The sequence below is a fragment of the Bifidobacterium sp. ESL0769 genome, assembly GCF_029395495.1.
Taxonomy (GTDB): domain Bacteria; phylum Actinomycetota; class Actinomycetes; order Actinomycetales; family Bifidobacteriaceae; genus Bifidobacterium.
The window spans coordinates 2,076,172-2,306,857 of record NZ_CP113918.1 but is presented as its reverse complement, the minus strand read 5'-3'; the positions used below and the strand labels follow the sequence as shown (position 1 = coordinate 2,306,857).

The 230,686-nt window shown below is 54.9% G+C and carries 150 protein-coding genes and 5 tRNA genes (2 of these 155 running past the window's edge); 87 read left to right on the top strand and 68 right to left on the bottom strand.

Translation table 11 applies throughout. The features are described from left to right. Positions 1-227 carry the beginning of a hypothetical protein gene (locus OZX72_RS08955; protein WP_277158344.1) on the bottom strand. 580 nt of this gene lie to the left of the window's left edge, so only the first 227 of its 807 coding nucleotides appear in the window; the start codon lies at positions 225-227; its stop codon lies off the left edge, out of view. A gap of 1,124 nt (positions 228-1,351) precedes the next feature. Here OZX72_RS08955 and OZX72_RS08950 point away from each other — a divergent pair. The 6 genes from OZX72_RS08950 to OZX72_RS08925 all read left to right on the top strand — a co-directional run bounded on the left by OZX72_RS08950 (position 1,352) and on the right by OZX72_RS08925 (position 9,125). Beyond that, positions 1,352-2,650 carry an MFS transporter gene (locus OZX72_RS08950; protein ID WP_277159426.1) on the top strand — a complete coding sequence of 433 codons (1,299 nt, stop codon included), beginning with the start codon at positions 1,352-1,354 and terminating at the stop codon, positions 2,648-2,650. 359 nt (positions 2,651-3,009) lie between these two features. Continuing rightward, complete coding sequence (gene ilvC / locus OZX72_RS08945) at positions 3,010-4,065, top strand: ketol-acid reductoisomerase (protein ID WP_277158343.1); 1,056 nt, start codon at positions 3,010-3,012, stop codon at positions 4,063-4,065. Between the two features lie 260 nt (positions 4,066-4,325). Continuing rightward, the gene (locus OZX72_RS08940) at positions 4,326-5,672 is read left to right on the top strand and encodes a gluconate:H+ symporter (protein WP_277158342.1); all 1,347 of its coding nucleotides are present in this window, start codon (positions 4,326-4,328) and stop codon (positions 5,670-5,672) included. A 114-nt stretch (positions 5,673-5,786) separates the two neighbouring features. After that, a complete protein-coding gene (locus tag OZX72_RS08935) occupies positions 5,787-7,136 on the top strand; it encodes a D-serine ammonia-lyase (protein WP_277158341.1) in 1,350 nt (449 codons plus the stop codon). A gap of 182 nt (positions 7,137-7,318) precedes the next feature. Then, positions 7,319-8,029, top strand: coding sequence for a PAS domain-containing protein (locus OZX72_RS08930; RefSeq protein ID WP_277158340.1), 711 nt, complete (start codon positions 7,319-7,321; stop codon positions 8,027-8,029). Positions 8,030-8,594: 565 nt separating this feature from the next. After that, positions 8,595-9,125, top strand: coding sequence for a hypothetical protein (locus tag OZX72_RS08925; RefSeq protein ID WP_277158339.1), 531 nt, complete (start codon positions 8,595-8,597; stop codon positions 9,123-9,125). A 66-nt stretch (positions 9,126-9,191) separates the two neighbouring features. On the opposite strand, the gene OZX72_RS08920 is transcribed toward OZX72_RS08925, so the two are convergent. Then, positions 9,192-10,385, bottom strand: a complete 1,194-nt coding sequence (locus tag OZX72_RS08920) for an ATP-binding protein (protein WP_277158338.1) — start codon at positions 10,383-10,385, stop codon at positions 9,192-9,194. A gap of 366 nt (positions 10,386-10,751) precedes the next feature. Here OZX72_RS08920 and OZX72_RS08915 point away from each other — a divergent pair, with 366 nt between their 5' ends. Next, positions 10,752-12,185 carry a DUF5067 domain-containing protein gene (locus OZX72_RS08915; protein ID WP_277158337.1) on the top strand — a complete coding sequence of 478 codons (1,434 nt, stop codon included), beginning with the start codon at positions 10,752-10,754 and terminating at the stop codon, positions 12,183-12,185. 88 nt (positions 12,186-12,273) lie between these two features. Here OZX72_RS08915 and OZX72_RS08910 read toward each other — a convergent pair whose 3' ends face one another. Beyond that, entirely contained in the window at positions 12,274-13,848 is a 1,575-nt protein-coding gene (locus tag OZX72_RS08910; protein WP_277158336.1) for an amino acid permease, read from the bottom strand. A gap of 715 nt (positions 13,849-14,563) precedes the next feature. Between OZX72_RS08910 and OZX72_RS08905 the strand changes: the two genes are divergently transcribed. From OZX72_RS08905 to OZX72_RS08875, 7 genes are all read left to right on the top strand, one after another. Then, entirely contained in the window at positions 14,564-16,102 is a 1,539-nt protein-coding gene (locus OZX72_RS08905) for an amino acid permease (protein ID WP_277158335.1), read from the top strand. A gap of 396 nt (positions 16,103-16,498) precedes the next feature. Continuing rightward, entirely contained in the window at positions 16,499-16,702 is a 204-nt protein-coding gene (locus OZX72_RS08900; protein ID WP_277142805.1) for a hypothetical protein, read from the top strand. Between the two features lie 315 nt (positions 16,703-17,017). After that, positions 17,018-17,545 (top strand): transcriptional regulator, encoded by a 528-nt coding sequence (locus tag OZX72_RS08895; RefSeq protein ID WP_277158334.1) that lies wholly within the window; start codon positions 17,018-17,020, stop codon positions 17,543-17,545. Between the two features lie 165 nt (positions 17,546-17,710). Beyond that, positions 17,711-19,570 carry an ABC transporter ATP-binding protein gene (locus tag OZX72_RS08890; protein ID WP_277158333.1) on the top strand — a complete coding sequence of 620 codons (1,860 nt, stop codon included), beginning with the start codon at positions 17,711-17,713 and terminating at the stop codon, positions 19,568-19,570. Positions 19,571-19,713: 143 nt separating this feature from the next. Continuing rightward, positions 19,714-21,549, top strand: a complete 1,836-nt coding sequence (locus OZX72_RS08885; protein ID WP_277158332.1) for an ABC transporter ATP-binding protein — start codon at positions 19,714-19,716, stop codon at positions 21,547-21,549. A gap of 471 nt (positions 21,550-22,020) precedes the next feature. Next, on the top strand, positions 22,021-25,536 hold the full coding sequence (locus tag OZX72_RS08880) for a BspA family leucine-rich repeat surface protein (protein WP_277158331.1): 3,516 nt from the start codon (positions 22,021-22,023) through the stop codon (positions 25,534-25,536). Beyond that, entirely contained in the window at positions 25,537-25,692 is a 156-nt protein-coding gene (locus tag OZX72_RS08875) for a hypothetical protein (protein WP_277158330.1), read from the top strand. A 101-nt stretch (positions 25,693-25,793) separates the two neighbouring features. Here the strand turns inward: OZX72_RS08875 and OZX72_RS08870 are convergent, their stop codons facing one another. Together OZX72_RS08870 and OZX72_RS08865 are read right to left on the bottom strand one after the other, a co-directional pair. Then, entirely contained in the window at positions 25,794-27,614 is a 1,821-nt protein-coding gene (locus OZX72_RS08870) for an MFS transporter (RefSeq protein ID WP_277158329.1), read from the bottom strand. A 223-nt stretch (positions 27,615-27,837) separates the two neighbouring features. Then, entirely contained in the window at positions 27,838-28,731 is an 894-nt protein-coding gene (locus tag OZX72_RS08865) for a hypothetical protein (RefSeq protein WP_277158328.1), read from the bottom strand. Positions 28,732-28,934: 203 nt separating this feature from the next. Between OZX72_RS08865 and metG the strand changes: the two genes are divergently transcribed. The 3 genes from metG (at position 28,935) to OZX72_RS08850 (ending at position 32,809) form a co-directional block, all read left to right on the top strand. Next, positions 28,935-30,812 (top strand): methionine--tRNA ligase, encoded by a 1,878-nt coding sequence (gene metG, locus OZX72_RS08860; RefSeq protein ID WP_277158327.1) that lies wholly within the window; start codon positions 28,935-28,937, stop codon positions 30,810-30,812. Between the two features lie 659 nt (positions 30,813-31,471). Beyond that, complete coding sequence (locus OZX72_RS08855) at positions 31,472-32,410, top strand: aldo/keto reductase (protein WP_277158326.1); 939 nt, start codon at positions 31,472-31,474, stop codon at positions 32,408-32,410. A 132-nt stretch (positions 32,411-32,542) separates the two neighbouring features. Beyond that, positions 32,543-32,809 (top strand): hypothetical protein, encoded by a 267-nt coding sequence (locus OZX72_RS08850; RefSeq protein ID WP_277158325.1) that lies wholly within the window; start codon positions 32,543-32,545, stop codon positions 32,807-32,809. A 305-nt stretch (positions 32,810-33,114) separates the two neighbouring features. Here the strand turns inward: OZX72_RS08850 and OZX72_RS08845 are convergent, their stop codons facing one another. The 7 genes from OZX72_RS08845 to OZX72_RS08815 form a co-directional block, all read right to left on the bottom strand. Then, a complete protein-coding gene (locus OZX72_RS08845) occupies positions 33,115-33,906 on the bottom strand; it encodes a nitroreductase family protein (RefSeq protein ID WP_277158324.1) in 792 nt (263 codons plus the stop codon). A gap of 327 nt (positions 33,907-34,233) precedes the next feature. After that, the gene (locus tag OZX72_RS08840; protein WP_277158323.1) at positions 34,234-35,250 is read right to left on the bottom strand and encodes a siderophore-interacting protein; all 1,017 of its coding nucleotides are present in this window, start codon (positions 35,248-35,250) and stop codon (positions 34,234-34,236) included. 52 nt (positions 35,251-35,302) lie between these two features. Next, positions 35,303-36,187: an ABC transporter ATP-binding protein gene (locus tag OZX72_RS08835; RefSeq protein WP_277158322.1), complete on the bottom strand. Its 885-nt coding sequence runs from the start codon at positions 36,185-36,187 to the stop codon at positions 35,303-35,305. A 1-nt stretch (position 36,188) separates the two neighbouring features. Continuing rightward, entirely contained in the window at positions 36,189-37,385 is a 1,197-nt protein-coding gene (locus OZX72_RS08830) for an iron ABC transporter permease (protein WP_277158321.1), read from the bottom strand. 2 nt (positions 37,386-37,387) lie between these two features. Beyond that, on the bottom strand, positions 37,388-38,404 hold the full coding sequence (locus OZX72_RS08825) for an iron ABC transporter permease (protein ID WP_277158320.1): 1,017 nt from the start codon (positions 38,402-38,404) through the stop codon (positions 37,388-37,390). Between the two features lie 305 nt (positions 38,405-38,709). After that, entirely contained in the window at positions 38,710-39,798 is a 1,089-nt protein-coding gene (locus OZX72_RS08820; RefSeq protein WP_277158319.1) for an iron-siderophore ABC transporter substrate-binding protein, read from the bottom strand. A gap of 475 nt (positions 39,799-40,273) precedes the next feature. Next, complete coding sequence (locus tag OZX72_RS08815; RefSeq protein ID WP_277158318.1) at positions 40,274-40,573, bottom strand: DUF4235 domain-containing protein; 300 nt, start codon at positions 40,571-40,573, stop codon at positions 40,274-40,276. Here OZX72_RS08815 and OZX72_RS08810 point away from each other — a divergent pair. Together OZX72_RS08810 and OZX72_RS08805 are read left to right on the top strand one after the other, a co-directional pair. Beyond that, positions 40,572-40,868 (top strand): hypothetical protein, encoded by a 297-nt coding sequence (locus tag OZX72_RS08810; RefSeq protein WP_277158317.1) that lies wholly within the window; start codon positions 40,572-40,574, stop codon positions 40,866-40,868. The two genes, OZX72_RS08815 and OZX72_RS08810, sit on opposite strands and share 2 nt — an antisense overlap. Positions 40,869-40,955: 87 nt before the next feature. Further along, positions 40,956-41,654: a histidine phosphatase family protein gene (locus OZX72_RS08805; protein WP_277158316.1), complete on the top strand. Its 699-nt coding sequence runs from the start codon at positions 40,956-40,958 to the stop codon at positions 41,652-41,654. A 99-nt stretch (positions 41,655-41,753) separates the two neighbouring features. Here the strand turns inward: OZX72_RS08805 and OZX72_RS08800 are convergent, their stop codons facing one another. The 3 genes from OZX72_RS08800 to OZX72_RS08790 form a co-directional block, all read right to left on the bottom strand. After that, positions 41,754-43,526 carry a glycoside hydrolase family 13 protein gene (locus OZX72_RS08800; RefSeq protein ID WP_277158315.1) on the bottom strand — a complete coding sequence of 591 codons (1,773 nt, stop codon included), beginning with the start codon at positions 43,524-43,526 and terminating at the stop codon, positions 41,754-41,756. Positions 43,527-43,698: 172 nt separating this feature from the next. Next, positions 43,699-44,763: a LacI family DNA-binding transcriptional regulator gene (locus OZX72_RS08795; RefSeq protein ID WP_277158314.1), complete on the bottom strand. Its 1,065-nt coding sequence runs from the start codon at positions 44,761-44,763 to the stop codon at positions 43,699-43,701. A gap of 152 nt (positions 44,764-44,915) precedes the next feature. Next, positions 44,916-47,033: a sugar-binding domain-containing protein gene (locus OZX72_RS08790; protein WP_277158313.1), complete on the bottom strand. Its 2,118-nt coding sequence runs from the start codon at positions 47,031-47,033 to the stop codon at positions 44,916-44,918. Positions 47,034-47,422: 389 nt separating this feature from the next. Between OZX72_RS08790 and OZX72_RS08785 the strand changes: the two genes are divergently transcribed. From OZX72_RS08785 to OZX72_RS08765, 5 genes are all read left to right on the top strand, one after another. Further along, on the top strand, positions 47,423-48,280 hold the full coding sequence (locus tag OZX72_RS08785) for a sugar ABC transporter permease (protein WP_277158312.1): 858 nt from the start codon (positions 47,423-47,425) through the stop codon (positions 48,278-48,280). A gap of 1 nt (position 48,281) precedes the next feature. Further along, positions 48,282-49,124: a carbohydrate ABC transporter permease gene (locus tag OZX72_RS08780; protein ID WP_277158311.1), complete on the top strand. Its 843-nt coding sequence runs from the start codon at positions 48,282-48,284 to the stop codon at positions 49,122-49,124. 111 nt (positions 49,125-49,235) lie between these two features. After that, a complete protein-coding gene (locus tag OZX72_RS08775) occupies positions 49,236-50,480 on the top strand; it encodes an extracellular solute-binding protein (protein ID WP_277158310.1) in 1,245 nt (414 codons plus the stop codon). Between the two features lie 152 nt (positions 50,481-50,632). Continuing rightward, positions 50,633-52,681, top strand: a complete 2,049-nt coding sequence (gene yicI, locus OZX72_RS08770) for an alpha-xylosidase (RefSeq protein WP_277158309.1) — start codon at positions 50,633-50,635, stop codon at positions 52,679-52,681. A 642-nt stretch (positions 52,682-53,323) separates the two neighbouring features. Next, positions 53,324-54,646, top strand: a complete 1,323-nt coding sequence (locus OZX72_RS08765; protein ID WP_277158308.1) for an AAA family ATPase — start codon at positions 53,324-53,326, stop codon at positions 54,644-54,646. A gap of 153 nt (positions 54,647-54,799) precedes the next feature. On the opposite strand, the gene OZX72_RS08760 is transcribed toward OZX72_RS08765, so the two are convergent. Further along, complete coding sequence (locus tag OZX72_RS08760; protein ID WP_277158307.1) at positions 54,800-58,669, bottom strand: Ig-like domain-containing protein; 3,870 nt, start codon at positions 58,667-58,669, stop codon at positions 54,800-54,802. A 146-nt stretch (positions 58,670-58,815) separates the two neighbouring features. Then, the gene (locus OZX72_RS08755; RefSeq protein ID WP_277158306.1) at positions 58,816-62,955 is read right to left on the bottom strand and encodes a bacterial Ig-like domain-containing protein; all 4,140 of its coding nucleotides are present in this window, start codon (positions 62,953-62,955) and stop codon (positions 58,816-58,818) included. Positions 62,956-63,370: 415 nt separating this feature from the next. On the opposite strand from OZX72_RS08755, the gene OZX72_RS08750 reads away from it, so the two are divergent. Next, the gene (locus tag OZX72_RS08750) at positions 63,371-64,243 is read left to right on the top strand and encodes a tyrosine-protein phosphatase (RefSeq protein WP_277158305.1); all 873 of its coding nucleotides are present in this window, start codon (positions 63,371-63,373) and stop codon (positions 64,241-64,243) included. A 273-nt stretch (positions 64,244-64,516) separates the two neighbouring features. After that, positions 64,517-65,977, top strand: coding sequence for an NADP-dependent phosphogluconate dehydrogenase (gene gndA / locus OZX72_RS08745; RefSeq protein ID WP_277158304.1), 1,461 nt, complete (start codon positions 64,517-64,519; stop codon positions 65,975-65,977). A 313-nt stretch (positions 65,978-66,290) separates the two neighbouring features. Here the strand turns inward: gndA and pgl are convergent, their stop codons facing one another. From pgl to OZX72_RS08710, 7 genes are all read right to left on the bottom strand, one after another. Further along, positions 66,291-67,109 carry a 6-phosphogluconolactonase gene (gene pgl, locus OZX72_RS08740; RefSeq protein WP_277158303.1) on the bottom strand — a complete coding sequence of 273 codons (819 nt, stop codon included), beginning with the start codon at positions 67,107-67,109 and terminating at the stop codon, positions 66,291-66,293. Positions 67,110-67,208: 99 nt separating this feature from the next. Beyond that, positions 67,209-68,183, bottom strand: a complete 975-nt coding sequence (locus OZX72_RS08735) for a glucose-6-phosphate dehydrogenase assembly protein OpcA (RefSeq protein WP_277158302.1) — start codon at positions 68,181-68,183, stop codon at positions 67,209-67,211. Beyond that, on the bottom strand, positions 68,180-69,718 hold the full coding sequence (gene zwf, locus OZX72_RS08730) for a glucose-6-phosphate dehydrogenase (RefSeq protein WP_277158301.1): 1,539 nt from the start codon (positions 69,716-69,718) through the stop codon (positions 68,180-68,182). The genes OZX72_RS08735 and zwf overlap by 4 nt, the downstream gene beginning before the upstream one ends. 229 nt (positions 69,719-69,947) lie before the next feature. Next, positions 69,948-74,741 carry a hypothetical protein gene (locus OZX72_RS08725; protein ID WP_277158300.1) on the bottom strand — a complete coding sequence of 1,598 codons (4,794 nt, stop codon included), beginning with the start codon at positions 74,739-74,741 and terminating at the stop codon, positions 69,948-69,950. A gap of 319 nt (positions 74,742-75,060) precedes the next feature. After that, positions 75,061-75,387: a hypothetical protein gene (locus tag OZX72_RS08720; RefSeq protein WP_277158299.1), complete on the bottom strand. Its 327-nt coding sequence runs from the start codon at positions 75,385-75,387 to the stop codon at positions 75,061-75,063. Between the two features lie 52 nt (positions 75,388-75,439). Then, complete coding sequence (locus tag OZX72_RS08715) at positions 75,440-75,658, bottom strand: hypothetical protein (protein WP_277158298.1); 219 nt, start codon at positions 75,656-75,658, stop codon at positions 75,440-75,442. Positions 75,659-75,947: 289 nt separating this feature from the next. After that, positions 75,948-76,337, bottom strand: coding sequence for a substrate-binding domain-containing protein (locus OZX72_RS08710; RefSeq protein ID WP_277159425.1), 390 nt, complete (start codon positions 76,335-76,337; stop codon positions 75,948-75,950). A gap of 44 nt (positions 76,338-76,381) precedes the next feature. On the opposite strand from OZX72_RS08710, the gene OZX72_RS08705 reads away from it, so the two are divergent. After that, positions 76,382-76,840, top strand: coding sequence for a GH32 C-terminal domain-containing protein (locus OZX72_RS08705; protein WP_277158297.1), 459 nt, complete (start codon positions 76,382-76,384; stop codon positions 76,838-76,840). 297 nt (positions 76,841-77,137) lie between these two features. Here the strand turns inward: OZX72_RS08705 and OZX72_RS08700 are convergent, their stop codons facing one another. From OZX72_RS08700 to nrdF, 7 genes are all read right to left on the bottom strand, one after another. Then, a complete protein-coding gene (locus tag OZX72_RS08700) occupies positions 77,138-82,684 on the bottom strand; it encodes an InlB B-repeat-containing protein (protein ID WP_277158296.1) in 5,547 nt (1,848 codons plus the stop codon). 232 nt (positions 82,685-82,916) lie between these two features. After that, positions 82,917-84,659, bottom strand: coding sequence for an InlB B-repeat-containing protein (locus tag OZX72_RS08695; RefSeq protein ID WP_277158295.1), 1,743 nt, complete (start codon positions 84,657-84,659; stop codon positions 82,917-82,919). A gap of 406 nt (positions 84,660-85,065) precedes the next feature. Beyond that, complete coding sequence (locus OZX72_RS08690) at positions 85,066-86,130, bottom strand: 2,3-butanediol dehydrogenase (protein WP_277158294.1); 1,065 nt, start codon at positions 86,128-86,130, stop codon at positions 85,066-85,068. 371 nt (positions 86,131-86,501) lie between these two features. Further along, positions 86,502-87,053: a hypothetical protein gene (locus OZX72_RS08685; RefSeq protein WP_277158293.1), complete on the bottom strand. Its 552-nt coding sequence runs from the start codon at positions 87,051-87,053 to the stop codon at positions 86,502-86,504. A gap of 518 nt (positions 87,054-87,571) precedes the next feature. After that, positions 87,572-88,639, bottom strand: a complete 1,068-nt coding sequence (locus tag OZX72_RS08680; RefSeq protein ID WP_277158292.1) for a 2,3-butanediol dehydrogenase — start codon at positions 88,637-88,639, stop codon at positions 87,572-87,574. Between the two features lie 213 nt (positions 88,640-88,852). Continuing rightward, positions 88,853-91,714, bottom strand: a complete 2,862-nt coding sequence (locus tag OZX72_RS08675; protein WP_277158291.1) for a BspA family leucine-rich repeat surface protein — start codon at positions 91,712-91,714, stop codon at positions 88,853-88,855. Positions 91,715-92,084: 370 nt separating this feature from the next. Continuing rightward, entirely contained in the window at positions 92,085-93,104 is a 1,020-nt protein-coding gene (gene nrdF / locus OZX72_RS08670) for a class 1b ribonucleoside-diphosphate reductase subunit beta (protein ID WP_277159424.1), read from the bottom strand. Between the two features lie 536 nt (positions 93,105-93,640). Between nrdF and OZX72_RS08665 the strand changes: the two genes are divergently transcribed. The 3 genes from OZX72_RS08665 (at position 93,641) to OZX72_RS08655 (ending at position 100,980) form a co-directional block, all read left to right on the top strand. Then, a complete protein-coding gene (locus OZX72_RS08665; protein WP_277158290.1) occupies positions 93,641-95,074 on the top strand; it encodes an amino acid permease in 1,434 nt (477 codons plus the stop codon). A 10-nt stretch (positions 95,075-95,084) separates the two neighbouring features. After that, positions 95,085-96,422 carry an aspartate aminotransferase family protein gene (locus tag OZX72_RS08660; protein WP_277158289.1) on the top strand — a complete coding sequence of 446 codons (1,338 nt, stop codon included), beginning with the start codon at positions 95,085-95,087 and terminating at the stop codon, positions 96,420-96,422. Between the two features lie 484 nt (positions 96,423-96,906). Beyond that, on the top strand, positions 96,907-100,980 hold the full coding sequence (locus tag OZX72_RS08655) for a BspA family leucine-rich repeat surface protein (protein ID WP_277158288.1): 4,074 nt from the start codon (positions 96,907-96,909) through the stop codon (positions 100,978-100,980). A gap of 229 nt (positions 100,981-101,209) precedes the next feature. On the opposite strand, the gene OZX72_RS08650 is transcribed toward OZX72_RS08655, so the two are convergent. The 3 genes from OZX72_RS08650 to OZX72_RS08640 all read right to left on the bottom strand — a co-directional run bounded on the left by OZX72_RS08650 (position 101,210) and on the right by OZX72_RS08640 (position 105,802). Next, positions 101,210-102,757, bottom strand: a complete 1,548-nt coding sequence (locus OZX72_RS08650; protein ID WP_277158287.1) for a sucrose-6-phosphate hydrolase — start codon at positions 102,755-102,757, stop codon at positions 101,210-101,212. A 157-nt stretch (positions 102,758-102,914) separates the two neighbouring features. After that, entirely contained in the window at positions 102,915-104,276 is a 1,362-nt protein-coding gene (locus OZX72_RS08645) for an MFS transporter (RefSeq protein ID WP_277158286.1), read from the bottom strand. A 458-nt stretch (positions 104,277-104,734) separates the two neighbouring features. Next, complete coding sequence (locus tag OZX72_RS08640; protein WP_277158285.1) at positions 104,735-105,802, bottom strand: LacI family DNA-binding transcriptional regulator; 1,068 nt, start codon at positions 105,800-105,802, stop codon at positions 104,735-104,737. A 199-nt stretch (positions 105,803-106,001) separates the two neighbouring features. On the opposite strand from OZX72_RS08640, the gene OZX72_RS08635 reads away from it, so the two are divergent. The 6 genes from OZX72_RS08635 (at position 106,002) to OZX72_RS08610 (ending at position 110,271) form a co-directional block, all read left to right on the top strand. Next, on the top strand, positions 106,002-106,952 hold the full coding sequence (locus OZX72_RS08635) for a DUF1524 domain-containing protein (protein WP_277159423.1): 951 nt from the start codon (positions 106,002-106,004) through the stop codon (positions 106,950-106,952). A 460-nt stretch (positions 106,953-107,412) separates the two neighbouring features. Next, on the top strand, positions 107,413-108,462 hold the full coding sequence (locus OZX72_RS08630) for an NAD(P)-dependent alcohol dehydrogenase (RefSeq protein ID WP_277158284.1): 1,050 nt from the start codon (positions 107,413-107,415) through the stop codon (positions 108,460-108,462). A gap of 164 nt (positions 108,463-108,626) precedes the next feature. Then, positions 108,627-108,881 (top strand): type II toxin-antitoxin system RelB/DinJ family antitoxin, encoded by a 255-nt coding sequence (locus tag OZX72_RS08625; protein ID WP_277158283.1) that lies wholly within the window; start codon positions 108,627-108,629, stop codon positions 108,879-108,881. Then, on the top strand, positions 108,874-109,146 hold the full coding sequence (locus OZX72_RS08620) for a type II toxin-antitoxin system YafQ family toxin (RefSeq protein ID WP_277158282.1): 273 nt from the start codon (positions 108,874-108,876) through the stop codon (positions 109,144-109,146). Before OZX72_RS08625 ends, OZX72_RS08620 begins: the two co-directional genes overlap by 8 nt. Before the next feature lie 138 nt (positions 109,147-109,284). Continuing rightward, a complete protein-coding gene (locus OZX72_RS08615) occupies positions 109,285-109,644 on the top strand; it encodes a DUF1516 family protein (RefSeq protein ID WP_277158281.1) in 360 nt (119 codons plus the stop codon). A 288-nt stretch (positions 109,645-109,932) separates the two neighbouring features. Then, positions 109,933-110,271: a DUF1516 family protein gene (locus tag OZX72_RS08610; protein ID WP_277158280.1), complete on the top strand. Its 339-nt coding sequence runs from the start codon at positions 109,933-109,935 to the stop codon at positions 110,269-110,271. A 28-nt stretch (positions 110,272-110,299) separates the two neighbouring features. Here OZX72_RS08610 and OZX72_RS08605 read toward each other — a convergent pair whose 3' ends face one another. Next, positions 110,300-110,647 carry a hypothetical protein gene (locus OZX72_RS08605; protein ID WP_277158279.1) on the bottom strand — a complete coding sequence of 116 codons (348 nt, stop codon included), beginning with the start codon at positions 110,645-110,647 and terminating at the stop codon, positions 110,300-110,302. Here OZX72_RS08605 and OZX72_RS08600 point away from each other — a divergent pair. Together OZX72_RS08600 and OZX72_RS08595 are read left to right on the top strand one after the other, a co-directional pair. After that, positions 110,633-110,705, top strand: a tRNA-Lys gene (locus tag OZX72_RS08600). The genes OZX72_RS08605 and OZX72_RS08600 overlap by 15 nt on opposite strands. 1,041 nt (positions 110,706-111,746) lie before the next feature. Further along, positions 111,747-113,678, top strand: a complete 1,932-nt coding sequence (locus tag OZX72_RS08595; RefSeq protein WP_277158278.1) for a C69 family dipeptidase — start codon at positions 111,747-111,749, stop codon at positions 113,676-113,678. Positions 113,679-114,045: 367 nt separating this feature from the next. Here OZX72_RS08595 and OZX72_RS08590 read toward each other — a convergent pair whose 3' ends face one another. Continuing rightward, positions 114,046-115,083 carry a glycosyltransferase family 2 protein gene (locus OZX72_RS08590; RefSeq protein ID WP_277158277.1) on the bottom strand — a complete coding sequence of 346 codons (1,038 nt, stop codon included), beginning with the start codon at positions 115,081-115,083 and terminating at the stop codon, positions 114,046-114,048. A gap of 177 nt (positions 115,084-115,260) precedes the next feature. Further along, entirely contained in the window at positions 115,261-116,025 is a 765-nt protein-coding gene (locus tag OZX72_RS08585; protein WP_277158276.1) for a TetR/AcrR family transcriptional regulator, read from the bottom strand. Between the two features lie 151 nt (positions 116,026-116,176). Here OZX72_RS08585 and ftsY point away from each other — a divergent pair, with 151 nt between their 5' ends. The 7 genes from ftsY (at position 116,177) to OZX72_RS08550 (ending at position 128,677) form a co-directional block, all read left to right on the top strand. Then, positions 116,177-117,511, top strand: coding sequence for a signal recognition particle-docking protein FtsY (ftsY, locus tag OZX72_RS08580; protein WP_277159422.1), 1,335 nt, complete (start codon positions 116,177-116,179; stop codon positions 117,509-117,511). Positions 117,512-117,889: 378 nt separating this feature from the next. Next, a complete protein-coding gene (locus OZX72_RS08575; RefSeq protein WP_277158275.1) occupies positions 117,890-119,185 on the top strand; it encodes an ammonium transporter in 1,296 nt (431 codons plus the stop codon). Continuing rightward, complete coding sequence (locus OZX72_RS08570) at positions 119,185-119,523, top strand: P-II family nitrogen regulator (protein ID WP_277158274.1); 339 nt, start codon at positions 119,185-119,187, stop codon at positions 119,521-119,523. Before OZX72_RS08575 ends, OZX72_RS08570 begins: the two co-directional genes overlap by 1 nt. A gap of 546 nt (positions 119,524-120,069) precedes the next feature. After that, a complete protein-coding gene (locus OZX72_RS08565) occupies positions 120,070-123,231 on the top strand; it encodes a hypothetical protein (protein WP_277158273.1) in 3,162 nt (1,053 codons plus the stop codon). Positions 123,232-123,345: 114 nt separating this feature from the next. Beyond that, positions 123,346-125,382 carry an isopeptide-forming domain-containing fimbrial protein gene (locus OZX72_RS08560; RefSeq protein WP_277158272.1) on the top strand — a complete coding sequence of 679 codons (2,037 nt, stop codon included), beginning with the start codon at positions 123,346-123,348 and terminating at the stop codon, positions 125,380-125,382. A 332-nt stretch (positions 125,383-125,714) separates the two neighbouring features. Continuing rightward, positions 125,715-126,947: a class C sortase gene (locus tag OZX72_RS08555; protein WP_277158271.1), complete on the top strand. Its 1,233-nt coding sequence runs from the start codon at positions 125,715-125,717 to the stop codon at positions 126,945-126,947. A 422-nt stretch (positions 126,948-127,369) separates the two neighbouring features. Continuing rightward, positions 127,370-128,677: a site-specific integrase gene (locus OZX72_RS08550; RefSeq protein ID WP_277158270.1), complete on the top strand. Its 1,308-nt coding sequence runs from the start codon at positions 127,370-127,372 to the stop codon at positions 128,675-128,677. Here the strand turns inward: OZX72_RS08550 and OZX72_RS08545 are convergent. Beyond that, a complete protein-coding gene (locus tag OZX72_RS08545) occupies positions 128,601-129,575 on the bottom strand; it encodes a hypothetical protein (RefSeq protein WP_277158269.1) in 975 nt (324 codons plus the stop codon). The genes OZX72_RS08550 and OZX72_RS08545 overlap by 77 nt on opposite strands. Before the next feature lie 241 nt (positions 129,576-129,816). Here OZX72_RS08545 and OZX72_RS08540 point away from each other — a divergent pair, with 241 nt between their 5' ends. The 4 genes from OZX72_RS08540 (at position 129,817) to OZX72_RS08525 (ending at position 133,211) form a co-directional block, all read left to right on the top strand. Then, complete coding sequence (locus tag OZX72_RS08540) at positions 129,817-130,359, top strand: hypothetical protein (RefSeq protein ID WP_277158268.1); 543 nt, start codon at positions 129,817-129,819, stop codon at positions 130,357-130,359. A 211-nt stretch (positions 130,360-130,570) separates the two neighbouring features. Continuing rightward, positions 130,571-130,912, top strand: a complete 342-nt coding sequence (locus OZX72_RS08535; protein ID WP_277158267.1) for a hypothetical protein — start codon at positions 130,571-130,573, stop codon at positions 130,910-130,912. Positions 130,913-131,020: 108 nt separating this feature from the next. After that, positions 131,021-131,569: a hypothetical protein gene (locus OZX72_RS08530; protein ID WP_277158266.1), complete on the top strand. Its 549-nt coding sequence runs from the start codon at positions 131,021-131,023 to the stop codon at positions 131,567-131,569. A gap of 295 nt (positions 131,570-131,864) precedes the next feature. Next, positions 131,865-133,211, top strand: coding sequence for a hypothetical protein (locus OZX72_RS08525; protein ID WP_277158265.1), 1,347 nt, complete (start codon positions 131,865-131,867; stop codon positions 133,209-133,211). Positions 133,212-133,281: 70 nt separating this feature from the next. Here the strand turns inward: OZX72_RS08525 and OZX72_RS08520 are convergent, their stop codons facing one another. The 3 genes from OZX72_RS08520 to OZX72_RS08510 form a co-directional block, all read right to left on the bottom strand. After that, the gene (locus tag OZX72_RS08520; protein WP_277158264.1) at positions 133,282-134,571 is read right to left on the bottom strand and encodes a hypothetical protein; all 1,290 of its coding nucleotides are present in this window, start codon (positions 134,569-134,571) and stop codon (positions 133,282-133,284) included. A gap of 266 nt (positions 134,572-134,837) precedes the next feature. Further along, positions 134,838-135,296 carry a hypothetical protein gene (locus tag OZX72_RS08515; RefSeq protein ID WP_277158263.1) on the bottom strand — a complete coding sequence of 153 codons (459 nt, stop codon included), beginning with the start codon at positions 135,294-135,296 and terminating at the stop codon, positions 134,838-134,840. An 893-nt stretch (positions 135,297-136,189) separates the two neighbouring features. Beyond that, complete coding sequence (locus tag OZX72_RS08510; RefSeq protein ID WP_277158262.1) at positions 136,190-137,383, bottom strand: hypothetical protein; 1,194 nt, start codon at positions 137,381-137,383, stop codon at positions 136,190-136,192. Between the two features lie 81 nt (positions 137,384-137,464). Here OZX72_RS08510 and OZX72_RS08505 point away from each other — a divergent pair, with 81 nt between their 5' ends. Next, a complete protein-coding gene (locus tag OZX72_RS08505) occupies positions 137,465-137,746 on the top strand; it encodes a helix-turn-helix transcriptional regulator (protein ID WP_277158261.1) in 282 nt (93 codons plus the stop codon). 119 nt (positions 137,747-137,865) lie between these two features. Here OZX72_RS08505 and OZX72_RS08500 read toward each other — a convergent pair. Continuing rightward, a tRNA-Ser gene (locus OZX72_RS08500) sits at positions 137,866-137,953 on the bottom strand. Positions 137,954-138,367: 414 nt separating this feature from the next. Then, positions 138,368-138,769 (bottom strand): glycerophosphodiester phosphodiesterase, encoded by a 402-nt coding sequence (locus OZX72_RS08495; RefSeq protein ID WP_277142659.1) that lies wholly within the window; start codon positions 138,767-138,769, stop codon positions 138,368-138,370. A 633-nt stretch (positions 138,770-139,402) separates the two neighbouring features. On the opposite strand from OZX72_RS08495, the gene OZX72_RS08490 reads away from it, so the two are divergent. Next, on the top strand, positions 139,403-141,436 hold the full coding sequence (locus OZX72_RS08490) for a GH25 family lysozyme (RefSeq protein ID WP_277158260.1): 2,034 nt from the start codon (positions 139,403-139,405) through the stop codon (positions 141,434-141,436). A gap of 131 nt (positions 141,437-141,567) precedes the next feature. Here the strand turns inward: OZX72_RS08490 and rfbA are convergent, their stop codons facing one another. The 7 genes from rfbA to OZX72_RS08455 all read right to left on the bottom strand — a co-directional run bounded on the left by rfbA (position 141,568) and on the right by OZX72_RS08455 (position 149,205). Then, positions 141,568-142,455, bottom strand: a complete 888-nt coding sequence (gene rfbA / locus OZX72_RS08485) for a glucose-1-phosphate thymidylyltransferase RfbA (protein WP_277158259.1) — start codon at positions 142,453-142,455, stop codon at positions 141,568-141,570. A 9-nt stretch (positions 142,456-142,464) separates the two neighbouring features. After that, positions 142,465-143,913 (bottom strand): bifunctional dTDP-4-dehydrorhamnose 3,5-epimerase family protein/NAD(P)-dependent oxidoreductase, encoded by a 1,449-nt coding sequence (locus tag OZX72_RS08480; protein ID WP_277158258.1) that lies wholly within the window; start codon positions 143,911-143,913, stop codon positions 142,465-142,467. Positions 143,914-143,994: 81 nt separating this feature from the next. Continuing rightward, on the bottom strand, positions 143,995-145,014 hold the full coding sequence (gene rfbB / locus OZX72_RS08475; RefSeq protein ID WP_277158257.1) for a dTDP-glucose 4,6-dehydratase: 1,020 nt from the start codon (positions 145,012-145,014) through the stop codon (positions 143,995-143,997). Positions 145,015-145,147: 133 nt separating this feature from the next. Then, entirely contained in the window at positions 145,148-145,924 is a 777-nt protein-coding gene (locus tag OZX72_RS08470) for a hypothetical protein (protein ID WP_277158256.1), read from the bottom strand. Between the two features lie 457 nt (positions 145,925-146,381). Continuing rightward, positions 146,382-147,521: an acyltransferase gene (locus tag OZX72_RS08465; RefSeq protein WP_277158255.1), complete on the bottom strand. Its 1,140-nt coding sequence runs from the start codon at positions 147,519-147,521 to the stop codon at positions 146,382-146,384. 48 nt (positions 147,522-147,569) lie between these two features. Continuing rightward, entirely contained in the window at positions 147,570-148,340 is a 771-nt protein-coding gene (locus OZX72_RS08460; RefSeq protein WP_277158254.1) for an ABC transporter ATP-binding protein, read from the bottom strand. A gap of 1 nt (position 148,341) precedes the next feature. Continuing rightward, positions 148,342-149,205 (bottom strand): ABC transporter permease, encoded by an 864-nt coding sequence (locus OZX72_RS08455; protein WP_277158253.1) that lies wholly within the window; start codon positions 149,203-149,205, stop codon positions 148,342-148,344. A 173-nt stretch (positions 149,206-149,378) separates the two neighbouring features. Here OZX72_RS08455 and OZX72_RS08450 point away from each other — a divergent pair, with 173 nt between their 5' ends. Continuing rightward, complete coding sequence (locus OZX72_RS08450) at positions 149,379-150,212, top strand: NAD-dependent epimerase/dehydratase family protein (protein ID WP_277158252.1); 834 nt, start codon at positions 149,379-149,381, stop codon at positions 150,210-150,212. Positions 150,213-150,295: 83 nt separating this feature from the next. On the opposite strand, the gene OZX72_RS08445 is transcribed toward OZX72_RS08450, so the two are convergent. Then, entirely contained in the window at positions 150,296-151,384 is a 1,089-nt protein-coding gene (locus OZX72_RS08445; protein ID WP_277158251.1) for an acyltransferase, read from the bottom strand. A gap of 24 nt (positions 151,385-151,408) precedes the next feature. Continuing rightward, positions 151,409-153,301: a rhamnan synthesis F family protein gene (locus OZX72_RS08440; protein WP_277158250.1), complete on the bottom strand. Its 1,893-nt coding sequence runs from the start codon at positions 153,299-153,301 to the stop codon at positions 151,409-151,411. A 183-nt stretch (positions 153,302-153,484) separates the two neighbouring features. On the opposite strand from OZX72_RS08440, the gene OZX72_RS08435 reads away from it, so the two are divergent. Next, entirely contained in the window at positions 153,485-154,876 is a 1,392-nt protein-coding gene (locus tag OZX72_RS08435; RefSeq protein ID WP_277158249.1) for a DUF6056 family protein, read from the top strand. A 57-nt stretch (positions 154,877-154,933) separates the two neighbouring features. On the opposite strand, the gene OZX72_RS08430 is transcribed toward OZX72_RS08435, so the two are convergent. Continuing rightward, positions 154,934-155,977, bottom strand: a complete 1,044-nt coding sequence (locus tag OZX72_RS08430) for a glycosyltransferase family 2 protein (protein ID WP_277158248.1) — start codon at positions 155,975-155,977, stop codon at positions 154,934-154,936. A gap of 148 nt (positions 155,978-156,125) precedes the next feature. Here OZX72_RS08430 and OZX72_RS08425 point away from each other — a divergent pair, with 148 nt between their 5' ends. Together OZX72_RS08425 and OZX72_RS08420 are read left to right on the top strand one after the other, a co-directional pair. Further along, positions 156,126-157,559 carry a DUF2142 domain-containing protein gene (locus tag OZX72_RS08425; RefSeq protein ID WP_277158247.1) on the top strand — a complete coding sequence of 478 codons (1,434 nt, stop codon included), beginning with the start codon at positions 156,126-156,128 and terminating at the stop codon, positions 157,557-157,559. 157 nt (positions 157,560-157,716) lie between these two features. Then, positions 157,717-158,679 (top strand): glycosyltransferase family 2 protein, encoded by a 963-nt coding sequence (locus OZX72_RS08420; protein WP_277158246.1) that lies wholly within the window; start codon positions 157,717-157,719, stop codon positions 158,677-158,679. Positions 158,680-158,711: 32 nt separating this feature from the next. Here OZX72_RS08420 and OZX72_RS08415 read toward each other — a convergent pair whose 3' ends face one another. After that, positions 158,712-159,815: a glycosyltransferase gene (locus OZX72_RS08415; RefSeq protein ID WP_277158245.1), complete on the bottom strand. Its 1,104-nt coding sequence runs from the start codon at positions 159,813-159,815 to the stop codon at positions 158,712-158,714. A 459-nt stretch (positions 159,816-160,274) separates the two neighbouring features. On the opposite strand from OZX72_RS08415, the gene mvk reads away from it, so the two are divergent. The 3 genes from mvk (at position 160,275) to OZX72_RS08400 (ending at position 163,365) form a co-directional block, all read left to right on the top strand. Then, the gene (gene mvk / locus OZX72_RS08410; RefSeq protein WP_277158244.1) at positions 160,275-161,342 is read left to right on the top strand and encodes a mevalonate kinase; all 1,068 of its coding nucleotides are present in this window, start codon (positions 160,275-160,277) and stop codon (positions 161,340-161,342) included. Positions 161,343-161,569: 227 nt separating this feature from the next. Further along, complete coding sequence (mvaD, locus tag OZX72_RS08405; protein WP_277158243.1) at positions 161,570-162,682, top strand: diphosphomevalonate decarboxylase; 1,113 nt, start codon at positions 161,570-161,572, stop codon at positions 162,680-162,682. A 62-nt stretch (positions 162,683-162,744) separates the two neighbouring features. Next, positions 162,745-163,365, top strand: coding sequence for a GtrA family protein (locus tag OZX72_RS08400; protein ID WP_277158242.1), 621 nt, complete (start codon positions 162,745-162,747; stop codon positions 163,363-163,365). Between the two features lie 258 nt (positions 163,366-163,623). Here the strand turns inward: OZX72_RS08400 and OZX72_RS08395 are convergent, their stop codons facing one another. Continuing rightward, entirely contained in the window at positions 163,624-164,982 is a 1,359-nt protein-coding gene (locus OZX72_RS08395; RefSeq protein WP_277158241.1) for an MFS transporter, read from the bottom strand. Positions 164,983-165,386: 404 nt separating this feature from the next. On the opposite strand from OZX72_RS08395, the gene OZX72_RS08390 reads away from it, so the two are divergent. Beyond that, positions 165,387-166,058 (top strand): histidine phosphatase family protein, encoded by a 672-nt coding sequence (locus OZX72_RS08390; protein ID WP_277158240.1) that lies wholly within the window; start codon positions 165,387-165,389, stop codon positions 166,056-166,058. A 299-nt stretch (positions 166,059-166,357) separates the two neighbouring features. Further along, positions 166,358-167,341 carry a hypothetical protein gene (locus tag OZX72_RS08385; protein WP_277158239.1) on the top strand — a complete coding sequence of 328 codons (984 nt, stop codon included), beginning with the start codon at positions 166,358-166,360 and terminating at the stop codon, positions 167,339-167,341. 72 nt (positions 167,342-167,413) lie between these two features. On the opposite strand, the gene OZX72_RS08380 is transcribed toward OZX72_RS08385, so the two are convergent. The 4 genes from OZX72_RS08380 to OZX72_RS08365 form a co-directional block, all read right to left on the bottom strand. Further along, the gene (locus OZX72_RS08380; RefSeq protein WP_277158238.1) at positions 167,414-167,596 is read right to left on the bottom strand and encodes a hypothetical protein; all 183 of its coding nucleotides are present in this window, start codon (positions 167,594-167,596) and stop codon (positions 167,414-167,416) included. A 334-nt stretch (positions 167,597-167,930) separates the two neighbouring features. Next, the gene (locus tag OZX72_RS08375) at positions 167,931-169,463 is read right to left on the bottom strand and encodes a DUF805 domain-containing protein (RefSeq protein ID WP_277158237.1); all 1,533 of its coding nucleotides are present in this window, start codon (positions 169,461-169,463) and stop codon (positions 167,931-167,933) included. A gap of 209 nt (positions 169,464-169,672) precedes the next feature. Continuing rightward, a complete protein-coding gene (locus tag OZX72_RS08370) occupies positions 169,673-170,491 on the bottom strand; it encodes an ABC transporter permease (RefSeq protein WP_277158236.1) in 819 nt (272 codons plus the stop codon). A 213-nt stretch (positions 170,492-170,704) separates the two neighbouring features. Then, the gene (locus OZX72_RS08365) at positions 170,705-171,781 is read right to left on the bottom strand and encodes an ABC transporter substrate-binding protein (RefSeq protein ID WP_348519680.1); all 1,077 of its coding nucleotides are present in this window, start codon (positions 171,779-171,781) and stop codon (positions 170,705-170,707) included. A 461-nt stretch (positions 171,782-172,242) separates the two neighbouring features. On the opposite strand from OZX72_RS08365, the gene OZX72_RS08360 reads away from it, so the two are divergent. The 4 genes from OZX72_RS08360 to OZX72_RS08345 all read left to right on the top strand — a co-directional run bounded on the left by OZX72_RS08360 (position 172,243) and on the right by OZX72_RS08345 (position 175,904). After that, the gene (locus OZX72_RS08360; RefSeq protein ID WP_277158234.1) at positions 172,243-173,721 is read left to right on the top strand and encodes an FAD-dependent oxidoreductase; all 1,479 of its coding nucleotides are present in this window, start codon (positions 172,243-172,245) and stop codon (positions 173,719-173,721) included. 307 nt (positions 173,722-174,028) lie between these two features. Next, on the top strand, positions 174,029-174,997 hold the full coding sequence (htpX, locus tag OZX72_RS08355) for a zinc metalloprotease HtpX (protein WP_277158233.1): 969 nt from the start codon (positions 174,029-174,031) through the stop codon (positions 174,995-174,997). A gap of 189 nt (positions 174,998-175,186) precedes the next feature. Beyond that, positions 175,187-175,257, top strand: a tRNA-Gly gene (locus OZX72_RS08350). Positions 175,258-175,739: 482 nt separating this feature from the next. Next, positions 175,740-175,904, top strand: a complete 165-nt coding sequence (locus OZX72_RS08345) for a hypothetical protein (RefSeq protein ID WP_277158232.1) — start codon at positions 175,740-175,742, stop codon at positions 175,902-175,904. Here the strand turns inward: OZX72_RS08345 and OZX72_RS08340 are convergent, their stop codons facing one another. Further along, entirely contained in the window at positions 175,905-176,258 is a 354-nt protein-coding gene (locus tag OZX72_RS08340; RefSeq protein WP_277158231.1) for a recombinase family protein, read from the bottom strand. Between the two features lie 355 nt (positions 176,259-176,613). On the opposite strand from OZX72_RS08340, the gene fbaA reads away from it, so the two are divergent. Further along, positions 176,614-177,681 carry a class II fructose-bisphosphate aldolase gene (gene fbaA, locus OZX72_RS08335; RefSeq protein ID WP_277158230.1) on the top strand — a complete coding sequence of 356 codons (1,068 nt, stop codon included), beginning with the start codon at positions 176,614-176,616 and terminating at the stop codon, positions 177,679-177,681. A gap of 35 nt (positions 177,682-177,716) precedes the next feature. Here the strand turns inward: fbaA and OZX72_RS08330 are convergent, their stop codons facing one another. Then, complete coding sequence (locus OZX72_RS08330) at positions 177,717-179,897, bottom strand: DUF2264 domain-containing protein (RefSeq protein WP_277158229.1); 2,181 nt, start codon at positions 179,895-179,897, stop codon at positions 177,717-177,719. Between the two features lie 425 nt (positions 179,898-180,322). Further along, on the bottom strand, positions 180,323-181,447 hold the full coding sequence (locus OZX72_RS08325) for a LacI family DNA-binding transcriptional regulator (protein WP_277159421.1): 1,125 nt from the start codon (positions 181,445-181,447) through the stop codon (positions 180,323-180,325). 128 nt (positions 181,448-181,575) lie between these two features. On the opposite strand from OZX72_RS08325, the gene uxaC reads away from it, so the two are divergent. The 3 genes from uxaC to manD all read left to right on the top strand — a co-directional run bounded on the left by uxaC (position 181,576) and on the right by manD (position 186,046). Next, positions 181,576-183,063 (top strand): glucuronate isomerase, encoded by a 1,488-nt coding sequence (gene uxaC / locus OZX72_RS08320; protein ID WP_277158228.1) that lies wholly within the window; start codon positions 181,576-181,578, stop codon positions 183,061-183,063. 121 nt (positions 183,064-183,184) lie between these two features. Next, positions 183,185-184,612 (top strand): mannitol dehydrogenase family protein, encoded by a 1,428-nt coding sequence (locus OZX72_RS08315; protein WP_277158227.1) that lies wholly within the window; start codon positions 183,185-183,187, stop codon positions 184,610-184,612. Between the two features lie 186 nt (positions 184,613-184,798). Next, complete coding sequence (manD, locus tag OZX72_RS08310) at positions 184,799-186,046, top strand: D-mannonate dehydratase ManD (protein WP_277158226.1); 1,248 nt, start codon at positions 184,799-184,801, stop codon at positions 186,044-186,046. A gap of 306 nt (positions 186,047-186,352) precedes the next feature. On the opposite strand, the gene OZX72_RS08305 is transcribed toward manD, so the two are convergent. From OZX72_RS08305 to OZX72_RS08295, 3 genes are all read right to left on the bottom strand, one after another. Next, positions 186,353-187,216: a nucleotidyl transferase AbiEii/AbiGii toxin family protein gene (locus OZX72_RS08305; RefSeq protein ID WP_277158225.1), complete on the bottom strand. Its 864-nt coding sequence runs from the start codon at positions 187,214-187,216 to the stop codon at positions 186,353-186,355. Beyond that, positions 187,213-188,163 carry a hypothetical protein gene (locus OZX72_RS08300; protein ID WP_277158224.1) on the bottom strand — a complete coding sequence of 317 codons (951 nt, stop codon included), beginning with the start codon at positions 188,161-188,163 and terminating at the stop codon, positions 187,213-187,215. The genes OZX72_RS08305 and OZX72_RS08300 overlap by 4 nt, the downstream gene beginning before the upstream one ends. 351 nt (positions 188,164-188,514) lie before the next feature. Continuing rightward, positions 188,515-190,203, bottom strand: a complete 1,689-nt coding sequence (locus OZX72_RS08295; protein WP_277158223.1) for a glycosyl hydrolase family 30 — start codon at positions 190,201-190,203, stop codon at positions 188,515-188,517. 387 nt (positions 190,204-190,590) lie between these two features. On the opposite strand from OZX72_RS08295, the gene OZX72_RS08290 reads away from it, so the two are divergent. The 10 genes from OZX72_RS08290 to OZX72_RS08245 all read left to right on the top strand — a co-directional run bounded on the left by OZX72_RS08290 (position 190,591) and on the right by OZX72_RS08245 (position 205,108). After that, positions 190,591-191,952 carry an extracellular solute-binding protein gene (locus OZX72_RS08290; protein ID WP_277158222.1) on the top strand — a complete coding sequence of 454 codons (1,362 nt, stop codon included), beginning with the start codon at positions 190,591-190,593 and terminating at the stop codon, positions 191,950-191,952. Positions 191,953-192,172: 220 nt separating this feature from the next. Continuing rightward, positions 192,173-193,180, top strand: coding sequence for a sugar ABC transporter permease (locus OZX72_RS08285; protein WP_277158221.1), 1,008 nt, complete (start codon positions 192,173-192,175; stop codon positions 193,178-193,180). A gap of 1 nt (position 193,181) precedes the next feature. After that, positions 193,182-194,087 carry a carbohydrate ABC transporter permease gene (locus OZX72_RS08280; RefSeq protein WP_277158220.1) on the top strand — a complete coding sequence of 302 codons (906 nt, stop codon included), beginning with the start codon at positions 193,182-193,184 and terminating at the stop codon, positions 194,085-194,087. Positions 194,088-194,314: 227 nt separating this feature from the next. Further along, the gene (locus OZX72_RS08275) at positions 194,315-195,202 is read left to right on the top strand and encodes a hypothetical protein (protein WP_277158219.1); all 888 of its coding nucleotides are present in this window, start codon (positions 194,315-194,317) and stop codon (positions 195,200-195,202) included. Between the two features lie 121 nt (positions 195,203-195,323). Then, positions 195,324-198,446, top strand: coding sequence for an alpha-L-rhamnosidase N-terminal domain-containing protein (locus OZX72_RS08270; protein WP_277158218.1), 3,123 nt, complete (start codon positions 195,324-195,326; stop codon positions 198,444-198,446). Positions 198,447-198,547: 101 nt separating this feature from the next. Then, positions 198,548-200,071 (top strand): glutamate--tRNA ligase, encoded by a 1,524-nt coding sequence (gltX, locus tag OZX72_RS08265; RefSeq protein ID WP_277158217.1) that lies wholly within the window; start codon positions 198,548-198,550, stop codon positions 200,069-200,071. A 144-nt stretch (positions 200,072-200,215) separates the two neighbouring features. After that, positions 200,216-200,288, top strand: a tRNA-Glu gene (locus OZX72_RS08260). A 42-nt stretch (positions 200,289-200,330) separates the two neighbouring features. Then, positions 200,331-200,402 (top strand) — tRNA-Gln (locus tag OZX72_RS08255). A gap of 128 nt (positions 200,403-200,530) precedes the next feature. Next, the gene (locus OZX72_RS08250; RefSeq protein WP_277158216.1) at positions 200,531-201,862 is read left to right on the top strand and encodes a metallophosphoesterase; all 1,332 of its coding nucleotides are present in this window, start codon (positions 200,531-200,533) and stop codon (positions 201,860-201,862) included. A 381-nt stretch (positions 201,863-202,243) separates the two neighbouring features. Further along, positions 202,244-205,108 (top strand): BspA family leucine-rich repeat surface protein, encoded by a 2,865-nt coding sequence (locus OZX72_RS08245; RefSeq protein ID WP_277158215.1) that lies wholly within the window; start codon positions 202,244-202,246, stop codon positions 205,106-205,108. A gap of 433 nt (positions 205,109-205,541) precedes the next feature. Here OZX72_RS08245 and OZX72_RS08240 read toward each other — a convergent pair whose 3' ends face one another. Continuing rightward, positions 205,542-206,468 (bottom strand): hypothetical protein, encoded by a 927-nt coding sequence (locus tag OZX72_RS08240; RefSeq protein ID WP_277158214.1) that lies wholly within the window; start codon positions 206,466-206,468, stop codon positions 205,542-205,544. A gap of 692 nt (positions 206,469-207,160) precedes the next feature. Here OZX72_RS08240 and OZX72_RS08235 point away from each other — a divergent pair. From OZX72_RS08235 to OZX72_RS08220, 4 genes are all read left to right on the top strand, one after another. Beyond that, complete coding sequence (locus tag OZX72_RS08235; RefSeq protein WP_277158213.1) at positions 207,161-208,318, top strand: ATP-binding protein; 1,158 nt, start codon at positions 207,161-207,163, stop codon at positions 208,316-208,318. Between the two features lie 190 nt (positions 208,319-208,508). Then, positions 208,509-209,642 (top strand): IS1249 family transposase, encoded by a 1,134-nt coding sequence (locus OZX72_RS08230; protein ID WP_277158212.1) that lies wholly within the window; start codon positions 208,509-208,511, stop codon positions 209,640-209,642. A 227-nt stretch (positions 209,643-209,869) separates the two neighbouring features. After that, positions 209,870-211,129 (top strand): hypothetical protein, encoded by a 1,260-nt coding sequence (locus tag OZX72_RS08225; RefSeq protein WP_277158211.1) that lies wholly within the window; start codon positions 209,870-209,872, stop codon positions 211,127-211,129. 127 nt (positions 211,130-211,256) lie between these two features. Further along, positions 211,257-211,445, top strand: coding sequence for a hypothetical protein (locus OZX72_RS08220; RefSeq protein ID WP_277158210.1), 189 nt, complete (start codon positions 211,257-211,259; stop codon positions 211,443-211,445). Between the two features lie 1,099 nt (positions 211,446-212,544). On the opposite strand, the gene OZX72_RS08215 is transcribed toward OZX72_RS08220, so the two are convergent. Beyond that, positions 212,545-213,123: a hypothetical protein gene (locus OZX72_RS08215; protein WP_277158209.1), complete on the bottom strand. Its 579-nt coding sequence runs from the start codon at positions 213,121-213,123 to the stop codon at positions 212,545-212,547. Between the two features lie 649 nt (positions 213,124-213,772). On the opposite strand from OZX72_RS08215, the gene OZX72_RS08210 reads away from it, so the two are divergent. Then, positions 213,773-223,624 carry an InlB B-repeat-containing protein gene (locus tag OZX72_RS08210; RefSeq protein ID WP_277158208.1) on the top strand — a complete coding sequence of 3,284 codons (9,852 nt, stop codon included), beginning with the start codon at positions 213,773-213,775 and terminating at the stop codon, positions 223,622-223,624. 313 nt (positions 223,625-223,937) lie between these two features. Here the strand turns inward: OZX72_RS08210 and OZX72_RS08205 are convergent, their stop codons facing one another. Next, positions 223,938-224,762 carry an IclR family transcriptional regulator gene (locus OZX72_RS08205; protein WP_277158207.1) on the bottom strand — a complete coding sequence of 275 codons (825 nt, stop codon included), beginning with the start codon at positions 224,760-224,762 and terminating at the stop codon, positions 223,938-223,940. A gap of 170 nt (positions 224,763-224,932) precedes the next feature. Between OZX72_RS08205 and leuC the strand changes: the two genes are divergently transcribed. The 4 genes from leuC to dnaB all read left to right on the top strand — a co-directional run. After that, positions 224,933-226,336, top strand: coding sequence for a 3-isopropylmalate dehydratase large subunit (gene leuC / locus OZX72_RS08200; RefSeq protein WP_277158206.1), 1,404 nt, complete (start codon positions 224,933-224,935; stop codon positions 226,334-226,336). A 282-nt stretch (positions 226,337-226,618) separates the two neighbouring features. After that, entirely contained in the window at positions 226,619-227,299 is a 681-nt protein-coding gene (leuD, locus tag OZX72_RS08195; RefSeq protein ID WP_277158205.1) for a 3-isopropylmalate dehydratase small subunit, read from the top strand. A gap of 403 nt (positions 227,300-227,702) precedes the next feature. After that, complete coding sequence (gene murA, locus OZX72_RS08190; RefSeq protein WP_277158204.1) at positions 227,703-229,028, top strand: UDP-N-acetylglucosamine 1-carboxyvinyltransferase; 1,326 nt, start codon at positions 227,703-227,705, stop codon at positions 229,026-229,028. A 598-nt stretch (positions 229,029-229,626) separates the two neighbouring features. After that, positions 229,627-230,686, top strand: partial view of a replicative DNA helicase gene (gene dnaB, locus OZX72_RS08185; protein WP_277158203.1) — the 5' portion only. Its footprint extends 374 nt past the window's final position; the window shows 1,060 of its 1,434 coding nt (coding positions 1-1,060); the start codon lies at positions 229,627-229,629; the stop codon falls past the right edge of the window.

Here is a 230,686-nt window from a genome sequence, read left to right as displayed (position 1 = left end):
TGTTTTTGCTGATATATCACGCCGTCTAGGATGCTGATAATTTCTCCGGCGGAGCAAATCGCGAAAAATGTGATGCTGAAGAACTGAAGTTTGCGACCGTAAGCGTTGGCGGCATCGACGAATTCTTCCATGACTGGTACCGTGAGTATGAAGTCATAGTGCTGCTCGTCAGAGGCAAGTTTGGCGAATGGCTGGGCCATCTGTCCATTCATGTATTGCTGTTCCATAAAATCACCAATCCTCTGGGAACCAACTGTCGGCTTCCTCCTGTCCTAGCATGCCAACAATGACTGTTCCAACGGCAATCCCTCCCGGACCTGCGAATGAGCCGAGTATAGCTCCTGCAGCGGCACCGCCATCGCCGACGATAGTGACAACGAGGTCCTTTGCAGCACGTTTGCCTCCGGCCTGTAACGCTCCTGAAATGCCACCGGTCTTGTAGCCCTCATGACCTGTGTGGATAATGTCGTAGACATTGTAGACAGCGATAGCTCGGCCCAGGAATTTTCCGCTTAGTGTGCGCTCGCCATATTCGGGCGTCTCCTTTTAAAAGTAACTGTAATTATTCTAATTTAATAATAACAGCGTATCCAAGTCGATGATGGGAATGGGGGCATTGATATAGCGGATGTTTGTTTCTCGCGCTTTTTGTTACGTAATGTTGTCCATATAGTGGACGTTGTGGCGGTGGTCGCACTCGGACTCGCCTATAGTAATCCACTAAACGGGTCACGAACCCGAAAGAACTTGGTAAATGTTGAAAGGAGGACGCCATGAAGAACGGATTGATGAATCTTAACGAGCAGTCTGCGCGAATTATTAGCCCGTCTTCGTTGGCGGCCTGATTTTTCACATTCAGCTTGAGCCCCGCCAATGAAGGCAGGGCAAGCAAGCAAATCGTTCAGTCGAACGAAAAATGATATGAACAATATCTAGCGTATAGCTTTCTGAGCCCTGCATTCAAGCGCAGGGCTTCTTTTTGTTATTACGCCCCAAAAGGTCACCGTGGTAATGCCGCAAGTTCGTGCACGAACACAACTGAAATACTCGATAACTCAACAAAGCAAAACTCAAACCGACTACACGACCAGGAATTCAAACTGTATCAAAGGATTTCGGATCGGCCAGCCTGCGAAACGCAAGACGCAAAAAGTGCCAGACGTAACGCAGGCCTCGGGCGGGGAGAGCGACAAAGAGCGACGAGAGAACGAATGAAGCAGTAATCGGTGCGGAAAAGACAAACGTGCCGGAGGAGAACATCATGACATCAGTCGACACAGCGACTGTAAACGGCAGTGGCAGTGCCAGCGGCAACGTTGGAGCCACCGCACGCAAGGCAAAACTTCAGGAGATGGCACACGATTCGGTGGGCACCGTCATTGCCGCCTCTATGGTCGGCACGGCCATTGAATTCTACGATTTCTACGCTTACGGCACCGCTTCGGCCAACTATTTCCCGAAGATTTTCTTCTCGGACAAGACCAACCCCACCGTGGCGCTTCTGGTCAGCCTACTGACTTTCGCCATCGCGTTCATCGCCCGTCCGCTCGGCTCGCTGATCTTCGGCCATTATGGCGACAAGATGGGCCGCAAGACCACGCTGGTCGTCAGTCTGATGACCATGGGCCTCTCCACCTTCCTCATCGGATGCCTGCCGACGTATAGCCAGTGGGGCCTGCTCGCGGTTGTCGTGCTCTGCCTTTGCCGCTTCATTCAGGGCATCGGCCTAGGCGGGGAATGGTCCGGCGCAGCCCTGGTCGCCACGGAAAACGCCCCGGCTAACAAGCGCGCACTCTACGGTTCCTTCCCGGAGCTCGGCGCACCGATCGGTTTCTTCCTCTCCAACGGCACCTACTTCGTGCTTGAGTCCTTCTGTACCCCGGCGCAGATGCTCGCCTGGGGCTGGCGCGTACCGTTCCTGCTTTCCATCGTCCTCGTCGTGGTCGGCCTCGTCGTGCGCGTCCATATGGAGGAGACCCCGATCTTCCGCCTCGCCCAGGAGCAGAAGAAGACCGTCAAGTCGCCGCTGAAGGAAGTCTTCCGCACCAGCTGGCGTCAGGTCCTGCAAGCCACGTTCATTGTCGCGGTCACCTACACGCTCTTCTACACTTTGGCCACCTGGTCGCTCGCTTGGGGCACCAAGACTAGGCGTGAAGGCGGCGGCGGACTCGGCTTCACTAACCGCGAGTATCTGCTGATGCTCATGGCCGGCATCTGCGTCTTCGCCCTGTTCATCGTGCTCTCCTGCGTCTACGCCGACAAGCTCGGCCGTCGCCGTGTGCTGATGTTCTCCGCGGTCGCGCTGGTCGTCTTCTCCTTCGTCTTCCCGTATCTGCTGATGGGTCACCGCAACTTTGTGGAGATCATGGTCTTCTTGTGCGTCGGCTTCGCCCTGATGGGCATCGCGTTCGGCCCGGTCGGCGCAATCCTGCCTGAGCTCTTCAGCGCCAACGTCCGTTACTCCGGCTCCGGCCTGGGCTACAACCTCGCCGCCATCGTCGGCGCGGCTTTCGTCCCGACCGTCGCCACCTGGCTCTCGTCGCACTGGGGTGTTCGTTCCGTCGGTCTCTATATGGCCGTGATGGCGCTGTGCTGCTTGGTCGCCCTGCTCACCTGCAAGGAAACCAAAGACACCGACTTCACCGCGTGATCGCGTTGGGCTGTCGCCATGCGGCTTGGTTTCGTCGGATCGGTGGCAGTCCTTATATATACATGCAGTTAGGTGATGGATAGTCATTTGCCCCAAGTAGTTTTATAACTGAATATTTATAATTAAAAAGTAATTAAAAATTTGAAAATGGCTGTTGATTCGGGATTTGTCCCGTCTCATTTTGTAAGAAATACCTGTTCGATTATTGGACAACGGCGCGGTTTGCACTGTGACCGGCGTTACAATGAACGAACAACGGGACAAAATCCCTTTTCGATCAAGAGCCAATTTCTACGCTGTGGCAGGCAGATTGCCTAGTCCGGCACAATAAATAATAAATTATGCAAGGAGTGCATATTATGGCAGCACAAATCTGGTACGAAGACGACGCTGATCTCTCCGTTCTCGACGGCAAGAAGGTCTGCATCATCGGTTACGGCTCGCAAGGTCACGCTCACGCGCTGAACCTGCGCGACTCCGGTGTGGACGTCGTCGTCGGCCTGCGGCCTACCTCCAAGTCCGTTGAGTACGCCAAGGAGCAGGGCCTGGAAGTCAAGCCCGTCGCTGACGCGGTCAAGGAAGCGGACATCATCATGTTCCTGGCTCCTGATCAGTATCAAGGTCAGATTTACAAGGACGAGGTCGAGCCCAATATGAAGCCTGATGCGGCGCTCGCCTTCGCGCACGGTTTCAACATTCGTTACGGCTACATCAAGCCGGGCAAGGGCCACATGACCTTCATGGTCGCTCCGAAGGGCCCGGGCCACATCGTCCGTCGTGAGTACGTCGCCGGCCGCGGTGTGCCGGTGGTCGTCGCCTGCGAAAACGACGACAAGGGCGACGGCTGGGCCATCACCCTCGCCTACGCCAAGGCTCTGGGCGCCCTGCGCGCCGGCGCCATCAAGACCACCTTCAAGGAAGAGACCGAGACCGACCTCTTCGGTGAGCAGGACGTGCTCATGGGCGGCGTCAACCACCTGGTCGAGACCGGTTTCGAGGTCCTCACCGATGCCGGCTACCAGCCGGAGATTGCCTACTTCGAGGTCTGCCACGAGCTGAAGATGCTCGTCGACCTGATGAACGAGGGCGGCCTGAACAAGGCTCGTTGGTCCTGCTCCGACACCGCTCAGTATGGCGACTTCACTTCGACCGTCATCGACGAGCATACCCGCCACAACATGGAGCATCAGCTCCAGCGCATTCAGGACGGCTCCTTCGCCAAGGAGTTTATGGACGACCAGGCCAAGGGTGCCCCGCGCTTCAAGGAGCTGCAGCAGAAGTACAGCCACGAACGCATCGAGACCGTCGGCCCGAAGCTTCGTTCGATGTTCTCTTGGCTCAAGGGCAAGTCGGCCGACGCCGACGAGAACGAGTCCTTCAACGGCGACATCGCCCGTACCCAGGTTCAGAAGTGAGCTTGCTGAAGGTTCTTGCCAGCTAGTCTGAGAATTTCGGTTAGTTTTCAGGATTTAAAGGTTGTCATCGGGTTTTCTGCCCGATGGCAGCCTTTTTTTGATGTGCGTATTGCGACAGTTAATACATTTTTCACGACTTAATTATTCTGAATAAAGCGGAGTTAATTAAATTTCAGGAGAAACACCAATAAAGTAGAAATAATTTCTTACTAGTGATAATATATTTTTACTAGGAGCTGTTTCACTACAAAGGAGTTGAGATGAGCACAGGTCCATTATTGGTTGTTCTGCTTATCGCCATCGCCGTGATAGTGCTGTTGATCGTCAAAGTCAAGATGCATCCGTCTCTGGCTTTGCTGATTGCCGCATTCTTCGTGGCGTTTGTGACGAAAGTGCCATTGGGCAAAATCACTGATACGATTCAAAACGGTGTGGGGGATACACTGGGATTCCTCACACTGATTATCGGCTTCGGCGCTGTCCTTGGCAAGCTGCTTGAAGTGTCGGGCGGGGCCCAGCGCCTTGCGTCGACGATGCTTAGGGTCTTCGGCAAAAAGCACGCCACCATCATCATGGCTTTGCTGGGGTTGATTTGCGGTATTCCGGTATTCGTCGAAGTAGGTTTCGTCCTCTTGGTCCCGCTGGTGTTTGTGGTGGCGAAGGAAGCGAAGATTTCCCGTTTGAAGGTCGGCATCCCGCTGGCCACCTCGCTGATGGTGGTTCATTGCATTCTGCCTCCGCACCCCGCTGCGACGGCCATCGCTGGCACCTTGCACGCCGATATCGGCACCGTCATTTTGCTCGGTCTCTGCGTCGCTATTCCGTCGGTATTGGTTGGAGCTGTTCTTTTCGCGCATTTCGCGATTCCCGAGAAGGATGATCCCAATGAGAAACTCGAAGAGGATCCGTCCGCTAATTTCGTGGAGAAGGATGAGAAGGATCTTCCCGGCTTCGGCATCACGCTTTTCACCATTCTTCTGCCGCTGCTCATCATGGTGACGCGCACGATCTGCGAGCGTGTGCTTCCTGCCGACATGCTGGCCATGAAGTGGATCAACGTCATCGGCAACCCGATCACGGCGTTGATGCTTTCGCTGCTGTTCGCCTATTTCTCGCTCGGTCTTCATCGTGGCATGAATATCGAAAAGCTGCAGACCCTTACGGATAGCTCGTTCGGCCCTATCGGCGGCATTCTGCTGATTATCGGCGCCGGCGGTGCGTTCAATGCGGTGCTCACCGCTTCCGGCGTGGCCCCGAGCCTCGCGAAGGTGCTTTCCGGCCTGCCCGTCAGCCCGATTATCCTGGCTTGGCTCATCGCGCTGATCCTGCATTTCGCCGTGGGTTCCGCCACGGTCGCGATGATGAGCGCTGCGGGAATCGTGCTGCCGATGCTGACCGCCACACCGGGATTGTCCCCGGCGATTATGGCGCTCGCCATCGGAGCTGGTGCCATCGGCCTCACCCACGTTACGGATTCGCTGTTCTGGATGGTCAAGGAATATCTGCATATCACGGTTCCGCAGGCCTATAAGACATTGACCGTAGGCACCACCATCACATCCATCGTGGCGCTGTGCATGACCCTGCTGCTGAGCCTGTTCGTCTGAGCACGCAACGCAACACCTATATATAACCTATATATATCTATATTTCGAACGTTAATTAATCCGTTGCGTATCGATGGGGTACCCGGCGGAAGTAAAGGAAACAAAGGAGTCGAAATGACAAAAGAAGTATTGGGAAAGCCAATCAGCCAGTGGGTTGACGAATTTCCGTTGATTGATACGCTGATGAAGGAAGAGGAGACGACCTGGTTCAACGACCGTCTTCAGCCCACCGAGCAAGGCATGAAGCAGGTCGGGCTGAGCGTCAAAGACGTTGATGACGCCGCGGCGAGGCTCAAGCGTTTCGCACCGCTGATCGAAGAGCTGTTCCCGTCCACCAAGCCGACGGAAGGGATTATCGAATCCCCGCTCGTCGCCGTTCCCGACCAGCGCCACGCCCTTTCGAAGCGTTATGGGCAGGAACTGCCGGGCCAACTGTGGGCGAAGCTCGACAGCGAGCTTCCCATCAGCGGTTCCATCAAGGCCCGTGGCGGCATCTACGAGGTGCTGAAGCACGCCGAGGATTTGGCCATGGATGCCGGTCTTCTCACTTATGATGACGATTATCGCAAGCTGGGAACTCCCGGAATGCGCAAGTTCTTCAGCCAATACAAGATCGCCGTGGGCTCGACGGGCAATCTCGGCCTGTCCATCGGCATTATGAGCGCGGCGCTTGGCTTCGATGCCAGCGTGCACATGTCGGCGGACGCCCGCCAGTGGAAGAAGGACAAGCTTCGCGCCAACGGCGTGCACGTCTTCGAGTATGAGCAGGATTATTCGGTGGCTGTGGCGGCCGGCAGAAAAGAAGCCGAAGCCGATCCGATGGCCTACTTCATCGACGACGAGAATTCCTCCACGCTCTTCCTGGGCTATGCGGTGGCGGGCCGTCGTCTCGCGGGCCAACTGCAGGCTTGCGGCGTCGAAGTCGACGAGGACAACCCGCTGTTCGTCTATCTGCCTTGCGGCGTCGGCGGCAGCCCGGGCGGTGTCGCGTTCGGCATGAAGACCGTGTTCGGCGACAATGTCCATTGCATCCTCGCGGAGCCGACGCATTGCCCGTCAATGCTCATCGGCACCTACACCAAGGAATACAACAACGTCTGCGTGCAGGACTTCGGCATCGACAATGTCACCGCGGCCGACGGGCTGGCTTGCGGCCGTCCCTCGCAGTTCGTCTGCAAGGCCATGGAGCATCTTATCGATGGATTCCTGACCATCGACGATGATGAGCTCTACCGCATTGAAGCCCAGCTCCATAATTCGTGCGATATCGATATCGAGCCTTCTGCAGCCGCCGGTTTCGTGGGCCCGTGGCGCGTGCTTGCCGGCAAGGAATACCGTGATCGCATGGGCCTTGACGACACCAAGATGGCGCACGCCACCCACGTTTCGTGGTGCACGGGCGGCTCGATGGTTCCTCGCGACGAGATGGCATCGTATATCGAAAAGGGGAATGGCCTACTGTAAAGCCGGAATTTTGAAGTGAGGTTTTCGTCAGGCGTGTGTGTGGTGTTTGCCGTGCCGCGCCTGACGATTTTTATATCCCTTTTGCGCAAACGGGATACGGCTGCTGTATAGGAGGAAGTCCGATGGATGAGCAGAATCCTTTGGAATCAGATGCATACCATGGTTACGAATATGATGGGGGTATGGCAACAAAACGATTTTCTCGCGCTCGCAATGCGGAAGAGGAAAAACTTGATACGCAATTGCTCCAGCAATTCGTTCCGCTGGTCGAATTCCTCGGCAAAGTGCTCGGGCCGAGAAGCGAAGTAGTGCTTCACGATGCTTCCAAGGCCGACAAATCCGTTATCGCAATTGCCAACAATCAGGTTTCCGGCCGTCAAGTAGGCGCGCCCGCGACCGATTTCATGCTCAGACTATTGCAGGAAGGTAATGCGAACGGCAAGGATTATGTCGTCGGCTACCAAGGAAGAACGGCGCTGAGCAAAAACGCTTTGATATCGTCCACGTATCTTATTCGGCGAAAGAAGCGGATTATCGGCGCTCTATGCATCAATACCGATCAGACCCCCTTCCTCAGGCTGGAACGAGCGCTGGAAGAGGTGGGCGCGTCCTATTCATTTGCCGCCCAAGGCGAGACGCCTCAGTCGCATGAGGAAGAAAATCTCATCACCTCGATTGAGGACGTCGCCACCGAAGTGATTGCCGATGCCAGCGCCAAGGCCGGTACGGACGTCGAATCTTTCGGCTTGGACCAGCGTCTTGCCGTGATTTCGCAGTTGAATGACCAGGGCTATTTCAATTTCAAAGGCTCGGTCGCCAAAGTCGCCAAGCAGCTGGGCATCTCAGTATCGACGACATACCGTTATCTGCATATGATCGACGATCAGCAATGAGTTTTCTTGTGTTGACAAACCGATATTCCGTTTGTTAAGCCGTAAATTCAGCAGGGTTGTCATCGGGTTTCTGCCCCGGTGGCAGCCCTTTTGATGATAAGTTAACAGTATTTATTGATACCTGTTGATGAGCTGTTGCAGATTGTTGAATAGGCTGCTGATGGCCGTAGCTGACTGTTAATAGGTCACCGATAGGCCGCTGGTGGGCTGTCAATCGGCTGCCAATAACCAGACAGTTTCGTTGCATGGAACTCGCATTGCATTGTATGACGTCATGATAATGTGACGTACTTCACAATGAATAAAAATGGTAAAAACGTAATTATCGTCTTGATGTAATGCAGAAACGTTCTGCTGTATGACGAAAGGCCACGGCGGGGCAAATTCGCATCAAACCTTATGCGTGAAAACAGGCGTCATCTCGCGCATTACTAGACAAAACGCGAACGCGATATTGCGATACGCTACTTAGACATTACAAAAAAGAAAGCAATTTTGTACCAGCGCGAGAAGGCACTACGAGTGCCGACAAGAGGCAATGCGCAATGTTCTAAGGATAACAGCCATGACCACACGTAACGATTTCAACAAACAGGGTAACGTCACAAGCAAGCAAAGTGACTTTGCGGGCAACCACAATGACTTTCACAATGACTTTACGCTTAGGCGCAATGGCGTCACCGATCGGCAGATTGCCGGCAAGCGCGATAATTCCGAGATCAAGTCGGGCGGCTTTGCGGTGGAGCGCGATAACGCGGCAAGCAAGGGTGACAGTCGTCCGGCCAAGCGCGGCGTCTTCGCGCGCAAGCACAAGGACTTCGCAAGCAGCTACAAGTTCGTCGACAGCACTAAGAGCTCCGCGAACAAGCAGGGCCTTCTTTCCCGGCTCGGTTCTTGGAAACGCATCGCGGTCTTGGCATTCGTCTTCATCTGGGTCGCGCTCGCCTGCTTCGCCACGTTCAAGGCGTTCAACACCACGACCATCGTGACGGAAAATCCGCAAACGGTTTCCGCGACCTACGAGCAAAAGCAGCCTGATGCCGACAAGCCTGCCACCGCGGTTCCTGCTGTGGATTCGGCTTCTGTAACGGTGTAGGTTCCCAGTGGTCGTGCCGATTGTGCGTTAATCCGCGACTTTCGGAATTCGCAACGAAAGGCGATGTTATTGATTATCGAGCAGCCAGTCGAGCAGGTTCACCTGCTTGATGCCGTCGTGGTCGCCGTTGCCGATGCGGTCCAGAGTCAGCAAGGTTTTGGGATGGTTGTCGTCGATGTTTTTCAGCGGTGCGAGTTCACGGTCGAGAGTCGCGCTGTCCAACACGGTCTGCGAAACCCGGAAATAATGAACTCCGTCGGCATCGGTGGCGCAAAAATCAATTTCCTTGGTGCCGATTTTTCCGATGGAAACGGTGCGGTAACGCCGCAAAAGTTCAAGGTAGACCACGTTTTCGATGCGATGGCCGGTGTCGCCGCCAGATTTGCCGAGGAACCAGAATCTGAATCCGGGGTCGCCCAGGTAGTATTTCTCAAGTGTTTTCATATAGGCTTTGCCCTTGATGTCGTATCGCTCGGCACTGAAGAGTAGATAGTTTTCGCAAAGTGCCGCTATATATTCGCGGACGGTGTTGGGGGAGATGCCCTTATGTTCCTGTTTCATCGTGTCCGCGATCCCTTTGACCGAGGTGATATTGCCAACGTTGTCGGCCAGGAACGCAGCTACTTCGTTGAAAGCGGGCATATTGATTTTCGGGTGTCGCACCGCGATGTCTTTAACGAGAATGGTGTTGAACACACCGCTGAGGTAATCGGCAATGCTTTGTTCGTCGTCGAGGTAGGTGGTGTATGGCAGGCCGCCGTAGGTGAGGTAACGTTCGAACGATTGATCGACGGTTTCCGATTGTGGCCGGGTCGTTCGATACTCAGCGAACGAAAGCGGGAACATGTTGAGTTCGACGTAACGGCCGGTCAGCAGTGTCGCAAGCTCGCTGGAAAGCAGCTTCGCGTTCGATCCGGTGATGTAGATGTCGGTATCGTTGCGGATATACAGTGCGTCCACAGTTTTCTCGAAGTGCTCGACGTGCTGGATTTCATCCAAAAAGATATAGTTCTGACCGTGTTGCAGACGCTTGACAATGTAGTCGTAAAGCGGCTTGGCTTCAGTTGGGTAGCTCTCATCGAGACTTTCGAAGTTGATGGCGATGATGTTTTTGGGGTTGACGCCTTCCTTGGCGAGGCGGCCGCGGAAGATCTCGAGTATCTTTGACTTGCCGCTGCGCCGCATTCCCGTTACGACTTTGATGGGTTCCTTATCGCGCCAGCGTTCCAGCCAATCCAAATAATAAGGACGATCAATCATTTTCAACTCCAAACCTGTCAGTCTGTTGACAACTTTAGCATGAAATTAAAAGTTCTGTCAGTCTACTGACAAGATTGATAGAAAATTGAAAGTTCTGTCAGTCTACTGACAACTTTTGCGGGAAAGTTCGGAAATTGTCAGCCTGTTGACAGAATCTTGGATTCTCGCAGGTGCTTTGAGAGCATGACGGATGAGATGGGTGCGTAAGTTTGCACCAACGGCGGGCTGTGATCAGATTCGCAGAAACAGTGTTGTTTATACTGCTGGGGACTCGAGTGGAATTATATTGTGACTAATATTGTCTATTGTCAATAAAGGGAGTGGACGGCCCGCTGCCGGGAAGTGATTGGAAGGACAATAAACACAATGCAGGAAGATAATAACCCATACGGTGGCGGCACGTCGCCGCAGCCCAATACACCATACAACGGCCAGCCGGTATACCCGTGGCAGCAGTCGGCGGATTCCGCGCCGCAGCAGATGAACCCGACGCAACAGAACACAAACCCGACGCAAGCTCAGCAGCCGGCGAATTTTGCGGATTCGCAGCAATCGCAGCGCATGCCGTGGCAGCAGCCAATAAATTCGGTACTTCAGCAGTCGGATTCCGCACTGCAGCGCTCGTCGGAGCCAGAATCGCAACAGCAGAATGCAAACCCGGCGCAAGTACCGCAGTCGGCGGATTCCGAGGCATCGCAGCAATCGTCGGGTTCCGCGTGGCAGCAGGTAGATTCGGCTTCAGAGCAGTCGCACGGTTCGTCGGCGCAGCAGCCAACCAATCCCGCACGATCGCAGCAATCTGAGGCTCCGTCATGGCAGCAGTCGGGCACGGCTCCTCAGAATTTGCAGGGTTCGTGGCAGCAGCCGGTAAATTCGGCACCGCAGCAAGCAGCCGGCATACCGACGCCGCAGCCGGCGGGATCTGTGTATCAGCAGCCAATGGATATGTCGTCTCAGCCTCCGACCGCTCCTGTCTCTGCGCCCCCAATGGGCACGTCGTCTCAGCCGCCGATGGGCATGTCGCCGCAGCAACCGTTTGGGCCGGCGCCGCAGCGTCCGCGTATGGCCATCGTCTCGCTGATCCTGGGCATCGTCGCCATCGTCCTGTTCTGGATTCCGATTGTCGGCATCGCCTGTGGCATCGCCGCCATCGTGACCGGCTTCATGTCCATGCGCAAGATCAACGCCGGAAGGCTTCCCGGCAAGGGCCTGTCAATCGGCGGTCTTGCTACCGGCATCATTGCCGCCGTCCTTTCGGTTATTGTCTTCATCGCTTCGTTCAATACCATAATGGGCGCGTTCAGCGGCAATGGAGGAACGCCGAGTTTCTCGGATTCTTCCGCAATTTCGGCTTCTCCTCGCGGTGACGATAAGCAGAAGAAAGAGCAGCAGGACTACAAGAACCCGGAAGAGAAGGTGCTGAAAGGCAGCGGGAGTTTCACGGATACCGAAGTGAAAATTGCCTCCGCCAAGCGAGGCCCGAAGGATCATGAGGGAGCGTGGACGCTCGTTGTCACTTATCAATATAAAAATACAGGCAAGGAAAAGACTTCTTTCCTGAAGGCTGTTGACGACAGGGTTTCCCAGAACGGCATCACCCTCGTAAAGGATTATCTTCCGGACAATACTGAGGGATACAGTTTCGATAGTTACGACGCTGACGTAGCGCCAAACGCCAGTTCGAAGGTCACTGTTGCCTACAAACTCATCGACGGCTCAACGCCTGTGAATGTGGTGCTTCAGTCCGGCATCAATTTCAAAGAGCGTACGTACGTCACGCAAACAATCAACATTAAGTGATAAAACTACGGCTTTTGTAATAGAAAACCGCGATTGAAAATCTGCGCCCAAAGGTTTGAATATCTTTGGGCGCAGATTTTTGTTGTTTCTAGGAGTTTTCGGCATTCTCCGTGCCCGTTGCGTTCGCTGCCTTCGTTGCACTCTTTTCGCGCGTCTCTTTCAACACTTCGGGACGGGCGGAGGAGACGTCCATATCCTTGAGCTTGACGATGTGGGTGTGATGGGTGAACTTAAAGCCGAAGTAAAGGATGGCGACGAGGATGACGCTGAAATAGGTCATCAGGATTTCGCCCCAGTTGCCGGAAGCGAAGGCCGGGATATCCTGTCCGCAGATGACGACCAGGCAGATGACGATGGCGAGAATCGGGCCGAATGGGAAGAGCTTCGCGTGGTACTTCAGCTCCGAAAGCTTATGTCCCTGTAGCTTGAACGCGCGACGGAAGCGGAAGTGGCTCAGCGCGATGCCGATCCAGGAGATGAAGCCGGTCAGGCCGGTTGCGGTGACCAACCACATATAGAACTTCGGGCCGAAGATACTCGACGAGAAGGCCAGTGCCTCGATGCAAAGTGTGGTAATGAGCGCCGCCAGCGGCACGCCGCGCTTGGTGGTGGTGCCGAGGAATTTCGGTGCGTAACCGTCCTTCGCCATGCCGTAAAGCATACGGCTTGAGGCGTAGGCACCGGTGTTGACGGCGGAAAGAATCGAGGTCAGCACCACGGCGTTCATAATGCTTGCGGCACCTGCCAGACCGGCCTTCTCGAAGACGATGGTGAACGGCGACATCGCGACGTTGGTGTCGGAGGCGCCGAGCAGATTCGGATCGGTGTAGGGAATGATGGCCGCAATCACAAAAATCGACAAGAGATAGAAGAGCACGATACGCCAGAAGACGTTGTTGATGGCCTTCGGCACCGCCTGGCTTGGGTTTTCGGATTCGCCGGCGGTGACGCCCACGACTTCCGTGCCTTGGAACGAGTAGCCGGCGATGAGGAAGACGCCCATGATGGCGGGCAAGCCGCCGATGAACGGCCCGCCTTTATACGTGAAGTTCTTGAAGCCGATGGCCGGCTGGAACATGATGCCACAGATCATCAACAGGCCGATGACGATGAAGATGATGATGGTGACGACTTTGATCAGCGCCAGCCAGAACTCCGTCTCGCCGAACGCGGAGACCACGAAAGCGTTGAGGCAAAAGATGATGACGAGCATCGTCAGGCTCCATACCCAGCCCGGCGATTTCGGGAACCAGTACTGCATCAAAAGCGCCGCCGTCGAGATGTCGGTAGCACCGGCGATGGCCCAGTTGAGCCAATAGTCCCAGCCCATCGCGAATCCCAGCGCCGGGTCAACGTATTTGGAGCTATACACGGCGAAAGAGCCGGAAACTGGCATGTTGGTAGCGAGCTCGCCGAGGCTGGTCATCAAAAAGTAGATCATGATGCCCATGGCTGCGTAGGCCACGAGTCCGCCGCCTGGCCCGGCTTCGGCGATGGTGCCGCCGGAGGTCATGAACAGACCGGTGCCTATGCACCCGCCGAGCGCGATCATCGAGATGTGACGGGTCTTGAGCTTGCGGACGACGTGGTTGCCGCCCTGTTTCTGGGGTTTGCTGGCTTGGGCATTGTTGCCGGAAGTGGCATTTGCGTTGTTGCTGCTCATGCTTTGGCCGCCATTGCGAGTAGGGATGTCGTCATCGTCAAAGAGGCGTGGTGGTGGCTTGCGCTGGGCATATATCTTATGTCCGAACCGTTGCAGCCTTTACTGCTCGTAGTGTTACTTCTTGCTGTGCCCGACTCGCTGGTCATGTGGCGCTCCTCTTTCACGGGATTCCCTGCTCGTGTATTACGTATCGCGTCCTTCGGCGCGATGGTTGCGACGGAAATAAAACTCATGGGCCGTTTTGGCCGTGACTGGCGGTCGGAATTTGCGGCTCGTTTGAAAATTCCCCCAACATGTCGAAAGTGTAAGGGTGCAAACGGATATTTGCGTGGATAGGTTCAGGATGCGGTGAAGCTTTCCGGCGATTTGTGGCGCGTTCTGGTTATGCGTTACATATCAATGTGTTCCCGCGTCCCATCTGTTTCAAGCTGGTTTTGCTTTTTGCAATGCAAACTCTCATTTATGCGTTGAGATAGTCCACGTTATGAGATGTGGCCCGAAACTTTTGCATTTCGGCCGAAGGGGAGCGATAACCCCTGAAATAGCGTGTTGCTTATGTGAAAGTGTCCAATTAATTTTGTTATTTTTTATCATATATTGCCATTTTGTTGGTGATAAACCCCGCAAAACCGGGCTTCGAAACCTTGATGTCATCTCTCGCGGCGTACTCTATTCACTATTGCGCGTATAAGCAGCAAGAAGCGAAGGGAAAATTATGACACAAATGGATGAAAGCAGCAATGCCAGAACCAATGCCGATACCAACGCCAAAGCTGCAACTGATACTTCGGCAAACATCCGCGGTGGCAGCGCCGGCGAAACGGCCAACAAGCTCGAGCGCGGTCTGAGCAACCGGCACGTCCAGTTCATCGCCATCGGCGGCACCATCGGCACCGGCCTTTTCCTGGGCTCCGGCAAGTCGATTGCGCTGACCGGCCCGAGCATCATCCTGGTCTACATCCTCGTCGGCATGATGATGTTCCTTCTGATGCGCGCCATCGGCGAGCTGATGTACTACGACCCCAACCAGCACACGTTCATCAACTTCATCGGTAAATACCTCGGCTCCGGTTGGGGTCATTTCGCGGGCTGGACCTACTGGATTGTTCTTATCCTGATGGGCCTCTCGGAACTCACCGCCGTCGGCACCTACTTCGTCACCTTCTTCGACACGTTCGGCTTCAACCTGCAAAAATGGCAGCCGCTCATCGAGGTCTGCTTCCTTGCAGTGCTCGCGATTATCAATCTCATCGCCGTCAAAGCGTTCGGTGAGACGGAATTCTGGTTCTCGATGATCAAGATCACCTTGATTGTCGGCCTGATCGTCACTGCTATCGTGATGGTTGTTATCGGTTATCACTATCCGGCCGTCCATATTCATGGTCTCGATCACGTCAGTCCTGCCGGCCATGCGGGGCTCGACAATATCTTTAAGGGCCTCTCGCTGGCTCCGAATGGCTGGCTAGCGCTTCTGATGAGCTTCCAGATGGTCTTCTTCGCCTACGAGATGATCGAGTTCGTCGGCGTCACCGTCTCAGAGACCAAGAACCCGCGCAAAGTACTGCCGAAAGCCATCAATGAGATCATCATGCGAATCCTGATCTTCTACGTCGGCGCGCTTGTCGCCATCATGCTCATCGTGCCGTGGCGCACGTTCAAGCCGAACAAGGACGGCTCCTTCGCCTCCCCGTTCATCATGGTCTTCCAATACGCGGGCCTCAACTGGGCTTCGGCGCTGGTCTTCTTTGTCGTGATCACCGCCGCGTCCTCCGCGTTGAACTCCCTGCTCTATTCCGCAGGCCGTCACCTCTTCCAGCTGGCTGAAGTCTCCACCTCGTCCGTGCTGCGTCCGCTCGGCGTCGTCTCCAAGCGCAAGGTGCCGGCACGTGCCATCGTGGTCTCCGCCTGCTTCATTCTCCTGTCGCCGATCATCAACGCGATTCCGAAGGTTTCCAACGTCTTCGTGCTCTTCTCTTCGGCTTCCAGCGCCGTGATTATCTTCGTCTACGTCCTGACGATGATCGCCCACCAGCGTTATCGCCAGTCCTCCGATTTCATGGCTGACGGTTTCGTGATGCCGGCTTATAAGGTCACGAACACGTTGACGATCATCTTCTTCGTGTTCATTTACGCGACCCTCTTCCTTTCCTCGGATACGCGCGGATCGGCCATTGCCGGGTTGGTCTGGTTGGTGCTGTTCGGCGGCTATAGCCTGATTCGTTACCGCGGAAAAGAGGCCGAGCTTTTGGTTTGAAAGAACCATAACCATTGCCGTTAAAAAATCTTCGATTAGAACGTTTGATTGCCTCGACGCGCCCTCTCTCAGGCGGGTTTCGCTCTGAGCAAGAAAAATTTTAAAAAGGTTTTTAACGATTTTTAATTTTCCGAAAGTATCGCAAAAAATAATTTTTCCGATAGTTATTATTGGAATATAATTGTGAAAATCGTTGTGAAACGCGGGGTTTGAATCGAAAAAATGAAACGCCGTATTACCTAAAATTGTATCGGAATCTGGATATACTACATCAATGTAGTTTGTGCAACGGTAGCTGGCCGCCGAATGGGCCCGAAACTGTTCCCGTTTGCCGGGAAAGTGATACAATAAAAACTATCTGTAACGCAGATTTTCACGAACAAACGGAGGTAGGAAATGGCTAAGGCAGTTAAGGCACAGCATGGAGTTCGTCAGCTTCAGGAGCGTACTTGGTGCGTTCGTGCGACGTCAGAGCTGGCTGATTGGGTTCTTTCGGGCGCAGCGGACGAAGAGGTTCGTCCTTCTGCACTCATTCGCGAGGCAGTTGGCGAGTATCTGAAGCGTCATCACGCTGATCTTCGTCCGGTCGCCAAGGCCTGATTGAAATTTTCTAAAACTTTCCGCGTTTGCGCTTGATTTGTGCGGACGCTGCCACTTGTCGCTTGATGCGGCAGGTGGTTTTTTTATTGCCTCGTGGTATGGCTTTCCTGCGAATCGGGGTTTTGTCAGGAAGTGGACTTTGTCAGTGTTTATATGGTGCTGGGGTTCAGAAATGGCAAATAGACAATGCAGAGAACCGGTTCCTTGACTGATGTAAAGTATGATACTCTTCACATTTGGTAAAATATTGCTAGTGTTAGCTATTTAATAGTGTTAGCATTACGTACGCAATAATCTTCTAGAAACGGAACGGTCATGGGATTCGAACAGGAAGCGCTGCAGACGCTGCGCGATACGGTGCATGGCAACAAGTCGGCCATGTGGCATCAAGTCGAAGGTGCGGGCAAGGGAGAGCCGTTTGTGCTGCGTCATTTGCTCAAGCACGGCACCCAAACTCCCTCGCGTCTGGCCGAAGCGTTGCATGCCAGCTCCGGCAGGATTTCCGCGTTGCTTGGCACGATGGAGAAAAAGGGCTATATCACACGAGAAATCGACGATCACGACCGGCGCAATATCCTGGTCTCGTTGACGCCGAAAGGTACTGAACAGGCTGAGCGCGACCGTGATGACATCGATTCGGTCGTCCGCTGGATTTTCTCGCAGATGGGGGAGCGCCGCACTCGTGAGTTCGTCGACCTTGCCCAGGAATTCATGACCTACATGTCAGTGTGCAAGCCCGGCGCTCCGAGGCCTACTGCCGAAGAGGTCAAGGCTGCGTTCGCGGCCCAGAGGGAACGAAGCGACAAGAAGGCTGAGGCCGCTTCTGCGCCAGCCAAAGCATAGAAACATATCGGTTTTCGCAGTTTCCTACGCGTTGGGTGAAAAGCAGGCATCATCCAGAAGTCACGAGTATTGTACTTTCAGTCAACAAAATATTTAACATCGTTAATCATTATGGGTGCTCGGTAATTATGACTCCGGGGCCAAAACAAATACGGAAGGGGATTCATGCTTCGCATCAGCAAATATCTCTCCAAAACCGAGATCGGGCAGCTGCTGCTGAGCCTTGCGTTCATCGCAGGGCAGGTCTTTTTCGACCTGAAGCTGCCGGATTACATGTCGAAAGTCACGGCGCTGGTCGAGACGCCGGGTAGCAAGATGATTGAAATCTGGAAAGAGGGCGGCAAGATGCTGCTCGTCTCTCTGGGCTCGGTGATTTGCGCCATCGTCGTCGGCTACTTCATGGCCCGTGTCGGCGCTTCGTTCAGCCAGCGTCTGCGCTCGCTTGAGTTCCGCAAGGTGGAATCCTTCGGGCCGGCCGAAATGAGCAAGTTCTCCACGGCTTCACTCATTACCCGCTCCACCAACGACATCACGCAGATTCAGATGTTCATTACCATGGGCCTGCTGCTGGTCTTCCGCGCGCCGATCATGGCCGTCTGGGCCATCTTCAAAATTGCCGGCAAAGGCTTCGAATGGACGGTTGCCACGGCCATCGCCACCGCGATCATGCTGGTTTTCGTCATTATCATCATGATCATGGTGATGCCGAAGTTCCGTTCGATGCAGCGCCTGACCGATAACATCAACGCCGTCGCCCGTGAGAACCTGACCGGTCTGCGCGTCGTCCGCGCCTACAATGCCGAGGACTATCAGGAAAACAAGTTCGCCAAGGTCAACGACGATTTGACCAATACCCAGCTTTTCACCACCCGCGCGATGGCCGCGATGAACCCGGTCATGTCCAGCGTGATGAACGGACTTGGCCTGGCAATCTACTGGATCGGCGCCTACCTCATCAAGGACGCGGCACTGCCGGCCACCAAGCTCACCGATTTCTCGAACATGGTCGTCTTCTCCAGCTACGCGATGCAGGTCATCATGGCCTTCCTGCTCTTAAGCATGGTCTTCGTGCTCTGGCCGCGCGCCGACGTTTCCGCCCAGCGTGTGCTGGAAGTGCTTGATACCGAGCCGAGCGTGAAGTCCGGAACGCTCACTCAAGGCAAGCCCGGTGAAACCGGAACCGTTGAGTTCAAGAATGTCAGCTTTGCCTACCCCGACACCCGCGAGGCGATGCTCAAGGATATCAACTTCACCGCCAAGAAGGGCCAGACGGTCGCCTTCATCGGCGCCACCGGTTCCGGTAAATCCTCGCTGGTTAACCTCGTGCCGCGTTTCTATGACGCGACCGAAGGCGAGGTGCTCGTCGACGGCGTCAACGTCAAGGACTACGACATCAAGGACTTGCGCGACAAGATCGGTTATGTGCCGCAGCAGTCGGTGATGTTCAAGGGCACCGTGGCGTCCAACGTGAGCTACGGCGACCGACCCGGAGACGCCGAAACCGTCGAGGTGGCCGATACATCCACGGCCAAGGGCCGTAAACGTGAACTGGCGCTGATTGCCGGCGAGGACAAGCGCGATGAACTCACTCCCGAGCAGATGACCAACGTCCGCGAATCCAGCGAGGTCGCTCAGGCCGACGAGTTCGTTGAACGTATGGACGGCAAGTACGAGGCGCCCATCGCACAAAGCGGCTCCAACGTCTCCGGCGGCCAGAAGCAGCGGCTTTCCATCGCCCGCGCCGTCTACCGTCACCCGGAAATCATGGTCTTCGATGACTCGTTCAGCGCACTCGATTTCAAAACCGACCGCGCGGTGCGCGACGCCCTCAAGAAAGACGCCGCAGACTCCACCAAGCTCATCGTCGCCCAGCGCGTGGGCACGATCATGGACGCCGACACCATCGTCGTGCTTGACGACGGCAAGGTCGTGGGCAAGGGTACACATAAGGAACTGCTCAAGACCTGCAAGGTCTACAAGGAGATCGCCGAGTCTCAGCTGAGCCCCGACGAGCTGGCCGCGTAATAAACAAGGAACGGCGGGAATGTTGCGAAAGCACGATATGCCAATAAATATCGAAACGAAACGTTCGCCTTCCGTCGTTCCGTCATCGGCCAAGCCGATTACGAAAACAAACAAAACGTTAGATTTATAGGAAAGTAGCCAAAATGCCAAGAATGAGGGGACCGGTCGAGAAGCCGGCCGATTTCGGCGGAGTGATGCTCAAACTCGTGCGTTACTGCCGCAAATACCTGCCCGTCATCATCATCGCGCTCGTCTTGGGCGCGGCCGGCACCATCTGCCAGATCATCGGGCCGGATCAACTGAAGAACATGACCAACGCCATCGCCAAGGGCCTGCCCGCCTTGGTGCACGGCAAGCTCGTGATGGGCGCGGTCGATATGGGCGAGGTCACGCGCATCGGTTGGCTTTTGGTCGGTCTCTACGCCGGCTATGCCATCTTGGGCTACGCGCAACACTGGATGATGGCCACCGTCACCCAGCGCATCGCACAAAGCCTGCGCAAGTCGATCTCCGACAAGATCAACAAGCTGCCGCTCAAGTACTTCGACCACACCAGCTACGGCGACGTGCTTTCGCGCATCACCAACGATGTCGACGCCATCGGCCAGACCCTGGGCCAGTCGCTGGGCATGCTCATCACTTCAATCACGTTGTTCGTCGGCTCGCTGATCATGATGTTCTACAACAACGTCATCATGACGCTTTGTGCGATTGCGGTCTCGGTTTTGGGCGTTGTGGTCATGCTGCTCATCATGCACTTCTCGCAGAAATACTTCGCCCGCCAGCAAATCGCGCTCGGCGACGTCAACGGTCACGTCGAAGAGATGTACTCCGGCCATATCGTCGTCAAGGCCTATAACGGCGAGGCCGACTCCATCCGCCGTTTCGAGAAGTACAACAACGACCTCTATGATTCCGCATGGAAGAGCCAGTTCCTCTCCGGTCTGATGGGCCCGATGATGAACATGATCGGCAACCTGAGTTTCGTCGCGGTCTGCATCGTCGGCGGTGCGCTCGCCATCAACGGCCAGATTGAGTTCGGCGTCATCGTGGCCTTCATGATGTACGTCCGCCTCTTCACCCAGCCGCTTTCACAGTTCGCGCAGGCCTTCCAGAACCTCCAGCGTTGTGCCGCCGCTTCCGAGCGCGTCTTCGGCTTCCTCGAGGAGCCCGAGATGAGCGACGAAAGCAAGAAGTCTGCGCTGCTCGGCCGCGACCCGAAGACCGGCAAGCCCACCCGCGTTCGTGGTGACGTCGAATTCAAGGACGTCAGCTTCGGTTACGAGCCCGGCAAGCCGATTATTCACGACTTCTCGGCTAGTGTCAAAGCCGGCCAGAAGGTCGCCATCGTCGGCCCGACCGGTGCCGGCAAGTCCACCATGGTCAACCTCTTGATGCGTTTCTATGACATCGACGGCGGCGCCATGTATATCGACGGGATCGACACCTCCACGGTTCCGCGCGCCAATGTGCACGACCAGTTCTCGATGGTGCTGCAGGATACGTGGGTTTTCCGCGGCACGGTCAAGGAGAACGTCGCTTACTCCAAGAAGGGTGTAACCGACCAGCAGATCGAGGATGCATGTAAGGCCGTCGGCCTTGACCATTACGTGCGCTCGCTGCCGCAGGGCTACGACACCGTGCTCGATGACAATTCCTCGCTTTCGCAGGGCCAGCGTCAGTTGCTGACGATTGCCCGCGCGATGGTGCAGGATGCGCCGATTCTGATTCTTGACGAGGCTACGTCGTCGGTCGATACTCGTACCGAGGAGCTGATCCAGAAGGCGATGGACGACCTGACCGTGGGCCGCACGAGCTTCGTGATCGCGCATCGTCTCTCCACCATCAAGGATGCGGACATGATCCTGGTGATGAACCACGGCGACATCGTCGAACGCGGCACCCACGACGAGCTCTTAAAGAAGGGTGGTTTCTACGCCGACCTCTATAACAGCCAGTTCTCCACGCTGGTCGCGTGAGGATTTCTCGTCGTTAAGCCGGAAAGTGCTCATCTAAGCCCGCCCAAGCTGCTTGCCATTCGGTTCGGTTTGAGGCCAAGGCATTTTACATAACAAGAAGCCGTTCATTGCGTGGAAACGCGCAGTGAACGGCTTCTTTATTCCGTAAACGTTTATCGTTTTAAGTAATATTGTTAACTTGTCGCCGAACCTACCGCATTGTTGAGGTGGATGTTCGGTTAAGTGGTGAATTCGGCAAAAATCCGCGCCGAAAAGCTGATCCAGAAGGCGAGACCGGCTTGATTGGATTAGACGAGTGTTGTAGATATGCGTAGTTTTTGCCGGCAAGAATGTCGGTATGATTATTATTTCCATACGTTCAGAGAAAAATCAACTGATTTATTAGGCATTATATTACATTGTCTCTAATCTGCATTACGATAAACGTTATACAAAGAGATGCAGTGTGTCTCACTAAGAAGGTATCGAGAGATGAGTAGAAAGAGCACGAAACTTGTCGGCGTTCTGGCTGCTGCGGCAATGATGCTGAGCACCGCCGTCACTGCGTTGGCGCAGTCGACAGGTAGCAGCTCGGCTGACGGTGAGCAGACCAACGCGCAGAGTGCGGATGCCACCCAAGGGCAGAATGGGCAGCGGCCCGGCGATAACGGTTCGTCCAATGACGCGCAGCAACAGTCCACCGGAAAACTAAGCCAATCCAACGATAAGAAGGGCGATGCGGGCGCTGCCGGTCAAAGTGGTTCCGCCGATGCCGAGGTCAAGAAAGACGTTGCTCCAGCGGCCCAGGCAAACGGCCCGGTGCAACGCCAGCAGCCCACGGTCGGCCAACAGTCGGCAATCGGCCCGCAGGCCACGTGCCCGGGCGGTACGTGGGGCACGGCCAGCTATACCTGCGAGGTCAATTCGGATTCTACCTACACGCTTCACGTGGGCGCTGGCACGCTGGGGGTCAACACCCATAAAAGCGGTGATTGGTATCTCATGTCTGAAGTGCTGACCAACGTCAGCAAAGTGGTCTTCGACGATCCCAGCAACACCCATCTACCTGCAGATAGCGCGGGGCTTTTTGGTTACGACAAATACAACGGTTGGGGCCCCAGCCAAAATTTGCTGACGGAAATCGTGGGTATCGGCGATGTTGATACCAGCCAGGTCACCGATATGACTTCCATGTTCAGGGGTGCTACGCACCTCACGTCACTTGACCTGCATAAGTGGGATGTCTCTCATGTGCGGTTTATGTATTATATGTTCGATCGGGACTCGCAGCTTACCGCGGTTGGAGACATCGGCAATTGGAACGTTTCCCAGGTCGGCAACATGGAAGGTATGTTCCGATATGATTCCAGCCTTCAAAACCTTGATCTGTCGAATTGGCAGACCAGCAAACTGTACGATATGAACTATCTGTTCTCGTTTGCCAAGTCCTTGACGAGTGTCGGCGATTTGTCAGGCTGGGATGTGTCTCATGTCAGGGATATGTTCAACGTCTTTTCGTATATGGACGCTCTTGAGTCGCTTGATCTGCATGGCTGGGACGTTTCCCATGTGGATCCAAGTTGGAGCTATGGAATGGATTCCATGTTCACCAACGATCGGGCATTGAGGAGCTTGGATGTACGGGGTTGGGACACCAGCCGCATCACAACGATGAAGTACATGTTCGAACAGGACCGGCATTTGGCCACGATTCGCGGAATCGGGGATTGGAATGTTTCCCATTTGCGGGAAGCGGACGAAATGTTCAGGGAAGTCGGCCGCGATGTGCCGGGGGAGCCTACTTGGGCAGCGGAAATCGCTAAATGGGATGTCTCGTCGTTGACCAGTGCGCCGGGCATGTTCGAGTGGACCAACCTGATTAAGCTTGATCTTTCCCATTGGAACACCCGTTCGTTGACGGATGGCTGGGGTATGTTCAGTACTCCTAAGGAAATCGCTTACAGTGATGCGGATCGTACCGACGGAATCCACGATTTGGTACTTGGGCCGGATACCCTTATCAAGGCTGACTTCTTCAGTTCCAATCAGGCCACCGGTCAGCCGACAGTTAACGAGGATTTGGGATACAGTGGCCAGTGGGTTCTTACGCAGGGTGTAGGCGAAACCGAGGATTGGCACGGTGATCGTAGCAACCACGACGCTTCCGGACAGCTCGCGGCGCGCACGCAAAGCGGCAATCCGTTCGCAGGCGAATATCAGTGGGAGCGCTCTTACACTCTTGAGTTTGTGGCCAACGTTCCCGATGGCAGCAATGCTTCCGGCATGCCGAACAGGCAGACCTCGTACGGAACGGACGACACCGAAGAAGTCGATTTGACCTTCGGCTCTGGTCCGACAAACGAAAACTATACGTTTACAGGCTGGAAAGACGACGACGGCAATGTGTATCCGCCGGCCAACCACCCGTATACCCAAAGTCTGACCCTCAAGGCCGGTGTCAACCACCTGACGGCTCAGTGGCAGCGCAAGCAGGTGCCGGTGCAGTACAAACTGACGCTGGAAAAGAACGGAAAACCGGGGGCTGTCATCGATGGTGACACCATCACGCTCAGCAGCACGACGACCGATACCAGCCATACGTTCACGCTCAGCAACGATGACGTCTATTCTGACACCAGTGGTTTCCACCAGTTCGTTTGCTGGTCGACGGAATCTGACGGAACCGGTATCAATTACCATATCGGCGATCCCGTCACGTTGAGCAGTGGCAAGCCGACATTGACGCTTTATGCACAGTGGTCCACGCGTTACAAGCTGTCCATGGCTGCCCATGCTCCGGAAGCGGGGATTACCGTCAAACAAGATGAAACGTACACTGGCAATCCTTCATTCTTTGTCTCTGCGTCCCCTGCAATTGGTTGGGCGATTCCGGCCAATTTGAATACGATATTCACGCTTCACGATGACACCGGCGCCGATGTGACTTCGGACTTCGAGTTCACCGGATGGACCTATGACGAAGAAGGCAACGATAAAGTTACCGGAAACGCAGAGTCTAGCGAAACCAATCCGAACACTACCATCTACGCTCAGTGGAAGCGGGTCAGGGCCAAGAAGCAGTATATCTATTCTCTTGAGTTCGACACCAACCTTTCCGGCGGAACTCTCTCCAAGACATTCCCGACAGTGACCAGCGGCCCTAACAAGGTGGCAGACATGACCTATGCGTTGACTATTCCCAGCGAATACACGGTCGACCACGATGACAGCAACGGCCATGTGTTCCATGGCTGGACCGACAAGGATGGTCATACCTATCAGGCCGGAGATACGGTCAATCTGACTTCTGACCATACGAAGGTCAAGCTCTACGGCATTTGGACGGCTCGGCCCAGTCATATCACGCCTATCACCGGCCCGTCTATTCCGCAACAGCCTTCCCCGGTAGCTCCGTTGCCGCCTGCGGGACCTTCGCAACCCAGTGAACCCGCTGATCCCGAAAAGCCTACGCAGCCTGCGGGTTCGACAAAGCCGACGACTTCGAAGACCCCTGCAAAGCCCAAGGCTCCTTCCAAGGACCGCCAGAGCGTAATTGCCAACAATAATGCCAAGTCAACGTCATCGGCTGTGCCGACGCAGGCCGTGCCTGTGCCCGTCCCTGTGTTCAGGGCCAACGCGCCGACAATCGTCACGGTTCCTCGTGTTGCATCGCGGGCAACTACGCCGCAAACCGCTTCTCGGGCCGCCGCTCCGGTCGTCCCGCAGCAGCGTAATCAGGCTGCGCCTCGGCGCCACAACCCCTGTGTGTCGGGCGACAAGCGTGCCAATACCGCAGCATTCATCATGCAGGCTTCCGGTAATGTTAACCTGGCTGGCAACGATATCTGCGGCGGCGAAGAGGCGTTACCGGCCTCACCTGCCCTGATTCGTCCGGCGTTCCCCTGGTGGATTTTCCTGGTCTTGGCGCTGGTGCTTGCTGTGGTTGTCTACATTTGCCGGGAAAAGATGGTGTATGCCCAGCACCGTAGCGAGGTGTGCGATCGGTGATTGGGTTTATGCCGAGCAATAGCAGGGCATAATCCCGCGAACCACGACGACGTCGCCGAGCGTGGCGGCTACGACGACGTCGCCGAAGAAGGATGGTTTGCTTCGGCGCTGACCCCTGCAATAGCCGGGTTCTCCACGTTGTTGGTTTGGGATTGAAGCCTGAGCGGTTCGGACGTCAAAAGCCGTTCACTACGTACTTATCGCAGTGAACGGCTTTTCGCATCGATGGATCAATGGCTCTGCAATAATCCCTTATTTCATTTCTTGTTGGATTGTTTGCCGTCGGGTTCATTCGGCTTGGATTCGGTATCCTGAGAATCCGGCTTGGGATCTTTGTGCACGACCGGTTTGATGTTTTCCGGACGTTGCGGAAGCGTCTGGCCCACCGGAATTTCCACCGTGATCATCGGCATCGGCATGGTGCTGGTGTCGAGGTTCGGGTTCTGCTCCTGCGTCAGGACCAATTCGCGTGCTTCCTCTTCGCTGCCTACTGTCGGCATTGAGCCGGGCAGCGGTGATTTGGAGGATTCGCGCATGACGATGGCGGCAATGCCGCTGAAAATGGCGAAGAACATGATATAGAAGCCGGGGGCGTCGTGGTTGCCGGTAAAGGTGATCAGCGCTTGCGAGACCAGCGGTGTGGTGCCGCCGAACAGGGAAACCGCGAAGTTGTAGGAAAGGCCCATGCCGGAGAAGCGCGATTCGGTCGGGAAAAGCGCCGGGAGCGTACTTGCGGAGACACCTGCATAGAAGGCTACGGGCACGGCGATCATCGCCAGCGCGGCCTGGATGGTCCAGAACGTGCCGTGGTGCAGCAGCTGGAACGCCGGATAGACCAGGATGAACGTCGAGAGCACCGCAATGCCATAGATAGGCTTGCGCCCGATGATGTCAGAAAGATGGCCGATGAGCGGCAGGCACAGCGCCATGATGATGAGCACCGGAACGGTTGCGGCAGCGGCCATGGTCGGGGTCGTGCCGACTTCCTCGCGCAGATAGGTCGGCATGTAGCTGGTGAGCACGTAGCCGGCGGTGTTCGTGGCCGCGACGATGGCCACGGCGATCAGCAGACGACGCCAGTGGCGCTTGATGACGTAAAGCATTGTGCCGGGACGGTCCCACGGCGATTCCTGCCTCCACGCGGCTTCGCGCGCCTCGTGTGACCAATGCTCTTGCTCCTCCTCTTGACGCTGCTGGTGCGCGGCGAACTGCGGGGTTTCGGGAATGTGGGTACGCAGTGCCATTGCCAGAATGCCCAGCGGAATAGTCAGAAGATAGGGAATGCGCCAGCCGCCATTGACCATGGCGTTCGCACCCCAGCCGTTTTCGGCGATGGTCGTGGTAATGGCCACCATCGCGGCGCCGAACGCTGAGCCGATGTAGGAGCCCATGTCAAGCCAGGCGCTGTAGAAACCGCGCTTGCGGTCGGGAGAAAACTCTGAAATATAGGTGGTCGCGCCGGAGTATTCGCCGCCGGTGGAGAAGCCCTGTACCATCTGCAGCGCGTATAGCGGGACGATGGCCCAGACACCGATTTGTTTGCTGGTTGGCAGGATGCCGATAAGCGCGGTGGAGACTACCATCATGCCCATCGTCAGGAACAGCACCTTCTGCCGGCCCACGCGATCGCCGAGCGGGCCCAAAACGATACCGCCCAAAGGCCGGACGAGGAAGCTCACGGCAAAGCCCAGCAGCATTACGATCAGGCTCATGCTCTTCGGCAGTCCACTGGTGAAAACGCTGGCCATCGTTACCGCGAGGTAGCCATAAATGCCGAAGTCGTACCATTCCATGAAGTTGCCGACCACGGTGCCGGCGATGGCCTGTTTCAGCGTTTTTTCCTCGACGACGGTGACGTCTTTGGTGCGCAGGAACTGGCGGCGGACGTGGATTTTCTGCATTTTCGGTTCGTCGGATTCGGCCGCATTCGACGAGTTGGCCTTCTCGGAACCATCGTGTGTAGAACTCGCTCCGATATGCATTACATTTTTGACGCTTTGGATTGGATGCACCCCGTGCTGGTTCTGTCCTGAGCCCTCAGAATCGCGGTTTTGCCCCTGATTGGCTGGTGATGACATGACGAATTTGTCCTTTCAACGCGCAATGTAGCTCGTCTTATGGGCGTAGCGCAATTACACCATAATAACTCCTTACTCTTTTAATTTTATTGGTGGGCTTAATTGTCGAATTTTGTGTTATCAATTTCCCTTTATTGAGATTCGTTTAGCGGCCGTTTTCTTGAGCAACGCAAGCCGGAAGTTAAAAACCGGTCGTATTTTCCCGTTGCGCCGTGTGCAACGTTCAGAAGCAGTATTGAACGGCTTTGAAGAATTGGCGCGCTTGCGGTACGTTCGGCCAGAAATGGTTCTTGTCCAGTATTTCTAAGCACTCGGCGGGGTCGATATGGTATTCCTGCACGATTGCGCAAGTCAGTTCCGCCCGCCGTTTGTCGGGTATGGTGGCGGGGCTCGTCAGTGCGATGTCGCAGGCCGTCCTGGTCGGAGAGGTCACTTTCAGCCCGGCGATGGAGCTCATTTGCCCTTCAGGGACGATGCGGTCGTAGGTTTTGATCGGTCGCCCGTAGGTCATCGAACGGAAGTGCGAAGCCGAAATGATGTCGATGGCGTCGGGGAATGTGCCGCCCATCCATACCCACAGCGCGGTGCGACCGCAGGCAATCGACGGTCTTGGCACGACTTTGGTCATGATGATGCCGCGGCCGAAAAGCGTGTCGGAGTATTCGGCGAGATACGCGTTGATATCGTCGAGACGATGCACCGCACCGAAATCGTCGAGCCGGTTCATGCTCAACGGCCCGGGCAGATCGCGGTTGCTCATCAGCATTGGCATGGTGCGGTTTACGGGTGTCGGTACCACGGTTGTGGTGACGTTGCCGACGTTCGTGCTGGTGTTTGCCGAAATGCTGCCTTCAGCGAGGTTCGGGACATTCTCCTCGAACCGTTCTTCTTCACCGCGCATGTCTTTCTTGCCCTCGTCTTTGAGGGTTTTCGGCTTGCGATTGCGTTGTTTACGACCGAGAACGCCGGGTCGGCCGCTGCTTCTGCCTTTTTGCGTCACTGGTTTTGCCGCGCGCGACGGCGGTGGTCGGCCGGTGCCGGTGTATTCGCTTTGGCCTGTGACCTTGCGGGTAGAAGAGCGGATGATGTGCTGTGTGGTTATGGTTGCAGTGTTCATGGTCAGCAATATAGATAGGCCATTTTGGTATTGCAAATCGAAAATCGCAAAAAGTGGATATGTGCATAACTGGCGGTCCGCCTTCGAAAATTGTGGACGACACGGTCAACAAGTGGTTTCGTTGGGCCCGTTGCCTCGATTCCATTGGCGGTCTTTTTCAAAAAGCCCGCTGCTGTCCCCGCTGCGCCCAATAATCGGTAGTTATGACTCATATTTTGGTGAACGTTGCATGGCCGTACGCGAACGGCCCTCGCCATATCGGACACGTGGCCGGTTTCGGCGTGCCTTCCGACGTGTACGCGCGCTACGAACGTATGAAGGGCAACGATGTCCTGATGGTTTCCGGCACCGACGAGCACGGCACCCCGATTCTGGTCGAGGCTGACAAGGAAGGCGTGAGCCCGCAGGAACTGGCCAACCGCTACAACCGCGTCATCGCCAAGGATCTTTGCGACCTCGGCCTGAGCTACGACCTTTTCACCCGCACCACAACGGGCAACCACGAACATGTCGTCCAGGAGATGTTCAAGCAGTGCCTCAAGAACGGGTACATATATAAGGGTACGCAGAAGGTTGCGATTTCGCCTTCCACCGGTCGTACTCTGCCTGATCGTTATATCGAAGGCACTTGCCCGATCTGCGGGGCCGACGGCGCTCGCGGCGACCAGTGCGATAACTGCGGCAACGAGCTCGACCCTGACGAGCTGATCAACCCCGTTTCCAAAATCAACGGTGAGAAGCCGGAATTCAAGGAAACAGAACACTTCTTCCTCGACCTCCCGGCGCTCGCTGAGGCGAACCTTGCATGGCTGAAGACCCGTAAGGGCTGGCGTACCAACGTCATCAACTTCTCGCTCGGCCTCTTTAAAGAGGTCAAGCCGCGCGCCATCACGCGTGACATTGACTGGGGCATTCCTGTGCCGGTCGACGGCTGGATTGACAATCCCAACAAGAAACTTTATGTCTGGTTCGATGCGGTTATCGGCTACTTGTCCGCTTCCATCGAGTGGGCTCGTCGCAAGGGTGAGCCCGACGCGTGGAAGCGTTGGTGGAACGATCCGAAGTCCCCGGCCTACTATTTCATGGGCAAAGACAACATCACCTTCCACTCCCAGATTTGGCCCTCCGAGATACTCGCTTACAACGGCGAAGGCTCCAAGGGCGGCGAACCCGGTGAATACGGCAAGCTCAACCTGCCCGAGCAGGTCGTGGCCAGCGAGTTCATGACGATGGAGGGCAAGAAGTTCAGCTCCTCGCGTGGCATCGTCATCTATGTTAAAGACATTCTGGCGCGGTACCCGGTTGACGCCGTGCGCTACTACATTTCCGTGGCCGGCCCTGAGACTTCCGACGCTGATTTCACCTGGTCTGAGTTTGTGCGTCACAACAACGAGGAGCTTGCCGCCAGTTGGGGCAACCTCGTCAACCGCGTCGCCAACCTCATGTACAAGAACTTCGGCGAGATTCCGGAACTCGACGAGGATTCCATGACTGCCGAGGACCGTGCGCTGCTCGAAGAGACGGCCACCGCGTTCGACACGGTTGGTGGGCTCATCGATCACCATCACCAGAAGAACGCCCTCAACGAAGCCATGAAGGTCGTCGGCGACATCAACAAGTACATCTCCGCGGTCGAACCATGGAAGATCAAGGACGATTCGAAGCGTCTCGGCACCGTGCTGCACATCTGCGCACAGGCCGTCTCCGACGCGAACCATCTTCTCGCCCCCTTCCTGCCGCAGTCCGCGCAGAAGGTTTGGGAGGCGCTTGGCGGCGTCGGCACGTTCTCGCCGCTTCCGCATATCGAAGAGGTTGAGGACCTTGATAAGCCCGGTTTCAAGTATCCGATCATCACCGGTGACTACGAGCTCGGTCGCACCGTCCATCCGTGGCAGAGCGAGCCCCTTATCGCTGGCACTCCGGTTCCTAAGCCGTCTCCTATCTTTCAGAAGATTCCGAAAGAGGCCGTCACCGAGGAGCTGACCCGCTTCGAAGCCGACCTGGAGGCCCGCAAGGAGGCCGAGGCCAAGCGTCTGGAAGAAGCCAAGGAAAAGCTCGCCGAAGAAGAAAAAGACAAGTGATATCTTAGCGCTGCCTTCTAGGTAAGCGAGTGAAATCACGAATATATCTCTGCAGCGCTTTGGTCCTGCCGCAACGGTTTTGCGGTGGGGCCAAAGCGTTTTTTCGTATGAGGTAGTCGCGATGTCGTATCTGGTTGTGGCATTGCATCGAGCTGTGGTATCTTATGCGGGACTCGGTATCTGCCAGGTTTGTGCTTTGAGCTGAGCTTTGATGAGGGCATGAGTCTTTGCTGAAAACCGGGAGTCATGACCTGTTTGTTGTTTATTGACGGTTGGTTTGTTTACCATTGGGCATGAAAATGTGTGCCCTGTCACACATTTTGCCCTATCTTTACAAGATAATTACAAATTTCACAGACTTCTTTGAGTATCACATATCGTTTCTCCAAGGAAGATGCTGTTATATTAAAGATGTCAGCAGTTAAACCGCTGGCGAGATTCTTCTTTGAATCCCATAATTGAACCTTCTTCTCTCTTCTCTCGCCCGGCGGCTTTCTCTCCGCCGGGCATCTCTTTTTCTAAGCTCGACTCACCAATGTTTCGCCGTGAACGGTTGGGGAATGCTGTTGTGGCAATGAACGAGTATTTTTAGGCCACGGTATTTCGCGGTCGCGCTCTAGACTGGGATTATCGGCTAAATACCAAGGAAGGTGCGAATAATGAAATATAGCGAACTCGGAACGTCGGGCGTGAAAGCCTCGCGCGTGGCCCTCGGCGCGATGCGAATGAATGCCAAAAGCCCTGACGAGGCGCGCGAAATCGTGCAAACTGTGCTGGATGACGGCGTGAATTTCTTCGATACCGCAGACTGCTATACGGCCGGCGAGAGCAGCAGACGGCTTGGCCAAGCGCTCAAGGACGTCGGCGTGGACCGCAGCAAGATTTATGTACAGACAAAGTTCGGCATTTACCGCGATCCGAAGAGCGATGATATCACCCGTTACAACTTCTCCAAGGCTCATCTCCTCGCCGCGCTTGACAGCGAACTGAAAAACCTGCAGACCGATTATGTCGATTTCGTGCTCCTGCATCGCCCTGATACGCTCGTCGAGCTCGATGAACTGGCGGAAACGTTCAACGAGCTGCAATCGAGCGGCAAGGTGCGTCATTTCGGCGTGAGCAATGTCAACCCGATGCAGGTCGAGATGCTGCAGAGCGCGCTGGACCAAAAGTTGGAAATCAACCAGTTGCAATTCGGGCTGGGGCACACCGGCATGGTGCAGCAGGAGATTCACGTCAACATGCAGGATACGGCGAGCGTCGACCACGACGGCGGGCTGATTAGCTACTCGCGCTTGAAGAAGATGACCATTCAGGCGTGGAGCCCGTTCCAGTTCGGTTTCTTCGAGGGTGTGTTCACCGACAACCCGAAGTTCCCTGAGCTCAACGAGGCCTTGCAACGCGTCGCCGATGCGCATGGCGTCACCAAGAACGCGATCGCCGTGGCATGGATTCTGCGTCACCCAGCCAAGATGCAGGTGCTGCTGGGTTCGATGACCCCGAGCCGTCTCAAGGAAATGATGGCCGGTGCGGATGTCGAGATCACCGCTCAGGAATGGTACGACCTCTACGTCGCCGCCGGAAACGATCTGCCGTAAAGTAACCGACCGTCAACCTGATTTGCGAAACCGTTCATCTGCTTCTGCTAGGTGACCGGTTTCTTGCATACGCGTGGCTTACTGCAAGAAACCGGTCAGTCTGCTGTAATCCCGCATTGCTAGGGTAGGGGCGTGCACTACTTCACCCCGAAACGTTGCGCCAGCTCGCGCAAGATCATCTACCACGATAAGGCCCAGGCCGAGCGCGCCGCCCGACAGGCCTTCATCGAGCGCGATGCCGAGCTGTGGGTGTATCGGTGCGAATACTGCGGCGGCTGGCATCTGACCCACCACGACCCGAAAGAGGAGCAGTTTCTGCGCGGTATAAGTGCCCAAGCGGCTGCCCAGCGCAAACGGCCCCACTCCCGCAAGCGCGGTTTCAAGCCGAGACGGCGGTAAGCGGTTCTTCTTAGTATTCGTGATGTTCGTGAGCCCGTTTCTAAAGTGCACTTTTCTGGTGGTGATGCCTGAAAGGTGCGAATAGTGGGTTGTAGAGTGCATGTTTTAGACAGTAGCGTCAAAAACATGCGCGTAGGTTTGCGTAAGGTGCATGTTTTTGGCAGTGATGCGTAAGAAGTGCTGGTAGCGGTCTGCAAGGTGCACTTTTCTGACAATGGTTTCTAAAAGGTGCGGGTAGCAGGTCGCAAGGTGCACTTTTCGGGTATTGATGCGGAGAAAGTGCACCTTACGCGAGTTAACGCAACTTAGCGGTCGAAACGGAAGCCTTGGTCTTCGGCAACCGGTTTGACGGAGCGGCTGAAGACGCCGGTGTCGACGGCATTGTTGGCGATTTGGTCGCTGAAGGCATCGACCGGGCGCGAGGTGTTGCGCAAATCGTAATACTTGTGGACGCTGTCATCGAAGGCGTCGAGTCCGTGAAGCAGTTCCGTGTCGTCGGCAGGGTAGCGATCGGCGAAGAACTGGTCGTCGCGCTCCATACGTGGCTTCAGTGCCGGCGACTGGTCGGGCTTGCCGATGGCGAGGCCGAGCACGGGGTAGGTGAATTCGGGCAGGTGCAGCAGCTCGATGAGCTTGCGCGGGTCGTTCAAAACGGAGCCGAGGATCACGCAGCCCAAGTCCAGCGAAAACGCGGCAGTTTCCATCGCGTGTAGCGCAAGCACGGCGTCATTCTGCGCCTGGGTGAAGCGATAGCTGGAATTCAATGTGAATTCGTCGGAATGGACCTTGACGCCCTTGCGCTCGGCGACGGCGGCGTTACGGTGCTCGTCAGCGATGAAGATATAAAGCAGCGGTGCTTCGGCCACGTAGGTCTGGCAGCAGATTTCGGCGATGGCGTCCTTGAGGGCCTGGTCCTCGACGCGCACGGCCGACCAGTCCTGCAGATACTGGCTGGAGGCGGCATGCTGTGCCACGGTTTCCAGCGTGGCGACGGTCTGCTCGTCGATGGCTTCCGGCTTGAATTTGCGGATTGAGCGGCGGTTGAGTAGAGTTTCGATAGTTTCGTTGGTACGAAGGTTATGTTGAGTTTCAGTCATAACTATATTCTGTCAAACAGGGGAGAAGCAGAGTCGGCGATTTTCCGCTCTGGGTAATGCGGCAGATGTGATTTTCGTATCTATTTCGTAGGCTTCTGCATCTGTCTATCTGTTGTTTACTGCCTATTTGTCACCAATTATATGCTTGCTGCCAGTGTCCATGTAAAAAGTGGCAGATAGATGATGTAAATGTCATGTTTTACATGAACGTCCCGAGCAAGTGAATAAAAAATGACAGTTGGCGCACAATTTGCATCGAATAAAGCGGAAATGTGAAGCCGAATGAGTGTCGTTATAGGAGGTAAGACGCTTGAGTCGAAGATACGGTCACAATTCCGATTTTCCTTCGCGCCAATAGCCCATGAATGATATACGGTCCTTGGCAACGCCGAAATTATTGACCAGCATTCGTCGTGTATCGCGCACGAACGAGGATTCGCCGGCGATCCAGCAGTAGGCGGGTAGGGTATCGTCCGCTTTCCTGTTTTGCGACGTTGAAGGTAATGGTGCGGGTTGGGGAGCAACGTTTTCCGCTTCCGTCGCCGTATGTGTTGTATAGGTCGTATATGTCGTATGCTCCGCTACCAGTGCTGAATGCAAGCGTTGCCCGCGCGGTGCATCGTTGCGAGCGATCCAGTGGATTTCCGTGTGTTCTGGGCAGACGAGGCTGAGGAAATCGTTGACCGACGGCACCTCGACGAAGACTTCCGTCGTTCCCCTCCATGAGTCGCGGACGAGGCTTTCCAGAATGGACGATATGGCCGGAACCGCTGTCTCGTCGCCGATGAGCAGAGCCGAATCGGCGGCGCCGGGGTGGAAATCGATGCCGATTGCGGAGTCCTGCGAACGTGCATTGGGGCCGATAAGCGTCGCGATATCGCCGGGTCGGCAGGTGGCGGCGAAGGTTCCTGCGGGGCCGGCATCGTTATGTAATACGAAATCTACAGTCACTTCCCGTGACTTTTGATTCACGGCTCGGACGGTGTAGGTGCGGAAGACATTGCGGCAATCCGGCGGCAGCGCCCGCCATTGTTCCCACCAGCCGCTGCGTGCAATCGATTCGTGGTTGAAGAGCAGCGGGTCGGCCCATAAAGGCTGGGCGGGGCCGTGGGTGCGCGTCATTGGCAGCATCACTTTGATGCGCTGGTCGTAGACGTCATCGCCGAAGTGGTTGAGCTCGTCGCCGGTGAACACGATACGCATGAAGTGAGGTGAGAGCCGCTTCTTGCGGGCGACATGAACCAGATACGGCTGGAACGCAGGTTCCTGGGTCGTCTGTTGGTTTTGTGTTGGTTCCTCAAGCTGCGGTTGGTTTTGTGTCGGTTCTGATGGCTGTGCTTGCATTGGTATCGGATTTCTTGAATTTGGCGGCATCATAGCGCCGGTCTTGTTGGTGTCAGCAGCCATCGACGAGACCTGCGGGTCGGAAAAGACGCCGGTCGCGTTGGGCGCGCAGCGAGTGCGATTTGTCCGGTACCACCATCGGCAGCTCGGTGCCGGGTTCGGCGGCGATAGTGGCATCGAGGCCGAAGACGTTATGCAACAGCGATTCGGTGAGTACCTCTTGCGGGGTGCCCTGGGCCCGGATCTTGCCATGCTTCATCGCGACCATCCAGTCGGCATAGCGTGCCGCGAGATTGAGGTCGTGCAGCACCATGACCACGGTGACTCCCTCTTCGGCGTTGAGGTAGCTTAAGAGGTCGAGCACCTCGACCTGATAGGCGATGTCAAGGTAGGTGGTCGGCTCGTCCAGCAGTAAAATATCGGTCTCCTGCGCCAGCGCCAAGGCGATCCAGGCGCGCTGCCGTTGGCCGCCGGAGACGGAATCGATAGGCCGTTCCGCCAAGTCCGCAAGGCCGGTGACGGCCAATGCGTGGGCGACGGCCTCCTCGTCGTCGGCGTTCCAGCCGCCGGCAAAGCCGTGGTAGGGGTAACGGCCGCGAGTGACCAGATCGGCGATGGTGATGCCGGCAGGTGCGATAGGGGATTGCGGCAGCAGTCCGACTTTGGTGGCCACTTCACGTGTGGGCATGTCACCCAGCGGCTTGCCGTCAAGCAGAATCGAGCCTTTGTCGGGTTTGATGAGGCGTGCCAGCGCCTTGAGCAGCGTCGATTTGCAGCAGCCGTTCGGTCCGATGATGATGCCGACCTGGTGGGCGGGTATGTCAAGGGACAGGTCGGCGACGACCTGGCGACCTTCGTAGGAAAGCGCGACGTGCTGAGCCTGGAACGTATGCGCCGGATGGTGGTGGTCGGCGTCGTGACTGGTGAGCGTTGCCATATCAGACCTCTTTCGTACAGGCCATGCGAATCATCAGGATTACCAGAATCGGCCCGCCGATAAGACTGGTGACCACGCCAACCGGGACGTGGGCTTGGGGCAGGTGCTGTGCCACGATATCCGAAGCGAGCACCAAGCACGCACCCACCAGCCCCGCCCGACCGATGGCTGGCTTGTTGGGGCCGCACAGGCGGAAGGCAATGGGGCCGGCAAGGAAAGAGACAAAGGCGATGGGCCCGCTGGTGGCGGTGGCCGCGGAAAGTAGGATGACGGCAAGCAGCAGCACGGCGATTTGCGTGGGGGCGACGCGAACGCCGAGACCGGTGGCCATGCTCGAGCCGAAACGCAGCATATCGGCATGACGGTTCAGCGCTATGAGCAGCAGGCCGGAGACCACGACGATGGCGGTGATAGGCATGACTTGCGACCATGCGGCATCGCTTAAGGAACCGGTGAGCCAGCGCTGGGCCGTCTGCATATCCCACTGGTCGGCACGGATGAGAATCCAGGAAGTCAGGGCGTTGAGCGCTGCGGCCAGGCCGATGCCCATGAGGATGAGTTTGCTGATATTCGGACCGTGATCCCACGAAAGCCAAATGACCAGCGTTGCTGTCGCCAATCCGCCTAAGAGCGCGAACGCGGAAAGGCGGATGTCGGAAAGTCCGAGGACGACGATGCCGAACACTGCCGCCGTATTGGCTCCTGTGGTGATGCCGATAATATCGGGGCTGGCCATCATGTTGCGCAGCAAGTGCTGGAAGCTGGCTCCGGCCATACCGAACGCGATGCCGCACAGCGCTCCGATGATGACCCGTGGCATGCGCAGCTCGCCGATGGCGAAGCTTAGACCGGGGATGGTTTCTCCGTCGAATATTCCCGCGATGACGGAGGTGATATCGGAGAACGAATAGACTTCATGGCCGAAGGCGAGGTCGGCGTAAAACAGTGCCAACAGCCCGAGTGTCAGCGCGGCCGTCACCGAGGCTGAACGGAGCTGGTCATGGCGTCGTGTGCGTCGCAGGCGAGCTCGAAGCTCGCGTTCCTGTTCTGCCCGAGTGCCTGTTGTTTCCGGGGATAGGGAAGTGATTTCGTCGATGGAGTTTTCGTTATCAGAGACTTGGCGGGCGCTCGCGATTTGGTGAGTTTGGGCGGATTCGATTTGCGCTGATGAAGCGGGTGAAGATGATGAGATGGTCATATTCACACCTCACTCACCTTGCGTCGACGGATAAGCACTAGGAAAATCGGGGCGCCGATGATGGCGGTGACGATGCCGACCTCAACGTCGGCCGGCCTGGTGACGACCCTGCCGATCACATCGGCCGCAAGCAGCAGCAACGGCCCCATAAAGGCGCATAACGGCATGATGCGGCGATAATCCGATCCCACGAGAAGACGCGCGGCATGGGGAATGACCAAACCGACAAAGCCGATCGGCCCGGCCAGCGCCGTGGCGCTCGAACAGAGCAGTACGGCACCCGTCCACGCGATCACGCGTACCAAGGTGAGCCTGGTGCCCAGCCCTACCGCCATCTCGTCGCCCAAGGCCAAGGCGTTGAGCGAAGGCGCGATGGCGAATGCGATGATGAATCCGAGCGCGAACAACGGCAGGATCGGTAGCATCAGGTTGAACCGTGCGCCGGAAATTCCGCCTACCTCCCAGAAGCGATACGTCGCCATATTCTGTGCGCGGGGCAGCAGAAGGGCGCTGGTAAGCGAACTGAGCACCGAACTCAAGACGGCTCCGGCCAACGTGAGTTTGAGCGGCGTGGCGCCGAAACGGCCGATGGAACCGACTGCCCAGACTAGGGCGGCAGTGGCGGCCGAACCCACCAAGGCGATCCATACGTAAGAAGCAGGTGTCGCGAGATTGAAGAAGGTGATAGCGATGACGATGGCGAACGCCGCACCCGTATTGAGCCCCAGCAGCGAAGGATCGGCCAGCGGATTGCGAGAGACCCCTTGCATCAGTGCGCCGGCCATCGCAAGTGCCGCTCCGATGAGGATGCCGAGTACGGTGCGCGGAATCCTGGTACGCACCGCCGACGCGGCGATGTCGCTTGCGCCTGATGTCAACCCCCGCACCACATCGCTGGGAGCCACGATCCGTGAGCCGAACATGACCGAAAGCATCGCCATAATGATGGTCCCAACGACCAGCAACGCATAAAGCAACGCTGGCGATATGCGGCGCGTATGTTCTTTGGTTGCGGTCATGGCTGAGTTCTTCTGTTGGCTTGGTGGTTAAGGGTTGTTGGCTGGTTGGTGATGGTCGGCGATAATCCGTTTATTGTTGGCGGCCATTGTTGAAGGCTGGCTGTTACGAAACTGGCTGTCGTTGGCTGACAAGAAGTGACAAAGGCCGACACCAATGAATGTTGTCGTTATTGCTGTCGGCCTTGTGCCGCAACTGGTGCCGCAGCCGGTGCCGTCCCTGGTATTGCCGCCAGTGTCGTCTCCTGCATCGCTACTGGTGTCAGTCGGTGGCGGGACAAAGGGCGGTCGCGCCCGCCCACCACTGCCTACTTCACCTTTGCGGCGGCCTCACCGAGCATCTTGGTGTATTCGCCATCCATCTTCGGGATGGAAAGAGCGGTCGGGTCCAGTGCATTGGCCATGTCGCTGTTGTTGTCGATGACGACCACGGAACCGCGCTTGACCGCCGGAATCTTGGAAAGCAGCGGGTCCTTCTGCATCGCGGCGAGGGTGTCGGCGGTGCCGTAGGTGACGATGACGTCGACGTCCTTGAACTGGTCAGCGTTTTCGGCGGAGACGTCCTTGTAGAACTTATCGGTGCCGCGCGAAAGCTTGATTACGGATTCCGGCGTCTTCATCCCGAGGTCGTTCAGGAGCTGGGGGCGCACGTCGGTGGTGGTGTAGACGCTGAAGCTGGAGAGCTTGGAGGCATCGAACGACATCACCGCAGCGGTTTTGCCAGCGATTTGCGGGTATTTTGCCGCATCCGATTTGAGCTGTGCTTCAAGGCTGGAGATAAGTTTGTCGCCCTTTGCCGGCTCGCCGAGAGCCTGTGCGGTCGTCTTGATCATGCCACGCCACGGGTCGCCCCACGAAACCTTCTGGTAGGCAATGGTCGGCGCGATCTTGCTGAGGGTGTCATAATCCTTGCGAGTCATGCCAGACTGCAAACCGATGATGAGGTCGGGCTTTGCGGCGGCGATGGCCTCGGCGTCGATGCCATCGGATTCGTCGTGCAGCTGCGGCATGTCGGCGTCCTTCACACCCATTTTCTTCAATGCGTCGTAGGTCCAAGGCAGGAAGCCGCCGTGCACGGTTTTGCCGTAGGTGTTCTTCTCGATGCTCACCGGCACAACGCCCAGGGCGATGAGGTTGTCGAAGCTGCCCCAGCCCACCGTGGCCACGCGCTTGGGCTTGGCCTTGATGGTGGTGGTGCCGTAGACGTGCTTGATGGACACGGGGAACCCTTGGTTTTTGCTGGATTGAGACGACGAAGTCGCCGAGTCGTTGTTTCCGCTGGCTTTGTTCGACGGCGACCCGCATGCGGCGAATGCTGCGAGCGAAGCCACGGCTGCGATTGCGGCGATGCAACGGGTCAGCGGCCGCCGGAATTTGGAAAATGTTGGATTTGACACGAAGTCTCCTTGTCTGTCGGGCGGCGCGTAAACAGAAGCGATGCCGGAAAACTGCTACGTATAAAGCAATGTAACAGCGATAATGGCAAAGCAAAAGACTTGTTTTTCTAGTAGTTTTGTGCTACTCCACCAATTACGCTGGGCTTTGTGAACATGCCGACGATTTTCTGTTCCATGTAATACGACAAATGTGATATCGGCATCTACTTCGTTGTTATTCGTTGTCGCTATATTTGACACCTTTTACGTGCTTGCTAACTGGTTCTGTGCAAAAAGTGACTAATAGAGGCCGTAAATGTCATTTTTTACATAGCTATCCCCAACAAGCAAGTAAAAAGCGACAGTTAGTCGATGGTGATTGTCGCTTTAGAAGGGCTATCCCAGGATCGGCTCATGGCGTCGGTAATTCCCGTACGAAAAGCAAGGTGGGAAGGGCCGGCGATACCTACGAGGGCGACCAGCCTGCCGATTCCGGCTATTTTCCGCTGCGTCGGTTCTGACGGCGGGTCACCAGCGCGTTTGAACCGCGCGTGCCGAGCGTGGAGATGATGGAGCCGAACGCTGCCGAGGCCGCCGCGAAAATGACGCTAGCGATGAAACCTTGCTGCTGGGCTTCTTCGGCCCCATTCCCGGCCGAAGCGTGCCTGTTGGTAACTTGGCTGTCCCAAACGGTTTTGAACACTTTGCCAGCCAACGCTCCCAGAACGGTCGGCAGGACGATTTTAAAGATTTTGTCACCCAAGGTATCGGGGTCTTGCAGGCGATTTTGGCGCATGGTTTCTACTTTCTGGTCGACACGATGGAGGCTTTCGACGATATGGTCGGCAGATGAGGACGAAGGTGAAGATTCGTATGAAGTTGGTATGGCTGAGGGTGCGGACTGGTATGAAGACGGAGACGGAGTGGGCGTGGAAGATGCGGACGGTGCCGAAGACGCGGAAAGTCTGGAAGGTTCGGATGGCTTCGACGGCATGAACGAATCCCATGCGGGCGTGCCGGGATTTCGCGAGTTTGCCTTGTCGGCTTCCCTTATCGCTGTTTTGCTGTGTCTTGCGTGCATCTTTCCATAATAGACGCGGCACTGTCCCTGACGCCGAATCCTTTGACGATGGCTGATTGATTTTGCGCCTCTTCCGGGCCTGCGTTAGAGTGGCGGTATGACTAATTATCTTACTTCGGGCGAAGGAGCCTCGAAACCTGGTTACTTGGTATTGATGCGTCACGGACAGACCGCGTGGAGTCTGAGCGGACGGTATACGGGTTGGACGGATGTGCCGTTGAACGCGGAAGGCCGGCGACAGGCCTTGGCTGGCGGCAAACGATTGCGTGAGGCGTTTCCCGATGGTTTCGGGCGCGGACACATTTTCTGCAGTCCGCTGCATCGTGCCAGCGAAACCGCGCAATTGGCTGGATATTCCGATTTTGAAACCCTTGATGATTTGATGGAGTGGGATTATGGCCCCGCCGAAGGCCGCGAGCGTGAGGAGGTCAGCGCCGCGTTGGGGCACGATTGGTGCGTATGGGACGAAGGTCCCGAAATGCTGCCGTCTTCCCTGCAGGGTGATTGGGTCTGCACGCTTCCCAGCAACGAAAAGGTGAATGTTCATAGTGGTACCGGTGAAACCGTCGAGGCGGCCGCTGTTCGCGCTCGTCGCGTTATCGAACAGGTGACGCCGCTGATCCTCGCCGGTCACAACGTCCTGCTCGTCGCGCACGCGCATATCCTGCGAATCCTTACCACACAATGGCTACGCGCCGACCCACACGCGGGCCGTCTTCTGCGCTTCGACACGGCCCATCATTCGGTGCTCGGCTATTACAAAAACGACCCGGTCATCGTCCGCTGGAACGTGTGAGATGCATGAAATTCACGTGCTGAGAAGGAATAGAGAAGTGCCTGAAACCTTGCAATATATAGGGTTTCAGACACTTCTTGTTTTATTTGGTTTTAGGTCTTACTTATCGAGCAGAAGCCAGGCGCTCGCATCTTGCGGAAGGCCACCGTCTTCGGCAAGTTCGGCGGAAGTGAGCAGAATTCGGCCTTTCGGCAGGGCTACGGGAGCCGTGCCGAAGTTGGTAACGCTCGCAAACGTGGCTTGAGAACCTTGATACACTGCCGGACGAGTGTAAGCGATGACGTCGTCGCCCATGTCGAGCCAATCGAGGCTCGCGTGGTCGCCGGTGGCGGTCAGCAGTTCGGCACGGTCCTTGAGCGCTGCGTGATAAAGCGTCAGCATTGAGGTCGGGTCCGTGGCTTCCTTGTCCGCTGCAAAGTCCTTGAACCACAAGGGCTGCGGGAGGTGCGGAGCTGCAGCGGGAGTCCCGTCGGTTTTCGTGGCGGGGGAGAAGCCGAACGTCGCGCCTTCGCCGAAGTTCTTATCCCATTTAGCGGGCTTTGGCTCATCTCCGGCGATCCACGGCAGCGGTACGCGGCAACCATCGCGGCCCTTGTCGCTGGCGGCTTGGCTGGTGCGGAAAGCGTTCGGGTCTTCCAAACGGTCCCAAGGGATATCCGGCACCTCGAAAAGCCCCAGCTCTTCGCCTTGATAGATATAAGCGGAACCCGGCAGACCCAGTTCCAGCAGGGCAGCGGCACGAGCGCGACGGGTGCCGAGCGCGCGGTCCTCGAAATAGGTTTTGCCGTCGCGCAACAGCCAATCCTTGGCGATTTGGTGCTTGTCGGTCGACGGGATCTGAGGCAGCCCGTAGCGCGTGGCATTGCGCGGAATGTCGTGGTTGCTCATTACCCAAGTGGAGGTTGAACCGTTGGTGCGGGCCGCGGAATCAAGCCCTTCCGTGATGGCCGTACGCATTTGATCGACGTCCCAATCGGCCTTGGCGAACTCGAAGTTGAAGACCTGCCCGAGTTCGTCGGTCGAGGCGTAAAGATGTTGGTGCTCGGGAACCACCCAAGCCTCCGCAACGGCGAAACGCGGCGGATTATACTCGTTGAAGACCTGACGCCATTCCTTGTAAATGTCGTGGACTTCCGGTCGGTCCCACATTGGGCTGCTGCCGTCATGGCTCTCTTGGTCCTGTACGCTGAATTCCGCGCCCAGTTCTTCCAGCGACTTGGAATCGAAGTCCTTGGCCAAGCCGTGGGCCACGTCGATACGGAATCCATCGACGCCATGGTCGCTCCAGAAGCGGAACGTTTCCTTGAATTCCTCGTGGATATCCGGGTTCTTCCAGTTGACGTCGGGCTGCTCGACGGCGAAGATGTGGAAATACCACTGGCCGTCGTCGACGCGTTCCCAGGCCGGGCCACCGAAGAGCGACTGCCAGTCGTTGGGCGGCAGTTCGCCGTTCTTGCCGCGTCCCTCGCGGAAGATATAGCGGTCTCGGGCGGCCGAACCACGCCCGGCCTTGAGCGCTTCCTTAAAGAAACGATGCTTGTTGGAGGTGTGGTTCGGCACGATGTCGACGATGACCTTGAGTCCGGAACCGTGCGCCGCGGCAACCATCGCATCGAAGTCGTCCATGGTCCCGAGCCTCGGATCGACGTTGCGGTAATCGATGACGTCATAGCCGCCGTCGGCAAGTTCGGAAGGATAGAACGGCGAAAGCCAGATTGCGTCCACGCCCAGAGTCTTCAGATAGCCTATCTTTTCGGTGATACCGGCGATGTCGCCCAGTCCGTCGCCGTTGACGTCCTTGAAGCTGCGCGGATAGACCTGATAAACGACGGCCTGCTTCCACCAGTCGTCGCGCGAGTTGTTAGCGGTCATGATTTCCTTTCGTTGAAGGTCTTCCCATTGCAATGTTGTTATACATTATCGTTTTCAGATTTTATAAAACCGTAACATTCAATTTTTTTTCATGTCCTCGTTATCCAATAATAGACTCTTGCGCGAGATGGCCTGTGTATCGCATATAGCAGATATAGGCGCATCCAATGATTTAGCGCGTTCTAGGTGTCGCGGTTGTGTCGCGTAGCATTAATTGGATTGGGAAAGTGATGTATGAATTGTCGATTTCGCCGGGCTGGTCGCCTTTAGGCGTATCTTTTCCTGGTTGGGTAGAGCGTTTCTCTTGATTCATCGCATCGAGAGTCTTGCGTGCCGCGGTTGCCCCTAGGAGATATGGGTCTTGATGCAACGTCGTCAATCCGGTTTGCTTTGAAAGATTCACGTCGTCGAATCCAATTATCGAAAGATCTCGTGGTATTTCTCTGCCGAATCGCCGAATCCGATACAGTACTGGTAAAGCTACTTCGTCTTTGACAAAGCAGACAGCGGTGGGAGCGGGGTCGGCTGTAAGGATTCCGTTGATTGCGGCGTCAATAAGATTTTCGTCATGATTGAACAGCATGACTTGCGGTATTACGTCAGGGTGGTCCTTGCAGGCCTCTTGAAAACCTTGTAAACGCGAATCGGTGCTGTAATGCATGTGGCTGCCGTTTGCCGTTTCGCCAACATATCCGATAACCTTGTGGCCAAGGGCTGCCAGATGATTGACGGCGATATGCATCGCTTTGCGATCGTCGATGCTTACCGTGGCATCAAATCCTTTATTCGAAGGCACGCTGATTCCGATGACCGGAACGTGCATGCTTCCCAAACGCGAGACCTCAGAGGGGTCGATATCGAATGAATTGACCACAACGGCGTCGACATTGCGCCTGACGGGAAGGTTTTCGAAAAATGCCTGCCGTTCTTTGATGTTGGCGAGTATGAAGACGGAAATGTCGTAGCCGGCAGGGTGCAGAACCGAATCCAGGCCAGCGAAAATATGGGAATTGAACCATGTGGGTATGCCGTCATTGGTCAGTAAGGCGACCCGGAATGATTGTCCGCTTTTTAAAGACGCAGCCGAACGGGAAACGCTGAAGTCGAGATTTTCGGCAATTTCCATGACCTTTTTGCGGGTTTTCGCCGAAACGAGATCAGGCCGGGTAAATGTTCGCGAAACCGTGGAAATAGAGACACCCGCCTTGTCGGCTACGGTTTGTATATCTGCTTCCATATTCGCCTCCGTGCGTACTGGCACTTAATTACAACCGTCTATCGTATTAGCGCTGCAATTCATCGGTTGTTCAAGCCAATTTTAGCGTTGCCTTTGATTAAAACGACCATTTGCGCGCAAATACATCCTTATGTGCAGCGTCGTGTCCCGCATCATATCGAATATAGCCTGATCCCATATTCGTGGCTGATTCGGTTCGGATGACCTTTCGGATGCTGAGGATGATTGAATATATCTGCATACGTATTCTCGGCGATAACGGTTCCGGAGGAATCCTGCAAACTCAGTTCTGCGTCCCAGCGATGGCCGTTATCGGTGATATCCAAAGTTGATACGTCGGTTACGTCACCGTTGCCCAAAGTTATGGTTGTGCGGTTCTCGATTTTCTTTCCGGCATCTTGGTCGAAAATCTTCCACGAGACTTCGACGTTGGCCAGAATGTGATTGGAATCGTTGACCGCCTTGATGCTTTTAATACAATGAGCTGTCTGCTCGAAAAATACGCCAATCGGTTGGTTTATGGCTTTGAGCTCGTTATATGCCGGTTTCAGCGTTCCTTTCCAGTCAAGCAGCCCGTAGAAGCTTTGAGGGCACAAATCGATGAACATAAATTGTACATAGCCCCAATTCGGTCTGTTTTTCTGGCAACGATAATGTTCGATGTAATACTTGGTGAGTCTGGATTGATAATACTGCAGAGATGGAGTCAGTTTGGTCAATTCCTGAGTTATCCTGCTGGGCAGACCAACGGATTCCAAGTTGCCCGCCGCCCCAGGAGCGTCAAAGCCGAATTCGGTGTTCAATTTTTCGTAAGTGCCGTCGATGTCGGTGTATGGCCTGTCAGGGGCTTCGAGCGATCCGCAGTAGTTATGGCTGTCGCCGCTATAAACATCGTCTGAACAGAAGGAACCTTTGATTGCCGGTCTTGTCCTGTCGAATTCGGTAATGGCCTTGTAGATTTGTGGGCCGGGACTTGTCGTCATGGCATAGCTCTGTGTGCCCTGAACCATGTCGTCGCAGCCTGGCTCATTGAGACAGATCCAGCAGATAATCGAGGGGTGTCGGTCGAGCATGGCGACGGTATCGCGGAAAATTGCGATGAACCGACGTTCCCAGTCTTCGGATTTCGGTTGCGTCCAGTTGTATTCCGAATCTTGGATAATGGCGATTCCCGCGCGGTCGCACAAATCATAGAATTCCGGGTTCTCTACATGGACATGAACACGGATAAGGTTGAACCCCGCATCTTTTATCGCTTTGATGTCGCGTTCGTACCGTGTTTTGTTCATGGCGGACAGATAGACGTCGGGAAAATAAGAGGTGCCGCGTACATAGAACGGCAGTCCGTTGATGCGGAATTGCGTTTGATCATGGGTGCGAACGAGCTCTACCGTTCTGAAGCCTATCTTTCGGCATAGGTTTTCATTGCCGTCTATTGACAGACGAAGCGTATAGAGATTCGGTTCGCCTTGATCCCATGGCCACCATGGCAGCACGTCGTCCAATGTCATGGAAATTTCGAAGTTTCCTTTGACGTGATATTGCTCTTTTCTTACTGAAGAGCCATCCGGTGCCGTAATGGATAGGGTCAAGGGGGCTTCTGGGCCTATTAACTGTCCCCTTAACGTTACTTTTCCTGTACTTCCATCCAGCGTCGTCGAGATTCTGGCTCCGCTCGTAAGGAATGATTTCTCTTGCTCTATGAGGCAGACGTTTCCGTATATCCCTACCGGATTCACGTCCCGGGCTATCAACCCATCCGAGTGTTCGTAAGTGCCTTTGATGAGTTGCCGCTCAACGAGGTGCGTACGCTCTTGCGACGCGTTGTCTCTGACGCTCGGGTCCCAAGGAGACCAGACTTTTACGATGAGCGTGTTGTCTCCTTGATGCACAAAAGGTGTCACGTCACATTCAAAAGGCAGGGAATACCCTTCATGGCAGGCCACTAGTTTCCCGTTGAACCAGACTTTTGCGTAGTAGTCAACATTGGTGAAACGAAGCGTATAGTGCTTATTGTCTGTTACTTCGTTGAGTTTGACAATGTTCCGGTACCACCAGGGCGCTTCATTGAAATAGCGTAATTCCCTGCCCCAGTAAGGATGCTGTGCAAACAGCAGCTGAAGATGCCTGAGGGCTTCGATTGGTTCCCATTGCGAGATTTGAGGGCCGATATCCGTGAGGTCGGGATCGTTGTACAACTTCAGATATTCCCCTTCATCGTGGACGTCCTGAAGAACCGACCAGCCGGCATCGATGTCAATTTGTTTCATTTGCGTAACCCCATTGCTTTATTGCCCCCTATATTCGCAGGTTCGGTACGATGCATTCGTCGTATATGGTCCGATAAACATCGTGCCTCGGGGAAAATTATAAAAGATTGAGTTGATTATTGCAAACGGTTGCTATAGTATAGTTACGTTATTTTCGAAGCTTTGGAATAACAATGTTTTATTGCTTTCTTTATAACATTGGAGTTGAGGAGGATTAAACATGAGTGGATTATTTCCGTGATAAAATGTAAGCGTTTGCAATAGGATATTCCTCAATCTGACACGTTCATGATTTGTTGCCGGAATGTGGAGTGTGTCCATTTTGTCTCTCGGAAAATTTGATTGTGTGGCTGGTTTGAAACAGCCACGATCCATGAAGGAGTGGAGATATGAGACGTCGTACTGGTTATGCCTTGATGGTCGTGCCAGGTGTAATATTTCTTTTTGTTTTTATGACCGTCCCGGCATTGATGGGTATGTTCTACAGTCTGACCGACTATAGGGGATATGGGGGATGGAATTTCATAGGGTTCAAGAATTACGCCCAGCTGTTTACCGATCCATCGGTAATTCACAGTTATATATTCACTATTGGTTTCGCATTGTTGGCCTCGATTCTGACCAACGTCATCAGTCTGTTGCTTGCGGTTTGCCTGACGCAGAATATTCGTTTCCGCAGTTTCCTGCGAGGTGTGTTCTTCCTGCCAGCGGTGCTCGCCACCATCGTCATCGGCTATGTCTTCAACTTTATCTTTTCGCAGGTCGTCACTTCAGTTGGTAAAGGCTTGCATAACGATTTTCTTTCCAAGAGCATCCTGGGCAACAGCCAGTGGGCGTGGGTCGCTATCGTGATTGTTGCTGTCTGGCAGGCCTGCGCGGTGACGACGGTCATTTATATGACGGGCATCGAGTCCATTTCAACCGATATCTATGAAGCGGCGAAAGTGGATGGCGCGAATACGGTACAGACATTCTGGAAGATCACGCTGCCATTGGTGACCCCGTTCGTCATGGTCAATATGATTCTTCAGCTGAAAACCCAGCTTCAGGTCTTTGATTTGATTGTGGCTCTTACCAATGGCGGGCCCGGAACCGCGACGCAATCGATTTCGTTCCTTATTTATCGTAACGGTTTCCAGGGCGGTCAATTCGCCTATCAGTCGGCCAACGCAGTCGTTTATTTCCTGCTGATTTTGGCGATTTCGTTGATTCAAATGGGTGTGTTTGGCTCCAAGGAGGAGAAGTAATATGGATAGCTCAAGCAAACTTATCAGGAAGCGCAGCAACTGGCTGTTGACCATATTCCTTATATTCTGCTCTCTGACTGTGCTGATACCGATGTATCTGACGTTGTCCACCGCCTTGAAGGATCGTCAGCAGAGTGCAAAAAGCCTGTGGGCGTTGCCGACGCAATGGCGATGGAGCAATTTCTCGGAAGCTATCGTCGAGACCAATTTCTGGAGGGCTCTGGGCAACAGCCTGATCCTGACGGTTGTTTCGGTGGTCATCGGCGTGCTGACCAATGCCATGATCGGATATGCCATAGCCCGCAACATGAACCGTAAAGGCTTCAAGATCGCCTATTTCTATATCGTTTCGGCGATGTTCATCCCATTTTCGATTCTGATGTTGCCGCTTGTCAAAGAGATGAGCATGCTTGGCTTGGACAATCTTTACGGGTTGATACCAATTTACGTCATCTACAACCTGCCGTTCAACACTATGTTCTATGTGGGTTATATGGACACGATTCCCAGAAGCCTTGACGAAGCCGCGATGCTTGATGGCGCCAATACCTGGCAAACGTTCTGGAAGGTCATTTTCCCGTTGCTGGGGCCGGCTAACGCAACCGTTGGCATTTTGCAAACATTGTGGGTATGGAATGATTTCATGCTGCCTTTGGTAATGATATCGAAGCAGGATCAGTACACTATTCCTCTCACCCAGTACATGTTCCAAAGTGCTTTTAATACCAACTATAATCTGTCGTTCGCTTCGTACACGCTCGCGATGATCCCAATGCTTATCGTCTACCTGTTCGCGCAAAAACAGATTATCAATGGTGTTGCCGCAGGGTCTGTAAAAGAGTGATTGTTTGATTTGATTTTGCAAACGATTGCATTATAATAATTGATGAACGGCAGCGAAGAAGCGATTGAGCCATTCGCCGCCGTTGGAAACAAACTCCAAAGGAGAAGTGAAATGCTAAGGAAAAAGGCGATTAAGTGCGTTGCGCTCGTGGCTTCCATTGCCATGGCAATTCCTATGATGGCTGGCTGCGGTGGCAATTCCGCAGATGGGAAGGAACACATCCAGTTCTTCCAGAAGAAGCCTGAATCGGTGAAAATCACCAACAAGCTGATTAAGGAATTCGAAGCCCAGAATCCGAATATCACTGTTGAACAGCAAACGGCTTCCAACCCCATCACCGTGTTGAAGTCCCGTATGGCTAAGAACGACGTTCCTGATGTAATCACTGCTGATGGCACCTATTACAACGATCTGGTCAAGGCAAACATTCTCACCGAACAGACGGGAACCACGGCCTACAAGTCCGTGGCCAACAAGTCCTATTACGATTACCTGCATAAGATCGGCCAGACCAAGAAGAACTATGTTGTGCCGTGGTCCATCATCGGTGAAGGTGTGCTATACAACAAGGATATCTTCTCCAAGCTTGGTCTGACGGCTCCCACTACGTGGGATGAGTTCGTTCAGACAGCCCAAAAGATCAAGGATGCGGGTCAGCAGCCCTTCATCTTCACTTGGAAGGATGCCGATCCCGCCAATAAGATGGCTATGGCGGTGGCTGCTCCGGAACAGGGTAAGGATTTCTGGGACAATCTGCAAAAGGGCAAGGCAAGCTTCGCCAAGAATCCCGGTTGGAAGCTTTCTGCTGATCGTATGCTCAAATTGAAGACCTTCGCTCAGGAAGATCCCGCAGGAACGGATTATGATACTGGTAACTCGCAGTTCGCCAATGGCAAGTCCGCTATGTATATTCAGGGAATCTGGGCCATTCCGGCAATTCTTGAGGCCAATCCCAACATTCATCTTGGATTCTTCGTGCTGCCTACCCGTGATCAGCCCAACACGACTCCTTTGATTTCTGGTACCGATGCATTGATTGGTGTTTCTTCGGCTTCCAAGCACCAGAAGGCGGCTCAGAAGTTCCTTACATTCCTGCTGTCCAAGAAGATTCAGAAGGAATATACGGATGACCAGAACCTGCTTTCCGTCCGCTCTGATGTTCCTGCGAATACCGACGTGCTGAAGGCGATGAAGGCCGACTACATTGATAAGGGCAAGACCTGCATCTTCCCAGATGTCATGTTTACCGGTGCGAGCGATATGCAGGGGTTGAGCCAGGAGTTCCTTGAGAAGGGTGATGTCAACACCTATCTCAATGCGCTCGACGCCGATTTCCAGAAGAACGGTATCAAGTAGTCATAGCGTCTTCCGATTTTGAAATGCTTGGGCTCTTCTTGCATCTGCACGAAGAGCCTGGGCTTTCGTTTGTTGCGTGAATTTGCGGGCTATCGGAATTCGTATGGCGATATTTACTATAAAAAATTACGATTTTTGTAAAGGTAAAATTCATGAAGTTTTTAAACGGTGCCTGGCTGGTCAAAAAAGGTTACGACGTAAGATATGCCGCGAATGTGTATACGGCGGACATTGCCGAAGACAAGCTGACGCTTTATTGCCCGCTTGGAAGACATATCCATACGTTGGGGGACACGTATAATATCGGACTTTTGACCATTGAGGTCACCAGCCCTCGTCCGAACATCATCACGACGAGACTCATCAACTACAAAAAAGACCGGAGCAAGTGCCCCAAGTACGAGCTGAATGAGACTCATCCGCAGGTGAAGATCGAAGAAAACGAGAAGGAATGGACCTTTACATCTGACAGGCTGACATTGCATATCGCCAAGGGTGAGCTGATTGATTTTCTCTACACGTTCGACGGCAAGCAGATTGCACGTTCGGGTTGGCGCGGCAAATCCGTGGTGATGGACCCTCAGGGTCAGACCAATATCGTCGAACAACTCGAGTTAGGTATCAATGAGAAGATTTATGGTCTGGGCGAGAGGTTTACCAATTTTGTGAAAAACGGCCAAACCGTGGAGAGCTGGAACCTTGATGGAGGCGCCGAAAGCGAGCAGGCGTATAAAAACGTGCCGTTTTACCTGAGCAGCAAAAAATACGGCTTGTTCGTTAATACTCCTGGAAGGGTGAGCTTTGAAATCGGCTCGGAAAAGGTTTCCCGAGTTCAGTTCTCCGTTCCTGAGCAGGAGATGACGTATTCGGTTATCGGCGGTACGGATCTCAAAGACATCATCAACAACTACACGGATTTGACCGGCAAGCCGCCTGTTGTTCCTGAGTGGAGTTTCGGGCTGTGGCTTTCGACTTCGATGAGCCCGTATTTTGATCAGAACACCATCGTCAAGATGGTCGACGATATGGCGAAACACGATATTCCATTAAGCGTTGTGCATATCGACAGCCATTGGATGAAGGAAATGGAATGGTGCAGTTTCGAGTGGGATGAAACGAAATTCCCCGACCCTGAAAAAATGCTGTCCGAACTTCATAAACGTGGCGTCAAGGCTTGTCTGTGGCTGAACCCCTATATAGCTCAGAAATCGTCGATATTCGATGAGGGTGCGCAGAACGGTTATTTCATCAAGGATGCCGACGGCTCCCCTTGGCAGTGGGATATGTGGCAGCCAGGAATGGCAATAGTCGATTTCACCAATCCAGATGCCAAAAAATGGTACCAATCCAAGTTGCGGCATTTGCTGGAACAGGGCATCGATTGCTTCAAGACCGATTTCGGCGAACGGATTCCCACCGAAAACGTCAGTTATTATAACGGAGCCGACCCCAAGCTGATGCATAACTACTACACGTTGCTTTACAACCAAGCCGTCTACGAGGTTACCGCAGAGGTCAAAGGCGAGGAGAATGCAGTCGTCTTTGCGCGTTCGGCAACCGTGGGGAGTCAGAAATACCCTGTTCATTGGGGAGGCGACCCGAATCCGACGTATTTGGCTATGGCCGATTCGTTGCGAGGTGGCCTGTCGCTGGGAATGGGTGGTTTCGGCTATTGGAGCCATGATATCGCTGGTTTCGAGGAAAGTCCCGTTCCTCCGACGCCTGATCTTTATATGCGTTGGACGCAGTTCGGTCTGCTTTCTTCACATTCCCGTTACCACGGGGCCGGTGATCTCAAGGTTCCGTGGCGATACGGTTCCGAAGCGGTTGAAGTCACGCGTGAGTTCAGCAAGCTCAAAGATAATTTGCGTCCTTATTTGATGAAGATGAGCCAAGAAGCGCATAAGTTCGGCACACCGGTCATGCGTGCGATGGTTCTGGAATTCCCGAATGATCCGAACTGTGAGGATATCGACACCCAATACATGCTGGGTGATGATTTGCTGGTGGCTCCTGTCTTTTCGGAGGATGGCGTGGTTCGCTTCTACGTTCCTGACGTAGAAGGGGAGATGCAAGGAAAGTCTTGGGTCAACCTTCTTACTAAAGAATCGTATGAGCCGAACCATTGGTATACGCAACAATATGATTACCATACGTTGCCTTTACTGGTGCGTCCTGGTTCTGATCCTTTGAACGTCTGACTGATAATGTGGGTTATCTGAACGGTTGGTTCAGGTGGCGCGTAATTGAATAAGGGCTAAATACGAGTGGCTTTATCGTTTTAGCCCTTATTCTATTTGTTGATTATATTGCTGAATTGGTCGTCACGCGTAGGCCGATTACTCAAACGAATAACGCAGTTCCAATCGTTGCGAATCCGATCCATGGTACCGTTTGCGTAGGTCAGAGTAATGAAATTTTGCGCGTCGACGCCGGTGGAACAGGATTGCATAGAAATCTGGATTTTCGCGATTGGTTGTGAAATAAGTTGCGGGCTCCGTTGTTGCGATATTTGCTGCTCGCCTTCTCCTCGCGGGTTGTCGCCCAAGAACGGTATCGACGAATGGCGAAATGTAAATGCTGATATCAGGCATCATTGCCGCTTTTGTCTGGTTATGTGATATCTACTATGGGTAACAGCGGAGATGTCATGAGACTACTGCCAGTCTCGTTCTGTAAAATTGCGAAAGAAGGTGAATTGGTAAAACGTCGCAAAATGCTGTTTACAAGAGTTGAAAACGTCGCAAAATAATGCTTGAAATATGCGAAAAACGTCGCAGAATTATGTTAAATTGATACGTAAAACGTCGCAGAATGGTGGTGAAACGTTGATACTACAACGATTGGCTGAAAAACGTTTAGAGGCGTGGCATAATAACCCACAACATCGCGCTTTGCTAATTGACGGTGCGCGACAGGTCGGCAAGACCTACCTCGTCCGCCAATTCGCCAAATCTCATTATGACGTTTTCTTGGAAATCAATTTCATCGAGACTCCGAGCGCCAAAGCCGTTTTTGAGGGAGACCTTAATGCTGATATCCTTATCGCCAATCTTTCCGTTTACTCTAACAAGCCTTTTGTCCCAGGCAAGACACTGATTTTCCTCGACGAAATTCAGGAATGCCCACGCGCACGAACCGCTATTAAATTCCTTGTCGACGATGGGCGTTTCGATTACATCGAGTCGGGCTCGCTCTTGGGTGTTTCTTATAAGGAGGTTCCTTCGTATCCTGTTGGTTACGAGGAGCATCTGACGATGTACCCGCTAACGTTGCAGGAATTCTATTGGGCGAATGGTATCCAGCAATCGGTCATAGACGAGGCCAGTGACGCATTTGAAGAATCGAGGCCGGTAATAAACGTTTTCCATCAGCGTTTGATGTCTCTATTTTCATACTATATGGTCGTTGGCGGCATGCCTGCAGCAGTTTCCGCGTTTGTGGAGACGAACGATTTGAATACAGTAGGCAATGTGCAACGCGATATCTTGTCGCTGTATCGTCAAGATATCGCTAAATATGCTGATACCAGCGTCGGTCGTATGCATATCAAGTCGATTTTCGATGCTGTGCCTTCGCAACTTAATAAGAAGAACAAGCGTTTTGTCTTGGCTGATTTGTCGAAAACGGCCCGTATGGAGCGTTATGCCAGCGATTTCATGTGGTTGGCCGATGCTGGTGTCGTCCTTCCGTGCCGGAACGTCTCAGAACCCGTTTATCCGCTGAAACTCAACGAAAAACATAGTCTGATGAAGGTTTTTCTATGCGATGTCGGCCTGCTGGGCGCGGCCAGTGCAGGGTCGACGGCATTGGAAATCATGCAGGGGAATGTAGGTGTCAACTGGGGCAGTTCGCTTGAGAATTTCGTAGCTCAGGAATTGACGGCGAATGGTTTTGAACTCTTCTATTTTGATAAGGCGAAGATCGGTGAAGTTGATTTTCTTATGCAACGTGGCGGCAATATCGTACCGATAGAAGCGAAATCAGGAAAGGATTTTACCGTTCATGCCGCTCTTGATAAATTGCTGGCCGTTAAGGAATGGAAGCTTGGTTCTGGTTTTGTGCTTTGTAATAGCAATGTAGAACATGAAAAAAAGAACGATGCCGTCATTGATTTGCCGTGGTACATGACGATGTTCATGAAGCCTCAAGGGCTCTCGAAATAAAACGGTACGTGACACCTGTCCGTTTAATGAATATAGGAAATTTACGAGGCTTGATGGGAAGCACCCATTATATACACGGGTGGCATCGATAAGAATGAATATCGATGCCACCCGCGTATTGATTAGCTAGCACTAGCAGAGCCTGAACAATTGTTAGTCCCGCCTCCTTTGCCGTACAATGCGGGCTGCAGCGATAGATAAGGCAAGAGAACATGCGGCGGCGGCGATTATCGCAATTGCAAAAACATCATCGCCTGTCTCAGTCAGCTGCGTGCCGTTTCGGGCGGCGCTGCCGGCGTTATGCCTACCTGCGTGTGCCGAAGGATTCGGCTTGGTCAAGGACGGAGCTTGCTGGATGACATTGCCGCCGTTGCCGCCGATACCGTTGCCATTGCCTATACCGTTGCCATTGCTTGGGTTGTTGCCGGGGTTCGAGGGTGTGCCCGGATCGCTGGGATTCGTGCCAGGCGCGGACCTGGTGGCCGCAATCCAACTGAGTACCGGCCCTGTTCCAGTGTCGGAGGCGAGCGTGAACGTAACCAGCTGATCTTCGTCGCCGGTGATGTCGATATCGCCGCTGGCAATCGTCTGCGCGTTGTTGACGGTTACCGTCGCGAAGGGTTGCGGATCCGATTGGGCGCCTATAGCGATACCGGAGCGCGGCGAGACAGCGGAAGGAACCGATTTGCCGTCCTGCGAGACGTTGGCCGTCTGGTAGGTGATGGTCGTCGGCCTGTTTTGCCACCACCAGTCGTGCATGCCGATGGAGACCGTGTGCTTGCCGGGGGAGAGGGTGAGCGCGTAGGAAAGTGTGTCTTTCGTGCCGTTCGCTCCCGCGTAGATTCCATAGTCGAAGGGGTCCGACGATGTCGAGGCTCGTGTTCCGTAATTGCTGGAGGTGTTGCCCCAGGTCGTGCCGGCACTCGCGTTGAAGTTCTGGTCGGGACGTGCGTTGAGCAGCGTCTTCTTCGCTGCTGTCATGGCCGCGACTGTGGATCGGTAGCTTTCCGAGGGATTGCTTGAGGTCTGGTCGCCGCCGGCGACGTCGATAAAGTATCCCAGGTTTTCGGGGATTTTCTCGACGGTTGCCGTTGCGGGCAGTGATGTGCCGTCAACGACGCCTTGAAGGGTTTGCGGAGTGAAGATCGTCAGTTTCGAAGCGTCGAGATCTGGCCAGGTCACGGTTCTGGTCTCGGCGCTGCCGTCGGCCTTGTGCACGGTCACCTGTTTGGGCAGTGAGGGTGTTGTATTGCCGATGAAGGAAACGGTGCCGGTGATTGGGGTTACCGAGGTGATTTGCTCCGGACTTACCTTGTTCACGCTGATCCAGCTGAGCACAGGGTCGCCGCCGCCGGTCGACTTGGTCGAGAAGAGGACGGTGGCATCTTCAGCGAGGCTGAATTGCTGGGCGTCGGTGGCGTTTCCATTGCCGTTAGGAACAATCGAGGTCTGGGCCAACTGCTTGCCGTTTGCCGTATTCGAAACGGTGAACACGGTCTGGCGCTTGTTGCTCCACCATTCCTTGTACCCCGCCTGCACGGTATAGGTTCCGGAGGGCAGATCGGCCTTGTAATCGATGGTCTTTCCGGCTCTTGCCCAGTAGCCGGTTTCGTAGATGTCGTTGCTGCTGGTTGTGTATTTGGCAACGTCGGTGCTGGCACCGGTGTCTCCGTCATCGGCCCCGACCGAGCTGGAAATACCCCAACCGCCAGCCGAATAGGCTTGGTCGCTGTGTGTGGCGTTGGTGCCAAGAAGGTGGGCATGGCGTTTCAGCTCGGTATAGTAGGCCGATTCGTTGGTCGGATCGCTGCCGGCGTCCATGAAGAGCACGGTGCTTTTCGGATAGACGGAGACGGTGAAATCGATCGGGGTGTTGTTGAGAGCCGTGAGGTGGCCGGTGACGGTCACCGTGCCGGTGGGCTCGTCGGGGCCGAAATACGGGTCCCATGCCACTGGTGTTGTGGTTGTCTCGTTGCTGCCGCCGAGTTTTACCGCGAGTGTTTTCGGCAAGCTGCCCATCAACTCGCTCATCGAACCGGTGCTCTTCGGCAGTTCGGTCTGCACGTCGATGGCCTGATAGCGTCCGAGATCGCTGGTTTTCCAGTCTGCGGCCGGCAAGACCTGCAACTTGCCGTTGACCATGTGCATGGGGGTCATCACGTAGCGGGACTGGCTGATGTCGGCGCCTTGGTCCGGGTTGAACCAGCGGTCACCCCAATACAGGAAGATGCCTTTCGATTCGTCGTAGGGGATCACCGAGCTGGATTGCGTGTAGAACGAGTTCGTATGGTTCTGCTCGTACCCGTCGCCGTCGATGAACGGCGTTCCGGCTTCGTGATAGGGCCCGAGGATGTTGTCGCCGGCGCTCACGGTGTACTTGTTCTCATTGGGGGCCCAACCGGTGGTCTCCGAATAGATGATGTAGTATTTGCCGTTCCATTTGAACGGTGCCGGGGATTCCTTGCTGTTGGTGGCCGCGATGTTGTAGGTGTCTCCCGCGGCGACGTCGGTGCCCATACGTTGCTGCGAGACGGGCTTAACGAGTTTGGTGTAGGTCTTGTCGAGCAGCGAGATGGTCAAATCCCTGTTTTCGTTGCTTGAGTAGAAGAGGTAGGCGTCATCGACGCCGTCGCCGTTGCTGTCCTTGCCTTTGTCGATGTAGAGGTTCATATCGCGGGCCATGCCGGGATTTCCAGTATTGTTGCCGGGGCTCATACGGAAGGAGCCGAGATATTTGTATGGGCCTGCGGGGTCGGAACCCACCGAGATCGCAACGCCGGCTTTGGCCTTGGAATAAGTGGCCGTGTCTTCATTGCCGTATTTCGGACCATCGGCGTGGAACCAGATGACCCAGCGGTTGGTCGAAGGGTTGTAGGCCATTTTCGGCCGTTCGAACACTGCGCTTGTTTTCGTGGGGTCGGTGCCGGTGCCTTTGAGCGCTTTGAGATCCCACAGCAGTTTGTCGAGCGCCTGCTGGGGGCTGGAGATGTTGTAGTTGGAAGCGTCACCGGCAAACGTCGAGAAATCGGTGCCGTAGATGTTGGTGTAATCCGGATCGCTGGTGATGTTCGCGACATTGTAATAGCGCTGATAGGTGGTATCCGCGCCGCTCTTCTTATTGGCTAGATCGGCGTCGCCCAGATAGGTCTGGAAACCGAGGCCCTTGTCGACCCAGTTGTAGAGATCGTCCGAATAGTAGATGCGCACGCCGTGGGCCACCAGACGGTCGGTTTTATCCTCGCCGCACATCACGTAGACGTTTCCGTCGCCATTGGCGTCAATGGCTCTGTCGGACGGTGCCAGCAGTGAGGTTTTCACTTTTTGAATGCCGGTGCCGTGGGCTTGGATGAGCGAACCGTTATTGTCGAAGACGCGGGCGCCGTTGGTGCCGGTGATACCGGTGTAATGATAGATGAACCGTACGGCGTCGAAGGCCTTTTGCAGCTGGGCCGCTGCTTGGGTGATGTCGTTCTGGGATGCCGTTGCGTTGTCAATGACCTGCTGGGCGGCAGTTCGCGCGTCATTGAGTTTGCCGAGATCGGCTTGGTTGGGCGAGGCATGGTCGTATGGCGCCGTGCTGTTGTCGGCGTGGCCGCCCGAGGCCAGTGGCTGGAGCTTGGCTTGCGTGGTTGACGTCAGCAGCGATTGCAGGCCGCTTTTATCGGTTACTTCCTGTGTTGCCGGCTTTGGTGGTTTCGGTACTGTTGGTTCCGTTGACGCCGTTGGTGTGGCAGATTGTGTGCTTGTTGTTGCCGGTTTTGCGGATGATGGTTGGCCGATGATTGGTGCCTGGGACGTCGGAGTTGTCTCTTTGTTCGACAGGTTCGGTGCGGAATCCTTCGCGGCGGTGGATGATACAGGTGATAGTGCCGATGGCAGTGTCGCCGATGATGCTGCTGCCGATGATGTAGCGGATGGTGACGTCTCTGGCGGTTCCGCGGCGTAGGCGGAAGGCAACATCATGGGTCCGCATAACGTCGCCGCGGCGAGCACACCGACGACGATATTGGAATGAAGTTTCATGTCGATTCCTTGATATTAAATGGCCGGATTATGAAGGCTGATGGCCTATGATTCCGGCCTGTTGAATGTTCGATGGCTGTTGTAAATCAAAGCGAGAAAACGGCTGTGCCGATAGGCATTGACAGTATCGGCACAGCCGTTTTATGTCAGACGCGGCGACGGCGCAGGGCCAGCAGCAGGCCGGCGGCAGCGAGACTCGTCAGAGCAATGGCAACGGGTGCCACGATTGACGATCCTGTCTCGCTGAGCTGCGGCTTGTTGGCGGCGTTGCCGTTGGGTTTTTGTCCGGGTTGCCCAGGCTGTCCCGATTGCCCGGGTGTGCCGGCGTTGTTGTTTGCCATCACATGCACGGTGAACGTGGAGCTTACGCCGCGATAGGAGACGGTCACGGTTTTGTCGCCCGCGCTCGCCGATTCAAAGCCGCTGATGGAAAGCTCGGGGTCGTTCAGCGCGATTGGCGTGGTCTGCTCGCTTCTTTCGATTCCGGTGTAGACGGCGGTCACCGTCATTCCGGTGGTGTCAAAGGCGTCCCCGATGGCGTACTGGGTCTTTGTCGGTGGCGTCACTCGCAGGCCTGTCAGAAGTGCTGTCGGGATGAAGTTGACGACAGTGTTTTGGGTTGTTGTGCCGTCTGCAGACTGTGTGGTGATGGTTGCTTTCCCGCCGATTGCGGGGTCATCATCCAGTGTTCCTGTTGCGGAGCGCTGTGTGGAAGGCTGTTCCCACTTGACGGAAAGCTTCGCGGCGCCGTCTGCGGCGAAAGCCTGGAGTACTGGGTTGCTTTCGGCGCCATAGGGCAGCTTGACATCGTAAGAGGTCTTTGCCGGATTGAAGCCTTCGATCTGCTTGCCGTCGAGACGGAGGTCGCCCAATGTCGCGTCGTTTGAAGGGGAAGCGACCACTTGCTTTTCGAAGATCCGCACTTCGGAGACCTTCGCATAGTAATTGGCGTCATCGCGGTAGGTGAGATTCAGACGGATGCCGCTTGTAGCAGGCAGCGAGCTGATGTCAACTGTGGTGACGTCTCCGCGAAGGTTCTCGCCAGTCTGTGCGGTGATGCCCGAATCGGTCCAGTCCCCGCTGCCGTTCTTGTACTGCACGGTGAAGCTTTTCGGCGTCGCCTCGCCATACGAGACGAATTCCAAGGAGTTGAGTGCGTGGGCGTGGTCGAAGGTGTAGCTCAGCCATGGGTTGGTGTCGGTGGGGCTGCTGCTCCAGTTCGACCATGAGTTGTCATCGGTTTTGCCGTCACACGTGTATGCGACCGAATGTGAGTTTTCCGTTGACGAGGCCGCCGCACTGCTGCAGAAGGCCGCCGCGAGGTTCTCGCCGTTGGTGTTCTTGGGATTGGTGACGTAGATGGTCAGGGAAGCGGGAATCGTGCCGTGCGCTCCGTCGTCGAGTGTACCGGGCACCTGCTTTTTGCCGGCGCGGGCGAAATCGCTGTCATTGAGGTCTCCCCACTGCCATTGCGCAGCCGAGGCGAACTCGGGGGAGCTGCCGACATGGGCGTTGGCCGTTGCCGGTGCAGCCGCCTTTACCTGTGCAAGCGTGGAGCCTGTGGCCACGGTGATCGATGCCGGGTCAGAAACCGAGAACTTGCCTACGTACACCTTGGCTTGCGCGGCCATGGTGTTGCCGTAGATGTCAGTGGCGTGGCCGTTGACGGCGTAGGTTCCCGGAGTCTTGACCTGCTGCGCCAAGGATGAAGTGTTCCAAGTGGCGGTTGCGGGCTGGCCGGTTCCCCAAGTGTAATACGGTGTTACCGACGATGGCATCGTGGGCACCGTGCCGATCGGTGTCTGCACCTTGACCGGCTTGATGCCCGTGGCCACAACGTCGCGGATCGACCAGGCCTGGTTGGTACCACCGTTGGAGATATAGGTGCCGACTGCGGAGCCTGCTGCCGTCTTCTGGCCGCCGACTTCCAACGCCTGCTGCGCGGCGGTGTTCACCAAGCTATAGTGTTCGCCGTCCTCGGTGTTGAGCGTCCAAATCGCATGTTTGTCGGTTTTCGCGCTCGCGACATTGCCCGCCGCGAACTTGCCGTCCTGCATGAGAATCTTGGCGCCGTCGGCCGAGGAGATGACGTAGCGGTGCAGCGTCGGGCGTGCAGGATCTGCGGCCACCTCGTTGAAGGTGAAGATCTGCGACTTTGCTGATGTGGCGTCGTTGGCTGCGTCCTCGATGGTCAGCGAGCCGTCTTGCGCGGCCTGAAGGTTGCGGTTCGACCCCTGACCGATCAGCTGGTAGGACTGTCCGTTATTGAGTCCGACATTCTTGGCGACGCCGGTGACCCCATTGAGTTCGATTGAGGCGATGGACTTGGCGGGAATGGTTACCGTGGCCGTTTTGGCCTTCGCGTCGATGGACACGGCGTCGCTGTTTTGCTCGATGTTGCTGTACTGGTTCATATAGTCCAGCGTGGCGGCGTATTTGTCGTCTTTGGCCGCCGGGGCGGTGGTCAGGAACAGCTTGCCGGAAGCGTTTGCGGCGATGTCGCCGTACTTAGACAGGTCGATGACCAGTTTTTCGTCTTTCGAGCTGTTGTTGCGATGAATCACGGTTTGCGTCTTGCCGTCCGCCGAAGTTGCGGTCATATTGTTGGCCGTGGAATTGTTGGCGATGATTCGGTCGCCGCGATGGATGAACTTGGTGTAAGCGCGCACGGCGTTGTACTTGGAGTTGACCACCACCGAGCAGGGCTTGATGCCGTTGGTGCGGCCCTGGTTGTTGTCGACGTCGCGTTCGGAATAGAGCTTGCCGTCGGTGCCGGCCACATTGCAGTCGAAATCGATGAGCACGGTGCCCCAGTTCGTGTTCTCGCCCTTGGGATTGGCGGCGTTGCCGTTGATATCGGTGTCTGCCGTCGACATGTTGTAGAGGTCTTCCACTACCTGCCAGAAGGTGAAGTCATCGGATTGCAGGGCGTAGATGTCGCTGTTGATCTTGCCGGCCATGCCCAGCCCGTTGTCGAAGCCGTACGGATTGAATCCACCGTTTTGCCAAGAGCCGTCCACCTCGCTCATCGAGATCCGCTTGCTGTCGCTTTGCGCGATATCGCGTGCGACGCGTTGCCTGTTGGTGCCATAGGAATGGGTGTTGTATTGGCCGATGGCATCGCGCACATTCTGCGGATAGTTGTTGTACGAGTCCACGAATTGTCCGGAATCGGTGGCATCCGTGGCCGAAACCTTGACGTTGTTCTGACCGTCCGCCGCAAGTGCTTCGTGTAATGCGAGCAGAGCGGTCTGGGCTGTGCCATTGTCGACGTGCATACCCTCCTGCGGCTTCTTTACCGCGGTGCTATACGGGGTCTTGCTTTGGTCTTTGCCCGCGCCGCGATAGTAGCGTTCCCAATAGCGCTGGATGAGCTTGGCGTCCTCGCTGTTGCCGGTGGCGTGGGCGCTGGCCATATCGCTTGGTGTGCCCCAATATCCGGTTTCCGATTCGTTGAGCGGTTCGACCGTGTTTACCTTGACTTTGTTGCCGTTTTCGGCCTGTAATGTATTCAAATGCTGGACGACTTTAGCCAGATATTGCCCGAATTTCTGGGGATCCTTGAGGTTCTCGGCCGACGAATTCTGGCCGCCGGTGGCATAGCCGCTTTCCGTCATGAACCAGGGTGCGGAATTGGCGAAGGCCTCGACGTCGGTGATATCGCCGTTTTGCGCGCCGCGCTTGAGCCACCATTCCTGGGCCTGCACGTTCTTCGCGGCCTGTGAGTTTTGGCTGCGAGTGCCCCAGACGTATGAGTCATCGCTGTTCGCGCTGTAGGCCGTGTCCAGAGCGTTCTTGTCCGCCTGCTTGGTGCTGGTGCCGCCGTAGAGGTTGAGAGATCCGTCCGGGTCCTCCGCCCAATAGCCGGGCACCGCCGCACCTTGGCGCATGAAGGGATAGCCGTAAGCGACGTCCGAGGCGTTGCCGCCGCCGACGTTGTACCGGGCCATATTGAGGTCAAGCCCGTCACGGCCGAAAATGCTCTGATAGAACTGTTCGCGCAGGTCCTTGCCGTATTGCAAGGCCTTTGCGTCGGCTTGGGCGTTGCCGCTGGAATGTTTGATGGAGCCGGGCTCGCCGTAACTGCCTGTTGCGTTGGCCAACCAGGCCAACGAGGTGCCCCAGCCCTCGAATGGTCCGTTGGCGAACCATGGATTTGGTGTCAGCGTGGTTACCGCGTTTGCGTCCCTTGCTATTCCGCTGGTGGATGCCATCGCGGTCGTCGGCAGAATGCTGCCCACAATCAGCGCCAAGCTTGCCGCAGCAGCGGCTACTTTGCCTTGCATAAGCTTTCTTCTTTCTCGTAGTCCTTCATTGGCCCCAATCACATAAATGTTTGCGAAAACATTTATGTATATTAACTATATCAGAAAATAATAATTAATAATATTTTATAAATATAAATTTCGGTGATATCGCTGATAATTTGTCTTTATCGTATGCGGATAAAACCTGTTAACGATAACTTTTTCATATGCCTTGCTGAGGATGATAAGGGTCTGCGTGAGTGCGGTGCCGCTTGTCGCCGCGAAGCGTTTTTGGCGTTGTCCGTTCGGCTCATATTGTGGTGGCTGACAGTGATTTTTAAGGATTATGGGTAGACTTATCTCATTATTGACTATATAAATAGTGGCTTTATGAATAATCCGAGCGTGAGAAAATCGCGCGATCAGGCGGCAACAGCCGTGAAAGAAGGTCTATATGGCAAGCTCGCAAACGCAAGTGGCATCCGGCAATGGTTCAGTCTCCAAGGACGCTGGCGCTGATATGCCAGGCGACGTTGCCAACGTTAGCGGCACCGATTATCTCGACTATCGCCCCGAAGGCGACGGAGCCGGCGTCGAAATCGACGGAGTTCCCAATTCTCGCGGGATCGGCGGCTACCCAACGCAGGATGGCCGCAAGTTGCGTGACGGGCTGTTCTTCCGCACCGCCGGCCTCAATTTCCTGGGCGAGCACGGCGTCGATGACCTGCGTCGCCTCGATATCAAAGAGGTAGTGGACTTGCGCGACCCGCTTGAAATCAAGCAATGGCCGTATACGCTCCCGGACGACATCCACGTCGATCGCGTTCCGCTGCTCAAAACCAGTATGAGCGTGTTGGGCGGCATGAAAAAAGTGGCCAAGGGCATCGATATGGCCGAAATGTACCACGATATCGTTTTCGGTTCGGCCGAGCAGATCGTACTCATTCTGCGAAAGCTGCTGAAAGACGACGGCCACCCGATGCTCATCCATTGCACCGCCGGCAAAGACCGCACCGGCATCACTTCGGGCATTCTGATGAGCCTGCTCGGGGTGAGCGACGACATGGTGGTTTCCTGCTACGCGCAGTCTGGCGCGAACCTCGGTGCCGCGTTCAAGAAAACCGTGATGAAAGGTCTTACGGACGACAAAAAGGGTGTCGGCCAGATTTCGGCCGCTCAGACCGCGATGCTTGCCTCGCCGCCGGAACTGATGCGCGGCGTGCTTGCCGGTATCAAGGATGAATACGGTTCGGTCGAACAATACTGCCTGCAGAATGGCATGAGCGAAGACGAAGTGGCCGGTTTGCGTGCATTGTTCTTGGAATAAATAATATCTATTTCGTAATAGATAATACATAATACATAATAGGTAATAGGCTATGCTAAGTTGCCGGAATTTGCAGACCGTAGATCCCGGCAATGTGGGACATTCCACGTTTTCTGAACGCAAGTAGGTGCAGTTAGATATAGACTTGGAATGCAGGTATTTGGGCTTCGGCGAAGTTCCGGAATACTTAAGAGCTTAGGCGGAATAAAGGGGTACCGGAAAGATAGGCCGGCACCGTTTTCGTCGAAGGAATGTCAAGTTGAAAGGCGAACAATGACGGAAGCTATTGCAAATATTGGAGTCGTCGGTCTGGCGGCTATGGGTTCCAACCTTGCGAGGAATCTTGCGCATCACGGCAATACTGTGGCACTTTACAATCGTCACTATGAGCGCACCGAAAAACTCATGAAGGAGCATGGCAGCGAAGGCAAGTTCGTTCCCGCCAAGACCATCGATGAGTTCGTGGCATCGCTCACCAAGCCGCGCACGGCCATCATCATGGTCAAGGCCGGTGCTCCCACCGACGCGATGATCGAAGCGCTCGCTGATGCCATGGATCCGGGCGACATCATCGTCGACGGCGGCAACTCCTACTTCAAGGACACCATCCGCCGTGAGAAGGAAATCCGCGCTCGTGGCCTGCACTTCGTCGGCTGCGGTGTTTCCGGTGGCGAAGAGGGCGCGCTGAACGGCCCGTCGATGATGCCCGGCGGCACCGATGAGTCCTGGAAGACCCTCGGCCCGATCCTCAAGTCCATCGCTGCGAAGGCGGAAGGCGAACCCTGCGTCACCCACATCGGCGAGAACGGCGCCGGACACTTCGTCAAGATGGTCCACAACGGCATCGAGTACGCCGATATGCAGCTCATCGCCGAAAGCTACGACCTCATGCGTCGCGGCATGGGAATGACCCCCGACGAGATCGGTGACGTGTTCGAGGCTTGGGACAAGACCGAGCTCAACTCTTATTTGATTGAGATTACCGCTGACTTGCTGCATCAGAAGGACAAGAAGACCGGCAAGCCGCTGGTTGACGTCATCGTCGATCAGGCCGGCATGAAGGGCACCGGCACCTGGACGGTTCAGACCGCTCTCGAGCTCGGCACCCCGGTCACCGCGATTGCGGAAGGCGTGTTCGCACGCGGCCTTTCCGATCAGACCGAGCTACGCGAAGGCGCTGCCAAGCAGAACATGGCCGGCCCTGACGGCACGATTTCGTTCGCGAACGACGACGAACGCAAGGCCTTCATCGAAGACATTCGCCAGGCACTCTACGCTTCCAAGATTGTCGCTTATGCACAGGGCTTCAACGAGATCAACGACGGTGCCAAGAAGTACGATTGGAAGATCGACCTGGCTGCGGTCGCACGCATCTGGCGCGGCGGCTGCATCATTCGTGCCCAGTTCCTGAACGTCGTCTCCGATGCGTTCGAATCCGGCGAGGCCAACGTTTCGCTGCTCTTCGCCCCGTACTTCAAGAGCGCCATTGAGAATGCGCAGAGCGCTTGGCGTCGCGTGGTGGCCAAGGCCGCGACCTGCGGTATCCCCGCGCCTGTCTTCTCGACCTCGCTTTCCTACTACGACGGCCTGCGTTCCAAGCGCCTGCCCGCCACCATCATCCAGGCTCAGCGCGATCTCTTCGGCGCCCACACTTACGGCCGCGTCGACGAGCCCGGTGCCTTCCACACCCTGTGGGCCGAGCCCGGTCGTCCGGAAGAAAAGATGTCCGACTGATTGGTTGATCGCCGGCGTTTGATTTTTGGGCGTTTGCTGTTGGCTGGTTATTTGGTTGACTGATTGGCTAATTGCGGCGCCTGATTTCGCGACACTTGCTGCTGGCTGACTACTTGGTTGGCTGGTTTGGCAGGTCGGTTTGATTGGTTAGTTTGACCAGTGACGTTTGTGCCTCCGTTCCTTTCGTGGAGCGGAGGCACAAGTTATATTCAGATTAAATTTATTTCACAACGCATTACAATTAGCGGGTGTGATGTAATTTTTCATCATTGATGCGTTATTTTTTCATCATCCGATGTTTTTGTTGGTGTTTTTACAACTTTGCCACCGCATCGGGCGTTGTGAACCACACAAACTCCTCGGTTCCGGTGGCGAAGCTGGAAGGGTAGTTTGGGTTGTTGGCCTGCGCGAAGACGTGGGCGGTGGCGTCGGCCTTGCCTGCTCCGCACGTGAGCATCCAGGTGCGACGGGTGCGGGCGAGCATCGGCGCAGTCATCGAGATGCGCAGCGGCGGCATCTTGGGGGAGTGCGAGACACCGACGGCCAAGCGTGCCGGGTCGGTTACCTTGATTCCGTCATGGCCCGGGAAAAGCGAGGCGAAGTGGCCGTCAGGGCCCATGCCAAGAATCAGCAGATCCATTGTGGGCTTATCGCCGAGTTCGTTCCTGAGATTGTTTTCGTAATCAGCGGCGGCTTTGGCGAGCAGTTCGTCGTTTTCGGTATCGCTGGCGGCGGCAACTTGCTCGGGTGTGCGGGTGTCCGCAGCCATCTCGTGGATGTTGCTTTTCGGCAGACGTCCGTCAGCGACAAGCTTGTTGAGGAAGCGTTCGCGAGCCTGCCACGAGCTGCGGTCCTCGTCGGTGGCGGCCACGAAGCGGTCATCACCCCACCAGAAATGAACACGATTCCAGTCGATGGCATCGACCAGCGGGTTTGAAGCCATGTAAGTCAGCGCCCGCAGGATATCGGATCCACCGGTCAGTGCCACGTCGTAACGGTTACGAACCGGTTTCGCGGCAGTGTCGCTGTCGCATTCGCTCAGCCCGTCCAGAATCGCAAGCAACGTGCGTTGAGCGGCCGCTTGAGCCACAGTTTCCGGGTCCTTATATACTTCCAATTTTCGATTGACCATAGTTTCTTCTCTCTATCGCGTACAAGTCGGTAGAAAGGTTTTTCGGAATGGCTATTTTCCGCCAATCCTAAAAAGCTATCTACCGACTTGTATATCGTCTCAGTCTTGAATCATATCCCAACCCGTGCGAATCACGTCGGCGTAGACCTCGTCCGGATCGATACGGCGTAATTCCTCGCTCAAGCAGTCCTCAAGCGAACGCAACGGCATGGCGACACGCTGCGGTGCCTGCCCGGGCTGGCTGATGACTGCTTCCCGCGAATCCGGTCGTTCCAGCGCAATCACTCCGTTAGAACGTTTGAGATAGACGCCGGTAATCGCTTCGGCACCGGTGACATAGCCGAGCTCGACTGGCACGTTGAGTTTCAACGCAAGCCATGCGGCAAGCAGCTTTAGCGGCAGATAATCGGGCTGGCCGCTGACCTTGACAGACTCAATCGGCAGATGCGGCGGCTGGTCGATGGCGGTGGCCAGCATCGCGCGCCATGTGGTCAGGCGCGTCCACGAGAAGTCGATGTCCTTCGGCTCCCAGTTGGCACGAAGCTTGGCAAAAGTCGCATCCGGGTCTTTGGAACGAAGCGCATCTGTAATACGACTTCCGGCCATCGCTCCAAGCGGGTCGCGGGAGGGGTTTGCCGGCGGATTGGTCGGCCACCATGTCACAACTGGCGCGTCCGGCACGAGCAGCGGCATGACCAACGTATCGGTGTGCTGGCAAAGTCCGCCGCGCGGACGCAGGATGATGACTTCGCCTGCACCGGCGTCGGCACCGAAGCGAACCTGGGCGTCAAGATCGGTCTCGACATCGCCGGAATCGGTGACATAGCAATCCGGTTCCTTGTCCACGTCGCAGAAGGGCAGTTCCTTGCTGTTCGGCACAATCGCAATGACGCGGCACGGGTGCTCACGGCCTGCGGAATTGGCGATTTTCAGCGCGTTCTCAAGCTCTTGTTCATCGGTCGAGATGATGAGCGTAAGCACACGGTCGTTGCCGGCCTCGCCGCGCTCCTGGTGCAGCTCGTCGATTTTGCGCGCGATGGCGCTGGTCTCGGTATCGGGCATTTTGATAATCATGGCATCCTCCAATGGCGTCCGTCGCGCTCAAGCATTTCGTCGGCTTCCTTCGGTCCCCAAGTGCCGGCGCGGTAGGGTTGCGGCTGGCCGAGTGTGGCCCAATATTCCTCGATTGGGTCGAGGATTTGCCAGCTCAGATCGACCTCTTTGGTGGTCGGGAAGAGCGGCGGGTCACCGAGCAAGACGTCCAGAATTAAGCGTTCATAAGCTTCGGGTGAGTTTTCGGTGAAGCTCTGGCCATAGCTGAAGTCCATCGACACATCGCGGACCTCCATGGCGGTGGCTCCCGGCACCTTCGCGCCGAAGCGCATGGTGACGCCCTCGTTGGGCTGCACGCGGATGACGATGGCGTTGTTGCCGAGCTCGCGAACGGCGGTCTGCTCGAAGGGCAGGTGCGGGGCGCGTTTGAAGACCACGGCGATTTCCGTGACGCGCTTGCCCAGGCGCTTGCCGGTGCGCAGGTAGAACGGGACCCCGGCCCAGCGGCGTGTGTCGACGTCAAGCGTGATGGCGGCGTAGGTCTCGGTGGTGCTGGACTTGTCGATGCCCTTTTCGTCGAGGTAGCCGCAGACTTCTTCAGAGCCCTGCCAACCGGCGGCATACTGGCCGCGGGCGGTGTAGGCACCAAGATCCTTCGGCAGACGGACGGCGGAAAGTACCTTCGTCTTTTCGGCGGTGAGGTCGGAGGCGGCGAAGCTCACCGGTTCCTCCATCGCGGTCAGTGCCATCAGCTGCAGCAAATGGTTCTGTATTACGTCTCGGGCAGCGCCGATGCCGTCGTAGTATCCGGCGCGGCCGCCGATGCCAATGTCCTCGGCCATGGTGATCTGCACGTGGTCGACGTAATTGGAGTTCCAGATTGGCTCGAACATGGAGTTGGCGAAACGCAGTGCCAGCATGTTCTGCACGGTTTCCTTGCCGAGGTAGTGGTCGATGCGGAAGACCGAACTCGGATCGAAGACCTCGGAGACAACGCGGTCGAGTTCTTTCGCGCTTTCGAGGTCATGACCGAACGGCTTCTCGATAATCACGCGGCGCCATGCGTCGTCGTTGGACTTGGCCAGTCCGGAATCGGCCAGTTGCTTCGAAACGATGGGGAAGGCGCTCGGTGGAACGGACATGTAGAACGCGTGGTTACCGCGGGTGCCGCGGTCGCGATCGAGTTCTTTGACCGTTTGGCTCAGGCGCTCGAAAGCTGCCTTGTCATCGAATGTGCCCTGCACAAAGCGCATGCCTTTGGCGAGGTTGGCCCAGGTCGATTCGCGGAACGGCGTGCGGCAATGAGCCTTCACGTTTTCTTTGACGAAGTTGGCGAATTCCTCATTGCTCCACGGGCGGCGTCCGAAGCCGATGAGCCCGAAGCTTGGCGGCAACAGGCCGCGGTTGGCCAAATCGTAAATGGCCGGCTGTAGTTTCTTCTTCGCCAAATCGCCGGTGATGCCGAAAATCACCAGACTGCAGGGCCCGGCAATGCGCGGCAGTCGCAAGTCTCGCGGATCGCGCAGAGGGTTCACCCAATTGTTAAGTTCACTCATATCGCCCAGTGTAGTGCCCAGCCCGGTATCAGTAAGCGTAAAACCAGTACTATGCCCGTCTTTGTCGTGCGAATCACAATTGGGGGATACAATATTGATTTATCATTTCGGCAAATTGCAGAAAACCGCAACAGCTGAAGTAGGATACATATGGATTTTTAAACTTTAACTGTTGCAATGGCGTATCGGTTATTATGTTCATGTTAGAGTCTCTGATTATATTTTCCGATTAATGGTTTCGTTTCGAATATGCTTCGAGCTCATTACGGATTTCGGGGATTTCTGATTCGAAGCTGTTATCCTTTTGGAGTTCGAACAGTAAAGAATCTATCTGTTTGAAAAGCTCATCCGATAGCGGTGCATTCAGTGACATTGCTTTTTTAAGGATATCCTTCACTGCAGAATCCCACTCTTGATAATCGGGGTCGCAAAGGTCTTGAAGATAGACTGACGCATTTTCGAAAGAGGGGGCAAAAATTCCATTAATTGCGAGTTCTCTGATAAACGGATGCCTTCTGTATTTGATAACGGTGGAATCTATTTGTTCTCTTTCAAAAAGCTCTTCTAGTTTATTCAGGAATGATTTCAAGCCATCTTGGCCCAGAAGAAATTCTCTATTGTTTTTCGGGGTCTCTCCAGTCAAGCCTTGCAGTTGATGACAATTTTTAAATAAGAGCTGAACGGTTGATGCGGCATATCTTTTGAGATATGTTTTCTGATAGATATCAACTAGAAGTATAGAGACAAAATCGTCATAGCTAGAAGCATTAGAACTATTAGTATTACCGTTTTTTGATGGTTGGTCGATTGGACAGCATTTGTTGTCATCAATAAATCGTGCATAATCGTCGATATGACTTATGATGCCGTGATAGACACCACTGTTTGGATATTTCTGCTCAAAGGAGTAAAGATTGTTGAGAGAATAGTTATCAGCATATTTATTCGCATTACGGATGTCGAAATGTTTAAATATCTCGTTAATATTAGCTTTGTTTATAGTGTAAGTTCCATGTTGCGAGATAATTGGTACTAGATGGAAACCGGAATAAAAATGTGGTCGGTGTTCTTCGAATAGATTTATTAGCGCATTATAGGTCGGTGAATTATCTTCAAAAAGAGCTTGGCAAATTTTCCAGTTTTCTTCTAGACAACCTAAAAACCGGAAAACGCTGTCGTCGGTTACATCTGTTGGATTAGTGTTCAACACGGCACTTTCAATAAAATTAATTAGTGGTTGTGTGATTAATTCTCCCGAATGATCTGTTATGAAGTCTAATGCACGGGAGGAGTTTCTTGTGAATTCGTCAAATACTCTTATTTTAAGAGGCTGCGTTATAGAATTACTGTAAGCAAGAGCGTGAAGAAGAAAATATTCCCCATTTTTTTCGTATTTCTTGTCCACTGTTTGCATGAGAGTTGCAATTTCAGATCGACTGGTTTCGTAATGTTCAAGTAAATAACGAAGGAGGCTGACATTAAAAGCTGATATATCGTTGTAATGTATTCCGTTCCTTTGTTGAAGTATTTCAATATCAGAATCGGTGAATTCAGTATCGCTTTTATTCGACAGAAAAGAGCCATGGCGGTTATTGAGTCGTTTGATGGATTCAATATAGCCTTGAACATTTTTCGGTAGAGGAGCAGGCGTTATAGCGCGTAATTCACCCGGTAAGTTTTTGACGATTTTCTTTAAAAGCTCATCTTCGACGGATTTTGATGATTTTGTAGACTTATCCGAAATCTGCTTCAGGTATTGACTATATAGTCGTTGCAGGATGAGCTCGATTTTATCTGCGTCGGGTTTCGCAGATAAATCTTTTTGCTGTATCGCATGTCGGCACATGATGTAGAGAATGATGATCTGCTCGGCGGCATTTTCTGAAGTAAGCATGAATATCTGATCTGTGTAGATATTGATGTTGGTAAAAGTGAATTTAAACAGATTGTCCTTTGGCTCGTCTGGAATGGCAGAGAATATTCCATCTTCGTTTTTTTGTTTTTGTAGATAGGGAAATGCCATTTTTGCCAAAAATCGAGAGAGGCTGAGTTTGAGGGTACTATCTTCAGGATCCAGAGTATTTTCATCGGGCATAGTTGTGGAAGAATTCAATTTGCTGATTAAAGAGCTGAGATCTGAAATCAGTTGTGTATCAGCAGCTTTATGGCTGAAAATTCTGTCGAGCGTAGCCGAGTCGCTTCGATAGTGAGCGGTGTTCTGGTACAAATCAGCCAAAATCCGAATAAGAATACCGTCGTCTGAAGGAATTAGCGATTCGATATCATTGTCTAGCATGTATGCATAATCCGGAAGGTTTTTCATTACTGTTTTATAGATGGAACATCCGTTATTATCGGTCGGATATTTTTCAAGTAACAATAGATTGTTCAATGAAAGATTAGTGCAATCGATGGTTTCATTTTGCTTCTCGCCAAGTTTTTGAAGTGCGAAAATTAGGGCAGGACGTGTTACGAAGAAAAATCCGTTTAAGGCAAAATATTGCTGTATGTTTTTCGGTATTCTATCTTTTTCGAAATCGTTATCTACGTATCCTTGACGATGAATAAATTCGGTCATATTGTTAACGAGAGTTATATCGGTGTTTTCATTATAAAATTGCAGAGCATCTGTCCAGTTATCTGAAACAAACAGTATCAATCCCCATGCTCGATTGCTGTATTTAATGGGCTCGTTATTTTCATTGATTACTTGTAGTGCCGCATTAATGAGTTGTAGTTTTTGGTAGAGGCTGTTGAAATCGCTGGTGATGAGTGTATCGAAAATATGAGGAGAAAACGTGGCGATTATTTCTGTTGCCGAAGTTTTATTTTCAAAACTAATTTGGTATGAATTACCGAAGAATTCGTTCAAAAATTCTCTACCGCTGATTTCGTATTGTATATCGGTGTTTTTCAGCATTGTTGTAGCCGATTTCCTATTATTTTTTATTTGCGAAGCATCGTTTCTTGTATCAGGCTTTAGCAAATATTGAAGGATAAAAATATTGAAGGTGCAGTCCTCGTCGTATTTCAGACTATCTTGCTCCTGTAAATCAGCAATAGCCTCATCGCTGAGTTCATAAGAGAAATCTGGTATTTGTGGTTGGAGCACATGGTGAACAAATAATGCTGGGTTGTCTCGTCGTGCTAATCCTATGGAATTGTTGTCCATCCATGCGTACAATATATAATCTTTATTGATATATCCCGAAGACAGCAGGTCTCTTGCGAGATTAGATCGTGAAGTGGCCTGATACGTCTTTGTAATAGCTTCCCACATAGGATTGGCTTTATCTTGTGGAGCCTTATCGGCATCCGCGGTTGAATCCATGATGGAAGTGAGTTCGATTAGTTCTTTGAAATCTGCTTTTTGGAGTTCTCTTATTCTTTGAGAGAGAGTGGTGATAATTCTTTGGATTCTCTTCGTGAGGTCTTCGTCTGTGTCTGAGATGTTGAACTCTTTGAAAAACTTTTTTTCTTCTTTCGAAACTTGGTTTTTCTGTGTAGCGCTTAATATCTCGTTGGCCTCATTTATGCCATTCCGGGTTTCTTTAATCGCCTCATTCCTGATTCGGTTAGCTTCGTCATATAGATAATCTAACTTGCTTTGTCTTTGAGGTATTTTTTCGAAATCTTCTGGATAAAAAGAATGATAAATAACCATCGCGAGGAGTAAGGATTCTTCGGTGGGTTCTCCATGTTCAGATTTTTGAGGGGAATAGGTTTCGCCGAAAATCTTATCAGAAAAAATAAGATATTCATAGGCAATTGTTTTGAGTTGGCGCATGTCGGTGAGATAACGGCTCACGGTGCTTGATATTTGTTTGGTTGCATCCCAAAGAGAGTAAGAAGGTGCAAGAGTTTTTACACTGAAAATATTTTTCAAATAATTTTGAGAATTGAATGATGAGATAAAAGGAAGGACAGGAATTCGAACGTCAAAGAATTTGCTTTCTGCGTTTCTGGTCTGGCCTGTTTCAGAAGATTGGGAAATTGGATTGGCAGTTGTAGCTTCGCTGAAGAGGCTATCTCTGACGCAGTAGATGAACCGAATCGATCTTTGATTTTTGTTGATTTTGGGAGCGTTGTTTAATACTGAGTTTAGTTCTCGTAGATTATTGAAAATTTCTGAATCATTAAATCTATCAAGATCTTCAAAAACGATTATGTCAGTTTGAGGATTGGTTTCAAAGAAGTAAATAATTTCGTCAAGGTATCTATCGAAATAAGATTCATCGGAATTGTTAATAGCTATTGAATTCGGTTCATTCCCTAGGTGGATGCTTGAAAGAGATGGGGTTTTCTTTGAGTGACGCATTATATACATCGTGATAATACCGGTAATAATAAGAAGCGCTAAGAAGAAGAGGATACGAACCCAAAGGTCTCCCGGCATGCCTCTATGCGCAAATATCAGATGTATCGTAGAAGTTGAAAGAAGAATCAATGCGACGATGATAACAGTAATTATTGTAGTGACGGCGAGTGTTAGGTTTGGTATTTTGTGAAGTTGAGAATACCTCGAACGTGGGCCGTTGTCATTGCTGTAGACGAGTTGTTTGACGATTGAATGTTGAATCAGTTGATTTGTTGATTCTTGCCGAGGCTTCTTAATATGCCTATATTCTAAATCGTCATTTTCCTGCGAAAATTGGAATGGCTCTGTAGAATAACGCGTTTTTGAAGAGGGTTCAGCGAGATTTGTTTGTTCTGGAGCTATAAGCGGGGCAAGTGTTGATAAAGAAACTATTTTGACCTGGGGGCCACAGCCGGTTGCTTCGCATAGTTTTTGCAGACCTTGGATTATGCTGCTTTTCCCAGTAGCGTAGGCCCCTGAGAGAGCAATATTATGGTTTTCCCGATCTTGCAGCGCGTCAAGTAATTTACTGAGATATTCCCAATGGCTTTTATGGTCATAATGAGGTCTGAGATTCTCAGAGTCGTTTGAAGAAGACTCGTTAAAGTGTTTCTCTAAATATTTCTTTTGTGCTTCTCGTAAATGTTTACTATCAAGTTCGGTCATTGAAGCTTCTTCCGCGATTTTGTAATAATTTTAGATTAATGCCTATATACGGTCGTAGATTTGTTTTGACGACTATTTGATATACTTGATGCTAGGCCTGCCTTCGAGGAGGTATGGAAGTGGAAGCCGGATGTTCCTGAGTTTCTTGGGACCCGGCTTCTGCGCTGTCTACGCGTTTGTGGTTGTAGGCCAAAAGTGTTGTTCATAATTCGGCGTTTGTTCTGAAGTGGTTACTCTGTTGTGAACTATCAGGCAATATTATGGCTAACAGCCCCTATGCTCTCTTGGTTTCGTCTTGCCGCAGAGACCTCCGCAAAAGCTACGCCATCTTGGGACGAATATCGGGGTGACGCTCGCTGAGATACGCTTTCATAACCATACGTACGAGTGCCGAAGCGTTGAGTCCTTCGGCTTTCGCACTGTCTTTGAGCCATTGTTTCATCGGTGCGGTCACCAGGATCCGCAGGGGTTCCTTGGCCGGCTGCGGTTGTTCTGCAAGCGGGCGGCCCCTGAAGATATCCATTATTTCGTCATCATTGAGCGCTTTGCTGTTGTCGCTGCGGGGGCGTTGTGTTCCGGCAATTGGGCTGAGCCGGCCGTCAATCGCCATCGCGTCGAGTTCTTCGTCTGTATATTTCTTGCTCATCGTAAAGTTCTTTCTGTTTTTGTTGAAGTCTGATGTGGGAAATTCTGCTATATCAAAGGAGATGGAGCCATCTGCTGGTCACGGGCATCGCGTGGAACACATGCATGTTTTTATCGGGTTGCATTTCGACACCAATCTCAACGGCATCGTGTTTAAGCGCTCCTTGATGACGTGGCCCGACGATCATGACAGTAGGTGTCGTGCCGTTTCCCTGCATGAGTTCGGAATTCCAGTTGTGTCTGATGGCATATTCTATTTCTTCGTCGGTCAAGCCATGTTTATGTGCGGAGTTACCTATGTCAAGTACCATAAGCATAGCCTTCTTTCTTGGTATTAAAATACTACCATAAAAAGCGACTATAAATCGTGTATTGCGAAATCACGTGAATCCTACCTCTTCGATATCCTTATAGCTAAGCCTGCCTTCGAGGAGGTATGGAAGTGGAGGCCGGATGTACCTGAGTTTCTTGGGACCCGGCTTCTGCGCTGTCTACGCAGATATGGGCTTCGGCTAACTCACATTAATTACTTTTCATGTGGTTTTCAGCCGTATTCCGCCTTCACCCCCGCAGCGACTCGATGCTGCGCTCCGGCAGGAACGAGACGGGCAGCTTGTAGTGGGCGCCGGAAACGGAGAAGTCGCCGTCGATCTCGCGGATGAGCACGTCGACGGCCTTGCGGGCCATGCCCGCTATCGGCTGCGCCACGGTCGGCAGGTCTGGCACGAACCTTCGCACGGTGTCCGAACCGTCGTAGCCCACGATGTCGATGTCGAGATGCCGGTGTGTGCACATGGCCTTGGCCAGCAAAGCGGTCATGTTGTCCGCGACGAAAAGTCCGTCCAAATCGGCCCCTTGGTCGAGGGCGGCGGCCAGGTCCTTGATTTTCGTTTCGTACGGCTCGTCCCAGTCGATGGGGAAAACCTGTGGCGCGCAGCCCCTTTCTTCCATCACGTCGCTATAGCCCAGGCGCCGCTCGTAGCTGTATGGTGCGGATGACCCCGATTAAAGAGCTCGAGTCGCTTCGTGGGCCGGTCATCGCGGATGTCGCTGCGCCGCTGAGCAATGACCAGGTGCTTGCGGCTCCGAAGGAAAACCGCTGCGAGGTGCTCTTCTCCGCCGACGTTCCCGCTGACGGGAACGGCGAGATCGGTGTCTCCTTGGACATCGGCACCGACCACGACGTTTCGTTCACTTATGACGCGGCTCTGGGCCGCCTCACTCTGGACCGCGGTGGCGAGGACGGCGTTCGCGCCTACGATTGTGGCAAGCTGGAGAAGCTCGACCTGCATATCTACATCGACCGGTCTTCGCTCGAGGTCTTCGTCAATGACGGATTGGCGACGTTCACGAGCCGCATGTATCCGGCGACTGCGGCCACGATCAAGGCTGTCGCCCCGGCATCGGGCCTCAATGGCAAGGTTCGCGTGTATGCACTGAACGCGATGCGCTGATAGGCTGCGCGCCTGAAGCTCCGGAATGTCGCATGGCGCGACGCCGGAAGTTTCGATGAAGGGGAATCGCAGCCTCTGATAGGGGAGCGGGGATGACTGGTTATCGGTCATCCCCGCTTTTGCGTTGCGGGATTCTTGGAATCCGACTTTTGCGTAGTAATCAGCCTGCGAACGGCAATTAATATGGGGGTTGGTCTTTTCCGGGAACATGACGCGAATCGGCGGCAGCGTTGTTGGGATGTGCGCTGCCGCCGATGGCTTCTTTTTATTTGTTATTACCTCTTATTTACTCACTCTTTATTTGCCTTCCCAGTGCGAGGCTTCGGAATCGCGCGTCGAATCGCTGTGGCGTTTGATTAGGTATCCGATCACCGCGGCGAGCGCTATGACTGTCAGCAGGATGATCCACCAGAGGCTGGAGAGGCTGTGCGTGCTTTTGGCCGGGTTGGCGGCCGATTGTTCGGCCGAGCACTTGGGCAGGCCTTCGTAGTCGGAGTCCTTCCAGCCTGCGCTTTCGCCTTGGGTGTCGCCTTGCGCTTCAAGCCAGTTGGCCTTGTCGCCGACTTTGGCCTTGGCCTTGGCTTCGAGCCTGCGGGCCACGTCGTCGGGTATGCACTTCGGGCGCAGTCGCGGCTTGCGAGCCGTGTCGGTGGAGGTGTCGCTGCCAGACGGCTTCTGCGATGTGGTGGCGTTTCCGCTATTGCCGTTTTGGGTGCCGGATGGGTTCGAAGACCCATTGGTTGTGCTGTTGGCATTGCCGTTGTTAGTGCCAATACCGAGGCCGTTGCTAGCCCCGCCTATCAGGACGGGTCGGGCAGCAAGGCTGGGCTGGGCGATTGCGACCGGGCCATTGCCGGAAGAGGTTCCGGAGTTGCCGTTCGAAGACGTGCTGCCGTTGCTTCCTGTGCCAGGCTTTGACGGGGTTCCGGAGTTGCCGGATTCTCCTGGGCTGCTTGGGGTGCCAGAATTGTCGGGATTGCTGGGGTTGGCAGGCTGGCCAGGATTATTCGGCGTGCCGGGAGTTCCCGGATTGCCAGGATTACTTGGCTGGTCAGGGTTACCGGGCTTGTTGGGATTTCCGGGGTTATCCGGTTTGCCCGGTTGATCGGGATTGTCTGGATTGTCGGGCTTACCCGGCTGATCAGGATTTCCGGGAACCTTGTTCGGTTCCCACAGCGCTCGCAACGTGAGGTCGTGGGTTACAGCGGTTTCAAGCTGATAGTCGATCCAGTTGCCATGGCCGTCGTCAATCTGCCATCCCTTCAACGTATAGCCTTCGCGCGTGGTTGTTGGGACCTTGCCGGTCAAATTGTCGCCGTCGTTGACGGTCACAGGGTCGATGGCGCTGCCGCCGTTGGTGTCGAAAGTGACCTTGTGGGTCACGGGCGTCGGCGCCTCGCTTTTCACCCACTTGGCATGCAGAGTGATGTCGTGTGTGACGGGCGTGGTCAGCGTGTCGTAGTCGACAAGCTTGCCTTGCCCGTTGTCAATCTGCCAGTTCAGGAAGGTGTATCCCGGGCGGGTCGGAGGCGTAACCGTGCCGATGGTATCGTCATAGTTCACCTTCTTCGGCGGGATGGTGGTGGCGCCATCTCCGGTGTCGAAGGTCACGGTATGTACGTCCGGAATCCATACGGCAACTAGCCTGATGTCGTGCGTGACGGGAGTGGCAAGGTCATAATCAACAAGCGTGCCATGGCCGTCTTTGTCGAGCTTCCATCCGCTGAGCGTATAGCCGATACGGGTCACCTTGGGTGCCCTGTCGGTCAGTGTCCCGTTTTCGGGAACGCTGGTTTCCGTGATGGAAACAGGCGAGGCGTCGAAAGTCACCTTATAATTGATAGGCATCCAGTCAGCAATCAGCGTGATATCTCCGGTCACCGGCGTGGTAAGCGTGTCGTAATCGACCAGGTTGGAGCCGTGACGTATCTGCCAGCCGTGGAAACGGTAGCCGGGTCGTGTCGGCTTGTTGATTTCGCCTATCGTGTCGCCGTCGCCGACGGTAATGGGATTGAATTTGGTCGCGCCGTCACCAGTATCGAAGCTGACCGTATGGGTGATGTGCTTCCACTTGGCATAGAGGGTAAAGTCGGAAAGCACCTCGGTGCTGAAGTCGTAGTCGCTGAGCTTGCCGTTGGCATCCTTGAGTTGCCAGGAAATGAAATCGTAATGCTGCAGTGTCGGGTTGGGCGGAGCGATGAAACTGTCGCCGTCGGCAACCTGTATCGGATTTACGTGGGAGCCGCCTTCGCCGGTATCGAATGAGACCGTTCGCATGATTCGTTCCCATTGCGCGTAGATGGTGATGTCCTCGGTCACCGGGGTGGAGAAATCATAAACGACCAGATCGTGGGTGTCGTTATAGTATTTCCATCCGGTAAAATTCCAGTGTTTCCGAGTAGGGTCGCCGGGTCTGGTGACGAGGCCTTGATCTTTGACCTTGACGGTTTCGCTTTTGCCGGCCTCTGCATCGATTATGAACGTGACGGTATGTGTCAGAGGCTGCCACTTGGCAACGAGTGTAATGTCATCGCTCACTCCGGCGCCCATGTTGTAATCGGTCAGGACCCCGTCGCGTTCTACTTGCCAGCAGACGAAGGTATAGCCGGGGCGCGTAGGATTCTCCACATTGCCGATAGTGTCGCCTTCGGCTACGTTTTTCGAGGCGATGGGGGTGCCGCCCTCACCGGTGTCGAATCTGACGGTGTGGAAAGCGCGGATCCATTTGGCAAAGAGGGTGGTATCTTGCTGGAAATGTGCCGTCCTCAAGTTGATGCCCTGCAGCCTTCCGTTGTTTTTGGTCTGCCACCCACCGAAGGTGTAGCCAGGATATGACGGAGGTATGGGGGAGACGGCTTGACCGCCGCATTTGATCTCCTGGGCAGGAACGGTGACTTGTGCGTCACCGGTATTGAAGAGGATGGTGCATGTGTATGTGGGCTGGTCCGGAATCTTTATCCATGTGGCCTTCAGTGTGATGTCCTTGGTGACGGGGGCGCTCATGTCATAGTCGACCCATTGGCCGTCCTGTTGGATTTGCCACTTGTCGAACACGTATCCGTCATTGCGGCTTGGCGACTCGTCGTAGATTCGGTCACCATCAAAGACTTTGCGCGAATACGGGGTAGTGCCTTCGTAGCCTAAGTTGAATGTCACGGTATGTTGAGTCGCGAGCAGTCGTGAGACGGTGCCGGAGTAAGTCGCCCAGGAATTGTAGATGCCGTAGACTTGCGTGTCCTTGAACTGAAGGGATACCCGTTTGACACCATTGAGATTATTGAATGTGGCACGGCCTGTGTTCTGGTCGTAGGTCGCCCCTTTGGTCGGATTGGTGGAAGTGACTTTGGCGAAGCTCCCGTCAGAAAGTTTTACGCCGTCGAGCGTGGTCGATGCGGGCGATTGTTGTGTGGGCAGCTCGATGGTTTGCCACATGAGCTTGAGCACTTGCAGATTGTCGACGAAGCCAACGAGCGGCGTGAGGTCGCTGATGTGGTTCTTGTTGAGGTTGAGCATTCCGCGTTGGATGGAGGAGGTTGTCGGATCCGTCATGCCAGAGGCGATGCCGGGGTGGCCGACAAGCGGCGTGAGGTCGCTGATGTCGTTGCCCTGCAGGTCGAGTCCGATGATGAATGGCATGGATTTGATAGGCGTGAGGTCGCTGATCTGGTTATCTTCCAAATCGACGCAGGGAAGATTGACGAGCTTGGCCAGCGGGCTGAAATCGGTGATGTGGTTGGAGTCGAGTTTTAACGCCGAACTGCCGATATCATCGAAGCCGTCATTGAAAGCGGTGCTGCCGAGCTTGGTGAGGCTTTCCAGTGGTTTCAGATCGCTGATGTTGTTGTTGCTCAGGTTGAGGCTGGTCAGTCCGGTCAATGAAGAGAGCGGCGTGAGGTCGCTGATGTTGTTGTGGCTTAGATCGATGTCGACGTTTCGCCAGCTTTTTTGCCGGTGTTCGAGCTTGTGGAGGTTTGACAGGCCGGCAAGATTGTCGATTTTGTTGTAGGTGAGGTTGACGTCGTTCAGCTCTGTCAGATTGGTCAGCGGCGTGGTGTCGGTGATGACATTATATTGCATGTAAAGTGTTTGCAGGCTGGTGAGTGCGGATAATCCGGATATGTCGCTGATGCGGTTGTGGTCCAAAATGAGCCGGTTGAGGGAGGTGAGCCCGTTCGGCTTTGTGGTGATGGCCCTTATGTCGTTCTGGCTCAGCATAAGTGTCTGGAGGGATGTCAGTCCATCCAGTTTTGTGCCAATGGTTTTTATGGCGTTGCTCTGCAAGTCAAGCTGGGTAAGGGTGCTCAGCCCTGCCAATCCTTCTATGTCGCTGATGCGGTTTTCGTCCAGCCGAAGGTTGATGATGGATTTGAGCCCCGCCAATGGTTTCAGGTCGCTGATTTCATTGCCGCTGGCGTTGAGGTCGGTGAGCATGCTGAACTCGGAAAGTGGTTTCAGGTCGCTGATTTCATTGCCGCTGATTTCCAATTGCCTCAGATGAGGTGCTAGGTCTTTGAGGCCGTCAAGTGTGACGGTACCGGTGGAATTCAGCTTCAGATAGCCCAACCCGTGGATTTCGCTGAGTGGTTTGATGTTGTTGTTGATCGGGTTGTTCGACAGATCGAGGATGAGGAGTCTGTCTAGGCTCGCAAGAGGTGTGATGTCCGAGATGTTGTTGTTTTCCAGCTCTAGCTCGTTGAGTGAGGTAAGCCGTTTCAACGGTGTGAGACTGCGGATGTTGTTGGTGATTCTCGAGGAACTGCCTGAGGCGAAGAGCGTGTTGAGTGATGTGAGGTTCTGGATGCCGTTGAGGTCGGAGATTGCGTTGTCTGAGATGTTGAGCCTGGTCAGCTTGGTGAGTTTTCGCAGCGGCGTCAGGTCTTGGATTTGGTTTGTTGGTGTGTCGTAATAGCTCCTGCTTGAGCCCTCGAGAAGGAGTATGTTGAGTGATGTGAGGTTCTCAATACCGCTGAGATCGGTGATTCGATTGTCGCTGAGGGTAAGGGTGGTCAGGTTTGTCAGGTTCTTCAGCGGTTTCAGGTCAGAGATGCGGTTGTTCGACAGAATGATTGAGTTGAGCTTTGTCAGCCCTGACAGCGGCGTGAGGTCGCTGACTGTGCCGGAATCGAGGGTGATCTCGGTGAGGTTGGTGAGATATTGTGCGCCCTCGAGGCTGCTGACGGCATTGTGCGTGCGTGGCACCAATGATGTGATGCCGTCTGCCATGGCCTGCGTGAAGGTGGAGGCTGGGAGTGGATGCCAACTCACTGCTTGAATGATTACATTTGCAAAAGCCTTGTCCGGGAAACATTGTGCGATGGTGCTTTTGCCGATTTCGCAATTGGGCTGGGTGGACGGTGTGGCTGGCGCCGATTGGGCAGGATCGGATTGATTGCTAGGGGCCGTTCGCTGCGTATTGGCTTGGGTGTTCGGGCTGTCGGCCTGGCTATTCGAATTGCCGGTTTGATGGCCTGGTATCGAGCTTGTGGCTTTAGCGCCGTCTGCACTTTGTTTGTGTGGAGCCTGACTTTGCGACGGTTGCGTGGTTTGCGTGCGCGCGCCCACTGGCGACGGAATTGCGGCTACCTGTGACGGTGCCGCGTCCAACTTTGGTGTTTGTGGTTCCAGCTTTTCTGAAGGCGCCGGGGGAGTCGTCGGCTGTGCTGACGGATGGGAAGTCGCTTGCGCTGCGATTGCTTGGTTCGCTCCGGGAGGCTGGCCCGTGCCCAATTGGGCCGTCTGGGCCGAAGCGCTTGGTATGAGCATGGACATGCCTGTGATTGCCGCTATACCTGCAACGATTACCTTACGAGCATTCTTGCGAATCGTCTGTTTTGCCGTACCCATAGTTTCCCTCACATCGTTCTCTCTGTAAACCAATGCAAATTTGCGACAGCAATGCCACAAATTAATACAATATGATTAAGAATATCGTAATGTATTTACAAAGTGTGATGTAGGTTATATTTCGCAACTCGTGATGACGTTATATACGAAACGCCCCCGTCAGTGGCTCGTGCTTTTCAGGTTTGGAAAGCGTGGCTGCTGACGGGGGCGTTTCGTTGGGTTTGCGGTTACTTTATGCGTTGTGCTTCTTGCTGCGAACCACGATGGTGATTGCGGCACCTGCAAGCAGGAGGACTGCCGCTGCGACGGCGATGGGGATTACGACGCTGCCGGTTTCGGCCAGCTGTCCTGCGCCCTTCTTGCCATTGTTGGCGTTGGCGCCATTACCGTTGGCGCCGTTGGCACCCGGGGTGCTCCATTTGGCGTGCAAGGTGATGTTGCCGGTGATCGGGGTTGAGGGGTTGAAGTCAACGAGATGACCATGGCCGTCATCGATCTGCCAGCCGTCGAAGTGCTGACCGGGCTTGGTGGGCTTCTTGCTGTTGTCGATGGTGTTGCCTGAAGTCACGGTCTGGTCCGGAAGGGTGCTGCCGCCGCCGGTGTCGAAGTGCACGGTGTTCTGATGTGCCTTCCACTTGGCGTGCAGGACGGTGTCGCCGGTGATTGAGGTATTGAAGTCGAAGTCGGCGTGGTTGCCGCTGCCGTCAATCGTCTCCCAGCCTTCGAAATCGTAACCCGGACGGGTCGGCGAGGTGGGCTTCGTGGCGTGGCTGTTGTAGGTCAGACCACTCTGATCCGGCACTGCGCTGCCACCGTTGGAATCGAAGTGCACCGTATAGTGGTTGACCTTCCACTTGGCGTAGAGGGTCTTGTTGCCGGTGATGGCCGTGTTGTCCAGGTCAAAAGCGTTGTTGCCGGCGGCATCCGAGGTCCAACCTTCGAACGTGTATCCGGGGCGGGTCGGCATCGGATTGGGTTCGGTGGCCTTGTTGCCGTCCACGACTTCTTCCCTCGACTGGTTGTATTGAATGCCGGAGCTGGTGAAGGAGCCGCCGTTGGCGTCAAACGTTACGTCCCAGTTCTCGGTGTCCTTGAGCTGGGTGCTGGAACCGGTATAGATGAAGCTCCTGCCGTTGAGGGTGATCTCATGGTCGAAGAGCAGGGAAATTCTCGGGGTGTGAACGGTCAGACCGGTCCAGGTGACTTGGCCAGTGCTGCTGTTGTACGTATGACCGGTAGTCGGCTCATAATCATGGGGCTCGATCCAGTTCCCCGCGGGGTCTTTGGCAACGGTCAGGGTTCCTGTGGTGGCGTTCTTGGGCAGGGCGGGAGTTACGTCAAACTGCTCGTTGTGTGCCTCGAAATCCGTGATGTTGGTCAGGCCGGCCAGCGGGGTGAGGTCGCTGATATGGTTTTGGTCCACGATGAGTGTAGTGAGCGCCGTGTGGCCACTCAGCGGCGCCAACGAAGTGACGGAGTTATGGCGCAGACTCAGATACGTCAGGTTGGTCAGGCCGGCCAGCGGGGTGAGGTCGCGGTTCAGATTGTCGTCGATATTCAGCGAGGTCAATTGGGTCATGCCTGCCAATGGGGCGAGCGAATCGATGTTGTTGCCAGTCACGTCCAGATCCGTCAGGTGAGGCAGATTCTGAATTCCTTCAAGACTGTCGATTTTGGTCGAAATGTTATACTGCGAGTTGTGGGTCAGGCTGGTGATGGCGTTCTGATCGGCTGTGGTGAAGGTGGCGGTAGTGCTCTTGCCGACTTTCAGTGCCACGGTGCTCGCGAGGTTCGGGTCCGGGAAGCAGCTTGCGATGCTGCTGGTGCCTGGTGTGCAGGTGCGCGGCTCGATGGCTTGTGCGCTCGATGGTGCCAGCATTGCCAAGGCCGCTAGACCTGCTGCGGCCAAAGTCAGCAGGCTGCGCCTGCCTGAAGCTGCTTGAGAGTGCCGTAATGATGATATATGCTTGTTCACTGCTCTCCTCTTCTCGTTTCGGGGCGTTTACACAGCACGCTGGTAAGCGTAAAGTATTGTTTTAAATGCGTGCGCAACATATAGTATAACACAGATGGATAATAATTATCATCTTGAAATACAAATTTGCTGAATTAATTCTTTCAAAAGAGTAATTTTTATCTTTTGTTGAAAATTTACGACGAATAAGCAAGAATGTATAATCCTGTTTTCCATGCCGATTCTCTGCCGTAGTACCGGTATCTGGGTGTGGAAGCGTGGTGAGAAGAAGGGGGAAATTGGCCGCGATAAAAATGAGGTTTGCGGTCGCGTGGCAGATAACGAAAAGGTCGATAGATGCGAAACCAAGAACGGCTTTTCTGCCGATTCCGGTTTTTGTATCTATCGACCTTTTGCTGGATGAGGTTTAGAGACCCGGCTCGATCATGATCTTGACCTGCTCCTTGTCGCTCGCCAGAGCCTTGACGCCCTCGATGGCGTCGTCGAGGCCGACGCGCTTGGTGATGACCGGCTTGAACTGATCCTGATGGGCGTTGATGATGCCGATCACGGTCGGGAAGCTGTTCTCATAGGCCAGGGTGGTGGTGATGTCGATGCCCTGCATGATCACGTCGTCGGTGAAGTTGACGGTCAGCGGCTTGGAAAGCGCGACGAGCTGCAGCTTGCCGGTACGCTTGGTGACGCTCAGAGCGGTGTCGAAGGTGGCCTGCACGCCGGCGCACTCGAAGGCGATGTCGACGCCATTCGGGCACTTCTTCTGAATTTCGGCCTTGACATCCTGCTTGGCGGGGTTGAGCACGTCGGTGAAGCCGAGCTCGCGGGCCTTGGCCAGACGGACTTCGGCGACATCGGAGATGTAGACCTCGTTCGCGCCGGCGATGCGGGCGAGCACTGCGGCCAGCAGGCCGATCGGGCCGGCGCCCATGATGGCGACGGTGTTGCCTTCGCGCAGGCCGGAGCGCTTGATGGCTTCATAAACCACGGAAACGGGCTCGCACAGCGCGCCAAGCTCATAGTCCATACCTTCGGGGAGCTTGTGGGCGAAGACGTCGTCGATGTTGGCATATTCCGCCATGCCGCCGTCGTCGGAGAAGCCGAGGAAGTTGCCGGCGCCGTCATCGGCCTGGACCTTGTAGCAGAAGTTGTAGTTGCCTTCGCGGCAGGCCGGGCACTTGCCGCATGCGAACAGCGGCTCGACGGCGACCGGATCGCCTATCTTGAGATCGGTGACCGCGCTGCCGACCTTGACGACCTCACCGGAGAACTCGTGGCCGAAGGTCACGGGGACCATCTTGCCAGTCAGCGGGTGCGGATGGGTGGGCAGACCCCAGCCGGAAGTGTAGGCGTGGAGGTCGGAACCGCAGATGCCGCAGGCCTTCACCTTGATTTGTACTTGATCCGGCTTCGGTTCGTCGATGGCAATGTCTTCGACGCGAACGTCCCCTTGACCGTAAATGCGAACAGCTTTCATCGTTGATTCCTTTCGTAGGTTTCAGAGCCTCTGTGCTCTCTGCTCAGTATATAAAACGTTTGCCTAAGATATAAACGTACAGATACACAAAAATTGTCGTATTTAATGACAAAAGTTAGATTTTGCAACGATGATTTATGGCCGAAAGTGTTGCTATTCAGCCGTTTTGGGATTTTTTGTTTTGCTTTTTCGAACAGCAGTTCACCAAACGTGATTGTTGTCACATTGTGTAATTTACGACGTTTATTGCGTAACGTACGACGTTTGACGAATATACAGAATCGCCCCGGCGATTGGCTTGCGCTTTTACGTGGTCGAAGCCGTGTGAAGCGTTGCTGTTGCCGGGGCGTTCTGTTGAGTTGTGGCTGTTTTTATTCCCTGTGCTTCCTGGCGCGTACGACGATGGTGATCGCAACTCCTGCAACCAGGAGGACCGCCGCCACCGCGATGATGGGGATCACGACGCTGCCGGTGGCCGCGAGCTGCTGCTTGGGGGCGGCTTGTGGCTTCGGCTCGGGCTTGGATGGGGCCTTCGGGGCCGGAGAAGACAATCTTGGTGACGCTGTTGACACAGGGGAAGGGTCGGAACGTGGGTTCGTCGAGAGTACCACCTCCAGCCCCTGCGGTGACGGTGAGTTCGCAGTCGCTGGAGAGTGTTCCGGTGACGTTCGTGCCCACGGACTGGGTGGTGGGGTGTAGCTGCTTTGCGGGCCGGGAGTCAGTTTCTGGGCGGAGGGTTGCGGGCTTCGCCTGGCCGGGTTGGTCGACTCTGTTTTCGTGGCCTGTTTCGTGGCGTCTTTGGTGGAGGCTTTGCCGGTGGCCGGATCGCCTTTTCGGCCCGGCGCTTGCGTGCTGGCCTGGCTGGCGTCCTGCTGGCTTGGCGTGGTCTCGCCGGCGATGGCGCCGACGGTCGGGACGAGCATCGCGATGCCCGCTATGGCTGCGGCCGTCGCGACGGTGAACCGGTGCGTCCTGGGTTTTCCCTCGGTGTGCTTTCCGCTCTCTTCTGTCTGTTCTGGTATCGGTATTACAACGTTGGATTCGATAACGACCGAAAAAACATCTAATATCGTTTGATATTAGTTAACACAACGTATAAAAGTGACCTGTATAACGTTTTAAGGAGGGCGGCAGACTGTAAAATGTTTCACCTTGAGGGTCAGCGGTAAATATTCAAAAACGACTGTTCGTAATAATTTATTGGCCGATATTTAAGGGATATGAAGAAGCGATGGAAGGTCAGCTGAATTAAAGAGCGTATCGAAGCAACCAACGCAAAGGCGGATGGCGATACCGGGGAATTGAACGGCTCTGGTGCAAAGTCGTGAATTTCGTTAGGCGCGCGTCGGATAACAAAAAGATCGGTAGATACGAAATCAAGAATGGCTATTTTCTGCCGATTCCGGTTTTGTATCTACCGACCTTTTGGCCGGATGAAGGTTTAGAGCTCCGGGGAGATCATCACCTTGACCTGGCTCTTGTCGGTGGCCAGACCCTTGATGCCCTCGACGGCATCATCGAGGCCGACCTTCTTGGTGATGACCGGCTTGAACTGGTCCTGATGGGCGTTGATGATGCCGAGCACAGTGTCGAAGCTGTTCTGATAGCACAGCGTCGTGTAGATGTCGATGCCCTGCATGATCACGTCGTCGGTGAAGTTGACGGAGACGGACTTGCCGAACAGCGCGACGATCTGGATCTTGCCGGTGCGACGCGTGACCTTGAGCGCGGTGTCGAACGTGGCCTGCACGCCGGCGCACTCGAAAGTGACGTCCACGCCATTGGGGTAGTCGGCGCGGATGACTGCGTTGACGTCCTGCTTAGTGGGGTTGAGTACGTCGGTGAAGCCGAGCTCGCGGGCCTTGGCCAGACGCACTTCGGAGACGTCGGAGATGTAGACGCGGTTCGCGCCGGCGATGCGGGCGAGCAGGGCGGTGGTCAGGCCGATCGGGCCGGCACCCATCACCGCGACGGTCTGGCCTTCGCGCAGATCGCACTTTTTGAGGCCTTCGTAGGAGACGGAGACCGGCTCGCACAGTGCGCCGAGATCGTAATCCATGCCTTCGGGCAGCTTGTGGGCGAAGACGTCATCGATGTTGGCATACTCGGCCATGCCGCCGTCTTCCGAGAAGCCTAGGAAGTTGCCGGCGCCGTCTTCGGCCACCACGTTGTCGCAGAAGTTGTAATTGCCGGCGCGGCAGTTGGCGCACTTGCCGCAGGCGAGCAGCGGCTCGACGGCGATGCCGTCTCCTACCTTGAGATCGGTCACGGCGCTGCCGACTTTGACGACCTCGCCGGAGAACTCATGGCCCAAGGTGATTGGTACGGTCTTGCCGGTCAGCGGATGCGGCTGCGTGGGCAGACCCCAGCCTTCCGAATAGGCGTGAAGGTCGGAGCCGCAGATGCCGCAGAACTTTACCTTGATTTGCACCTGATCCGGCTTCGGGTCGGCAATGGCGACATCTTCGACGCGCACATCATTTTGACCGTAAATGCGAACAGCTTTCATTGTCTACTCCTTTGTCTTTGCGAAGGCTTTGTTGCCTTCGTCACACTTTTATTATACAAAATATGACAATTGGTATAGCCGGTATTACGTTAGCGTTAACATGTCTTTCGTTGTAAGGGATTGTGACATTGATTTCGCGTATTGAATGGATAAACGAGAAGCCCGAACCGGGTTTCTCCGATACGGGCTTCAGTGTGTCAGCTTGCTATTGGTCTACCGTTCGGTTTGCGCGGCGCGGTGACGGACGACGTCGAATTCATTGCGGCGGCTGAGGGCATAGAACACGAACAAGGTTATCAACAGGAGCAGCAGGAAGATCCAGAGCGGAGCTTGTCGTGTCGTGTCCGGAGCGAAGGATGCAGCCTGTTCGTCGGAATTGCACCGGTAAGTCACAGGATGGATGTCGCCGGTGTGCCATGCTATCGTGGCGCACTTCGGGTTGGTCTTCTTGGGGGCTGCAGGGCGCTGGGACGGAGTGCTGTTGGTGTCTCGGCCAGCTTGGTTTGCAGCGGCTCCGGGGTTCGCGGCGGCGGTGAGGGCACCGACGATGGGTGCTGCGACCGGCGAGGTGGCTGAGAAGGTGACCGGGGATGCGGAATTCGGAATCACAGGCGCGATTTCGGTGGCAACGCCTCGGCCCGGTGCGGTTGCTGCTGTGCTGTTGTGATTCTGCGTGGAGGATGACGACGTGGACGGCTTTGAAGGTTTGGGCTCGTTGACTTTCCAGGTCGCGTAGAGCGTGATGTTGCCGTGGGACAGGTCGATCTGGTCTCCGGGCTGATATGTGGTGCCGGTGCCATTGGACTTCCTGGCCCAGTTTTTGAACGTGCAGCCGGCTTCAGGACAGCCGTTGATGGTGAACGGATTGTCGGGGATCGTGCTGGTCCCGTCGAGGGCGACAAGGCTGGCAATGGGATCTGCGAGCTTGTCACCGTCGTAGTCACGGACGGGTACATCGGTGCCCTTGGCCACTTCGGAGTACTGGATGATAGGCGTATTGTTGGTGACGCTGGTGCCGTGCGGCAGCGTGGTGGCCGGCTCGAGTGTGAGCTTGTTGGGGTTGGCGATACGCACGTAGGTGCCCACCCTTGTGGTGTCCGGGCTGTTTGTCCGGGTTTCCAAGCTGGCCGGCGTGTAATGGGCAACGCCAGCCTTGTTGACGTGGGCCGAGTCTGTGCCGGGCACCTCGAGCTGCACCCAATTCGCCACTGGCAGCTCGGCGGTGGACGCGAGCTTTGTGTCTTTTCCGATTTCAAGTTGCTTCAGCTCGTCGCAGCCGCTTAATATGTCGCTCATATCGGTGACCGCACTGGTGTTGAACTTGCCGCCAAGGTCCAGATGGGTGAGGCTGGAGCAATCCTTGAACATGTTTGCCATGCCGGGGACGTGGTTGGTGTCGAAGCCGCTGAGGTCGAGGTCGGTCAGCTTGGCGTCTCCGGCGAACATGCCTTCCATATCGTAAGTAATGATGGGGCTTGTTATCTCATAATCTTCATCAAAGTTATCGAGCGGAAGTTGGGTCTTAACGGGACTATCCCCGTTGACCATGCTGGTGTTGAATCCGCTGAGGTCGAGGTCGGTCAGGTTGGTGTCTCCGGCGAACATTTCCTCCATGCTCAGAGCGCTACTGGTGTTGAACTTGCCACCAAGGTCCAGATGGGTGAGGCTGGAGCAGTCTTTAAACATCATTGCCATGTTGGGGTCGTGGCTGGTTTCGAAATGGTCGCCGAGGTTGAGGTCGGTCAGGTTGGTGTCTCCGGCGAACATCTCGGCCGTGCCGTAATGATTGGGCACGTTGAACCAGCTGTAGGTGCCGAGTTGGCCGATTTCGAATTTGCTGCCGAGGTCGAGGCTGGTCAGGCTGGAGCAGTCTTTGAACATCGCCCAGGTGCCAAAATAATCGTCTATGCCCGAAGTGTCGAAATGGTCGCCAAGATTCAGGTTGGTCAGGCTTTTGCAGCCGTCGAACATCCCGTACACGGCTTGGGCGTTACTGGTGTTGAAATGGTCTCCGAGGTTGAGGCTGGTCAGGCTGGAGCAGTTGCGGAACATGTTGAACATCTGCGAGACCCAGGTGGTATAGAACATGCTACCGAGATTCAGGCTTTCCAGCTTGCGGCAGTTGGAGAACATTTCCGCCATGCCGGTGCACCAACTGGTGTTGAATTTGTTGCCGAGATTGAGGCTTTTCAGCTCATAACAGTTTTTGAACATGACGTCCATCTGCATAACCCGTTGGGTGTTGAATTTGTTGCCTAGGTCGAGGCTTTTCAACTTTTTGCAGTCGTAAAACATGCCCGACATGCTATTGGATCTGTTGATGCCGACGTTGCCGGTGTCGAATTTGCTGCCGAGGTCGAGGTTTGGCAGCACGAGTAATTCTCTGAACATGTAATCCATGTTGGTGACGTTGCCGGTGTCGAATTTGCTGCCAAGGTTGAGGTTGGTCAGCTTGGTGCATTGGTAGAACATGTTGCTCATGTCGGTGACACCGCTGGTATCGGCGAAATCGCTGAGGTCGAGGCTCTCTAGGATGGGTAGATGGGAAAACAGATTGCTGCAGTTCGCGGGAAGCATCGTGGTGTTGGGGCCGATGAAAGCGATTTTGGTGACGGTGGTATCTAGACCCGGGAAAGCGCGGAACAGCCTGCTGTCTAGGGTGCCGCCGCCGTTGCCTGCGCTGATGTTGAGCTGGCAGCCGCCGACGATGTTGGTCAGTTGCCCGGTGACGTTGGGTCCTAGGCTTCTGACGGTGGTGTCGCAGAGATCTTGTGCCGAGGGCAGTTGCGGTGTTCGCGCGGCGGAGTGGGTCGCCTGCGATTGGGGCGTGGCCGGCTTTGGCGCAGAAGACGTGGGGGACTTGCTGCCGTCATTCGAGGTGGCGGATGTGGTCGGCGTCTGAGGCTGGGCCGAGTTTTCTGGCTTTGTGTCCGGCGTTGATGGCGTGGTAAGTATCTGGCTTTGAGTGTTTTCTGGGTGCGAGCGCTGAATGTCGTCAGCGTTGGAGAGTGTCGGAATGGATAACATGGCTGCGGCGGCCAAGATTGCGATGGTTGCCTTCAACGGTGTACGCATGACTTTTCTCCCCTGTTGTTAAGTTGTTCAGTCGGCTGGTGACGTTCCCCTCGCCACCAACCGGTTTTTTATTATATTAATTTTCATTGTAATGTATTAATGCAATACAGGAAAGGTTGTTCCCGCTGGGGAAAATGAACGGGGCATCTTGCGATGAAATGCCTGAAAATGCAACGAAAATCAGTCTTTTTGGGTCCGTTTCTATCTCTCGTCGCAGGGTGAATGGAAGTTTGGTTTGAAAAACAACTTGAAGTGCAAATCGGGAATAAATGAATAATCTGGCAAGCCAAATACAAAACACCCAGACACATGCAGGGCACATGGCTGGGCGTTTTGTGAAGTTTAGTGGTTTAGGACGAATGAATCTAGATTAGAAGTCCCAGTCCTCGTCGTCGGTGGCTTCGGCGTTGCCGATGACATAGGAGGAACCGGAACCGGAGAAGAAGTCGTGGTTCTCGTCAGCGGAGGGCGAGAGCGCGGCGATGATCTCGGGGCTCACCTTGGTCTCGGCAGCGGAGAACTTGGCCTCGTAGCCGAGGTTCATCAGGGTCTTGTTGGCGTTGTAGCGTACGAACGCCTGCACGTCGTCGATGAAATCGAAGCCTTCGTAGACCTGGTCGGAGTACTTGACCTCAAGGTCGTAAAGACGGTCGAGCAGGTCCATCGTGTACTTCTTGAGCATCTCCTGATCGGCGGCGGTACGGTGCTCGAGGTGACGCTGGTACTTGTAGCCGGAATAGTAGCCGTGGATGGCCTTGTCGCGCAGGATCAGGCGAATCATGTCTGCGGTGTTCATCAGCTTGGCGCGGCTGGAGAAGTAGAGCGGCAGGTAGAAGCCCGCATAGAGCAGGAGGCTGGAGAGCATCACGGCCGCGACCTTGCGCTTGAGCGGGTCATCGGACTGATACTGCTCCATGACGATGCGCACGCGTTCCTGCACCAGGTCGTTGCCCACGGCCCAGCGGTAAGCCTCGTCGATCTGCTCTGAGGAGCAGAGGGTGGAGAAGATGGAGGAATAGGAGCGGGCGTGCACCGACTGCATGAAGGCGATGTTGGTGTAGATGGCCTGCTCGTGTTCGGTCAGTGCGTCTGGGATCTGGACGAGTTCGCCGACGGTGGCCTGCTCGGTGTCGAGCGTGGTGAGGCCGGTGAAGACGCGCACGGTGGTCTGACGCTCGTGCTCGGTCATGCTCCTCCAGGAAGGAATGTCGTTGGAGAGTGGCACCTTCTCAGGCAGCCAGAAGTTGGCGATGAGGCGGTTCCAGACCTCGAGGTCCTTATCGTCCTGGATATTGTTCCAGTTGACGGGGCGGATGCGCATGGACTTCGGATCCGCGCCTTTCGCGAAAGCCGTTGACCACTGCGGAGGTGTCAGCGAATCGGCCATCATCTTGTCATCGGCGAGTTTGACCTCGTTTGTCATGGGTGTTCCTTCTTTTGTGCCGTGTTTTTAAAGTTTCGTCGGTATCCGCTTGCTGCTTTGGCCGGCCGCTCACGAATACGTTTTCGGAGGGTTCATTCTCCCGTATTCCGTTGACATAGAGCGGTTAGTTTCCCAACGCCGGTAACACTATATCTAGTGGTCCGGCAATGTGATACCTCTATATATAGTAATGGTAAGGTTACGGCTTCGCTTTGCGGCACGCGGGGCAATGCTGTGATGTACCTAACATGGGCATGTCGTACATCGATCGTGTGATAAGCCGACCGGTGACTGCACGTTACCCGCGCGGACCGGCCTGGATGCCGCCGAACGCCTATGTCACTATGCGAAATAATGGTGCGACGCTTGAATGGAACGCAGTACTTTGGTGTGCGAGAACAGAGAAACGAAGGTGCGCGACAGGTCTTGCGCTCTTTAACGCGATTTCATATGTTTCATTAGAAATTATTAGGACAGAAATTATCGGAACTGAAAGGGTGAGTATGGCGAGTATTAAGGAACGTATTTTCCGAAAAGAGGACCCCAGCGTCTATGAGCAAAAGGATGCTCATCTCAAGCGTACCCTGCGTGTGCGGGACTTCCTGGCCCTGGGCTTGGGAACCGTTCTGTCCACAGCAATCTTCACCCTGCCTGGAACGGTAGCGGCCCAGCACGCGGGTCCGGCGGTGGTGCTTTCCTTCATCGCCGCTGGCGTCGTCGCTGGTCTGGTGGCCTTCGCCTATGCTGAAATGGCTTCGGCGATGCCGTTCGCCGGTTCGGCCTATTCATGGATCAACGTTATTTTCGGTGAATTCTTCGGCTGGATCGCCGGCTGGGCCTTGCTGGCGGAGTACTTCATCGCCGTGGCCTTCGTCGGTTCGGGCCTGTCGGCCAATTTCCGCGGTTTGATCGAACCTCTGGGCTTGAAGCTGCCGAAGATGCTGGCCAATCCTTTCGGCACTGATGGCGGAATCATCGACCTGGTCTCCGTGGTTGCGATTGTCGCCGTGGCGCTCTTGATTTCCCGAGGAGCCAGCCAAACCAGCCGTGTCGAGAACGTTCTGGTTGTCTTGAAGGTCATCGTCATCCTGCTGTTCATCGTGGTTGGCTGCACGGCGATCAAACCGGAAAATTACGTACCGTTTATCCCCAAGTACCATCTCAATCCTGACGGGTCGGCCTTCGGCGGCTGGCAGGGTATATATGCCGGCGTCTCGATGATCTTCCTGGCGTACATCGGCTTCGATTCCATCGCCGCCAATTCCGCCGAAGCCAAGGACCCCTCCAAGACGATGCCCAGGGGAATCATGGGCTCCTTGCTGATCGGCGTCGTGTTGTTCGCGGCTGTCTCGCTGGTCCTGGTCGGTATGTTCCACTATCCGCTCTATGCCAACAACGCCGAACCAGTGGGCTGGGCGTTGCGCAAGAGCGGCCACGTGATTATTGCCACCATCGTGCAGGCAGTGGCCTGCTTGGGTATGTTCGCAGCGTTGATCGGCATGATGATGGCCGGTTCCCGTCTGCTCTATTCCTTCGGTCGTGATGGTCTGCTCCCGAAGTGGCTGGGCAAGATCAACGAGAAGCACCTGCCGAACAACGCTTTGCTCGCGTTGACGGTCTTCGCCGTGATCATCGGTTCCATCTTCCCGTTTGCGTTCTTAAGCCAGCTGATTTCTGCTGGCACCCTGATTGCTTTCATGTTCGTCTCGCTGGGCATCTACGGCTTGCGCAAGCGCGAAGGCAAGGATATCGCCGAACCCGGTTTCAAGATGCCGTTCTATCCGGTGATGCCCGCTTTGGCTTTCATCGGTTCTTTGGTCGTATTCATCGGGCTGAGCAACGACGCGAAGATCTATGCGTTGGGCTGGTTCATTTTCGGCCTGATTCTGTATTTCTGCTACGGAATGCGACATTCCGCCTTGAACAACAAGAAGTAAGGAGGAGAAGTTGGATAACAATCAACAATTATTGGCCCAGGAGAGCAAGGTCCTGTCTCCTGCGGTGCGTATCCAATATTTCGATATCGTCATCCAAAAGGCCAAAGGTGCCCTGCTGACCGATGCCGACGGACGGGACTATATCGACCTGCTGGCCAGCGCGTCCGCGACCAATACCGGCCATTGCCACCCCCACGTCGTGGAGGCGATTCAGAAGCAAGCCGCCAATCTGATCCAGTACACGCCGGCCTATTTCGCCAGCGGTCCCGAGATCGAATTAGCCCAGCGCTTGGCCAAGTTGGCCCCGATGAGCGGACCGGTCAAGGTCGCCTGGGGCAATTCCGGCTCGGACGCCAATGACGCGATCATCAAGTACTCTCGCGCCTATACCGGCCGCCAATACATCGTCAGCTATACGGGTGCTTACCATGGCTCCACCTATGGCTCGATGTCCATTTCGTCGGTGAGCCTCAACATGAGCCGCAAGATGGCCCCGATGCTTCCGGGCGTGGTGAAGGTGCCGTATCCCGACCTGCATAAGCGCCTGCCCAACGAGAGCGAGGACGAGTTCGTCGAGCGGATGATCGCCGCCTTCAAGCTGCCCTTCGAGACCTATCTGCCGGCCGAGGAAGTGGCCGCGATCGTCATTGAGCCGATTCAGGGCGATGGCGGCATCATCAAGGCGCCGCAAAAGTACATGGACTTCCTCTGGAAGTTCGCGCACGAGCATGGCATCGTCATCGCAATCGATGAGGTCAACCAGGGCATGGGACGTACCGGCAAATGGTGGTCGATTCAGAACTTCGGCCTCGAGCCGGACCTGATGACCATCGGCAAGTCCATTGCTTCCGGTCTGCCGCTGAGCGCGATCATCGGGCGCGCGGAGATTATGGATTCCTTGGGCTCCCCGGCCGTCACCTACACGACCGCCGGCAACCCGGTCACCACGGCCGCAGCGAACGCCACGCTGGACGTCATGGAGCAGGAGCATCTCGTCGAGCGTTCGGCGAAGTTGGGCCCCGAAGTCAAGGCTTACTTCGAGAAGAAGCGCAAACAGTACGATTTCATCGGCGACATCCGTTTCTACGGCCTCGACGGCGGAATCGACATCATCAATCCCGAAACAGGGGAGGGCGATCAGGAGGCCACCACCAAGCTGATCTATCGCCTCTACCAATTGGGTGTCATCATCATCAGCCTTTGCGGTTACATCCTTCGCTTCCAGCCGCCGCTGGTCATCACCGAAGACCAGCTGCAGCAGGCCTTCAAGGCCTTCGATCAGGCTCTGGCCGAACTGGCGGAGGGCAAGCTGAGTCTGCCCGAGGACGCCGGGAAGATTGGCTGGTAATAGGCTAAGTCAGTAGTAAATGACATTAGACGGGCTGTCGGCTCTCAGTAGTGGCCGACAGCCCGTCTGGCTTTTCTGACGGGTCGGACGGTTCGGAATTTCTTTCTGGAAGTCATCCTCGGATATTCTTTTTAAGAAGTTCTCGGGGCAAATGAACATCGTGGTCCACTGTTAAAAAAATCGCTGGTTGCTAAATTGGTGAAATAGCGCGTTGTGCAAGTTCGCGAAATTTCACAAGAATTCCCGGCCTTATCCATCCGCAGACAATCGACTTGGGCAATCGCTAAAAACGGCGAATTTTCCACCATTTAGCGACATAAGAACAAGAATAATGTTTGGTTTACTATTCTTAACGTTCTATTATGTATATTTCGCTTTATGATGTGTATCGTTTGATACCTAATTTGCAAATTCTCTCTGTCTAGAACATAATAACTATAGTGGATTAAAATTATTATTCTATGTTTCTGGAGAATGAGAAGAAATGGCTACCAATAAGAAGTTAGTCAAGGTATTTGGTTCGGTTGTCGCTTTAGCCATGTTATGTGGAACCGCCGCTATTTCCGCGAGTGCAAGCGACTCAAGTGCGGATGGGAACGACCAGAATTCCTCCGCTCAGCAGGCCAATGCGAAAGCGGGCGAGAAAAATAAGTCTGCCAAGAACGATGGGCAGGCAGTTGGAAGCGGTGAGGCGGCCACCCACTCCAAGCCGCAACTTCAATCCGGGAACGGCAATGGTTCGAAGGGCGAAACGTCCAAGGAGCCCGCAAGCGTGCCGGATCCGCAGGCTCCGGATACCCAGAAGGGTGCAAGCTCTCAGCCTCGGGATGTCCAGAACGGCATAAATTCTCAGTCTCAGAACGTAACGAATCAGCCATCTCAGCCATCGAACGATAATCATGGCCCAAGTTCTTCGCAGCTCGGCCAGAAGCCAAGCAAGCCGAGTGCCAGCCTTACTTTTGCCGATGGTGGGTTCACGTTCAAGGTGGTCGATGGTTCGCTGCTCCAGTTCCGCAGTGACGGCAGCTATACTTACCGTTCCTTCGACGCTACGACGACTTCTGCCAGCCCGAAGCAAGTAACTCTGGAAAAGGACGGCGTCAAGAAGTACGAATATCCGTACGGTTCGGCGCTGGGCCTGGTAATGATGGACTCAGACGGGACGTTGGATACCGTCCGCTTCGATGTGCCCGGAAATCTTGTCGCCCACATCGATGGTGGCAACAAAAACGGCTTTTCCATGACGCGTAATGACGAATGGCGTGAACAGACTTCCGTTCGGAAGTGGGGAAGTGCCACGGTAACCAGAAATAACGTTTTCACCCAGAGTGGCAGATCCGAGGGCGATAACTACTTTATCGGCGACGGCACGCTTGGCAGCTATACCGACGCTCCCTGGTACTCGGGTAGGTGGGGCGAAACTCAGATGTCGAACACGGCCAAAATCGACTTCACGGATCCGCAACATACCGCCCTTCCTGCCGACAGTACGAGGATGTTCGCTTACCAGCGCGTCGAAGCCATTTTCGACATGGACCAAATCAGCAAGCTCGATACCAGCAAGGTGACGAACATGAGCTCCATGTTCTACTCGACCCCTTGGCTTACGGATACCGCGGCGCTCAAGAATTGGGACACCTCGAAGGTGACCGATATGAGCAATATGTTCAGCGAGACGTACGTTTCGGAATTCACGGCGCTTTCAAGCTGGAACCTTTCGCAGGTAAAGAACATGGCACGTATGTTCTACGATGCGCGCGGCCTGAAAAGCCTTGGTGACGTGAAAAACCTCAAGCTCGGCAGCCTGAACGACATGACCGAGATGTTCGCGTTGGACGGGGATATCAAGGATGTGAGTGTCCTCGGCACTTGGGACACTTCGCATGTCACGTCGATGAAAGGCCTTTTCTCGGGCGCGCGCGGATATCAGGACGAGTCCCCGTCGACCGAATCGTTGACGGAACTCAAAGGCGTCGACAAGATCAACATGAAATCCGTGACTGACGCCAGCCAGATGTTCGCCTATAACCAGAACCTGAAGTCGATCGGCGGAATTGAAAATCTGCAGGTTTCCAACGTAAACAACATCGATAGCATGTTCTGCGACGATTGGGCGCTGACCAATCTTGATCTGCACGCGTGGAACACGAAGAACCTCAAGAACGCGTCCGATGTGTTTGCCATGGATATCGGCATCTACTACGGCCACGGGATGACGGGCAGCGAGAAGAAGATGCCGAGCAAGCTCACCTCCGTCGATCTTTCGGGCTGGGACACCTCTTCGGCAGAGAATCTGAACTCCATGTTTTCCGGCTGCTCGCGGCTTACCGAAATCAAAGGCATTCCGGAGTGGAACACCGCGTCCATGACCAACATCAACGCCATGTTCAAGAATTGCTACAAGCTTTCCACTCTCGATCTTTCCCACTGGGATATTTCCCATTTGAAGGAGGCGGGCTACGCGTTCCAGAACTTCGGCAAGGATGCGAGCAACGTCAATCTTGACTCGTTGAAGGGTTGGAATTTCGCCGGCCGGGACGTCAAGGTCGATCGCATGTTCGATGGTTGCGCGGCCAAAACGCTGCCCATCGCCGGTTGGAGCATGGGCGGTGTCCGATCCACTGAAAACATGTTCAGCAACATGCCGAACCTCAAGACGCTGGATGTCTCGAAATGGGACACGCACAGCAACGAGGCCACAGTTGAGATGTTCCTGAATGATTCGAAGCTTGAGTCGGTGGACGTCAGCAATTGGGACACCAGCAAGCTCTGGCTTATGGATGGCATGTTCAGCGGGGATTCCTCGCTGACGAGCGTCGGCAGCATGGCCCATAAGTCTGGAAGCAAGGTATGGGACACTTCCATTGTTGCCAATGCGTTCAACATGTTCAAGGATTGCCCGAAGCTCAAGTCATTGGACCTGAGCGGATGGGACCTGAGCCAGGTGCATTCGGATTACCAGCATGAGGTCCATGAAGGCAACAACACCACATACCATTACAATTACGGCATCGACAACATGTTCTCTGGCGATTCCGGACTTGAAAGCCTCGATCTTTCTGGTTGGAACATTAGTAAAGTGACGACTACGAACAACGTATTTGCCGGTACTTCGAGCCTCAAGACCTTGAATCTTTCTGGTTGGGACGCCAGCAAGATAAAGAGCTTCGACAACACCTTCAACGGTGCGGGCGCGCCTGAAGGTATGAAGCTCGACCTCTCCGGCTGGAAGGTCAACAACGCCGTCAGCGTCGAGATGTCGATGCGCGACGCCAACGTTGCCGCTCTCGACCTCACCGGTTGGGACACGACGGCGAATACCGGCTTCCAGCCGCGTTTTTCCGCCAAGCTCCGTCAGCTCACCGTAGGGCCGAAGACCGCACTGCGTCCGGAGTACTTCGTCGCCGGCGTCGAACCTGGTGGCGTCACCCGCGGTTTCAACCAATATAGCGGGCAATGGGCCGAGGCCAGCGCCAAGTCCAGCGCCGAGCAGGCCTGCACCGCCTCCGACGGTTCAAGCTATACGGCACAGGGCGAGGCATGGTCGAGCTGTGGGCGGGCTTCTGGAAGCAGCGCCACGGCGGCGATGATTCAACGGGCCAATGCCAACAAATCCGAGGCGACCTACGTTTGGGAACAAGGCGCACTGGTGCATTTCGCCGGCCTTGACGCCAAGAACCCGACTGCTCACTACGACGACAGCAGGATGGCTCCGAAGAAGCTTTACGGCGCTGACGGTGAATCGATTAAGGTGGACGGCTCCGCGACTCCCGTCGACGTGCACGGTATGGCCCTCACGCTTCCCCAGGAGCTTAAGGCCGACGGTTTCAGCAATGTCGGCTGGCTGCGCGACGGCGATGTGGCAGCGAATATCAGCGCTCCCGGCACCAGGATGTGGGTACCTGGCGGCGAGCAGGTAGTTCGGGCCATGTGGCAGATCTCCAGCCCAAGCAAGCCCAACAAGCCGGATAAGCCCAACAAGCCTAGCAATCCTGTAACGCCCAACAAGCCGGATAAGCCCAACAAACCCAGCAATCCTGTAACACCTAGCAAGCCGGATAATCCAACAAAGCCAAGCAACCCCGGTCCCGCAAACGGTGCCGGTAATGCGGGCGGCAACTCCGCAACGCCTTCAGCTCCGGCTTCCCCGAAGATTCCGTCCGGAACTTCCGGTCAGCAATCCCTTTCGGCGGCGTCTGGTGTAGCTCCGCAAGCCACGGCTCCGCAGGCCAATACCGACAAGCAGCCCAAGGCCAATGCCAATAAACGTAACAACGGCGCTCGGCCTGAGCCTAAGAAGAAGCCGGTGTGCGTTCCCAGGAACCAGTCCGGTACGTCATCATATGAGATTGATGACTCCGGCTATGTGGAGCCGAGTGTGGTGTATTGCGATGATGAGACGACCGCTTCGGCACAGTCTCTCATGCAGACGCATCCTGCTTTCCCGTGGTGGATTATTCTGCTCGTGGTCTTGGCGGTGCTCGCTTGCTACGTCGCCACGAGGCGCAACCAGATCGTCTACGCGCAGCACCGCGGCAAAGACGATAGCAGCCGTTGATTATCGTTGATTACTTCTGATAATCGAGTCAAGCTGAGTCGGCTGATTCCGACTGAATCGGTTTGGATATCGGAATAAGTCGAGACGGGTTGCGAAATCGCTTGAGGGTCACAGGTTATAAAATCTGTGACCCTCAACCTATATCTATAAATTGAGCCCGCCGTCAGGTTTGCGCGAGCGGCGGGTTCGATATTATTTTATGATTTTAGTTATCGTTTATTGATGGTAATCACTCCAGGCCGATGCTCTTGATGTCGTGGACGGTGAGCTTGTCGACGGCGAGGACGCCCGACTCGGCGGAAAGTTTGACTGCGCGTTTACCTTCGGACGGGTAGCTGTAGGAGCTCAGCACGTGCAGGCCGTCGTTGACGTAGACTTCGACGGAGCCGCGGTCGACGTAGACGTGCAGCTTGAGATCGTCGGCGGCCAGTTCGGCGTCGGTGAGCTTGGCGGCACGGTAGCCGCGATCGCCGCGGGCCGCAGCCTGACGGTCGACGACCACGGTGCCGGCCTGCGCGTCATAGGCGACGTAGGTGTAGGAGCCGTCGGGGGTGGCGTGGACCTTGAGACCTGCGCGTTCGGCGGTCGTGTTCTTCAGATTGATGTTGAGCTCGATTTCCACGGCTTCGGCGTCCTCGTCAACCAGGGCCTCTTCGTTGGCCTCGATCGGGCGGGCGACATGGTCGAAGGTGTTGATGCGCAGCTTGTCGATTTCTGGCACCGGCACGGTGTGCAGGTCGCCGTCCTCGCCGAGGAAGCACTCGCGCGGCAGGGTCATCTGCCCGCACCAGCCGTCGGACTGCATGGGGGCGTTCTCGGAAAATGGGCTCATCCAGCCGTACATGATGCGACGGCCGTTGGCTTCGAATGACTGAGGAGCGTAATAGTTCGCGCCGCAGTCGAGCAGACGGAACTCGGTTTCCGGCTTGAAGGCTTCGCCTGGCTTCCAGGTGCCGATCATGTAGCCGGCGTTGTTCTCGTTGCGGTTCATATAGCCTTTGGCCTTCGAGCCCATGGCCGAGAAGACGATGACCCACTTAGTGTTGCCGTCCTTATCTTTCAGGGGGAAGAAGTCGGGGCATTCGAGCATGAAGACATCCGGATCCGGGTCGTCGTAAAGCACGTTCTGGAAGTCCCAGTGAATCATGTCGGTGGAGGTATAGGCCCAGATCTGGCCTCGGTGGTCGGCGGTGGAAACGCCGTGGACCAAATGCCAGACGCCGTCCTGCTTCCAGACCTTCGGATCGCGGAAGTGGGAGTCGACGCGTTCGCGCGGGCAGTCGATGACCATGCCCAGCTTGTTGAGCTTGGTGGCGTCGTCGTCCTCGGCCTCGGCGAGCATCTGCACCTGCCACTGGCCGTCCGTGTCGTCCTTGCCGTTGTTCCAGCGATGGCCGGTGTAATAGAACTTGAGCTTGCCCTCGTCATCGATCACGGCCGAGCCGGAGAAGACGCCGTCCTTTTCCTGCTCGAGGCTGGGGGCCATGGCGATGGGCTCGCGGCGCCAGGAAACCATGTCGGCGCTGGAAACGTGGCCCCAGTGCATCGGGCCCCACTGGGTGCCGTAGGGGTGCAGCTGGTAGTAGACGTGCCAGCGGCCCTTAAAATAGCACAGGCCGTTCGGGTCGTTGATCCAACCGCCGTTCGAAGCGATATGGTACTTCGGGTACCAGCGGTCGTCGCGCTCAAGGGCGAGCGTTTCGACGCCGGCTTCGGCCTTCGCCAGTTCTTCGGCGTGGTCGCGGATCGGGGTGTAAACGGGAGATTCAGTAGTCATCTTTGATGCCTTTCTCGTAACTATCATATGGTGATTGTTCTTTATTCGTCACAAGGCCCCCACGCCTGAATTGATGGGTGCGGAGGTCTTGTGCGCTATGAAATTTTGGGGTGGACACCGCGCGAAGGTAGGTGGGCGCGGTGCCGATTTGTCACAATCAGGCCGGGAGCTGGTCGTCGGCGGCTTCAGCCTGGATGGCCTCGCCTTCCTGCTCGACCTTCTTGCGGTCCTTGATGCGGATGAACGGGTCGCCGCCCACCTGTTGGTTGTCCTTCTTGATTACGAAGAACCCGTAGATCAAAGCGAGGAGAACGATGCCGGAAATGGTGAAGAAGGTCTTCTGCGGGCCGAGTGCGTCACGCAGGGCGCCGAGCGGGTGCGACATGATGACCTGACCGACCTGAGAGGCGATTTGGAAACCGACCATGTAAAGCGTCGCCGATAGCTTCGTATCGTAATGCAGCGTGAAGTAACGGAACGTTGGCAGGCAGAAGAGCGGGGTCTCGATGGCGTGGAACATCTTGACGATCGAAATCATCACCGGGTCGTGGAAGACGCCGCACAGGCCGATACGTAGGAACATGGTCACCGCGCCGAGAAGCAGCGCGTTGCGCACGCCGATGTGGTCCATGATGATCGGGACAACGCCCATCATCACGGATTCGCAGAACACTTCGGCGGCGTTCAGGATGGAGTACCATTCCGCACCCTGTGCCGGCGTGGCGAAGAGGCTCTTGTAGTAGCTCGGGAACATCTGCTGGTCGAAGACCGTGTAGAAGGTGTTGGTGAACAGCATGAAGATGATCAGTGCCCACAGCGAGCCCATGCCGAGCACGGAAATCATTTCCTTGGCTGTCGGGTTGGTGCGCGGGGCGTTCGGGTCGGCTTCCTTCTTAAGCTCTTCCTTCTGCTCTTCCGGGCGCCAGAACAGATAGACGCACAGCATGCCGAGGCCGAAAAGCGAGCCCAGCCAGAAGTTCCACTTCATATCGATGTTGAAAAGCGGGCCGGCGATAAGGGCGACGACCGCGTAGCCGAAGGAGCCCCAAGCGCGGGACTGGCCATATTCGAAGCCGAAGTGGCGGCTGTAACGTTCGGTGATGGCCTCGACCAGCGAGCAGCCGGCCATGAATCCTGCGGAGAGGACGACCGAGCCGAGTAGCACGCCGATGAACTTGGTGGCGCCGCCTGCCGAGAGTAGGGGCTTATAGACGAATTGCGCGAACGGGCCGACGCATGCGGCTATGCACGAGATAACGATTACCAAGCGACGCTTGATGCCGAGGTTGTCTTGGATGATGCCGTAGAAGAACATGATGAACAGAGTCACCAATGAGTTGATGGAGTAGATGTCGCCTTGCTGGGCGGCTGTCATACCCATACCCTTGGGAGCTGGGCTGGTCAGCCAGATTGAGAAGAAGGACCACCAGATGCCCCACGAGCAGAAGAACATGAAGATACCGGTAGAGCTCTGTAGATATGAGGGGTTCCGGTAAGTCTTGGCTCCTTTGATTGCCATTTCGTCACCTTTCTTTTTGGCACCGCTGCCGCGCGATACCCTTCTTACTTCCGTTCTTGCCGATTCTCTGCGGCATCGCCTTAAGCAAGAAACTTATGACAAAATATAGGACGAGAATCGATTCACGTCAAGCTGTAAATCGTTTCCGGCGTTTCCAAATGAATAGAGGCTATCTGTATAAATCAACGCGAAGAATATGTCTATAATTGCACTGTGTTGTGAAATCCGAGCTCAGCTTTTGCCCTCATTCAATGACCGACAGTGTCCATTTTTTTGCATAATGGATTAAGGAAGTTGGAAACCGGACGTTAAGCCGTCGTCAGTGACTACCTTCTCGCATTGCAAAATCGATATGCAAGAAAGTAGCTGTTTATCGGTCGTCAGTGAACGTTTTCTTGCATAGCTTGATGTGGATGCAAGAAAAGGCCAATGGCAACCGAAGGCAGGGGAGTGCCCGATTACTTTTTGCGGGCGGTAGTTCCGCGATTGGCCACGGAACCGCGCTCGAGCAAGGTGCAACGGATGCGCACGGGGCTCGGCGCATCGAGTGGCGGGATGGCGGCGACGGTTTTCTTGCTTTTGCCTGGGCCCAGAGCGCGGTCTTCGATCATCGAGATCAGCTTGCGGGCGCCCCAATAGCCCATTTCGTAATGTGGCAGTGCGATGGTGGTCGGCTGCGGCTCGAAGGTCTCTTTGATGATGCGGTTATTGTCGATGCCGACCACGGAAATGTCGCGGCCGACCTCGAGCCCGCGCTGTGCCGCGCATTGGTAGACGTACCAGGTGCGGGCGTCGTTGAAGCAGAAGAAGGCGTCGGGATGCTTGCGGTCGAAAAGTTCCGAGACGGCTTTGAGCCCGCCGTCGTTTTTATTGATACCGACGTTGAGCTCCGGGTCGATTGGGCGGCCGGCGTCTTTCAGCGCTTTTTCGTAGCCTCGCACGCGCAGCGGCTCGGCGAGCAGGTTTTCGCTGCAGCCGATGTAGGCGATGCGCTTGGCGCCGGACTTGATGAGATAGGTGGTGGCGTCATAGCCCATGGCGACTTCGTCGGGGACGATGTACGGTACGCGCCCGTCGGATGACGTGGCATCGATGAGGACGGTGTGTTCGCCGGAAAGTGCCTTCGGTATATTCGAAACTCTGTCATACATTTTGGCGTAAAGGTAGCCGTCCACGCCGTATCGTTTGAGCGCGGCGATTTCGGTGGCTTCGTTGGCGTTGCCGTCGGTGTTGACCAGAAGCATCATGTAGCCCAGCTCGCTCGCGGCGTCCTGTGCGCCCAAAATCATCTCGCCGGCGTACGGGGTAGTCGCGATTTCCTCGCTGATGAAACCGATGGTATGCGTGCGGCTGGTGCGCAGGGAGCGGGCGAGAGGATTGGGACGGTAACCCATTTTCTTGGCGGTTTCGCGGATGTGCTCGGCAAGTTCCTTCTTGACGTGCCCTTCCTCGCGGTGGTTCAGTGCCATCGAAACGGCGGTCACCGACGCCCCGGCCTTCTTGGCTACCTCTTTGATTGTGGTCATGCTCTGTATAATAACTGTCGCCCGTGATTCGGCGGCGGTTGAAGTGTCATTCGTGATTCGTTTTACCTAGCTGGTTTGTGGTAATGAAAAATACTTAAAAGTTATAGAATTGTAGTAATTATTGATGAAAATGAAAGACGCGAATCTAGTGAATAAAACTTCGAAATCCTTGGGAGCTGTTTGGGGTGGTTTGTTGGCGATGGTATTGGCCATGGCGCTCGCGATTGGCGTTGCTCCTGATTCTGCGCTCGCGGATACCACGGCTGCGGGGGGACAAGCGGCCACGACGGTGCTTGATACGTTGCCGGTCAAGGGGCGCGCGCCGAAAACCGGGTACAAGCGTACGCAATTCGGGCGTGCTTGGGCCGACGTGGACCGCAACGGGTGCGACACCCGCAACGACATTCTGGGGCGCGACCTCAAAGACAAGAAGTTCAAGGCAGGAACCAACGATTGCAAGGTGATGTCGGGCACGCTCGATGACCCGTATACCGGCAAGACCATTCACTTCAAGCAGGGTAAGAAGACTTCCGCCAAAGTGCAGATCGATCACGTTGTCGCGCTTTCCAACGCTTGGCAGACCGGTGCGCAAAAGATAACCGCCGACCAGCGCAAGCAGATGGCCAACGACCCGTACAACCTACTGGCGGTCGACGGGCCTGCGAACCAGCAGAAAAGCGACGGCGACGCGGCCACTTGGCTGCCGAAGAACAAGTCTTACCGCTGCTCGTACGTTTCGCGGCAAATTGGCGTGAAACACAAGTATGATCTGTGGGTCACCAAGGCTGAAAAGGCCGCGATGCAGCGCGTGCTTGCTTCTTGTCCGGTGCAGACTGTTCCCGCAGATGATGGCCCCTTCGCCCAAAACGGGGTGGCGTCTCAGAGCGGCGCGTCGAACGGCAGCGCTGCGGGCGGGTCCGCAAATTCCGGTCAGGCGAATAATGGGAATGCCGGTTCTGCTCAGCCTGCTGCGCCCGCGCCCGCTCCGGCTCCGGTTCCCGCCGCGCCCGCCGCTGGGCAAGGTGGCGGCGACGTCTACTACCAGAACTGTGACGCCGTCCGTGCCGCAGGCAAGGCTCCGATTTATGCCGGTCAGCCCGGCTATCGTGCCGCCTTGGATCGCGACCACGATGGTGTTGGCTGCGAATGACTGTGATTGCCGCGAGCGATGATCCTCGGCTGCAGGCGACGAGTATCGCTCGCGAATGTATAGCGGTGGTTGTCAATAAGACGTCGGCGCGAGTGATGTACAGCTATTCGAATGATTGCCATAAATGATGGGTTTCGTCGAGCCTTTCCTGGCGGATTGGCGGTGTTGGATCGTACGTCAAAGGTTTCAAGCTATATCACACAAATAGCGTAATAACGTATAAATATTACGCTATCGGACCTTTGTGTGATATTGTATACATCTCCAGAAAACGTTGAAATTCCAACGATTCTAGCGTTTGCTAAACCAATATTACAACTGTATAATTTCTTACGTCGATTCGGTTCCAGTGTTGGTGCAGAAACGATAAGATAGCGATGTTCGGGCACTCCACTTCAATGCTTTTGCAAGTGGTTAAACAACTTGCCCACACCGGCTCACTGATAAGAAAGGAACAGCTATGAAAGCCGTTATGTTCGAAGCGTATAAGACATTCCCCGCGTTGAGGGAGGTCGACAAGCCGACTCCAGGGCCGGGTGAGGTATTGCTGAAGGTCGCTGGCGCTGGCTGCTGCCATTCCGACGTTTCCGTGTTCCGCGACTACACCCCCGAGACCGGCAATCAGACCAAGCCTCCGTTCATCCTCGGTCATGAGACCTCCGGCTGGGTCGAAGAGGTCGGCACCGGAGTCACCGGTTTCAACAAGGGCGATGCCTATCTGGTTTACGGCCCCACCGGCTGCGGCCACTGCAAGCGCTGCGTCGCAGGTGAAGAGAACTACTGCGAGAACATGGCCACCAACGATTCCCTGGCCATCGGCCTCGGACGCGACGGCGGCATGGCCGAGTACATGACCGTCCCTGCGCGTAACCTCGTGCCGCTGGGCGACGCCGATCCGATCGCCGCGGCCCCGCTCGCCGACGCCGCGCTGACTCCGTACCACGCCATCAAGGCCGCGCTGCCGCACCTGCAGGGTGGCGGCAAGTACGCGCTGGTCATCGGCCTCGGCGGCCTGGGCCAGATCGCTATCCAGATCTTGAAGGCCATCACCGGCGCCACCATCATCGCCACCGACATGAAGCCCGAAGCCATGGCCAAGGCCAAGGAGAAGGGAGCCATCGTCGTTGAGGGCGATGAGAACGAAGTTGCCAACATCCGCAAGATCACCGGTGGCCGCGGCGTTGACGCAGCCTTCGATTTCGTGGGCATCGCACCGACCATCGCCGCTGCGCAGGCCGCTTCCGCCATCGATTCGCGCGTGACCATCGTCGGCATCGCCGGCGGCAAGGCTTCCTATGACTGGTACACCAACCCGTGGCAGCAGGAGCTCACCAGCGTCTACTGGGGCTCCATGCCTGAGCTGCACGAGGTCGCCGCGCTCTATCGTCAAGGCCTCATCACCCCCGAGGTGGAGACCTACTCGATGGACAACGCGCTCGACGCCTACCACAAGCTGGTCGACGGCAAGCTCTCCAAGCGCGCCGTAGTCGTTCCCCACATGGGTGAGTGAGCGGTAAACCTGTTCTGATTAGCGGGTGGCGAGATGTTCGTAACGAATGTCTCGCCACCCGCTTTTTCGTGGTGTGTACAGATGATGTTCAAAATATGCGATGTGGTTAATTTAGAGTACAATGACCTTATATTGTACTTTCGATGATTTCTAAAGAGGCCACTATGGATATGAACGCAAGAATCCAGATTAGGACTAATAAGGAGCTCAAGGAAGAGGCAACAGAACTCTTGGAATCGATAGGGCTTGATTTGACCACGGCGATTAATATGACGCTCAAACAAATCGTCAATACCAGAAGTCTGCCTTTCGAACCGAAAGCACCAACGTTCGAAAATGCTGTCTTGTCAACCATGGATGAACCGGTGATTGCAGTCAAAGATGATGACGCATTTGCGAGGTTGATAGCCGATGCGTGAAATTGCCTATAACCCTGCCTTTCTGCGTGATGTAAAACGGCTGAAGCGTAAGCATTATGATATGTCGAAACTTCTCGAGGTTGAGAAGGTCCTTCGTCGCGGAGATGCGACGATACTGACGACTCAATATAAGGATCATCGGCTGGTTGGTAATCTTTCGCCGTTCAGGGAATTGCATATTGCTCCTGATTGGCTGCTTGTTTATAGGGTTGATGGTGAAAAGATTATTCTTGCGCGAACTGGAAGTCACGACGGTTTGCTTTGACGGATTGTCTGCAGATTGATTTGAATCTGCATTTTGCGGCTGGATACGCCTTTGATGAGCAATGTTGATAGTGAGGACGGCAGCCGATATATTGGGCTATAGCGTTATTGATAACTTTTCTTACCGTTGGGAGTAGATATGGTTTGGTCTTGGATGCATTTGGTTGTCGGCGTGGTGCTGATCGTCGCGGTGGCCGTGGGGCTTTTGGGGCCGGTGAGGATGACGAAGATCTGGGCGATGATTGCCCGCGTCTGCTACATTCTCATTATTCTGAGCGGCATTTTCCTGATTGTGCACGCTTGGCCGCATATCACTGTGCTGTTGGTGGTGAAGATTATCCTTGCGGTCGTGCTGATTGCGCTGGCGGAAATCGGCTTCGCAAAGAAAAGCAAGGATACGGCGACGGCTATGGCCATTTGGTTGCCGATCGCGCTTGTCGTTGTGGTCATGGTGGTCGGTCTCGTGGTCTCCCATGGTTTCCCGCTCGTCCTGCTGTAGTAAAGCAGGGTTTCGCAAAGTAATCGCTGCTTTATTTTTATAAAGGCGAAGTGTCATTTTGCTGGCGCTTCGCCTTTTTATTCCCATTCGGACGCCAACTTTTGCGACGGATTTGGTGAAAATCCATTCAAAAATCATTATTGTGGCATATTTTCTCGTCTAATCTAGTTATGAAATCGCTACGAAGCGGTTGTTGAATATTGGGTAATTTCGGAGGATTCCGGAAGTTTCCGGAGAAACGAGAGAAGAGACATGCGTGTTTGGCGTTGGCTGCATATTATTTCGGCAGTGGTGGCATTGGCTGCGATGACTATCGGAGTGCTCGGGCCGCAGAATATGGTCGAGAACTGGGCTATGGTGGCGCGCGTTTGCTACATCGTCCTGATGGTGAGCGCGGTGCCGACGATTCCGCACGCCTGGCGTACCAACTGGCCGATGGCCATCGTCAAGATTGTTGCGGCGATTGGGCTCATCGGTATGTGCGAGGTCGCGTTCGTCCATCGACTTCACGGTGCAGCACCGCTGCAGACGGTTTGGATGCCTCTGCTTTTCGGTGTCGTCGTTTTCGCGCTCGGCCTCTGGCTTGCGCGTGGCAAGCACCGCGGAAAGACGCCGGCGACACGGTGAGAAAGCGATTGTTGGCGTAAACGAAACGTTAACTGATTTGGATGGACGGTCGCAGCGCCGTTTTCTGTGACATCGCCAGGCGCACTTCAGCCACGTTGGTGTCGGGAAAGTGCATTTTAGCGCGGCTAAGAGTACCTTTTTTGACGGTAGCATTGAAAAAGTGCACTTTAGTGCCGATAAAAGTCTCTTTTTTGACGGTAGCGTCTAGAAAGTGCATTTTAGCATTGGCAAAAGCCGCTTTTTCAGCGTTAGAGTCACGCAGAACAGATAAACGGTACTTTGTGCTGAATGTGAAGTTGTGCCAGCGACACGCAAAACCCGATACGCAAATCGAGAAGTGATTGTATAATGAAGTTTTGTTGCCCCTCTGGCTCAATGGTTAGAGCAGCGTCCTTTTAAGTCGTGGGTTGTGGGTTCGAGTCCCACGGGGGGCACTTTGATTGTCCGATGATTCAATTGAAGAGTCATTGCTATTTCTGATTTGGCTTATAACCCGTCGATGAGCTTTCTTTGTTTATATAACAGCGGTTGCGTTATCACAGTGCTGCCAACCGGATTTTCAACGAATAGAACCACTATTTACTAAATTACGATTCTACTATCTGCAAAGTGCACATTACGGCCATTAATAAGATACTCGTGGGTATCATACGCGTAAGTATCTTATGGGGAACGTGGCACTCGGTGATCGCATTGGTTTGTATCCGGTTACTTCTGTTGTATCGGTGATGGCTGAACGGTTGCAGCTGTGACATTCTGGTCGGGCTCTTCTTGGACGAGATGGTGCTCAAAGGGGCTATAGGTTGTGAAAAGGCGAATGGCATACTACTTGCGGGAAACATGCTACTTACAGGGTGAGTGGCGGAATCGTGTGGGTGAGCGGTGTTAAAATAGGGGTGAGTGGAGTATATAGATCACAAGCGGTATTCGATTATATGCTCACGGAGAAAAGTTAGTAGGTTATTTTAGATAGTTTATATCGGTTATTAGTATTTTGGGTGCAAGATTGCGAAATCGGCGCGGGCAAATATTCCATTCGTTTCTTTTCGAGTAATGTATGCGGCAAACGTTGGACTAGGGTTTTGAGAAGTGCAAAAAGTCTACCAAAATCGGATATCGAAACGTTTTGTAATATGTTGTCGCTAGCGAATGCTGTCCGAAGTGTTGCTGATTTCCGGAGACCATTTCAGCCAACTCGTTTCCGAATGCAGCTTTACGATGACGCTGATTAATTAGACAAATTTTCGATAGTCTGCTCAATTTAAAGCATAAATTGTAATAGAATACATTTTGGCAGCTTGCAGTAAGGCCCTCCGATCAGTGAATTTGGGGATTCATTTGGGGATTAATCGTGGCCTTCTGCACGCTGATTTAATTTGCAGACGTGCAGACGTGCAGACGCGCGGCTATGCGGGAACGTAGAAATTTTACAAAATATCGGTGGTAAATTCTGGCGGGAAAAGTAAGGTTGAGGTATGCCTTGCACAACTTTACTTGTAGGAAAAAATGCCAGTTACGACGGTTCGACGATGATCGCGCGCGACGATGACAGCGGCCACGGCCGCTACGACCCGAAGCGTCTGGTTGCGGTGCGGCCGGAGGACCAGCCTCGGCATTATCGCAGCGTGCTGAGCCATGTCGAAATCGAGCTTCCGGATAACCCGTGCGCCTATCTCATCGCGCCGAACGCACTGCGCAATCGTGGGATTTTGGCCGAAGCTGGCGTGAGCGTCCGCAATGTTGCCATGAGCGCGACCGAGACCATCGCCGTCAACGAACGCGTACTCGGGGCAGATCCGATGGTGGTGTTGCATACCATTCCCGTTCGCGGTGGTTCGGTGGTTGTCGGTGCTGCCAACGGAGACGGCGTCAACACGGGCCGAGATTCCATTGCTGACACTGGTGCCGATGCGAATGCCAAGCCTTCGGTTGCGGCGTTCTGGGCTTCGGTGGGTGAGCCGAAACCGTATGATTCCGACGTTGCCGACGATATCGCCAATTGTGGTTTGGATGCTTATCTTAACCGTAATTCCGATGGCTCTAGATCTGCAGCTTCTGCGTCATCGGCTAGTGGTGTCGCCTCCGCTACTGATGCTAGGAACGCTGTTACCGGTTCATCCGCTGCTTCTGCTGGGAAAACGACTGCTGGTTCGCTCGCAACTTCCAGCGCCGCTAACTTTGCCGCTTCTGCTTCGTCGTCCGCTAACGTTGTGTCCGCAACTGGCGCTAGTACTGCCGACGTTCGCCGCGAAGTCCCCGGTGGTATCGGCGAGGAAGACCTGATTACGTTGGTCTTGCCATATGTCAGCACCGCCCGCGAAGGTGTAATACGTCTTGGCTCACTGCTGGAGCGTTACGGCACCTACGAATCGAACGGCGTGAGTATTTCCGATGCCGACGAAGTCTGGTACGTCGAGACGATCGGCGGCCACCACTGGATTGCCCGTCGCGTGCCCGACGACTGCTATGCCGCCATTCCCAACCAGCTCGGACTCGACCATTTCGACCTCGACGAAGCGCTCGACGAGAGCCTTGGTGACAAGCGCGATTACCTGTGTTCCGCCGACCTGCGCGAGTTCATCATGAGCAATCACCTCGACCGCAGCATGGACACCACGCCCGAGCATTTCAAGCATCTTAACCCGCGCAAGATTTTCGGCACGGCCACAGCCAAGGACCATATCTACAACACCCCGCGTGCCTGGTACATGCAGCGCTGTCTGAATCCGAGCGACGACTGGGATTCGCCGAACGCCCGCTATACGCCGATTTCCGATGACATTCCTTGGTGCCGCGTGCCCGAGACCAAGGTGAGCGTCGAGGACATGGATAACGTGTTGAGTTCGCATTATGAGGACACGCCTTACGATCCCTACGGCCGCCTCGGTACTCCCGAGACCCGCCACCGCTATCGCCCGATCGGCATCAGCAGAACCGGCCATCTCGCGATTATGCAGATTCGTGGGTACGAGCCCGAAACTTTCCGTTCTGTGATGTGGCTGGCGTTCGGCTCGCAGCCCACCACTTGTGTCGCGCCGTTCTATACCAACGTTGGGCGAACTCCGGCTTACCTTCGCGAGACCACAGGCGAGGTTTCCACCTCGACGCTTTACTGGACCAGCCGCCTCATCGCGGTCATCGCGGACGCGCATTTCGACGCCAACAGCAACGCCATCGAAGCGTTCCGCGAGGACATCGCCAGCCATGGCCATGCCTTCGTCGCCGAAGCCGATGCGAAGCTGGACAAGACATCGGGTGTGGATGAGGCCCGTCGAATTATGGAGGTGGCGAACCAGCGCATGTCCGATTACCTTGAGGCGCGAAATCAGCAACTGCTCGGCAAGGTGCTATTCACCTCGAGCGATTTGATGAACAACGCTTTCGCGCTTTCAGACCGCCCGCAGTGAGGGAATCCACGGATATTTGTGACGAAACGTAGCCACAGCATTACCCGTTGTGAGCTTTCGTCTGGCGTGCCATTTCGCACTTGCTGTGTCTTATTTGGTTTTGAACCTGTCGCAGTCTTGAAAACCCATCGAGCCGGTACCCGAATCAATCGGATACCGGCTCGCGGCTTAACAGAAAGGACCATACACAAGCCCTATCGGTTTCGGCATCGTCTGCTAAAGCTTATTTGCCCGACTTTATTGTGCGGACGAGTGGTGTGCCGACCGATGTATTCAGTACATCGCACACTTGGGATTCAGCTTTTGATAGGCTATATTTATCGTTGAAACTCATGTGGTGTGGGTGGAAGCGATTGTATAGCAAAATTTAGTTAAATCCGATGATATTTTCCGCAACGTGATATCCCATACGGATAATCCAACGGCCTACAGAGCCTGGCAGGTTGATGGCCCGGGAAGGTAGCTGCCGCCGTACATCGCGTGCGATTCGCGGGGAAACGGCCCGCTGATGTTCCCAAAGTTCCCGCTTGATCTGGTAATTCGCGGGGTTGCGCGAAAGAATGAGGAAGACGCTCGCCACCACGCTCTCGATGGAAAGGAAATGAATCATATAGCGATAAAGCCCGTCGGGCACGTTGCCACGCTCAGGGGTGGCGGCGACCATTGCGCGGTTGACGCGCACGAGCTGGTCCACACGCCGAATCATCACGTCGGTCTGCACGCTCTGCCCGTCGCGCCCGATGAAGTAGTGGTAGAGCGGCGTGCTGATATACATGAGCGATTTGACCCACGGGAACGGCTGGTAGGCGTAGATGAAATCGACGTAGAAGGTGTGCTCGGGGAGCTGGGTCTGCGCCGCCCGCAGGACTTCCGTACGGAAAATCAGCGCATGCATAATCATGTATTGTGCGATGCCGAAATGCTTGAGATCGTCCCAGCTAAGCCGCCGGTCCGCCTCCATCACATTGTCGAATTTGACGACGTGCTTGCGTTTCTTGCCGACCTTGTCGTAAACGTAATCGGTGACGAACATGTCAATCGGCTCGCTGGCCCCGCGCTGTCGACGCATTACGTCCATGAGCTGCTTAAGGGATTCCGCACCTACCCAATCATCGGCGTCGACGACCTTTAAGTACATGCCTTCAGCGTTGGCGATGCCGGTGTTGACCGCCCCGCCGTGCCCTTTGTTTTTCTGGTGGATGACATGAATGATGCCGGGTTTCGAAGCCGCAAGCCTGTCCGCGAGCTCCGGGGTGCCGTCCGAAGAGCCGTCGTCGACGATGAGCACTTCGATGTCGTCGCTGTCGGGATTTGCGGTCAGCGACGAGACGCAACGCTCAAGGTAGGTGTCCATATTGAACGCGGGCACAACGAAAGTAAGCGTTTTCGAGCTAGTTTGCGGCATGGTTCCTCGTTAGTGGATATTCGCTGCGTTGGTGCGGCGAACAAGCCCAATTTACCATGCAATCCCGAGAATGAAGGGACTGGGCGCATGAATTGCGTCACTTTCTCCGTAAGTTGCGTCAAAAGTGTTATTGGTTTGATTATTTATTACTATCTAATTTGTTGGCGGCTTTTGGGATTATGCGGATTTGGCATCGTGGGAATCATTGCCATTGCTGGCGTCTTTGGCATCAACGTCTTTGGCGTCGATGCCTTCGACAACAGAATCTTCGGTGTCAGTGTTTTCGGCGCCATCTTTATTATCGCCCTTGCCGTTCAGATCATTCTCGAACTGCAGCTTCGGCTTGGCTTCAAGGCGCGAAAGTCCGTGCCAGGCGAGGTTGACGATGTGTGCGGCAAGCTGTTCCTTGCTGATTTTCTTTTGGTTCGCGGCCCAATACTGCCCGGTGAAAACGGTCATGCCCACGAGCATTTGCGCATAATACGGCACGCCTTTCGCCGGCAGCTTGTGCTGTTTGAACGCCCTCGTAAGGATTTCCTCGACGCGCAGGCTCACGTCCCCGAGCAACGAGCTGAACGAGCCGGCCGGATCGGTGGTGGGGGAGTCGCGCACGAGCACATTGAAGCCCTCGGAGTTCTCCTCTATATACGTAAGCAGCGCGAGTGCCGTACGTTCCACGATTTGGCGCGGATGGATGTCGCCGGCAGAAAGTGCGTCGATTAATGTGCTGGTCAGTTTTTGCATTTCGCGGTCGACGATGACGGCGTAAAGCCCTTCCTTGCCTCCAAAATGCTCGTAAACAATGGGCTTCGAGACCTTCGCGGCGGCGGCGATCTCCTCCACGCTCACCGCTTCGTAGCCCTTGGCGGCGAAAAGCCCGCGCCCGACGGTGATGAGCTGTTCTCGGCGCTGGTACGAAGTCATTCTGGAAGCATTCGACATAGTTATATTGTAGGTGATGCACACCCAAACGTAAGTATTTAAATGAGATTGGCTTCACTCAGGGAGTTTGATTTTAAATACCCCTGTTTGGGTATGCGCTTGCGTCGGGCCTCGCCAATAATCTTGAAGCATGAGTCTTATTATCAATCCGATGCTGATCGTCGCGGCGCTTGTTGTCGTCGCCGTCGTGCTTATTGCTCTGGCCGTGTTGGTGTCGCATTCGCACAAGAAAAATGCCGCCGATGCGCAGAATGCCAACGTTTCCGAAGACGTGAAAGGTACTGAAGCCGACGAAACGAGCGGTGGCAAGGAAAGCCCGCAGGGGAAGAGTGGTGCCAAGGGGAGTTCTCAGGCAAAGAGTGCTCAGAAACCCAATGATAAGAAGGGTGCTGCGAGCAAATCTTCCTCTCAGGAAAAGTCAAGCGCCAAAAACAAGACTGGTGCCAAAAACAAAACCAAAGAAAGTCCCAAAGCGAAGAAGGGCGAGATTAAGCCTGATTCTTCTGCTACAAGTGCTTTGAAGGAAGAGGCTCCTTCAAAGTCAGATGTTGAAACCCCGGAACCCAAGGCATCGCGTGGCGTTCGGCTTAAGGAGAAGCTCAGCAAATCGTCGAATCCGTTCGGCCGAGTGCTGTTCAATATCCTCGCCAAGGACCAACTTTCCGAGTCCGATTGGGAAGACGTCGAGGATACGCTGCTGTTGGCAGATGTCGGCAGCGAGGCCAGCGAGAAGCTGGTGGACGAGCTGCGCAACGACGCCCGCATCACCGGTACCTCCGATCCGAAGGTTGTGCGCGAGGCGTTGCGTTCCAAGCTCATTGACTTGGTCAATTCCCAACCCGACCGCGCACTCAACGCGAACAAGCCCGATGCCAAGAAGCCGAGTGTCATCATCATGGTCGGTGTCAACGGCACCGGCAAGACCACGACCGCAGGAAAGCTCGCGCGCCTCTTCGTCTCGGAAGGCAAGAGCGTGATGCTCGCCGCCGCCGATACCTTCCGCGCGGCTGCTGCCGACCAGCTCGAGACCTGGGGGCAGAAGGTCGGTGTACCGGTCGTCCGCAGCGAGAAGGAAGGCGGGGATCCGGCGTCAGTGGCGTTCGACGCTTCTAAGCAAGCCAAGGAGCAGAACGTCGATGTTCTGATTATCGACACCGCCGGTCGCCTGCAGAACAAGGCGAACTTGATGGATGAGCTCGGCAAGATTCGCCGTGTCACCGAAAAGAACCTGCCGGTCGACGAGGTGCTGCTTGTGCTCGACGCGGTCACCGGACAGAACGGTATGGCCCAAGCCAAGGTCTTCGCGGAAGCCATCGGTATCACCGGCGTCGTGCTCTCGAAGCTCGATGGTTCGGCCAAGGGCGGCATCGTCATCTCCGTACAGCAGGAGCTTGGTGTTCCGGTGAAGCTCGTCGGTCTCGGCGAAGGTCCCGACGACCTCGCCCCCTTCGACCCAGAAGGTTTCGTCGACGGCATTCTCGCCTGAGTCGCGAGTCCAGCGTTAACGTACGGCGGCCGCATATCATCCAGAATAGGTTGGTGCGCGGCCGCTTGCATATTGGTCCACTGCTTGTCACTTAGTCAGCGTGAAATTCAAACATTCGATAGGTATTCTAAGAATTTGAGCGCATTCTGGCCCGATTTTTGCGCTTAGAATGCTGCCGAAATGATTGCGGCCGGGATTATCTCTTCCGCATCATTTCTGGATGAACGTAACCATCATGTTTCGATAGTCTTCTGAGTTTTACATCGCCGTAATCTCGCGTCAAACTTCTCCTTACGTCTTCCGTGTTTCATAGCCCCATACGGTTCCGAACGCGTCGAGCCCCGGCGCGCAGACAGACCGGAGGAGAGGAAACGCGAAATGGATACTGGAAATGCCGCATGGATGTTGGTCGCGACGTCGCTCGTCTTTCTGATGACGCCCGCGGTGGCGTTCTTCTACGGAGGCATGGTGCGCCGCAAGGCGGTGCTGAACATGCTCATGCTTTCCGCGGGCGCGCTCGCGGTGAGCACGATAGTCTGGGCCCTCTGGGGCTGGTCGATTTCCTGGGGTGGCAAGGATATCGGCGGCATCTTCGGTGACCCAGCCTCCGGATTCCTGCTTGGCGACACGATGAAAGCCGGCAAGGATGGCATCTTCACCGCCACTGGCCTCACGCCGAACGGCAACAAATACCCGGTGAGCATCGATGTTGCCTTCCAGCTTGCTTTCGCGATGATTACCGTCGCCCTGATTTCCGGCGCACTCGCGGAACGTATCAAATACAGTACGTGGATGATTTTCGTGGCCATTTGGGTCACGATCGACTACGCACCCATGGCCCACATGGTCTGGAACGGCGGACTGCTTTCGCCGGATGGTCCGATTTCCAAGTTCATCGGTGCGCCAGTTCACGATTTCGCCGGCGGCACCGTCGTCCATATCAACGCGGCAGTCGCGGCGCTGGTTATCGTTCTCCTGATCGGCAAGCGCAAGGACTTCGGCAAGGCGCCGATCCGTCCGCACAACGTCCCCTTCGTCATGCTCGGCGCGTTCCTGCTCTGGTTCGGCTGGTTCGGCTTCAACGCCGGTTCCGCCTTCGCAGCCAACGGCACCGCTGGCTACGCGTGGGTGAGTACCTCGCTTTCCGCCGCCGCGGCAATGCTGACCTGGGGCTTCACCGAAAAGATTCGCACGGGCCATTACACGGCGGTCGGCGCGGCCTCGGGTATGGTGGCCGGCTTGGTCGGCATCACCCCTGCCGCCGATGTGGTCTCCCCGCTCTGGGCCATCGTCATCGGCGCGATCGTCGGCGTACTGACCTGCCTGGCCTGCGGTTTGAAGTTCCGCTTTGGCTATGACGATTCCCTCGACGTGGTCGGCGTGCACGGCGTGGGCGGCCTGACCGGCACCATCCTCATCGGCTTCTTCGGCCAAGGCACCGGCCTCTTCACCGGCGGCAGCTGGCGCCAACTCGCGGTGCAGGTAATCGTGGCGCTCGCCGCGGTCATCTACTCCGCCGTGGTCACGTTCGTCATCGCCTTCATCCTGCAGAAGACCATCGGCTGGAGGGTGAACGAGGACCAGGAATTGAATGGCGTCGACCTTGCCGACCAAGGCGAGAGCGCGTACGATTTTGCAGGTAAGGCTACCGCTCTCCTGAAGGAGATGAAGTAATGAAACTGATAACAGCGATTATTCAGCCACAGAAATTCGACGAGGTTAAAGAAGCCCTTGCGGCCGCCGGCGTCGAGGGTATGACGGTCAGTGAAGTCAACGGTTGCGGCGAGCAGCACGGCTACACTGAGGTCTATCGCGGCGCTAGTTACTCGGTCAACCTCATCCCCAAGATTCGCGTCGAGGTGGCGGTGCGCGACGCCGACGCCGATCCGTTAGTTGACATCATCGTAAAAACCGCGCGCAGCGGCAACATCGGCGACGGCAAGGTGTGGGTCCTCCCGCTCGATTCGGTCACCCGCGTGCGTACCGGCGAAACGGACGTCGACGCCATATAAAAGACAGGCTCAAAGCCAAATGATGAAAAGTTATTAGTTCAGTCGTTCGAAAATTAAAAATTACAAAGGCACTGGTCAATTGATCGGTGCCTTTTTGCGTCGCTGGCAGAAAACAAAATTTGCTGGCAGGAATAAAACGTTTGATGTTTTATTAGCAATATCACATTTCAAATAACACAAAATATAACATTTTATGTTCAGTTGGTAGATATATTCAGCATAAATATTCATCGTAGGATATTTGACTAATGTTGCAAAATAAGAGAATGTGTGTGAATAACTGTGCTGTGAGGCTCGGTTCTAAAATGAGACAAATATCATATATGTGTTTAAATATGTCTAATTTATATTGAATTTGCATGTCTTATGAAACTCGCACACTAGTATCCGTTTATTTCCTTGCGTGGTGCTTATCGGTAAACGCGCGTGTTGCCTGGAACGACAATTTGATGGATTGAACTTGAAAAGAATGACATTTATACGCATATGCGAATAAATATAAAACTTTAAATTTCGATGTCATCCGATGTTGGGGAGGTGATTGCGATGAAGTCGAACGATTTTATAAATAAACAAATCTCTGAAAAGCCAGCCGCAATCTCGCGCCGTGGCCGTTTGCTTGCGGCAGTGGCCATTGCAGTGTCGTTGCTGTTGGGAGGTGCGCTGAGCCCGAATGTCGCCACCGCTGTTTCCGGTAATATCAATACTTTTGCGCAAAACGTCGCGGCGCAGGATGCGACTACAGCTCAGGAAGCTATGACGCGAGATACAACGGCCACCCAAAACGTCGCCGCAACGCAGGACGGGGTGGCCAATCTTTTCTCGGGCAATAACGAGGCTCCCGACGCCGGAAACGACGTGACGATCGACGATTATCCGCAGCTGTGCGTGCAAGACGCCACCAGCACGATTCCCGCAGACAAGCGGGTCGATTGCAAGCCCAAACTCTACAAGTTCCTCGCCAATAACAACAAGATGCAAGGTGACGGCGTCGACGACGAGCTGCGCATCGACTTCGTGCTGCGTATGCCGCACGGGATGGTGAACCCCAATTGCGTGGCGATGAAGGATGCCTCCGATTACGGCGGCAACGGCAAGAGCAGGCAGAAGTATGCCAGTGGAGAGAACCCTCAAATCGACTGCGGCATGCAGATGCTGGTCTCGCAATACGGAGCGCCCGGCACCAACCCCAACACGCAGCTGACCAGTTTCCCGTACCTCAACACCTACGGCGGCGACAGCGACCGCGACACCAACGCGGATGCGCAGCAGGCCGCCGTCAACTGGGCGAGCAATCAGGGTGAGTTCTACACTATCCACAACGTCCTGGTCTCCGGCGACTACGATTACCTCACCATTTCGATTGAGGGCGACCTCTCCTACACCGGCAAGACGCTGGATCCGACCAACGTCGGCGGTACCGAATACGACCAGTACGTCTACGCGGTGGCCGCGCCGGGCAGACAGATGAACGGCAAGACGCCGGTCAATAACTACAGAACGTATTACTATTCGTCGCTTGATTCGCGCTATGTCACCAATATCAGCGAAGGTGTGCCCGCGTATATGTACGCCAACCAGTGCAATTGGGGGTCGGGCACGGCAGAGCAAAAGGTGCAGCAGTGCAACGGGCCAACTTCTCATATCGGCTTTGATGCGCACCCCAACCTGTGGAGCAGCGGTCAGGCCAACTGGGGCCTGGTGACCGACTACGGCTTCCCGAGTCAGGGCACTGGCGCGGGTGTGGCCCCGGCCAACTCGTTCTTCGTCTTCTGGTACAACATCGCCAGCCGTTGGAACTCGCAGTATCCCTGCTCGGTGAACACCTCGTTTTATTATCAGTGGTTCGGCCTCAAGGGCGGCAAGGATTGGGTGCCGGTGCAATCGCTGACCCCCACCGCGGTACGCGTCGACGGACAGCAGCAATACACCGATTATGGCGGCAACGACAGCTATGCGGCCCTGAACAGCCCGAATAACGCCTGGCACAACTCCAATCCCAATCATCTGATGGTGCCGGGCGCGGGAACGAATCCCAAGATCCTACAGGACGCCAAGGGCGACATCGATTTCGGTGCCATCAAAAAGGCCGACAAACTTGACGGTTATTTCAAGCTCGTGACCTGGCCGATCACCACCAATCCCGGCGTCAAAGACCAGTTGAGTGCCGCGGCCTACCAAGGCTGCGTGGTGCAGAACACGCCGACCGGCGGACAGACGCTGAGCGTCCACGATGCCTACAACCCGCTTTATAACAATGCCGACCCTGCCCAACCGCTGACCGTCAGGGAGGGCATGTCGCAGGAAGAGACCAACAAGTTGCTGGCCACCGGCTGGACCATCGACACCGCGTTCGCCGACTACAGCATCCCGAGGCCAGCCGCGCCGATGATTAATCAGTTCGACGGTTATGTGCCGACCTCTTCGCGCACCGTCACCGGCACCGGGATTCCGGGCGATACGGTGACGCTCTTTGCCGAGGACCAGTCGCATATCATCAATCTCGACAAGCCGAACGACCCGGTGACACGTGGCGTCAGAATCGGTTCCGTCAAGGTTGGCGCCGACGGCACGTGGTCCATCACCGACCCGCGCAGGATTGACACGAACCTGCAGCATTCCATCCGCTACCATGCTTGGCAAACCGAGAGCAGCGAGTTCCAGATTTCCTCGCTTTTCTCGAACGTCGTGCAGGGCAATTTCCAGCTTGAGATGAACAAGAACCCCGAAATCAAGCAGATTACGGTGCCGCACACGGTGCGCAACGCGTCCGGGGAAAGCGAGATGCCCGCCGGCGCGAAAGTGAGTATCAAAGGTTCCGCAGAAACGATGAATTCGAACGACGGCCTCAAGCTTTACGCGGTGGCGCAATCCCAGCCGATTCATCACGATACAGTAACCGGCCAGCCTTACGACGACCCGAGCAACCCTCGGCCGCCTGCCGAAACGTATTTGCTGAAGGATTTCGGCCCGCTCGACGCTGCCGGTCAAAAGCAACATCAGGATAAGGGCAGCGGGCATTGGCTCACCGATTGGACTTGGCAAGGACCGGTATCGACCTTCACGCAAGGTAAGGATGCTGGAAAGATTCTGTTCACCATCGTTGCAGTGCTTGATAATTCGGACACGCACGTGCTGACCTTCGGGCAGGTGCGCAACCAGTTGATCGACACTTATCCGACGGCCGTTCAGGTCACCTCGGTGAGCCGTGCGGACGGGATTTCCGGCACAGTGACCGATACCGCCCACACCGGCATCGACCCGACACCGGTCAGCAAGCTCACGGGGATGGAGGGCAACCACGTCACTGTGACTTGGCCGGACGGCGACGAAACCAGCACCACCACCGACAAGGATGCGAAATGGCATGTCGACGTTCCGACGTTCATGCCGCCGGGGCGCTTGACCATCACCTCGATGGACCGAGCCGGAACGCTGGACTTCGTCTACAACATCAACACGCTTGCCGAGCTTTCGGGCAACGAGCTGGGCAATCAGTCCGATGCGATAACTGCCTCGTTGGACGAGCCCGAGCCGGTTTCGGCGCTGCCGTTCACCGGGTGGCGGCATTGGTGGCTGCTTGTCGTCGCGGCTGCCGTTGCAATCGTGAGCGTTGCGGGATACGTCTACCTGACCCAATTCAAGAAGAAGGTCGGAGTGCATGCCGGAGGGCAACAGTTGCATCACGGGGTGCACGCTAAGCGGTGAGTTCGCCGAAACGTCACATATTTAAAGATTTGACCTGACGAAACCTTTGGGAGCAAAGGCGACAAAGGCCGATAACCAATATCCGTACCAAGTGAGGAAAGAAAGACAAGGGATATGAGTTTTAAAACCACCATACACAAGCTAGCAGGGGCTGCACTTGCCGCCGCCACGCTGCTGGCAGTGGCCCCGATGGGTGCTGCGAACGCAGAGGGGGACGGGGCCATCTCCGTGCCCACTGCCATCGCGGGGTCATACACGGGCGAGACCATCACCATCCAAGGTGACAAATCCATGCTCGAAGGGCATCAGTTCAAGGCCGTGCGTATCGGTACCTACGCGAACGTCAAAGGTACTGCGAACGGCGACGGAACGACGGGCGTGCTGAACGCCGTGTCCGTGGGCACCGACCCGCAGATTACCGCCGAAGCCACCACCGCGTTGCGGGAGGTCAAGGGCGGCGACGCGGACGTGCACTATCAAGGCAACCCCGTCGGCGAGGTTGCGGCCAAATGGCTCGGCTTCTCAGGGCAAGCGAACGACGACACCACCAATGATGACACGACTTCCAACAACGGTGGCCTTGGTCACGCTTGGGATGGAAAGCTGCGCCAGTTCGTCAGCAACGTTTTCTACAGCGCGAAGTTCGGAACTTTGCTGGGTGCCGCTGCGGCACAGCCTACCGATTCTTCTGCTGCTACGGTTGCCGGTGACAAGATGACCGTGAGTATTTCCGGCCTGCTGCCAGGCATCTATATGGTCGACGACGTCACCGGCGAAGCGGGCGCTGCTGGCATGACCGGCAAATCCGGTTCGGCTGCTGCTGCGAAGGCCGCCGGCAACTCCATCCCGATGCTCGTAAGTACCGCCATCACTTCCGATGGCGTTGCCTACAACAAGATCGGCGCCTCCAACGAGACGCTCGGCGTGGTCGATATGAAGAACGATGCGCCGACAGTCGACAAAGCGCTTGATACCGATAAGATCAACAACGCTTCCATCGGCGGCGAAATGCATTACAAGCTCACCGGCAGTGTTCCGCTGACCACCGGCTTCCGCCGCTATATTTACACCATGGTCGATCGGCCTGCGCAGCTCGGCCTGCATTTCGTCTCCGGTTCCGAAAAAGTGATGGTGGGCACCACCCAGCTCAGCGCCGCGAACGGCGACTACAAAGTGACCGCCCATGCCGCGGCCGGTGGGCAGTTCAAGGATATTCCTGGCGACGATTCCACCGATTACGTGGTTTTCGACCTTTCGCCGAGCATCTTGAAGTTCCGTTATCGGGATTCGATAGTCATCACCTACACGATGTCGATCACGGATGACGCCGACGGCGGCCAACTGCAGAACGGCGCGACGCTCAGCTATTCGAGCGACGTCAACAACCAGCCCAGCGCCGCCAATTCCGGCGATCCGACCGTCGCCACCATTGACCCGGCCAGCGGCAATGTGGTTTCCGACGGCACGGGCAACGGCTCCCTCGCCTCCAATGCCACCAGCCCGGAGAACCCGGCCTCCGTGGCGAGCTTCCGCAAGTTCTCGGTCGTTACCAAGCCCAAGCTGGCGTGGGACAATGCCAAGGATGAGGCTGCGCGGGACGCCATCGGCGGGCTGACGGGCGTGAAGTACCAGCTGTTCGCGGCCGATGCCAAGCCATCCGGGGCAAAAGCGGGTGAAGGGTCTGCCATGGCAGACGCGCTCAAGTTCATCAAGCTGGGCGACGGCCATTACAAGCTGGTTGCCGCGCAGAACGCTAGTAACAACGCTTTCGTTTCTGACCTTGAGGTTGGCAGCGACGGCAAGTTGACGTTCGACGGCCTGGGCAAGGGCGATTACTCCGTCAGGGAGCTCACCCGTCCGGCCGGTTACTCCGACACCTTCATGCCCGTATTCAAGGTGCATGTTGAGGCCGACGCAGCCAATGCCGCAAAGTCCATCTATACCAACGAAAGCGACTCCTGGAACTTGGTTGCGCCGCACGCTACGGCCGTTTCGAGCGACAAGCCGATTGTGGTTTTGGCCATCACTTCCATTTCTCAGCTCCCGTTGACCGGTGGTGCGGGCATCGTCCTTGCGCTGCTTGTCATCGTGCTGCTGGCTGTGGCCACAGGCACGCTGATCATGGTCCGTCGCCGTTTACGTCAGGAGTAATGAGCTGGCAAAGCGTTGAAATCATCGGATTTTGATGATTTTGAGCTAGTAATATCCATAAAATTACAAGCGCGCAGCACGGATTGGCAAAAATGAACAAGTTTTGGTTTCTGTGCTGCGCAATTGTCGTATCCCGCAATTCGGAAATATCAAATCGTTGGAATTTCAACGTTCCTCAAATCAGTGGATTCCCTGCTGAAAGCAAGGAACGCGAAACTCCCATTAATAAACGTTGAGCGCCGAGTGTTGAGTGTTGAGCGCCGAATTCTTGATTCCTGAACGTTACTTTTATCTATTCACTACGAAGGATGACAGCGATTGGAGGTTGATCCTTGCTATTCCTCGAGTTCGATGCGATTCTGCGCGGCAAAACTGTCGGATCGAGCACCGCTCGCAGGGTTGTCATCCGTGTCGTCGACGTGTTGCTGGTATGCTGCGCCGTCTCACTGGTCGTCGCCATCGCGTGGTTCCCGACTGTGTGGACGATTCAGACGTATCGGCAGAGCCGGTTGGTCGAGAATTCTGCAAGCCGCGTCGAGCGTTGGCCGCGCGGTAAGGTAGTTAACGAATACAACCGCGCTCAAGCTTATAACCGGCGTATAGCGGCCTCCGGGCAAAATGCGTTGGGGGAGTTCGTCGATCCGTTCGCTATGGGGGACTTTGGTTCTAAAAATCCAGGTAATTCGGCGAGCGCTTACGGTTCGCGCGGTTCCTCTGATTCGCGTCGCTCGTCCGATTCGTCGGGGACGCCAGGCTCTCGTGATTCGTCCAACGTGTCCGGTTCTTTACGTTCACGTGATTCGTCCGGTTCGAGGGCATCGTCTGGATTGTCTCGATTATCAGGTTCTGACGATTCCTTCAACGGGGTCGGTTCCTCCGATTCTATATCCGACAAGCCGAAAACGCTAAGTGACGACGATGCTGAATACCAGAGCTTGCTGAACGTCGGCGACGGAGTGATGGGCAACGTCCGCATCCCCAAGATTTCGGTGAACATGCCGATTTACCACGGTACCTCCGACGGCGCGCTGCTTCACGGCGCTGGCCATCTTTACGGCACGAGCCTGCCAGTCGGCGGCAAATCAACGAACGCCGTGTTAAGCGGCCACCGCGGGCTGAGCAGCGCCCTGCTGTTCACACGTCTCGACGAGCTCAAGCGCGGCGACATCTTCTACGTCCAGACGCTCGGCCGCACGATGGGCTACCGCGTCACCGGCATCCATGTCATCGACCCGCAAGACACCCACCTTTACCGCGTGGTGCCCGGCCGCGACCTTGTCACGCTCATGACCTGCACCCCTTATGCCATCAATACGCAGCGCCTTGTCATCACTGGCACCCGCCAATCCATCCCTCATCCGATTCCAAACCCAAACAATGCAAAAGGAGATCCCATGCTCATTGCCATTCTCATCGTGCTAGCCGTCCTTATCGTCGGTCTCGTCGCCGTAAAACTGTCGCGCCGCAGCTTCGTCCCAGCACGTCACCGCCGTGTTAATTCCGTCCTTCAGAAGGCGAAAAAGCGGAACGGCTACCCAACTGATTCGCAGAATATTCTGTATTAGTCATGCAAAGGGTTGTTCGAATATTCTCGGTGGTAAGTCAATATTCTGGCCGGTATCCCCGATATTTTCTGGGCGATAATCAGATATCTTCTATAACCAGATATCTCTAACAATAGGGTCATAATTTTAACCGGCTAGAGGTAAAGCGGGTACACTTTTCTGTACCCTTTTCCGCCGATTTCCCGCCGTTTTCCTGGTATGAAAAATCCCGGAAACCCTGATATTTCAAGGTTTCCGGGATACTCGCGGAGAATACGAGATTCGAAATAGTGTGCAGCGGTTTTGGCTTAGGGCTTGAAATGGCTATAAACCGTTGAAATATAAGGGTTTTCAGGACTTTTCATTTTTGGTCAGATTGCGTCAAAATGGGCACCTTGCATCTTTTTAATAACATAGTAATAACATAGAATTATAATTCAGGTATGGCTAAGACGAACAACGCTAACGACTTCGGTTGGCTGCGCACATACACGGTTAAGGATCGCATGTCGGGCGGTGTCAAAAGACGCTATCAGGCCTCGTATCTCGATCCACGCGACAAGGTTTTACGCATTAACGCGCCTTCGCCGTTCGACTACAAGGCCGATGCCTACAAGTGGCTTGCTTCCGAACATGATCTGATCGGATCGGGGAAGTGGAAGCCTCCGGTGGAGCGTGCTGAGGATCAGAGGCGTCGTTCCGTGCCTTTTCGTGACTTTGCCGCCAAATGGTTTGCTAACAATGATTCGCGATTCAAGGCAAGAACGAGACAGACGTATCACCAGCTTTTAGATACGCGCATCCTGCCCACCTTTGGCAGGGTTCCGCTGTCCGGCATTACCGTCGATATGGTTAATGAATGGTACTCTTCCTTGGCGGAAACTCCGACTGCTAGAGCTAATGCCTACGCGCTGTTGCGGCAGATTTTGAAAACGGCTTGCGAGCCTCCCGACCCTTTGCTTGAGTTCAATCCCTGCCGTGTTCGTGGTGGCTCAAGCCGTATCAGCGATGAACGGAAGATCGCTTCTCCTGAACAGGTTCGTCAGATCGCTGACGCGATGCCGGATCGTTTGCGTCTTGCCGTGCTGCTGGCGGCATGGCTTTCATTACGGTTGGGCGAGGTGTTGGCGTTACGGCGTGGTGATTTTGTTTTGCGTGCCAAGGAATTACATATAACCCATGCTGTTACTTATACTGCTGCTGATGGTTTCGTAGATGCTGCGCCAAAAACTGCTGCGGGGAAACGTGTCGTGGCTATTCCCGCATTTCTTGTCGTTGAGATACGTCGGCATATGCGTAAATATGTCGATTCGGGTGAAGATTCCTTGCTATTTTGTACAGAAACCGGCAATTTCCTACACACTTCTGAGATCGAAAAGCCTTTTATTGCCGCTAGGAAGAAGGTGGGTTGCCCTTGGCTTCGGTTCCATGATTTGAGGCATACCGGCAATTCATTTGCAATGCAGACCGGCTTGGCGACGATTGCGGATCTTCAGAAACGTGGCGGTTGGAGTACGCCGAGCATGGCGTTGCATTACGCGCATTCGACTGAGGATCGTCAGCGTCGTATCGCCGCCGCGTTGGATGATCTCGCTACCGGTAAAGCAGGAAAGGCGAAGCGCTCTGTGTCGAATGAGGATCTGATGAGTGAAATGCAGAGGTTACTCGCTACGATCACCGATCTGGAAACGGAGAACAAGCGTCTGGCCGCCTTGCTTGAGGCTCATGGGATTGATGCTGCTGGACGTTGATGGTTTCCGGCTTTTGCTGTTGTTTTAAGTATTTTGTCAATGTTTCGATATGGTTCTGATAGTCGTCACGTCCGACGAGCTGACAGTCTTTTGTCTCTAACGCCACTGAATATGAATGGTATCGTTTCCAGACGCGTTGTTGGATCGATTTGTTGCTGAGGGGCTTGCTGCCGTTGAAGATGACTCCTCCGGCGTTTTCTGTGATGAGCTTGTAGGTTAGAAGGTTCAGCCCTTTTGCCTCTTTTCTGTGTTGAGCGCTCAATCTTGTCTCGGCTGCAATCCTGTTTTCGATCTTCAGACGCAACACTTCACTCCGTGATGCGATATAAAGTGCGTCCTTGAGGCTCCATGCTTGCGGACTGATACGTCTAGCTACTATTCCCTTAAGGTCTTTTGGGTAAGTGTCGTATAAGGCTGTTTGTAGGCCGTTTATAAGTTCCTCTGTTGTCTGTTCAAGGTACTCGTGTATTTTGTTCCAATGCTCGTCAAAGAGAAGGATACCGTCTCGGCTTAGATTCCCGTGCCTGTCTCGGTCGTAGATGCTGGTCAGTGACGGGTTGTTCCTGCGGCTTGCGCCGTTCGTCTGTGGGTGTGCCGCCGTGATGCCGAAGAACGCGCTGATTCCGCTGATTCTTTCGACTCTTGGCATGGCTCCTCTCCGTCCGTCTTGAAGGGCCTTTTTTATGCAGAGTTGGTAAAGCTCGGTCCTGTAGACATTGAGGTATTTGAGCAGACTGATGGTATCCGTGATGTCTGTGCTGCATTCCATCAATGGAAGCTCGTCGTTGTGCCTGTCCTGTAGCTTGCCGTATTCATATGTCGTGGTTTCTGTCATGCTGAGCAGCTTGTACGAGATTTTTACAACGCTGCGCTCTTCAAGCCCCTCTGTTGCATTCATACGAACATTTTAGATTAGATGGAGATAAAAGTAGTTTTTCTTTTCTTGTCTTTTATCCGTCTGTCTGATTCGTGGTTGCCGGAAAGCCAATAGGCAGTAGCTCTTTCGCGTTTTTCTTGTTTTCCGTGTTTTGCGGCTTTTTATATCGGTGGTTGGAAGCTGACTGATCAATACCTGAATCGATTTTTTGGCAGGGTCGTTATTCCGATCCGGAAATTGGTTCAGGAAGGGCATTCATGAAATGAATGCGGAAAAGAAAACATATCAGCAGAAGTACCGAACGTTGAATTCTTTGGCAACGACTGCCAATATCGCCCGATATTTTGATATATCGCGCAACAGCGTGCTAAGGCTTTGCGATGATTGCAATCTAAGTAAATATGCTGAAAAGCAAGCCGTTAATCCGAATTTGCATCTTAATGGTAAGGATTACATGGATGCCTTTAATCGGCAAGCTGCTCGGTACAACTCCTCGCCACGACTCCATGATGTTGTACTGATCTTTATGGCGTTTCTGCCTGATTTTACTAATAGCAAAGAGGAGCTCAGCAACATAAAAACAGGTGTTCCATGTTGGATTCAGCGTGCGCATGCAGGCTCGGTTTGGAAAGTCTCGAGAGCTACGTTAGACCGGCATTCCAACGATTTTGAACATCTTGGCCCCAACGAGCTGCGTGTTGTGCGACTTGGCGGACTCCGCTTGTTTCGAAGAGATGAACTGGACGAAAGATACGAAAGACGAGACGGCATTCTGATGGCATCTGCAACGGAATTTACTGCTTGAGCATTTTGCAAGTAGATGCCATTTTAAGCGGGCTTTCAATAGAGATGCCGGCTACGGAAACGGTCTGAAATCCGAGGATCGCTTGAGACGTCAGTCACCGTGGCCGACAGTCCTTTTCGCGGCTGTTAGAGCTCGGATTGCTGTTTGGCTCTAATGGTCGTGAAATGTGGCGCTGTTTAATTGATAACAAAATAGTGATTAGGAGTGAATTATGGCTGAGAATAGCTATAAGCGTATGACACCGACATTTTACTTGACCGAGAAGAAGCTCGCCGATGCTCTTGCGTCGCGGATCTTCTGGGTCGAGGCCGACGATGAGGAAACGGGTGTTGAGATTACGCCCGTGCGTGAATGGGAGACGGACGAGAACGGGCGTAACCGCCCGACCGGCCCGCAGCTCAAACGCGCCAATTCCTTGTTGTGGGAGCTGTCGGCTAGGGCTCGCTTCTTCGCGTTCGGGAGGACCCGCGCATCGGATGTGCGGATCGTGATCCCCGCGAAGGAGAAGCCCGACCTAAATGCCTTGCTAGGGGACACTGATATCGAGGCTTAGCCTCGTTTCCTGTTTCTCCTGCTTAGGCTGACTGTGGTGCCGCCCTCTTGGGCGGCACCACTTTTTTATATAAAAATCACGACATAAATCAAAGAAAGAGTAAATATTATGTCGAATTTTTGGTTGAAGAAATTATGTGAGTGCCTGATCCGCTATGCGGTGCCGATTGCTGTTGTCGGCATAGCCGCGCCGATCCTGCTTCTGCTGCTGAGGTATCCGGCCACTGGCTTGATACTGATGGCGGTGGAACTGCTGCTGGCCATCGGCCTCGCGGAGCTGTTCCGCAAGGCCGGTGTCGATGTCTCCTCGGTCAGTGCCGAGGTGGAAACCGAAAACCGGCAAAAGGCCCAGCAGGCCGAGTTGGCTCGTGTTTATGACACGGTCTGGCTGGCCTTTGCGAATGCCGCGAACGAGGCGACGGGCGGCCAGTTGGTTCTGGCCGATCCGCGGGTTCCCTATCGGGTCTTGCCCAACGGGACGGTTCGCATCACATGCCTGAGCGGCTCGTTGGATGATGACGATCCCGCGCTTTCCAAGGTATGCAGACTCACGACAAGGAACCTGATCGCATCCGGTTGCCTGCCGAACTCTTGGCGCGTCCATCGGAGATCCGATGGCGATTTCGAGATCTTCGATCTCATGCCACGGCGAAGGTGAGAATCGGGCTGTGATCGGTCTGCTGCCCGCTCCCGAAGCCGGCATTAGCGCCTCTGGCGCGGTTGCCGGCGTAGGGGCGGGCGCATCGGCCGCAGGCCGATGCAAGTCGCCCTTATAAGTATTACAGGGCGACTTTGGTAGCGATAGCGGAATGGATTGGAATGGCGAGATTTCAACGATCTTGCGGTTCCGGTCTGTTCCGCTTTTTTATAGGGGACGATAGCTGCGATCGTGGTTACGGCCTCTGAAGTAGGTAATTCGACAAGCTCTTATCGAGGTAGACAGAAAATGATAAATGTCAGTTAGTAAGAATATTAAGGAAAACAAGAAGGATGCCAAGGCGGTCGAGGGTTCTTCCTCAGATGCCGGGGCCATGAAGGTCGAGGTCTCCACCGTGACGGCCGCTGGCCGCTCGATTCAGGCTAAGGACTGGTGTATTACAATTTCTGTGAACGATCCGAACCGTCCGGGTGTCACGCGTTCGAGCGATGATGTCGAGGCCGTCATGAAAAGCCTCAACGCTGTCGCTTACGTGTTTCAGGAGGAAAAGGGCAAGCAGTCCACAGAGTCCAACGAGGACGGCTATCTTCATTACCAGTGTTTTGTACAGTTGCGGTCTCCGGCCCGCTTTACGACGTTGAAGCGGAGGTTTGCCGATGCCGAAATGCCTGACGTCCATCTTGAACGTCGTGAGGGAACCGTTCAGGGTTGTATCGACTACTGTTCCAAATCGGACACTCACGTGGCAGGCCCGTGGTCGCATGGAACGTTCCGTAAGGGTCCCGGACGGGGCAAGAGAACGGATCTGGTCAGGCTTCGCGATGAGGTGATGGAGGGCAATTCGGTCGATGATATCCTGCTTGCCGATGATGGCGCGAAGGCGGCCCGCTATCTGAATTATCTCGACCGTCTGACTCAGGCGAGAAGGAACAAGGAATACGGCCATATCAACCGGTCTGTTTTTGTCGGTTATCTTTATGGTGACGCCGGGGTGGGCAAAACCTCCAGCATATTCCGCCGCTACGGGCCTGAAAATGTCTATAGAATTGCCGAATATTCGCGTAGCCCGTTCGACGGCTATGATGGGCAATTTGTGCTTCTGATGGATGAATTTGATTCGGTGGTTGCCGAGCGTCTCGTGCCCTTTGAGCTGATGCTCAACCTTCTGGACGTCTTTCCGATGACCCTTCCGGCCCGCTACCATAACAAGGTGGCCGCCTATACGACGGTGTGGATCGTCAGCAACCTCCCGATTGAGCAACAGTATGTAGGTATCCGTGGCGAGCAGCGCAGGGCCCTGATGCGTCGAATCGACGTCGTTGCCCACATGCTGCCTGACGGATCCCTGCATGTCGAGCAGATGCCTAAGAAGGCATCGCAGGAAAGGCTTGCCAAGGCCCGGAAGGGCCAAGCTGATCTTCTGCCGGAACCGGTGGAGAAGGCCGTTGAGCCGGTGGTTGACCATTCGGTGGCGACCCCTGCGGAGAACGAGGCCATCATGCGGCTGCTTACCGGTCCGGTCACGGATCAGTCGAAGCCCAAGTCCAAGGCCCCCGTCCTCAACGAAGGCGGCGTCGACGAAGGCAGGTTCAATGTAAAACAATTGTCGATCGAAGATATCCTCGACGTTGAAGACCAATGATTAACAAAGAAATGGCCCCGAGCTGATGATCCAGTCAGTTCGGGGCTTTTTCATGCCCGAAAACAGCGGTTTAGCTTTTGCCCAGCAGCCACACCCACGTGCCGAAACGTCCGTTCGAACCACCCGGAATATCCGCCGAAACCGTCTGCGACTGATTATCACCCGTAAACGTCAAATCCTTCTGATCCGTAAGAGTCGCACCAGCGGTCCTCACCCTCGCAAGATAAGCCGTAGCATTCTCACCCGGGTTACGCTGAATGTGGTTATAGATGATTTCCTTCTGACCGGTGAAGAAATACCCGTGAACCTTCACGCTGGTATTCGGGGTCCAACTGCCCTGAGTGGCTTTCATCGTCACCTTATCAACAGCCTGCTGGGGGTTGCCGTTGGTCGAAGGCTCAATGCGGTGAGGAGACGAATCGGTCTCAATCACAGGTTGGAAATCCATCTCAGTCGGGAAAGAACCAGCATCATCTTGGGTAAAAGAGTTCGGCTCCATTGTGAACAATTCCTGACCACTGGAAGTCAACCGTCTGGCAGACATATTATCAAACTCAGCAATAACATGCATCTGCCCATCTGCCACAGCTGTCCAAGGTATACCCTGATCAGTACCATCAGTATTAACGGTTATTTGATTACTCCCAGTAGCATCCCAATGAATTACGTTATTAACATCTGTTAATTTATAAGTCAAACCACTTACAAATTGCCCACTCTGGTTCTTGATTCCCGCGTGGAAAATACCCTTCGCGTAGTTGCGCTGATACGCATCCTGCGGGTTTTTGGAACTGGGGAGAGCGGCCAGAGCCTTATTCCAAAGGACGTTCGCGTTATTAGCCACATCAGCAAGGCTGGCACCGTCAAGCTGCTGGGTCTTGAAAATCGCCCAACGGTCAGGATGCTTATCCATATGGTCATGAACCGCATAAGCCACGGAAGCCTGAGTAAAATCAGACAGGTCATCCTTGTTCTGGGTAATCATAATAGCCGCGGTTTTGGCGGTGTCGTCAGCAACAGGGTTCCAATTACCGCTGATTACATCAGCTTCATTGACCGGCGTGTTAATCTCCACGCAATAGACAGGCCAACCATCCTTCCAACGCTCAATACCCAGTCCTGTGGCATGACTACCAACATGAACGTTACCACTGGTAAACGGTGCAAAGAAATACCCTGGGTTACCCTGCTCCTGAGTCCTCATTAGAGGATTGTCACCCGTCCCACGGGTGTACTGAGTCGCATTCGCTGAAACCGTTCCGGTCATCAGCGTGGCCGCCGCGACTATGAAGCCTATGATGCTTTTCAGCAACCGGCCCTTCCTGCGCGGGGACGCCTTGTCATTCTTAAGTAATGACATTTCCTTCTCCTAAACCACTAGACAATATCCGCCATTCACACCAAAAACCAAGAGGTTGATACGAACGGCCTCAAAGGGAAACATGCGGGAATTGCAAAACGGCAATCAGAACTTCAGGTAGGACAAAAATCAATCAAACACAACAAATACCCTAGATTTATAAGGAATTACAATGAATAACCACTGGGTTAAGCGTATAGAAAAAGGCCATTGGATATGAAACCCAATGGCCTTTCCCAACAAAATAAACTTTCATATTCCTTTTACTAATCCACCAACTTTGGCTCTTTATTAGTTCCGACCTCAGACCTGTAAGTATGAAAATCGTCACCTACAAACTCCATATAAGGCTTCCTACTCATTACTGGTCTACCGAAATTATCGTACCTGACAACCTCTTTTCTTCTGCTAGCGACTTCATAAGTCTGACAAACCGTATTAAAGTTTTCCACCCTATTGAACCGCTCGGAAAACTCAGCAAAGAGACTCTTCAGAGAAGAATTATCCCAGCGTCCCAGTGTATCCTGCAACCAGTCATGTGCTTCCTTATTACTTACAACAAACACATACCTATAATTTTCCAATACCCTGTAAGCCGGATAATGTCTCCTGCCCAGCCTGTTATCCACCAGACTCTTGGCTATCCTATGAAAACGACAACCGACCAAATCAGAGTTACCAACTAACTTATGTACATCACCATTAAACGGAATATTGGAACCCATTACAAAACATGCCATTTTAGAACCTGCTTGATAAAAGCGTACAATATACTTTCAAAAACTCAAATTACCAATAGGACATCAGACAACAAAACCTACATATTCAGACGTGTGACACAAGGAACAACCACACAGGTAGGAACATACCAGAAACACAACATCCACGATTTATGAAGCGTTATTCAAAGATTCAAGGGCATATACAATCCACGAAAAGCAACCGAACCTAAACTTTTTTACTTTTATACACACTTGGATATTTCCAAATATAAGCCCTCACCAATTCCAACGTTGTATTCCTTACCTTGCTATTCAGAACTCTTTTAATACCCTTCATCGCTGTTGATGAAGAAATCTTTACATTATGATGTATACCATCAATAATGGAATCCTCAGACTTCGTCCACCTATTTCTATCCCACGCATTATCAAATACAAAAATGACACCATACGCGCAGTCAATCCTCTGCTCACGAAAACACCCAGTCATGCTAACTTCAGGCTTCCTACTATTACTAGGACTATTACCTTTAAAGATGTACCCGCGTTCAGCGAGCATATTAATTTGCATAGTACTCAAATTTTTAATATCGCCTAATGGATTAGTCCACCACTGAAAACCATACGAAAAATTCCTTCTGGACACAGTTACCTCCAATTCAACCTACAAATAAGGAAAACAAAATTCAAAACATAAACTTTCATATAAAAAACCAACGCATTCGAACGTGTGACACTAGGAACACCATAGGATATACAAGACTACCTACAGGACAACATTCAAGGTCTATCGGGTGTTATTCGAAGGTTCAAGGGCATATACTATAAGCGAATACAAGGCTACGAAAACAAGAAAGCCTCCTCAGAAATGAGGAGGCTTTTCAACTTATTATTCATCAGCCGTGAGTAGGAATCTGAATATTCCAAACAGGATGATCACCCGTGGGAGGTCCACCCAAACCCCCTACATCGCCCAAATCCACAGTACCGTTCCAAGATGGGGCAGAAGGAGTGGGGGCTGATGGGACGGGGGCGTTGTAGTGCTGGGCGGGAGCCTGATAGCCGCTGCCGCCATTCGAATACGAACCACCCGAATACCCGCCATTGGAACCCGCATACGAACCACCCGAATATGAGCCAGCATAACCGGTATTCGAGGAACCACCCTGCGCCTGCTGCTGGGCTTGCGCGTCCTGAGCCTGCTGTGCCGCCACCTGAGCCGCTGCGTCAGACTGCTGCTTTGCGGACTGGGAATCAGACACCGCCTTCTGCGCTGCGTCGAGCTTCGACTTCGCATCGGTGAACTGCTTGATCCAATCGGCGGGGGTATTGGACTTCATGTGAAGGTCCTTCATAACCTGCTGAGCCTCTTTCGTGCCGGTGTTCTTCATCTCGGAGAACAGCTTGTTCGCACTGTCAATACCCTTCTTCAGCGTGTCGCGGGTGCTCGCATCCGCCACCTGACCCTCAGTCGAATTATAAAGGTTCCGCGCGTTCGTGATGTCAGCCTTCAAATCAGCCTTCGCCTTGTCAAGCTGAGAACCGGTGATCTTGCCTTCAAGAGAGGAAAGCTTCTTGGTCTCGTTGGTGACCTTTGCCGTGTAGTCCTTCTGAATACCCTTCGCCTTCGAGGTCTCCCACACCAGCATCCCGTTCGGGCTGACCGAAGGGGTCTCGGTGGTGTTCCCCTTGGACGCCTTCAGCTCGTTTTGCAAAGCGGTGAGGGTCTTAGCGTCCGCCACCTGCTTGGGGCTGACCGACTTCACGAGCTTCTGCGCCTTGTCGTACTCCCTGACGAACGCCTCGGACGCCTGCTTGGAATCGGCCACGCTCGTGCCGTACTGGTCGTTGGAGGCATAGGCGACACCACTGTAACCGCCCACGACCACGATGGCCGCAATCGCCGCGATCATCATGTAGAACTTTCGGCCATGCCTCTTCTTCGGCTCGGCCTCGGTCTTGGTGCTCTCGGAATCCTCGGCCTCCTCTGTGGCGTCGTTGCCTTCGTCGGGTTCGGTGTCCTTCGGATCCTCGGCGGTTTCGTCCTTCTGCGGATCGTCCATCCTCGCTGCCCCTTTACACTCTTCCATGTATCGCACAATACCAGAATACACCGATTTTACATCATGCGTGATGTATCATGCATGAAGTTTCGGGGTTTGCTTGAAAGTATGGCAAACCGAATATCCACAAAACTCACTTGGGAAAAATACGCCGACGTGTTCGCGATGAATCTGAGAAGAATACGGGCCGAACGCGGGTACAGCCAGCAAAGGGTCGCTTCCGACGCCGCGATATCACTGCCTCAGTATCAGCGTCTGGAAAGCGCGGGCTTCCGTAGCACCCCATCCCTGAACCCCAAGATCAGGACACTCATTTCATTGGCCGAGGTTCTCGATGTTGAGGTGTCGGATTTGTTGCCGAAACCGTGGCCCGATCTGCGTGAAAAATAGACCTTTTGTAATGCAGATTGGTCAGGCTGCATCTTTTTAATAACATAGTAATAACATAGAACCGTTTTTTAGGGGTTCAAAATATGGTGAAACCCCTTGAAAATCAAGGGGTTTCGAGGTGGCGGAGAATACGAGATTCGAACTCGTGAGGCTGTTACACCAACACGCTTTCCAAGCGTGCGCCATAGACCACTAGGCGAATTCTCCAGCATGCATATTGACAAGTCCACAACATCTGTAAGCAGACTTCACAACACACAACTTAAATAAGATACCATGAGGCCCCGAGCTTCGCAAGCGATTTCGGCGTCGGCGTGGCGGTTCAATGATATTTTGTAAGCCAATGTCCTAAAAGGGGTTATAGACCCAAAGTGCATTTTGTGGAAGGTAACGTGCACTTTTCTAACAGCAATACGCGAAAAGTGCGTTATGGGTGGTGACAGCTGCACTTTTGAGACAGCGATGTGAAAAAAGTGCAGGTTCAAGAGGCTGCGGCCATTGATTCTGTGATTCCGAATTGGTTGAGAAGCACAAAATAACGCTATGCCCGCTGAAACTCTCCAATGGAAAGAGTGCCGGCGAACATAGCGTTATCGCGTTCGCAAAGACTAACTAATTACTTCAGTCTTCCTTGAACTTGATGTCGAAGTTGCGCTCATAATGCAGGAACATCGTGGCGCCGTAACGGTCGACGTCGCGGTGCGTGAAGAGCATGCGAATCGCGAAGGCGGTCTGTGCATCGTAGGGGAGGGACTTGAAAGCCGCATGCGCATCCCAGTTCGGCGGCGCGATGGCCTTGTCGGGGACGTAGGCGTAGCCGTATCCGTCCTCGTCGATATAGCCCATAAACGGTAAATCCCAAGCGTTATGGTCGGTCAGTTCCTTCTTGAAATCCTCGACTTTGGCAAGGGCGTCATCCCCGATGCCGAATTTGCGGGCTACCTTGTTGGCCTCTGCGGTCTTCTCGGCTGCGGTTTCGCCGTATAGCGCTGGATCAACGACGATGGTTTTGTCATCTGCCATGATGCATTCCTTCCTATCGGCTTTTGCCAATAGACGACGGGATGTTTTGCTCGACGGATGTTATAGTGAACACCCTTTGCACAAGAACAACTCGTTCAGATTGTTCCGACACTTTGCTGTGCCGACTCATTTAGTGTAGCACATGACTATTGGCGTAAGGTGCTCAATTTTGTAGATTTCGTCACGATGTGATTTAGCGGCCATTATTCCGACAAAAAACATTGACATGATGAATTACTACAGAGTAAATATCTGAAAGATAACATTAAAAATGTTCTGTTTAGCTGATATGGAATCAAGAACAGTGCTAAGAACGTATATTTTGACCGCGAGTATTGAACGGAATCCAAAGGCAGCACAAGGTGTTGGTTTCTTCTTGACTGTAATAAACTGTTATGATTTCGCTAATATTTCGCTCTTATGTCTGTATTTTTCGTTAATGGCATTACTATTACATCAGATTGGACACGTTTGCTCTTATTGAAGAGCTGGTGGGTTGGTTCATCGGGCAAAACGAATTTCAAGAAAAAAGAACGGAAATGTGTCAAATTGAGAATCATTGGGAAAGCGCGCAAGGCGGATGTTGGCATGCCGGGTTCCCGATGAAAATGACCGATTTGAGAGGCAAGATTGATGAAGACTAGGTTCACACAGTTGGCTACCAAACTCGGGGTGGTGATAGCGATTCCGGCGTTGGGACTGGCGTTGACTGCGGTTCCGGCGCAGGCGGCGACGGACACGAACCTGAGCGGTTTGGGCCAAGCTGGTATAGGTTCTACGACTTCTAGCCCGGCGCTGGGTGCGCAAGGAAACGGTGTCGGCAATAGCACTATTGGCAACCAGCGGGTATCTCCCGCAGCCGATGACGCGAAAGACGCCATGCCCGATAACCCGAACCAGAAGTTGCCAGACAAGGTCAGCGCTGCCGTCCCCGACGATGCGACAGTCGTTTCCAAGGATCTGGCTGTGACCAAGGACGGCCAGGTCAAGAATGTGGAAACCGGCAAGCCAGTGACCGACCCGAAGTTGGTCGGCACGCCGACTAAGCAGCCCGACCCGCTTGCTAAAACTGGTGGTAAGCACTTCATTCCCGTCGAAGCCGGCGAAGTGAAGCAGGCTGTGCAAAAGAACGGCGGTGATGCCAATGCCGGCAGCAATGGCAACAGCGGGAATAATAGTAGCTCGAATAATGGCTCGAATGGCAGCGCTCCCTCTCCTTCCTCCCCATCTTCGGTTCCCTCTCCATCGGCCAATGCTCCCAGTGGCAGCGATTCTTCTTCCTCGAATTCTTCGAATACGCCTGCCGGTAATGAGCCTTCCGCCAAATCCTCAACCGGGAATAATGCATCGTCTCCTTCGGGGAATTCCTCATCCAGCCCATCTTCGCAGAGTGCCAGCGGCGCTGCCTACATCCAAAAATCCCAAGCAGCCAACGGCAATGTGCACAATGTCGCTTTGCAAAACAACGAGTATGGCGCCTATTGGGGTTGGTACAACGGCACACAGGCGTTCTTCGAACGAGGCGGCAATCTTTTCGCCCAGCAAGCCAAGGGCGTGGTCGACGTTTCCGAACACCAGGGCATGATCGACTGGCAGCGAGCGAAAAACGCGGGTGTCGAAGGCGCGATCATTCGTATCGGTTTCGGCTGGGGCAATAGGCTTGATTATCAGGCTCAGCGTAATGTCAATGAATGCAAGCGTCTGGGAATTCCGTTCGGCGTTTACCTTTATTCATATGCATACGACAATAATTCCGGAGCTGCAGAGGGCAGTGATACCGTCCAGAAACTCCGCCAACTTGGCGTAAGTCCCGGTGATTTGAGCTATCCGGTATTTTATGATTTGGAGAATTGGACATGGACGGGTCATGCCCCTCCAACTGCACCGTGGGTCTACGACGGCGTTGTCAATAACTGGTTCATGCAGGTCCAGCTCAGCGGATACGGCAATGTTTCCGTCTATTCCTACACGTCATATCTCAACGGCCCGCTTAATTCGGGGAATATCCACTCAAGGACCCGTTGGGTGGCAAGCTATGGCTCGCGGGTAGGGTTTAATTTCCCGACCAACGACCGTGGCTGGCAATATGCTGACAACAATTGGATTGACGGCATAGGAACCGTCGATGCAAATGCCTTCGGCAATTATCAGAGTGACCTCAACATCATCTGGATCATGCGCAACGACTATATCGACATCGGCACTTCCGCGGGGCTCAACGGCAGTCCGGTGGACTACAAGTGGCAAAGCTACGATTTGGGCAGTCATACGTGGCGCGACATCACCGGTTGGGTGGGAGGCAACTGGGCCAGTTGGTATGCCAACTCCGGCGATTACTGGCTGCAGCTTGAGGTCCGTGATAGGGCGACGCAACGTTCCATAGGCACCAAAACCATAGCGTTCCACTATACCGCAGGTAATACATATATAACCGGCACCTATTCCGGGTGGCGTAACGGCGGTATTCTTTTGGGTATGAGTTCCAGCAATCCCTGGTCTCATTACCAGATGAAGATTTATGATTACGGCGCTGGGCGTTGGGTGCAGCAATTCGGCGGGCAGTGGGCCATGTGGCATCCGAGAAGAGGCGTGTATTGGACGCATTACGAATTGTATACTTGGGATGGCCGGTTGGCTGACACTAAAACCTATGCATTCGGAGTCTGATGATTTGATGTAATACGCTATTTCATTGTGGTGAATAAAGTGGGTGGGAACCGAACACGTGATTCGGTTCCCACCCACTTTCTATATGTATTTATTTCGGTTTTCCGACGAACATCACCCGCTAGAGGAGTTTAGATATCCGAGGCGAGGATCTTGTTTTCGGCTACCTGCAGCAGGTGCTGGCCGTAAGGGCTCTTGCCGTACTTGTGGGCGGCTTCGAGCAGTTGGTCGCGACTGATCCAGTTGTTTTCGTATGCGATTTCCTCGAGCACTGCAATCGGCAGACCCTGTGCACGCTCGACGGTGCGCACGAATTCGCCGGCTTCATACAGCGAGTCCATGGTGCCGGTGTCGAGCCAGGCATAGCCGCGGCTCAGCGTCAGCACATTCAAGGAGTCGTCTTCCAGATACATCTTGTTGAGGTCGGTGATTTCCAGCTCGCCTCGGGCCGAAGGACGAACCTGCTTGGCAAAATCGACCACACGATTGTCGTAGAAATAGAGACCGGTCACCGCGTAATTCGAGGCCGGATGTTCCGGCTTTTCGACGATGCTGACTGCTTTATGGTTTTTATCGAATTCCACCACACCATAACGTTCCGGATCGTCGACGTAGTAGCCGAACACGGAAGCGCCATGCTCCACCTTGACGGCGCGCTTAAGTACCTGACTCAGGCCGTTGCCGTAGAAGATGTTGTCACCGAGCACTAGCGCGCAGGAATCGCCGTCGATGAAGTCCTCGCCGATGATGAACGCCTGGGCGAGACCGTCGGGGCTGGGCTGCACCTTGTAGGAAAGGTTGAGTCCGAACTGGCTGCCGTCGCCGAGCAAGCGTTCGAAATTCGGCAGATCCTTCGGTGTGGAAATCACTAGGATATCCCGAATTCCGGCGAGCATGAGCACGCTCATCGGATAGTAGATCATCGGCTTGTTGTAGACAGGCAGCAGCTGTTTCGAGGTCACCGTCGTCAACGGATAAAGACGGGTGCCCGAACCTCCTGCAAGAATAATGCCTTTCATGGTGTCTCCTTAGTCCTGATTGCGCTTGTGATCGGCCAGATACGTTTCGAGAAGTTGCTCCCAATCCGCGGGTTCGAAACCGGTGCTGCGAATCTTGGAAAGGTCAAGTGCGCAGTGGTGTGGGCGCTTGGAACCGCCGGTCTGGGCGGCGTAGGTATCCACGGAATTCGCGTCGATGTATTTGGTATCGACGCCTTCCAGCTCGAAAATCTTTGCGGCGATATCGTACCAGGACGCTACGCGGCCGGAACCCGTGAGATTGTAGGTGCCGTAATCGCATCCGTTGTCGAGCAGATGGAAGATGCCCTTGACCAAATCGCCCACGAAAGTCAGCCTGCCGCTTTGATCATTGGGCGCCTGTGCGGTCTGCTTTTGCGTTTCGGCGGCTTGTTCCGCGAGGCCGAGCATACGGGTCACGAAGTTCTTGCCGTCGCCGACGATCCAGCTTGAGCGGATGATGTAGTGGCGGGGGACGGTGGAGACGATAGCGTCGGCAGCGGCCTTGGTCTCGCCGTAGACGCCCAAGGGTGCGAAGCCTTCATCTTCCGTGTGCTGCTTGGCGGTGCCGTCGAAAACGTAATCGCTGGAAATATGGACCAGAGTGATGCCGTGGCGAGTGGCGACCTTGGCGAGGTTCACCACGCCGCTGACATTTGTATTCCATGCTGCCTTGCGGCCGTCTGGGGTTTCGGCCTTATCGACCGCTGTAAAGGCCGCGGTGTTGATGATGGTGCCGTAAAGGTCCCAGTCATAGTTTTCATAAGCGGCAGGATTGGTGATATCGAACGTATCGGAATCGACAAATTCAAAGCTGTCGAGCTGATGCTCCTGAACATATTTGCGGATTGCATGACCGACTTGTCCGTTGCATCCGGTGACGAGGGTCCGTTTGGGGGCCATGGGCTTGGCGTCCTTCAACATCGGGTGGTGCAGGTCGGCCTCGCTCCGCTCGCTCTGATCCAGCGGAATCGGCCAGTCGATTCCCAGGTCCGGGTCGGCGAGGTTGACGAACGTGTACGTCTTCTTCTGCTCCAGCGACCAGTGCGCGTTCACCAGATACGTGTACACCGTGCCGTCCTGCAAGGCCTGGAAGCTGTTGCCTACCCCCCGCGGCACATAGATCGCACGCGACGGGTCCAGACGGGTCGTGAACACCTGCCCGAAGCTCTCGCCGGGACGCAGGTCCACCCAGGCGCCGAAGATCTCGCCGGCCGCGATCGAGATGTACTTGTCCCAGGGCTCGGCGTGGATGCCGCGCGTGACGCCCTTCTTGTCGTTGTAGCTGATGTTGTTCTGCACCGGCCCGAAGTCCGGCAGGCCCAGAGCGGTCATCTTGGCGCGCTGCCAGTTCTCCTTGAACCAGCCGCGGTTGTCGCCGTGCACCGGCAGGTCGAACACCAGAAGACCCGGGATGTTCGTCTTGGTGACCTTCAGGTCCTTCTCAAATTCAAATGCCATATCTAGCCTCGTTTGCGTTGCGTAATTGCCGAACTGTTGAAGACAAAGCGCGCCACACCTTGCGGGTGACGCGCAACGAAATCACTGGCCTTGCTTCTTGTATTTGGCTTCGGTGGCCGCCTTGGCGGGCCTCCACCAGTCCTCGTTGTCGGTATACCACTGGATGGTCTGCTTGAGGCCAGACTCGAAGTCCGTGTGCTTCGGCTTCCAACCCAGCTCCGTCATGAGCTTGGTCGGGTCAATCGCGTAACGGCGGTCGTGACCAGGGCGGTCGCGCACCCAGTCGAACGCGTCTTCAGGCTGGCCCATCACGCGCAGGATATCGTGCAGCACGTCGAGGTTGTTGCGTTCGCCGTCCGCGCCGATGAGATAGGTCTCGCCGATCCTGCCTTTGGTCAGAATCGCCCAGACGGCGCTGGAATGGTCCTCGGTGTGAATCCAGTCGCGCACGTTCAGGCCATTGCCATAAAGCTTCGGGCGGATGCCGTCGAGGATGTTGGTGACCTGACGCGGGATGAACTTCTCCACATGCTGGTACGGGCCATAGTTGTTGGAGCAGTTTGAAATCGTGGTGCGCAGGCCGTAGGTGCGGTGCCAGGCGCGCACGAGCATGTCGGCGCTGGCCTTGCTGGAAGAATACGGGCTGGACGGGCGATACGGGGATTCCGGTGTAAAGCGGTGCGGGTCGTCGAGCGCGAGGTCGCCATAGACCTCGTCGGTGCTGATCTGGTGGTAACGCACGTCGTACTTACGCGCCGCTTCGAGCAGACGGTAGGTGCCCACGATATTGGACTGAATGAACGGTTCCGGATTGACAATCGAGTTATCATTGTGAGACTCGGCAGCATAATGCACGATAGCGTCGTGGCCCGGAACAATCTTGTCGAGCAGCTCGGCGTCGCAGATGTTGCCGTGCACGAACTCGACCTGGTCTTCGGGAAGCCCCTTGATGTTCTCGATATTGCCGGCATAGGTCAGCGCGTCGAGCACGGTGACGTGCGTCTCCGGGTGGTTCTTCGCAACATAGTGCACGAAGTTCGAGCCGATGAACCCGCATCCGCCGGTCACAATAATGTTCTTAGGCATAAATTCTTCAGTCATGCTCACCATTCTACCTTCGAGCGCGAACTGTAAACGCACTCAATTGATAACTACAAGGTTCAGGCACAATTATGTGGTATTTGACTGTGTGACGAATCCGTATAAATCAGAGGTTCGGCTTGGTATTGCTGGCTTATTGCAGCTCGTTGCTGGTTTTGGGCGTTTGGTTGTTCCTAGCAAATTTTTTGGCAGTCCAGTTCCAGACGGCTTCGAACCAACGACCCTTATGCCGGTCAATGGTGAGCTTGAAAATCGCCGATTTGATGACATCAAGCAAAATGCATACCACGCAGAGAAACAGGACCACGGCTATTGGGTAGACGACGGCCATTATTCGGCTTTGGTAGTACGGTCCGTAGTCGAATACGCTTCTCCAGATCCAGTCTCGAATCGGGACGAATTCGGTGATGAGATAGATGGCGAAGACGTGCGAAGCAATCCAGTTGATGATACGGCTTTGGAAGTGGATGTGAGAAAAGAGAACGAACCATCCAAACGCTTGCGTCAGAATGCCAAGGTTCATCATTTTAGGAAAGATAAAAACCGAAGGATTCTGGGAGAAAACGGTGTCTGCAGTTGCTTCCTGGATCCCGATGACCAAATAGCCAAAAGTGAGGCAAGCCAAGCCGATGCCGAGGGAAAGAAGCTGTTCGTGGTACCAACGTAGATAGCAAACCAGGACCAAAAGGCACAGCATTTCCAAAAGATCGTCGTTGATTATAAGGTTATTGAGCCCAGGAATATCGCCCATGATAGGGCCGATGAAGAAGATTATGCAGGCAAGAATGAAATGTTCTCGTTGGGTGAGCGCGCCTAAAATCTTGACCAGCATGGGCAGCATAAGAAGAATGATGACATAGACGGTCGCATACCACCAGTGATTGGTGAGTAGCGGCAGGAACATTTCCAAAATAAAGGTTGTGTTGATCGCGTAAGTCTGAAGATTATACAGGCAACACCTAAAACCAGGGACCAGAATAAGAGCGTTCGCTCGAGAATCCATGAGCGTTTTGCGGCGCTATGCAGAGTGATTTGCCGGTGCGGTTTGCACAAAAACCAGATTGAAATCGCGAAGAACAAATCGACGCCGACCCTCCCTTCGGTAGCGAGGAATGTTTGAATCAGCAATCGTTTCCTGCTTAGAGGTTGGGCATATAAGGGAAATTTATTGAAGAAAAAGAAGTGATGCATGATGATCATCACCATGGCGACGATACGCAGCAACTCCAGGTTCGACTGGCGAACTTGAAGCTTGCGACCCTCGTTTTCCTTCATTGACGCTCCCTGTGGTTTATCTGCACAATACTGAATACGATATTTCGATCAGTGTGAAAACACGTATTGATTCTAATTGAAAATATACGTTTTTAAGAATCTGGCTCCCTGATTGTTTTGGTGTTCATCGAGATTTTTGGCCACAACAATTCGAACCAATGACCTTTATTGCGGTCGACGGTTAACTTGAAAATTGCCGATTTTGCCATATCAAATAAAATGCAGATTGCGCTGATGAGCAGGGTGACGGCAATAGGATAAACAATGGAAGCAAGCCCGTGATAATAGGGGCCGTAATCGAATATGGTCCCCCACAGCCATTGTCTGATTGGTATGAATTCGGTGATCAGATAGATGGCGAAAACGTGCGAGGCGATCCAATTGACGAACCGACTGGAAAAGTGCAACTTCGAAAAAAGGATGAACCAGCCGAATGTTTCCAATAAAATACCCATGTCCATCATTTCGTAAACCTGAGACCCGAAATAGGCTTCGACTCCGATGATGAAGTATCCCATTGCCAGACAAATCACGCCGATAAGAGGTTTGGCCGGTTCGCAATGATACCAACGAATATACGTTACCAGCGTCAAAAGAGCCAAAAAGCTCAGCAGGCCAGTGTTGAGCAGGTGATGTTCGAGTCCGGGTATCGTTGCCATAACAGGGCCGATAAAAATGATGATGACGCACAGAACCAAGTGCTCTTGTCGGCTCAAACAGGCAAGACCTTTGACGACAAAGGGCATGAGCAAGAGGATGACGATATAGCAAGTCGCATATCCCCAGTCATTACTTAAAGTCGGAAGAATCGTATTCAAGATCATGTAGATATTCTTTGGCGCGATTCCGGCGACCATACACGCTATACCGAGGACGACTGACCAGAAAAGCAGGGTACGTTCAAGAATCCAAGCTCGCTTTGCTGTATCGTGAAAAGCGAGCGGACGCTTTGGCTTGCACAAAAACCAAATGGATATTGCGAAAAATATGTCGACGCCAACTCTGCCTTGGCTGCCTAGGAAAGTTTTAAGGACGATTCTTTTGAGTCCCATCGGCTGCTGGTCGAGGGAAAACTTGTTGTAGTAGAAGAAGTGGCATAGGACAATCAACATCATCGAGATGATGCGCAGCAACTCCAAGTTCGATTGACGCATCGTTTGCTTGGATTGTCCGGAATTACCCCTTTGTAAACCTTGCAATTCTTTCCTCTGATTTAAATGTTGTTCTCCCAATCAGATAATTGTCTATGCCAATCCAGACAACTTCAAAAAACAACAGTATTACAGATTCTGTCGCATCACGTTGAAAGCCTCTTCCGGGTCGCCGTCGAAGATGACGTGGGAATGGGCGAGGACGATGCAGCGTTGGCAGAGTTCCTTGATTTGACCTTCACTATGGGAAACGATGACCATGGTCTGGCCTTGTTTTTGCTGTTCTTTGAGGCGCTCGATGCACTTATGCTGGAAGGCCTCGTCGCCGACGGCGAGGATTTCGTCAATCAGGAAGATGTCGGGGTTGCTGTAGACGGCGACCGCGAACGCAAGGCGCAGGAACATGCCGGAGGAGTAGAACTTCACTTCGGTGTCCATGAAGGGCTCGATGCCGCTGAATGCGACGATGTCGTCATAGCGTTCGTCGATCTGCTTTTCCGAAAGGCCGAGAATGGCGCCGTTCAAGTAGACATTCTCGCGTCCGGTGAGTTCCGAGGCGAAGCCTGCGCCCACCTCGATGAGTCCTGCGAGCCGGCCGCGAATCAGCACATCGCCGCTGTCGGGCTGCATCACGCCTGAAATCATCTTGAGCATGGTGGACTTGCCGGAGCCATTGACGCCGATGAGGCCAACGGTTTCGCCCTTGTCGATGGTAAAGGAAATATCGTCGAGGGCATGGAATTGCTGGTCGTGGTGACGCTTCTTCTTGGGCGTGAACAGCTTGATGATTGATTCCTTGATGGAGGAATTCGCGCGCAGAGAGAAGTGCTTCGAGACATGACTGACCTGAATGGCTACGTCTTCGGGCAAGGTAAGTTTGGGATTTGATTTTTTCTTCATATCAGATCTCCTGGGCGAAGCGGCCCTCAAGATGCTTGAAGGTCAGCTCGCCGATGATAAGGAAAAGCAACGAGACCAAAAGGCTTTCTCCGATTCGTATTGGCCAGGCGCCGGCAAACTGGAATGTACGGTCCGTGGCTCCCCACCAGAAGCCGCGATGGAAGGATTCCACGCAGATGGCAATGGGGTTCGCATAGTAGATTTCGAGCACCCACCACGGCACGTGGGCCGCGACCATTTGCCAGGTGTAGAAGCAAGGTGCTGCCCATACGGAAATCATGGCCACAAGGTCGGTGATATTTTCGGCATCGCGGTAGAAAACGTTGATGGAACCGAAAAGCAGACCTAGGCCGAATGCAAACAGGCAAATCGACACGAGACCGGCAAAGGCAATGAGCAGGCCCTTGATGTCCGGCCGCCATCCCATTAGTGCAGCGCCGATGATAAGCACCACAAGCTGTGGGAAGAAGTGAACGAATGCGACTCTCAGAGAGGCCAGCGGGAATAGTTCGCGTGGCAGATAGATTTTCTGGATAAGCCCTGAATTGCCGAGAATCGAGCGCGTGCAATTGCCGAACGCTTCCGTGAAAAAGTTCGTGACGATGACGCCGCTGAACAGATAAACGGGGTAGACCTGAATATTGCCGGCGCGCCCCATGCCCATGAACACGTCCATGGCCACGTAAAAGACGATGAACTGAGTGAGCGGCTTGACGTACGTCCACGCCATGCCGAGCCAGGACCCGCGATAGCGAATCCGCACCTCTTTCTTTACCAGCAGATCAAGCAGGTAAAGGTAGTGAGGTACGTCTAGCAGCCCCCTACTTTTACCTGGGTGCGAGACGATTTCAGATTCTGCTGTCATCGTGACCTTTCCGTTACCTTTGCTGTTTCGTCTGATTTTTATGAACAAACAAGTTAATTTTAGGCTCTGGCATAGAACTGTAGCGCATAAGTCATGGTTGATTTGTGAAAAACCGAACTTCTTCTACAAACTTGGAGCACCGCGTTACGCCTACGCTGATAGACTAAGGAGTTATGTCAAAAAGAATTCTTGTAACTGGGGCCGGGGGCTATATCGGCCGGCATGTGGTAAAGGCGCTGTTGGACGGTGGCCAGGAAGTCATTGCAGCCGACCGGCACCCTCACGATTTGGATCCACGCGCCAAGCAAGTGGCGATTGATCTTTTTGCGCCCGACGATGATTTGTTTGAAAAACTGGGGAGCCCGGACGTTTGCCTTCACATGGCTTGGCGGGACGGCTTCAAGCATAATTCCGATGCGCATATGGGCGATCTTTCGGGGCATTACCGTTTTATCAAGCAGATGCTCGACAGTGGTTTGAAGCAGATTGCCGTGATGGGCACGATGCATGAAGTCGGCTATTGGGAAGGCGCGATTGATGAAAACACGCCCTGCAACCCGGCTTCGATGTATGGTATCGCCAAAAACGCGTTGCGTGCTGCGACTTTGCAGCTGGCCGATGAGCACAATGCCGTCGCCCAGTGGATTCGCGCCTACTACATCGTCGGTGACGATTTGCGTGGAAGCTCGATTTTCTCGAAGCTGCTGCAGGCTGCGCAGGACGGTAAGAAGACGTTCCCGTTCACCATGGGCAAGAACAAATATGACTTTATTAACGTCGATGTTTTAGCGAAGCAGATTGCAGCCGTCGTTTCGCAGGACAAGATCAACGGAATCATCAACTGTTGCAGCGGCGAGCCTGTTTCCCTGGCCGATCGCGTCGAGCGCTATATCAAGGAAAACAATCTTGATATCACGCTTGAATATGGTGCCTTCCCGGACCGTCCATACGATTCCCCGGCCGTTTGGGGCGACGACACCAAGATTCGTCAGATTATGGCTGAATAAAGAATCTTATACATACTGATAGAGGGCAGGATTGACCGTTCAGGTGGATCTTGTCCTCTATCAATATGTAAGTGATTAGTTAGCTAAGCTGATATTTTCGTAGCGGAAGCATCGGTTTTCTTGAACATTCGCGCAACATACTGTTTGAACCCGGCGTCTGCTTTGTATAGCAATATTGACAGGATCATGATAATGACGCAATCCGCGAAGAAAAGTACGTAGGCGCCGGACATGTACTTTGCATATCTGGATGCCTTGACCACGGTAAAAATCTGTTCGATGACTACGTGGTGGGTTAGGAAAATAGCATAGGAATATTTAGAGATGGTCCCGATTAGCACTTTGACCGGTTGGCATTCAAGCAGCGGCCCTATCCATGTCAGAGCCAGGAAGAAGGCGATTCCTGTCAAGGTGGTGGTCACCATGGCATTGGGAATGGGGTTGAAAATCTGCTGAAGAACGAGAACAACGATGGCGATAATTCCAGTAGGAGTGTTCGCCTTGTTGAAGTACTTTACGAAATACATGCCAAAAAGCAGTTCGGGCAGGCGAGATGTCGGCAGCAGTTCAAGTGGGAGAGTGCGGAACGTCGGCTTCAAGATTATCGTCGCGAGATAAAGTGCGAGGACGATTGCGGCGGTGATGGCAGGATGTTTTTTTACCCCATACCGAAGCAACGGGAAAATCAGATAGAAAATGATGATGAAGCCGATGAACCATTCGCCTGTTGTCGCAAACGTAATGTAACCGGCCGCGGCTGCATAACTGTCCACCCCGAAAATTGAGAGGATAATCGTCCAAAGCGGTGCTTTTACCGAGGGCGCACCACCATTTTTGATGTAAAGGAAAGTGTTGGCAAAAAGGAACGCGAGCCAAAACATTGGGAAAATGGACTTGAAACGCTTCCAATAGAATTCTTTGAGATTGAGATGTTCCACATCTCCGTAGGTGTACATGAGTGCAGCGCCGGAAATAATCAAGAATTGTGAGACGCCTAAATCACCAAGAAAAATACGAAAAGGGTAGTTAACGAAAATCGGGTGTTTCAGCAACTCCGGGGTGTTGAAGTGTGTAATCAGTATGAAAACAACGGAAATTGCTCGTACCCAATCGAGGTAAAAGAGGCGAGGTTTTCGTGTCGGTCGCGTCTTTTGCACTTCTTCTTTCGTCAAGTTTTATTCTTCCTTATCGCTCTGTTACTTGTTGACTTGCTTTTTGCGGGCTTTCACGAGTTGTGGTCCGATAATCGGCGTGCGCTTGATGAGGTTCTTGATTACGCGCAGCAGACTTTTACGGAAACGCTTGCCATCGGTTACCGCGCCCTTGGTTTCCTCGAGATTCTTCTTCATCCAAGGGTCAGAAACGGCGCGTGTGAGCTCGCGCATGCCGAACGCAAGATTCGTGATCTCGATGCGCGCGAATCGCTCGGAGAAGATGTAGGCCGGGAAATATCCGTTGGACTGGGGAACATAGCAGTACGAGCGTTCGATGTAGTGCAAAAGCGTGTTGTCGATTTTGTTGGGTTCCGGTGGAAAGTCTGTGTATTTCCAATTTCGGTCGAGTAAGCCCCTCATTGCTTCGGGCCTGAACCAGAACATGGTGCCAAGAGGCGCGACCGCTTCTTTCTTGACATCGAGAGGAACGTGGATGCCAAGGGTGTGTTCGAGGAATTTCTTCGTTCCTTTATAATTCGGACCCCAAGTGAAGGTGAAGTTGGGGAAATAGTCGCCGTGGTTCGGCGGCGAGGGCATGGCGATTCCCAAACGTGGGTTGTCTTCGAACAGCTTGATGACGTTTTCCACGTATTCCTTGGTGGGCAGCATGTTTTCGAAGCATTTGTAGCGGAACCCATCACCGACGGACTGCGGGGAGACCTGCGTCACCTTCTTGTCGTGCATGAAGCAGACATAATCGTAATTGAAGAGGTCCTTGCCTCCGCCAATAAGTAGGGCGCTGACGTCACGGCCGCGATTCTGAATGACACGAACGTCGACGTTATATGGCAAATTGTTTTCGGTGCAGTAATCCCGAACGATTTTCGCGTTTTCCTCGCTGCCGACAGTGAGGATGAGGTCGCTGCCTTCGGGCATCGAGCGTGCATATTGCATTGTCTGATCGAGCAGGTCCATATAGTAAAGATGCATGACCAACGCGATCTTTTTGCCTTGAGGAAGCTCGGTTCCTTGATTTTGCGGCAGTACATAGTCAAGATGAAGGTTTTTCATCAAATCGGCCAGGTTCATGCTGCGCAAGGCGTTCTGCCAAATCAGATCGGTGTCGTAATCGGTGTGGTCGCGCAGATATTCAAAAAGGTCCAATGCAGGGTTGCCGGCGGATTGGGAGATAACGTCGCCATACCACTGGAAGAACGAGCGCCGCTTGATGATCGGGCAACGCTTCTCTTCCACCAACTGCTTCGCCGCGAACGTGATGGGACCATAGGAGAAGCCTTCAAGGTCGTCGGTGTTGACGTAGACATCCCATTTGAAGCCCTTGTCCGCGAAGCGCTTGGTGAAGAGGGACTCATGATAGCCGACCGAGTCATAGTAGCTTTTGATTTCCGGCAGGTTGTCCCAATAGTCGCGGAACGCCTTGCTGGTGTGCAGGCTCTTGCGATAGGCGTGGAAATGCGACTGGATATGCTCGGGCAGATAATCGAAGGGGCTGCGGCCGAACGGGTCCTCTTCGACGCGATGGAATTTGGTGATGCCCCAGAAATCGAGGTCGCGCTTGTCCATCGCTTCGAACATTTCGGAGAACGGGTAGACCGGGCCCATGATGGTGGCGTTGAAGAGCACGATTTCGTCGAATTTCGCGAGCTTGTCCCACCCGTAGGAATCCATGGCGGTCTTATAGGCCCAGGCGTCGTAGCCTTTGTTGACCCGCACGATGAGCTTGGTGCTGTCCACGAATTTCAGCAGTTTCACGCGGCTTTCGTTGGTGAGCTTGCCGTTGACGACGACAGTGAAATCCGAGAAAAACGGCGTAAGACCTTCGAGGAGAGTCGAAATGTAATCGTCGACGATGCCATCTTCATCATAAAAGAAAAAGATGCCGAGACGATTCACGCTGGTTTCAGACAATTTCATAAGATTTTGCTGCTCCTCATAGGCATATTCACAACGATGCCTTAACTTTACACGTAACCTAGAAAATTTGCCTTTTAAATAATAGGGGTTTTATTGAGACAAGTCGAATCCGGAATTTGCCGATAGTAGGCTATAGTTAAATTGTCTATTCCACAAGTCGATACAGGATCGGAAGGAAATCTCTTGAACCGAGCACAACTGATGAAAGTCCTGCATAAGGATAAGTTCCGGACAGGTGCTGCGTTATTTGTTTGCTGGCTGACGACTTTTGCGATTTCCTTCCTTGTGCTTCGAGCCCCTGGTGACGATGCGAAATATGCTCGCGAGCTGCGGCGGATGAATGGCATCCAATGGGTGATCATGCGTTACAAGACTTGGTCCGGGCGCGTGTTCTCCGAAATTTCGGCCGCTTTCACCGTTCCGTTCCCGCAGACCGTCTGGCGCTTTTTCAATGCCCTGTTCCTTACCTTGTTGGTTTATAGCATCGCTCGGATTGCCTTCCACAGGGTTCGGGCGAGTTCCGTTCTATTTGTCTATGCGGCATACTGGCTTCTGGCGCCGACGATATTGCTGAATTCAAGTTTTTGGCTTGCCGGTGCGGTCGTCTATTTGTGGCCTGCTTCTTTGGCGGTTTTCAGTGGTATTCTTTTGTCCGATGCGGTGCGCGGGCAGAACACCAAATACAAATTCCTTTATGTGATCGCCGCATTTTTGGCTTCGATGGGTGTCGAGCAGGTTGGCCCTTGTGTTGTCGCTTTTTCGCTCATTACGTTGATTTACCTCTATGTCAAGCAGCATAAAGTCAACGTCGGGGTCGCTGCGAATGCCTGCGCTTCGATTGTCGGATTGGTTATTGAACTCGTCTGCCCCGGTTCCAGGCTGAGGTCTGTCAGCGAAACCAAGCATTGGTATCCTAATTTCGATCAGCTTTCTGTGATGACGAAAATCCATAAGGGCGTTGTCTGGCAATATGGCGAGGTCGCCAACTACTTGTTCGGCCTTATCGCTTTTACGACTGTTGCGGCAGTCGTTTCGATCATTGCTTACCAGCACAATGAGCATGCTGCTTCTGCGCAGGATGATTCCTCGTTGAACGAGCAGCGTACGTTGCAGCCGCTTGACTATGGGCTGATGGGAGTTATCGTCGGGCAGCTCATCCTGCTGGTCGCCGAACCCAAGATGCAGCTTTGGACGTCTCTCTTCATATTCAAGGTTCACAGCCCGGGAGAGCCTGTGGCCGACTGGCTGTTCCCGTACATATTCTGGACTGTTTTCATAGTCTGCCTTGTGGCGCTGCTGATGAGATTCCTTGAACAGAAGTATGTGGTTCTCTTCTTGGCATTGGCGTCACTCTGCGCCGGCATGGTTATGTACTTCTCGCCGACGATTTATGCGACCGGCGCGCGCAGCATGTACGTTTCAGCGGTATTGATCATCATTATATTGGCAATGATTCAGAGCAAGTTCAGGAATAAGGTTATCTATATCGCTGTCTTCATTCCCGCTGTTCTCAATATAATCAGCTTCGTCACGAGGATTATGAGGGTCGGATACCAGCTCTATATCTTCGGCTAGGGTAAACGTCCGGCTTATTGGAATCGATAGCGAATCTCTGCGATTATCAGGCGGCCGTTAGATTGTTTTCTCGATGATGTAACGCGGGCGCTGCTTGACTTCCAGATAGATGCGGCCGATGTATTCGCCGACGATGCCAAGCGCGGTGAGGATGAGGCCGCCGATGATCCACAGCGAGCACATGATCGAGGCCCAGCCTGCCTGGGCATGGCCGGCGCACAGGGACGCGATGGTGTAGATCAGCATGATGATGCCGAAGACGACAGATATCGCACCGATGGCCGTGATGGCGCTGAGCGGCTTGACGGAAAACGAGGTGACGCCGTCGATGGCGAACGAGACCATCTTGCGCAACGGGTATTTTGATTCGCCGGCGACGCGCTCGGAACGCTTGTAATAGACCTTGGCTGTTTTGAAACCAAGCGAAGGCACAATGCCGCGCAGGAAAAGATTGACTTCGGTATACTCTGACAAGGCATCAAGGGCTGCGCGGCTCATCAGCCGGTAATCCGCATGGTCGGGAATGGTCTCGGTACCCATCCAGTGCATGAGGCGATAAAAAGCATGTGCGGAGCTGCGTTTGAAGACGGTATCGGTGTCTCGGTTGTCGCGCACGCCGTAAACGATTTCGGCACCTTTCCGGTATTCTTCGACCATGGCATCGATGGCGTTGGGGTCGTCCTGCAGGTCGGCGTCCATGGAAACCGCGGCGTCTGCTTTCAATGCCCGGGCCTGCATGAGCCCAGCGTACAAAGCATTCTGATGCCCGCGGTTATGGGAGAACTTCACTCCGTGGAAGAGTTCCGGTTCCTCGTCGTGGAGCGCGGAAATCTCCTGCCATGTTTTGTCGGTGGAACCGTCGTCGACGAGGATGACAAAGCTGCTGGCGTCGATTGCATGGTCTTTTTTCAGCGCTGCAAGTTTGCTGCGGACTACTTTTGAAGTCTCTTTGAGAGCGGCTTCCTCGTTGTAGCAGGGAATGACCAACGCCAGAAGCGGCGAAGGCTTCAGCGAGATAGCGACTTTCGGATCATCGTTCAAATTGGATGAATCGTTGCCCGAGTCATTGTCGAGGTTCGTGGATTTCCCTTGTCTGCTCATGTTTCCAGATTATACCGTGGGGTGGCAAAGGAAAAAGGTTCCCATCCTTTGTTTAGCGGCTTTTGTCTGACGTAGTTTCCATGTGTGTCTATAGGATATTGGCATAGATAAATTCTTTTCGTGTGTATAGGTTAAAGGTGGTTGGCCATTGAATGATCGGCTGAAGCGATTGCTGAAGGTGTGGTCAGCGAAACCAACTGTCGGCGCGAAACGAAATCTGCTGATTGTGCTTGCGTTTGTAGTGGTTTGCGCCGTCGAAGGCGCCATGTTCATCCAGACGACGGGGCCTTTGAGCATTCCCGATACTGATCTTCACGCCAATTCGATTTACGCCGTCGTGACCGGTCAGGAGTTCAGCCCGGTTCAGGGTCACAAAGACCCATATGGCAACCAGGTCAGGATACAGCACATCACCGGAGACTCGCGCTATCTGTTTCGTACCGGCATGCACAACGGCATGGTATCCGATTTGCTTGAGGAATTTCACCAGGAGGCTTCTCGCCAAAGCGGCAGGCATCCCCATTCTTCGTTCCTGTCATATTTTCTGTATGACAAACATCGTGTGGTTCAGGAATCAACGGATCGGCAGCATGCTCTCACCGTCACGATTCCTGTTAAAACTCTGACCAACCGTTCCAATCAGTATTTCCCGATTGTCTACGCGCCTCAGGCTTTTGGCGTCTGGATTGGTATGAAAATAGGGCTTTCGCCGTTTGCCAACTGGCAGCTGGGCCGAATTACCAATTTCCTGCTGTTCCTGGCGTTGTATGCGTTGGCGATTGTGATATTGCCTCGGGGCAAGGCGTTTCTTGCGGTCCTCGGTGTTCTGCCAATGACGGTCTTCATGGCTTCGAGTCTGATGGCCGATGCATTTTTCATAAGCGTGGCCACATTATTCGTCGCCCTTTTGTTGAAATGTGCGGAGTCGGGCAGGCGAATGGGCAATGGCACATTGGCCGGTCTGATTGCCCTTACCGCATTGCTGGTATTTTGCAAGGGCGTGTATGTCGCGCTCGCGTTGCTGGTGATGGTCTTGCCGAAAAAGGTGTTGTCCACCAAACGCAAGATCGTGTTCGTTGTTGTTTCGATGCTAGTGTCCCTACCCATTTATGGGGTCTGGAGCGCTATGTTCAGCAGCACGTTCCCCAATGTGAATGTTGCCAAAAATGTAGCGTATGCGGGCAAAAGGCCTGTGAAGATAGTGGCCATGGTGCTTTATAGCACTCTTTCCGCGCTTTGGCAGAATGCGCCCAAGTACTCGTTTGATGTCGCGGCTTTCGTCGTTTTAATCGTTGCGTGGCTTGGCTATATCGTTTACAACCGTCGTGTATTTAAAACGAAGAAAAATGAATCTTGGATTGCGATTTATCGCTACGCGTTAACTTCACTTGTCATACTCGTGCTCATTCTTCTCGCGATTTATGCCATCGAAGCGATGATATGGAACAGACTGTATTATATGGGGTGGAACGATTATTTGATGGGTATGGAGGAACGGTATTTCTTCCCACTCTTGCCTCTTCTACTTACTATTGGATATACAGATAAGGCGGCAAGAGCCGATTTGGATTATCGTCAATAACTGCTTTTCCTGCGAATAAAGATAAAGCGATGATGAGGATTGCTCTTGTCGGTCTTTGTCGGTTTATCGTTTGATGGAGGATTGTTGAATTTCTCGAATCCTTTTGAGCTTTATGATTGATATTGACAAGTGTGGACGGAAAGGCGGGCGGACGGATATGCGTATAGCAGCGGGGATGGTGACGTTTAACCCCTCTTTGGACGATTTGCGAGGGAGCGTGCCTGCGCTGCTGAAGCAGGTTGAGGCGCTCGTTATCGTCGACAACGGGTCGAAAAATGTGGATAAGGTGGCTGATTTTGTGGCTGCGTATCCGCAGGTCACGCTGCTGCGTAACGGGAAGAATCTTGGCGTTGCCTTGGCACTGAATCGCATTTTTGAATGGGCCGAAAAGGCTGGGTTCGATTGGGTGCTCACGCTGGATGATGATTCCGAGATTCCTGATGGGATGATTGACGGGTATCGACGTTGTTTGAAGGATCAGGACGACGCGGCTGCTATGGGGGTTGGTGCGTCGAGTGATTCTGCTGATGTCTTAGATTCGACGAATTCCGGGAATGGCTCTAAGCGTGCCAATGATTCCAATGGTCCATCTCGGGTCGGCATCGTTTGCCCGCTGCTGATTAACCGCAAGGACGGCACGGTTTTCCATAGCAAGCGCTCGAACGATGAATGTATTACGTCAGGCAGCCTGACCAATGTCGCTGCGTGGCGGGCGATCGGCGGGTTTGACGATTGGCTCTTTATCGACGGGGTGGATTTCGATTTTTCGCGTCGGCTCGTGGCTGCGGGATATCCGATTGTCGAGTGCAAAGCCGTGGTGATGCCGCATCAAATCGGCGAAAGCCGGACGGTTAATCTTGGCTTCAAACATCCGATTGCTTGGAATCATGCGCCGTTCCGCTGGTACTATATCGAGCGCAACGCCCTGTATATCGACAAAAAACTCGGTGTATATTCGTGGTTTCATGCGGTGGCCCGCATCGTCGGCGACGCGCTCATCGTCTTGCTTTTCGAACGTGATAAGGCTAAGAAGATTGGCGCGATGCTGCGAGGCTGGCGTGCCGGCAAGCGTAAGATTCGCGGGATGAACGCCTCGAAAGACGCCAAAAGGGAACGTTGAGGCCTCTTCTCAAAGAGGAAAGCGTTGGCGCTTTACTTCATGTTCTTGATTTCGCGGTCGTAGACGAATTTTTCGGCCAGGCGGATGATGCGGAGCATTGCACACTCCAAACGTTGGAAGGTGCTCAGCTGTTGCAGAACTTTTTTGGTCTGTTCGTTGTCGCTTTGCGCAGTATCGAGTGTCTGTGAGATTTTGTTTTCTGTCGCTGGGGCGCTTGAGGTATTGATTCCATTGGTATTGCCGGTGCCGTCTTCTGCTGATTCCAACTTTGCTGCTTGCTGCTCATATTTATTATTACTTACTAAGGTGTAATAGCTGCGAGCGGGAAGCACGTCGTCTTCGCGGCAGATATCCATGTTCTTGAGCGACGCGGCGACGTGGTCGTGGTAGAACGAGGCACTGCGCATATTGTGGGTCACCGAATCCGGGCGCTGCAGCCAGTTGTAGAGGTTGACATCGATGTCGGCCACTTTGCCCATTCGCGCGTAAAGCATACAGGAAATGGCGGTGTCCTGTGCGTAGACGCCTTCGGGGAAGCGGATGCCACCCCAAAGTTCTCGACGGTAGAGACGGCACCAATTGGCTTCGTTGAAGTATTTCGTTTCGGTTGCGCGACTGAGTGCCGTGCCCAGAAGCCGTAGCGATTTGCAGAATACGGTTTGGTAGGCGTGGAGCGGATGCGAGAAAACAGTGGTCTTGTCGGGGGTGGCCGCGCCTTTTTGTGCGTCGGCGGCGACCTCGTCAAGCTGCGAAACCCCGAACTGGCGCCAACGCGCTTTGCTCATGTCGGCGCCAGTGGAGACGAGCGCGTGCAGCAGCAGCTCGATGTTGCGCCGGTCGAGGATATCGTCGTTATCGGAGAACGCGATATACTCGCCGCTCGCCGCGTCAAGCCCGGCGTTCTGCGCTTTGCCGATACCGCCGTTGGCCTGGTGAATCACTTTGACCCGTTGATCGGCGCTCGCGTATTTGTCGCACAGTTCCGCCGATCCATCCGTCGACCCATCGTCGATGAGGATGATTTCAAGGTTGCGGTAGCTTTGTCCCAAAATCGAATCCACACAATAATGCAGGTAATCGGCCGCGTTGTACACAGGCACGATGATGGAAACGAGCGGTTCTGCGGTGTTGGTCATGTTCTCAAGTGTAGAGACTGGTGGGGAAGGCGAAACCCGGGTGAGGCGGTGAGATGAGAGGGTCGAGCAAAGCGACTACGTAAAGTGATAAATGCTGAGGTGAGTTGTGACGATGAAATAAGACGGTGAAGGAAAGGTAAATGCGCGAGGCTAAAGTTCACACAAATCCGGGTTGCCTTTCCACTATCTTCACGCTCGTTTGCGCACAGTTCACAAATCGATTTCTAGACTCGGGAATCGGTAGGCAATCAATGCCGATATTGGTGACGATGAAAGCCGCGGTAAGTCGCGATATGTGCGACAAGCAATCGATACGCAATATATTGTCATGCGTTTCGTTGGCTGGGCTTAAAGTCCGCTTTGGGCTTGATATCGCGATTTATTGCAGCCAGGCATGTTGAAGCATTGGGTATTGATAACCGTTTGAGATGTATGAATCGTGAAAGGTGATGGCTCAAGATGGTACACATGGGATATGGCGAGACCTGGGCGAAGGTCATTCTCATGGGTGAACATTCCGTGGTTTACGGGTATCCTGCCGTCGCCGCGCCGCTGCTTTCGTTGAAAATGCGGGCTTGGGTCACGCCGGTCGAGCCGGTGCGTGCATCGCATACCGTTATCAGCGATTTCCGCCATTCTGAGGATTCTTCTCAAGCATCTCTTGGCACCCTCAAGGCCTTAAATTATCAAGGCTCGCTTTCCGAAGCTGGAAGCCGTTTCGGCGGGCTCGAACGTGCGGTCAAGGTCGCCACGGAATTCGCCGGTTATCCGGGCCTCGCCTTCGACGTCGTTACAGACAGCTCGTTCCCGGCGGGTCGTGGCATGGGTTCGTCGGCGGCCAGCGCAGGTGCGGTGATCCGTGCGATTCTCGACGCCTGTGATGTCGCGGCGAGCGAAGAACAAATTCTGAAACTTACCAACGAGGCCGAAGTCATCACGCACGGCAATCCGTCCGGTCTTGACGCGGCTACGACGTGTTCGCGCGATTTGGTCGCGTTCGAATCCGGCGATATCGAGAAAATGCGCGTCGATATGCCGGCTTACTTGGTCATCGCGGATTCCGGTATTGCCGGCAGCACGCGCGAGGCAGTCGGCAACGTCCACAAAGAGGACGAGCAGGATCACGCGCACGTCAAGTCCATCATGGATGAGCTGGGCGAACTGGCCCGCGCCTCCGAAACCGACCTCGAGCTGGGCACGGTGGCAATGCTTGGCGAGCGCATGAATCGTGCGCACGGATTGCTCGATGAACTCAACGTCAGCCATCCTTTGGTCAATCACCTGGTCACGGCGGCGCGCGCAGCTGGCGCGAAGGGTGCGAAAATGACCGGCGGCGGTTTGGGTGGTTGTCTGATTGCATTGGCTGCTGACGAGCAAACCGCGCAAAATGTCAGGCGCACATTGCTACGCGAAGGCGCTCGCGAGGTCTGGATTCACCCGTTGTTTGAACAAGTCTCGAATAAACAGTCCCTTGATACTGGTGAAGCCAAGAATCATTACGATAGCAGGTCTTTCGTAGCTGCGTGATGAAGCGTTTCGCAACAAGGCTTGCGTGGTGGCAGATTCACAAAATAACAGGATTTGATGATTGTGAATAATTTTGAATTCTGCGGGTTTGGTGGATAGTCTCGCATTTGTATAGTCCCGCCCGACCAAGCGGAATAAACTCGTGAATTGTGAAGGTCAGTGTATCGGATATGGCGGAAACGCGGGAGTCGCAAAGGCATCCGGGTCCCGTTTCGCGTATGGAGCCCATGAAGCAAGCGAGGTCTGAGAAGAAGGCCACCGCCGTCGCGAACGCCAATATTGCGCTGATTAAGTATTGGGGCAAAGCGGACGAGCATTTGATTATTCCGCGTGCCTCGAGCCTTTCCTTGACTCTAGATGGTCTTTCCACGCGCACTACGGTCGAATTCGGTGAGCCGGATACGGCGTCGCTTGCTTTGTCTGATTCCTCTTTCGGAAGCTCTGAGTTTTCGGTTGCGACGTCCAATAAGGCATCGGCCTTGCAGAATGGTCCGATGGCTACCGAGGATTTATCGTTTTGTGATTCCCTGACCATCGACGGTAAGGCGCAACAAGGTCCGGCGTTGACCCGCGTCTCGAAGTTCCTTGATATTGTGCGCGACAAAGCGTCTATCGCATCTCCTGCACGCGTGACTTCCACAAATACCGTACCGTTCGGAGCAGGCTTGGCCAGTTCTGCATCGGCATTTGCGGCGCTCGCGGCTGCTGCATCCAAGGCTGCTGGACTTGAGCTGAGCTCGCGCAACCTGTCGCGTTTGGCCCGCCGCGGTTCGGGTTCCGCTTGCCGGTCGGTGTTCGGCGGATTGGTGAAATGGAACGCCGGGCACGACGACGAGAGTTCGTACGCTGAGCCGGTCGATTCCGGCGACATGGATTTGGCCATTATTGTTGTGCTGATTTCCGGCGAGAAAAAGCCGATTTCCAGTCGTGAGGCCATGCGTCGCACCATTGCCACTTCGCCGCTTTATGGTGCTTGGATTGATTCCTGCGGCAAGGATCTGGACGATGCGCTCGCGTCGATTCGTGAAGGTGACGTGCAACGTTTGGGCGAAATCACTGAGGCCAACGCGCTCGGCATGCACGCGGCCATGATGGCTTCACGTCCCGCCATCTTCTACTGGTTGCCGCAAACCGTTGCCGCGCTGAGCGCCGTGGCGGAAATCCGCGAGACCGGTTTGGGCGCGTGGTCGACGATGGACGCCGGTCCGAATGTCAAAGTGCTGACCGACGGCCGCGATGCCGAGCGCGTTGCCGATGAACTGCGCAACCGCTTGCCGGGCTGTGAGATTGCGATCCATCGTCCGGGCGCTGGCGTGCGTTTCGAAGATTCCATGCGATGAATCAGTGGTAATTATGCATTCTTGCATAAAGTTGGCAGGCGCGAGTAGTTAAATGGTCTCTTGTGAAAAAGCTTATTGAACAACTGGTGAAATTCGGCCTGGTCGGCGTCGTCGCTTTCGTTATCGACGAAGGCATCATGAACATCCTGATTTTCATGCATGTCAACAACGTGGTGGCGAGCACCATTTCGTTCCTGATTTCGCTGGTGTTCAACTACTGGGCGAGCATGAAGTACGTCTTCAAGCACCGCGATGATATGGCCCGCTGGATGGAAGCGCTGATTTTCTTGGTTTCTTCGGTCATCGGCCTGTTCATCAACGAGTGGATCATCTGGATGAGCACACTTGGCATGGCCGCCAACGCAGCCGTCACGCAACATGGCATGTATATTCTGCGCACCAACATCGGCAAGATCGTCGCCACCGTGGTGGTCGCCATCTGGAATTTCATTATCCGAAAGTGGCTGCTCGACGACCGTTCGGGACAAAACGGCAAAGCCGGTAGCCAAACCGAATCCGCAAATGCGCAATTCGGTACGTCCGATAATGCGAATGCTCCGGCAGTCGCTTCTGACGGCACTGCCAGCGCAACTCCGACTTCCGCAGCCAAGCCCAAGCGCAAAACGTTCGCTCAAAAGCTTGGCGAGTGGTCTATTGCTCATACCCCGAAAGGTTGGCAGTAAGTGTTTTCGTTATTGTGCGAATAATTAGTCTGTAATAATAGCAAAATACGTCTTTTCCGGCACTAAGTAGGGTATAGGTGCGGGGAAAGACGCATTTAGCGCAGCTGATTAGGACTTTTCCCGCACAAATGTGTGCGGAGTGCGGGGAAAGACGCATTTTCTAGATGTATGAGGTATCGGCATGTGCGTGGTGTGGGATATGGGCCGATGAATCTCATGCATCCGCTCCGTTGCACTTCACACCTCCGGCCTTGCACCTTAAACCGTAACCTGAGTAAGCATCGGGGTTTCGGTACTCTGCTTGATCTGTTTGAAACCAAGGAACGATAGGGCCAGCGAGGTAATCGCGAGCGCGGCTACCACAAGGAAACCGCCGTGGGAACCCATTCGATCGATGAAGACACCGGCGATGGCCGAGCCTGCGGAACCGCCGATCGAGTTCATCGCGCTGGTCCACGCCATGCCTTCGGTGAAGCGGGTCGGCGGTACGAGGTGCAGCATCAGCTGGTTGCCGTTGATCCACGTCGGGGCCTGGCAGACGCCGATCAGCAGGTAAACGATCATAATCGTCCAGATATTGTGGGCGAACATGAACGTGGCTGTACCGAGGTCGACGACGATCAGGCAGAAATAGAAGCGTTTCCACAGCGGAATGGTCCAGTTTTTTGCGCCATAGAAGATTGCGCCGATCATCGAAGAGAACGAGAAGCACGCGAAGACGAAGCCCGTGTACTGCTTCATGCTCTGTTCGGTGGCGAACGAGATGATCGAAATCGACGCGGCCGACTGGAAGGCGCCGAGGCCGAACCAGGTGACGCACATGGCAATGAGACCAGGCCCCCAGATGGATTGGCCGGATTTGAGCAAGCCCGCTTTCTCTTCCGCGGCTTCGGCCTGCCCGCGCAACTTGGCGGCTTTCAGAGCCTCGCGTTGCCGGTATTCCTTGCGGGAGATGCCGGCTTTGCGGGCAAGTTCGGTCTGTGACGGAGGCTCGGTGGAAAGTTCGGTCAGGAACATCAGTGCGCCGACGATAACGCACATACCGGTCACGGAAAATGCGAGCACCCCGGAAATCACAGCCAAGGTCGAGGCCAGCGGGTTGCCGATGACCCACATCGCCTCGTCGAAGACGCCGGAAAGCGAAAGCGCCCGGTCGGTGCGTACGCGGTCGCCGCGCAGCAGATTCGCCCAGCGGCTGCGTGACATCGCGCCCCACGGCGGTATCGCCGACATGAACGGCACAATGACAAATAGAATCCACGAAGGAACGCGTGCTGTAATACATGAAACCAATGCCGTGGCCGCCACAATCCACACGACGATGGTGGGAATGGAAACCTGTCGTTGCCCGAACTTGTCGACCAGCTTGCCGAGCACCGGACTCATGATCGCCAACGCGATGGCCTGCACCGCACTCAGCGCGCCGGCGAGCGTGTAGTTGCCGTAATAATGCTGCACCGAAATGGTGATGGTCATGCCGACCATCGGAAAGGGCATGCACGCGATGACCGAGCCGACGGCGAAGCGCGCGGTGTGCGGCATACGCAAGAGTTCGGCATAGCCACCGAAGAGGCGGTGGGAGGCGTCCTTGAGGCCGGAGACAGGTATAAAGCGCATGACTTTACGGGTTCCTTTCAGGGTGTGTGGTGGAAGTCTTGCGGTTTGTGGCAGCAGAGAAATCCGGTTGGCGCGCGAGCGGTTTGTGTGGATTGTTCAAGGCATCGCTTTGAGATTCAGAAGGATGGCAGATACCCCAATTTCTCTACTCTCAGCCTCGATACTTTAGTGGTCATGCAACCCAACACGCCCTAAATTGTGCGGTGGACGAAGCATAAAACGTAAAACTTTTGCGAACGTATTCATCGGGTTATTCCGGGCTTTGGATTTTGCGGGGAACGCGCCTTGCGCTCTGAGCCGCTGGTACCCTCGCTGGTACCCTGTTACTAGTTAAGAAGGGCGTCGTTATTGGCGGCGTTCGAAGCGAGTAATGGGTTATCGAGGTATTCAAGGAAAGGCTGTTCATGTCGTCAACCGGAGAGCAGACCACGTTGCATTTCGTCCGTCATGGCAAGGTCGAGAATCCCGGCCATCTGCTGTACGAGCGCCTTCCTGGCTTCCACCTTTCCGCGTTGGGATTGCGCATGGCCCAGGCCAGCGGGCGTTATATCGCTGCCGACACGCAGATGAACCAGGCGGTGGCGCTGTATTCCTCACCGTTGGACCGCACGCGTGAAACGGCGCAGGCGATTCTGGCCGCGCTGAACCCAGTGCGTGTAACCCGGGGGGAAGCGGAACTCTCCATCGAAACCGACCCGCGGCTTATCGAGGCGGGCAACGAATTCCGTGGTTTGCGCATCGGCTACGGCAAAGCGGCACTGTGGCGGCCGCGAAGTCTTAAACTGCTCCGTAATCTTTGGCGACCGAGCTGGGGGGAAAGCTACCGGCATATCGCCGCGAGGGTCGGCGACTTCGCGCAGGAAACGGTACGCAATCATCCCGGCGCGCAGGTCATCATCGTCAGCCACGAATCGCCGATCTGGAGCTATCGGCATATGCTGGAAACTGGTCATCCCGAACATAACATGCTGCTGCGGCATACCGCGCTCGCGTCGATCACCTCGATTACCTACGACAGCAAAACCGGCAAGATGCTGCATATCACCTACGTCGACCCGGCTAAAGACGTGAGGTAGGGAAGGGCCGCGTTGCTGCGGAGGATTTACGACATTGGAGTGTGGCTTTGCGTCGTGAATTCTCTGCTATCCTTGCCTGGTGGCGGATTTGCGACGCTATGGGGCGGTTTTGCGTCGTGAATGTGCTGGTAGTGGGGTTTACTGGTGGATTTGTGACGCAAAAAGATGCCAGAGCGTCGTGAATCTTCTGTTAGCCAACTCGGTAAAGTTTGCGGTGGTTATCTCGGCGTCGTCATAGCCGAGTATGGATTACGATAGAGTGAGGAAACCGGCAGTTGGCAGAAGGCAAAGGAGCGAATATGGCGGTTGATATTGAAGGCGGGATCGTCAAAGATGGTGAGTTGGCTCGTTTGGCTTTGATGCCCGAGGTGCGGGATGCGGCGCAGGCCGGCGTCGATCTCATTGCGCTTTGGCCGTTGGACACGGCTCAGAAGCTGAGCAACGACGCGAAATACGCCGAGGACCTGCAGGTACTCGTTTGCCGCGCAGTGGCCGAAGTCATCACCGGCGAAGAAATCCCGATGGCCGATGCCGAGTTCGTTTACGAGGGCGCAGAAAGCATACCGGGCCGCCCGCAATCGATGGTCGACGCGCTGATTGATGTCAATGATGCCTACGAGCAGATGGAAGACTACTCCCGTAACGGCGACACTTCGCTTGTCATGGCCGGTGCCGGAGACCTCAACGTCGGCTGGGACGAGAAAACAGTGAAGGCCGTGGCTGCCGCGCTTGAGGAGATTGAGCAGGCCGCAGGTGCCAGCGCCGTATCAGGCGAAGACGGGCAGGACGGCGATGCCGACGACGATTCCACGCCGCACGGTTCTGACGTCGAAAGCGTGGCCCAGCGTTTCGCAGTAGTATTGGCCGCTATTAACGGGTTGCTTGGTTTGGTCGAAAAGGATGTCGATAGTTCCAGCGATGCGGATACTGCTGCTGCCGCTGCTCGCAACGCGACTCCGATTATGCTTTATATCAACGAACTGTGCGAGCGCATGTCGATTCCGCGCATGTACCTGACCAGTTCGCAGTTCAAGGATTTGGTCGCCAAGTATAGCGACGCAGCCGGTTCCGGAGACGATGCGCGCGCCCTCGACGCAGTGGCCGAATTCGTTTCCCCGCTTGCGAAGGCCGAGTGGGAGAAACACCACAACGACGTCGTCTACGATCCGGTTGCGGCACAAAAGGCCGAAAAGGAAAAGGAAGACAAGATCAAGAAGGCCAAGCTGGCCGAAAAGTTCAAGGATATTCCGGAGGACAAGAACAAGCCGCCGGTGGAGTTGTAGATATATACGAAAACGTGCGCTGCCGGCAACATTGCAACAGCGCACGTTTTCGTATATATCGAATAGTTTGTATCATTTTCTGGATTTTTTGGAACCCATGTCGGTGGGTCCCGTATATCCGCTTGCAGGCTCCCCGCCGGAACCGGGCAGGAAGGTCTTGCCGTCATGGCCTCCGCCTGGCCGAGTATTCGCGTCGTACGGCGGTTCTTTAACGTTGGTATTTTGGGGATTTCCAGTCGAATCAGCTGTGTTCATTTTGCTTTCCCTTCTAATCAGCCACGCACACCGCAGTGCGTTGGATTGGCTCCAACAAGCGCTGGACGTACGTATCTGTGGATATTGAATTATTGTAATAATGCGGCTTATTTATGCAAACAAACCACAAATTTTGAATTATATGAGATTGGTCATAAATCCGAACAATTTTGTGACGGACGGATGAACGAAAAAGTGATGAACGTCGATTTTCGGGATACCGTTAGTCAGACGATAACGTAATCGGTTTATCTGCCAAGACCGAAGGCCCTGGATTCGTAACCTGAAATCTGGCAGATGGATTCAAAAGGCCTTCGGACTTAACGGTTACCGTTTATTGTGCGAAGTTATTGCCGTTGCTGTTTGTGTAACCTCCGTAGTTTCCGTAATTGCTTGCGTTGAAATCGTTATTCGGCTGAGCGTACGAATTATTCGCAGCAGCTTGCTGATATGGCGCCTGCGAATACGAATTCCCCGCGGAAGCGGACTGATACTGAGCCTGCGAATACGGCTGGTTAGCGGGATTTTGTTGCGGAACGAACTGACCGTACTGGTCGTACTGGCCTGCCGGATTTCCCGGATTCATTGGATTCATCGGCGGTACATTTTCGTCGAAACGTGCACCTTCTGGTTTCGGGCCAAGCACCATAAGAACGATTTGCAAAATGAAGCCCACGAGGAGGAAGAGGAGACATAAAAGCGACCCTCCGATGACGCCGGCTCCGAAAGCGTCGGCAACCGCGGATGTTGGGTTGGCCAGGAGTCCGCCGAGGCTGAATCCAACAGAGAATCCAAGAATCAACACGCCTGCGAACTCCAAACCGTAGGGGAGTATCCACCACCAGCCGGATTTGTTCGAATCATGCAGGCGACGAATGGCGATGGCGATTTGCGGTATGAAAATCGCAACTTCCCAGATGTAGTCGATGAAGCTTGAACCGGTGTGGAACAGCAGCTCGTCGAACACGAAAATAATGACGTAGACAATGAAGATGAATAGCTGCACCCACCAGTATTCGCTGCGGCTGGCGCGGCCGGAGAACTTGACGTACTTCTGGAAGAAGCGCTTGACGGCCTCGATCGGCGGGCAGCCATAATACGGCATGTTCAGCGGGACGGCCGTTGGCGATGCGAAACCACCTTGGTTTGGATTACCGTAAGGTTGGCCGGGCATGCCTCCGTTGAACGCAGGAATGCCGCCTTGGCCGCCTGCGGGTGGGGTTGCCTGGAATTGTGGTTGGAAGCTGCCCTGCGATTGCTGGGGGTTGTCGTATTGCGGGGGTTGCTGGGGACTATCGTACGGGGCTTGCTGGAAAGTGTCGTATTGCGATGCAGGTTGCGCGGCGCTGTACTGCGGGGTTGATTGCGTGGCGCTGTATTGAGACGTTGATTGCGCCGCATCATATTGCGCAGCCGCTTGCGAGGCACCGGATTGGGGCGTGGACTGCGGGCCGCTGTACTGTGAATCCGCCTGCGAGGCATCGGACTGCGGAGTTGCTTGCGAAGCGAGATGTTCCGGCGTGTCGTATTGTGACGTCTTATTATATTGTGGCAACGAGCCGGGCAGAGGCGGAAGATCCGGGGAAAACGCCAATTGCGAACCACCTTCATGCTGATTGGATTGAGAAGCCGAAGGCGACGCTTCTTGTGTTAGCGGCTGATTTGAATCATCGGTTTCAGTTGATGGTGAATCGGACGAATGCAGCGGCGCAATCGATGAGTCCTCGTGAGTTTGCGGCGAAGTCGATGATGACGAGTCAGTGGGATTCTCGGAGCTGTCGGATGCTTGAGAAGCGTCTTCGCTTGATTGCGGATTCTGCTCCGGATTTGTGTAATCCTCGTTCGTTTGAGGGTTGGTGTCGTTCATCGATTTCCTTTCGTTGAACCATTCCGTCTTCTATGCATATTCTTCATAGCTGGTAATATCTGCATCGTCTAGATACAGCGTGGAGATACGACCTCATATGTCTGTTTCAGTTTAGCCGAAGATGTCGAGAGTCAGCAACTTAGGATAGGTTTTTGGTCAAACGATTTAGGAATAACTTATAAAGCGTCTAACGGCTTTTGGCGAATTGATCAGTATTCGCTGTCATCGAGCGCTATTGCGTCGTCTTTGTCCGCCGGGCCAAGCAGCAGACGTTCCGCGAGCGAGACCAAGCCGAGCAGAATCCCGGTCAATGCCACTACGACGATGGCTGCGGAGAAGATCATCGCGGTTTGGAAGGAATTGAACGCGCCTTGCAGCCAGACGCCGAGGCCGTTGGTCGCGCCGAGGTATTCCGCGGTGACGGCCGTGCCAAAAACGTAGGCGGCGCTGATGCGGATGCCGGAGAAAATCTGGCGGCCGGCGACGCGAAGTTTCACGTGGAACAGCGTCCATGGTTTCGTCGCTCCACAGGTCAGCGCGACGTCCTGATAGAAGCGGGGGACGGCGGTGAGGCCACGCGAGGTGTCGACGGCGATGGAGAACAGGCCGAAGATGGCGACCAGCGTGATTTTGCCGACCGGGTTGAAGCCGAACCAGATCATGAACAGGGGCGCGATGGTGATGATGGGGATGGTCTGCGCGGCCACGAGCAGCGGATAAATGGCGCGGTTGGCGGTTTTCGAAGCATAGAGACCGATGCCGATGGCGATGCCGGCGACGACCGCAATCGCGAATCCGGCCAAGGCCTCGCCGGTGGTTACGGCTGTAGCGGCCATCAGGTCGGGCCAAGTCGCAATCATCGATGAAACGATGGCGGCAGGGGAAGCGAGTGTGGTTTCGGAAACGAGGTGTGCGCTCGCTGCTACTTGCCAGACGACCAGTACCGCACCGATGGTGATAGTCGGTGGCAACGCCTTGCGCCACCAACTCTGTGAAGCCGTTGCCTGGCGTTTCTGTTTCGTTGTCATGGTCTTCCTTCATTGTGTTGGTGCTGCTAAACGGATTCTTATCATCGCTAATATGCGGTTTCCCGGCAGCAATATGCGATTCTGCGTTTTCTTGCAGTTTGGTGCTGGTTAACGGACTTTGACTGCGTTCGAGATGCTGTTCCCCAGCACCAAAGTGAGAATAACTGAATCATTTTTCAAGTTCGCATGATGTGTGCCAAGTGGTTGAGAATCTTATTCCACATACTTGTTGGTCGAAAGCTCGGCGGCCTGGGGCGCGCGGGCGAGCTTCTTCTTGTGCGAATCTGTGTAGGTGCCGGCGTTGTATTGGAAGTCCAGGTATTTCTGGCCGTCTTCCGTGTTGACCGTGGCCGTGAGCTTCTGGTCGGGCTTGCCGTTGGTGGTGTCGTCGTTCATGCTGTTGCCGCTCCAGTAGCCTTCTTTCACGACCTTTTCCATCGAGGCTTTGGCGAGTTTCGGATCGAGATGCGAGGTCTTGGTCTGGTTGACCAGGATATCGGCAGCCTTGTCGGGATTGGCCAGCGCGTAATCGTATCCTCGGCGGGCAGCCTTGAGGAACTTCTTCAGATTGGCGACGTTCTGCGGGTTTTTAAGCCACGAATTCTTCACCGCAAAGCCGAGTTGGTCAGGATTGCCAGGCACACCCCACTTGTCGGCGGCGAAGCAGTTGAGCGCCGGGCCGTTGAGCTGCGACTCGACCTCTTCCCAGTTGGCGTAGAATCCGGCGAAATCACCTTTGCCGCTCGTGAGTGTGCGGAAGGTGTTGGTGCCGGCCGTCGCGGTTTTGAAGTCACCGTCGCCTCCGGCGTAACGGATCATCTGGCGCACCGAAGCGCTCTGCTCGGCCGAGCCGAAAGTGACGAAGGTCTTGCCCGCGAAGTCTTTCGGAGTCTTGATGTCGGTGCGGCTTTTGAGACTGCACCAGCGGGCGATGGGCTTCTGCGTCAGATCGAAGACGAGCTTCAAGTCGGCACCGTGCGCATTGGCATTGGCAAGGTCGGTCAGTTTGGAGAAACCGATATTGGCCACGCCGTTCTCCACGCTGGTTTCGGCGCCGGCCTGGGCGGTCGGCAGGATCTTCACGTTGACGCCGGCGTCTTTGAAATAGCCGAGCTGCTGAGCCACATAGAGGCCAACGTGATTGGTGTTCGGCGTCCAGTCGAGCATGAAGGTCAAGGTCGGCTTGCCATTGGCGTCGGTTGTAGTGCCGTTACCTGACGTGTTGCCGCAGGCGGCAAGCGAAAGACCAAGTGCCGCCGCGCCGACGACTGCCGTGGCCTTGCGTATTATTTTGCGGTAATCATTGAAATTGTTTTTGGCGTCATTTCGGGAACCGCTGAATCGTTCGTTGCCCTTAAAAATCCTCAGAAAATCGGTTTTGATGCTCACTGTGAATCACCTTGTCTGTTCTGCGGCCTGAGACGACGCATGCGGAAAGGTGAGGAGTCCGCGCGACGAATCAAACCGGTATCGTAAGTCTGGAAAGAGGTTTGTGCCAATCGGTACTGCGGTTATCTTGATTTTCATCAATCAACATCGCCGCGAAGCCTATGTTTCCGAGCTTTTGCGTTTGCTAAATCGTCTTGGCGCAGTTGCTGCCACCAACCGCGCGAACTGCTTTCAAGTATAGGCATCAGGGGGCACAAATATATGGTTTGTTGAGGTGAAATCGTAACAGTTTGTGTTGAATTGTAACCAATCTCTTACGGTTTGGGCTTCCGAGATATGGCCCGGTGCGTTAATCTAGAACTATGAGCGAAAACAATAGTAACACACTCCGCATTGCCGTCGTCGGTGCCGGCCCTGCGGGAGTCTATTCATCCGACATTTTCCTGCGTGAACTGAAGAAGCAGGGCGAATCGCTTGGTCTGCCGACCAACGCGCGCATCGACCTCTTCGAAAAGCTGCCGGTACCGTTCGGCCTCGTGCGTTACGGCGTTGCGCCCGACCACCCGGCCATCAAGTTCATCGCCGACGCGCTCGAGAAGACGCTTGACAATCCCGATATTCATTTGTATTGCGATGTGGAATTCGGTCGCGATTTGACACTTGACGACCTGATGCCACGCTACGACGCGGTGTTGTTCGCCACCGGCGCGGTGGCCGACCGCCCGCTGACTATTCCCGGAGCCGATTTGGACGGCGTGCACGGTGCCGCGCGATTCGTGGAGTGGTACGACGGCTACCCGACCGGCGCTCGCACATGGCCGCTTGACGCCGAAAAGGTCGCCGTGATCGGCGGCGGCAACGTGGCAATGGACGTTTCGCGCGAACTGATGCGCAACGCCGACGACCTCAAGGCGCGCACTGATATTCCTGACAATGTCTATGAAGGCATCAAGTCCAACAAGGCGCGCGAGCTACACCTCTTCATCCGCCGCGGAGTGGCCCAGGCCAAGTTCAGCGTGCAGGAGCTGCGCGAGCTCGAGAAACTGCCGGGCGTGCAGATTATCATTAATGAGGACGATTTCGACCTCGACGATGCCACCATCGAGCAGGCCGGCAAAGACAAGCTGACCCGCCAGATGGTCGAGGAACTCTACGCCATCCGCGATATGGCCGAGGATATGGAAGACGAAGGCGGTGTCGATTTCGAAGGCAACCCCGCCACCAAGAAGTATTACATTCATTTCAACTCCGCACCTACCGAGGTGTTGGGCGAAGACGGCAAGGTCGTCGGCCTTCACGTCGAGCACACCGAAACCGGCGCTGACGGCGTGATGCGTCACACCGGCGAGTTCACCGATTATCCGGTCGAGGCCGTCTACCATGCCATCGGCTACAAGCCGGCGAGCGTTCCGGGCGTGGCCTACGACGAGCAACGCGATGTGCTGGCCAACGAAGAGGGCCGCATTCTCGCCGAACCGGCGCTCACCGCCGAAACTGGCAAGAGCACCGTTCGCCCGCGTCTCTACGCGACGGGCTGGGCCAAGCGTGGTCCGGTCGGACTGATCGGCTCCACCAAGTCTGACGCGCTCCTGATTGTCGGCAACATGCTCGAAGACCTTTCCAAGTCCGAGGACGTTGACGGTGCCGGCAAAGGCTGCATTGCCGCCGACCGTGACCCTGAGTCCATCGACCGTCTGCTGGCCTCGCGCGGCGTCAAGCCCATCGACTTCGCTGGCTGGAAGAAGGTCGACGCCTACGAGCGTGCCGAGGGCGCGAAGGAGGGCCGCGACCACAAAAAGGTCATCGATCCCGACCAGCTGCGTTCGCTTGCGCTGAGCTGAGTACTCTGGCCGATTAGAGTCTGTATGGCGCGTTGCGGTGCTTTCTGTTGCTGTGACGGAAAGCACCTTTTTCGTGCTTTTCTCCGCAGTGTAGGCCAGTGTCAGTGGGAAAAGCACCAAAATAGCCTTAAAAAGGTGCTTTTCTCACTGGAATCGGTTGTTACTGAGGAGAAAAGCACTAAAAATGGGCCAAAATGGTGCTTTTCTCACGGAAAGTGGTCTGCGTTGAGGAGAAAAGCATCTCGTACTCGCATAGTCACAGCTGGCGTTCAGCAAAAGTACAGGCACGTTCGTTAGGCTTTGATACATGGACGCCAAGATTAAAGTGCATGGCCATCTCAATGGCCTCAAGACCACACTGCTTTTCGGCGTGATGTGGGCCATCATCATGCTTATTTGGTGGCTTACCGGAGCCAGCCGCGACACGCTTATCTACTATATTTTCATCGGCCTCGCCTCGACTTTTATCTCCTATTGGTTCTCCGACCGCATCTCCATCGCTTCGATGGGTGCGCGGCAGGTCTCCGAGGCAGAAGCGCCCGAGCTTTACCGCATCGTCCGCGAACTTTCCGCCCGTGCCGGCAAGCCGATGCCGCGCATTTATATCGCGCCGACCATGAGCCCGAACGCGTTCGCCACCGGCCGCAACGAACGCCATGCCGCCGTTTGTTGCACGCAGGGAATCCTGCAGATTCTGAACGAGCGCGAGTTGCGCGGCGTGCTCGGCCACGAGTTGATGCACGTCTACAACCACGACATTCTCACCTCGGCAGTGGCCAGTGCGATGGCGACGGTGATTACTTACCTTGGCTATATGTTGATGTTCTTCGGCGGCGGGCGAGACAATGATGACCGCGATTCCGGCGTTCTTGGCCTGATCGGGGTGGCTTTGAGTTCGATTCTTGCGCCGATCGGAGCTTCGCTCATTCAGCTGGCGATTTCCCGCACCCGCGAATATGATGCGGACGAGGACGGCAGCAAACTTACTGGCGACCCGGCGGCCCTTGCCTCGGCGCTGAGCAAGATTACTTCCGGCGCGCAGGCCAATCCGATGCCGCAGACCGCCGGTACCCAATCCGCTGCCGCGATGATGATTGCGAACCCGTTCTCCGAAGAAGGTTTCAGCCGCCTTTTCTCCACCCACCCGCCGACGCAGGATCGCATCAATCGCCTGATGCAGATGGCGCGTGAGATGCAAGGCGTCGGTGCTGGTCCGAGCAGAGGGACACGCTGGAACCGTTTGGGTTCCGACGAATCCACGCAGGTTGCGTACTGATTCGACAGCCTATATTCTCTGAGTTTCGGATTCGGCGACAAGATGCATGGGGAGTGCCGAATTGTGGCAGGCTGAGCGTTATGCAAGAATTTGTGAGTCTGTAGTACTCGGTAACTTGTCACGGTACGCTGTTTCGCAGCCCTGTGCTAGACTCTTTTTCTGTATGTGCGCGGCATCGCGTGCGTCACTGCGGATGTAGTTCATCGGTAGAATGGAAGCTTCCCAAGCTTCAGAGGCGGGTTCGACTCCCGTCATCCGCTCTTTTTGCATCTCTGATTTTCCAATGATTTCGAGCCCTTTTGCTGATTACATGATGAGCTGATGCAACACCGATGCAACAATCTAAAAGTTCTTTATCGGTTTGTAGCCCGGATAGGAGGGAACACACAACTCTCGGCTGTATTATTGCTCATGTGCTGTGGGTCTGTGATGTGGCAGATGCACCTCGGCCCCGGTGCCTGTTTCCAAACATCGGGGCCGCAGCATACATTGAAAAGGACTTAGATCCCAATATCAGTTGTGACCCCTTCCGGTAAAAGCTTTATTGCCCGCCTAATGGTCCGGAAGGTTTCCGATGCCACAACCAATAAAAGCATTATATCACCGAAGGTATGATATTCCTCTTTCGCGGTAGGATGAGCCTGTTGCGTTCTGCTTTCGCAGGCGCAATCATGCGGTTTTCCGGCCGCATGACCTCGCCGCGTCCATCGTGGCGCGGCATGCATTGAAAGGACATTCAATTATGTCCCATAAAAGAAAGGGCTCTGACGGGCCTGAGGCTATCCAGGCCATCGCGGCGCTGGTCGTCGTTCTGGCGGCCAACGCGGACAATGCGGTGGTGGACGTGCTGCTCGCGATCGTTGTCGGTTGCGGGCTCATCGTCATCTGGAGGTGGCGCAGGCATTAGTTAGGGCCGGCCCGGCGCGGGGTGACCCGCGTCGGGCACTTTCTCTTTCTCGTCTTTGGTGTTGTCGAGTGCGCGGTAGATGGTGGTGCGTCCGACGTTGTATTGGCTGGCGATCTCGTTGACGGTGACGGTGCCGGAGTCGTAGAGCTCGCGGGCGCGCTTGGCCTGGGCCTGGGTGAGCTTGGGCTTGCGGCCGCCTTTCCTGCCGCGTCGGCGTGCGGCCTGGAGGCCGGCGTTGGTGCGCTCGCGGATCAGGTCGCGTTCGAACTGGGCCATGGCGGAGAAGATGTTGTAGACGAGCATCCCGCCCGAGGTGGTCGCATCGATGTTCTCGGTCAGGCTTTTGAAGTTCATGCCGGCCTGTCGGAACCGGTTCATGAGGTTGAAGAGGTTCTGGGGAGTGGAAAGCCGAGAGTGAGTCGCTTAAGCTGTCTATTTTTTAGCAAGGCTTTGAAAACGTATGTTGCATAAAGAAAAAACGAGAAACTAAAAGTGGAGGAGGCAGGAATCGAACCGTGCATCCCCGCCTTGCGGCGGGCTCTACCATTGAGTTAATCCCCCAAGTCGTGCATCGCCGGTTTCGTTTTGATGACCCCAGCGCTGAACGCTTGATTACTATAGCATAGTATTTTTCATTTTGTTATCGGCGAAGTGTCGGTGATGGCGTAATCCGCAAGTCAATGGCGAGGCTCGCGGCAATAATGGAGGCATGACCATTGCAACCCCTGAACGATATCGTGAAATGCTGGAATCCGCGCGGCGCAACGGTTACGCCTACCCTGCGATCAACGTAACCAGTACCCAGACGCTCAACGCGGCGCTGCAGGGGTTTGCCGAAGCCGAATCCGATGGCATCATCCAGGTTTCGGTGGGTGGGGCGTCCTACTTTTCCGGGCAGTGCGTCGGCGACCGCGTCACCGGTTCGCTTGCGTTTGCAGCGTTTGCCCACGAGGTGGCAGCAAAATATCCGAACATTTCCATCGCCTTACACACCGACCATTGCGCTAAGCCGTATCTCGACGGCTGGGTTCGTCCGTTGCTCGCGCGCGAAGCGGACGAAGTGGCGCACGGGCACGAGCCGATGTTCCAATCCCATATGTGGGACGGCTCGACGGTGCCGCTCAAGGAAAACCTTGATATCACTGAAGAATTATTGGACCTTTCGGCGAAGGCGCACACCGTCCTGGAAATCGAGATTGGCGCGGTCGGTGGTGAAGAGGACGGCCATCGCGCGGATATCGACGAAAAGCTCTATTCCACGCCGGCCGACGGCATCGAGGTCGCACGCAGACTCGGGCTGGGGGAGCGCGGCACCTATATGGCCGCGTTCACTTTCGGCAATGTGCATGGCGCCTACAAACCTGGTGTCGTGAAGTTACGTCCGGAGCTGCTCGGCGAGATCCAGCGCGAAGTCGCCGCCGCGGCAAAGGCGGGCAAGCTGGGAAGTTGCTATACGGATGCCGATTTGCATGACAATAAGCCGTTCATGTTGGTTTTCCACGGCGGCTCGGGTTCGTCGAAAGGCGACATTACGGCGGCGGTGCATTATGGCGTCATCAAGATGAATATTGACACCGACACCCAGTACGCTTTTACCCGCGCGGTCGCTGGCCACATGTTCGAGCACTACGATTCCGTGCTCAAGGTCGATGGCGAGGTGGGCGAGAAGCGTTACTACGACCCGCGTTCGTGGGGACGCACGGCTGAGGATGCGATGGCCAAGCGTGTGGTCGAGGCCTGCGTTGAGTTGGGTTCGGCGGGTAGAGCGTTGAAGTAGCCTCCCTATAGCATTGCCTTCGTGGCTAGGTTCTTTTAGTTTGCCAATTCGGCGAGGTCTATTGTGTGCCTCTCGTCTCGATAACCAATACGTAATTCATTGCCGACAAGCGCTACAGTTGGCATGGCTATCGAACCGTCGTTGCCGACGCTTTCCAGCTCACGGTCGCCGAGGTAGGCGGAGACAAAGACGTAATGGCTAGAGTCGATGGTGCGCATCTGCATCGGTATGCGAGTCTTGGGGTAGAGCAGGTTGGTGTTTGGCTCGGGAGTGGACAGTTCCAGTGAGAATCCTTCTGCCCCGATCAGGCCGGTGAGGCCGACCTCGGTTCGGTAGAAGATGGATTGTTGCGGAGTTGCGAACGTCGCTGTCAGGTTCGAAGTCATTCCTCCGGCCGTTGCTTTCGGAATTTCGTCTGTAGAGCTGCCTGATTCTTGCTTCCAATCAGGATTTTTGGCTTGAGTATTGATGTTTGGTAATGTGCCCGCTTCGACGGTGATATTTAAAGTCTTGGTTCCGGAAAGCGGATTTTTCGTATCGTCTTTACAGGTATCCCAGCCTGAGACAAACGAACCGTCGGCAGTGTGCTGAGCCGACGCCCCGGCAACCCCGTCGACTGTGTTGATATTGGGGCCGGCCAGTTTCTGCCCGAAGTCCGGCATCGCGAACCCGCCTTCCGCAAGATGCAAAGCCCGTGCCGAATCGATGACGTGGACGCGGATGTGCCATGGCATCAGCGGCACGATGAAATTGCGAATCGTAACATCGCTCCACGGCTCCCAGCGCGAGTAAACATAGTCGTCGTGCACCGCGTAATCCGCGTAGCCGAAGGCCGTACGCCAGTGATATTCGGATTCTGAAACCGCCAAGGTGCTATCACAGGCGAGCTGTTTGAGCGCGGTCGTGGCTTTCGGAGCCGAGAAGCCAAAAGTAGTCGAATAGACGTACTTTTCGTATTTCGCGTCGGTGTGATTGTGTTCCGGCGCGTGCTGGCCGGCGGTGAAGGCCTGCACTTCCAGACCGGTGCGGCTGTGTGCCACCAGCATGCGCGGTTCCGGTTGCAGTTTCAGTGCCTCGAATTTGAAATCGTCGCTTTCGCGCGTAGTCCAGAAAGTATCGGTTTCGGGAATACACAGGAAAATGAAGGTTTTGAGAGCCCAGTAAGCCGAAGCTGGCCCGTTATAGCCTTCGGCCATATTCATATTTGGGTAGGCATAACCGATGGGAATCAGTCCGTCGGACTGGAAAATATTCTGCCGGAACCACCAGCGTAGGTTGTCCAGCAACAGATGTTTCACATCACCGAGCGTCCAGCCGTCCGGAAGGTCGATGCCTGCAAAGGCCGCCGCACCCCAGAACGCAGCTTGCGCGAATCGGTAATCAAGACTGCGTCCGAACGGCAGGCAAGCGCCGTCGGCTGCGAACCAGTTGGCATAGCTTGGCACGAAGGCGCTCGCGCGTTGCTTGAGCAATGCACAGCGTTGTATCTCGGCGTCATTGAGCTCGGATTCACTGTCCCGCTTCGCGAGCCCCGCGGTCATCAACGTAAAGAACTGATAGGCGAACGGAATATAGTTGTCAATCTGATTTTTATAGCCGTCATATGACCATCCGTGGCCGAGATAGTGGGAGGCGGTGATGTCGAAATCGGCTTGTACCAAGGCGTCGTATTCGGGGTGCCCGGTGTGCACGAACCACGTGTTGGCCATCTGCCGAAACCAAAGCCAGTTCGTTTTCGGCAGCGTGTGATGGTTGATCTGGTCAAGCCAGGTCAGGATATTGCTTTGTTGCGTATCGCTTAAATGGTTCCAGAAATCCTGTCGCGTCTCGAAAAGAAACGCCGTGATCGCGCCCATCTCCACGAACAGCTGGTCGTAATCGTCCAGCGGATTGCCCCAGAAATCCGGGTCGCCGGGCGTGGTGCCGTGAAGGATCCCCAAGCACGAAAGCTGCCACCAGCGCGGGAAACGACGGATATTGCTTCGATTGGCAAAAAGCGGCCCGAGTCCCCAAAGCAAGCGGCAGAAGCCCTCGATCGAAGTGCGGTCCTGGCTGTAGACGGCCCCGCTATCGCTCATACGGAATCGGCCGTATCGCCCGCCGCTTTCTACCAAGCGCATGGCCGGTGCAAGGATATCGACCAGCGCTTCAACGCAATCCGCTTTCGTGCGCATCGGGTTGGTGTCGACATTTTCATTGAATGGCTTCGTTTCCATCGGGTTTCTTCGTTTCCTTCCGAAATCTTCTATGGGCCGGGTGCGCGTGGAATGTGGAATCAACTTAATTTTCAATCTTCAACATAATCGCTATCGGCCGGCGGTGCGTAGAATATGGTTCACGCTCAATATGCCCTACATGAAGTATGGTCTATCGGTCGGTTGGTCTTATGCAAGAGCAAGAGAAATGTGGTCACGAATGATTTCGCAGCAGCGACGAAATGAGTGCTGTTTTATTTTGAGATTTCGCGGCAAAATCTGGCAATATTTCGTTTTCAAGGTAAATGGAAATCATCGGAGCTCAGTTATCGGATTTGGATTGTCGGGTATCGATTACAGGTCATTGATCGCAAATCAGCAAATACGAATTATTAAATATGGATTACGATTCTGGAGTATCTAATACGAATTATTCGATATCGGTATCAGATATGAATTGCAGAACTCAGCGAGGAATTGGCCTTGCCGGTGCTGGCGCGCACGACGTACGAGGATTGCAACATGATCGGCTTGCGGTCGTTGATCGACTTGGTGTGGTGGATGAGATCCAGCACCTCGTCCACGGCCTTCGCTCCCAGCTCTTTTCGCGGCAGCCGCACAGTAGAAAGCGCGGGGGAGACCAGCGAGCTGACCTGCACGTCGTCGATGCCGACCGCCGAAACCTCGCCGGGAACGCTGATATTCCGGGAATGCAGGGCTGCGATGAAGCCGATGGCCATAATGTCGTTGTAGGCGATGACCGCGCTGGTCGGGTTGTTCAGAAACGCTTCGCCGGTGCGGAACCCGCCGCTGAACGTCGGTGCGTTGGAAGGGATGCGTCGCAGTTTCAGGTGCTGGCGCTGGCAGATTGAAGAGAGTGTTCGCCAGCGTACGCCGTCCTGCCACGAGGATTCCGGTCCGCTCAGGTAGGTGAAATTGCGATGTCCGAGGGAAGCAAGGTGCTCGACAGCTTGCGTCAGCCCGGTCTGCACGTCGCCGATGACAGACTGAATGCCGCGAATGGAGCGGTTCAGCGTCACGAGTGGTTTCGTCTGCGCGAGCTTGCGGATGCCCGCGTCCGAGAGGCGTGAAGAAGAGAGAATGAGGCCGTCGATATGTTGGATGGCGGTGTGGATGGAGGTTCGCTCAATCACGGCGTTTTCCTCGGAATCAAGCACCAAAAGCCCGAAACCGTTGGAAAGGCACTCGTGCTGGGCGGCTCGCGTGTATTCGGCGAAAACCGGGTTGCTGAGGTCGGCGACCACGATGCCGAGCATGCCGTTGAGGTGGTCGTCGTTGGTATGCGCCCTGATGGCGGTGGCACGATAGCCGATTTTGTCGGCGATGTCGTAGATTCGCTGGGCCGTGGCTTCGTTGACCCGACCCGGACGTGCGAAAGCTCTCGAAACTGTAGACGGGGCAACGCCTGCGGCCTTGGCGACGTCTCTGATGGTGATTTTCGCGGGCGTCTCTGTCTGTGTCTCTATCCCTGTCGCTGTTTCCGTTCTTTTCTTTCCTGTCCCTATCCGCGCTGAATTTGGGCCGGTTGGAGTTGAAGCATCTGCCGTCATTTCCACCACGCTCCTTCGCGATGCAAGTATAGCCAGTCTCTGATGAGTAATGGCAAGTAATGGCAACAGAATACAACACCAAGACGTGTCACGTACACTAAAAGGCAAATAGGGGTTTTGACATCGCGGTGAATCTCTGGTTCGTCGCGGAATGTGAGGATGGTGCCATGGTTGGCCAGACGGATATATCTGAACCTGTTTTGTCTCCCGATCGTTTGCTGCCGGCGGAAGGTTTGCCGTTGCGCGTGGCCCGGGAGCTTTACGAATCGGTGAAAGACCTTCCCATTGTTTCGCCCCACGGCCATATCCCGGTCGAATGGTTTGCCCGCGACAAGCATTTCGCGAACCCCACCGATTTGTTCATCACGCCAGATCATTACGTGACCCGGATTTTGCATGGCCAAGGCGTACCGTTGAGCGCTTTGGGAGTTGGCCAAACCGATTTCACCGAAGCGCAGGCGCGTGACGCGTTTTTGCTTTTTGGCAAGTATTGGTTTGCCTTTGCCGGCACCCCGATGCGTTATTGGTTCGAGGACTCGCTGGTTCGGGTATTCGGCATCAACAAGAAGTTCGGGCCCGATTCCGCCAGCGCGATTTACGACGAACTCAATGAAATGCTCAAAACCCCGGAATTTAGCACTCGGGCGCTCGCCAACCGCTTCAATATGGAATTCGTCTCGACCACCGACGACCCGGTCAGTGATCTGAAGCTGCACGATCAGGTCAACGCTGACCCCGATTTCAAGCCGTTTGTCGCTCCTGCGTTTCGCCCTGACAAATACCTTGAACCGTCTCGCGCCGACTGGCCGCAATTGGTTCGCGATTTGGGTGCCAGTGCCGATATCGATGCCTCCACCTACCTCGGTTTCACCGAGGCGATGCGCAGCAGAAGGCGGTATTTCAAGGATCATGGAGCCGTTTTAAGCGATCATTCTCACGTCGATCTCAACTCGGAGCGGCTTTCGGACGGTGAAGTACGCATGTTGTTCGCTGAAGCTTACGCGGGTAACATCGAGGCCGGTGATGCTGCCCGTCTGCGTGCCCACTTGTTTAACGACCAAGCCAGGTTCGCTCAGGAAGACGGCTTGGTGATGACCGTGCACCCTGCCATCGCGCGCAATTATGACGCCGCGGCCTTTGCACACTACGGTGCGGACGTCGGCGGCGATATCCCGGCCCGGGCCGAGTTCGTCGAAGGGTTGCGCCCGCTGCTCAACGAATATGGCAATAATCCCGATTTCCATTTCGTGGCATTCACCGATGATGAAACCGTGTTTTCGCGCGAACTTGCGCCGCTCGCCGGCTTCTATCCCGCCTTCTATATCGGCGCTCCTTGGTGGTTCATCGATGCGCCGGATTCGATTTCGCGCTATTTCCACGCCGTCGTTCCCTATGCTGGGTTCGCCAAGCTTTCCGGGTTCATCGATGACACCCGGGCGATTTGCTCGATTCCCTCCCGGCATGACATGAACCGCAGGGTCACCGCAAGTTTCGTATCCTCATTGGTCTGCGACCGCCGGATTTCGATGGACGAAGGGCTTGCGATTATGCGTGCTCAGGTTTCCACCCAGCCAAAGCGAGTGTTCAAAATCGGTGGTGCCGAAAAGGCCGAATAAACCGAACGAATCGAACGAATCGAACGAGCCGAAAGGGACTGACGGAACCGAATAAGCCGAATTAGTCGAAAAGACTTAAAAATAACGTAGGATATGACCGCGCTTAAGGAGAGGGGCAGCAATGTCAACAGATAGCGTTTCAATTCCTCAAATCAGCCGTGAAAAGAACGGTCGCCCGGCCGCGCCTGAAAAAATCATCCATCTGGGAATCGGTAATTTCACGCGTGCGCACCAGTCTTGGTACACCGAACACGCTCCCGATGCGGCGGAATGGGGTATCGCCGGTTTTACGGGTCGGGGCGCTTGGATGCGTGATTCGCTTGAAGAGCAGGGTTGTGTGTACACCTTGATTACTTCCGGAGCGAAAGGCGACGAATTCGAAGTTATCTCCTCGATTTCTTCCATGTATAGCGGACTGGATACGGCGGCGTTGCGTGCCCGTTTCGCCAATCCTGATATCTCCATCGTCACCTCGACCATCACCGAAGCCGGGTATGTGCGCAACCAGGATGGCGATTTGGACGTTGCCAACCCCGATGTCGCTTCAGATTTGCAGGCACTGAAAACCGATTCACAAGCCGATGGTCTCAAAACCGTCCCTGTGCGTATGGTCGCAGGTTTCTTGGCCCGCAGAAGCGCGGGGGCCGGTCCGATTACCGTGCTGCCTTGCGACAATCTGGCCGGTAACGGCGCCGCGTTCCGCAAGGTGGTCGAGCAGGCCATCGCTGAGGTCGATCCGTCATTGCTGGATTGGACACGGCTCAATGTCGCTTGGGCGACTTCCATGGTCGATCGCATTACACCTGCCACAACACAGAGTGACATCGAACTGGTCGAACGGGTCAAGGGTTGGCATGATGCGGTTCCGGTGCGCACTGAGCCGTTCCATGAATGGGTGATCGCCGGCGACTTCCCGGCCGGCCGTCCGGCTTGGGGCGAAGTCGGTGCCGTCATTACCGATGACGTCACGCCGTATGAGGAACGCAAGCTGTGGATGCTCAACGGTTCCCACTCGACCCTGGCTTATTGCGGGTCGCTGTTCGGCTATGAGACCGTCGCCGATGCGGTCGCCGACCCGACCCTGCGCGCTTGGATCAACGAATGGTGGGATTTGGCTGGGCGCTATGTCAGCGTGTCCACCGAGGAATACCGGCGCCAGCTGCTTGAGCGTTTCGAGAACCCCAATATCCGCCACCTGCTGATGCAGATCGCCTCCGACGGAAGCGAAAAACTGCCGGTTCGTATCGTGCCCGTCGCTCGAAAAGCGTTGAAAGACGGTGCCTCAATCGTTCCCCCTGCTCGTGCCATTGCCGCGTGGATACAGTTCCTTACCCGCTACAGCGACAGGCTTGCCGACGTCAATAAAGACAAGGTCGTCGCGTGCGCGAGGGCCTGCAAAGCGGCCGATGGGAGCATTGACCGGAAAGCCGTGAAATACGTGGTTTCCTATCTTGATCATTCTCTTGGCGGCTCTTCGGCGTTCGTCGATGAGGTGGCCAATCAGATGGACGAGGTGACTGGGGCTGCCGCGGCTCATCTGATGTCGTGAATTGGCGGGATTTGGTTTGGGGCGGTTGAGCTGGTTGGTCGGATTGTACCGATTGGATTGGCTGGAGCTGGTTGGTCGCGTTGAGCCGATATCAGCACAAACGGTTTGGTTATCAAAATTTAAATGGAAGTAAACAGCAACGCACGGTTAAGGAAGCCGCAAGTTGCGCAATAGAAAGGAATCGATATGGCTATCGAAAAGGCCGAAGTATTCGTTACGAGCCCGGGGCGCAATTTCGTCGTCCTCAAACTCACTACGACGGACGGCATTGTCGGTTTGGGCGATGCGACGCTCAACGGACGTGAGCTGGTCGCCGCGGAATACCTGAAGACCATCACCCCCGCCCTCATCGGCAAGAACGAGGACAACATCGAAGACATGTGGCAGTACCTCTACAAGGGTGCCTATTGGAAGCGCGGGCCGGTGACGATGGCCGCCATCAGCGCAGTCGACGTGGCGCTCTGGGACATCAAGGGCAAGAAGCTCGGCGTTCCTGTCTACGACCTGCTCGGTGGCGCGTCCCGCAAGGGCATCCTGACCTACGCGCACGCCTCCGGCACCGATTTGCCAAGCCTGTTCGATTCGATTGATATGTATCGAGACATGGGCTTCAAGGCCACGCGTATTCAGTATGCGCTGCCTGGCATTCCTTCCACCTACGGTGTCGCGGCTTCGGCCAACGCGCAGACCGGTGAGGGCGAGAAGGGTATGCGTTACGACTACGAGCCAGCGCGCCGCACCAGCGTTCCGGTCGAGGAGGTCTGGGATGCCCGCACCTACCTCAACACTATCCCCGGCGTTTTCGAGGAGGTGCGCAACAAGTACGGCAAGGATCTCATCCTGCTGCACGATTCCCACCACCGTCTGCGCCCGATCGAGGCTGCCCGCTTCGGCAAGGCGCTCGAGCCCTACGACCTCTTCTGGATGGAGGACACCACTCCTGCGGAGGACAACCAGCAGTTCCTGCGCCTGGTGCGCGAGCACACCACCACCCCAATCGCCATCGGCGAGATCATCAACTCCTGGACCGACTACATCACCCTGATCGAGGAGCAGCTCATCGACTACGTGCGTTCGGCCGTCACCCACACCGGTGGCCTCACCCACATGAAGAAGCTCATGGCCTTCGCCGAGCTCTTCGGCGTCAAGTCCGGATTCCACGGCCCCACCGACGTCTCGCCGGTCGGCATGGCCGCGAACCTGCACCTTGACCTCGCGATCCCGAACTTCGGCATCCAGGAGTACATGAAGCACAGCGACGAGACGCTCGAGGTCTTCCATACTTCGTACACGTTCAAGGATGGCTATCTGCACCCGGGCAACAAGCCGGGCCTCGGCGTCGACTTCGATGAGAAGCTTGCCGCCAAGTACCCGTACCAGCCGGCTCCGCTGCCGGTTGACAGGCTGCTGGACGGCACGATGCACGAGTGGTGAGTGATTTTTCTTAGTGACTGCCGCGATGGGGACGAATATATACATTGCTCGACACGCTCCGGGCCGCTCAGGCCGAGTCTTTACGGTCGAGCAACGCATATATCCGTCCCCATCGCTCTGACTAATGGTGCTTTTTTGAAGCGAATAAAAAGATAAAAGACTCGAGTCCGTTCGGGCAAGGTTACGCCAGAACAACACATATACCGTCCCATCACTCTGACTAAGGGTGCTTTTTTAGAGCGAATATGACGAAGTGCCGCCTTCCCTGGATAGAGGAAGGCGGCACTTCGCTTTAACTAGTAGTGGCTAAATTACTCCCAATATTGCATTAAGCGCTTCCAGCACGCAAGCTTTTGCATCTGTGAAGTCAATGCGCTCGTCAAGCGGAACTTGGTCTCTGCTCATATTGTTGTATTCTTCGTTGTATCGCTCGCTGTAATCATCGAGATCTTGCTTTAACGTTAGAAAATCATTCTTAGTCACATCGATATCTTTCATCATCGTTTTCAAGAAGATGATCTGATTGGCTTGGATTATCTCGGTTCCTGTTTCGGGCCTTGAACGAAGAATCGATGACATGTCGAAGAGATCCTTGGCTCTCAGCCCTTTTCCGGTGTTGGATTCACGAGAATTCGTTTTCAGATAACTTGGCGCGTTCTGGCACAATGACAGCATTTTTTCGTAAATTATTCTGACCAGAGACGAGACCGCTATTTCAACGCCATCGGAGTTGATTTTGTCCAGGCAAAACATTCTATTGTTGAGGGAAATTTCTATCTTGAGACTTCTCGTGTCCCCGAAATGACGGACGGGTGCTCGTCGGTTTTTGTTGGTTGAGTCGGTTTTATCGGCGACTCTGACGACGATTCTTGCGAGTCTTTTCGGCTCTGTTTTACTAGGCAGATGGTCCAGTTTGGTGTTTCTGACCTCCATACTGGAATCATTGAATTGTTCCTTCAGCGCCTCTTCTATGAGTGTTCTTTCCTGCTCAGTAATCGAATTTTCTTCAACGTAAAGATCGATGTCCTGAGACGCACGATGACTGATATTGTGCGCAATCAGCGCTTGCCCGCCGTGCAAAGCGATTCTGCCGGCAAACTCGTCTATCGAGAACAAGGCGGACAGGGCCTTCGCGATGATTTCCTGGTTGGTCAGTTCCTCAGTCGTCATGCAGCACCTAGTCCTTTCGGATAATAGACCCCAATGTCGGAGTCGAACAGCTTGTCGCGCATATTCTTTTGCAGATACATGTTGAATTTTTTCTTGTCTGGATCCAATCTGCTGGCAACAAGATTTTTCTGCTGTTCCGAATAGCCTGCCCTATCCATGTAAAAAAGTATGTTCTTTCCATACGGGAACAGGTATTGGCCGTTGTCGAGCAATTGCATCATTCTGAGTACTTTTAGCTCGCCCTTGGCTCTCGCGAAAGCTTCCAGTACCTCTTGCGCGCCGCCTGAATAGTCCGGTTTCACGGTGCATTCGACAAGTGTCTTTTCCACGCCGCTTACGGAAATTTCTGAAGGGGCGTTCGGCACTTGCATCTCGGTAAGGCCTTTATCTACGGTTGCGGATTGATCCAGCAAGTAGACTTCATACGGTCTGCCGTCGTATTCGAATGTGTATATGTTGTTGGTCATTCTTGCCGGAGTCGAAAATGCCTTGTCTATTTGAGATTGCGACAGCTCCGTGTTTCGCTCGGATACTTTGGCTTTCGTCCTTTTCTTTTTGACATAGATGGGTTTAGGAACATTCAAGGTCAGATCATTGAGATACAGAGCCGAATAATGGGAGATATACGTGCGTCCGGAAAGCGAGAGTGCTATGGCGTACGGAGAAACTGGTTCGTTTCTGGGAATCAGCCTGACGGTGTCGGCCTCTTTGTCTTTCTTGGATATTCGCAATTCCTCGAACAGATTCGCTTCGGGGGAGACTAGATAATCCCTGAATCCCGCAAAAGATACCTTTTGAAGTAAGAACTGACGTTTCTGAAGGTTATTGTAAATTGTTTTGATTGCGGAAAAGCTCAATACGTTATTGAAAGCGGCGCTCTCTTCCTTCACAGCGTCGGATACTTCCTTGCTGTTTTTCTTTTTATAAAAAACGTATTGCGCAACCATTCTTCAATACTATCCCACACGCCATAATTTGACAAACGATTAGTATATTGATAAAGTACAAGTACTTTATCAATCAGTCTTAAAGACATGAATAAATCAAAATAATGTTGGCAACACGCAAATTATTTGACAAATAATTAAGATATATATAAAGTATAAATACTTTATATATCTTACTGATATAATAAATCATCTTACATTTACAGAAATATGTTGAAAATTTGACAAAAGTTCTTCTCGTTACTAACGTATAAATACGTTAGTAACGACTAGGAACGATTTAAAACAAAGCGCCGACTTCCTTTAGATTGGGAGGTGGCGCTTTGCGGTCGTTTAGCGGTGACTTAGCGATTAGAAAATGCGCTCGTCGTGGTCATCGGCGGGGTGAGGGGTGTAGGTGATCTTGAAATCGTCATCTGCGGGCACCGAGCTGGTGTTGATCGGCGAATCGGACAAATGGAAAGTCACGGTGCCGTAGGCGGGAACGGTGACGTGACGCCAGGCGGCGCCTTCTCCGGCGAAGGTGACTGCCGCCTCAATCGGTTCTTCGGTCGGATTGTAAAGGAAGCCAGCAAAGCCGCGTCCGTTCGGCTCGATGAACGCGACCGAGCCCAAGCCGCCGTGCCGTCCGTCGGGGGTGTGGTTGGTGGAGGCCACGCGCCGGGAACCGGGGCACACGTCCTGGCCGAAGTTGCGCAGCATGAAGTACTCGAGGTTGCGCTTGACCTTGCCAGTTTTCGAATCGATGGTGATGACCCCGCGGCGGCCACGCGTCCTGGCGTAGCTCGGGAAACCCTGCTCGTCCAGCGCGATGTTCCACAGGTTGATGAGCCCGACGTTGTTGCGCACCAGGCCGGTGCCGATTTCGCCGAACATCACGTGGCTGGCCTCGTCAACCGTCTCGTCAAGCATGCAGCGGCGCTCGCTCATTGCGGCTTTCCATCCCGGGAACTGGCGTGTGCCGTTGAGCACCCACTTGGGCAGGCCTGAGTAAGTGTGGAAAGCGACGCCCGCGAACGCCTGAGCCTCGGCCAATGTCATGTAGTCGCTCACCGGGCGCTGGAAGAAGCGCAGGCCGTCGTCACCGAAGTAGATCTCGACGTCCGGGAACGTGGCGTCGAGGCAGGGCCGCAGATATTCGCTGCCCCATTTTGCCAGCTCCTCGGGCGTCCAGATGGCCATGGGCCACTGCGGCGAGTTGCTCGGTTCATTCTGCATGGTCACCGAGGTGATCGGAATGCCATAGCTGGCATAGGCTTCGATGAATTTGACGAAATATTGAGCGTAAACGAAATCCACCGTGTCCTGCCGACGATAGCCGTTGCCGCAGTATTCGCCGAGCCGCAGCCTGCCATCGCCTTCGAATTTGCGGTTGGTTTTCATCCATGCCGGCGGACTCCACGGCGAAGCCATCACCTTGACGGCAGGGTTGATGGCCATGATTTCCTGCAACACGGGAATGATGTTCTTGAGATCTTTGGTGGCATCCGGAGCGCCGGGAGCGCCCGTGCCGATGGAGAAGTAATCAAGGTTCGGGTCCGTGCCGATGCCCTCCGGCAAGTCGTCGTAACTGTAATACTTTTGGCTTACGAAATCGCAGGAACCGATGGAAATGCGCACCGACGAGAAGCCACCCTGCTCGGGGCTGAACATCTCTTCGAGGATGGCGTGGCGCTGTTCGGCGTTCATGCTGTTCATCAGAAGAGAAGCGCTGGAATCGGTGATGGCCGCGCCGGCTCCTTCCCAAAGCTGATACTGCCGGGTCGGGTCGATGACTACGGTGGTCGCATTGCCCGATTCGGCTATGGGCACGGGCGTCTCAAGACGTTCCCGGCGTTGGGTCAAATCCCCGCTGGTCGCCGTCCACAATTGCTTTGGTTCATGGGTCACCGGCGAAAGATAGCCTTGCGTGTTTTGTTGCAGTGATGGGTCGGTCGTGGGTAACCCAATTACCTGATTTTGTTGTGTAGATGGCTCGATCGGATGTAAGCCAATAACTGGATTCTGTTGTGGTGATGTTCCGTCGTCGATTACTGCCATGGGCTGACACTCCTTTGCTATCTGTCCGATGCTTCGTTTGCCCTGTTTAAAGGGAGAAATTATCGGTTTGGATGAATCCGCTTCCGTGGTACCAAACACGAATGCTGTTGCCATCCCCTCCCTTCGAGCCTAGCAGCGCTTGACGTCCGATTGTGGAGAAAAGCAGGGCAAGCTCAAAGCTTAAAACCAACGTATCGGCGGATTTTCAAGCTTTCGCAGATAAATATTTAGTAATATTATCTAGTCTAATCTGACAAATAATGGCAACAAACAATTTCCTTGTTGCCATTTGTGTACTCTCAAAAATGAAGGACAAAGCGAGCTACACCAATGTAGAACGTTAGTCTTTTGTGATAGGCGAGGAAGCCTTGAAGAAAGGATTTGAATATGAAAGTCTCACGTCCAGTAGGCGCCTTGGCGGCGGTCTCCGCACTCGCAATGCTTCTCGCGGGCTGCGGTGGCGGTGGCGGCGCGCAAAAGAGCGGTGCCTCTGATGCCAATGCATTTGATAAGAACGCGAAAACCGAAATCACCATGGGTGGTTGGTCGCTGAAGATGACCCCCGAGTTCCAGAAGCTTGTCGACGGTTTCGAAGCGGAATATCCGAACGTAACAATCAAGCTCAAGGAATACAGCGCAGACGATTACGACAAGCAGCTTACCGCCGATATCTCCGCCGGTGCGCAGCCCGACGTCTTCCCGCTGAAGAACACCGTGAAGTACGATACGTACGCCAAGTCCGGCGGTTTGGCCGATGTCAGCGATATCGCCAAGAAGTACGCCGATCACAAGGGCTTCGACGATTCGATGTACAAGACCAAGGACGGCAAATATTACGCGCTGCCGTACCGCGCCGATCACTGGGTTCTCTTCTATAACAAGGACATGTTCAAGAAGGCCGGGGTCAAGACCCCCGATGCCACCTGGACGTGGAATGATTACACCAAGGCCGGCGAAGAGCTGAAGAAGAAGCTCCCCGCTGCCGGCTATGACGCCAATTCCGTCTACCCGATGTACCAGCACAACTGGCAGTCCCTGGTTCAGTCCTTCGCACTTGCCCAGAACGGCCAGCCCGCCGAGAAGACCTACCTCAAGGGCGATTTCGGCTATATGAAGCCTTATTATCAGCGCGCGTTGAAGTGGCAGGATGACAAGTTGACCATCAATTACAACACGTCCTTCACCAACAAGGTGCAGTATCAGGCACAGTTCGGCACACAGAAGGCTGCCATGATGCCGATGGGCACGTGGTATGCCGCTTCGTTCCTGAGCCAGCAGAAGACCGGCGATGCGCAGAAGTTCGATTGGGGCATGGCTCCGGTTCCGCAGAACCCGAGCAAGAAGATTCCTTCCACCCCGGTCACCTTCGGCAGCCCGACCGGTCTGATGGTTTCGGCCAAGTCCACCGGTCAGAAGGCCGCGGCGGCCAAGAAGTTCGTTGAATGGGCCGTCGGCGAAGGCGGCGCGGATGTGCTCGCCAAGCTCACCACGACCCCTGCCTACATCAACGACAAGGTCACCAAGGACTTCTTCGCGGCCGATGGCATGGCCACCGATCAAGAATCCAAGGATGCCTGGTCGAAGTTCGACATGAAGCTCGAAGCTCCTGTCAGCGACGCCACCGATACGGTTCAGACCTTGCTCAAGACCATGAACTCCTCGATACTTACCGGCACCTCGAAGCCCGATGCGGCCATCAACCAGTGCCAGCAGGATGTCAAGAACCAAGGCGTGCTCAGCAGCAACTGAGTCTGAGCTGTATTAAACAAGGAGACCGGCAGGTCCGTATCGGGTTGGCAGGTTTGGTTGCCGGATAAGGGCTCGTCGGTCTTCAATTTTTATAGCAAGAATTATCGAAAAGTAGTAATAAATAATAATAAGTAATAAATAATAAAATGTGGCAAGCCTGCTTCGACGAAGCGGTCGGCGGCTTGCGCACATTGGCTGCATATTCAAGGAGGAGGCAGCGATGTCGGATTCTTCTAGTTCGGATATTGCCGAGGTGGGTGCCGATCTCGCCGCGGTAGGGGAGGCGGGTGCCGTCGAGGCACACGACCAACCGCCGGAACCGCAACGACAAAAAGGCGGGAGGATGGATGCGAAGGCGATCTCGCATCGTAACCTTCGCAATGGGTTGATCTTCATTTCGCCGAACTTCATCGGCTTCATCCTGCTGACGCTGGTCCCGGTGCTTTCGCTGTTCTACATCGCGTTCACCAAGTGGTCCGCGTTCGGTATGCCGGTGTTCAACGGCCTGGTCAACTGGGTGCGTCTGATCCACGACCGCATCTTCTGGCAGACCGTTTGGCACACGTTCTACTATTCGCTGGTCCACATTCCGTTGACGTTGGCAATCGCCTTCGGCCTGGCGGTCTTGCTGAACTCCAAACTCAAAGGCCGCGGCTTCTTCCGCACGGTCGCGTTCATGCCGTATGTCACTTCCATGGTGGCAGCGGCGCAGGTCTGGGCCATGCTTTTCGACCCGAAGTCCGGCCCGATCAACCAGTTCCTGAAGCTTTTTGTCGGCGACGGCAACGTGCCCGGATGGCTCGGTTCCACCAAGTGGGCAATGCCCGCGGTCATCATCGTCGGCACCTGGCGCGAAGTCGGCTACTACATGATTCTTCTGCTGGCCGGCCTGCAGACGATTCCCAGCGAGTTGTATGAAGCGGCCGAGTTGGATGGTGCGAACGGCTGGAAGCGCTTCTGGCACGTCACCGTGCCGTGCATGCGCCCGACGCTGTTCTTCGTCATGGTCACGTTAACCATCGGTTCGTTCAAGATCTTGGATCTGACATTGATCATGACCGATGGCGGGCCTGGAACGACCACGGAAGTGCTCGCCCAGTACATCTACTCGGTGGCTTTCGACAACGGCGATTACGGCTATGCGTCGGCAGTTTCTCTGGTGCTGCTGTTCATTTGCATGGTGGTCACGCTGATTCAGTTCTGGTACAACAATTCGAAGGAGAACTAATATGTCTACGCAAGCAGTAGCTCCTCAATTGGCTGAGGCCGGTGCCGCGGCGCCCGAGATCCCCTTCAACGAGAAACCCAAATCCCCGCTTAAAATCATCGGCACGATCGTCGGTTATCTCGCCATGATTGCGGTGGCCGCGTTCACTTTGCTGCCGTTCTTCTGGATGGTGCTTTCGTCCCTGAAGCCGAACAACGAAGTTTATACGGTCCCGATCAAGTGGTTCCCCTCGGCGTGGCAATGGCATAATTACCTGGCCATCTGGTCGAAGTCCAACATGACCACGTGGATCTTGAACACCCTGTTCTTCGCGATCATCGTCACCGCGCTGCAGGTCTTCACCGGTTCGTTCGCCGCCTACGGCTTTTCGAAGATTCCGTTCCGCGGCCACAACGCCCTGTTCCTGGTCTACATCGCGACAATGGCTGTGCCGTGGCAGGCCTACATGATTCCGCAGTTCAAGATGATTGCGGCCGTCGGCCTTTCCGACACCCGTTGGTCAATCATCTTGCTGCAGGCGTTCGGCGCGTTCGGCGTGTTCATGATGAAACAGTTCTATGACACGATACCCGAGGACTTGTCGGAAGCGGCTCGTCTGGACGGCCTGAGCGAGTTCGGCATCTACTGGAAGATCGTGCTTCCGCTTTCCGGCCCGTCCATCGCGGCGTTGGCGATCATCACGTTCACCAACACTTGGAACGACTACATGGGCCCGTTGATCTACTTGCGCTCCGCAAACCTGTGGACCATCCAGATCGGCTTGAAGCAGTTCATCTCCCAGTACAACGCGGATTACGCGATGATCATGACCGGCTCCGTCATCTCGGTGCTCCCAATCATCATCGTTTTCCTCATCGGCCAGAAGCAGTTCATCGAAGGCATCGCAACCTCCGGTATGAAGGGCTGATTTTGCCGGTTTCGTGAAAGGTGAAAATCCGATGTGTGTTGCTTGCAGTGATGTCATTGCGAGGCACGCATCGGATTTTCGTCATTATTTCTGTATTTCAGTGGTTTCGTATTGCCGTATTTATTGCATAAATATCGATAATAAATACTGCAAAGCGATAACCATTAGGACGTTGCGAATGAGGTATTCCGGAACGTTCCATAACCCAAGACGAAGGGAAGTGCGTGATGGCGTCAACGTCCAACGGCAAAAATCACAACCTTGGTAACGCTTTCGGCCTGATAGCCAACAGCGTCTATGTCCTGCTGATGGCCGGATGGTGCATTTTCGTCGGCATTGTTCCTCTGATTGCCATCTGGGTGGTGGTTCAGAATCTGGACTATTACCCGGCTCTGACCCTAGCACTGGTCCTAAGTTCTCCTGGCATCGCCGCCGGTTTCGCGCTTTTCCGTGACCAGCCGACGTTATTCGGGCGGGCCAGCAAGCGCCGAGTTCGTATGTTGAACGAAGGCTATCGTCCGCCCGACTGGATTGCCGGCCCTTATGTTCCGCCGGATGACAGCGCGGCCTGCATTCGCCCGTATTTCCGGGCTTTTATCCGTCTGCTGCCTCGCGCAATCGTGCAGGGGGCGATTTACGGGTTCTTCATCTTCACGTTCTCCTATTCGATGCAGATCATGATGAAGCTTGGTTTCGGTGCCCTGATGGTGCCGGTCCTTTCCATCTGCATCATTTTCCTCATCCAATCACTGCTGGTTTCGCTCGTGCTCGTGGTGGAATATCCGAACGCAAAGTGGTATGCGGTCGTCAAAAATGGTGTGCTGCTTTCCGCGCGGCGAATCTATATGATCGTGATCAGCGGCATTGCCGTCTTCGGCTACTTCTGGGGAATGGCGAGTTCGCCGATCATCACCGGCCTGCTGTTCACCGGCATCATCTGGTATATCGTCTGGGCTTCGGCGCGCTGGCAGGCGGATGTGCTCTTTGAGGCGCTGGCCCGCGAGTCCGGCGACAAAAAACTGATCGAGCTCTACACCGGAGACAGCGAAAAGCCTGCCGGCAACAGCGGCGGCATGTCCGGCCTGTTCTCGTCGATGAGCGATTACCGGCAATGAGCGGGTTTGGCAATGATGGCATACCTCGGTACTGATAGTAAGCCTTTGGAGTATAAGGCGTTTTCAATAGTCTTGCTGCATTTGACGCAAATTCCGAATCTGCACAAGGAAGTGTGATTTTGTGATACAAATTCTGATTAACGACAGGGTAAATCCGGTCGATTTGACTTGCGATTCCGCTCCCGTACTTCGATGGCGAGAAAGCGGCGATAACACCGACGTCGGTAACGTTGTGGCCTATCAAATCGTTGTCGCAAGCACTTCGGCAAAGGCTGCGGCTTGTGTTGGCGATATTTGGGATAGCGGCAAGGTGCTTGACGATGGTTTCGAAGGCGTTCCTTTGGTTGAGGTACCGTTGGAACTGGGCCAGAGATATTGGGCATCGGTTCGTTTGTGGCATGGCGCCGTAGAATCTGTGAAAGCTGGTGCACGAAACAAGCCCAGAATTGTCGAAACTGGAACGATTTCTCGGAATATCATGTCTGAGCCGGATGCGAAGGATGCCAACAATCTTAAAGATGGTACCGAAAAATTAGACACCGATATTGATGGCGACTCTGAATGGGCTGCTCCTGTAACTTTCGGCGCATGGCCGGGTTCGCGATGGTGGGCGACGCCGATTTGGGCCGATGTTTCAGGAATTCCCGAAAATGCGGGAAACTCGCGCGGTTGGGTTTTTCTGCGCACCGAAATCACGTTGCTTGATAAGCCGATATTGTGGGCGACGTTGTATGCGACGGGATCTTCAACCCGTCCAGCCCGGCAGTTTATCTATCGGATGTGGGCGAACGGTTCGTTTGTGGGCTGTGGGCCTGTGTTCCCGATTGGTGATGAAGCTCGTGTGGATGGCTACGATGTCACGGCTTTGCTGCATTCCGGAGCCAATACGCTTGCTGTGCTTGCATACACGCTTGAAGACCAACGTTTTGCAGCCCAGCTTGATGTCGAATTTGTCGATGGCGAAGTGCGCCATTATACTACTGATTCCAGCTGGAAGACGATGCTTGGCACCCGTGTCTATCCAGACAGCGCTTCGATAGGAACACAGTATTTCGAGGCGCCGGCAGAAAACATTGATTCGCGATATTATCCGTTTGGTTTCGATGAACCCGGTTTTGACGATTCAGCATGGTCCAACGCCGTTGAAAAGCCGGATTTCATAAGACTTGAGCCGACTCCGACCGATAAATTGCAGCTGCGTCACCGGAATCCGGTTGCCGTTTCAGCTTTGCCGGACGGGGGAGTGGTACTTGATTTCGGTAGTGTGCAAATCGGCGGTGTGCGGGTGCGTTCGCATTTCTTGAAATCGCTGGAATTGGACATCAGATATGGCGAGGTTCGCAATGACGACGGAACTGTCAAATATCATCTCGACACCTCCAACGTCTATGAAGATCGCTGGCATGTCAAAAGAGGCGAGGGGAACAATGAAAGCCGGAACGGAGCCGACGATGCGCTTGAGACGTGGGGGATGCGTGTGTTCCGCTATGTCGAGCTTCATGCCAGTATTGGCGCTGACCTCGATGACCACGATTCTTGTGATATGGCTGAGCCAACTTCATGGAATATCCAAGTCCATGGGCGAGATGGCGAAGATAACCTTGAATCTCAAGGCATGAATGCCTTCGATGTGGATGTGACCAAACTATTTAATTCAGGACAGCTTGAAGTCGAAGCTTCGGCGCTGGTCTATCCAAAGACCGCGAATGACGCCGATTTCCGCTCTTCAGATCAAACTCTGAACGTCGTCTGGAAGCTTTGCGCTGACACTATCGATGCGTGCAACGGCAATATTTATACAGATTCCTGGACGCGTGAGCGCACTCCTTACGAGGCCGACGCGTGGATTCAACAGCAATGCCATCTCGCACTCGATGACGCCCCAACGCTGGCCCGCTATACGATCGACTATCTGATTGCCAACCGCACTTGGCCCACCGAATGGCCGATGTACTTGATTCTCGCGGTCTACGATTGGTGGATGCATACTGGCGAAGATTCGCAGGTGCGTGCCCAGTATGAACGTCTCAAAACCCTTTTGCCGCAACGTTTTTTCAATGATGACTTCGGGTTAATTGTCAAGGATCCGGGCGAATCGAGCCATAGAGATGGCGACTTGGTTGACTGGCCGCAAAGTGAGCGTGATGGTTTCGTTTTTGGCCGCGTCAACACCGTCGTCAATGCGCTGGCTTCGCAGGCGTATGCCGATATGGCCCAGCTTGCTCGGCTTGTCGGTGAAGACGATGATGCCAAATTATTCGACACTCGTTCAAAACGCATCCGTAAGGCAATCAATACATGGCTTTACGACGAAACGCAAGGTGCATATTGCGACGGTCTTATAGATGTTCTGAGCACTGATAAAGATGTTTCGGATAATGGGGGAATGGAAGCTCTGCGCATCAAACATTGCTCGCTGCACGCTTCGGCCTTCGCACTCGCATTCGGGCAGATTCCGGAAGAGAGACTGCCAAGAGTGGCCGATTATTTGCGCTCGCGGGGGATGGTCTGCAGCGTCTATGTGGCTGCGGTTTATCTTGAAGGCCTCTACCGTGCCGGTTATGGAGCCGATGCCAATGCGCTGATTGCCGAACCGGAAGGCCAGCGAACCTGGAGCAACATGCTTCACGCTCAAGGCGGCGGCACGATGGAGGCCTGGGACCCGGGCCTTAAGCCGAACCTCACCTATTCGCATCCTTGGGCCGCTTCGCCTGTCTACCTTCTGCCACAAGGTCTGCTCGGTATCCGTCCAATTGAACCCGGTTATCGCACGTTCTTGGTCATGCCGCAGCTTGGCGATGTCCAAGAGGCTGAGGTAAAAGTCCCTGTTCGCGCTGGTTCCATCGCAGTTCGCTGCCAAGAAGCCGGCAGTGGCATGATTTCGACGGGTATAGATTTTGCGGATTCTTCCGAACCTTCCGAGAATTCGGCTGCAGGCAAGGGGTGTCCGCAACTGGAGAGCGACGTATCCTACAAGACGGGACGCCACAACGGTCCGGCACAGGGCGAAGACTGTCTACAGCTGGAGATCGATGTACCTCCCAATTGCAGTGCGCTGGTGGTGTTGCCCCTGCTGCGCGGCGGCTCGCTGGGCATGGTGTTGGTCGATCACAAGCCCTGCGACGCCGAACAAATCACCGAGCCCAGATTCATCGCCGGTGTCCGCTGCCCGCCCAATTCCTGGCTCCTGCCCCCACTCGAATCCGGCCATCACGTCGTCAGAAGTCTCGCTTTGCCGGATTAATTGACAGTGGTATCTAATCTTCTGCTTACAAAGGGCGGCATATTGGGCTTTTTAGCCGCGAAACCTGCACTCCCGTCAATCACGCGCGGCATAATGGTTCTATGACTGAAAATTCAACTGATTCAAGACCTGAACTGCCCAAAGACGTCCGTGTTCGCTTCTGCCCGTCGCCCACCGGCACGCCACACGTCGGCATGGTACGCACCGCCCTCTTCAACTGGGCGGAGGCGCGGCACACGCACGGCACCTTTGTCTTCCGTATCGAGGACACCGACAACGAACGCGATTCCGAGGAAAGCTACAACCAGATTATCGATGCTTTGAACTGGCTTCATATTGATTGGGACGAGGGCATCAATGTCGGCGGTCCCGACGGCCCGTATCGCCAATCCGAGCGTGGCGATATCTATCGCGACGTTGCCCAGAAGCTGCTCGACGCAGGTTACGCCTACGAGTCCTATTCCACTTCCGAAGAGATCGAGGCGCGCAACGTCGCCGCCGGCCGCCCGAAGGCGTTCGGTTACGACGGCTACGACCGCAACCTGACCGACGAGCAGAAGGCCGCGTTCAAGGCCGAGGGCCGCAAGCCCGCGCTGCGTATCAAGATGCCCGACGAAGACATCGCCTTCGACGACCTCATCCGTGGCCGCATCGAGTTCAAGGCCGGCAGCGTTCCGGACTATGTCATCGTGCGCCCGAACGGTGATCCGCTTTACACGCTCACCAACCCGGTCGACGACGCGCTCATGCGCATCAACGTCGTGCTGCGCGGCGAGGATCTGCTGAGCTCCACGCCTCGCCAGGTCGTGCTTTACCGTTACCTCATCAAGCTCGGCATCGCCAAAGAAATGCCGCTCTTCGGCCACATGCCTTACGTCATGGGCAAGGGCAAGAAGAAGCTTTCCAAGCGCGACCCGGAGTCCAACCTCTTCCTGCACCGCGAAAACGGCTTCATTCCCGAAGGCCTGCTCAACTACTTGGCACTGCTCGGTTGGTCGATCGCGCCCGACCGCGACGTGTTCAGCATGGACGAGATGGTTGAGAAGTTCGACATCCGTGACGTCAAGGCCAACCCGGCCCACTTTGACATCGACAAGGCCATCTCCATCAACGCCGAGCATATCCGCATGCTCGAGCCGCAGGACTTCCTCAACCGTTCCGTGCCGTATCTGCACCGCGATGGTGTGGTCTCCGCTGATTCGTGGGACAAGCTGACTGACCGCGAACGCACGATTCTCACGGCCGCCGCTCCGCTGGTCCAGCCGCGTGTGCGTCTGCTTGGCGAGGTCGCCGGCATGGCCGGAAGCCTGCTGAGCGAGGACGAATACATCGAGCCCGAGGACGACGCCCGCAAGACGCTCAAGGATTCCGCTCCCGAAGTACTCGACAAGGCCATCGCCGCGTTGAGCGACGTCGCCGAAGCCGATTGGAAGACCGATAACCTCCACGAGACGCTCAACAAGGCGCTGGTCGAAGACGGCGGTTTCAAGCCGCGTCTGGCGTTCGGCCCGGTGCGCGTGGCCATGTCCGGCCGCCGCGTTTCCCCGCCGCTTTTCGAGTCCATGGAGATCGTCGGCAAGCCGCTGACGCTCGCTCGTCTCAAGGGCTTGCGCGAGCATCTGTAAAGCGGATAAAGCCCGGTTAAGTAAGCTTTGAAAAGCGCGACCTGCCGTTCGGCTCCAGGCAAAGTCAACACGCCGGGTTGCGCTTATTCAGGCTTTCCTATAAACTACTAGTTTGTTGCCTTGGGAAGGGCAGCGATAAGTTAAGCCTCCATCGTCTAGCGGTCTAGGACTACGCCCTCTCACGGCGCCAACATCGGTTCAAATCCGATTGGAGGTACGAAGTGCTATAGTTACTTAACGGCTACAGCACCAAGCCAATTGGGGTATGGTGTAATTGGCAACACGGCTGATTCTGGTTCAGTTGTTCTTGGTTCGAGTCCAGGTACCCCAGCAAAGATGCAAAAGCCTCGCAGCTTTATAAGTTGCGAGGTTTTTTATTATTGTGGGATAATATTCCAGTAATGAGGTAATGATGCTGGTGGTATTGGTGGGATTGTCAACAACACGAAGGTTGGAATCATGACTGAGCAGACACACGGAACGCATGGTCTTTCTTCTAAACCGAGGATTCAACCCGTACAGGAGGGCGACACCCGGCCTGTTTCCGTCTCGGTGCGTCTCGGCCGCCTGCAGTTCCACGATTCCGGTAAGTTCCGGGTCCTGGTCTTGGCAGACATACAGGACGGCCCGAAGGTCAACAAAGACACCATCAAACTCATCGAGGCCGCGGTCGACAGTTCCCGTCCCGATATCGTCATTTTCTCCGGCAACCAGATCGCCGGTTACGACAAGGCGTACGCCAAAACGTTCCGCAAACGCACGTGGACGCCGCAGAAATGGTCGATGGGCACTGCGGCAACTAACCAGCGCAACACCGAACTTGAGCACACCCGCGAGCTTGCGCGGCAGGAAATCTCGCAGTTCCTTGCCCCGCTGATTGAGCGCCACGTTCCGTGGGCCGTGACCTACGGCAATCACGATTTCCAGTGCGGGCTCTCCAACGCTGAACTCGATGAGATCTATCGCGAATTTCCCGGTTGTCTGAACCCGGAACCGCCCATCAAGCGTTCCGACCGGCCTCGCAAGCAGCCTGGCAGCGGCCTGCCGGACCAGTACATCTATCCTTGCGAGGCGGGCACATTCGTGCTTCCTGTCAGCGAGGACCACAAAAGCGACAACGTGCTCGGCCTGGTGATTTTCAATTCCGGCGATTACGGCAAGCTCGGCGGCTATGGCGCGCCCAGCCAGCGCGCGCTTGACTTCCTGAAAGTGGCCCCGAAGCTGGTCGGTGCCAAGTCGATCGTCTTCCAACATATTCCGGTGCCGCAATATTACGATCTGCTCAAGGAGGTGCCGGCCACCGCCGCGCATGCCGTGGAGGGTTATCGCACGTTCGCAGGCCACAATTACGTCATCGACAAGTCCAAGACGCTGCCTGGTAGCTTCCTGGGGGAGGGCGTCAGCTGCCCCGACACCGATACCGGCGAGTTCGACATTCTGAAGTCGACGGACGGTTATTTCGCGCTGCTGGCCGGTCACGACCACCGCAACCGTTTTGCCGGCACCACTGATGACCTGACGCTTTTCGCCACGCCCACCTGCGGGTTCGGTTCCTACGGCCCGGCTCCGACCCAGCGTGCCGCACGGCTTCTCGAGTTCGACATCCGTCACCCTTATGAGCCGCGCACCCAGCTGCTCGAGTTCGGCGATTTGGTCGGCAAATCGAGTTCCAACAAGGTTTACACATACTCCCTCAACGGCGCTCCCGATGCCGCCAAAGAGGGTACGAACCTCCTGCGTCGCCCGCGTCTGCTTGCCCAGATTCTGCGCAAGATGCATCTGAAGAAATAGCTGGCAAACAAGACTGTGTCTATTTTTGTCGGCGTGTCTTGAATTATGCTTTTATCTTTTCAGGTTTATCGCGGTTAATGTAACGTTTGCCTAATTTTTTTGATGAGTGATAAATAGAACGATATATTTATCGCTTGCAGCCGAATTTTGAACCAATAATTATGCATTTATATTCAAAATGATTGTATAAATATAGGTAATGTATAAATAATTTCGATAAATATACAATATCAAGTGAATATCGGGATTTGCCCCTGAACCCAATAATGACACGGTTGCAGGCTGGGAGGAATCGGTCGGCTTGAATTTTTTGCCTGAATTTCCTAGCATTGCAACGTGCATTATTGGTTTATGATGCATTTCACAAAACTAGGGGGAATTGTGAAAGATAATTTAAAGAAGAAGAAAAATACGGCAATCGGTTTACTTGTTGCCGTAACGCTGTTGGTGGCACCCGTTGTCGCCTCTGCAGCTGAATCCGGTTATATCAATCTTGATGCTGGTCAAAGCAAAAGCGCGTCTGACTCGACGCGAGGTCCCGCGTCTCAGCCTTCAGGCCTGCGCACCCGTGGTGGATGCCTCGGCTCGGCCCCGGCGCAAAACGGATTTGCCGGCTGGGCCAAGACGGTCGACAGCAACGGCGAATGTACGCTGACCATCACGGCAGACGCTTCCGGCAACAACGCCATGCCCAACAGCAGCGACGTCATTGCCGTCAGGACGATCTACGGGGTGACGATGCACCAGGTCGATCCAACGGTGGACCACATCGTTTTCCTTGGCCCGAACAAGACCAAGCTAAACAACACCTCGGCGCAGTATTTCCACGGATATAACAACCAGGGCGGGTTCAAGACCTTCGTCTCCAACGGCTTCGTTGATACATCCGCAGTGACCAATATGAACAGCATGTTCTCATCCGATTTCGCGATGACATCGTTGGATGTCTCCGGTTTCGACACTTCGAACGTGACCAATATGAACAGCATGTTCGCCAACAACAACAACATGCAGTTGACCACCATCAAGGGCCTGACCGATTTCCATACCCAGAATGTCACCGACATGGGCTCGATGTTCTATGCTTCAAGATACAGAACTTTGGATGTCTCCAGCTTCGACACTCAGAAAGTCACCTCGATGGGTTCGATGTTCCTGTACGATGGGTTCCTGACCTCCATTGTCGGCCTGGATCATTTCCACACCCCGGCTTTGACCAACACAAGTTTCATGTTTGGCCGCGTCGCCGCGCAATCGTTGGATCTTTCGAGCTTCGATACCTCTCATGTGACCAATATGCAATCCATGTTCACTGACGCTGGAAAGCTGAATTCCGTCAAAGGTCTGGAAAAACTCAACACCAGCAAGGTGACGAATATGGGCCAGATTTTTACTGGAACCGGATTTACTTCTTTGGATTTGTCCGGTTGGGACACAGCCAATGTGCAGGGGCAGCAGGGGGTCTCCCTTCCGTCTTCGCTGCAGAAATTGACGCTCGGAGTGAGAGGCACGCCTAGTGTCTATCCCGGCCAATACAAGTCCCTACAGGTCAACGGTCTTCCTGAAGCGAATAAAGGTCTTGAAGAAAACGGCTATACCGGCAAGTGGGTCAAGGTCGTTGACGCGCCTGTTGCCAGCAATGACGCCCTGAAAGGCAATGAATTTAATTCCGCAGCCGATTTGGTAAAGGCCATCAACGTCTTTTCACGCACCCCAATTCCGGCGGCGACATACGTTTGGGAGAGTTACCGCGATGTCACCACAAATGTGACGGCTCCGAGTGCGAAATACAAGGTCGACGGCAACAATGCGGCGTTGCGTAGTCACGGATATTCCGCGAACGTTCCGCAGAGCGACGGCACTTCCAAGTTGGTAGAGCGTTTCGCGCCGATGGCGTTGCCTGCAGGACCCACCAATCTCCGCTATGCCAATGGTGGCCATGTTTCGCACGACTATACGTTTGCCGGCTGGAAGGATGCCGCAACCAATACATCGTATGCCGCAGGCAGCTCCGTGACTCCGGCTGAGAACGGTACGAGTGTCGCCTCTGCGTGGACGCTGGTTCGCGACGCAAGCGCGTTGAACGACGAGATTGTTCAGGATTCAAAGCTGGTTCAGGCCGATTACACGCCGGCAACTTGGGCCACCTTCAAGAAGGCGCTGGATGCCGCGAATGCCGTGCTCGATGGCAACGGCAACCAGAGCGCGGTTGATAAGGCCCTGAGCGCTTTGCAGTCCGGCCACAACGGCCTTGAAGTTCTGCCCAACAAACTGGGCCTCACTACGTTGCTTGATATGGCCAACGCCAAGCATCAGGCCGATTACCGTCCGTCCACGTGGACCGCTCTGGTCAATGCCATAGCTGGTGCGAACACGGTCAATGCCAATGCAAACGCGACGCGCAACGATGTCAATGCCGCGCAGACCGCACTGAAAAAGGCCATCGATGGACTCGTGTTGAAGGCTGACAAGAGCAGTTTGGGCGTGCTGATCGGCAAGGCTTCGGCTGCGCATCAGAGCGATTACACCGCCGCTTCCTGGAAGCCTTTGGTCCGGGCGTTGAGCGATGCCAAAGCCGTGATGGACGATGCAGATGCCACGCAGCAGAACGTCAATGGCGCTCAAGCCAAGTTGCTTGATGCGTTTACTGGCCTTGACAAGCCTGCGAAGGTGGTTGAGAAGCCGGTGGAGAAGCCTGGTGACAACGGCCAGTCCGACCAAACCGATCATAATAGCCAGCAGAACAACGCGGCTTCGTCGAACCAGCCGGCTCAGACCAGCGGCAATAATGGCAACGCCGCAAACGGTGCTCCTGCTGCGCAGCCCGCAGCGCAACCGCAAACGACGGTGAACCGGATTGTGGTGCAGCGTCCTGTGGTTGCCCCGGCACCTGTGCTCGGCGCTCAGCCGGACAGCAGTCAAAACAATTCCGGCACCACCGGCAACGACACCGTCAAGGAGCCCAAGAAGAAGGATTCCGGCAAGTACGTCTGCAAGACGGATACGGGCAATTACGTCACCCTGAGCGGTTGGCTTGAGCCTGCTTCGTCGATGGGTCTGCCGCGTTGCTCGGTGCACCAGTCCGCGCCCGAGACCTCGAACGCGCCCAAGACGCAGTTCAACTGGTGGATCATCGTGGCTCTGATATTCATCGTTGCCACTGCCATACTCGCAATCCAGTATTACCGCAGCGAGCATCCGCAAGGCGCGAAGGCAACTGCGTCCCAGCACGCGCAGCGCTACTGATCTGTTCGGTGTTCGAAAGTTTGCCAACCGATAGTATCTAGCCAATAGTGGCTGCCCTGCTCGAATAAGATTTCGAGTTGAGTGGCCACTATTTTTATGTCTGGAAATGGCTTGATAAAGCGCCATCGCGCTGTCTACTAGTAAGTTATGGTATTCCCTACTTTCGGATTATGGTATTCGCTACTTACGGATTATGGGAAAATGATGATATAAATTATCAGATTCGATTACATATTCGAGAATTTGGTTGAAATTAAATCCGGTAGGTCTACCATGATCGTTTCGCGAAGCAAGTTCGCAAGATTGCCGGTGATTTAGGCGTGTCGCAGGATCATCCGAATTTGACATTAACTATCTGTGGAAGCTGTACATTCGGCTTTTAGATTTCCCGTATTTGAGAGGTAGGCTGATTCACGGATATATACCTATGAGATTAGTGGGATTTCTTACGCACGGATGGACCTCTTGTGTTGCCAGTGTCTGTTGGCACTCGGGTTCTGTGAAAGAAGTGAATGTTTTTATTGGTTTCTGTGTTCTTTGCGTTTGACTCGGTCATGAGACGTTTTGAGTGATGTGGCGTATGATTTTTTCTCTTTGTGGATGCTTTGTCGTTGAGAGTTCGTTCGCTGTACCACTCGTCCCAAACTTTTGCAATATAAGTGAGGGTCAGCAAAGATATAAAAGTCATGAGTCCGGAACTCAAGCCAGAACTCTTAATGTTTGCCCCCCAGTCATTTATGATGCCGATATATATGAAGAATGATGCTCCTAATATGGGATATATAGAAATCTTTTCAAACCATTTCGGAATTTGACGATAATAATAAATATCGTTTACGGATAAAAGAATCACTATTACTTCGATTAATACCATGCCAAACATTCCTATGGCCAGAAACATCATATCTGACTTGCCTGCGTGCCAGTTTCCTGGATCACATTTCATGTTACAAAAGAGCCTGTAGGGAGGTATGGTGTGGCAATAATAAGACTGGCTTTTTTCTTTAAATGTATCTATTGTCCGTTTAAATGACAGGCTCATAGTGGCAGTAGAAATGCAATAGAAAATGTGCAGGATCCACCAGAATATAATTGCTGTAAATTGTTTTTTGTCTTCAAGCGAAGATATTGGTTTATCGTCAGCAACCCAAACTCCGCAACATCCCCAAAAGGAACAAATTATCAAGCTAAGAAGTAAACCTATGCAAGGAATGTTGGCTGTAGTTTCTGGCCAGTCCTCATTAAAAGCATAAATCCATGCAACAGTAAAGCCAATGGCAAATATGAAGGATATCTGTCGGACAATTTTTACGACTGAATTATCCCAGAGAGATGTGCTTTTGTGGTTAGGCTTGCTCATTTGTACGGTCTTTCAGCAAAGGGATGCATTCCGAAGAAGTTAAATTAGTTCTCTTTTTAAATATGCTACATCGAGTCAAATGTTTATAAACAAAGGATGATTCTTATTAAAATATGAAAATACAGGAGCTGCTTATGAAATCGTTAGATCGTGGGAATTGAAACATTTGAAGTCATGGATAGCTTTTTAGCGGCAATTTTTTTACTTGTGATAATTATTGGTATAAGGGGGTTATAGGACAGAAGAAGTTGGTTGTACTTCCTCTGCGGTCCGGCGTTTGAGCCGAGAAGCGCGGAAGCCGGGCCCCACGCCAACGCAGGGACATCCGGCTTCCACTTCCTTGCCTTCGCAAAGGTAGGCATAGCTATAGCATATCGGACGGCAGGGAACCGCGCAACACGTGTGCGGGTGTTGCGCCGCAGGTATGTGGCGGTATCTGACCTCATAGAGCAGGTTTGAGGGTTATAGGCGGGTTGTAGGTCAATAACCTGCTCTGAAGTATTTGTCGCTGAATTTTGGCCAGGCTAATTATAGGCTATAGCATTCCTGCTTTAGGATTATGGTTTTCCTTACTTAAAGATTATGGTAAAACCTACTTAAAGATTATGGTATTTTCTACTTAGAGATTATGGTAAAATTAAAGTCAGATATTTTATTTGGATGTTTGAAGTAGTCGGTTTGGAGGACTCGTCATGACACCACGTCTTTTGGACCCTTTACTCAAAAAAATGGCAACGTGGTTTCCGGTGGTTTCTGTTACGGGCCCAAGGCAGAGTGGAAAATCGACGTTGGTCAAGTCGGCGTTCTCCGACTATGAGTATGTGAATTTGGAAAATCCGCAAATGAGGCGGGAAGCGACAAACGACCCCGTCGGTTTTATTCGTAATCGGCAGAGTCGTCTCATCATCGATGAAGCACAATATGTTCCTGACCTTTTTTCGATGATTCAAGTCGTTTCTGATGAGCGCAATGAGCCGGGGCAGTATGTCATATCGGGTTCTCAAAATTTCCTGATGCTGAAGAACATCAAGCAATCCCTCGCCGGTCGCGTCGGAATCACGAAACTGTTGCCTTTTTCCTACTCGGAGGCTATGAAGACGAAGATTTCGCCGAATGTTGATGAATTCATGCTCAGAGGTGGTTTCCCGCGCCCTTACGACAATGGAATGCCGTTGGACGTGTTTTTCTCGAGCTATATCGATACATATATCGAGCGCGATGTCGCGGATTATTTGGACGTGCGCAACGTCGCGGTATTCCGCAAGTTCTTGGGTCTCTGCGCGCTCAATGCTGGTAGCCTCATCAATTACACCCATTTTGCCAATGAGTTGGATGTGTCAGTGCCGACCGTGAAAGGATGGCTTTCGATACTTGAGTCGAGCTACATTACTTTCCCGTTGATGCCATTTCATTACAATGCCAGAAAGCGGTTGACCAAGACACCGAAGATATATTTCTATGACACCGGGTTGTTGTGTTATTTGCTCAAAATTAATTCTGTTCAGGAACTTTTGTTGAGCCCTGTGCTGGGAAACGTATTCGAAAACTTGATTGTGGCGGAGACGTCGAAACGTTACTTTAACCAAGGCAAGAATCCGGAACTTTACTTCTACCGCGACGATAGTGATATAGAAGTCGACTTGCTCGATTTCACCGACTCGTCGCAGCCGGATCTGGTCGAAATTAAATCAGGCCAAACCTATCATGATCGTTTCGCGAAGCAGGTTCGCAAGATTGCCGGTGATTTAGATGTGTCACAGGATCATCAATGGGTCGTTTCGCGTGTCGAGTCCAGCTACACGTCCAATGGAGTAAACGTATGCACTGCCAAGGACTGGCTGCTGAGATAAAGATTGGGTTATAGGCCAGATTGTGTGTCTGTAATCTGCGTTGAGGGTTTGTCCCGTATGGCCTGAAGCCGGTTCGAAAGTGTGGCGGGATACTTTCGGGGGCGGCCAGAATGTGTGTCCGGAAGTGGTCTTCGGGCCTTGCGTGCCAAGGGTTCCGGCCTGTTCGAATGTGCCGTGTTCGATGGGTGGCATGGAGACACCCCTGTGCGCCGCGTGCGGCGGAAGAATGAAGAAGAACGGAACCACCAGCGCGGGCAGGACCCGGTGGAGGTGCAAGGCGTGCGGGGCGTCGCGCACCCGCGCCTACGACCACGCCTCCGAGGGCCTCAGGAAAGGCCTGGAATGGCTGTTCTCCGGGAGCACGCAGGCCGGCGCGGGCGTGGCCGCACGCACGCTGCGCCGCGGCAACGAACTGATGTGGCGCCTGAACCCGCCCGTCCCCGTGGTGCGGGAACGGCACGACGTGGTGCAGGTCGACGGCATCTGGCTGCACCGGCGGGCCGTGGCCCTGATCGCCGTGGCCGGCGGGCACGTCATCGGCTGGCGGGTCGCCAGAAGCGAGAACAGCCGGGCCTGGATGGACCTGATGCGCCGCATCGCCCCTCCCAGGGTGCTGGTCTGCGACGGCGGCAACGGCATCGGCAAGGCCATGAAGGCCATATGGCCCGGCACCAAAATGCAGCGCTGCCTGTTCCACATCTGCATGAACATCACGGTCCTGACCGGCAAACGGCCCAGACTCGAGGCCGGGCGCGAGCTGCTGAAACTGGCCCGGCGGCTCAGCCGCGTCAAGGACGGGCCGATGATGGCGGACTGGCTCGCCGCCTACAACCAGTGGGAACAGAGATGGAAGGGGTTCCTTGACGAGAAGAGCGAGTACAAGGACGGCACCGTCGCCGACGCCCACCAGAGGCTGGTGCGCGCCCGCGCCATGATCCGCAGGCGGATCTCCGAACACGTCATGGACACCTTCATCACCATGGCCGGCGAATGCCGGGGGCCGATACCGCCGACCAACAACCTCGTCGAGTCATGGAACCGGCGGCTGCGCGACATGCTCCGCAGCCACAACGGCATGCCCCTGACCCACGAGATCAAGGCCATCTGCTGGTGGTGCTACATGCACACCGAACACCCCGAAAGCCCGGCATGGCTCGCCCGCCACGCCATCACCGACGAACAGATAGAGGAAGCCAACGAACGGGCATGGGAACACTCGCCCGAAGGCGCGGCGCGAACCCTGGGCACACCCGAGACCTGGGGCACCGGCATCGACTGGAACGAATTCCACACCGCCACCAGATACCCCAACCAGACCTACTAGAAAACCAAACCGCCAGACACACAATCTGGCCTATAACCCTAAAGATTGTCGGAAAGAAGTTGGCTTAGGCTATGCTTCTTGGGGTGTTAGCCTAAACCCCACAATTTGGTCGGTATCTCTATTTTCAGCAGGAAATCCAAAGTTATAGCCCAACCCGAAAATACGACAACCCACGTTTTGACGCGTGGGTTGAAGAACTTATTACATGCATTACTATAATCGGAACCATGGAAATTGCAAATAATAGCGTTTCGAATTTTCTTTTGGCGGAACGTTTGAAACCTTATGAAGAAGAGGCACGGCGTCACCCTCAAGTCGTCGCCACGGACCTGTACCGGTGGAACTGTCTGTTTTCCGGGATTGTGTTATCGCATACCGGTTTCGTTGAGGTTTATGTGCGCAATGCTGTTGACAAAGCTTTACGGAAATGGGCAAGAGACAATGGCTATGACGATTGGCTCGGGGAGGTTCCTTCGCAAGAGTGGTTTGATGGCAGTGATTCCGGTCTGAGGGTTGCGGGCGTCCCGGAAATCATCGGGAGAGTATTCAACGGGCGCAACATCATAGAGCAGGCGTGGAGGTCCTGCCGGAAAAACTATAAGCGGTGGAACGCCAACCCAGATCATCGTAGATATGGAGAGTACCCGAATCGGGATGACGTCTTCGCGCAATTCACCTTCGGAAGTTGGACGCGCCTGATCGGTCCCGTCCCAAGGCCGCGCAGCCTGGTCCAAATGCCCGTTGGACAAACCGATGCCGAGAGGGCTGGCCTTGATGGTCGGGACGATGATTGGGCTGATGACGCGCGAACCATATGGAAAGAAGCTCTCTATCGGGCCTTTCCCAGTCTTACGCAGGAGCGGGTCAACGACACGCATCGAGTGAAAGTCGCCAAGCAGCTTGAGCGTATTTGCCGATTGAGGAATCGTGCCGCACACGGTGAGAATATGTTGAGCGTGAGAGCTGATGCCTACTTGGATGATATGCTTTCGCTGCTTGATGAGATTGACCCTGCCGTAAAAGAAGAGATGATGGAGCAGACGGGCCGGATGTATCAAACGGTGGTGAGACTCAAATATCAGCCAGAAAAGCTTTCGGATTACCAACGATATGATCCGTCATCGTCTATCGGTTCGATTGCGAAATACGAGGTCACGCCGTCCGCAGAACGGTCGGCTTCGGAGGCCATCGATGGTTGTCTCCGACATTCCAAGATGGAGAAGGGCAAGGTCTTGGTTTTTGTCGAGGGGCCGCCGGAAATCGAAGGTCGGCGAAAGGCGGACACGGTACTCTTGATGGCGGCTGATGGGTGCAAAGCCGCGATTGGTGCAATCGCCGGCTATGGAAGATGGAACATCGACCAGCCCTTTGGAGGATATTCGAGCCCTTTGGATGGGGAAGTCCGGCGATACTGGGTGGCTGTGGATGGTCTGTATGAAGTGGATTGCCGGGATGGGCAAGCCGCCGGGTTGCCGCATCTGGGCTGATTGCTGTGCTATCTTCGTATTGTCTGTTTGGGGCAGACCGCTTCAGGGCGTTTCCGGGTTTCTAAAGCTTTTACCTCGTTGGCCTCCGCCGGTAGGACGTTCTTTTTTATTACCCGTTCTCTGATATATGTTCGTGTGGGTCGTCGGCTTGGGCTGGCGGCCCACACGGGTTTTGGCCAATAACCCGCAGGACGTTTTGCATACCCAGGCCGGTGAGCTTTACACACTGCTGATTGAGGTCCAACCATGGCTTGGCGTACTTCATTGGCGGCCTGCCTTACATCAATGTACGGGAGAAAATGAGGACCGCTCCTAAGCTATGTGCATGGCATCAGAGCGGTCATAACACTATCAGAATACCACAAAAAAGCAGATATGTGCGTCAAACGGGCTATAGGCCTATAACCCGATACCCTTGGTATTCAGGCGTTTTTCTTCGGGATAACAATGCGGAGAGTTTGTTCTTCCCGCTCACCATTTTTACAGCGTCCTCGTAAGCCTTTCGCATCTCAGGGTCTTTCAGATTATCGGGGTTATAGGCTAAAAGTAGGGTTTTAGGCCAATAGCCCAAATGACCTGTAAATCGCGCGGAAGCCGGGCCCCACGCCAACGCAGGGACATCCGGCTTCCACTTCCTTGCCTTCGCAAAGGTAGGCATAGCCTCAGCATATCGGATGACGGGGAACCGCGCAACTTGCGGGCGGGCGTTGCGCCGCAGGTATGTGGCGGTATCCGACCTCATACCCCAGGTTTTACAACACAAAAAGTAGGGGCCCGAATCCGAAGATCCGAACCCCTACTAGCCCTTTTCTGTCGCCTGCGAACGACCAATCGCATCCCTGAAAGAATGCATGAAGCCAATAAATTAATTGAATTATCATTAATCCCGCTGGCACGGGGTCTGATACGTTCTGAGGCTTTTCAACCTCAACGCCAATCGTATCGGGCGTCAGCTTCGTTTAACGCGAGGGCCACACGCGGAGGACCACGGAACAGTCGTTCTCGAGGCCTCGGAAACCACTATACGCCATTCGAGTATTTTGCGGGTCGGAGCCTCGGCAAAATTGAAAGAGCTGCTTTGCTCGATATCCTGATATTCAGGCGCTTTTCTTCCGGAATAACAATGCGGAGAGCTTGTTCTTCCCGCTCACCATTTTTACAGCTTCCTCGTAAGCCTTTCGCATTTCAGGGTCTTTCAGATTATTGGGGGTTATAGGCTAAAAGTAGGGTTTTAGGCCAATAGCCCAAATGACCTGTAAATCGCGCGGAAGCCGGGCCCCACGCCAACGCAGGGACATCCGGCTTCCACTTCCGTACCTCCTCGAAGGCAGGCTTACTGATAAGTATATCGAATGAAAATGAGGCACGCAACCTGTAACTGTGCATTACGCCGTGAGCGCACTTGTGACATCCTCTCAGTCGACTCCGATGGTGTAGGTCTCGCAGTCGTTGAGCACGGGTCCCTGCCAGTCATCGGCGCCCATTACGCCAAGCACCTGGTCGGGGAGCCAGAGCCTGGCGTCGGATCTGCCGGTGAGCAGATCATAGTCCATTTTTTTGATGAAGCCTCGAGAACGTATCCCCTGCACGAAGAGCATCTCCTGCCTGTCCTGCTTGGGGTTGCGGGCCTCCATGAACAGCCGGTCCACTCCGTACTGGTGCTCCAGGATGGGCAGAAGGGTCTCGAGGCATTTGCGCCGGGCGCGCTCGGGGCGGATCGTGTGGGGCAAGGGTTCGGCGCAGACGACGACGTGCCGGAGTCCCAGTCCGTTGATGAAGTCGACCGACTTGCGCCGTTCGGGGTCGGTCATGTTGTACCAGTGGGCCTTCTTCTGGTGGAACAGCCCGTGCTCCTCGAACCCGTCGCGCACGGCCGTTTCGTCGAGGTTGCACAGCGTCACGCCGACCATGTAGCGGCCTGGCCCGGAGTCCTGGGTGCGCATGCTTTCGTCGCCCCAGGCGAGCCTGATCCGTCTCCTCTTCCTGCGCGCCATCGCCGCCTCCTTCGTCCCGCCGCATCGCGTATTGCATTCGAGTCTACCGCCAGCCCGGGAGCCCGCATGGTCATACAGGTCGTTATCTCTGTCCTATATGGTGAACCCTGGCCCTGTAAAACAGGTTTTTCATAGCTCGATGTTTTTAGGTGTTCGGCGTGTCTAATTATTTTGTCGGGGAAATTTTTGAAAAAATTTTGGGAATTTTCTTAAAACGTTATACATAGATAGGTTGGCGGGAGACAGTCGGATGGTGGGGCGGTGAGTGGGCAGATACGGCGTGGGTGGCCGAAGTGTTGCAGTACAAAGCGTTCGGTGTGGAATAGACAATCTGTGAAACAGTGTTGCCGTTGTTTTGCAAATCAATGATTATTGTCTGAATATTAAAATTGTGAGAGTCGTATTAAACGTTTGAAAGAAGTGATTGTGTTTCGTTAATTAGGCAGAAATGCGGTGCTCGTGTCCGACTCGTGTTACAGTTTTGCGTGTCTGAAGTGTAGTTCCGCACTGGGGTGGTTTGAGGTGCGGGTGTTCCTATTGATACAGGGAGAAGAAGGATGATGTCTCGTTTTACAGAGTGGTTGCGCGGCTTGCGTGACTTTGCCTCGCATCGCGGGGGGGGGGTGCGTTTAGGGCTCTAGTTTGCCTTGTGGCGGGTGTGGCGATGGTGCTGCCCGGCACGGCGACGGCGGTCGAGCCCGAGAGCGGGCAGGCCTCCCGGCAGACGCAATCACAGTCACAATCTTCTTCAGCCAAGCAAAGTCAGACAGCGTCGCCTGGCGAATCTAGGCAAGGGCAGTCACAATCTTCTGAATCTTCGCAGCTGGGGTCTCAGGAGTCTTTGCTGAAGGGCAGTCGGGGCGACGCCTCCGTGAAAAACGGTTTGCACCCGCGTGGCGGTGTCGGCCTGCGGTCTGGTTGCTACCCCCCATATTCCACATTTGCCCAGTGCTTCCCTGACACGAGCCTTGCCAATGGGATTTCAGCCGAGTGGAATTATATGAAATGGCATTACGGAGCCCCTGCCCCTAGTTCACTTTTCGATCCGAATGACAATTTGTCCCATATCTATGTCGCCATGTGGGGTGGAGGGAATAACGGCAATGATGTGACGAATATCGAAGGCATGCAATATCTGACCGCGACAACATCGTTCGATGCCGGTTCTCATTGGCGGGTGTCGGATTATTCGCCCCTGTCGGGCATGACGGTTTTGCATACTCTCAGTTGGTCGAACTCGTATACGTCCAATGATGATGTGGCGCGGTTCGTGAGTGCGTTGTCCGGGCTGTCTAATCTGAGAAGCCTTGATTTCAGCGGTAATCAGGTGTCGGATTTCTCGTCGTTCGGGAGTCTGTCCCATCTGACGAATTTCAACGGTGCCGGCCAAGTTGCGACTGCGACCGCTTATGATGATGGCCAGTATGTGACGATGTCGACGGCGAGGAATATCGACGGGACGTTCATCACGCCGTCGAACATCAGCCCGTCGAATGGCTCATATGATTCCGCTGCTCATGTGGTGCGTTGGCCTTCCGGTACCACCAGCCCCAAGTTCGATTTCGCAGGCACGCTTCCCGGCGGTGTGACCGGCAACGCTCCCGCAGGCACGGTGACGGGTGATCCGGTGACGCATGTCACCGGCCACCCGACAGTGCGTTTCGATTCGCAGGGCGGCAGCGTCGTGCCGGACCAGACTGTGCCGTGGGGCGGTACGGCGCATGCCCCGGCGAACCCGACGAAAACAGGATGTACTTTCGGTGCCTGGCATACAGGTAGCGCGACGGGCCCGGTGTACGGTTTCGACATCGTTTACACCACGCCGACCACGGTGACGTTGTACGCCTCCTGGGTTCCGGCCCATTACGATGTCACATTCGACACGAACGGCGGCACATGGGACGGCGCTGCGCAAAGCCCGGTGTCCACAGAGTATGATGCGACGATCTCCGAGCCGGCGAACCTGTCGCATCTGAAGGCCCCGGCGCACAAGCAGCGCAGTGGCTGGCAGTATCGCAAGACGAGCAGCAGCGACGACTGGGCGACGTTCACGTTCGGCAGCACACACATGCCCGACTGGCCGATCACGGTGCGGCCGGTTTGGGAGGGGATTCCGCACCAGCTGACCTATGACGACAACGGCGGTACGTGGACGTCGATGCCGGGCTCGCCGGTTGCGGTGGGCGAGGATGAGACGGTTTCGGCGCCCTCGCTGACCGGCTTGAACGCTCCGGAGAACAAGCACCAGGATACGGTGACGAGCGGCTGGGAGTACCGCAAGACGGGTGCTCCCTCCACTGATCCGTGGTTGGAGTTCAAGTTTGGTGTGACGCATGTGCCGGCTTATGACATCACGGTGCGGCCGAAGTGGGTGACCGACCAATACAATGTCAGCTATGCCGCGGGCGACGGGGCCTCGTGGTCTTCGATGCCTTCGGGTTCGACGGCGTACGATTATGGTTCGACGATTCCGACGGAGCCGCCGACGACGGGTATGACTGCCCCGGCTCACAAGCATCGTGACGGCTGGGAGTATAAGGCCTCGACCGGCGGCTGGAACACGTTCACGTTCGGCGCCCCCGGCACCGGTACGGTGATTCCCGCCTCGAACATCACGATCCGCCCGAAGTGGGTTATGGACCAGTTCAATGTCTCCTATGAGCAAGGCGAGGCCACGTGGGCTCCTGTGCCGAGTGCGGCGCCGTATGATTACGGTTCGACCATCGCCAACGCCCCTGCGACCACGGGCATCTCTTTCCCGGCGCACAAGCACCAGGATGGCTGGCAGTATCACAAGACGGGCAGCAGCGACGAATGGGTGACCTATACGTTCGGCAGCACCACCCTTCCGGATCATCCCATTACGATCCGTCCGCATGTGGTGTGGGATTCCTATGACGTCAAGTACGAGGCCGGCGAAGCCACGTGGGGTTCCGTGCCTTCGGGTACGACCTCGCACGATTATGGTTCGACCATCGCTACGGCCCCGAACACCACGGGCATCAGCTTCCCGGCGCACAAGCACCAGGACGGCTGGGAATATCGCGAGACCGGTGGCAGCGGCAGCTGGGACACGTTCACGTTCGGCACGGGCGGCTCAGCCACCACGATTCCGGCGCACAATATCACGATTCGCCCGCATGTGGTCTATGACAAGTACCAGGTGCGCTACGAAGACGGCGGCGGCAGCTGGGCCTTGATGCCTTCCGGCACCACCTCTTACGATTACGGCTCCGTCATCCCGAACGAGCCGAACATCACGGGTATCACTGCTCCGAGCCACAAGCATCGTAACGGTTGGGAGTATCGCGAGACCGGCGGCAGCGGGGAATGGGATACGTATATGTTCGGTTCGACCACGCTTCCCGACCACAACATCACGATCCGCCCGAAGTGGGTCTTCGACCAGTACGCCGTCTCCTACGAGACCGGCGATGCCAACTGGCCTGGCGTGCCGCCGACCGCGACCCAGTATGACTATGGCTCGACCATCGCCGACCCGCCTGCAACCGGCGACCTGACCATTCCGGCGCACAAGCATCGTGATGGCTGGGAGTATCGCAAGACCGGCAGCAGCGACAGCTGGGTGAAGTTCACGTTCGGCACGGGCGGCTCCGCCACTACGATTCCGGACCATCCCATCACTATCCGTCCTCGCGTGCTTTCCGACCAATACGACGTGTCGTATGAAGCGGGCCCCGGCGCGACATGGGGTTCCATGCCGACGGGCACGACCTCCTATGATTACGGTTCGACCATCCCCAACGCGCCTACCACGGGTGACCTGACCAGGCCGACGCATAAGCATCAGGACGGCTGGGAGTATCGCGAGACCGGCAGCAGCGACGACTGGGCGAAGTATACCTTCGGTTCAACCACGCTTCCCGCGCACAACATCACGATTCGTCCGAAGTGGGTCATGGACCAGTTCGACGTCTCCTACGAGCAGGGCGAGGCCACGTGGGCCGGCGTGCCGACTGGTACGACTGCGCATGATTATGGCTCGACCATCGCGTCCGCGCCTTCGACCGCAGGCATCACCTTCCCGGCAAACAAGCGTCAGGACGGCTGGGAGTTCCGTGAAACCGGCAGCATGGCCCCGTGGGTGACGTTCACGTTCGGCACCGGCGGCTCGGCCACCACGATTCCGGATCATGCCATCACGATTCGTCCGCACGTGGTGTGGGATTCCTACGACGTCAAGTACGAGGCCGGCGAGGCTACATGGTCTGGCGTGCCGACAGGTACGACCTCGCACGATTATGGTTCGACCATCGCGTCTGCCCCGAACACCACGGGCATCAGCTTCCCGGCGCACAAGCATCAGGACGGCTGGGAGTTCCGAGAGACCGGCAGCAGCGACCCGTGGGCGACATTCACGTTCGGTACGGGCGGTTCCGCCACCACGATCCCGGCGCACAACATCACGATTCGTCCGCATGTGGTCTTCGACCAGTACATGGTGACCTACCAGCGCGGCGAGGCGACCTCGTGGGCTGGCATGCCAACGGCCACGCGCTACGATTACCATTCGCAGCTGACCGCTCCGGGCACCTCGGACCTGACCGCTCCGCAGCACAAGCACCATGACGCCTGGCAGTATTCGCAGGACGGCGGCGCGAACTGGAATCCGTTCACGTTCGGCACCACTCCGGTGCCGGCGCATGACATCCTGATCCGTCCGACGTTCGCGTGGGACCAGTACAACGTGTCCTACGAGACGGGCGACGCCAGCTGGCCGGGCGTGCCGCCGACCGCGACCGCGTACGACTACGGCTCAACTATCCCCAACGCTCCAGGCACCGGCGACCTGACGGTCCCGGCGCACAAGCACCGCGACGGCTGGGAGTATCGCGAGACCGGCAGCAGCGCCCCGTGGACGAAGTATACCTTCGGTTCGACCACGCTTCCTGCCCACAACATCACGATTCGTCCGCGCGTGCTCTCCGACCAGCACAATGTGTCGTATGAGGCCGGCCCCGGCGCGACATGGGGTTCCATGCCTCCGGGCACGACCGCGTATGATTACGGCTCCACCATCGGTTCCGCGCCTGGCACAGGCGACCTGAACGCGCCTTCGCACAAGCAGCAGTCCGGCTGGGAGTACCGCAAGACGGGCAGCAGCGATGACTGGGTGACATATACGTTCGGCGCCACCACGCTTCCGGATTACGACATCACGATCCGCCCGCATTGGATCTGGGTGCAATACAACGTCTCCTATGAGCAGGGCGACGCGACGTGGGCTTCCACGCCTGCGACCGTGGGCCACGACTATGGTTCGACCATCGCATCTGCTCCGAACACGACGGGCATCACCTTCCCGGCGCATCATCATCAGGATGGCTGGGAGTACCGCGAGACCGGCAGTATGGCCCCGTGGACGACGTTCAAGTTCGGCACCGGCGGCTCGGCCACCACGATTCCGGACCATGCCATCACGATTCGTCCGCACGTCGTCATCGACCAGTTCACCGTGAGCTATTCCAGTGGTGACGCGACATGGCCTTCCGTGCCAACGTCCACGACGCAGCATGACTACGGTTCGACGATCCCGTCCGCCCCGCCTACTGGCGACCTGACTGTTCCGGCGCACAAGAACTGGAACGGCTGGGAGTATCGCGAGACCGGTGGTAGTGGAAGCTGGAACGCGTTCGCGTTCGGCTCCACCACGATTCCGGATTACAACATCACGATTCGTCCGCATGTAGCTTGGGACCAGTACCGCGTGGGTTATGAAGCGGGTACGGGTGCCTCGTGGGCCACGATGCCTACGGGCACGACTCTGCACGACTATGGTTCCGTTATCGCATCGGCCCCGTTGACCTCCGGTATCGTCGCTCCGGCGCACAAGCACCAGGACGGCTGGGAGTACCGTGCTTCGTCCGGCGGCTGGCAGGACTATACGTTCGGCTCGACCACGATGCCCGATTCGGACATCACAATCCGGCCGAAGTGGGTGACTGACAAGTTCCCCGTCTCTTACGAGCAGGGTGAGGCTACATGGGCTTCCGTTCCGCCGACCCCGACGCAGTATGACTACGGTGCGACCATCCCGTCCGCACCGAATACGACGGGCATCAGCTTCCCGGCGCATAAGCACCAGGACGGTTGGGAGTACCGCGCGACCGGCAGCAATGACACTTGGGCGACGTTCACGTTCGGTTCGACTCAGATCCCGGACTACGCCATCACCATTCGTCCGCATGTGGTCTTCGATCAGTACCGCGTGGGTTATGAAGCGGGTACGGGTGCCTCGTGGGGCTCAATGCCTACGGGCACGACCCTGCACGACTACGGTTCCGTCATCGTGTCCGCGCCTCCTACCGGTGACCTGACCGCTCCGACGAATATGCATCAGGACGGCTGGCAATACCGCGCTTCGTCCGGCGGCTGGCAGGACTACACGTTCGGCTCCACCACGATGCCCGATTCGGACATCACGATTCGCCCGAAGTGGGTTGCCAACCAGTACCGGGTCAACTATGAGGCCGGTGACGGCGCGACATGGTCCACCATGCCAACGGGTACGACCCCGTACGCCTATGGTTCCACCATTCCAACGCCACCGTCGACCTCCGGTATCGTCGCCCCGGCGAACAAGCGTCAGGATGGCTGGGAATATCATCGCGCCGGCAGCAGTGCCGCATGGACCGACTTCACGTTCGGTACCGGCGGTTCGGCCACCACGATTCCGAACTACAACATCACGATTCGTCCGAAGTGGGTGTTCAATAAGTACGGCGTGTCCTACGAGACCGGTGACGCGACATGGCCTTCCGTGCCGACCACCACGACGCAGCACGACTATGGTTCCGTCATCGCTTCGGCCCCGCCAACCGGCGACCTGACCGTTCCGGCCCACAAGAACTGGAATGGTTGGGAATACCGCGAGACCGGCAGCAGCGCTCCGTGGACGACGTTCACGTTCGGCGTGACCACGATCCCGAACCATGCCATCACCATCAGGCCTCACGTGCAGTGGGACCAGTACCAAGTCTCCTACGAGACGGGAGACGGCGCAAGCTGGCTTTCCATCCCCGGTGCGAGCCCGTACGACTACGGTTCGAAGATTTCGTCAGCCCCCGGCACCAGCGACCTGACCAACCCGGCCAACAAGCATCAGGATGGCTGGGAGTTCCGCAAGACGGGTAGCAGTGACGAATGGGCGAAGTATACATTCGGCTCGACCACGCTTCCGGCGCACGACATCACGATTCGTCCGCATTGGGTGACCGACCAGTACGCGGTGGGTTACGAGTCCGGCGACGGCGCGACGTGGCCTGGCAGGCCTACGGGTACGACCGCGTATGACTACGGTTCCACCATTGCGAACGCCCCGTCTGTTGCGGGTATCGTGGCCCCGAGCCACAAGCATCGTGACGGCTGGGAGTATCGCGAGACCGGCAGCAGCGCCCCGTGGACCACGTTCACGTTCGGCACCGGCGGCTCGGCCACGACGATTCCGACACACAACATCACGATTCGCCCGCATTGGGTGACCGACCAGTTCGACGTCTCCTACGAGGCCGGTGCTGGCGCGACATGGAGCCTGATGCCTAGCGGCACTACCGCTTATGACTATGGTTCCACCATCCCGACTGCTCCGTCTGTTGCGGGTATCGTGGCCCCGAGCCACAAGCATCAGTCCGGTTGGGAGTATCGCGAGACGGGCAGCAGCGACGACTGGGCGAAGTATACGTTCGGTTCGACCACGCTTCCTGCTCACAACATCACGATCCGCCCGAAGTGGGTTATGGATCAGTTCGATGTCGGTTACGAAGCCGGCGACGCGACTTGGTCCAGTGTCCCGGTGGGCACAACCGCGCACGACTATGGTTCGACCATCGCTTCCGCTCCGTCGACTTCCGGCATTAGCTTCCCGGCGCACAAGCACCAGGATGGCTGGGAGTATCGCGAGGCTGGCAGCAGCGCTCCGTGGGTGACGTTCAAGTTCGGCACCGGCGGTTCCGCCACGACGATTCCGGATCATGCCATCACGATTCGTCCGCATGTGGTACTCGACCAGTTCAACGTTGGTTACGAGACCGGCGAGGCCACGTGGTCCGGCGTGCCTGGAAGCACGACCGCGTATGACTACGGTTCCGTCATCCCGAACGCTCCGAGCACTGCGGGCATCAGCTTCCCGGCGCACAAGCACCAGGACGGCTGGCAGTACCGCAAGACGGGCAGTAGCGACGAGTGGGCGACGTATACGTTCGGTTCGACCACGCTTCCGGCCTACGACATCACGATTCGTCCGCATGTGGTCTTGGACCAGTTCAACGTGGGCTACGAGCTCGGCGACGCCACTTCATGGTCGTCGATTCCGCTCGGCACCACCGCGTACGACTATGGCTCGACGATTTCCACGGCTCCCGGTGTCGGTGATCTGACCGCCCCGGCGCATAAGCACCAGGACGGCTGGCAGTTCCGTAAGACGGGCAGCAGTGACCCGTGGGCGAGGTATACGTTCGGTTCCACCACGCTTCCTGCGCACGACATCACGATTCGTCCGCGTATCGTTTTTGACCAGTTCAACGTGAGCTACGAGAACGGCGGCGGCACGTGGGCTGTGATGCCATCGACTCCGGTCGCGCACGACTATGGTTCGACGATCTCCAGTGAACCGAATACTACGGGCATGACCGCTCCGGCGCATAAGCACCAGTCCGGTTGGGAGTATCGCAAGACCGGCAGCAGCGACGCGTGGGTTGCGTTCGAGTTCGGCACCGGCGGTTCCGCCACGACGATTCCCGACCATGCCATCACGATTCGTCCGCACTGGGACTGGGACCAATACAACGTGTCGTACGAGGCTGGCCAAGCCACTTGGCCCTTGATGCCGACGACTCCGACCGCCCATAACTACGGTTCGACCATCGCTACGGCTCCGAACACCGCGGGCATCAGCTTCCCGGCGCACAAGCACCAGGATGGCTGGGAGTACCGCAGGACCGGCGGCAGCGGCGACTGGGCCAGGTACACGTTCGGTTCCACGACGCTTCCGGATCATGCCATCACGATTCGTCCGCGTGTGGTCTTCGACCAGTACCGTGTCAGCTACCAGCAAGGCGACGGCACCTGGGCTTCCATGCCCGGCGGCACGACCCTGCACGACTACGGTTCCACCATTGCGACGGCTCCTGCCACCACAGGCCTTACCGCCCCGGCGCATAAGCATCATGCCGCGTGGGAGTATTCGCAAGACAACGGCACGACCTGGGCCGGCTACTCGTTCGGCTCCACCGCGATGCCGGCGCATGACATCATCATCCGCCCGACCTTCGCGCTCGACCAGTACCGCGTGGGCTACCAGCTCGGCGACGCCACGTCGTGGGGTTCGATGCCTGCGGTGTCGCGCCACGACTATGGTTCCGTCATTGCTTCGGCCCCCGGCACCGTAGATCTTGCCGCTCCGGCGCACAAGCACCAAAGCGGCTGGGAGTACAAGACCACGTCCAGCGGCTGGCAGGCCTTCACGTTCGGCACGACCACGATCCCGGCTTCGGATATCACCATCCGTCCGGCCTTCGCGCTCGACCAATACAACGTGACGTACGACGCCGACGGCGGCATCTGGGCAGCCATGCCCGGTACGTCTCGGCACGACTACGGTTCGACCTTGGTCGAGCCTGCCGGCGGATACACCAAGACCGGCTTCCTGCCTCGCGGCTGGGAGTATTCCACCAACGGCACGGATTGGAACGCGTTCACGTTCGGTTCGACCACGATGCCTGCGCATGACATCACGATCCGTCCGGTCTGGAAGGCACAACTGACCATCACGTTCGACGTCGAGGGCGGTGCCGCAATCGCGCCGCGCATCGTCGCCGAGGGTGACAAGTTCGGCCAGCTGCCAACGCCGACCCGTACCGGCTACCGTTTCGACGGCTGGTTCGTGGAGAGCATGCTGCGCAGTCTGGTGCCGTATGACCCGAACGCGACAATCTCCGGCAACGTCACCGTGGTGGCGCAGTGGACGAAGATTGCGCCTCCGGCCCCGAGTAACCCTGTGGTGACGACCCCGCCGAGCTCCGGCTGGCTTGAAACGCCCGAGGGCCACCAGTGGCTGCCATCGCAAGAGGGTCAGCATTGGCTCAGCACTCCTCAGGGTCATCAGTGGGTCTCCAGCGATCCGGGTCACGCCTGGCTCCAGACACCCGAAGGCCATAGCTGGCTGAACACCCCGAATGGCGGTGCATGGCTGGCTACCCCCGGCGGCCACCAGTGGCTCGGCACGAAGCCGGGTCAGACCTGGGTCTCTTCGACTCCCGGTCTTGCTTGGCTGAATACGCCAGCTGGCCAGGATTGGCTGAAGACTCCAGAGGGTTATGCTTGGCTTGCCACGCCTGAGGGCCGGAAGTGGCTCGCGTCCCGGCCGAAGCCGAAGGTCGTGGCGACCACCGGCTCGGATGTGGCAGTGCCGATGGGCCTGATGGTATCCGCCCTGGTCATGGCACTCGGCCTGCAGCTCATCCGCAGGCGCCGCCGTGACTAGGTGATTAAATACTGGCCGCGCCACACACACCCAACCTAGGCGCGGCCTCAGCTGGCAACTGCATCTTGCCGGCTCTTCTAGGGCCGGGCGCTGTCCGAAGGAACCGGGGTTCTGCCCCTAACGTTCCTTCAGACAGCGCCCGGCTTTCTTTATTTCCGCGGCGGCATCGAGGGGGATGGGCCGAATTAACTGCCGTTGGCAAGCCATGTTTTCGGTGTTTTATCAGTTGTCCGAAGAAATGATATGTAAAAATCCGCGTAACCATAGCATGTGGTCACACGGATTTTATGTATATATATGGTCGATATGTTGGTTACCGCCCGGCGCTGGCTTTCATCAGGGCGTCGGTCAGGTACTTGCCGCCGGCCATGACGTACGGGGCGTAACGACGGCCGGGGGAGGGGCCCATGCGGCCGGAAGGGCCAGAGATGGAGATGGCGGCGATGACCTGGCCGGAGGAGTTGCGAATCGGCGCGGAAACCGAGCAGACGCCTTCTTCGCGTTCGTTGACGGAATCGGCCCAGCCGCGGCGGCGGACGGTCGCCAACGTGGAAGTCGTGAATTTGGCGTGGCGCAAGCCTTGATGTAGCCGCTCGGAATCCTCCCAGGCGACGAGGATTTGCGCGGCGCTGCCGGCCTGCATTGAAAGCATGGCACCCACCGGGATGGAATCGTGCAGCCCGCTGGCGCGCTCGACGGCGGCGATGCAAACGCGTTGGTCGCCTTGGCGGCGGTAGATCTGCGCGGATTCGCCGGTGCGGTCGAGAAGCGTCTGAAGGATTGGTCCGGCGGCCGTGAGCAAACGGTCTTCACCAGCGGCGGTGGCCAGCTCGGCAAAACGCGAACCCAGAATGAAGCGACCATGTTGATCGCGAAGTACGAAACGATGACGTTCCAGCGCAATGGCCAAGCGATGTGCAGTCGGGCGTGCGAGCCCGGTTGCTGCGACGAGTTGACCTAATGTGGAAGGCCCGCTTTCCAGGGCCTCAAGAATCTTGACAGTCTTATCGAGGACCCCGACCCCGGAATGAATCTCGTCGTGAATAGAAGCGCGATTCGAGTTTTGGGCAGCATTGCCGGTTGATTTGGGCGCGCGTGTGGTCCGCGCCGCTTGGGGATCCTTTGATAATGAGTCCATACATGAATATTATACAGTGGGGTCTATCATCTCATTCATCTCACGATATGGAACAAAGATGTCCATATTGTTGACAAACGCCGATACTCGGAAATGCACATCACCACAAAAATCCGCGTGGCTGAAGTATTGACGGAGGGGCGGCTCCAAAACCAACGATAGGAGGTCGTATGGCAAGCACATTGGCTGAAAAAGTCTGGGCCGATCACCTGGTGTACCAGGGCAAAGACGGTGCCCCGGACCTGATCTATATCGACCTCATGCTCATGCACGAGGTCACCAGTCCACAGGCGTTCGAGGGCCTGCGACTGGCCGGGCGTAAGCCGCGCCACACCGACCTGCTCATCGCCACCGAAGACCACAACACGCCCACGGTCGACATCGACAAGCCCAATCCGGACAAGACCTCCGCCAAGCAGCTGAGCACGTTGGAGAAGAACTGCAAGGAATTCGGGGTGCTGCTGCATCCGCTCGGCGACGCCGATCAGGGCATCGTCCACGCTTTCGCGCCCAACCTCGGCCTCACGCAGCCTGGCATGACCATCGTCTGCGGCGATTCCCACACTTCTACGCACGGTGCGTTCGGGGCGCTCGCGTTTGGTATCGGCACCAGCGAGGTCGAGCACGTCATGGCTACGCAGACCTTGTCGCTCAAGCCGTTCAAGACCATGGCCGTCAACGTCGAAGGCGAACTGCCGGAAGGTGTCACCGCCAAAGACATCATTCTGGCCATCATCGCAAAAATCGGCATCGGCGGCGGGCAGGGCCACGTCATCGAATACCGCGGTTCCGCGATCCGTTCGCTTTCCATGGACGCACGCATGACCATTTGCAACATGTCCATCGAGGCAGGCGCCCGCGCGGGCATGATCGCCCCCGACGAGACCACCTTCGAGTACTTGAAGGGCCGTCCGTACGCGCCGACTGGTGAGATGTGGGACAAGGCCGTGGCCTATTGGAAGACGCTCAAAACCGACGACGACGCGAAATTCGATAAGGAAGTCACCATCAACGCAGCTGACCTTTCGCCTTACGTCACTTGGGGTACCAACCCCGGCCAGGGCGCACCGATTAGCGCCGATGTGCCCGACCCGGCCGATATCGCCGACGCCGAGCAGCGTCAGGCCACGCAGTCCGCGCTTGAGTACATGGGCCTGAAGCCGGGAACGCCGATCAAGTCGATTCCGGTGGACACTGTCTTCATCGGATCCTGCACCAACGGCCGCATCGAGGATCTTCGTGCCGCCGCGTCCGTGATGAAGGGCCATCACAAGGCCGATTCCATCCATCGTGTGCTGGTCGTGCCGGCCTCATCCCGCGCCCGTCTGCAGGCGGAGGATGAAGGACTCGACAAGATCTTCAAGGACTTCGGTGCGGAATGGCGCAATGCCGGCTGCTCGATGTGCCTTGGGATGAACCCGGACAAGCTTGTACCCGGCGAACGTTCGGTTTCAACCTCGAACCGCAACTTCGAAGGCCGTCAGGGCAAGGGCGGGCGCACGCATCTGGCCTCGCCGCTGGTCGCCGCCGCCACTGCCATCCGCGGCACGATTTCCAGCCCCGCTGACCTGTGATTGCTTAAGCCGTGCGCTCCCACATCCGCTTTCCATCTGGCCTTTTCGGCTTAACTGGTGATTTGCGACGCTTTCGGGCTGTTTGGCGTCGTGAATCCTCTGCTACGGCTTCTTGCTGGGTGATTTGCGACGCAAAAGCAGCTTTAAGCGTCGCGAATTGCCTGTTAGAGAGCTAGGGCGGAATGAGTCGGATTTGAAGAATCGACGGATTGGACAATGGAATAGGTTGTGCATCTCTAATCGGCTAGTTATATATACATTGAAATTGAAGGAAGAAATATTATGGAGAAACTTACGCAGGTCACCGGCGTTGGCGTCCCGCTTCGGCGTTCGAACGTCGACACCGACCAGATCATTCCGGCCGTCTTTTTGAAGCGCGTCACCAAGACCGGCTTTGAGGATGCGCTGTTTTACGCGTGGCGGCGCGATCCGGACTTCATCCTGAACAAGCCCGAGTATCAGAACAAGGGCAAGATTCTGGTCGCCGGCCCCGATTTCGGCATCGGTTCGTCGCGTGAGCATGCGGTTTGGGCGCTGCGCGACTACGGATTCCGCGTCATCATCAGCCCGCGCTTCGCGGACATTTTCTACGGCAACACCGCCAAGAACGGCGTGCTGGCCGCCATCATGCCGCAGGAAAGCGTTGAGCTGCTGTGGAAGCTCTTGGAAGAAGAGCCCGGCCGCGATATGACCGTCGATCTGAAGGAACGCACCGTTACCTGCGGCGACGTCACTTTGCCGTTTGAGGTCAACGATTACACGCGTTGGCGCCTGATGAACGGCTATGACGACATCGATCTGACGTTGCAGCACGAGGACGCCATCGCCGACTACGAAAAGATGCGCGCCCAGCGCTTCCCGTTCAAGCCCAAGACTCTCCCCGCGAAGCATGCTCCGGAAGAGCCCGTCAAGTCCGCTCGTCCGGTTGATGATTCGTCGTGGACCGGACCGTTGAAGGCGTAGTCCTGTGGGCTACGGCTAGGTTCTGCGTCGCCTCGCGATTCTCGAGCGAGGTGACAAGGAATTGAGTCCGCTTCGTAGAAGCGGTCAAAAATTGCTGTTCCGGGCCAATTAAGGCATAGAACTATTCCCATTTAAACTTGCGCGATTTCGTCATTTCGATGAGATCGCGCAAGATTTTATTTGTCGTAGACCTATCGCAGAAACTGAGACAGTAATAATAATGTCTGAATATCGGTGAAAATGGCGGCTTTCTGCGGTTTTGAGCGCCAAACCATACAAAGCGGAAAAGTCCGTTCGGCCTCGGGCGCATTTTAGGCCAAGCTTTACCGAGTCACCACAACCGTTGTGGCACACTATGTAGTAGTAAGCTCAGGTGTTAGAGAGCCGACGAAAGAGGTTGATTTTGGCAGATACTACAGATGACGTCCTGCACGTCGAAGGCGGAAAGCCGCTCAACGGCACCATCAAGGTGCGCGGCGCCAAGAATTTCGTGAGCAAGGCCATGGTGGCCGCTCTGCTCGCGCCGGGCGTCTCCATGCTCAAGAACGTCCCCGAGATTCGCGACGTCCACGTCGTCTCCGACCTCCTGCGCTTGCACGGTGCGACCGTCGATTGGGACGACGCCAAAGGCACGCTGCGCATTGACGCGACCAACGTTCGTCTTGCCGATGTGGCCGATGTGGACACGCTTTCCGGCTCGTCCCGCATCCCGATTCTCTTCTCCGGGCCGCTGCTGCACCGTTTGGGTGAGGCGTTCATCCCGCAGCTTGGCGGGTGCAACATCGGCGGCCGCCCGATCGACTTCCATCTGGAAACCTTGCGTAAGCTCGGTGCCAACGTGGACAAGGAACACCACGACGGCATTCATATTACAGCCCCCAACGGCTTGCACGGCGCGAAGATTCACCTGCCGTACCCGTCGGTAGGTGCGACCGAGCAGACGCTTCTGGCCGCTGTTCAGGCTGAGGGCAAGACCGAGCTTTCCGGCGCCGCCACCGAGCCTGAGATCATGGACCTGGTCGCCGTCCTGCAGAAGATGGGCGCGATCATCTCCGTCGACGTCGACCGCACGTTCCGCATCGAAGGCGTCAAGGAGCTCAAGGGCTTCACCCATACTGCGCTGACAGACCGTATCGAGGCCGCTTCCTGGGCTTCGGCCGCGCTCGCGACGCATGGTGACATCTTCGTCAAGGGTGCCACGCAGCCCGAGATGATGACCTTCCTCAACGTCTATCGTAAGATCGGCGGCGAGTTCGACGTCACCGACGAAGGTATCCGTTTCTGGCATCCGGGCGGGGACCTGAAGCCTGTGGCCATCGAAACCGACGTGCATCCCGGCTTCATGACCGACTGGCAGCAGCCGCTTGTCGTCGCGCTCACCCAGGCCAATGGCCTGTCGATCGTGCACGAGACCGTCTACGAGAACCGCTTCGGCTTCACCAAGCCGCTGATCAAGATGGGCGCGACCATCCAGCTTTACCGCGAATGCCTTGGCAGCCTGCCGTGCCGCTTCCAGCAGCGCAACTACAAGCACTCCGCCGTCATCTTCGGGCCCACGCCGCTCGAAGGGCGCGACATCGACGTGCCGGACCTGCGTGGCGGTTTCAGCCACCTCATCGCCGCGCTCGCGGCCAACGGACCGTCGAACGTGCAGGGCATCAGCCTGATTGATCGCGGTTACGCTGATTTCCGTGGCAAGCTCGCCGCCCTCGGCGCCGATTTCGACTGACGGCCTGCTTTCCCTATTTTTGCAATCTCCTCGCTGGATATTCCAGTGGGGAGATTTTCTATGTTCGGCAGAAATTTTGAGACAAAATAAAGTAAATCTGTCTCTAAAGAAGATGCGAGAAAATTGTTTAATGATCGTCGTTTCAAAAAATAAATGGCGTATCACAACATGAGGTATTACGCAAATCGCAAGCTGGCGGAGACATCTCTATCCCCATGTTGTACACAGAGTTATCCCCATGGTGTGGATAACTCTGTGCATTGTCCCCAGTGACACGCCCAAAATGTGGATAACGGATTTTCTTATCCACAGACAAAAGTCCGTGCGTGTCGTCATGTAAGCGCTGTAGAAAAGGATATCCGCAATTCCGATGGCGCTTTGATAATGTGACGAATAATGATTGCCGAAAATAGGACTTTTCCCGCACTTCCCACACATTTATGCGGGAAACAACCTATTTAGAAGTTCTAAATGCGACTTTTCCAGCATAAATGTGTGGGGAGTGCGGGGGAAACGCATTTTGCAGTGTTGTAGAGCTTTGGGAGGAAGCGGGGCCGAAACGCTGACTTTTTACGGTGATTTGGTTAAGCTTGACGGCATGGCAGACGGAAATTCTTGGGACACAACGCGCTCGGGCGGCGACTTCAATTCAGGCAAGTTCAACAGCGACACCTCGGCGAACAATACGACGCTTTTCGACCGCGTGCCACCGCATGACGACGACGCGGAAATGGCCGTATTGGGCGGAATGCTGATGAGCAAGGACGCCATCGGCGAGGTCTCGCAGATGATTGATGTCTCCGATTTCTACCAGCCCAAGCACCAGACCATTTACGAAGCAATCATCACCCTGTTCTCCGCCTCAGAGCCGGTGGACGCGGTGCTCGTCGCCAACGCGTTGCTCAAAGACGGCAACCTGGAAAAGGTGGGTGGCGCCGATTATCTGCATAGCTTGGTGGCAGCGGTCCCGACCGCAGCAAATGCAACGTATTATGCCGAAATCGTTCATCAACGTGCCATCCTGCGCAACGTCATCGCCGCCGGCACGAAAATCGCACAGCTCGGTTATTCCGCCGAAGGCTCGCAGGCCGAGGACGTGGTGAATCTCGCCCAGTCCGAGGTCTACGAGATGAGTGTGGGCAAGGTGCGGCAGGATTACGAGGCCATCGGCCCGGTGGTTCACGACGCGCTCGACCAGCTCGACGCCTTGCAGAACGGAACCATTGAAAAGGGCGTTCCGACGGGCTTCAAGGGCATCGACGACGAAACGCAGGGTTTGCAGCCCGGCCAGATGATTGTGGTTGCCGGCCGACCGGCGATGGGCAAGTCGACCTTGGGCGTGGATTTCGCGCGTTCGGCCGCTCTGCACAACAACCTGACCACTGTCATCTTCTCGCTGGAGATGAGCAAAACCGAGCTCGCCCAACGTATCATCTCCGCCGAAACCGGTATCCCACTGGTCGCCTTGCGCCGCGCGGACAACGACAGCCTGACCCCGGAACGCTGGAACACGTTGAACGACTTCTGGACGGCCATGCAGAACGCGCCGCTCTTCCTCGACGACAGCCCGAATATGAGCCTGATGGAAATCCGCGCGAAATGTCGCCGACTGAAGCAGACCAACGACCTCAAACTCGTCATCATTGATTACCTGCAGC

What these genes read in the sequence shown, in the direction of transcription:
- OZX72_RS08950 (WP_277159426.1), top strand. Translation starts at nt 1,352, where the DNA reads ATGGCACACGATTCGGTGGGCACCGTCATTGCCGCCTCTATGGTCGGC.
- ilvC (WP_277158343.1), top strand. Translation starts at nt 3,010, where the DNA reads ATGGCAGCACAAATCTGGTACGAAGACGACGCTGATCTCTCCGTTCTC.
- OZX72_RS08940 (WP_277158342.1), top strand. Translation starts at nt 4,326, where the DNA reads ATGAGCACAGGTCCATTATTGGTTGTTCTGCTTATCGCCATCGCCGTG.
- OZX72_RS08935 (WP_277158341.1), top strand. Translation starts at nt 5,787, where the DNA reads ATGACAAAAGAAGTATTGGGAAAGCCAATCAGCCAGTGGGTTGACGAA.
- OZX72_RS08930 (WP_277158340.1), top strand. Translation starts at nt 7,319, where the DNA reads ATGGCAACAAAACGATTTTCTCGCGCTCGCAATGCGGAAGAGGAAAAA.
- OZX72_RS08925 (WP_277158339.1), top strand. Translation starts at nt 8,595, where the DNA reads ATGACCACACGTAACGATTTCAACAAACAGGGTAACGTCACAAGCAAG.
- OZX72_RS08920 (WP_277158338.1), bottom strand. Translation starts at nt 10,385, where the DNA reads ATGATTGATCGTCCTTATTATTTGGATTGGCTGGAACGCTGGCGCGAT.
- OZX72_RS08915 (WP_277158337.1), top strand. Translation starts at nt 10,752, where the DNA reads ATGCAGGAAGATAATAACCCATACGGTGGCGGCACGTCGCCGCAGCCC.
- OZX72_RS08910 (WP_277158336.1), bottom strand. Translation starts at nt 13,848, where the DNA reads ATGAGCAGCAACAACGCAAATGCCACTTCCGGCAACAATGCCCAAGCC.
- OZX72_RS08905 (WP_277158335.1), top strand. Translation starts at nt 14,564, where the DNA reads ATGACACAAATGGATGAAAGCAGCAATGCCAGAACCAATGCCGATACC.
- OZX72_RS08900 (WP_277142805.1), top strand. Translation starts at nt 16,499, where the DNA reads ATGGCTAAGGCAGTTAAGGCACAGCATGGAGTTCGTCAGCTTCAGGAG.
- OZX72_RS08895 (WP_277158334.1), top strand. Translation starts at nt 17,018, where the DNA reads ATGGGATTCGAACAGGAAGCGCTGCAGACGCTGCGCGATACGGTGCAT.
- OZX72_RS08890 (WP_277158333.1), top strand. Translation starts at nt 17,711, where the DNA reads ATGCTTCGCATCAGCAAATATCTCTCCAAAACCGAGATCGGGCAGCTG.
- OZX72_RS08885 (WP_277158332.1), top strand. Translation starts at nt 19,714, where the DNA reads ATGCCAAGAATGAGGGGACCGGTCGAGAAGCCGGCCGATTTCGGCGGA.
- OZX72_RS08880 (WP_277158331.1), top strand. Translation starts at nt 22,021, where the DNA reads ATGAGTAGAAAGAGCACGAAACTTGTCGGCGTTCTGGCTGCTGCGGCA.
- OZX72_RS08870 (WP_277158329.1), bottom strand. Translation starts at nt 27,614, where the DNA reads ATGTCATCACCAGCCAATCAGGGGCAAAACCGCGATTCTGAGGGCTCA.
- OZX72_RS08865 (WP_277158328.1), bottom strand. Translation starts at nt 28,731, where the DNA reads ATGAACACTGCAACCATAACCACACAGCACATCATCCGCTCTTCTACC.
- metG (WP_277158327.1), top strand. Translation starts at nt 28,935, where the DNA reads ATGACTCATATTTTGGTGAACGTTGCATGGCCGTACGCGAACGGCCCT.
- OZX72_RS08855 (WP_277158326.1), top strand. Translation starts at nt 31,472, where the DNA reads ATGAAATATAGCGAACTCGGAACGTCGGGCGTGAAAGCCTCGCGCGTG.
- OZX72_RS08845 (WP_277158324.1), bottom strand. Translation starts at nt 33,906, where the DNA reads ATGACTGAAACTCAACATAACCTTCGTACCAACGAAACTATCGAAACT.
- OZX72_RS08840 (WP_277158323.1), bottom strand. Translation starts at nt 35,250, where the DNA reads ATGCAAGCACAGCCATCAGAACCGACACAAAACCAACCGCAGCTTGAG.
- OZX72_RS08835 (WP_277158322.1), bottom strand. Translation starts at nt 36,187, where the DNA reads ATGGCAACGCTCACCAGTCACGACGCCGACCACCACCATCCGGCGCAT.
- OZX72_RS08830 (WP_277158321.1), bottom strand. Translation starts at nt 37,385, where the DNA reads ATGACCATCTCATCATCTTCACCCGCTTCATCAGCGCAAATCGAATCC.
- OZX72_RS08825 (WP_277158320.1), bottom strand. Translation starts at nt 38,404, where the DNA reads ATGACCGCAACCAAAGAACATACGCGCCGCATATCGCCAGCGTTGCTT.
- OZX72_RS08810 (WP_277158317.1), top strand. Translation starts at nt 40,572, where the DNA reads ATGGTTTCTACTTTCTGGTCGACACGATGGAGGCTTTCGACGATATGG.
- OZX72_RS08815 (WP_277158318.1), bottom strand. Translation starts at nt 40,573, where the DNA reads ATGCGCCAAAATCGCCTGCAAGACCCCGATACCTTGGGTGACAAAATC.
- OZX72_RS08805 (WP_277158316.1), top strand. Translation starts at nt 40,956, where the DNA reads ATGACTAATTATCTTACTTCGGGCGAAGGAGCCTCGAAACCTGGTTAC.
- OZX72_RS08800 (WP_277158315.1), bottom strand. Translation starts at nt 43,526, where the DNA reads ATGACCGCTAACAACTCGCGCGACGACTGGTGGAAGCAGGCCGTCGTT.
- OZX72_RS08795 (WP_277158314.1), bottom strand. Translation starts at nt 44,763, where the DNA reads ATGGAAGCAGATATACAAACCGTAGCCGACAAGGCGGGTGTCTCTATT.
- OZX72_RS08790 (WP_277158313.1), bottom strand. Translation starts at nt 47,033, where the DNA reads ATGAAACAAATTGACATCGATGCCGGCTGGTCGGTTCTTCAGGACGTC.
- OZX72_RS08785 (WP_277158312.1), top strand. Translation starts at nt 47,423, where the DNA reads ATGAGACGTCGTACTGGTTATGCCTTGATGGTCGTGCCAGGTGTAATA.
- OZX72_RS08780 (WP_277158311.1), top strand. Translation starts at nt 48,282, where the DNA reads ATGGATAGCTCAAGCAAACTTATCAGGAAGCGCAGCAACTGGCTGTTG.
- OZX72_RS08775 (WP_277158310.1), top strand. Translation starts at nt 49,236, where the DNA reads ATGCTAAGGAAAAAGGCGATTAAGTGCGTTGCGCTCGTGGCTTCCATT.
- yicI (WP_277158309.1), top strand. Translation starts at nt 50,633, where the DNA reads ATGAAGTTTTTAAACGGTGCCTGGCTGGTCAAAAAAGGTTACGACGTA.
- OZX72_RS08760 (WP_277158307.1), bottom strand. Translation starts at nt 58,669, where the DNA reads ATGAAACTTCATTCCAATATCGTCGTCGGTGTGCTCGCCGCGGCGACG.
- OZX72_RS08755 (WP_277158306.1), bottom strand. Translation starts at nt 62,955, where the DNA reads ATGCAAGGCAAAGTAGCCGCTGCTGCGGCAAGCTTGGCGCTGATTGTG.
- OZX72_RS08750 (WP_277158305.1), top strand. Translation starts at nt 63,371, where the DNA reads ATGGCAAGCTCGCAAACGCAAGTGGCATCCGGCAATGGTTCAGTCTCC.
- gndA (WP_277158304.1), top strand. Translation starts at nt 64,517, where the DNA reads ATGACGGAAGCTATTGCAAATATTGGAGTCGTCGGTCTGGCGGCTATG.
- pgl (WP_277158303.1), bottom strand. Translation starts at nt 67,109, where the DNA reads ATGGTCAATCGAAAATTGGAAGTATATAAGGACCCGGAAACTGTGGCT.
- OZX72_RS08735 (WP_277158302.1), bottom strand. Translation starts at nt 68,183, where the DNA reads ATGATTATCAAAATGCCCGATACCGAGACCAGCGCCATCGCGCGCAAA.
- zwf (WP_277158301.1), bottom strand. Translation starts at nt 69,718, where the DNA reads ATGAGTGAACTTAACAATTGGGTGAACCCTCTGCGCGATCCGCGAGAC.
- OZX72_RS08725 (WP_277158300.1), bottom strand. Translation starts at nt 74,741, where the DNA reads ATGACCGAACTTGATAGTAAACATTTACGAGAAGCACAAAAGAAATAT.
- OZX72_RS08720 (WP_277158299.1), bottom strand. Translation starts at nt 75,387, where the DNA reads ATGAGCAAGAAATATACAGACGAAGAACTCGACGCGATGGCGATTGAC.
- OZX72_RS08710 (WP_277159425.1), bottom strand. Translation starts at nt 76,337, where the DNA reads ATGGAAGAAAGGGGCTGCGCGCCACAGGTTTTCCCCATCGACTGGGAC.
- OZX72_RS08705 (WP_277158297.1), top strand. Translation starts at nt 76,382, where the DNA reads ATGACCCCGATTAAAGAGCTCGAGTCGCTTCGTGGGCCGGTCATCGCG.
- OZX72_RS08700 (WP_277158296.1), bottom strand. Translation starts at nt 82,684, where the DNA reads ATGGGTACGGCAAAACAGACGATTCGCAAGAATGCTCGTAAGGTAATC.
- OZX72_RS08690 (WP_277158294.1), bottom strand. Translation starts at nt 86,130, where the DNA reads ATGAAAGCTGTTCGCATTTACGGTCAAGGGGACGTTCGCGTCGAAGAC.
- OZX72_RS08685 (WP_277158293.1), bottom strand. Translation starts at nt 87,053, where the DNA reads ATGCTCGTCCCGACCGTCGGCGCCATCGCCGGCGAGACCACGCCAAGC.
- OZX72_RS08680 (WP_277158292.1), bottom strand. Translation starts at nt 88,639, where the DNA reads ATGAAAGCTGTTCGCATTTACGGTCAAAATGATGTGCGCGTCGAAGAT.
- OZX72_RS08675 (WP_277158291.1), bottom strand. Translation starts at nt 91,714, where the DNA reads ATGCGTACACCGTTGAAGGCAACCATCGCAATCTTGGCCGCCGCAGCC.
- nrdF (WP_277159424.1), bottom strand. Translation starts at nt 93,104, where the DNA reads ATGATGGCCGATTCGCTGACACCTCCGCAGTGGTCAACGGCTTTCGCG.
- OZX72_RS08665 (WP_277158290.1), top strand. Translation starts at nt 93,641, where the DNA reads ATGGCGAGTATTAAGGAACGTATTTTCCGAAAAGAGGACCCCAGCGTC.
- OZX72_RS08655 (WP_277158288.1), top strand. Translation starts at nt 96,907, where the DNA reads ATGGCTACCAATAAGAAGTTAGTCAAGGTATTTGGTTCGGTTGTCGCT.
- OZX72_RS08650 (WP_277158287.1), bottom strand. Translation starts at nt 102,757, where the DNA reads ATGACTACTGAATCTCCCGTTTACACCCCGATCCGCGACCACGCCGAA.
- OZX72_RS08645 (WP_277158286.1), bottom strand. Translation starts at nt 104,276, where the DNA reads ATGGCAATCAAAGGAGCCAAGACTTACCGGAACCCCTCATATCTACAG.
- OZX72_RS08640 (WP_277158285.1), bottom strand. Translation starts at nt 105,802, where the DNA reads ATGACCACAATCAAAGAGGTAGCCAAGAAGGCCGGGGCGTCGGTGACC.
- OZX72_RS08635 (WP_277159423.1), top strand. Translation starts at nt 106,002, where the DNA reads ATGGTATTGGCCATGGCGCTCGCGATTGGCGTTGCTCCTGATTCTGCG.
- OZX72_RS08630 (WP_277158284.1), top strand. Translation starts at nt 107,413, where the DNA reads ATGAAAGCCGTTATGTTCGAAGCGTATAAGACATTCCCCGCGTTGAGG.
- OZX72_RS08625 (WP_277158283.1), top strand. Translation starts at nt 108,627, where the DNA reads ATGGATATGAACGCAAGAATCCAGATTAGGACTAATAAGGAGCTCAAG.
- OZX72_RS08620 (WP_277158282.1), top strand. Translation starts at nt 108,874, where the DNA reads ATGCGTGAAATTGCCTATAACCCTGCCTTTCTGCGTGATGTAAAACGG.
- OZX72_RS08615 (WP_277158281.1), top strand. Translation starts at nt 109,285, where the DNA reads ATGGTTTGGTCTTGGATGCATTTGGTTGTCGGCGTGGTGCTGATCGTC.
- OZX72_RS08595 (WP_277158278.1), top strand. Translation starts at nt 111,747, where the DNA reads ATGCCTTGCACAACTTTACTTGTAGGAAAAAATGCCAGTTACGACGGT.
- OZX72_RS08590 (WP_277158277.1), bottom strand. Translation starts at nt 115,083, where the DNA reads ATGCCGCAAACTAGCTCGAAAACGCTTACTTTCGTTGTGCCCGCGTTC.
- OZX72_RS08585 (WP_277158276.1), bottom strand. Translation starts at nt 116,025, where the DNA reads ATGTCGAATGCTTCCAGAATGACTTCGTACCAGCGCCGAGAACAGCTC.
- ftsY (WP_277159422.1), top strand. Translation starts at nt 116,177, where the DNA reads ATGCTGATCGTCGCGGCGCTTGTTGTCGTCGCCGTCGTGCTTATTGCT.
- OZX72_RS08575 (WP_277158275.1), top strand. Translation starts at nt 117,890, where the DNA reads ATGGATACTGGAAATGCCGCATGGATGTTGGTCGCGACGTCGCTCGTC.
- OZX72_RS08570 (WP_277158274.1), top strand. Translation starts at nt 119,185, where the DNA reads ATGAAACTGATAACAGCGATTATTCAGCCACAGAAATTCGACGAGGTT.
- OZX72_RS08565 (WP_277158273.1), top strand. Translation starts at nt 120,070, where the DNA reads ATGAAGTCGAACGATTTTATAAATAAACAAATCTCTGAAAAGCCAGCC.
- OZX72_RS08560 (WP_277158272.1), top strand. Translation starts at nt 123,346, where the DNA reads ATGAGTTTTAAAACCACCATACACAAGCTAGCAGGGGCTGCACTTGCC.
- OZX72_RS08550 (WP_277158270.1), top strand. Translation starts at nt 127,370, where the DNA reads ATGGCTAAGACGAACAACGCTAACGACTTCGGTTGGCTGCGCACATAC.
- OZX72_RS08545 (WP_277158269.1), bottom strand. Translation starts at nt 129,575, where the DNA reads ATGAATGCAACAGAGGGGCTTGAAGAGCGCAGCGTTGTAAAAATCTCG.
- OZX72_RS08540 (WP_277158268.1), top strand. Translation starts at nt 129,817, where the DNA reads ATGAATGCGGAAAAGAAAACATATCAGCAGAAGTACCGAACGTTGAAT.
- OZX72_RS08535 (WP_277158267.1), top strand. Translation starts at nt 130,571, where the DNA reads ATGGCTGAGAATAGCTATAAGCGTATGACACCGACATTTTACTTGACC.
- OZX72_RS08530 (WP_277158266.1), top strand. Translation starts at nt 131,021, where the DNA reads ATGTCGAATTTTTGGTTGAAGAAATTATGTGAGTGCCTGATCCGCTAT.
- OZX72_RS08525 (WP_277158265.1), top strand. Translation starts at nt 131,865, where the DNA reads ATGTCAGTTAGTAAGAATATTAAGGAAAACAAGAAGGATGCCAAGGCG.
- OZX72_RS08520 (WP_277158264.1), bottom strand. Translation starts at nt 134,571, where the DNA reads ATGTCATTACTTAAGAATGACAAGGCGTCCCCGCGCAGGAAGGGCCGG.
- OZX72_RS08515 (WP_277158263.1), bottom strand. Translation starts at nt 135,296, where the DNA reads ATGGGTTCCAATATTCCGTTTAATGGTGATGTACATAAGTTAGTTGGT.
- OZX72_RS08510 (WP_277158262.1), bottom strand. Translation starts at nt 137,383, where the DNA reads ATGGAAGAGTGTAAAGGGGCAGCGAGGATGGACGATCCGCAGAAGGAC.
- OZX72_RS08505 (WP_277158261.1), top strand. Translation starts at nt 137,465, where the DNA reads ATGGCAAACCGAATATCCACAAAACTCACTTGGGAAAAATACGCCGAC.
- OZX72_RS08495 (WP_277142659.1), bottom strand. Translation starts at nt 138,769, where the DNA reads ATGGCAGATGACAAAACCATCGTCGTTGATCCAGCGCTATACGGCGAA.
- OZX72_RS08490 (WP_277158260.1), top strand. Translation starts at nt 139,403, where the DNA reads ATGAAGACTAGGTTCACACAGTTGGCTACCAAACTCGGGGTGGTGATA.
- rfbA (WP_277158259.1), bottom strand. Translation starts at nt 142,455, where the DNA reads ATGAAAGGCATTATTCTTGCAGGAGGTTCGGGCACCCGTCTTTATCCG.
- OZX72_RS08480 (WP_277158258.1), bottom strand. Translation starts at nt 143,913, where the DNA reads ATGGCATTTGAATTTGAGAAGGACCTGAAGGTCACCAAGACGAACATC.
- rfbB (WP_277158257.1), bottom strand. Translation starts at nt 145,014, where the DNA reads ATGACTGAAGAATTTATGCCTAAGAACATTATTGTGACCGGCGGATGC.
- OZX72_RS08460 (WP_277158254.1), bottom strand. Translation starts at nt 148,340, where the DNA reads ATGAAGAAAAAATCAAATCCCAAACTTACCTTGCCCGAAGACGTAGCC.
- OZX72_RS08455 (WP_277158253.1), bottom strand. Translation starts at nt 149,205, where the DNA reads ATGACAGCAGAATCTGAAATCGTCTCGCACCCAGGTAAAAGTAGGGGG.
- OZX72_RS08450 (WP_277158252.1), top strand. Translation starts at nt 149,379, where the DNA reads ATGTCAAAAAGAATTCTTGTAACTGGGGCCGGGGGCTATATCGGCCGG.
- OZX72_RS08440 (WP_277158250.1), bottom strand. Translation starts at nt 153,301, where the DNA reads ATGAAATTGTCTGAAACCAGCGTGAATCGTCTCGGCATCTTTTTCTTT.
- OZX72_RS08430 (WP_277158248.1), bottom strand. Translation starts at nt 155,977, where the DNA reads ATGAGCAGACAAGGGAAATCCACGAACCTCGACAATGACTCGGGCAAC.
- OZX72_RS08420 (WP_277158246.1), top strand. Translation starts at nt 157,717, where the DNA reads ATGCGTATAGCAGCGGGGATGGTGACGTTTAACCCCTCTTTGGACGAT.
- OZX72_RS08415 (WP_277158245.1), bottom strand. Translation starts at nt 159,815, where the DNA reads ATGACCAACACCGCAGAACCGCTCGTTTCCATCATCGTGCCTGTGTAC.
- mvk (WP_277158244.1), top strand. Translation starts at nt 160,275, where the DNA reads ATGGTACACATGGGATATGGCGAGACCTGGGCGAAGGTCATTCTCATG.
- mvaD (WP_277158243.1), top strand. Translation starts at nt 161,570, where the DNA reads ATGAAGCAAGCGAGGTCTGAGAAGAAGGCCACCGCCGTCGCGAACGCC.
- OZX72_RS08395 (WP_277158241.1), bottom strand. Translation starts at nt 164,982, where the DNA reads ATGCGCTTTATACCTGTCTCCGGCCTCAAGGACGCCTCCCACCGCCTC.
- OZX72_RS08390 (WP_277158240.1), top strand. Translation starts at nt 165,387, where the DNA reads ATGTCGTCAACCGGAGAGCAGACCACGTTGCATTTCGTCCGTCATGGC.
- OZX72_RS08385 (WP_277158239.1), top strand. Translation starts at nt 166,358, where the DNA reads ATGGCGGTTGATATTGAAGGCGGGATCGTCAAAGATGGTGAGTTGGCT.
- OZX72_RS08380 (WP_277158238.1), bottom strand. Translation starts at nt 167,596, where the DNA reads ATGAACACAGCTGATTCGACTGGAAATCCCCAAAATACCAACGTTAAA.
- OZX72_RS08375 (WP_277158237.1), bottom strand. Translation starts at nt 169,463, where the DNA reads ATGAACGACACCAACCCTCAAACGAACGAGGATTACACAAATCCGGAG.
- OZX72_RS08370 (WP_277158236.1), bottom strand. Translation starts at nt 170,491, where the DNA reads ATGACAACGAAACAGAAACGCCAGGCAACGGCTTCACAGAGTTGGTGG.
- OZX72_RS08360 (WP_277158234.1), top strand. Translation starts at nt 172,243, where the DNA reads ATGAGCGAAAACAATAGTAACACACTCCGCATTGCCGTCGTCGGTGCC.
- htpX (WP_277158233.1), top strand. Translation starts at nt 174,029, where the DNA reads ATGGACGCCAAGATTAAAGTGCATGGCCATCTCAATGGCCTCAAGACC.
- OZX72_RS08345 (WP_277158232.1), top strand. Translation starts at nt 175,740, where the DNA reads ATGTCCCATAAAAGAAAGGGCTCTGACGGGCCTGAGGCTATCCAGGCC.
- OZX72_RS08340 (WP_277158231.1), bottom strand. Translation starts at nt 176,258, where the DNA reads ATGAACTTCAAAAGCCTGACCGAGAACATCGATGCGACCACCTCGGGC.
- fbaA (WP_277158230.1), top strand. Translation starts at nt 176,614, where the DNA reads ATGACCATTGCAACCCCTGAACGATATCGTGAAATGCTGGAATCCGCG.
- OZX72_RS08330 (WP_277158229.1), bottom strand. Translation starts at nt 179,897, where the DNA reads ATGGAAACGAAGCCATTCAATGAAAATGTCGACACCAACCCGATGCGC.
- OZX72_RS08325 (WP_277159421.1), bottom strand. Translation starts at nt 181,447, where the DNA reads ATGACGGCAGATGCTTCAACTCCAACCGGCCCAAATTCAGCGCGGATA.
- OZX72_RS08315 (WP_277158227.1), top strand. Translation starts at nt 183,185, where the DNA reads ATGTCAACAGATAGCGTTTCAATTCCTCAAATCAGCCGTGAAAAGAAC.
- manD (WP_277158226.1), top strand. Translation starts at nt 184,799, where the DNA reads ATGGCTATCGAAAAGGCCGAAGTATTCGTTACGAGCCCGGGGCGCAAT.
- OZX72_RS08305 (WP_277158225.1), bottom strand. Translation starts at nt 187,216, where the DNA reads ATGACGACTGAGGAACTGACCAACCAGGAAATCATCGCGAAGGCCCTG.
- OZX72_RS08300 (WP_277158224.1), bottom strand. Translation starts at nt 188,163, where the DNA reads ATGGTTGCGCAATACGTTTTTTATAAAAAGAAAAACAGCAAGGAAGTA.
- OZX72_RS08295 (WP_277158223.1), bottom strand. Translation starts at nt 190,203, where the DNA reads ATGGCAGTAATCGACGACGGAACATCACCACAACAGAATCCAGTTATT.
- OZX72_RS08290 (WP_277158222.1), top strand. Translation starts at nt 190,591, where the DNA reads ATGAAAGTCTCACGTCCAGTAGGCGCCTTGGCGGCGGTCTCCGCACTC.
- OZX72_RS08285 (WP_277158221.1), top strand. Translation starts at nt 192,173, where the DNA reads ATGTCGGATTCTTCTAGTTCGGATATTGCCGAGGTGGGTGCCGATCTC.
- OZX72_RS08280 (WP_277158220.1), top strand. Translation starts at nt 193,182, where the DNA reads ATGTCTACGCAAGCAGTAGCTCCTCAATTGGCTGAGGCCGGTGCCGCG.
- OZX72_RS08275 (WP_277158219.1), top strand. Translation starts at nt 194,315, where the DNA reads ATGGCGTCAACGTCCAACGGCAAAAATCACAACCTTGGTAACGCTTTC.
- gltX (WP_277158217.1), top strand. Translation starts at nt 198,548, where the DNA reads ATGACTGAAAATTCAACTGATTCAAGACCTGAACTGCCCAAAGACGTC.
- OZX72_RS08250 (WP_277158216.1), top strand. Translation starts at nt 200,531, where the DNA reads ATGACTGAGCAGACACACGGAACGCATGGTCTTTCTTCTAAACCGAGG.
- OZX72_RS08240 (WP_277158214.1), bottom strand. Translation starts at nt 206,468, where the DNA reads ATGAGCAAGCCTAACCACAAAAGCACATCTCTCTGGGATAATTCAGTC.
- OZX72_RS08235 (WP_277158213.1), top strand. Translation starts at nt 207,161, where the DNA reads ATGACACCACGTCTTTTGGACCCTTTACTCAAAAAAATGGCAACGTGG.
- OZX72_RS08230 (WP_277158212.1), top strand. Translation starts at nt 208,509, where the DNA reads ATGGAGACACCCCTGTGCGCCGCGTGCGGCGGAAGAATGAAGAAGAAC.
- OZX72_RS08225 (WP_277158211.1), top strand. Translation starts at nt 209,870, where the DNA reads ATGGAAATTGCAAATAATAGCGTTTCGAATTTTCTTTTGGCGGAACGT.
- OZX72_RS08220 (WP_277158210.1), top strand. Translation starts at nt 211,257, where the DNA reads ATGTTCGTGTGGGTCGTCGGCTTGGGCTGGCGGCCCACACGGGTTTTG.
- OZX72_RS08215 (WP_277158209.1), bottom strand. Translation starts at nt 213,123, where the DNA reads ATGGCGCGCAGGAAGAGGAGACGGATCAGGCTCGCCTGGGGCGACGAA.
- OZX72_RS08205 (WP_277158207.1), bottom strand. Translation starts at nt 224,762, where the DNA reads ATGGACTCATTATCAAAGGATCCCCAAGCGGCGCGGACCACACGCGCG.
- leuC (WP_277158206.1), top strand. Translation starts at nt 224,933, where the DNA reads ATGGCAAGCACATTGGCTGAAAAAGTCTGGGCCGATCACCTGGTGTAC.
- leuD (WP_277158205.1), top strand. Translation starts at nt 226,619, where the DNA reads ATGGAGAAACTTACGCAGGTCACCGGCGTTGGCGTCCCGCTTCGGCGT.